The organism is Marivita geojedonensis (assembly GCF_002115805.1).
GTDB lineage: Bacteria > Pseudomonadota > Alphaproteobacteria > Rhodobacterales > Rhodobacteraceae > Marivita > Marivita geojedonensis.
In genome coordinates this window covers 171,075-389,263 of record NZ_JFKC01000002.1, presented here as the reverse complement: position 1 = coordinate 389,263, position 218,189 = coordinate 171,075, and the positions used below count along the sequence as shown (strand labels likewise).

The following is a 218,189-nucleotide window of genomic DNA, read 5'->3' as shown; positions in this document are numbered from 1 at the left end:
TCCTGACCCTAAGTAACCTTCCATCGCCTCCTCCAAAGTCGGCGCTCCAATTTGGATGATTTTGCCAGCTCCCCTGCCCCATTCCAGAGCAAAACCGAGCGCGGTTTGACGTGCGGTATCTGCGGATATTACTGGAAACCGACCAATCAGCACCCGTCGGGTCTGACCCCCAATATCCTTCTGGAAGTACCACGTCTTTGACTTCTTTCCGACGAAGAGAACAAGGCCTTTGACCTCGCTGTCCCAATGCTTGTCGGTCCCGGATTTTGTCTGTGGAACCTTGCGGGCGAAGGTCTCTGTAAGCTTTGGCATTTTGTCAGTTTTTTGCAGGTAATAGCATGATATCTGGTGCTACCATATTCAACGCGACGCACGATAAAAGTCAATGAAAATAAATGGTAAGAAGCTTGACGAAACTCAGTGAAACTATACACACCTGATTGGAAGGCTGAGGTCTTACCATTACACAACGCCCGCTCGGCGTGATACGAGGTATGACATGCGTGAACCGAGGTCAAGCACCAGCGCCTGGGCGGAGGGACAATAATCATGACAAAACCGCAAGCTGTGATCATTGGCGTGGGTGACGGCCTGTCCGCCGCCGTAGCGCGCGAACTTGCCCGGGATCATGACCTGACTTTGGCGGCCCGGAGTGCAGACAAGATGGCAAAGCTGGCGTCGGAACTCGGCGCGCGAACGGTGCAACTCGACGCCACCGATGAAGAGGCTGTGGCCGCCCTGTTCGACAGTCTTCCTGAAGCGCCCCGGGTCGTGATTTATAATCCGTCTGCCCGGGTGCGCGGACCCATTGCCGAGCTGTCAGCAGACGATGTGCGCAACGCTGTTGAAGTGACCGCGATCGGGGCGTTCCTTGCAGGCAAACATGCAGCCAGGCACGTGCTGAACGCGGAGCCCATTGACGGTGTGCGGGGCACCATCCTGTTCACGGGGGCCTCCGCTGGGGTCAAAGGCTTCCCGCAATCCGCGCCTTTTGCCATGGGCAAATTCGCGCAACGTGGTCTTACCGAGAGCATGGCACGGGAACTACATCCCCAGGGCATCCATGTTGCCTGGATCAATATTGATGGTGGCATCCTCAATCCCGGACGTGTCGAGCCAGAAGAAAAACCGGGGTCCATGCTGAGGCCCGACGCGATTGCCCGGACCTACCGTCACCTGATCGAACAGGACCGAAGCGCATGGACCAACGAGGTTGCTGTCAGACCGTGGGTCGAACGCTTTTAGCGAGTAGCGAGACTGCATCCGATTTCCGAAGACCTGTTCCATACGGCCCGGGAGAATCCGCATTCATGCAAATCACGCGCCATGTGCTGTCCCATGTGGCTCAGCCCGGCAAACCCGATCTTCATCAATCAGGCCGCCCTATCGCCGCCTAGCCCGGAAATCGCCTGAATCAGATTGTCCTCCGTCACCTCTTCGGAAGTGAAGGTTCGCATGATGCGCCCGTTATACATTGCCACAATCCGGTCACTGACATGCAGGACCTCCGGCATTTCCGAACTGATGACGATAACCGCATAGCCCTGAGCCGCCAGGTCGCGGATCAGATTGTGAATTTCGGATTTCGACCCAACGTCGATCCCGCGCGTCGGTTCGTCCACGATCAACACACTGGGGTGCATCGACAGCCATTTGCCGATGACGATTTTCTGCTGATTGCCACCGGAGAGGTTGCCGACAAGCTGTTTCCAGCCCGGAGTCCGGATGTCCAACCGGTCACGATACTGGTCAAAGATCGACACCTCCGCCCCTTCGGCGACGAAGGGGCCTGCCTTGAGATCATCCACCTGCGGCAGTGTCATGTTGTCCCTGCAGTTCATACCAAGCACGAGCCCCTGCCCCTTGCGATCCTCCGGGACAAGCGAAATGCCCTTTGCGATCGCATCGGCAGGCGAATGGATACGCACCTCTTGCCCACTCAGGAGGATTTGCCCTGCAGAGGGATCGCGTAACCCAAACAGTGTCTCGGCGATTTCGGTTCGCCCGGCACCGACAAGCCCGTAAAACCCGACGACCTCGCCGCTGCGAACTTCGAAACTCACGTCCCGGAACAGATGTCCGCAAGACAGGCCCCGCACTTCCAGTGCGACCTCTCCCAGTTCGTGATGGCTTTCGTTCCGGCTCAGATCGAGTGCGCGCCCGATCATAAGCTGAGTCACGTCCTCTTCGTTCGTTTCAGCTGTCTGCAACGTGCCGCGATACTGACCGTCCCGCAGGACACTGATCCGGTCGGTAATCTTGAAGATCTCTTCCATCCGGTGCGAGATGTAGATGATACCCACTCCTCGTGATTGGAGATCGGTAATCACATCGAACAACACCACTTTTTCCGCATCGGTAAGAGACGCAGTCGGCTCGTCAAATATCACCGCCTTTGCATCGACGGTCAGCGCACGCGCAATCTCGACCATCTGCTGGTTGGCGATCGACAGATCGCCGACTCGTGTCTTGGCATCAAACCCGACCTTGAGTGTCGACAGAATGGCGTTGGTCTGTTCTTCCAGTTTCGCCCAGTCGACCAGCCCAAAGCGCTTTCGCGGCAGTTCGCCCAAATAGATATTCTCGGCAACCGTCAGTTCTTCGGCAAGGCTCAATTCCTGGTGAATGAAAACGATCCCCTTCGCTTTGGCTTCCAGCGGCGACCGCATGACGACCGGTTGTTCGCCGACAATGATCTGGCCTTCATCCGGCTGGTAAATCCCGCCAAGCACTTTCATCAGCGTGGATTTTCCGGCGCCATTTTCGCCCATCAGAGCATGTACCTCACCGGGCATCACCTCGAAGGACACCCCATCGAGAGCCCGGACCCCCGGGAAGGTCTTGACGATGCCTTCAAGGCGCAGCGCGGGTGTCTGACCCGTCATACCTTCAACTCCTCTTTGCCCTTGATGTTCAACTGACGGTCAAGAAACAGAACCACGATCAGGATAAGACCGATCACAAGGTTCACGGTCTCAGTATCAGCGCCAATATGTGCCAACCCCTTGCGCAGAAGCTGGATCGCGAGAACCCCGCCGAACGTCGAAATGATGGAACCGGCTCCTCCAGTGAGCTTGGTTCCGCCAAGCACCACTGCTGTGATCACCCAAAGCTCGTAGAGTTCACCGTCGTTGGGATTGACCGATCCGCTTTCGGAATAGAACACAACCGCCGACAGAGCTGCGAGGAAGCCAATGATCATGAAATTGATCATCATGTGCGGCCCGACACGGATACCGGCATTGACGGCCGCCTCACGGTTGTCGCCGATAGCATAAGCATTGCGACCATGAACTGTGCGATTCATCAGGAACCAGATCGCCGCGGTCACGATCAGCAGAAACCACGTCGCGGTGTGCAGCCCAAGAAACTGCGCCTCGGCAAAGTCCACAAGGGTCCAGTTCAGATGGCTGGTCGGCTGTTCGCCATTATACATGAACACCAGGCCGCGATACCCAAGCATCGAACCCAACGTGACGATGAACGCGTCGACCCCGGTCTTCCAGACAATCAGACCGTTCAGCGCGCCCAGCGCAACACCAGCAAGTAGCGCCAGAACCCACGCCACCGGTATCACCATGTCGCCCAGTCCTGCGAAGATCGGCCATGTCATGCTGTCCAGCAGTACGATCGCACAAATCGCGTAGATAGCCCCGACGCTCAGGTCGATATTTCCGTTGATCATGATGATGGTCATTCCCATCGCGATGATCCCGATCGGGGCGGACTGCTTGAACAGCAAAAGCATGTTGTCCACATCCATGAAGGCTTTTTCGCTCAGCGACAGGTACTCACCCGCCACTGTGAAAAAGATCAGTTCAAGCGCGATGAACCCCCATATGGCCCCGCGCTTGAGAAAGTTGGAAAGCATTCCTGGTTTCATGTCGCGCTCCTCAGGCTATCGGGGACCAGAGCTTGCCGCGCTTGGCTGCGATATCGAGCCAGACCGCAAGGATGATGATGATCCAGGTGACCACGTACTGGACGTAGAACTGCAGCCCGACGAGCAGCAGACCGTTCTGGATGAATCCGAGGATCAGAACCCCGATCACCGTCTTGAAAATGGTCCCGGAACCGCCAAGAAGCGACGCGCCGCCCAGAATGACCGCAGCCAGAACCTCCAGTTCCAACCCTTGCCCCACCGTGTTCTGCGAGCCAAGGCTCCGACTGGCCTGCAAGAGCCCCGCCGTTGCGACGCAGAATGCCGAGATCAGGTAGCAGGTGAATACGACCCGCGCGCGGCGGATGCCGGAAAACGTCGCCGCTGTCCCATTGCCGCCGACTGCGTAAACCTTGCGCCCAAAGGGCGTTTTGGAAAGTACGACCCCAAGCACCGCCGCCAAAAGGACGAATATCAGGATCGGGACTGGGATGCCCAGCGCGCTGCCCTGGCCAAAAAAATCGAACCACGTACCTTCCTTGTCCGCGATATCCATGTTCTGTCCACCGGAGTAGGTGAGCGTCAATCCGTGAATGGCGGACAGCATGCCAAGGGTTACGATCAGAGAATTCAGCTTCAGATACCCGACCAGAAATCCTATGAACGCGCCAAGGCAGAGCGTCATCGCGAACATGGCCGGTATCGCGAGCGCCGGGCCTATCTTGTCATGCAGATCGAGCACGACGATTGTCGAGAACGACATCATCGACCCGACAGAAAGATCCAGATTGCCGCTGATGACCACGAAGGTCACACCAAGCGCCATCACGCCCAGAATGGCCGACGACCGGATCACCCCAAGAATGTTGTCAGGATCCACAAACCGCTGATTGGCCAACGTAAAGCCGACCATGAAAACCGCAAAGGCCACAAGAATGCCTTGCCGGGCAAGAAAACCGCCCACCTGTTCCTTTGTCACCGCTGCCATGCGTCCTCCCTGCCGATGCCACTCGGGCGTCGGTCTCCGCGTTGTGTCTTCACCAACCGCTCCATTGCGGACCGATCCGGGGTCAGACCAGCGTCATGCCACCATCAATCATCACGATCTGTCCGGTCATGTAGTCACTGTCTTTCGAAGCCAAGAACGTCGTCGTCCCGGTAATGTCTTCGGGAGTGGCAACCCGGCCTTTCAGGATCTCGGCCGAGAATTCCTCCATCGCCTGCCCGGGACGTTCAGCTGCCCCGATCTCCATCAGGTCGCGGTCCACCTCTTCCCACATTTCCGTGGCGACAACACCCGGCGCGAAACCCGTGACCGTTATGTTGTGCTTGGCCAAACCGCGCGCGCCCGATTGGGTCAGCGACACCACCCCCCACTTGGATGCGCAGTAAGGAGCAACATTGTCAAATCCCTGTCGGCTTGCAATCGACGCCGTATTGATGATTTTTCCCGGCGTTCCCTGGCGAATGAACTGCTTCGCCGCTTCCTGCATGCCAATCAGGCAGCCCAAGCCGTTGATCCGCATTATGAAGTTCCAATTTTCCTCGGTCACATCGAGGAAATTCATCGGCTTATTGACCCCGGCATTGTTGAATTTCACATCCAGCTTGCCGAAGGCGTCCACACTCTTGTCGATCATCGCCCGCACCTGAGTTCGGTCAGCGACATCAACCTCTGCCCAGATCACTTTCCCGCCTGACTGCGCCGCGCGATCCTTGTTTGCAGTTGCAACATTCTTGACCAGCGCGCCGTTGATATCAGCGAAACAGACATCTGCACCTTCATCCAGAAGCGCTTCGCCAATTGCGCGACCAATACCGCGGGCCGCACCCGTAACGATGCAGGACCGGCCTGACACTCGTGCCATGCCCCCCTCCCAGTGACTTCAGTTCTTATTCAGATTGGGCGCGACAACTCCGCCGCGCCCTTTTTTCAAGCCGATCTTAGAAGACGGGCTTGGTGAACTCACTCATGTTGTCCTGAGTGATCTTCGGAGTGTCGAAGTAGTTCAGGAACGGAACCTCTTCACCCTTCAGAACATCAATGGCGGTTTGCAGAGCCGCTTCGGCGTCATCCACGGGCGACTGGTAGATCGACCCCCAGTATTCGCCACGCTCCATCGCTTCGTAACCGACTGCAAAGTTGGTGGCTCCCACGAAAATGATACCTTCGCGACCCGCAGCCTTTGCCGCGTTCAATGCACCAACGCCCATGTTGTCATCACCGGCATAAACGCCATCAATGTCGTCGTACTTCACCAGAAAGGCTTCCATCACTTTCTGCGACTTCTCCCGGTTCCAGTCCCCTGGCTGCTGGTCGATTTGCTCGACGTTCGGGCATACCTCCGGTAGACGATCGTTGAAGCCCTTCGCGCGCTCAATCGCCGTGGTGTAACCCGGCTGACCGGTGATGTGGACGACCTTGGCTTCGTTTTCGATGCCCATGTCCTTGAACTTGTCGCACATGATCTCGGCCGAACGCGCGCCCTGCGTGATGTTATCGGGGCCCGAGAACGATTTGACGAAGTCAAAGCCCGGCTCGGCGATGTTGGAGTTGGTGACGATGACCGGAATTCCAGCCTGATATGCCTTGCGGACCGCAGGGATAACCGCCTCGCCGTTTGTCGGCCAGATAATGATCGCATCGACTTCCTGCTGGATCAGGTCTTCCATCTGCGCGATCTGGCGGGCTACGTCGCCACCAGCATCCAGAACAACCGTTTCGACGGCATCGTTGGCATCCGCTGCTGCGATGAACGCTTTTTCATAAGTTGTCTGATAGCTGTCGACGCCCACGTTGTTCTGAGTGATGCCGATCTTCATCGTCTCGTGACCGGCTGCAAAAGCTGCACCTGCCAAAGCAGTCGCCGCAGTTGTTGCAGCCAACAGGTTACGAATTTTCATTTTGGGTCTCCTCCCGGGTTGAATCTTAGGCAATTCACGACCCCCCGACAGGTCCTGCGGGGAATCATCGTCCGTCTCTGCGGACAACTGGGCCAAGCCTGCCGTTTTGAACCTCTGCCACACCCTCCATATTTATCCATTTTGGATAATTTTGAATCCAATCTGGATTTTTTTGCGATACGCTCCGTCAGCCATTTTGAACATTTTGTAATGGAGGCGCGTAATGCCGGCTTCAGATTCGTCCGAATTGAACAAATCCAATCGCAGATCAAAGAAAACGTCCACAGAGGTTGCGGCCAGATTGATGAATGTCATGCAGGGACACAAGGACAGCGTTTCGGTCTCGCCCCAGGCGAAAACCGAACTGATCCAGATTCTGTCCTTTCTGGATGATTTTTCGGACGAATTGGAAGACACGATCGACCTCTTCGCGCCCAACCCGTATTTCCGTATGACGCTGCATCTGATCCGCGGACACTTCGAAGCAAAGATCGTCACACCCACATCCTTGATCGCTGCAAGCCGCGTACCTTATGCAACCGCGAACCGCCGCCTGAAAGAGATGGTTGAGGAAGGGCTGATCGAACAACGCCCTCGCACCAGCAGCGGAAAAAGCTTCTCTCTGCATCCGAGCGAAGCCCTGCTTGACCAGTGGGTGCAGCTCTCTGGTCGCATACGCCGCCTGGGGGAGGCACAATTCGCCACAGAGGAAACACGGGAAACCAAGGATTACTTCTTTGGTGGTTCGTACATGGCGGCCCAGTCTATCCCCCCGCTTCAGGTTCTCGGTGAACCGATCAAAGCGGCAGGCGGTGTACGGGTTCTGGTTCACGGCGATCCGACCTTCATGGTGATGGATACGCTTAAGCGACAGTTCGAACATGTTATCGGTACGCAGATCAACCAGCGCGCCTTTTCGATTGACCGGCTGCGCGAAGAGGCGATGCGCAACGCACAGCGGAAGTCCAGCCGCTACGACATCATCGCCGTCGATCTTCCATGGATTGGGGGTTTTGCCGAGAACGGCGTGCTGATGCCTCTGGATGAGGCGATGGACATTGCCCGACTGGATCCGGCGGATTTCCACACGGCCGGGTGGAAAGCCGCGCATTGGGGCGGTCGCTGCTATGGCGTCCCGGCACAGACGACGCCTGAACTCCTCTTCTACCGCAAAGATCTGTTTGCCGAGGCAGGGATCGAACCACCGACGACGACGCGTCAGTTGCTGAAAGCGGCTGAAATCTTCCATGATCCGCGCCGCGACCGCTACGGCATCGCTTGGAACGCGGCTCGGGGTACGGCACTCGGGCATACGGTTCTGATGACGATGGCCGATTTCGGCCAGCCGATCATCGACTTGCCGCGTATCGCAGGCGGTTTCGAAACCGATGACCTTGCGGAGCGCGCCTATCACGCCACGATTGACACGGAGGCTGGGCTTCACGCTGCAGAGTTCCTGATGGATCTCATGCGCTTCTCCCCACCCGACATTCTTTCGATGTCCTGGTACGAAAGGGTTCGCCCTTACGCAGCCGGTCGGATCGCCATGGCCTATGGCTACACTCTTCTGGCACCATATTTCGAGCTCGACGAAAGTTCGCCAGCCTGTGGCAACACCGGTTACCTGCCTCACCCGGCAGGTCCAGATGCGTCCCCCGTGGCACCTGTCGGAGGCTACATTATGGGCATCCCGGCGAACCTCCCGAAAGAGCGCGTGCGCGCGGCCGTCGAAGCACTGATCGTATTCACGTCACCCGAGGCTCAAAAGCTCTTCGTCCAGAACGGCAGCCGAACCAACCCACGCTATTCCGTAGGGGCCGACCCGGAGGTCCGTCGCACCTCGGACATATTCGAAGCCATCGACACAATGTCATGGCGCGACGAACTGCAATTTTGGCCACGACCACCTGTCCCCGAGATCTGCGACATCATCCAGATCTGTGGCGAGGAATTTCACGACATGCTGCGCGGGATCGTTTCTCCGCGCGATGCGCTGCGTCAGGCCCAGGCTCGGGCCGATGCGGTGATACAGAAAAACGGGCCGAAATGATGATGGGAGGAATGACTCATGGACCCCAACCGCCTGAAAGGTAAGAACATCCTGATCACTGGTGCCGCCCGCGGCATGGGTGCCGCAAACGCGGAAGCTTTCGCTGCACAGGGTGCCAATGTTTGCGTCGGCGATCTGGATGGCGACGAAGCAAAAAAGGTTGCCGATGCCATAAATGCTGCCGGAAACGGCAATGCCATTGCAGTCAAGATGGATGTGACCAAGCGCGAAGACAACGCCGCCGCTGTTGCTGCCACCGTCGAGGCGTTCGGGTCGATCAACGTAGGTCTGTTCAACGCAGGCCTGAACAAACCCCGGTTCTTCATGGATATCGACGAAGACAACTGGGACATGATCATGAACGTCAACACCAAGGCGATGTGGCTTGGCATGCAGGAAACGGCACGCCAGATGATCAAGCAGGGGCCGATGGACGATCACCCCTACAAGCTGATCAATGTCGGCTCAATCGCGTCGCGGAAGCCGCTGATTGACGTGACCGTCTACTGCACCTCGAAATACGGCTGCCTTGCTCTGACAGAGTGCGGCGCGCTGGGTCTGGCCGAGCACAATATCACCGTCAACGGATACGCGCCTGGCGTCGTGGTGACACCGCTCTGGGAACAGCTGGACAAGGACCTTGTCGAGATCGGCTTCAAGGAACGCGAAGGTCAGGCCTATGACGATATTGTTGCCAACAACCTGGTGATCAAGCGGGTGTCCTACCCCAATGACATCGTCGGAACTGCCTCTTTCCTCGCCTCTGACGACAGCGACTACATGACCGGTCAGATGATCTCCATCGACGGCGGCTGGGTCACAAAGTAACCCATCAACCCTTTGATTTATTGAACAAACGGGTGCGCCTCGCGTCACCCGAAAGGAGCTACTCATGTCTCGCGCACTGATGCCTAACCTGCTGACACCACAGGATCTCGAACCCAATTGGGAATGGCGCGACCGCCTGCCCGCCTGGGGTCACACCTCGGTCGATTTCGAACGCCGGATCGATCACGACCGTCTGCGCCGCTACCGACTTGCCCGAACACGCCAGTCGCTGAAGGCCTCGAACGCGGGCTCGCTGCTGCTGTTTGACGTCAACAACATCCGCTACGTGTCGGCCACGAAAATTGGCGAATGGGAGCGGGATAAGATGTGCCGCTTCTGCCTGCTGACCGGCGATGACAGTCCCTATGTCTGGGACTTCGGCTCTGCCGCCGTCCACCACAAGCGTTATTCGGACTGGCTGGAGCCGGACCACTGCCTAGCCGGTGTCGTCGGTATGCGCGGGACGATCCCACCGGAGTTCGGGCTGATGCGCAAATACGCCAAGATGATCGCGCAGCTGATCAAGGATGCCGGCATGGCCGACATGCCAGTGGGTGTGGATTATGCCGAAACCGCCATGTTCCACGCGCTTCAGGAAGAAGGCATCAAGGTCGTCGACGGCCAGCAGATCATGCTGGCGGCACGTGAGATCAAGAACTGGGACGAAATCCAGCTTCTGACGCAGGCGGCCAGCATGGTCGATGGCGTCTATCACATGATCTACGAAGAGCTGAAACCCGGCGTGCGCGAGAGTGACATCGTCGCCATGTCGAACAAGCTGCTTTACGAAATGGGCTCGGACGATGTCGAGGCGATCAACGCGATCTCCGGCGAACGCTGTAATCCGCACCCTCACAACTTTACCGACCGGCTGATCCGCCCGGGCGATCAGGCGTTCTTTGACATTCTGCAAAGCTATCAGGGCTACCGCACCTGCTACTACCGCACGTTCAATGTGGGCCGCGCGACACCGGCGCAGAACGACGCCTATGTCAAAGCCCGCGAATGGATCGATGCGTCTATTGCGATGATCAAGCCGGGGGTCACTACCGACAAGGTGGCCGAGGTCTGGCCGACTGCGGAAAGCCTTGGCTTCCCGAACGAAGATGCCGCTTTCGGCCTTCAATTCGGCCACGGTCTGGGACTTGCCCTGCACGAGCGTCCGATCATCAGCCGCGCGGTCAGTCTTGATCACCCGATGGAAATCCAGACCGGGATGGTCTTCGCACTGGAAACCTACTGCCCCGCTGCCGACGGCTATTCGGCCGCGCGCATCGAGGAAGAAGTGGTCGTGACCGAGACCGGCTGCGAGGTGATCAGCCTTTTCCCCGCCGAGGAACTTCCCATCGCGAACCGGTACTGACCGGCTCGCATCCCTGTCCTGCGGTGCCTCCCGCCGCCGGGCAGGGATCCTGCCTGTACGCTCCACGAGGAACACAATGGCCAAAACGAAAACAAACACCGAAGACTATCTGCGCATGTACCGCCAGATGGTGCGGATCCGCACCTTCGAGGACAACGCGAACCAGCTTTATCTCTCGGCCAAGATGCCCGGCCTGACCCACATGTATTCCGGCGAAGAAGCTGTGGCCGTCGGCATCTGCGAGGCTCTCAAGTTCACAGACAAGATCACCTCGACCCACCGTGGACATGGCCACTGTGTCGCCAAAGGCGCAGAATTCAAAGAGATGTTCTGCGAACTGCTGGGCAAGGAAGAAGGCTATTGCCGGGGCAAAGGCGGCTCCATGCACATTGCCGACCAATCAAACGGAAATCTGGGGGCCAACGCAATTGTCGGCGGCTCCATGGGCATTGCAACAGGATCGGCTTTCACCGCCAAGATGCTGGGCAAAGACGACGTGACCGTTTGCTTTTTCGGAGACGGAGCGACCGCCCAAGGACTGATGTACGAGGTCATGAACATGGCTGCGCTTTGGAACCTGCCGGTCATCTATGCCTGCGAAAACAACGGCTACTCCGAATACACCAAAACCGAGGAAATCGCTGCTGGCTCCATCACGGCCCGCGCCGAAGCTTTTGGCATCGAAGCGCATCAGGTCGATGGTCAGGATGTGCTGGCGGTAAACGCTTTGACACAGAAACTGGTCGAACGTGCCCGCAAGGGCGAAGGGCCGTTCTTTCTTGAGCTGATGACCTATCGCTATCACGGCCACCATGTCGGCGACATCAACCGCGAATACTACCGGTCCAAAGATGAAGAAAAGGATTGGAAGGAAAACCGCGATCCGATCATCCGCTTCCGCACGTGGCTGGTCTCAGAGGGCGTCGCCACTGAAGACGAAATCGAAGCGATGAATGCCGAGATCAAAAAAGACGCCGAGGCGGCCGTCGACTACGCCCTGAATGCCAAATACCCCGACGTGTCCGAAGTGGACATGCACGTCTTTACAGACATCAAACACGCGCTGGCCTGAGGAGAGAGACATGCGAGAGATCACCCTGTCCCAAGCCGTAAACGAAGCACTGGCCGAGGAAATGCGCCGCGATGAACGGGTGTTCATCATCGGCGAGGACGTGGCCGAAGCCGGGACACCCTTCAAGGTCCTGTCGGGGCTTGTCGAGGAGTTCGGCACCGGTCGCGTCGTCGATACACCGATTGCCGAACCCGGCTTCATGGGGATCGCCGTCGGAGCGGCTATGACTGGCACGCGCCCGGTCGTAGACCTGATGTTCGGCGACTTCATCTACCTGATCATGGACCAGCTCTGCAATCAGGCGGCAAAGACCCACTACATGTCGGGCGGCAAGCTCAACGTGCCTTTGGTCCTGCGCACCAATCTGGGCGCGACGCGCCGCTCTGCTGCGCAGCACAGCCAATCGCTTCATGCGCTGGTCGCCCATATTCCCGGCTTGAAAGTGGCCATGCCTTCTTCGGCCTACGAAGCGAAAGGTCTGATGAAAACCGCCATCCGGGACGACAACCCGGTGGTCATTTTCGAAGACAAGCTGATGTATCAGGACAAGGCTCCGGTACCGGAGGAGGAATACCTGATCCCCTTTGGCAAAGCCAATGTGAAGCGTGAAGGATCGGACATCACGCTTATCGCCACGTCCTCTATGGTGCAGGTCGCTGAAAAGGCCGCAGAAATCCTCGCTCAGGACGGGATCGAGGCCGAAGTCATCGACCCACGCACAATTGTCCCTCTGGACGAAGAGACGCTACTCAAGAGCGTCCGGAAAACATCGCGTGCCATCGTCATCGACGAAGGTCACCAGAGCTACGGCATAACAGGAGAAATTGCCGCGCGCTTGAACGAAAAAGCATTCTATCATCTCGATGCACCGGTGCTTCGCATGGGTGCAATGGATGTACCGGTTCCTTTTTCTCCCGCGCTGGAAGACGTCACCGTTCCAACGCCCGACGGCGTTGCAGAGAACGCGCGCAGGCTGATGTCCGGGGAGATGATACATGCCGCATGACGTCACGATGCCTCAACTGGGCATGGCGCAGGATGCAGGCAAAATCGTGTCCTGGCTCAAGGCTCCGGGTGATCCGGTTGCCGAGGGCGACGCGCTTTTCGAGGTAGAAACCGACAAGGCCACGATGGAGGTCGAAGCGCCGGCATCGGGCTTCCTGACCGCAGTGACTGCTGCGGCAGGGGATGATGTGCCGGTAGGCCAGATCATCGCGCGGATATCCGATCAGGCCGATATCCCAGCGGAGGCTGCAACAGCACCAGAAGATGCGACACCGTCCTCAGACCTGCCGGACGGCGTTCAGGTGACCATGCCACAACTGGGTATGGCGCAGGACAGCGGCATTCTGGTCGGATGGTTGAAATCCCCCGGCGACCCCGTGAAGGCCGACGATGTGCTGTTCGAGGTGGAAACCGACAAGAGCACCATGGAAGTCCCCGCCGGCGCAGAAGGCTATCTCGCCGCCACACTTGCACAGGCCGGGGAAGAGGTGCCTGTCGGCGATCCGGTCGCAATCATCTCAGCCGAGGCGCTTCAGGAAACGGTTGTGCGGTCCGTCAAAGACGTTGCCCCCGCAACAAACCCGGCTCCGTCAAAGGCCTCCAAGCCCGATAAACCCAAGTCTGGTGACACACCTGCGCCCGCAAAACCAAAACCGGCTGTGACAGAGCCAAGCGGACGCATCCTCGCCTCGCCCAAGCTGCGCCGACTGGCGATGGAACAGGGGCTTGATCTCAACCGCCTTGTCGAAGCCGGGCATCCACAGCCCTACCACGCAGCCGATCTTGATGTGCTCAAGGCGCTTCCGACTCAGGCTACGGCTTACCCCGCCACCGCAACCCGTCACCTGACGGCGGAAGTCCCCGCCGATGGCTTTGCCGACTTCGCCGATTGGGCAGCCGAAAATGCTGGACTGAGCAACCCAGCCCAATTGCTGGCCGGTCTCGCTGCGGCAAGTCTGCCAGACGGCCATGCAGCCGTTGCCGTCGAACATCTCGGCACGACACAGGTCTTTTCCGTTAGTCCGGGCCCGTTCGGCGCGATTGCGGAAGCCGCGCCTGACAGCGCATATGATCTGTTGGTCCGGGACCTGCGGATGAGCCGGATCACGTCACTTGCCCTGGGTGCAAACACCACGCCAGTTCTATCACTGACACGTGCCGGCACCGGGCTGTCGATTACCCTGGAATGCGCCGGCGACCAGCTTGGCGCGTCCGAAGCTGTTACCCTTCTTTCCGAATTCGCAGGCCGCATGGAGCAACCGCTCCGCCACCTGCTTTAAACCATGGAGACCTACATGGATTTCACCGACCTTTACATCAACGGCACGTGGGTATCAGGGGCCAGCAAAGAACGGTTCGACGTGCTGAATCCGGCGACCGAGGAGGTTCTGGCCTCCGTCGCCTCTGCTGAGATCGCTGATGCCGACGCAGCACTGGACGCGGCTGAAGCGGCTATGGCCGAATGGGCCGCGCGCACCCCGCGTGAACGCTCAGAAGTTCTGCGCAAGGCGTGGGAACTGATGACGGTGCGGCTTGAAGACTTCGCTAAACTCATCACGCTCGAAAACGGCAAAGCCCGAACCGATGCGATGGGAGAGGCAACCTATGCTGCCGAATTCTTTCGCTGGTTTGCCGAGGAAGCGGTGCGCGCCGATGGCCTGATCACGCACGCCCCGGCTTCGGGGGCCCGCATCATGGTTCAGCACAAACCCGCAGGACTGGCGGTGCTCGTCACCCCGTGGAATTACCCCGCCGCAATGGGCACGCGAAAAATCGCGCCCGCTCTGGCCGCAGGATGCGCAGTCATCATCAAACCGGCATCGGAAACACCGCTGACCATGCTTGCACTGATGCCGCTGCTGGAAGAGGCCGGTGTGCCGCCCGGATTGGTAAATGTGCTGCCCTCAAAGCGCACGGGCGCACTCGTCGATCACATGCTGCACGATCCGCGCGTCCGGGTTGTCAGCTTCACCGGCTCAACCGGAGTTGGCCGTAAGCTGCTGCATTCCGCTGCCGATCAGGTATTGAAACCGGCGATGGAACTGGGCGGAAATGCTCCTGTGGTGGTGTTCGAGGACGCTGACATGGACACCGCCATCGAAGGCACAATGCTCGCCAAGATGCGAAATCTGGGAGAAGCCTGTACCGCGGCGAACCGCATCTACGTTCACGAAGCGATTGCCGAGACTTTCACAAAACGGCTGACCGAGAAGATGTCCGCGCTCAAGGTCGGCGATGGCATCGATCCCACGGTCGATGTGGGTCCGCTGGTCAATGCCGAAACGCGGGACAAGGTGGCAGAATTTGTGGCCGATGCTGTGGCCAAGGGCGCGATAATCGAATGTGGCGGCACCACGCCGGAAGGCCCCGGGTTCTATTACCCGCCCACCGTTCTGTCGAACGTGCCTGAAACCGCAGACTGCGTGCATGACGAAATCTTCGGCCCGGTCGCCGCGATTCAGACTTTCCGCGATCAGGAAGAGGTCATCCGCCGTGCAAACGACACCGAATATGGCCTCGTCGCCTACGTCTTTTCCGGCGATATGAAACGCGCGTTACAGGTCTGCGAGCGCCTTGACTACGGCATGGTCGGTCTGAACCGCGGTCTGGTATCCGACCCTGCTGCGCCATTCGGGGGCACCAAGCAATCGGGCCTGGGTCGTGAAGGCGGGCATGAAGGGATGCTCGAATTCATGGAAACGCAATATATTTCAGCAAGCTGGTAAGGGGACAACCATGACCACAGTCATTGCTGCGCCCTCTGTCCGGGCGCTGGCCCAGCGAAAGGGCATCGACATAGAGGCACTGGCCCGCGATCTTGGGCGAACAACGATTGCGCGCGAAGACCTGGACAGCGCGGCGAGCCCGACAGCGGCATCCGCACCTGATGGCGATAGGTCATACTGGGATGTGGACCACGCTGCTTATGGGCCCGTGACAGAAGAACCGATGAGCCGTTTCGCACAGCTGGCCTCGGCCAACCTGACCGCTGCAAATGCGCTTATACCTCAGGTTACGCATCACGACCGCGCTGATGTTTCGGAAATTGAGGCGCTGCGCAAGGATCTGAAACCTGAGGCACAGGCAAGGGCCATCAAACTTACTGCGCTGGCGTTCCACGCCAAGGCCCTGGCGCGGACCCTGCGGGAATTCCCGCGCTTCAACGCCTCGCTTTCTGCTGATGGCAAGACTCTGATATTCAAGGAGTATGTCCATATCGGAATTGCCGTTGATACTGCACACGGTCTGATGGTTCCCGTCATTCGTGACGTCGACAAAAAGGGGCTTTGGCAGATCGCTGCGGAAATCACGGACCTTGCTTCGCGCGCGCAGGCCCGCAAGATCGGACCGGATGAAATGGGCGGTGCGTCCATGAGCATTTCGAACCTCGGCGGTATCGGTGGGATTGGCTTCACGCCAATCGTAAACCCGCCGGAAGTTGCCATTCTCGGTCTGACGCGGACAGAAATCGTGACGGTCTGGGAAAATGATGTCCCCCGCCCCGTGCCGATGGTTCCGCTTGACCTGAGCTATGATCATCGCGTCATCAACGGCGCAGATGCTGCCCGGTTCACAAGCTATCTCGCCAGTCTGATCTCCGATCCAAGGCGAATCATGGTCTGAGACAAGCCGGGCCGAGAATATGATCAACCCGCGCCGGACCAGTCCTGACGCGGCACGGGTGCTGCATCACTTCAAGTGAAGGCGCTAGTAACGCCTCGGAATGGCTTGCGTTGCGCCCCATCCGGTGACAGTTGCGGCAGCCACTTCAGTTGCACTTCGTGCTGCCTTAACGGGATCATCCGTTTCCAGATAATGTGCCAGAAAAGCTCCGGCAAAGCTGTCCCCGGCACCCGTGCTGTCAACCGCAACAACCGGGATCGCCGGGAAGACCACCGTTGTATCTCCTGTCGCCAGAACAGCACCCAGAGCGCCACGTTTGAGGATCACGACCCTCGCGCCGTGTCTGCCATAGTGGCGCAGGATGTCCGGCACAGGCAAAAGACCGGTCAGAGTTATCGCCTCGTCTTCCGAGGGAAGGACGATATCGACCAAGGGAAGCAAATCCTCCATCACCCGTTTTGCGACCTCCACCGTCCAGAGTTTCGATCGGTAATTCGGATCGAACGAGACCAGCGTGCCATGCGCTTTTGCAATATCCACCGCACGATACACCGCGCTCCGCATGGTCTCACTGATTGCGAGGCTTACACCGGTGAGGTGGAGCACCCTGGCCTGTGCGATCAGATCTGCAACCAGTTCGTCCGGTCCCACGTGACTTGCCGCAGATTCACGGCGCGCATAATGGAAACGCCGCTCAGTGGGGTCAGGGTCGATATAGACCAAACCGGTCGGGTGTGACGGATCAACTCGGACCGCATCTACTGCGATATCCTCGAATTTACAGAAATCGATGATATCTTTTCCAAAGGGGTCATCGCCTACGGCAGAGATCAACCCGGTCCGCGCGCCTTGTCGCGCGGCGGCAACCATGGCGTTCAACACATCCCCACCGACGCCGGACCGAAACAGCCTCTGTCCAATCTGTGATGCGGCATCAGCAGATGGTTGCTGCACCATCTCGACGAGCGGTTCACCCAAGGCGACGATATCAATTCCGGACATATGAGGATTTATGGAAGAGAAAGCAGCAGCTTGTCCAGATATCGGGACTTGCCCGCCGCACCGGTAGCGGTCAGAGTTGTGAATGACTTCCCCAAGGTGGAGCTTTTGTTATGAAGTTGCCCGGCAATCGCTTTAAGGCTGCACTGAAGGAAGGGCAGCACCAGCTGGGTATCTGGAACACCATTGGTGGGAATACCGTTCCTGAGCTTCTTGGCGGCGCTGGCTATGATTGGGTCTTGATAGACTGCGAGCACGCTGCAATCGAAGCCGTAGAAGTCCTGCCTGCACTTCAGGCGATTGCCGCAAATCCCCACGCGTCGGCACTTGTGCGACCTGCCGCGAACGATCCGGTTCTTTTCAAACGCCTCCTCGACATGGGCGCACAGACGCTTCTGGTGCCATATGTCGAGAACAAGGAACAGGCAGAATCCGCCGTCAGCGCAATGCGTTACGGTCCGCGCGGCATTCGCGGGATGGCTGGTATGACCCGGGCTACGCGGTATGGACAGGTCGAGAACTACTTTACCACAGCCGAAGACGAGCTGTGTCTGGTCTGCCAGATAGAGACTGTCTCAGGCCTCAACGCGTTGGAGGAGATCGCCGGGACCGATGGTGTCGATGCCATCTTTTTCGGACCCGCCGACCTGAGCGCTTCGATGGGCTTGCCAGGACAGATGGGGCATCCCGACGTCGTCGCAGCGATCGAGGATGGTCTTACCCGTCTTGCCGATATGGGCGTTGCGGGAGGTGTCATGGCACTGGATCCCATCGCGGCGAAGAGATTCATGGACAAAGGCTCTCTCTTCACAGCAGTCGGCGTGGATCTGGTGCTTCTGGCGGATGCCGTTGCACATCTTCGTTCGCAATTCTGACAAACCAATTGGCGTGCATATTGGAGACCCCACAAGTTCCTGCAATGCTGCACAGAATGACGCGTTCAGCACGTCCTGTCCGAGAATTTGGAACCATTAGCGCTCGATCGCTAACAGCTTTTCGAGGGTGCAGGCACCTCAGCTGACGTGTGTTGTGTCAAGGTGGCGTTGCGCGATCAGTCGATCAAAGGATGCGCCCATTCGCTCCGCATCCGGCTTTGCACCTGTAATCAACTCAAAAGCCGCCACAGCCTGATAAAGCGCCATTGCACCGCCGTTCATCACCTGGTGACCACGCGCGCGTGCGGCCAATGTCAGGGGCGTCTCGAGCGGAAAATAGACGATATCGGCGACCCACGCGCGCGGGTTCAAATCCGCCGGATCAAAAGCCATGCCGGGATAGGCGTCCATACCGAGCGGCGTTGCGTTTACCGCACCATCGACTTGGGACAAGTCGACCAAGCCCACGTCGATTTTCGCATCCTGTCGCGCGCGCTTAATCTGCTTTGCCAAGCTTACCGCGCGCGCTTCGTCCCGGTCAAAAAGCGAAACCCGTGCGCCTGCGTCTACGAGTGCAAGTGCAGTGGCCGATCCAGCCCCGCCCGCGCCAAACTGGGCGACATGTGCATCGTCAGTGAAAAGTTTATGCGCGCGCAGAGCAGCCGCGAAACCGGTATAGTCGGTCGTGTGGCCGATCCTCTTGCCACCCCTAAACACCACTGTATTGACCGTGCCAAGCGTATCAGCCGCCCCGGACAACTGATCGAGATGCGCAACCACGGACATCTTGTGAGGGTGCGTGATGTTCAATCCGGCGAAGCCCTCGGATTCGGCGTAATCTAGGATTTCCGACAGGGCCATATCCTTCCAGGGCGCATGGCCCGTGTCGAAAGAGGCGTAGGTATAGTCCAGCCCGATTTCGCGCCCCTCCGCCTCGTGCATCCCCGGTGTCAAAGACTGACCGATCCCGCTGCCCACCAACGCCGCTTTCATCCCGAGTAACCCAAAAGCCGAGGGAGAAAGAGAACGACATCCGGCACGAGTATCATGATCAGCAACGCAAGAACGAGCACACCAAGAAATGCCCAGATCTCACCAATGATCTCTCGAAGCGGAATTCCCGTAACTGCATTGATGACGAACAGGAGAATTCCGTAAGGTGGCGTGATCAGGCCGATCATGGAATTGACGACCACAAGAACACCGAAATGAACCAGGTCAATGCCCAACGCCTGACAGGTCGGGATAAAAAGAGGCACGATCACAAGGATGATGGTTGTCGCGTCAAGCACGCAGCCAAGCAGAAGAATGAGGACATTCACAGCAATCAGGAAGACGAGCGGATGCACTTCAATGCCGGTCAGAAATTCCGACATCATGCCGGGGATGTTCTCGGAAACCACAATGAAGTTGAGGATGAGCGCGCCCCCGATAACAACACCAACTGCGGCGGACGAACGCGCGCTTTCCACAAAGATCCGATAGAGCGCGCCAAAGCTCAGGGCGCGGTAGAAGAGCCCCGCAAGAAGCAGCGCGTAAAACGCGGCGACGGCCGCAGCCTCGGTCGGAGTCGTGACGCCCCCGTATATGCCGTACAGCAGGATCACAGGCATCAGAAGGGCCGGAAACGCATTCGCCGTCTTTCGCGGAAGCTCTTTCAGCGGCACGGGCTCTTCGACTGCAAATCCCCGCTTCCGCGCAAGGTAGCTGTTCATCCCCATCAGAACGCAGCCCATCAGCAATCCTGGCACGATACCGGCAAGGAAGAGCGATCCGATCGAGGCATTCGAGACCAGCGCATAGAGAACCATGGGGATAGAAGGCGGGATTATCGGTCCGATTGTTGCCGAAGCCGCCGTGATTGCCGCCGCATAGCCACCGGTGTAGCGACCGTCCTTCGTCATCATTTGGATGATGATCTTGCCAATTCCGGCGGCATCCGCGACCGCAGACCCAGACATTCCCGAAAATATCAGCGAGGCAACGACGTTGACATGACCAAGACCTCCGCGGAACCGGCCGACAGCAGCGACGCAGAAATTCAGGAGCCTCTCTGAAATCGTTCCAGCGTTCATGATATTTGCCGCCACGATAAAAAGTGGCACCGCGAGCAGAACAAAGCTCCTGTAAAGGCCCTGCAGGATCTTTTCGCCCGTGAGCGCGAGATCCATTCCCGCCATGCCAAGATAGACGAGCGATGCGAGCATGATCGCATAGCCGATCGGAGTTCCTATCCCGGCCAGACCGAAGAGCGTGATAAGGCACAGCGCCAGTTCAATGCTCATACCACCTCGTCCCCTTCCCGAATGGCGGGACCTTCGTCTTTGTGCCCTGGTGGTTGGTGATCCTCGTCAGACGGACCATTCCGAAGTAAGTCCATGAAGCGCCATGCGTACCGAAGCGCAACAACGGCCATGAATACAGCGTAGATCGAAAAGACCGTTCGCATCGGGATCTTGTCGCCCGTGATCGGCAATCGCACTGTCGAGGTGCCACGCAGCCTGAGAAAATCGATATAGTCCCAGGTCGGCAGGAACGACCAGACCATTCCGATGGCAATGGCCCCGGCGGAGATCAGGGCAAGTGTCTTACGAACGCGCTGCGGTGCCGCAAGATAGAAGACGTCAAAGGTGACGTGGTCCCTTTCCCGCACGATGAACGCGCAGCCGAAGAACACGATCCAAACCCAGAGGATCAGGCACAGCTCCAACGTCCAGCCGAAGGGCGCTTGCAGCACGTATCTTGAAAAAATCTGAAGCAGAAATGTGAAAAACATCGCCGCCAGCATTGTGGCGGCGATGAATTCGGCACCGTGGGTGAACCATTTGACAGCGGATTTCATCCGGTCCTCCCGCAACGAAACAGTGAACCCGGCTTAGTTGCCGAGTTCGTTGATCCGCTCGAGTACGCCTTCGGGCCATGCAGCCGCAAATTCGCTGCCAACATACTGGGCCTGAACATGTGTGCGGAATGCTTCGAGGTCAGGCGTGTAAATCTCTACGCCCTGACTCCGAATGAAATCGGCAAGGCTGTTTTCCTTATCAAGCTGCTTGAGACGGCCCCACGCCGCTGCTGCATCGGCAGCGCGCTGAACCGTCAGCTGCTGATCAGCCGTCAGGCTGTCCCATGTCTCTTTCGAGAATGCGATGTAATTGAGGTCAACAAGGTGCGACGTCAGCGCGATCTGTTTAGTCACCTCGTAGAACTTCGCATCGACAACTGTGGGAAGCGGGTTGTCCTGACCATCAACGGCCCCTGTCGAAAGTGCGGTGTAAACCTCTGTAAAGGCAACCGGAGTAGGCGACGCTCCCAAAGCGGATCCCAGGAACTGCCACGCGTCGGTGCCAGGCATGCGCAGGTTCACACCGGCAAGATCTGCAGGTGTCTGCACATCGAGCTCTTCACGGCTCTGACGCAGGTTCACATGACGGCGGCCGAGATACATGACGGACAGGAGTTTTACCCCAAGCTCATCCTCAACCTTCTGCTTGAAGGGATCCATCAGCGGGTCGTTGAAGACACGGACCTGATGCGCAGCATCCTGATGCACATAGCCGGTGGCGAAGATCGAGAATTCCGGGAAGAACTGCGCCAGTTCCTGTGCGGACGCGATCGACATGGTCAGGTTTCCGCGGCTGATCGCTTCGAGTTCAGTTCCCTGTGCAAACAAAGTCGCGTTATAGCCCGGCTGATAGTCTGCAAACTCCGAGACCATCGGGGCAAACACCTGGGCCATGGCGACCGAGCGTTGATCGGTTTCGGACCCAGCAGTTGCCAGCGTAAAGGTCATCCGGTCCTGAGCAACGGCGCTGCCCGCAGCGCCGACCATAACTCCGACGGAAAGGGCCGCGCCAATGGCAGCACGGCGCGTAAATTTCGTGATCATTTTTTCCTCCCTGGAGTGATCTTGTTTTCAATCTCCGCAAAGAGCCTCGCCAAATGAAAACTCAAACGCAATATTTTTTGAAAAATATCTGATATTTTCTCGCGCTTCCTATGTTCCGCTCAGTCCCCTACCCGATCGAGATGGTTTCCCCCGACTGCACAGACTGTTGAATAGCCTCAATAATTTCCAGCGTTCGCACGCCCTCCTCGCCGGGGACCAAAGGCGCGGCATTTCCTTGGATCACATCCCTAAAATGCGCGATCTGATTGACCAAAGGGTCCGAGCCTTCCCGAATCTGTGCTGTCGCTGAGATCGGCGTCCACCAGTCAGGTTCCTCGCCTTCATGTCGCCAAACCCTGAGGTCAGGCAACGAAAGCGATCCCAGTGACCCACCGAACAGATAGCAGGACTCCGAGGTGCGCGGATAGATCGGGTATTCCCCCGCAGTCATTTCCCAACTCCAGGGCGCCACGATGCTGTCTGAAACCGTGATCGTTCCCACAGCTCCGTTTGCGAAATCAAGAAGCGCACTTGCAACATCCTCGTTTGCTCCGCCCCGTCGGGCAGGACGCGCAATCGCCCGAACCGATACCACTTCGCCAATTAGATGGCGCAGCAGGTCGACATCGTGGACAAGGTTGACTGAAATGGGACCGGCTCCCGCCTGGCGCCTCCAGGGGGCTGCCTCGAAATAGGTATCCGGCTTGTAGAACCAGCAACTCGCCTGAACGGCCCGAACGTCTCCGATCTGGCCGTCTTCTATGATCTGGCGCGCACGCTTGATGATTGGATTGTGTCGCCGGTGATGCCCTACCAGGACAGGGACCTGCCTTGCTGCGGCTTGTGCGACCAACGATTTTGCGTCCGACGCACTGTTTGCGATTGGTTTCTCGATCAGGACAGGGCACCCCATCTCGACACATTGCAGAGCTTGCTCAACATGCACCGTGTTGGGTGTGGCGAGGATCATGCCGTCGATGTCACCCGACAAAAGCGCACGCTGAATTGTTGTGAAAACCTCGAAACCTTCGGCTTTGGCTTTGCGCCCTGAGACGCCGTCGGTTTCGACAACAGCAGCCAAGGTGGCACCGGCAGCCTGAGAAATGGACGCCGCATGTCGTCGGCCGACCAAACCATACCCGGCCAATCCAAATCGAAGCGGCTTCGCCATAGTGTCTTGCCTTGTTCTGCCGGACCTCCACGAAGCTATCCAGAACAATTTCAACTCGCAAGAATATATGTTATTTTCGAATTTACCTGAAGTTATTTCATATACCGGTATCGACAAAAAAAGTGTTAAATCTCTGCTATGGCAAGAAAAATAGGATGATCGGCATGAATGATGCCAACACCACCGTCGGCTCCACTGTCTATCATCAGATCAAGCACGACATCATTTTCGGTGAACTCGCACCGGGAGCGAAACTGAAGCTGAATGCTTTGAAAGAGCGCTATGCCGCAAGCCTTTCGACTCTCCGCGAGACTCTCAATCGGCTTGCGAGCGAAGGGTTTGTCGATGCGCCTGCACAACGTGGCTTCTTCGTGCGCGACGTTTCTCCCGAAGATCTCAGCGAGATCGCTGGACTTCGAATCCTTTTGGAATGTCACGCGCTTGAGCTTTCGCTGGCCAATGGCGACACGGAATGGGAAAGCAATCTGGTTGCAGCGCATCACAAGTTGAGCCGGATGGAGAAAAAGATGCTCCTGGGCGACAAATCATCCAAGGAAACCTGGAAGCGATACGATTGGGAGTTCCACTTGGCCACCATTCAGGCCTGCCGTTCGCAGAACCTTCTCGACCTGCATTCCATCATCTATGACAAATATCTTCGCTATCAGAACCTCGTATTGACTCATCGAGGCGAAATCGCGAGCCAGGAACACGCAGACCTTCTCGACGCCGCGATTTTCCGCGATGCGGATCGTGCAAAGGATCTGTTAAAGAAGCACATCATCGGCGGCCTTGCGCACACCAGCGACGCGATGGACTGGAAAATGGTCGATACCTACGCTTGAAGCCATGGCGCAGTACTCCGACGAACTTTGCCCAAAGATGCGCCGCCGAACTCCGCCCTAGTGTCGCACAAGCAAACGACCTTAACAGCACAGCAGCCCCGTTCCGTTTGGCACGCATGAAACCGGAAACGCCGACACTTCGCACCTGAACGGAACGAGGCGCCGATGTTGTCGTCAATGAAATCGGCTAGTCAGACTGCGCTTTGCCATCCGGTACGCTGGTCTCCTCCGCTTCCAATCCTTCCGACACATCGACATTTCCATTTTCGTGGCCGGGGTCGGTTCCCATTGCTCCAGCGGGCTCAACCTTGTCCTGGCCCGCCGCCAAAACTGCCGTTTCAGGCGTGGCTGCTCGCGCTGGCACGCTTACCTGGAACGCCGTCTTCTTGGCATCCGGGACCGGGGCTTTCACCCTGATCCGCCAGATTGTGAAAAGGATCATGACGACATGTGCGACGACGGTTGTCAGAAACAGGCCCTGCGGCCCGAATTCCGTCATCAGGACACCCGCGATCAGGGGGCCAATGATCGACCCAATGCCGAACACCATCAAAAGCCCGCCCGAGACCTGGATGGACGTGCCCGCTGGCGCATGGTCATTCGCGTGCGCAACGATGATCGGGTACATGGCAAAGATTGCCGCGCCAAACACACCGACAAGGATCAAATTGAGCAGGCGACTCTCCGGAACCAGCACGACAAATGCAATATCGGCCGCAAGCGCCACAAGGGCCGTGCCGACCAGAACCTTGCGGCGATCGACCCGGTCACTGGCAAAACCGATGGGCACTTGAGCAAGTGCCCCTGCAAGCACTGGAATACTGGCAAAAAGCGCAATAGCCGTAAGCCCGAGACCGACCCGATCAGCATAAACGGCGGCAAGCGTCCCGAACGACGCATTTGAAATTCCGACCAGAAAGACCGCCGCCACCGCCACTGGAGAATTCCGCCACAGAGCACGAAGGTCGAGGCGCACGGATGTGAGCGGCGCCGGCGACGCGGACGTCGACAGGGCGGTCGGGATCAGTGCCAGACAATAGACGACCGCCCCGATCGCAAAGAATGTGAAAGCACTCGCATCGCCAAGCGAAATCGCCATCTGGCCCGCCGTCACGGCCCCGAGATTCACCATGGTGTAGATGCCAAAGATGGTGCCCCGTGTGTTGGGCTGCGCCCGCTCATTGAGCCACGATTCAACAATCATGGCAGCGCCAGCAAAACAAAAACCGGAAATCCCGCGCACAGGTATCCAAGCCCAGGTTTCGACAATCAACGCCTGTATCAGGATCGAAACAGCTGCCAGCACACACATGACGCCAAACGTTCGAATGTGCCCGACAGCACCAACCAGACGCGGAGCAATCAGACACCCCGCGACGTACCCAATGGCCCATCCAGTTCCGAGCAGACCGAGTGAACTGGCCGAAAAGCCCTCTATCGAGCCACGCACGGGAAGAATGAGGCCGTGAACGCCACCGGCGAAAAGTAAGAGCCCCGACCCCAAGAGCAATGCAGAAATTGGAACAAGTTGTCTGACCATAGGGTAAGGTTAACAGCCTGACAGCCGAAGAAAAGCCTATCGGCTGGAAGCCTCTTCGTCCGCGAAACAAACCCTGAGCCGCATCGGCGTGTGCGGCCCCTCGTCCTTACGTTTTGGCCGAAAAACGCCTGCAAACCGCGCTTGCAAGATGGCCCGAGGCAGCGACACCGTCGATCAGGCGCATGTTCGTACGCAAGGACAAAACAGGCGCCAGTTGCGCCATTCCTGCGCAACCCAAAATGGCGCAGGACGCATGATCCTCACGTTCGGCAGCCTGAATTTCTTCCGCAATCCGATCAATCGTTTCCGCTGCGCCTTCGTCAATTGTCAGAACCGGCAGACCACTGGCGCGGACAGAAGCGCAAAGCGCGGAAAACCCATGCTCGCGAATATTGCTTTCGATCACCGGAATGGACACCGGCAGCGACGTGATCACGGAAAATTTCAGCCCCAGAAGTTGAGCCATTGTGTAGCTGGACTCACCAATCCCTAAAACCGGACAGGATGCGAGTTCGCGTGCTTCGGCCAAACCGGTGTCATCAAAGCAGCCGATGACGATGGCTTCCGCACCCTGCGCCTCGGCGCGCGATACAAGATCGAGAAGCCCCGGTATGGCGGCATCTCCATCCGCCTTGCCCTGAATGGCGGCGGGCCCGCCGAAGTTCGTCAGACCGAAAATCTCGGTTTCAGGCAGAGCCGCGCGCGCCACAGACAGAATGCTTTCGGTCATGCTCGCAGTCGCATTGGGATTGATATATGCGAGTTTCATACGCCCTTCCCTGCATCCGACCCATGCCGCGCCCGGCGCTTGCCGACAATCCAAACGCCAAGAAGAAAAGCCGCGATGATGGCAAAGGAGAAGGCCGTCGTCAGCGTTCCAAGCGCGTAGATGACAGGTGTCGTCACATTGGTCGTCATCCCGAAAATTTCCAGTGGCAGGGTATTGTAGCTTCCTGCCGTCAGAAGTGTCCGGGCAAACTCGTCATAGCTCAGGGTAAAACCGAACAGGGCCACACCGATCAGCGAAGGCGCAATAATCGGCAGAACAACGTATCGGATCGTTTGCCACGCCGTCGCGCCCTGATCGCGCGCGGCTTCCTCGAAACTTTTGTCAAAGCGGTTGAAGACCGCGAACATGATCAGCAATCCGAAAGGGAGCGTCCATGTAAGCTGCGCGCCGAAACCGCTTGTCGCCCAATGAATCTTGAAACCCAACTGGTTGAAGATCAGCCCGACCCCGAGCGAGATCAGGATGGACGGGATCACAAGCGATGTGATGGCCGCATAAAACAACAGTCCCGACCCCCAGAACCGTTTGCGGAACGCAAGACCTGCCATGACCGAGACAATGACGGTCGTGACCATCACCATCAAACCCAGCGCAAAGCTGCGTCGGAACGCACCCCAGATGTCACCGACCGCCTGTTCCTGAAACAGGTCGCGGAACCAGTGCAAAGAAAACCCGTTCATTGGAAAGGTCAGTCCACCCTGCGGACTCTGAAAGCTCAGGATGCCTATGGTCACGATCGGACCGTAGAGAAAGAGAACGAACAGAGTGAAAAAGGCAGCAAGAATGTAAAAACTCCGGGATCGGCGTTCCATCTTACAACTCCTTCCGGATGTTGACGAAGCGCAGCAGAATCGCAATCACGATCAAGACCGTGCACAGCAGCACCACAGCGGTCGCGGCGGCGGACGGGTATTGCATCAGCCCGATGTCGTTTGAAATCAGCCGTCCGACATTGGCGCGCTGCGATCCCGACATGAACCGCACGGTGATGAAGTCGCCCATCACAAGGGTGAAAACAAAGATCGTTCCGATCATGATACCGGGCTTTGTCAGCGGGATGATCACATGCACGAGCGTCTGAAAACCGGATGCGCCATTGTCGCGCGCGGCTTCGAGCAGCGATTTGTCGATCCGCATCATTGTGTTGAAGATCGGCACCACCATGAACAGCGTGTAAAGATGCACGAAGGCCAGGATGACCGAGAAATCCGAATAGAGCAGCCATTCCAGCGGCTCGTCGATGACGCCCCATGAAATGAGCGTCTGGTTCGCGATGCCGTTGCGCCCGAGAAACGGAATCCACGAGATCATGCGGATGATGTTCGAGGTCCAGAACGGGATCGTGCAGACAAGGAAAAGCGCGATCTGCATCGTCAGGCTGCGCACATGAAACGCGAGGAAGTAGGCGGTGGTAAAGCCGATGGCCAAAGTCAGCGCCCAAGTGATGAAAGCGTATTTCAGTGTCGCGCCGAAGACCCGGTAGGTCACCGGAGAACTGAACAGGAATTCGTAATTGTCGAACTGGAAGGCCGGGAAGATCGAGAACTCGGTCGCGCCCCAGAAGCTGACGATGACGATCATCACGATTGGAGCGATCAGGAACGCAAGAAGGATCAACGCCAGCGGTGCCGCCTGAAGCCATCCCAACACGTGCCTGCTTTTCGTTTGCATGCTCTCACCATCGTTGAGCCCGGTCGGGGCGCGTCCGGCTTCATCTTGCCGGTTAAACTCTCAAGGGGGGTCCGGGGGGACTGAACGTCCCCCCGGCCAGTCGCCTCGCGGTAAGCGAGGCGAAACATGTCATCACATCAGGCCGCGATGAATTCGTTCCACTTGCGGACCATGTACTGGTTTTCGTCCATGACGGCGTTCCAGCAGGCCACAGCGCCCATACGGTCGTAGAAAGAACCGCCATCGCGGGTCTCACCCGCCTGGGCCAGCGTGTCACCCGTGGGCGAGGTGATGATGTCAGTGGCTTCCTTGCCCTCGAACCAGTAGCCCCACTCGTTTTCGCTCATGAAGTCCTTGGAGGTTTCGGGAACGGCCGAATAGTAACCCTGGCGCATCAGGTAGCCGCCGACCCAGCCGGACAGGTACCAGTTGATGTATTCATAGGCCGCGTCGAGCTCCATTCCGGACAGCGACGAGGACAGGCCGATGCCGCCGCCCCACGAACGGTAGCCTTCCTTGAGCGGCTGGTAGACGCAGGGGATGCCGCGCGATTTCACGGCGGTGATGGCAGGCGACCACATCGACTGGATCACAACTTCGCCGGACGCCATCAGGTTGACGCTTTCGTCAAAGGTCTTCCAGAAGGCGCGGAACTGGCCGTTGCGTTTTGCCTCGGTGAAGATGCCGATCGTCTTGTCGATCTCCTCCTTGGTCATGTTGCCCTTGTCGCCATACTGGATTTCGCCCATCGCCTCGCAGACCATGGCCATGTCCATGATGCCGATGGACGAGATGTCGAGGATCGACGCCTTGCCCTTGAACTCGGGGTTCAGCAGCTCGGTCCAGCTTTCGATCGGACGGCCGATCAGGTCCGGGCGGATGCCCAGCGTGTCGGCGTTGTAGATCGTCGGGATCAAGGTCATCCAGCCGGTTTCCTCGCTGGCGAACGATGTGCCGCCGGGACCATCGACAAAGCCCACCGTGTGCGGCGCCGTACCCTGCGCGATCACGCTCTCGGGGGTCAGCTTGCCGTTGCGGAAGATGCCGACGATCTTGTCGTAGTTGGCGATCTTGGAGGTATCCATCGCCTGAAGGTTGCCCGTCGGCCAGACCTTCTTGCAGATCCAGTATTCGATATCCGCGATGTCGAAGCTGTCGGGCTGGGTCGCCGCGCGCTGAGTCACGCTGTCGGAGTCGAGCGCGGTCATCTCAAGCGTGAAGCCAAGGTCTTCCTTGACCTTGTTTGCCACGTCGTTGAGGTTCGAAACCCCGGTGCCGAACTGGCGCAGAACGATGTTCTTGGTATCCTGTGCCTAGAGCATCGGGGCCGGAAGCGCGCTTGCAGCCAATGCCGCGCCGCCGGCCTTCAGCATGGAACGGCGGGTGTATCCTACCTTGGGTTTAGCCATTTTTTGGTCCTCTCTGTTGGATCAATTGGGTCATTCGTGAAGGAAAGTCCTGATCTCAAACCTCCAGACGGTGCAGCCGACCGTCATCCCAGCTCAGCCGGACGGCGTCGCCGGGCGATTTCGGAGATTTGAAGAAGTCTTCTTCCGGCAGCAGGGCCAATACGTCGTCACCGCTGTCGGTTCTGGTGGAAATTGCGACTGATGCGCCTTGGTATTCGACCGCCGTGATCGTCGCGGCCAGCCCATCGTCGGAAAGCCGGATAGCGTCCGATCTTATCGTTGATTTGCCTTCGGGCAGATCGATCACGTTGTGGCCCCCGATGAATCGCGCCACGAACTCGGTTCGGGGTGCGGCCCAAACCTCGCGCGCCGGCCCGGCCTGTTCGATCACCGCATCGTTCATCACGACGATCTCATCAGCCAGCGCGAGCGCTTCATCCTGACCGTGGGTCACGTGAATAAAGGTGATGCCCAACTCACGCTGCAGCTTTTTCAGTTCAGTCCGCATCCGGACACGGAGAAACGGGTCGAGCGCGGAAAGAGGTTCGTCCAGCAACAGCACTTTCGGCTCGGTCACGAGGGCCCGAGCCAGAGCCACGCGCTGCTGCTGCCCACCAGACAGTTGGTCCGGAAGTCGATCGGCAAGATGCGTCATATCCACAAGAGCAAGCAGTTCGTCAGCCCGCTTGTGCCGTGTTGGCTTGTCCACGCCTTTCATCCGCAGTGAAAATGCGACGTTGTCCCGGACTGACAGGTGGGGGAACAGCGCGTAATTCTGAAACATCATGGCCGTGCCACGCTGGGCCGGCGGAAGAGACGACACATCCTGACCGTCAAGTACGATCGATCCCTCGCTCACCTCTTCATGGCCAGCGATCATCCGCAGGGTTGACGATTTCCCGCAGCCGCTCGGACCAAGCAGGCAGACATAGCTGCCGGGCGCAAAGACATGGTTTATGTCTCTCACTGCAACCGTGCTGCCGTAGCGCTTGGTCAGGTGGACCAATTCAAGATCGTATCCGCTGCGCATGTCATCCCCGTTCAAGGCGTCGGGGACATGAGACGGTGCGATGGCATGGAAAGATAAGTCTTTCGCACCCCAAACGGCACAGAAACCACTTTCGCCCATTTTATGGGCAATATCCAAAGTGATGTGCGCAAAAATGTGCGCAAGATTGTACACAAAACTGGCGACAACAACTCAGGGCAGCTTGTCTCTTGTCCTGCTGTCTCCGAATCGAAATAACCAAAGAACGCGGAAGACTAGCAGGCGTGGGGCGCGATGGACGCGATAGAGATAAAGCAATGGACCAGTGACAGCGTCGCGGCTGATTTGGAGCGTGCGATCCACGAACACCGTCTGCCTCCCGCTACAAAGCTCGGCGAAGACGAATTGGGTGATGCCTACGGGATCAGCCGGACGACAGTGCGGGCGGCGCTTCATGCGCTGTCTCATCGCCGTCTGGTAGAATTGAAGCGCAACCGCGGTGCGTTCGTTGCACAACCCAGCGTACGCGAGGCCCGAGAAGTCTTCGAGGCGCGTTCATTGCTGGAACCCCGAACGGCCCGGTCCGCTGCCGAACGGATGACGGATATCGAACTTGCGCGACTGCGCGAGAATATCGAGGACGAACATGCGGCACTGGATGCCAGCGAAGACGGGCGGGCACTGTTTCTGTCAGGGCAGTTCCACCTCGAAATCGCACGTATCGCAGACCAGAGCACGATCGAGGCTTTCATTTCCGAGCTGATCTCACGATCTTCCCTGATCATCGCACTGTATTGGAGACGACGCGCCGCTTTGTGTGAGACACAGGCCCATCACGCATTGCTTGATGCGTTTGAACGTCGCGATGGAGATGCGGCAGAGCAATTGATGAAAAGCCATCTGCTTGATCTTGTCGCTTCGCTTGACCTGCGCAATGTCGCCCAACCCGCCACGTCTCTGCGCGAAGCCCTGCAACGATGAGCAACATTTCCTGTCGTACTGCATCCCAATCCGAAGTTGCACAGATGTTGAACTGGGCGGCTGACGAAGGCTGGAACCCAGGGCTGGACGATGCCGAGGCCTTTTTCGCCGCTGACCCGGCGGGCTTCTTTGTGGCCGAAACGGCCGAAAAAATCGTCGCGGCGATTTCCGTCGTGAACCACAGCGACAGCTTCTCATTCCTGGGTCTTTATCTGTGCCTACCGGAGTATCGAGGGCGCGGGATCGGTTACGCGCTATGGCAGCACGCCATTGCACATGCTGGCGAGCGCGTGATCGGTCTGGACGGCGTTCCTGAACAGGAATCCAATTATGCCAAATCAGGTTTCGTCCTGGCCGACCGGACACGCCGCCTGACCGGGTCGATTTCCAAAGAAGACTTGGTTCTGCCGCTTGCGACACAAGAGGAGTTCGCCGCACTTGCCAACCTCGACGAGGTGGCAAACGGTGTGGCGCGCACAGATTTTTTGCGGTCTTGGCTCAAATCTGCGCCCACACGAAAAACAGTGGTGCTCAAAGAAAATGGAATGATCACAGGCTTTGCGACGGCACGGCTTTGTCGGTCGAACTGTAAAATCGGTCCTGTCATCGCGCCCGATGCGAATACAGCTCTGCACCTCGTACATCAGGCCGCCGCCGCTTTGGATTGCTCCACCGTCATCATTGATGTGCCCGACAGCAGTATCGCTTTCGGTGATATCCTTCGGAAGAAAGGATTTACAGAAAGCTTTGCAACGGCGCGCATGTATCGTGGCGCAGGCCCGCAGGCGGTTGATACGCTCCACGCTGTCGCGACATTGGAATTGGGATAAAGTACCCCCTACTGTGATACAGATCGTTCAAACCCCGTTTGAACTTCCAGATGGGATCGGAAGCAGGCAAGGGCGGCCATGCCAAAACCCTTTTCGCAAAAAACGCTTAGCCTGAAATGGCTTGAGATATTTCAGGCCTGTGCCCGAAGTGGATCGCTGCGAGAAACCGCACGAGAGACCGGCTTGGCGGTCAGCACCGTCTCGCATCACCTGCGTTGCCTTGAAGACCACCTCGGCACCGAATTGTTCAATCATGCGCGTCGGCCCATGGTTCTGACACCCAAGGGTGAGGTCTTTCTTCGGAACATCGATGTCGCTCTGCACGCGATCCGCAAGGCCACGGCGGAAACCTCCTCCGGCGATCTCGCCGGGGCGCGGTATCTGAGGTTGGGCACAATCGAGGATCTGGACAGCGACGTCACACCTGAACTTGCCGTCTTCCTGTCAGCCAGAATGCCTGACTGCGCGTTCCTTTATCACACGGCGTCCAGTCACGAGATCATCGGCATGTTGCGCGACCGGAAGCTCGATCTGGGGATCACCATTACGCCGCCAGAGCGGATGCGCGATCTGGAGGATATGCCGCTCCTGCGCGATCCGTTTGTCGTGGTCCTGCCCGCGGGGAGGAAAGAACCGCTGTCAGATGTTGTGTCGGGCAAGGCCAGCCTGCCGTTCCTGCAGTTTTCAGGCGACCTTATCATTGCAAGGCAAGTCGAAGCGCAACTGCGCCGACTGGGTGTCACTCTGCCAAATACATTCGAATGTGGAAGCAATCAGACATTGATGGCGATGGTTGCTGCAGGAGCTGGTTGGACGATCAACACGCCGCTTCTCTTTGCCCGTGCCAAACGGTTCCACGCAAAATTGACCGTGCATCCTTTTCCGGGAAAGCGATTTTCACGCACGCTCTCGCTTGTCGTGACGCCGGATTGTTCGCGAGCGGTTCTGGAAATCGTTGACCAAAAGTTAAGATCGTCACTCGAACAGCATGTCATCCAACCGTCTCTCGACCGCATGCCGTGGCTGAAAGATCAGTTCACCCTGATCGATTGAGAGGAGCGTCACGCTGGATAAAGAATGTTGAAGCGCGTCCGGATTTCGGCATCCTGTTCCGGCGTCAGGTACTCGGGATTATGAGTTGCAAGAAGGTCTCTCACCTTCGAATGTGCTCTGTCCCAGGCGTCCTTTGCCCCACCTTCTGCCCAACTCCGCGGTTCTGAGCGATCCGCAAGTGACGGATAGAAATAATCACGTTCCATCGCAGCGTAGGTGTGGAACCCACCAAGGAAATGTCCCTCCCCCAAAACCGACTCTACAATGGCTTCATACCCGAGGTTTTCCTCGGAAACCTCGATCCCTCTGAGGATGCGGTAGGTGTTCGAATGCATCTCGTCATCCAGCACGAAGGCTTCAAAGCTCGCACCCAACAGTGACGCCGTCATTCCAGAGCTTTCGTAGATCAGGTTTCCACCCGCGAGTGCCGCCGCCAAAGACGTAAGCCCCTTTTCCATTCCATATTGCGCGTCAATCGCTTTGGCGTCGGTCATCGAACAGGCAACGCCTGACGGAAGCCCCAACCAGTTCGACACCTGTGCCGACGCTGCATTGAGAAGGGCCGTTTCCCCGCTGCCTCCGGCAAAGGCTCCTGTGCGCAGATCAACCACAAGAGGCCAGTTCGAAAACACCATCGGAAAGCCTGGCTGGATCGCATGCACCATCACGAGGCTTGCCAGGGTCTCGGCCAGGGATTGAGCAAGAAATCCCGCCATGGTCGCTGGGGCCGTTGCCCCCGCCTGCGCAGCAGTGATGCAGGACATGGGAATATTATGGCGGATACACTCATACACGACCTCAACCGCATCCTCACCAAATCGCATGGGCGAAATGATCGGGCTGATATGCGCTTTTAGAAACGGACGTTCGGAGAATCTTCCTTGCCCGCCGGCCGCAATGTCGAGCATTTCGACAATCGGAGCCACGTGCGATGCCAGCGTGAACGAGGTCGCAACCGGTTTCGTCGTGTTCCTCAGCAGAGCATAGGCCGTGTTGACATCAAGATCGTAGTTGTCCGGGACGTCCGTCGCGACACAGCATCGCGTGTACCAGCTGACATTGGTCAGAGTGTCCTGCAACCGGGTGAAATCGTGCAGATCTCGCAAGGTCGATGGACGGTATCTGCGCGTCTCCAGATCAAGCGTCTGCACCGCCGCCCCACCGGTTCCGAAATGAACGCGGTTGAGCCCCACTTCAATCGAACGCGCACTGTCGCGACCATGAAGGGCAAAGGTTTTCGCCGATTGGTCGATAGCCTGATGCACCAGTCGCGCGGGAAAACAAACGCGCCCATTGGCGTTACTTTTTGCTCCAACCGCCTCAAGGTCCCTGCGCAGCCTTTCGGGAACCTCACCCAATCCGAGCGTTTCCAGAAGTCTGAGTGCTGTATCAAAAATCGCGTTCAACTCGGCTTCGCTCAGCGGCTTGTAAGCCCCGCCGATTTGTCCTGGCGGACAAGGATCAAATGCCGGTTTCGCCTTGCGCAGCGCGATACGTTCTTTCCGACCTGCGCGTCGTAATTGTCCGCTCACGAGAAAACCGTCCTCGATGTGTTGTGCAACCGGATCACGCTCTGAATCGATCACGACATCAATACGCATTTGGTTTTTCTGATTTTATCGAAAAATAAATTCTGTTTATTCGAAACTCTTTGGATTCAGTTGCGCACGGAACAAAAAGTTTTCCTGCTGTTCTGATGGAGTCAATCGGAGACCAGCCATGAAATCGCGGACCAGGGTCGTTGTCATCGGTGGCGGCATCGCCGGGTGCTCGACGCTCTATCACCTGACACAGGAGGGATGGAGCGATGTGGTGCTCATCGAACGGGATGAGCTGACATCGGGAACCACATGGCATTCCGCAGCACAGGTGACGAATTTCGGGATGAACCAGACAATGGTCGGCCTGAAATCCCATTCCATCGCGCTCTACAAAAAGCTGCGCGATGACCCGGAATACCCGGTTGGTTATCACCACGGCGACGGTGGGATCCGTCTGGCCAACACCGAAGCGCAAATGCAGGGCTACCGTCATTTCTCGTCGATGGCGCGGGGGATGGGCGTCGAGTTCGAGATCATAGACGCGGAGGAATGTGCGCGGCGCCATCCGCTCATTTCGACAGAAAACCTGCTGGGCGGACTGTGGGATGGTGAAGATGGCGACATTGACCCCGCACAGCTCTGTCAGGCGCTTGCCTTCCACGCACGCAAGGCCGGAGCAGAGGTTTACCGCCACACCCCTGTGACGGGCCTCACGCAGCACTCTGACGACACTTGGACGGTCGAAACCACACAAGGCAACATCGACGCGGACATAGTGGTGAACGCCTGCGGTTACCGTGTGAACGAGGTCGCCGCGATGATGGGTGCCCATCATCCGGTTGCGTCGATGGAACACCAGTATTTCGTCACCGAGGACATCCCCGCAATCATTGAGGCAGGTCACCGCATGCCGCTGCTGCGCTGCCCGATCTCGGACTACTATGCGCGGCAGGAAAAGAACGGGCTTTTGGTGGGCTTCTACGAACAGGGCTGCAAGACCTGGGGCATGGACGGCATTAGCCCGTCATTTGCCAATGATCTCTGCCCGGACGATCTGGATCGCGTCATGGACGTGCTCGAAGGTGCATTTTCAAGAATGCCCGCCTTGGCTGAGGTCGGCATCAAACGGGTTGTAAACGGTCCGATCACCTACACAATCGATGGCGCGCCATTGGTCGGCCCGATACCGGGCAAACGCAATGCGTTCTGCATCATCGGCCTGCGCGCCGGCGTCGGCGAAGGTGGTGGCCATGGTTGGCTTCTCGCCCAGCAGATCGTTCATGGCGAAGCCTGCTATGACACCTGGTGCCTTGATCCCCGCCGGTTCACCGGTCACGCGAATGTCGAACTGACCTCCCGGAAAGCCATTGAAGACTACCAAAACGAATTTCGGTTCCATTTCCCGCACGAACACCGCCCTGCAGGCCGGCCCGCCAAGACCACTCCTCTGACGCCGGTGCTGGCAGCAGAAGGGGCCGAGTTCACCGTGGTCAATGGCTGGGAACGGGTCGACTACATCAAGCCTTCGCCGGATTTTCACCCAAGCCTGAGTTTCGATTTTGACGAAACCTTTGACCTGATCGCGTCCGAGGTCCGTAATGTGCAGACCAATGTTGGCCTTACCGAGGTCAATGGCTTCAACCGGATCGAGATCACAGGCGCGGACAGGCATGCGTTTCTTGATCGAATGATGTGTGGAGCGGTCACCAAGCGTGACGGCAGGGTTGGACTTGGCTACCTGCTCAACCATCACGGAATGCTCAAAGCCGAAGCAACGGTTGCCAACATCCCCGCATCGGACCGAGGGCCGGCAAGGGTCTGGTTCGGATCGGCCGCAGCCGCAGAATGGCATGACCTTGATTGGTTGAGCACACATCGCAGGCAGGACGAAGATGTTCATCTCAACAGCCTGACAAATGACCAGACCATCCTCGTTCTCGCTGGACCCAGATCGCGGGAGGTCATGCAGGCCGTGAGTCGCGCCGATTGGTCAGCAGAAGCCTTTCCATGGCTTTCGGTCCGGGAGTGTTTTGTTGGATTTGCGCCTGCCACTGTGATGAGCGTCAGCTTCTCTGGTGAATTGGCGTATGAAATCCATGTCCCGAACGCCTCTCTGTACGCCGCATTTCTGGCGCTGCGGGAAGCCGGACAGAGCTACGGGATGCACCTGTTCGGCGCCCGGGCAATCGAGTCGATGCGGATGGAAAAAGGCTTTCTTCACTGGAAAGCGGACCTTCTGACCGAGTTCGACCCTTTCGAAACCGGGCTGGACCGGTTCGTGAAACTCGAGAAAGGTGATTTCATCGGCAAAGGTGGGCTGTGCCGACGGCAGCTTGAGGGGCCACGCAGAAAACTTGTCACTCTTGACATAGCATCGACCCGCGCGCCCGCACATGGTGGTGCCTCTCTTATGGAGAAGGGAAAGGTTGTGGGAACCGTAACGTCCGGCGCGTGGGGGTATCGGGTCGGAATGAACCTCGCCTATGCCTTTGTTGACCCCGGGATTTCCGAGGTTGGTCAGGTGATCGAACTGGATCTATGCGGAGCCAGGGTGCCCGCGAAGGTTATTCCGCCGTCGCCTTATGATCCGGGCCACACGAACCTGCGGGTCTAGCGGGTCTCTCGTTGCCATGTGCCACGTATTGGGTGCCATGTCCGGCATCGCGGCCCATCCGGAGTTTTGCAGGAAATGCATCGCCACTGGTCCAGCACCTTGCGAAACAGGTCCGTTCCCGCAATCCTGACAGGAACAGGAAAATCCGGCTGGACACCACACCATGACACCAGGCACGCACTTGGCAACAATTCATCTGACGGGCGACGTGCACAGCAGCGACTTCCCCGGATGGATCGCGCATCACGCGCATAAGTTGGGGCTATCCGGCATCGCTACAAAACCTGTGCCATCAGGCTTGGAAATCAGTGCCCGTGGCGCGGAAGAGATGCTTCACGCGCTTGCTCTTGGAGCCAGCCTTGGCCCGCAAAGCGTGCTGGTTGACACCATCGAAATTACAACCGTTGAGTGCGCAGCCGAAGCGAAGTGACTACAAAATAGTCTAACAGCCAAAAAAATGTGCGAATATCTCGGTGCTGGCACTGATTTGCAAACTGCCGTTATTGATTAGAGACGTCCGCTCTGCCTTACTTGCCCCGACTTTCGCGGAGCGGTTATGAGCTGGATTGCTGTTGGATTGAAGAAGGACGTTCCGCCAGGCATCGTGATCCCCAGCCGCCTCGCAGATACAGAGCTTGCTGTCTGGTGTGCGCCTTCCGGCAGTTATCACGCTTGGTCTGACCGCTGTCCGCATCGCGGCATGCGCCTGTCGCACGGTTTTGTCCGGGGCAATACACTCGCCTGTATCTACCACGGCTGGCAATACAACGAAGCCGGCTCATGCGACTACATTCCCGCCCACCCCAAGTTGACGCCACCCGATACGATCTGCGTGCCGACCTACTCCTGCACCGAGGCAGGCGGTGTGATCTGGGTGTCGCTGGAAGCCACGGACCAACCGCTTCCCGAACTGGGCGGGCGCGTACCGGTCCGCTCGGTGCCGATAGCCCTGTCTGCGGAAAACGTCGCGGCGCATTTCGGCGCAGGATCCGCCCCGACCGTCGCAGTGGTCTCGGACCACGACACGGTTCTTGCGCTCCAACCCTGCACAGACACTCTGACAATGGCGCATGTTCTTGCATCGCCGGACGCCGATCCAAAAGCCGTGTCACGCTGGGTGGAGGACTTGCGGGCAACGCTTGAAGGGGTTCCGGCATGAATACAGCCATTGAAAACCATTGGTATCCGGTCGCAATGATCTCGGGCATAGACGGCCCGCGCGAAACTTTACTGCTTGGTAAAAAAATCACTTTGGGCCGGAAGGATGGCACTTGCTGGGTCAAGGACGCGACCGGAAAAGCACTACCGACCGTCGAACGGTTCGGCCATCTCTGGACCAGCCCCGGCCAGCCCAACCGTGACCTCTTCACCATCCCAGAAGCCGACAGCCCCGGTCGTCGCCTGGTGGATGTGGGGTCGGTCAAGGTCAAATGCTCGCCCCTGCGTGCGGTCGAGAACTTCCTCGACATCGCGCATTTCCCGTTTGTGCATACCGACATTCTCGGAGCCGAGCCACATACCGAGGTGGACCGTTACGACGTCAAGATCCGCGAAGAGGTGGACGAGGTCTGGGCGACCAAGGTGAAATTCTACCAACCGCAGGCCGCGAAATCCGCTGCGGGCGGGATCACCACAGAATACATGTACCGCGTGCCCGCGCCGACCTGTTCGGTACTCTACAAGACCTGTCCGCCCCGACCGGGCGAATGGGACATAATCACGCTTTTCGTGCAGCCTCTGACCGACGAATGGTGCGAGGTCTGGCCGTGGATGGCGCTCTATGATGACGAGTCGACCATGTCCGAGATGGTCTCTTTCCAGCAGCTGATCTTCATGCAGGACCGCTCGATCCTCGAAAACCAGATCCCGCGCAAACTGCCGCTCGATCCGGGGATGGAGGTGCCGACACAGGCAGACATGACCTCGGTCGCCTATCGCCGCTGGCTCAAGAAGATCGGTTACACCTACGGCGCGCAATTGGTGGCGGCATGATCCTTTACGACTACGTTCTGAGCGCCAGTTGCTACAAAGTCCGCCTGATGGCGGCGCTGCTCGGTACGCCGCTGATCCTGCGGGCGGTGAACTTCCACCCGGCCCGCGAACACAAGTCGCCCGAAATGCTGGCGCTGAACCCCAAGGGTACTCTCCCGATCCTGCAAGACGGCGAAACTGTACTGACCGACAGCGCCGACATCCTGCGGCACCTGACCATGGACCATCCCGAATGGCGGAGCCCCGACGATGACCGCTGGCTGGCATTTGCTTCGGACCTGAACGAAAGCCTTGGTCTCGCTCGGCTTCATGACGTGATCGGGTACGAGGCTGACATCGACACAGCCCGCGCGGCAGGTGTGACGGCTCTGCGCAAGCTCGAGGCGCATCTGACGGAACAGCGCTTTGACGGTCTGATCTTCTTGACCGGCAAGGCACCGACCATCGCGGATATCGCTTGCTTCCCGAACACGGCTCTTGCGCCTGATGGCGGCTTTAGCCTCGATCCCTATCCTTCGATCCGGCTCTGGATGCGGGCAGTCCGATCGCTGCCGGGCTTCATCGAAATGCCTGGCATCCACCGTCTGCATGAACTGGCCCACCCGGCATGACCGCGATCCTGCTCAAGAACTGCGAGGCGATCGTCACCTCGGCCAGCGCTCCGGTTCTGCGGCACCAAGACATTCTTTGCGAGAACGGTGCAATCACGGCCATTGGACCCGACCTGGCCCGTCAGGCGCCCGACGGGACCGAGGTCATCGAAGCCACCGGGCACTTCATCTATCCGGGCCTCGTCAATACACACCACCATTTCTTCCAATGCTTCGTCCGCAACCGGGCCGAACTGGACTGGACGCGCTATTCGGTGATCGAATGGCTCGACCGCATCTACCCGATCTTCTCTCGTCTGACCGAGGACTGTTTCTATCACAGCTCTGTCGTCGCGATGGCCGAACTGATCAAACACGGCTGCACCTCTGCGTTTGACCACCAATACTGCTTCCCGCGCCATGCCGGGTCTCACATCATCGACCGGCAATTCGAGGCGGCAGACCTCTTGGGCATGCGCTTTCACGCGGGCCGGGGCGGCAACACGCTGCCAAAATCCGAGGGCAGCACGATCCCAGACGAGATGCTGGAGTCGACCGACGAATTCATCTCGGCCTGCGAACGTGCCATCGACGCGTTCCACGATCCGGCACCCTTTTCGATGCGACAGGTGGCAGTGGCTCCCTGCCAGCCGGTCAACTGCTACCGCGAGACATTCGAGCAGTCCGTGTCGCTTGCGCGCGACAAGGGCGTGATCCTGCACAGCCATGTGGGCGAAGGGGAAAGCCCGGTGATTGAACAGGTCCATGGAAAGCGGACTGTTGATTACTGCGAAGAGATCGGCTTTGCCGGGCCGGACGTGTTCTATGCCCATGGCTGGGAACTGACGCGCGAAGAATTGGGCAAGCTGGCGACCTCCGGCACCGGCGTTTCGCATTGTCCTGAGCCGGTATATCTGGTCGGGGCCGAAGTCACAGACATCCCGGCGATGGATACGCTGGGGGTCCGCGTCGGACTGGGCTGCGACGGGGCGGCGTCGAACGACAATTCGAATCTGATGCACTGCATCCATTCCGGGTACATGCTGCAATGCCTTGTCGCCTCGACCCGACAGGACGGCGTGCCAGTGCCCGGACGGTTCCTGCACTATGCGACCGAAGGCGGGGCCTCGCTGCTTGGGCGCAAAGACATCGGCGCATTGCGCCCCGGCATGGCCGCGGACCTCTTCGCCATCGACACGCGCAAGCTTGATTTCGTGGGCACGCGCCATGATCCGATCAGCCTTCTGGCCAAGGTCGGTGTCGGTGCGCCAACGGACCTTACCATGATCAACGGTCGCATCGTCTGGCACAAAGGCGCGTTTCCGGGGATCGACGAAGGCGCACTGTTCGCCGCCGCCGAAGAGACACTTCACACCATTCTGCCAAACACAACCAACGGGGATAACCATGTCTGACACACTCAAACGCCGCAGTTTCCTGAAAGGCACGCTTGCCGCCACAACCGCGCTCGCTCTGCCGATGCGCGCACATGCGCAGGACGTTCTCAAGATGGGCGTTGTGCTGCCCTCGCCCATCGCGGATGTGGGTTGGTCGCACACGCTCATGGAAGGCGTGAACACCGTGAAGGAAGCCTATGGCGACAAGCTTGAGGTGACGGTGCTGGAAAACATCATGGAAGGTCCGGATGCCGACCGCATCGCCAACGGGTTGGTGTCCGAGGGCAACGAGGTTCTGCTGCTGGGCTCCTTCGGCTACCAGAACGGCGGCATCCAGATCGCCAAGCGCAACCGCGATGTGTCGATCATCCATGCCTCGGGCTTCATGGTCGAGCCGAACTTCGCCCCCTTCACCGCGAAATACTGGCAGGGCACCTACCTGATGGGGATGGCCGCCGCGTCGTTGACCAAGACCAAGAAGATCGGCTGTGTCGGCGCGTTCGCGATCCCGGAACTGATCACCTCGATCAACGCTTTCATGCTGGGCGCGCTGTCGGTTGATCCCGAAATCACCATGAGCGTCGTCTGGGTGAACAGCTGGTTCGACCCCGCGTCGGAACAGGAAGCCGCCAAGGCTCTGATTTCGCAGGACGTGGATATTCTTTTCTCGAACGCGCAGGACACGCCATCGGTGATCGCTGTGGCGGAAGAGGCCGGGGTCTATGCCTACAACCTCAACTCCTCAATGAAGAAATACGCGCCCTCCAAGTACCTCGGTGTCGTCGGCACCGATTGGGGTCCGCATTTCAAGCGTCTGGTCGATGGGCACGTGGCGGGCGAATTCCCCGGTGCGAACTACTGGCTGGGCATGGAAGACGATGTGGTCTTCACTGCCGACTGGAACCCGGACATCCCGGCCGACATGATCGAACAGATCAAAGCCAAGGAAGCCGAGATCGAGGCGGGTGACTTCGTGGTCTTCAAAGGTCCGCTCACCGACCAGTCCGGCACCGAGCGTGTGGCGGATGGCGTGGCGATGACGGATGGCGAAATCATCGGCATGGACTGGCATGTTGCGGGCGTGACCACGCCGCTGCCGTCGTGAGCCAGCCTGCGCTGCTGAGGCTTGCAAAGGTCTCCAAGCGCTACGGCACCGTTCAGGCCAACAAGGAGATCGACCTCGAGGTGCATTCGGGGTCGATCCATGCCGTGCTGGGTGAAAACGGGGCGGGCAAATCCACCCTGATGAAGCTCATCTACGGCGTCGAACAGCCGGATGCGGGGCATATCTACTGGAACGGGCAGGAGGTGCATCTTGCCCGGCCCTCCGACGCCCAGGCGCTTGGCATCGGGATGGTGTTCCAGCATTTCTCGCTTTTCGAAACGCTGAGCGTCGTGCAGAACGTGTCGCTGATGATCCCCGGCAAACCGGCGGACCTGGCGCAGAAGATAAGTGATCTGGGGGACCAGTTCGGGCTTTCTGTCGATCCCCACGCGATGGTGCATCGTCTGTCGGTGGGCGAGCGCCAGCGGGTCGAGATCATCCGTTGTCTGCTGCTCAATCCGAAGCTCTTGATCCTTGACGAACCGACCTCCGTGCTGCCGCCGCAAAGCGTGCGTCGCCTGTTCGAGACCTTGCGCAAGCTGCAGGCCGAGGGGATGGCGATCCTGTTCATTTCGCACAAGCTGGATGAGATCCGCGAGCTGTGCGACACCGCAAGTGTCCTGCGCAGCGGTGAGGTAACGGGCCGCGTAGATCCGCGCGAGCATGATGCGCGGTCTCTGGCGCAATTGATGATCGGGCGCGAGATGCCGAACGTAGCACATGCCGCGCCGCGCCCGCCGAGGGAAGAACGGCTGCGCCTTAACGCGCTGAGCCATCCGCGGGCCAGTCGGTTCGGGACGACGCTTGAGGGCATCGACCTCAAACTTCGCAGCGGCGAGATTGTCGGGATCGCAGGGATTTCTGGCAACGGGCAGCAGGAACTGGCGGCGCTGATTTCCGGTGAGACCCGGGCGCAGGAACCTGGCATGATCGAGATCATGGGCAAGAAGGTCGGGCACCTTGGCCCGATGGCGCGGCGCAAGCTGGGCTTTGCTTTTGTGCCGGAAGAACGGCTTGGGCGAGGCGCGGTGCCCGAGATGTCGTTAGCCGACAACAGCCTTCTGACCGCCCACAGTCGCAATATGTTGTCGCGCGGGTTCATTCGGCGCAGCGTGGAGCGCGCCTTTACGCGCGAATGCATCGACGCGTTCGATGTGCGGACCCCGGGACCGGATGCCGAAGCCGGCGCGATGTCGGGTGGCAATCTGCAGAAATTCATTCTGGGCCGCGAGATCATGCTGAACCCGGACGTGATGCTGGTGTCGCAACCCACATGGGGGGTCGACATCGGGGCCGCGACCGCCATTCGCAGGCGTCTGCTCGACATGCGCGATCAGGGCTGTGCGATCCTCGTGATTTCCGAGGAAATGGACGAGTTGTTCGAGATGTGCAGCAAGCTGCATGTGCTTCACAAAGGGCACCTGTCGTCCGCCCTGGACGCGGCCGAGACCAGCCCGCAGGAAATCGGGCGCTACATGATTGGGGCTGCGACGTGAAACTCCGACTGATCCGCCGCGACTCCGCCTCGCGACTTGCGATGTTCACCGCGCCCGTTCTGGCGCTGGTCTTCACCTGTCTGGCGAGCCTCGTCCTGTTCGCGGCATTGGGCAAAGACGCTGGCGCGGCATTACATGCCCTGCTGCTCAAGCCGTTCCTGAGTTGGTACAGCTTTTCCGAAGTACTCTTGAAGATGGCGCCGCTGCTCCTGATCGCGCAAGGGCTGGCCATCGGGTTCCGCGCCAACGTTTTCAACATTGGCGCAGAGGGCCAGTTCATCGTCGGTGCGCTTTGCGCCTCCGCGCTGCCGGTGTATTTCCCTGACGGGGATTTCCCGATGATGCTGCCCGCGATGATCGCCTTCGGGGCGTTGGGCGGTACGGTCTATGCTTTGATCGCAGCAGCCTTGCGCACCCGGTTCGGTGCGTCGGAGATTCTTGTCACACTCATGATGGCGCTGATCGCCGTGCAGATCCTGAACTACCTGCTGCTCGGTCCGTGGAAGGATCCACGTGGGTTCAACTTCCCGCAGACTGTGATGTTCCCGGACAATGCGCTTTTGCCGATCCTGTTCGATGGGACCCGAACGAATATCTCGCTCATCTTCTCGCTGCTGGCGAGCCTTTTTGCCTACCTGATGATGCAGCACCACTTCCGCGGCTACCAGTTGCGCACTGCGGGGTTGGCACCACGCGCCGCACTCTATGCCGGGTTTTCCGCCCCACGCATGGTGTGGTTGGGTCTTGGCCTGGGCGGATTGGCGGCTGGGATCGCGGGGGCGAGCGAGGTTGCGGGGCCACTGGGACAACTCCAACGCTCGGTCACGTCTGGCTACGGCTACGCCGCGATCATCGTAGCCTATGTGGGCGGTTTGAACCCCCTCGGGATCATCGCGTCCAGCTTCCTGATATCGGTCATCTATATCGGTGGCGACAGCGCTACCGTGTCCGCAAGGCTCCCGGTTGCAGCGGTCGAGGTGTTCCAGGGATTGCTTCTGTTCTTCTACCTGCTGACCTTCACACTGATCCGCTACCGGATCGAGTTCAGCCGAAAGGTGCCGGCATGAGCGGGCTGGAGTTTCTTCTGGCGGGTACGCTCGCCGCATCCCTTCCGCTGCTGCTGGCCGCTCTCGGAGAGATGGTCGTTGAAAAGACCGGGCTGCTGAACCTCGGGTTGGAAGGCATGATGGCCATCGGTGCCGCGATCGCTTTCATATGCGTTTACCACACCGGATCTCATGTTGTCGGGTTCGTGGCTGCGGCAGCGGTGAGTACGTTGATAGCAATGCTTTTTGCCGTTCTGGTGATTGCCGTGCGCGCCAACGAAGTTGCTTCTGGACTGGCCATTGGTGTTTTGGGGCTGGGCCTGTCAGCCCTGTTCGGGAAGACATACGAGAGCCTGACCATCAAAGGACTGCCAAAGATCGACATTCCAGTGCTGTCCGATATCCCCGTGATAGGTCCAACGGTGCTGACACAGGACATTGTGGTCTGGCTGGCAGTAATCGGCACTTTCGGTTTGTGGTGGACCCTCAACCGAACAAAACTAGGCCTCATCATTGCCGCGGTGGGCGAAAACGCTGAGGCAGCCCGCGCCATCGGATACCCGGTCGTCCTGATACGTCTTGCCGCCGCGGCATTTGGCGGTGCGATGTGTGGCGTTGCTGGGGCCTATGCCTCGACCGTTTACACACCGCTTTGGGCCGACGGGATGATTGCCGGCCGCGGGTGGATTGCACTCGCGCTCGTGGTGTTCGGGACATGGCAAACCGGACGTGTCGCCTTTGGCGCTCTGCTCTTCGGAATTCTGTCCCTCGGCGAACTGACGGCCCAGGCCATCGGGGTCGGGCTGCCGTCGCAGGTCTTGTCGAGCCTTCCCTATCTGGTGACGATCCTGATGCTTGTCGTGATTTCAAGACGGAAATCCGGCGCGTTCTAGCGGGCTGGCCGGTACAGCCGTTGTTTGCTCGATGGGAGCGTCGTGCTTTTAATCGCGGTGTTGGTGTCGGGCAAACCTGATCTCAATGGAAGCACCGCCCAATACGCCTGCCCCATGCTGCGACCGACCTTGGCATTTCTGCCCGTCAGGCAGTTGAGGAAACTTGAGCGACCGCTTGTGCAGCGACCAGAAACGCCTGTTCCGTCTGATCGAGGTCCGCCGTCGTCAAGGACAGAGAGGGGTACATCTTCCCGGGGCTTTTGAAGACTCCCTGCCCGCGTAGAGCTGAATTCCACACCTCTCCAAAGCGCGGGTGTGAATGGCGTGCGTTGCGGTAATCCGTTGGGTGCTGCGTGGTGAAATACACGTCGAACAGCGTCGGGTCGCCACATATGCGATGCGATATGCCTTGATCCGATAATGCGGAAGACTGCATCTTCATCAGGGTCTGCCCAAGCTGGCGCAGCCGCTCATACTGCTGCGAGCGTCGCAGGATTTCCATTGTTTTGAGGCCCGCAGCCGCCGCGACCGGATTCCCGGACAGGGTTCCGAGCTGCATCAGCCACTTGTCGGCGCCGACAATCGCTTTGTCGAAATGTGCCATGATCTCTGCACTGGCACCAAGCGCGGCAAGGGGAAATCCACCGCCGATTATTTTGCCCAAAGTGCAGATATCGGGAACCACCCCGTACCGTTCCTGTGCGCCGCCATATGCAAGACGGAAACCGGTGACAATCTCGTCGAAGATCAGAAGAAGCCCGTGGCGATCACACAGGTCGCGCAGCCCTTGCAGGAAACCGGGTTGCGCGGGAATGATGCGCTGGAGCGGCTCGACGATGATGGCCGCGACATCCGTGTGCTCATCCAAAAGTCCGGCCACCGCATCCAGATCATTGAATGGCGCGATCAGCATTTCGTCCGCGACGCCCTGAGGGATACCCGCACTGTCTGGCACGGGTGTCGGGAAGTTCACCTGGCGGGAAGGGGCAAGCGACATCTGCGCTTCGGCGCTCATGCCGTGATATCCCCCTTCAAATTTCAGGATCTTGGATTTGCCCGTATATGCTCGTGCCAGCCTGAGCGCATACATGTCCGCCTCACCACCTGACCCGACGAAACGCACCTGTTCGCAGCAAGGGACAGCCTCGACGATGGCCTCGGCCAACTCGATGCCTTTGGCATTGTTGGCAAAGAATGTCAGGCCATTGGGCAATTGTTCAAGAACAGCTTCCAATACTTCGGGGTGGCCGTGCCCAAGAAGCATCGGGCCGGAACCGATCAGGTAGTCCACGTATTCCCGACCGTCTTCATCCCAAATGCGGCTACCCTGACCCCGGGCGATGACAACGCCCGGGTCGAAATTGCCGAATCCGCCAGCAGGCAGCACAGCGCGGGCACGTGCGATCCAATCGTCTTGGCTGTGGATGCGGTTCATTGGTTTACTCCAGGATCAGGTCAGGCTTACCAAGCGCGACGCGGTCCACAACGACACCAAGGCCCGGACCTTCGGGCGGCGCGATACGTCCGTTTGCGCGCGTCGGGGCGTCCGGAGCCAGCCGCGGTGCAACATAGCCGGACAGGTCGCAGACATTGAGAACGCGCGCAGGCTCGGTCGCAGCCCCGAGATGCAGCAGAGCGGCGGTTGTGATGTCGCTTCCCCACGTGTCCTCGATGCACATCTTTGACCCGAGATGCAGGCACAGATCGCGCGCCCGGCGTGTCGCCGAGAGTCCGCCGAATTTCGACAGCTTCAGTGCAACCGCATCCATGATACCGAGGCGATGGGCCTCGAGAAGGCTGGCCGTGTCATGCGCCAACTCGTCGAGTTTCATCGGCAGACCCGTTGCCGCGCGCACGCGAGCGCAATCGTCAAGCGTGGCACAGGGTTGTTCGAGCATCACATCCAGATGGGAAACGGCCCGGCCGACGCGGGTCGCGTCCAGCGACGTCGCTCCGCAGTTCCAGTCGCCATAGACCAGAGGTCCCGGCCCAACGGCTTCACGCACCTTGGTCAGCCGTTCCACATCCGTCTGCCAGTCACCCGATGCACCCAGCTTTGCCTGAAACTGTGTAATTCCCTGCGCCTGCGCATCCCGAGCGATACGGGACATTTCGTCCGGGTCGATACACGTGATGGAGTGATAGAGCGGCAAGTCTGCCTGTCGGCGCCCGCCAAGCAGCGCATGCAGCGGCAGCCCCGCCACCTGACCGGTGATGTCCCACAGCGCAATGTCGAGCGCCGACTTCGCATAGACATGGCCTGGCAACCAGGACTCCGCCGCCGCCATCGTCGCTCCCACACCCACAGGATCGGCCCCAAGGATCACCGGGGCCAGTTCCAGCAAAGCCGGTTCCACGCCCCGCGCATAGGCCGGCAGGTAATGCGGGATCGGACAGACCTCCCCCCACCCGGTCAGACCCGAATTGGTCTCTACTGCGATCACAACGGTTTCCACCGTATCGCAGGTCTTGCCATCGGCCATGTAGTAGGCCGTATGGCTGGTCAAAGGCACATGCCACAGAGACACGGTCCTGATACGTGTGTCGGTTCTAGCTGTGATTGGAACAGGGGTCGCAAGAACGGTCATTCTGCAGGCTCCGTCACTACGTCGGCTCGTGGTTTCAAGCTCTGCGGGTCATAGGCAGGTTCGCTCAGAACGCGCGCCGCACGGGGTTGACCGTGGATGACCACCTCCAGCGCAGTACCGGGTTTGGCCGCGAAGGGTTTGATGTAGGCGAAGGCCAGTATCTTGCCGACCGTATGCCCATACACCACCGATGCGGTCGATCCGACAACCTGCCCGTTCAGCATCACTGCCTCTCCGCCGTGGCCATCGCGCAGGCCATCGGGTTCGATCTCAAGATAGGCGCAGTCCCAGGGCAGGTTGGAGTTCAGGGTTGTATCACGACCAAGATACGCTTTGTCCCTCCGGGCAAAACGCAACACATCTGCCTCTGCCAGCGTGACCTCGTTGGTCAACTCCCCTGCCCCTTTGAAGCCTTTCTCCATGCGCATGACGTTCATGGCGAAGCTGCCGTAATCGGCGATCCCATGCGCCTCACCCGCCTGCCACAGTGCGGCGTAAACGTCCGACATGGCTTCGAACGGCATATGGAGTTCCCAACCAAGTTCCCCAGCATAGGACATGCGGAAGGCCCAGACAGTGTAACCCGCAACAACGATCTCCTGTGCCGAAAGCCAGCGGAAAGCGGTGTTGTCGAGACGCGCATCGGTGCAGGCGGCCAGAACATCCCTCGACCTCGGACCGTTGAGGCTCAGCGCACCCCAGCTATCCGAAAGCGCGGAGATGGAGACATCTGCGTTTTCGCTATGGTTGTTGAGGTGGTCCAACAGACGCTGTTCGAAAAACGCCGCGCAAACGAGGTAGAACCTGTCCTCGGCCATCCGCACGATGGTCGTTTCCAGCTCGATCCGCCCGCGCCGGTTCAGCATGTGCGTCAGCGTGATTGATTCAATTTTCTCCGGCATGCGGTTCGCAGTGAGACGGTCGAGCAAGGCAAAAGCGTCAGGTCCTTCAACCAGAACCTTGGTGAAGGCGGTCACGTCCATTACGCCCACCCGCTCGCGCACGGCCCTGACCTCGGCGGCTACCATTTTATCTACCGGAGTACGGCGGAAGGAATAGTGATCCCGCTGGTCGATGCCCTTGGCAAAGAACCGGGGGCGCTCGAAGCCGTAGACTTCTTCAAAGACCGCGCCCTTGGCCTTCAGCGTTTCATAAAGCGGCGAGGGCTTGATCGGACGCCCCGCCAAGCGGTTGAAATGCGGAAACGGGATCTCGTGGCGCAGGCAGTAATCCTCTTTGGCCTTGATGACCTGCCAATCCTTCTTTGCGTAAGCCCCGAAGCGACGCGGATCGTAATCGCGCATGTTGATGTCTGCGGCACCGTGCACCATCCAGCGCGCCAGTTCGCGGGTCAACCCTGGACCCCAGCCGATCCCAATCTGGGTACCGCAACAACACCAATAGTTGCGCACACCCGGCGCCGGGCCGATAAGCGGGTTACCATCGGGCGGGTGCGAGATCGCGCCATGCACGTCACGGGTTATACCAAGCTCTGCAAAGATCGGCATTCGATTGAGGCTTTCCTCCAGCCACGGCATGACACGGTCGTAATCCGCCTCAAAGAGCTCGTTTTCGGCGTCCCATGGGCAATGGTCTTCCCAGACGGTGTTGGGATTGGTTTTCTCGTAGATGCCGATGAGGCCCTTTTTCTGCTCCATCCGGATGTAACCCGACACCTTGCGGTCGTCGCGGATGACTGGGAGTTCGCGCTCCAGATCGCGGAATTCAGGCACCTCGTCGGTGACAAAATAATGGTGCGTCATTGACGTCATGGGCAATTGCAGCCCCGACCATTCGCCCATCTGCCGCGCATAGGTGCCACCCGCATTGACCACATGTTCGCAGAGGATTGAACCGCGTTCCGTTTCCACCAACCATTCGCCCGTTGGCTGCTGCGTAATATTCGTGGCCCGGCACCGGCGGATGATCCGAACGCCCTTGGCGCGCGCGCCGGCGGCCATCGCCATGGTCACATTGGTCGGATCCACGTGCCCGTCATCGGGCGTGTGCAGCGCGCCCAGAACGCCGTCGAGATTGTAGAACGGGTGCAGCTCGGCGATGCGGGACGGGCCAACCAGTTCGATGTTGAACCCCAAAGACCGCCCTACGGACAAAGTATGGCGCAGCCAGTCCATCTCGTCTTCGGTGTAGGCCAGTCTAAACGATCCGCAGCCGTGCCACGTCACCGCCTGTCCTGTTTCCGCTTCCAAACCACCGGAATAGAGACCGATGTTGTAGTCAACGCATTTGCCAAGGCTGAAACTGCTGGTCGAATGGGTGATCTGCCCTGCCGCGTGCCACGTGCTGCCGCTGGTCAGTTCGGCCTTCTCAAGCAGGATGGTCTCTGCCCCCCAGCCTTCGTGCGCAAGGTGGTAGGCAAGCCCCACCCCCATCACTCCACCGCCCACGATCACCACGCGGGCATGGCTGGGAAAATCGGTCATGTCGCTGATCCTTCAAACGAGTCGCAAAACTGCTCGACAGCATGTGCGTACATGTGTACCACTGTAAATCATGAATGACACAAATGTATCATATCGCGTTCTGGACCGCCTGACCGAGGAGTGGGACGCGCTGACACCGGAAGCACAGAAAGCCGCACGGTACGTGCTGGAAAACCCCGCGGACGTGGGCGTTTCCACCGTGCGGGAAATCGCTGTAGCGGCGAATGTAAAGCCCAATACCTTTGTCCGCATGGCCCGGCAGGTAGGCTTCGATGGATACGAGGATTTCCGCGCGCCCTTCCGCGAGGCGATACGTAAAGGCTCTATCAGCTTTCCGGACCGTGCGCGTTGGTTGCAGGATATTCGGAAATCCGGCGATTTGGGCGGCTTGTACGCCGACATGGTCGAAGGCGCGATCCGCAACCTCGAAGACACCTTCGCGGGGATCGACGCGGATCGCCTCAAGGCAGCAGCTGATGCGATCTGGTCTTCGCGGCAGGTCTTTACGCTGGGTGTCGGTGTGATGAACGCGAACGCTCGCAATTTCACCTATCTTGCTTCAACCGGAATGACGGATTTCCACGCCATTCCCGGCCCCGGATCGACGGCCATAGACGATCTTGCCTGGGCGGATCAGCACGACGTTCTGATCGCCATAACCTGCCGACCCTATCGCACCGAGGTGATCGAGGCCGTGCGCATCGCCCGCGAACAGGGTCTGACGATCATCGGCATCTCGGACAGCCCGGCCAGCCCAATCATACGGGCAGCACAGCACGGATTCGTCGTCGCCGCCGACACGCCTCAGTTCTTCCCGTCCTCGGTTGCCATGATCGGACTTCTGGAAACACTGCTGAGCTTTGTCATCGCAGTCGCCAGCGATGAAATCGTGGACCGTGTCGAGACGTTTCACCGCCGCCGCCACCAATTGGGCATCTACGAGGGGGAGCCTGAATGAAGGACGAAACTACTCCGGTGCGCTCGCTTGACGCCCGGTACTACACCGATCCACAGGTTTTCGCGGCCGAGAAAGCGGGGCTTTTGGCACGCACATGGCAATTCGCCTGCCACGCGAGCCAGTTGGAGTCCCCCGGCGACTACGTGGCTTTCGAGCTGGCCGATGAAAGTCTGTTCTACATAAAAGGGCGCGATGGCGTAATCCGCACCTTCTACAATGTCTGCCAGCACCGTGCGCATCAACTGGTCAGTGGTGAGGGATCGACCCGTGTCGTTGTGTGCCCCTACCACGCCTGGACCTACGAATTGACAGGTAAACTGCGCGCCGCACCCAATGCGAAGTCCGTACCGGGTTTCGATGCGTCAGAGATCTGCCTTACAGAAATCCGGACAGAGGTTTTTCTGGGTTTCGTCTTCGTCAATCTCGATCCCGACGCCGCGCCTATGGACGACTGGTTCCCGAATGTGCGGAGCGAACTGGAAGGCTTCGTACCCAACTGGGCCGAGCTCAAACCTCTTGAATGGGTGGAGATACCGGAGCGCTGCAACTGGAAGGTTTCTGTTGAGAACTATTCGGAATGTTTCCATTGCAGCCTTAACCACCCAACCTTTTCAACCGGTGTGATCCGACCCGAGACCTATGACATCCAGCCGCAAGGCTACTGCCTGCGTCACACGACCGAGTGCAACGACCTCAGCCAGATGAGCTATGACATTCAAAGCGGCTTTAAGAACAACGAAAGATATTCATCGTGGTTTCTCTGGCCGATGTTCAGCTTCCAGGTCTATCCCGGCAATCTTCTGAACACCTACCACTGGCGCGCAGTGGATGCGGATCATGTCGTGGTCTGGCGCGGATGGTATTCCGTTGGTGGATGCGACAATGAAACCGTGCGCCACATGGCACAGCAGGATCGCGCAACAACGGTCGAAGAAGACATTCATCGTGTCGAAAGCGTCCAACGCGGTTTGAAATCACGCGGATACGTGCCGGGACCATTGATCGTGGATCCGAAATGCGGCGTGAATTCCGAACATTCGATCCTGCAACTTCAACGCTGGATGCGGGAGGCGGTCGATGGTTGAGATTGCATCATACTGGCAGAACTACATCAACGGATCATGGGTCGACGGGGGTGCGGGGCGGATCGATGTGATCGATCCCGCTACTGGCGAACGAGTTGCCGAACAAGCGTTGGCGGATGTCACCGACGTCGACCGCGCGGTCAAGGCCGCACGGCGCGTGCATCTTGCCGGTGATCTGACGGACATGCGCCCCATCCAACGGGGTCGCCTTGTCCAGGCGATGGGGCGTTATCTGCTCGAGCATAAAGACGAAATCGCCCACGTGCTGACGCGGGAACAGGGCAAACCGCTATGGGAGTCCCATATCGAGGTGGAAGGCGCCGCCCTTTACTTCGAGTATTATGCCAATCAGGCCAGCACAGTCGAAGGCCGCTCCATCCCCTTGGGCGCTGGGTACATGGATTGGACGGAATATGAACCTTTCGGCGTATCGGCTCATATCATCCCGTGGAACTACCCTCTGGAAATGACCGCCCGGTCGCTTTCGGCAGGTTTGGCGACGGGCAATGCCTGTGTGATCAAGTCTCCTGAGCTGACCCCGCTGACCAACGCATGGTTCGCCCGTGCTGCGGAAGCTGCCGGGCTTCCGCCGGGTGCGGTCAACGTGATCTGCGGTCTCGGACGTGAGGCTGGTGCCGCGTTGGCCGGGCATCCGAACGTCAATCAGATCGTCTTTACAGGGTCCGTTCCGACGGGCATCGCCATTGCAACGGCGGCGGCGGGCAATGTGGTGCCCTGCGTGCTGGAACTGGGAGGCAAGTCCGCGGCCATCGTCCATGACGACGCGGATCTCGATGCGTTCGAGAACGACATCCGCTGGGGTATCTATTTCAACGCAGGACAGGTCTGCTCTGCCATGTCGCGCGTCATCGTGCATGAGAGCCGATCCGACGAGCTCTTTGAGCGTGCGGAGCGCATCGCCAAATCTCTGTCCGTTGGCCCCGGAATCGAAAGGGTTGAATTTGGTGCGAACATGGGGTCAATGGTCAGCGACGCCCAGTGTGATCGGGCTGTCGGTATGGTCGCCTGCGCAGAAGAACAGGGAGCGCGGGTTGTCACTGGTGGGCGTCGGCTCAATCGCCCGGGCGCTTTCATGGAACCGACCGTCCTTGCTCAGGTCACTCCGGACATGGAGATCGCGCGGCAGGAAGTCTTCGGCCCCGTCCTCTCGGTGATGACATTCCGCGATGACACAGAGGCCATCGAAATCGCCAATGGAACCGATTACGGCTTGGTGGGCGGGGTCTTCACCGCCGATCTGGACCGCGCGACAAGAGCTGCCCGACGGTTGCGCACCGGGCAGGTCTTCGTCAACGAATGGTACGCGGGCGGCGTCGAAACACCGTTCGGTGGCTTCGGAAAATCGGGCTATGGTCGAGAAAAGGGACGCGAAGCACTGTGGAACTATGTCCAGACAAAAAATATTGCGGTGAGATTGAAGGGATAATCCATGAGCACGTTTGACGAGGACCTTTTCCTCAAAGGGCTTGAACAGCGCAAAGCGACATTGGGCGCGGAGTACGTCGAGAAAAACCTTGCCGCTGCAGATGATTTCACACGACCCTTTCAAGAGGCCATGACTGCATGGTGCTGGGGGTTCGGTTGGGGCGATGACGTGATCGAAGCCAAGACGCGATCCATGATGAACCTGTCCATGATCGGAGCCTTGGGGAAGATGCATGAATGGGAAACGCACTGCAAAGGCGCTCTCAACAACGGTGTGACCCGCGAGGAAATCCGCGCAATCATCCACGTCATCGGAATTTACTGCGGCGTTCCGCAGGCACTGGAATGCTTCCGGGTCGCGAAGAAGGTGCTGGACGAGCAGCCGCCTTCGTGACGCTGACTGGAATGGTCGGTCAAATCAGCAAAGGTCGGCTGTTGGACTTCTGAACGACCTGAAAACGCCTCACGGCTGTAGATCTGCACCACTCAGGAAAAGCCGACCGATGCCGGAAAATCCGTTCAGGCACCCTGCCAATTTGCCAAGATGCCAGGCCAGAACCTGATTGCTGCCGAGAACCGGAATGCCAAGGGCCCCTTCGACTTCATCGACGATTTCCAGCGACCGCAGGTTCGTACAGGATAGAAACACCGCGTCACAAGCACCGTTTCGTCCAACGTGCAAAGCCGCATCACGCACAGACTCGCGGGAGATGCGTACCACGCGTTCTTCGGACGGTTCATCGAAACTGCCGAAAGACACGACGCTTACACCTGCCTGGTCCAGCGCAGAGATCAGTTGGTCACTGACGGACGCAACATAGGGACTCACCAGACCGATCCGGCGCAGATCAAGGGCTTTGCAGGCGGCAATCAGGGCGGTCAGCGGGTCCGTCACATGGGGCGTCGAAACGCCTTTCCGGATCAGTTCAGAGACGCGCCCGGCCCCGATAGCCGCGCTGGCGGACGTGCATCCGTAACCTACTGCTGCGCAGTGTGCCCCCCTCGGAAGCAGCGCTGCACTATTCGTCAGGCTCTCCTCCATGGCGCGCAAAGTTTCGAGCGACACAGTTGTGCTTGAGGGGACCCGTGTCACGAGGACTTCAACATCAGGAGGCATCATCAGACGGAAATCGCGTTCGATGGTCTCGTCGCTTTGCAGGGCAATCAGCCCGATCTGCGTCGGCCTGTCTGTGTCAACGGAATACGGAAGCGCCATCAGACCACCCGTATCTCAGGGGGCTGCGGCGCTGAAAGGAATTCGGCGCCGTTTTCTCGAATGACGATGTTTTCTTCGTGAACCATGATTTGACCATTCGCGACCTCGACCGATGGTTCAAGGGTCAATACCATGCCCGGGACAAGAACGGTTTCGTCCTGTGGGATGATCGATGGCCACTCCGTCAGCTGCATCCCCAGACCATGCCCCAAACGCCCGGCCTCCATGATGTTGCCCGAAGGATTCACGACGGCGTTCATGGCATGGAACAGGTCCGCAATCATGGCACCCGGACGCGCGCGTTCCGCAGCAGCCTGAACGGAGTCGATAAGGCACCCATGCGCGACTTCAACTTCTTTGTCCGGCGAACCGACACTGAAATTCCGGTCAAAATCGCAGAAGTACCCGTCCCAGACCAAACCTGTGTCCAGCATCAAGACATCGCCCTTGGACAGCGGGACATCGGTCGCCGGCGAAATGACATCCCCGTAACCGCTTTGGCCTGCCGCACCGGCAAGATACGGCAGCCAATCCGCCCCTTCTTCGAGGCAGAGCATCTGAAACCGACGAAACACCATTGACAGCGCGACGCCTTCCGATGCGATCTCGGGGACCCTGTTGAAAGCACGATCTGCTATGGCGCAGGCATGCCGGACTTTGGCGATCTCAGTTTCTGATTTGACCAGCCTGAGTCTCCGCGTGATCGTTTGATCGCTGACGAGCAGGCGCGGCAAAAGGCGGCTCTCCAGCATTCGCAAATCCGCAAGCGGAATGCGCACCAAACTTTCCATCTGATCTGCAACGCCAATCCGGCCGGTCGGTGGCGTGACCTCGCCCAAGGTGTCTGACAGCAGGCTTATCCCATCATCAACGTAATCCGGTGCCGACCACGTGCGGATATCGGTGATCCAGCTTTGCTTCATCAGATGCGCGCCGATGGAGGGGATCACGGCAATCGGTTCGCCGGAAGACGGAAGCACGACAAACCAGGGGCGTGTCGGGCTTTCCCAGAAGCGGGTCAGGAATCCGGTGTAATACCTGATTTCAGCCTCTGTTGTCAGGAGCAGAGCCGCAAGATCATGTTCCGCCATAAGGGATTGCGCGGCACGGGTTCGATTGCGGAACTCCGCTGTTGAAAACCCTCGCTCTGGCGCGGTCATGCTGCCTGCTCGCTCAATACGACCAACACCCGCGACTGGTCACTCAGACCAAGCGCGTCAAAGCTGTCCCGCGCCGCCAATAAGCCCGCATAACCAGCTGCCCCTGAAGGTGACGTCGGCAATCCCGCCTCGGCACAGGCGGCACTTCCGGTCGCGCCTTCCGATTCCGTGATCAGCATGAAATCGTCTGCATCGCGGCTCAGCCCTTTGAGAGCGATCAAGGAAGGCTCCTTGCAATCCAGCCGTCCCATTGCTGACTCCGGCCCTGCCGTGATCTGAGGCGAACCCGCCACAACCGAAGCAAACAGCGCCGGCGCAACCTCGGGTTCGACGACGATGATCCTCGGGGCATCTCCCCACGCTTTTCGGGCGTAGGCGGCCGCCGCAGCGGCAAGCCCCCCAACACCGGCCTGAAGGAAGATGTGCGTCGGCGGAGCGGGCATTTGGGAAACGGCTTCCTGCATCAGGACAAGATACCCCTCCATCAATACATGAGGTCGGTCGAAGTAACCGGGCCAGGAACTGTCGGACAGCAAAGCCCAATCGCGGTCCTTGGCTGCCTGTGCGGCGGCGGCCATCGCTTCCTCGTAGATTGCACCCTGACGCACCACCTCAGCCCCGAATCCACGCAGCCGGTCCGCAAAGCCCTCTGGCACCGTTTCCGCAAGATAGACCACCGCGTGCGCGCCGAATGCCTGCGCGCCAGCAGCAACAGACAAGCCATGATTTCCGGCACTTGCCGTGACATATGTCTGCCCCTTGGCAGCCCCTGTCTCGGCATCCTGCGCGATCACGTAAGCAGCGCCCAGAGCCTTGAAACTGCCCAGATCCATGCGTTCACGTTCATCCTTGATTTGTACATGCGCGACACCCGCACGCGAGGCAAGCTCCGGGGCGTCAACCAGTGGGGTCACGGACGCAGCAGGACAGCGTTTCAGCAAACCTGCCGGACGATCGGCATTGACGCTGGGAAAGGGAACGTCAGCCAAAACGTCAAGCACGGCTTTGCGTTCGGCTTCTGTCTTATGATGGATTTCCATGACTTCTCCTAACTGTCGTCCGAGGCGGAGTCCGCCCCCGCGCCTTTCTGGCGGCTTTCTTCCGTCGCCGGGGCATAAGTCCGGTGCGCGAACCGCGCGAGAACGTCCCAATCTGCCTGAAGGGGTGCAGCCCTGTATGCTCTTTCACGACAAGGCACAGAGGTGGCAACGCGCTCAATTGTCAGCGCGGACGCTTGGTCGGGTATCTCTCCCTCGACCGAAACATGTTCCCCGTTTGTCGTGACAGAAAACCCTGCCCCCGCCACCCGAACAGGAGAGCGAAGAAACTGCGCCGCGAACCCAGCGAATGGCAGAAGCAGCGTCGGTTCCGCGATTGGACCTGTCCCCATCGCTCCAACTGACAATCGTTCAGCATGATCCGAAAGAGCGGTTCCTGCGAGCAAGGGACAGAGGATGCCTATCTTGGGTTGGACATCTGAACCGTCGAAGATCGGCAGCCTGTCCTCCAATAAAACACCATCGAACCGCGTCAGAGCGCGCGCAAGTGTTCCGCAGCCGTCGTAGCCCCACATTCCAAGTTGGCGCGCGACCTTGCCGGCGTCTTCGGCAACACCCCACGGGTAGCCCGCGCCGCGTGTCGCCTTCTTGGCCATCGCCTCCACTTCGTTGAGCGAGACGGTCACTCTGCGACACTCGGATAGACCCAGAAATCCGCGTTCTTTTCAGAAAGGTCTTCCGGATAGGGCGCGCCAGCATACATACAGATCCGAACCCATCGATCAGAACGCGGATCAAAATGGGTGGCCCCGAAAAATGAAAGTTTTGCCCGCAGCATGTCGATCGGCATGACATCGCTGCTGATGGTGTTGTCGCGGATTTCTCCGTACGGCGCCGACGCACTGATCTGAGCGCGACGGATCGTATGCCTGTGCTCAGGGTGGAGCAGCAGGAATGCCGATATCGGCGTGTCGGCTGGCCAATCTTCAAGCGCCCCGAATGCGGCACAGGCATCGCGAGCCGGCGCGAGAGGCTGTTCATAGTCTGCGATTGGCTCTTCGAACCGTTCACCCAACCTGGGTTCCAGCTTTTCTTCGGATGTGTACCATGCCCGGGCACAAGACTGCGGTACGGACCAGTCGATATCCAAAGCCCAACCGAACGTCCGCGCAATCTGATCGCGCAATTCACCAACGGTGCGACCGCCATCAATCCTGAATGCATCTGCGCGGCTGTCGGACATGCAATGGGCAAGCCCGTCAACAAGCTCCGGATAAGGCTCAAGCATCAGCGAGGCGACCAGTTCCTGTCCCTCTTCGCTCAGGTTTTGCTCAGCCCACAGATAGAGCACGTCCCACGGATTTTCACGGGTCAGGATTTCCGAAGCCAAATACTCCTTCAATGCGCTCAGGTCGTGTTTCAGAACCGACAGCTTTCTCCGTTGAACAGGATGCTCGGACCGCCACTGATGCACGCTCTGCACGCTGCGCTCCAGCAGATCGTGAAACAGGGCAATGTCTTTGTTGCCTGCCTTGGGCAACGAACGCACGCGTGCAATGGCTTCTTCGCGGGCCATGATCCAATTGTTGAACAGAACCGGGTGATTGATCAGAAACGGCGCCATGCCGAGCCCCGTCGAGTTCCCGATCCCAAGGCGGCGTGCGAGTTTCGGATCAAGACTGACGGCTGTTTCGCCACCCTTCATGTGCGCCATATGCTCAACAAGATCGCGCACAAAAGCACGGGTGAGATACACTGACAGCATTTCTGCCTGAAATGGACCGTTCAACTCTTCCCGGTCCGCGATCACGTCACGGTCAGCCGCACCGAACTTGCCAGAGCCGTAAACAGCGGTTGTCCGCATCAGGTACCCCACGGCGTCGATCTGCGCGACATCGGGTTGGCGACCCGAAGCCAGCGACGCGACAACATGATCCCACAATCGAACGGACTGGTTCGCACGAGAGAGCGAAAGTTCGGATTCTGAGATACGCCCGGCCTCTTGCAAGGGCACATTCCGCGCCAGACGGTCAATGTCGGCTTGCGTTGGCACACCGTCAAAAAGAGCGAAGGTCGCATCCCACGCCTCGGCAATCACACGGTCAGATCTTTTCTCCGCCGGCAAATCATTCGCGAAGGCAACAAGCGAATAGCTACGTTTGGGGCCGATCGCCGTATAGACGGCATGGCCAACGCCTTGGTCATCGACCTCAAACTCGCGCCGCTCGAACCGCCATTTTTCAGAGGCAAGTCTTCGGGTCAGAACACGCATGAAACTCAGGCGGCACTGATGCAAGGACCCCAAACGGCTCAGTCGCATCACCATGTCGGGAGCACGACGCGAGACCGATGTCGCCGCTCTGCTCATCGTTGCCCCCCAAAATTATCCGCAAAGAAGCGATACCAGTTCCCGCCCATGATGCCGGCAACTTCGTCCTCCGACATACCAACGTCGCGCAACCCCTTTTCGATGTTTCCGAAATCGCGGTTGTCCCGGAACCAGGCCGGCATGTCGGGGAATCCGGGCGCTGATGCTGACCCTTCACCGTAGTCGATATCCTTGCTCCAACGCCCGGTTCGCATCCATTCGACAACGCTGTCCGGCTGATCCTGACACAGATCCGACCCTATCCCCAGATGCTCTGTCCCAAAGCGGTCAGCTGTTCGCGCCACCATTTCGCAGAAGCTTTCCAGCGTGCAGTCAGACTTGTCTTTCAGATGATGTGGATAAAGAGAAAAGCCCAGCATTCCGCCATTGCTGGTAACCGCGCGGATCACATCGTCCTTCTTGTTACGAAGCGCCGGTACCCACTCATGCGGGTTTGCATGCGTGATTGCGATGGGACGCTGAGACAGGTCCGCTGCCTCGATCGTGGATCTGTCGGCGGAATGGCTCATATCGACAACCAGACCGACCCGATTCATTTCACGGATCACCTGACGGCCCATGCGGGTTATGCCGGTATCCTCGTTTTCATAACAGCCTGTCGCGAGAAGCGACTGGTTGTTGTAGGTCAACTGCATGAACCGTGCACCGAGCGTATGCACAATCTCCACGAGGCCAATATCGTCCTCAATCGGACTTGGGTTTTGAAAACCGAAGAATATGGCTGTGCGGTCGGTTTGCTGTGCGCGATCAATGTCGCTTGCCGTCAGACCCTTCATGATCAGATCGGGAAAACGCTCGAACCACCTGTTCCACTTTTCAAAGTTCAGGACAGTTTCCCGGAATGTCTCATGATAGGCGATTGTCACATGCACCGCGTCAACGCGTCCTTGACGCATTTGCCGAAAGACCTTCTCCGACCAGTTGGCGTATTGCAGGCAATCGATGCGCAGAGAATTTTTCATACCAGTATATTGGCAGTGGCCCTGCGAGGTTGGCAATCCATGGCCGACACCCATTGTGTCTGAACCGACCATCTGTTTTGCTCTGACTGCCGAACCTACCCAGCGTTCAAGCAAGCACAACCAAGGCAAAACACCTCATGACCCGCACACACCCGACCATCCGCGCGGCGGACCTACTTGTCGATCAACTCGTTGCGCAGGGCACGACCGCCGCATTCGGCGTTCCCGGTGAAAGCTATCTTCCCGTACTCGATGCATTCTACGGACGAGAAAGTGATATCCGGTTTGTCACCTGCCGACAGGAAGGCGGTGCCGCGATGATGGCTGACGCCTATGGAAAATTGACAGGCCGTCCGGGCATATGCTTTGCGACGCGCGGACCGGGCGCCACCAACGCAAGCGCCGGTGTGCATGTCGCGTTTCAGGACTCGACGCCAATGATCCTTTTCCTAGGGCAGGTCGCGCGCGACATGCTCGACCGCGAGGCGTTCCAGGAAATCGACTACCGTCGCATGTTTGGCCAGATGGCCAAATGGGTCGCCCAGATCGACGATGCGTCTCGGTTGCAGGAATATGTCAGCCGTGCCTTCCGAACAGCAATGTCTGGGCGTCCCGGCCCGGTCGTACTGGCCCTGCCTGAAGACATGCTCTACGATGAGATCCCGCGCCCGAAGCCGCCCGCGCGGGTTGAAACGCCGCGTTTCGGTCCGGGCCACGCTGCCCTGAACGCGATCAGAGACCGGATTGCACAGGCCAAGTCACCGCTGGTGATGGCTGGCGGCGGTGGTTGGACCAGCAAGGGAATTGCCGCGCTTCAGACCTTTGCTGAAACGCAGGGGTTGCCGGTATCAGTCTCGCTCAGATGTCAGGGCCTGATGGACAACCGCCACCCGAATTACATCGGCCACTATGGTGTCGGCACCCCGCCCTACCTGAAGGACATCATGGCCGAGACAGACCTCTTTATCGCCATCGGTCCTCGTCTGGGAGAGATGACCACGGCGGGATACTCCCTGCTCTCTCCGCCCGTTCCGAACCTGTCCCTGATACACGTCTTTCCCGAGCCTGAGGAACTGGGCCGGGTGTTCGAACCGGAAATCGCCGTCGCCGCAGATACCGAAAGCTTTTGCGAGGCGGTTGCCGATTGGGAGCCGATCACGCCCGGCACATTTACCGACCGCACCACTGAATTGCGGAAGCAGTACGAAACCTTCAGCGATCCGGCGTCAGTTTCAGGCGACCCGCTGGCCCCGCTTTTTGCACATCTGGCGGGAGTGCTTCCCGAGAACGCGATCGTCTGCAATGGCGCCGGGAACTACGCAGCTTGGCTGCACCGCTTCTATTGCTATCGCGCGCCGGGTTCGCAGCTTGCTCCCACATCGGGATCGATGGGATACGGACTGCCCGCTGCCATAGGCGCTGCAATTTGCGAACCAGACCGCGAGATATTCGCAATTGCCGGGGACGGTTGCTTCATGATGACCTGTCAGGAAATGGCGACGGCAGCGCATCACGGCCTGAACTTGACGGTCATCATTATCAACAACGCGCGCTACGGAACGATCCGCGCGCATCAGGAACGGGAATACCCGGATCGGGTTTCGGGGACCGCACTGACCAATCCGGATTTCTGTGATTTTGCCCGGTCGTTCGGGGCACATGCCGAACGCGCAGGCGATATTGACCGCTTTGCAGCGGTCCTCGCGGCCGCGCGCGAACGTGGCGGTCTGAACCTGATAGAAGTGCCTGCGGATCCAACCTATCTCGCGCCCGGAAAGCGGTTGGAGTGACGCTCTTCAGACGGCCCGGGTTTCGCGGAACCATGTGGAATCAGGTTTGATCCGCAGGTACAATTTATGCCAACAGCGGCGATTGAGCGTGGTCAAAGAACGCCGCGTACCCACTCCGCAAACGCGACCAGCACCTGATCGGAAGCTGCGCTGAAGGCGTCCACAACAGCCATTGTCTCGGTCGAGGTCGAAGGGACCTGCGCCGCAAAAGTGCGCGTTGCGATGATCCTCGCATCCTGCTCCCGGACGATCCGCACGAGCCACTTTGCGTGCACCGTCGCGGTTTCTCCATCCGGGTTCAGTTCTGCCTGAAAATCGACGACCTCGGTGACAAGCGCAAAATCGCCGCTGACGCCAAGTGGTTTGCGACCGACATAGCGCACCGCCCCCGTGGCCTCGATGGCGCGCAACATGAGCGTTTGTACCATGACCGGTGTCGGTTCACTCCAGCGCACATCCGGCAGGTACTGCGCCTGAAGCGCGTTCGGACGGATCATGATACGATCCGTAGCCAAAGCGCCGCTGGTCGTCGGCAACTCGATGATCACATCCCGGTCGAGCGGTCTGCGCTGAGAGCCCTGAATTGACTCAGGTGCCCGCAACTCGAACACGTCAAGGGGTGTCGCGGCATCACTTACAGCCGAAATCGCTGCACAGCCCGACATGAATGCCAGCCCTATGACGGCAATGGTGCGACGGACTATGGCGCGATTGATCATCGTCTGAACTCCGGCGTTTCTCGATTCAGGAAGAACCGTGTGGGATCCCGCTGTATCTGATCGGTCAGACGGTCGAGATTTGCAACCAATGCGCGGCTTTCCTGCGCCAGCCTGGAATAGAGTGGAAGTGCGGTGGTCGAGAATTCCCGGATCGAGGGCGACGCGGCATCAGTCAGTCTTCGCAACTCAGCAAAAGTTTCAGAGGCTGCCCGGCTGGCAGCGCGAAGGTCATCCGACATCCCGGGCAGATCCTCGGACACTTGTGCGATTGCACCATCAAGACTGTTGAGTGAGCGTTCCAGACCATCGATGATACCGGCCAGATCTTCATTGATCACACGGTCCGCTCCGCTGAACGCACGCTCTGCCGCATCCAGTGCTCGGTCTCCGGTTTCCAACGCACCATTGATCGCCGACAAAGTCTCGTTCGCATTTGCAAAGGAAACGCGCGCATCCTCCAGCGTGATCCGCGCGGTTTCGAGAACCACTTCCGCGGATTGACTGGAGGCCGTGAGGTTGCCACCCACCTCTGTTGTCACTGTACGGAAGGTTTCTGCCGTTTGCCGGATATCCGCGATGATCACCGGCAAATCGTCGTTCGCCACAGCGGCGACCGATGCAATGGCCCGGTCGGCCTCGGCGACCATGTCACGCGTTTCTGACAAAAGCGGCGCACCTTCTTCGCGGACCAGCGCATCAATGTTTCCTGCAGTTTCACTGACAACCACCGCTGCCCCATCCAACCGCGCGATCAGCGCATCGGTAGCGGCCAATGTCTGCTCTGCCTCTCTCAAACGGGCCGTAGCGGTCTCGCCCGTTTGATTGAGTGTCGCCATAAGCGCCCGAGCATCCGTAGCAAGCGCCGTTACCTCCTGCTGCAGAGAGGCTGCTGCCGCGCGCAACTCCTCAGTTGTAACACTCAGTTCCGAGGACACATATTCTTCTGTCCTCTCTATGGCCGATTGCGCCGTCGTCAGAGTTTCGGCCCCAGTTGCCAGAACGCCTTTACCCTGCTCCGACAATTCGCCAATCGAGGTCAGTGTGGCATCCGCGGTTTCAAGAACATCCGTCAGATCACCCGTCAACGTATTGAGTGTCTCGTTGAAGCGATTGATCTGCTCCGCGAAATCATTGACCGTTGTGGTCACAGATGAAAACCCGTCCAAGGTGGCCGAAAAATCTGCAGAAGCGCGTTCGACATTGGCGATGATGGCATTGATCCGTTCCCGGTTGTCCGCGCCCAGAAGGTCGCCAACATCCGAAACAAGCTGCAATGACTCCTGAAGCAGTCGGGGGGCATCTTCCGACAGGCTCTGCAGGGTAGAGCGCCCGGCCATGATTTCGGGAACAGGTTGTTCCTCGGTCGGCTCCAGCAGGTCCGCAGTCGGAGTGCCGGGATCGATCCCGACAAAGGACACACCCGTTACGCCTTGCGCTTCGATGGTTGCAATGCTGTCCGTCCGTACAGGCGTCGCCGCATCGACCTCGACCCGGACAAGGATGGTTCCGTCCTGATTTGGCGACAGTTTCACATCCACAACCTGCCCCACCGGCAAACCGCTGAAGCGAACGTCGGAAGCATTTCCCAGACCTGAAACGGACGAAAACCGGATATCGTAATAGTCGAACTGGCGATCCAGCTCGACCTGCGCGAACCACAGGAAAAACCCAAGGATGCCCAGCATCCCGGCAAGGGTGAAGGCGCCGATCAGGACAAAATTCGCCTTGGTTTCCAATTCAGTTGCCTTTCTCGCCGGGTTCGGCGGATCCCTCGGATGCGGCGGCACGAGCGCGCGGCCCATGGAAATACTCGTGAACCCAAGGGTGCTCAACCTTCAGCATATCCTTCATGCTGCCAGTCACCAGTACCTTTCTCTCGGCCAAGACCGCGATGCGATCACAGGTCGCGTGCAGCGTGTCGAGGTCATGTGTGACCAAGAAGACCGTCAGGCCAAGCGAATGGCTCAGTCCTCGGATCAGCTGATCGAAAGCCGACGCGCCGATCGGGTCCAGACCCGCCGTCGGTTCATCAAGGAAAACGATGTCCGGATCGAGCGCGAGAGCACGGGCCAGCCCCGCGCGCTTGCGCATCCCGCCAGACAACTCTGACGGATATTTGTCGCCAGCAAGGTATTGCAGACCGACCATCGAAATCTTGAGATCGGCCAGTTCGCTTCGGATTTCCGGATCCAGCCCTTCGATTGCGCGCATCGGCACCTCGACGTTTTCCCGCACCGTCAGCGACGAGAACAGCGCGCCGTCCTGGAACATCACGCCCCAGCGGTTCTCAAGTGCCTGCCGCGTGTCTTCGTCCGCCGTCAGAACATCTGTTCCCAGAACGTCTACACTTCCCGCAGCGGGCTTTTGCAACCCGGCGATCGTGCGCAGCAGGACAGATTTTCCCGTACCCGACCCTCCGACCACGCCAAGAATTTCACCGCGATAGACATCGAGGTCCAGATCTTCATGCACCACCTGAGATCCGAACTGATTTCGGATGCCGCGCAACCGGATGATAACCTCGCGCTCTGTCATATGCCGATCCTCGCAAAGAAGATCGAAAACACCGCGTCTGCAACAATGACTGCAAAAATCGCCGTCACCACAGCGTTCGATGTCATACGTCCAAGCGACTCTGCGTTGCTTTCCACCTGCATTCCTGCGTGGCAGCCCACAACGCCGATGATCAGTGCAAAGACAGGCGCTTTGACCAGACCAACAAAGACATGGTCGACCGACGTGCCTTCGACAAGCCGGGTCATGAACATCGCCGGTGAAATTCCCAGATCGATCCAGGCCATCAACCCGCCTCCGAACAGGCCCGCGACATTGGCGATCAATCCAAGGATCGGCAACATGACCAGCAGCGCGAGAATGCGAGGAACAAATAGGATCATGGCCGGATCAAGGCCCAGTGTACGCATCGCATCGATCTCTTCGCGCATTTTCATGGACCCGATTGCAGCCGTGAAGGCCGATGCCGTTCGCCCCGCGACGATGATGGAGGTCAGCAGAATACCCAGCTCGCGCAGGACTGAGATGGCGATCAGATCGACCACGAACACTTCGGCCCCGAACTGCCTCAGCTGTGTAGACCCCTGAAAGGCCAGCACCACCCCGATCAGAAACGCCATCAAAGCGACAATCGGAACAGCCTTGAAGCCCACCTCGTCGCAGTGATGGACCAGAGAGGTAAATCGAAACTCGCTGGGATGGCGGACAGCCCGGCCAATCCGATGCAGGAAAATGCCAAGATAGCCGGTCAGTGCGCGCAGAAACATCGCCCCTGCAAAGACCTTTTGCCCAATCCCATCGAGCCATTGAGCAAAAGAAAACGGACTTTGAGGCGCCTTTTCAGGACTCGGCATGGTCTGCGCAACAGTGTGCAGCAGGCTGGCCACCTTGTCAGTGGTCCCGGTCAATTCCAGCGGTTTCTGAGCCTCGGAAAACCGGTTTTGCAAACGGACGATGGCCCATGCCCCGGCCGTGTCCAGACGTGTTACTGAAGACAGATTGATCCTTGCTAGCGTTTCAGGATTGAAGCCGTCGAACGCAGCCTTTGCCTGGGTTACGGTGCGGATCGTGAGCGCACCGCGCAGGACCACCTCGTTCGAGGTGTCTCCTTGCGAAACCGAAAAGTCTTCTCCACCCGGGCGCGTCATGCAAACCCTCCTGAGCGATGCCGAAGCGAGTGGGACAGAGTGCTCTGGGTGCGATCCATAACCGAACGCTACCGCGCCGATCCGAAATGCGAAAGCGGGGATCCATCCCGAAGCCGAGACCCATCACACAGGCAAACCGCAACCAAACTTCAACTATTTTGCATGATGCCGCATCTGCGAAAAGAGGCGAAAAACCCTTATCCCTCAAATGCCGCACCTGCAAAATCACCATGTCGGTATACCGTGGTATTCCGCTAAGTCATTAAAATCATTTGATTTTTTTAGATTTCCGCCATATCTGATGTTCATTCAATGGGGAGGAAGTTCATGGATATGTTGAACCTCGAGGCGTGGCAGGGACGCGTAACAAACGATGCGGGCAGCATCACACCAGAGCTTGCCCGGCAACTTCACGCGACCGTCGGTTTGGGCAAAATACCCTCTCACGGCGATCCTCTCCCCCCGCTTTGGCATTGGTGTGCGTTTCCGCTTTCGACCCCGAATGAGCAGCTTGGCAAAGACGGACATCCCCGCAACACCGACCTGCTGCCCCCAGTTCGACTGGACCGAAGAATGTGGGCAGGCGGGGCGCTCAAATTCCACGGCCCAACCCTGCGCATTGGGGATCCGCTCGAGCGGCGGTCATCCATCCGTGCGGTAACCGAAAAGCAAGGCGCGACCGGGCCGATGGTTTTCGTGACGGTGGATCACGCAATCTACGGACCGTCCGGGCTGGCAATCGAGGAACGACAGGACATCGTCTACCTTGAAATCCCGGAAACCTTCACACCGCCGCGCAAGACGCCTTTGCCCAGCGCGCCAGTGGAACAGATCGATACGTCCGAGACCCTCCTGTTCCGCTATTCGGCGGTCACCTTCAACGCACACCGCATCCATTATGATCTGCCCTACACACAGCAGGTCGAGAAGTACCCAGGCCTTGTCGTGCATGGCCCATTGCAGGCGACCCTTCTGATGCGCGCTGCCGTACGGGCACGGGGCTCCGTTCCCAAATACTTCGATTTCCGAGGCGTCCATCCGATGTTTGCCGGCACATCCTGCGATATCGCGATGGAGACCGAAGACGCCGTTCTGAGCCTCTGGACAGGACAGAATGGTCACCAGTGCATGCAGGCAACCGCCATCTGGGAGGATGCCCAGTGAACGTGCTGAAAGGAATGCGGGTCGTCGAAGGGTCCGCCTTTGTCGCAGTCCCCCTGGCGGGAATGACACTTGCCCAGATGGGGGCGGAGGTGATCCGCTTTGATCGGTTGGGCGGCGGTTTGGATGCCGGACGCTGGCCATTGGCCCCGAACGGCCAAAGCCTTTTCTGGGCCGGAATGAACAAAGGCAAGAAATCCATTGCGGTCGACATGAAATCGCCGGAGGGGCGCGAATTGATCACGCGCATCATCACCGCCCCCGGACAGGATGCAGGGCTGTTTCTGACAAACCTCCGGGTCCGAGGCTGGATGGATTACGAAACACTGAGCCAACACCGATCCGACCTGATCATGGTTACGCTCACGGGCGACAGGCATGGGCGTCCGCAGGTGGACTACACCGTGAACCCTGCTCTTGGAATTCCGCACATGACGGGACCGGAGGGGTACACAGATCCTGTTGCGAATGCACTTCCGGCCTGGGACCTGATCGCTGGCAACATGTGTGTGTCAGCGCTGTTGGCGGCGGAACGGCATCGGTTGCGCGGCCATGGCGGTCAGGAGGTGGAACTCGCACTCAAGGATGTCGCGGCCGCTGCATTGGGGCATCTCGGGATGATCGGTGATGTTACACTGAACAGCGGTGACCGGGGCAAGTCCGGAAACGCGCTTTTTGGCGCCTACGGTCAGGACTTTGTTTGTGCAGACGGACGCCGCGTCATGATCATTGGGCTGACCGACCGCCAATGGCGCGGAATCTGCAAGGCAACCGGGACAACCGAAGAAATGGCAGCACTGGAACAGAGACTTGGAACATCATTGACGGATGAAGGAAATCGCTGGCGCTTCAGAGACGAAATCACCGCTGTCCTGAAACCCTGGTTTGCCCAGCGCCGCGTTTCAGACTTCGAAGCTGACTTCAACAAGAGCGGACTGACCTGGTCAGAGTTCCGGACTGTCCGCGAAGCGGTTGAGCAGGATCCGGACCTTGGTACTGACAACCCGATGTTTTCGCCGGTGATGCAACCAGGGATCGGCAAGTACCCTGTTCCGTCGCACCCTGCATCCTTCAGCGCGCTTCCCCGCGCGACCGCTCAACCAGCGCCCACTTTGGGCCAGCACACCGAAGAGATTCTTTCAGACGTCGCGGGGTGTACGGGAACGGAAATCGCACAGCTCTTCGATCAAGGCATCGTTGAATCGCCCGATTTCTCCAAATCACGCACTGCGGCCTGAGAGGGTCGAAACGCAGGCCAATGGCCTGCGTTTATCAAGAAAACCGATTGGGTCCTGACGCGCTTACCAGGAATTGTACGCCAGATACTTGCCGGACATTTCCAACTTGACCCGGTCGCCCTTCTCATGCGGCACGCGCGTTACGCTCATGTCAAAGTCGATGGCCGACATGATACCGGTGCCGAACTTCTCTTCGATCAGCGCCTTTATGGTCGGGCCATAGACCCCGACAATCTCGTAAAGACGATAGATGCAAGGGTCGGTCGGGACAGACTGCTCCCAGACCTTGGTGGGCGGCTCTTCGAGAACGCTGGCCGCTTCCTGCGGCAGACCCATGACCGAAACCAGCGCCTCGGCCTTGTCCTTGGGAAATGCATTCATGCCCATGCACGCCGAATGCGTCCAGACCGGAGACATGTCGATCTTCTCGGCGATGCCTTCCCATGTCATGCCAGCCTGCTTCTTGGCCGACAGGATCATCATCGTCACGTCTTCCTTGGTCATCATGACAGGTACCTCGTAGTTGTCTTTCATGTCTTGTCCTCCGTGATCATTTTTCGAAAGCAGTTGTTAAAGTCCGAGTTCCGTGAGGCCCGGGTGGTCGTTAGGCCGACGTCCCTGAGGCCAGTGAAACAAGCGGTCGTTCTCCGAGATGGGCACATCATTGATGGACGCGTGACGTACCGCCATGTAGCCAAGCACGTCGAACTCCCAGTTCTCGTTGCCAAATGCTCTGAACCACTGGCCCGTCTCGTCATGCCATTCGTAGCAAAACCGTACGGCGATCCGATGGGCCTCATGCGCCCAGATTTCCTTGATCAGCCGGTAGCCGTTTTCCCGGCGCCATTTCTCGGTCAGGAACGCCTCTACCTCTGCACGGCCGTTCAGAAATGTGTCCCGGTTCCGCCAGCGCGTATCCGGCGTGTAGGCCTGCGCCACCTTTGCCGGATCTCGGCTGTTCCACGCATCCTCGGCCAAACGCACCTTTTTGACCGCATCCTCAAACGTAAATGGCGGCAACGGTGCGCGTGGGGCAAGTTGAAGGGTCATGCCAAACCCGATCAGTCATTCACCGCCCGCAAAGGCGGAGGCGCGATGTCCTCTTCGACCTTTTCGGCACTGGTCATGTCGATCCGAACATTGTCCGGGCTCTGCTCGGCATCTCCGCTTTGCTGGCCTGCCAATTCCTTCGACCGTTGGCCGAGAAACTGCACCAAGTGGTTGCGGATCGCATAGTAGTTCGGATGCTCCACGATTTCCGTACGGCTGCGGGGCCGTGGAATGGTGATCTCAACCGACTCTGCAACCCGGGCGAAGGGACCGTTCGTCATGAGCAGAATACGGTCGGCAAGCAGGATCGCCTCGTCGATATCGTGCGTGATCATGAACACCGTTTGCTCGGTGCCGCTCCAGATCTTGAGCAACTCCTCCTGAATGGTGCCACGTGTCAGGGCATCCAATGCGCCGAATGGTTCGTCCAGAAGCAAGAGCTTTGGCTGGTTGGCAAACGCACGTGCGATCGACACCCTTTGGCGCATACCGCCTGACAACTGGCTGGGCTTGCGATGCACCACGTCACCCTCAAGTCCGACCTTGGCCAGAAAGTCCCGTGCATGGGCTTCCACCTTGTCCGCGGACCAATCCGGGTACCGGGCCTTGATGCCGAAGGTGACATTCTTGAGCGCGGACAGCCACGGAAGGAGCGAGTAATTCTGGAACACGACGCCACGATCCAGCGACGGACCGGAGACTTCGAACCCGTCCATCTTGACCACGCCGGATGTGGGCTCAGCCAATCCGGCAAGGATGTTCATGATCGTCGACTTGCCACAGCCGGAATGGCCGAGGATGCAGACAAACTCGCCTTTCTCGATCCCGAAACTGGCATTCTCAAATACGGTCAGGGTGCCTCCCTGACCGTCAGGGTACTGTTGTGTCAGCCGCTCGATGCTGAGAAACGGTTTGGGCATGAGTGCCTCCTTATTCTGCGTAGGCGACCGCGCGCTGCAGGACGCCAAAGGCCGAGTCCAGCAACATGCCGACAACGCCGATCATGAGGATTGAGAAGATGACTGAGGTCAGGTCGAGATTGTTCCACTCGTTCCACACGTAGTAGCCAATCCCCGTTCCACCAACGAGCATCTCCGCCGCGACGATGACCAGCCAGGCGATTCCGATGGAAATCCGCATCCCGGTTACGATTGTCGGGGCCGCCGCTGGCAGAATGACGGTAAAGGCCGTCTTGATCGGACCAAGTTCGTGCGTCCGGGCGACATTCACCCAGTCCTGTCTGACACCTGCGACGCCAAATGCCGTGTTGAGCAGCATCGGCCAGATCGAACAGACGAAAATCACGAATATCGCTGATGCCTCGCTGTCCTGAATGATGAACAGGGCCAGCGGCATCCATGCAAGTGGTGAGATGGGGCGCAGCACCTGGATGAAGGGGTTGAACGCTTTGTAGGCAACCTGGCTCATGCCGATAAGGAACCCCAGCGGGATCGCAACCATGGCAGCCATCAGGTATCCGGTGAGCACGCGGTAAATCGAGTAGCCGATCTGAATGCCGATCCCCTTGTCGTTGGGGCCCGCATCATAGAACGGGTTCGAGAGCTGTTCCCACGCCTTGGCGATGACCTGGCTGGGTGGCGGAACGCCCGCCTTTGGTGCACCACCTCCGGTCAGACGTTCATATTCGGTCAGTTCCTCTGCTGCCTTCTGCGCCGGAATGGCGGCCTCCCAGATCAGGAGGCCAACCACCAGCATGACAACCGAAAGAACCGCAGCCCGCTGATTGATCGAAAGGTTGCCCAACATGGATCAACCCTTTCCGATCGCGAAGCTGGACACGTAGGCTTCGGGTTCGGACGGATCGAACGTCTTGCCCATGATGGTGTGCGACTTGTACGTCACATCGGGCGCCTCGTAGCCCAGATCTTCCATCACCTTCTTGGCGTCTGCCGCAAGGTAGACCTGCTCGGCCACGGCCTTGTAGTCCACGTCTCCGTCGATATAGCCCCAACGCTTCATCTGGGTCAGGATCCAGACGCCCATCGAATGCCACGGGAACGGGTCAAAATCGATACGGTCGGGAACTTGCTTCACTTCGCCAAGCCCGTCGGCGTAGGTGCCGGTCAGAACCTGTTCGATCACCGGGACCGGCTGGTTGAGATAATTCGTCGGCGCAATCGCGGCCGAGATCTCTTTCCGGTTGTCCGGGTTCGATGCATATTGCGTCGCGTCGATGATCGACTTGAGCAGCGCGCCGTAGGTGTTCGGCAACTCGGTCGCAAAAGACAGCGGGGCAGCAAAGGCACAGCACGGGTGACCCTCCCATATGTCCTTTGTCAGCGTGTGAATAAAGCCGATGCCTTCCCAAACCGCGCGCTGGTTGAACGGGTCAGGCGACAGGTAGCCATCAAGGTTGCCCGCACGCAGGTTTGCTACCATCTCGGGCGGCGGAACAACGCGGATCTGGATATCGACATCCGGGTCGAGGCCAAACTCGGCCACGTAGTAGCGCAGCAGGAAGTTGTGCATCGAGTATTCGAACGGAACGCCGAAGGTGAAGCCCTTCCACTGTGCCGGATCACGCTTGTCCATGTGTTCGTTGGACAGCACGATGGCCTGTCCGTTGATGTTCTCGACGGCAGGCATAATGTAAGGCGTGGCCACCGACCCGGCACCCAGCGTCATCGCCAGCGGCATTGGTGTCAGCATGTGGGACGCATCGTATTCGCCAGACAGCGACTTGTCGCGGGCCACGGCCCAACCGGCTGTCTTGATCACCTGCGCATTCAAACCGTAGCGCTCGTAGAAGCCCATTGGCTGCGCCATGATGATCGGAGTAGCGCAGGTGATGGGCACGAACCCGATGTTCAGGTCTGTCTTTTCCGGTGTGCCCAGATTGTCGAGGATTGCCGCTTTGGCCTGATCCATCGGGAAGACAGAGGCGAGCGCTGCAGCAACAGTCGAGCCCCCCAGCATTCCCATGAACGATCGGCGTCCGATATCGCTTTGGCCAAAGACGGAACGCACGATCGCGCTTTCGACAGCGCGCTCCATCATCTGTTCGGAGGACATCTGGGTTGGTTCGACTTCGGTTCCATGATGCGCATGTGCATGACCGGCTGCGCAGCTGTCGCACCCGCAATCTGCGCCGTGGCGCAGATCTGTCTCTGCCGAGAACGGGTTTCCAAGGCTCTTGATCGTCATGTGATTTCCCCTGTGTCTGAAACGTCGTAGTGATGTCTTGCTGACAAGATGACAGCAGCGGGTCCGGAAAAAAATCCGCCGCACAAAATTTGGACAGTTTTGAAAAACTGTTAAATAGCAATGCCTTAAACTTTATTCGAGTGACGCAATAATTACGAATTTTCATAATTTACGAATTTTCGTTAGACACTTCTGCGCCGCAGAATATTTTCTACCCCATGATCACCGAAGCGCACCTGTCCGATTCTCTGCTGTCCGCTGTCCCTGATGCGGCGATACTTCTGGACACGTCCGAAGACAGAATTGTCGGCTGGAACAAAGGCGCGCGGGATCTGTTTGGCGCAATCTCCGAAGATGACCCCCGACCGAAGTTTTCATCCTTTCTCGGAAAGGCACTCGGGAAATTCGTCGTATTTGTCGCCGAGGTCGATCACCGAGGCGAATGTTGGACGCGCGACGTCCCCATGAACGCGCTCAATGGTAAGCCTTTGCACTGTGAAATCCGTGCAAGGACCGTGCCTGACCAGGAGGGATACCTCTTCCTGTCCTTCACTGACCTCGAAGCATTCGAAAAGCGCACTCAACTTGCGGAAACTGCGGAACTCCATCGCGCCGGGCTTTCGGAATGGAAACGGGCCGAGAGTTTTTTTGCCGAACTTGAACGGCAGAACCAGTTGATCCTGAACGCGGCTGGTGAGGGAATTTATGGCGTCAACGCAGAGGGAAAGACCACCTTTGTGAACAGGGCCGCACAGGAGATGCTGGGCTGGACGACGCAGGATCTGCTTGGTCGCGACATTCACTCGATGATCCACCACCACCACCTTAACGGTGAGGTTTATCCTTCGCAGCAATGCCCGATCTATCGGTCCTTTCGCTTCGAGCAGGTTCACCGGATCGAAGACGAGGTCTTCTGGCGCAAGGACGGCAAGCCGATCCGGGTCGAATATGTCTCGACGCCCATTTACGACCAGCAGGTTCTGGCGGGTGCTGTTGTGATCTTTCGAGACATCACGGAACGCAAGGAAGGTGAACGGAAGTTGCGCGAAGCACTTGATGAAGTGGCTGCCCTGCGCGACCGGCTTGAGCAGGAAAACGCGTATCTCCAGGAAGCGATCACCTCAGAACGGGCCCACCATGACATCGTCGGCATCTCACCTGCCGTCCGTCAACTTCTGACCCGGATCGATCTTGTGGCGAAAACCGACGCCAGCGTTCTGATCGATGGGGAGACGGGGACCGGCAAGGGCCTGGTCGCCACTGCGATCCACAAGGCGAGCGAGCGATCACGCCGTCCTCTGATCCACTTCAAATGCGGGTCGGTCGGTGCAGACGCGGTCGAAGCCGAACTCTTTGGTCAGGTACGCGGTGCAATCGCCGGAGCAATGCGCGACAAGCCTGGCAAGCTCGAACTTGCCCATGGCGGCACGGTATTTCTCGACGATATCGACGAATTGCCAATCGAGGTGCAGGGTCGATTGCTGCAGGCTCTGCAAACCTCGACAGTGACGCGTATGGGCGACACACGACCCAAAAGTCTGGACATAAGAGTGATCAGCGCCATGACGATGGCGCCGGAGAAAGCGGTGAGCCGCGGCAGAATGCGTGAGGACCTCCTTCTGTTTCTCAACGTGTTCCCGATCACCTGCACCCCGTTGCGAAACCGTTCCGAAGATGTGCCGGTTCTTGCCAGCCATCTTCTGGACCTTGCATGTCGACGGCTGAACAGGCCGAAACCGGTCATCACGGAAAAGACGATGAGCCAGTTGATGAGTTACAACTGGCCGGGAAATGTCCGTGAATTGAGAAACGTGATCGAACGGGCGACGATTGTCTCGAATGGGAGAAAACTGATCCTCGAACTGGGACATGGAGGGTCGGACCCGCAAACCGGTCAAACCGCCATCCGCACCGAGGCCGAGATGCAGGCAATGCAGCGCGACAACATCATCGCGTGTCTGCGTGAAACCCATGGCAGGGTGTCCGGAGCAAACGGCGCAGCGGCCCTGTTGGGGATAAAACCAACCACGCTGTATTCCCGTCTCCGGGCGCTCAATATTTCCGAAGCCGATTGGGCCTGACCGTCATCTATTGCAATGCGTTCGGCAGGAAGAGCGCGATGGCCGGGAACGCAATCAGCAGAAACGCCATCGCCAACATGGTCAGGCAATACGGCAGCGCGCCAAGCATCACCTCGTTCAGGCTTCCGGATTTTCGCGCGCCCTGCACAACATAGAGGTTCAGACCGACCGGAGGCGTGATCAGGGCCATTTCGATCAGAACGATCATCAGGATACCGAACCAGATCACGTCATAGCCCTGCGCCACGACCAACGGGACGATGATCGGAATTGTCACCACCATCAGCGACAGAGTCTCGATGAAGAAGCCCAGCACGATGTAAAGGACGACGACGACAAGGATCGTCTTGAGAGGCGTCAATCCAAGGCCCGTCATGAAGTCGGTCAACTCGCGTCCCAATCCAGCAGATGCCAACGTGAAGTTCAGGAATGAGGCGCCAATCACGATCAGCATGATCATGGAGGTGATTTTCACGGTTCCCGTCAGGCTTTGGTGCAGCATGTCCCAAGAGACACCTCCGAATGCAAAAGCGATCAGGAACGCGCCCGCGACGCCGACGGCGGCAGCTTCGGTCGGCGTCGCCCAGCCAAGATAGATGGAGCCGACAATCAGACCAAACAGGATCAGGATCGGCACCAGATCGACCAGCGCACGCAGCATCAGCGAAAACGGAAAGGTCCGGCGCACGCCACCCAGATCAGGACGGATCAGGCAGATGATGGCTGTCACAGCCATGAACGCTGCTGCCAGCAGAATTCCCGGTATCAGACCAGCCAGAAACAGTTGCGGAATGGATGACTGGGTCAGGAAACCATAAACAATCAGGTTGATCGAGGGCGGGATCATGATCCCCAGCGTACCGCCTGCCGCAATCGCACCGGAAAAGAGCTTGGCATCATATCCCAGCTTTTCCGCCTGCGGCATAGCCACAGTGGCGACTGTGGCAGCGGTCGCAACCGAAGACCCCGACGTGGCCGAAAACATCGTGGCGGTTGCAACGTTGGCGTGGACCAATCCCCCCGGAAGCCAACTCACCCAACGGTCAAGCGCGGCGTAGGTCCGCGTGGCAACCCCACTGCGGACGAGGATTTCACCCAACAGGACGAAGAAGGGAATGGCGATAAGCGTGGCAGAGTTTGATGACGACCAAACCATGTTCCCCAAGCCTTTCGACAGGGGAAACGAGGAAAAGAAGACGTCAATCCCGAAGCCGAGAAGGAACAGCACGATACCAACGGGAATGGACAGGGCCAGCAGCCCAATCAATCCAACAGAGACGTAAGCGATCATTGTAGGCTCTCCTGCTCTGCGAACGCACCTACAAAACCCTCGGTCTCGGAATGGCGGCGTTTGAGCAACAGGCTCAGCGCGGCAAGCGCAATCAGGGACGCCATGAATGCGAACCAGACCCAACCTGCGAACCATGGAAGTTGCACCCAGATCAGCGGCGTCTCAAGCGGCGTGTTCGCGCGGGATCCGTTCACCAAGGACCGCTCAACCACGGGCCAGGCCTTCACCGCGATCATCACGACGACTCCGGCCATGACGATCATGGAGAATACATCAAACAGCGCGCGACCAAAGCTGCCGACCCGGCTGCGTAACAGGTCAATCCGAACATGGCCCAACTCAAGCAGGGTAAAGGACATGCCCCAAGATGTCGCGAGCGCCATTGCATAGCCCGCGATCTCTTCCGTGCCTCCAAGAGACGTGCCGATCTGGCGCATGACGATATCGGTCAGCACGAACGCTGCACAGAGCAGGAGCCCCATCCCAACCGCAAGAGCGATCCCGCGATTGATGCGCCTGAGCGTCTCGATAATCGTCAGTTCCATCTTCGACACGTCCCTGATGTTGCGTCAGTTGATCGTCACACCGACAACCTGGCCCACACTTTCATTCCAACGCTTGGACCAATCCCCACCTGCGCGTTCCGCCCAGTCGGGAAGAACTTCGCTTGTGAGGATTTCGCGCGCGCGCTCAAAATCCGCATCGCTGACGTCGACAAGCGTCATTGACCGGGCATCGCCCGCCGGACATGTACCATTGCCGGTCAGACACGCGATGTCATTAACCAGAGCATCCTGAGCGCTTGCCCAGGCCGGATCTTCAAATCCGCTTGCAACCTGCTCTGTGATGAGCGCCTGCATGTCGGCACTGAGACCATTCCACTTGTCGAGGTTCATTGCCGTCACGACCGAGTCCCAACCGCCAAGAGGAATAGGCAGCAGATGAGTCGAGACTTCCCACCACCCAGCACTGTAACCCGAACCAGCCCCGGTCACCGCGCAATCGACGACACCGTTCTGAAGCGCACCCGGAACCTCCGAGAACGAAACGTTCACACCTTCCGCGCCAAGCGCTTCAAGGAGTTTGGCGGTCATCCGCCCCGATGCCCGAACCTTCAGACCCTGAAGGTCGTCCAGTCCGTTGATTTCAGCGTTACAGAACACGACCTGCGGCGGATAGGGCGCGATGGCGAGAACGTGGGAATTGAACCGGTCGTGGAAGATGTCGGTCACCATAGGCCGCGCCGCATCGACCATGGCGCGCGCCTCGTCTGCTGTCAGTGCCAAAAGCGGAACATCCAGCCCCTCAAGTTCCGGGGCATCCGCAACGGCATAGTCAGCAACGGTCATCGCGACATCGTAAACCCCCTGCCCCAGCAAAGGGTAAATGTCCCCCAATCCAAGGCTCATCTGATTGTGGGTTGTGAGTTCGACCGTGATGTCCCCACCCGATGCTTCGGGGAGCGTCTTGCTCCAGAACGGAGCCTCGTACTGGTTGTGAAGTGGCAGGCTCGACCAACTCCCGACAACGGCGATGTTTTCGGCAAGAACCGGCGAGGCGAGGGCCGTGCCGGCGACAAGGGCGGACAGAAGGTTTTTCATTTTGGGTCTCCTCGTTGGATGAATTCAGGCATTTGGAAGGATTGTGGTTTCGGCGTCTTCAGCGACGTCTGAAACCAGCATGTGACCGGGAGAATGGGTGATACAGATGGGCAGCGCCGCCCCGAGCAATACGTTCTGGGGCGTCACGCCACAGGCCCAGTAGACCGGGATTTCACCCGGACGGATCTCAACTGCATCCCCCCAGTCAGGACTCGCAAGATCGGAAATACCGATCTCGGACGGATCGCCAATCGCAATCGGGGCACCATGTGCCTGCGGATAACGCGCGCTGATCTCGATGGCCTGCGACACCTGGTCTTCGGGGATGGGGCGCATGGTGACGACCATCTTCCCGCTGAAAGGCCCCGCAGGGACCAGATCGATATTCGTACGGTACATCGGCACATTGCGCCCGGTTTCGATATGGCGCACGGGTACTCCGTTGCGCAGCAACGCGTTCTCGAAGGTGAACGAACACCCAAGGGCAACAGTCACGAGATCATCCGACCAGTGCTGCGAGATATCGGTGACCTCCTCAGAGAAAGCACCGTCCAGAAACACGCGGTATTTGGAAACATCCGTGCGAATGTCGATGTCGGGCGCAAGCGTCGGCAAGGCCGGATTTCCCGTGTCGCCGACTCCCACAAGTGGGCACGGCTTTGGATTTCTCTGGCAGAACCGCAGAAAGTCGAGCGCATACGTCTCTGGCAGGATGGCCAGATTGCACTGCAGTTTTCCCGCGGCAAGGCCCGCCGTATGCCCCGTGTACGAATCCGAGCGGATGGCAGCACGCAGTTGGGATGCCGTCGATGCGACAAGATCTGCGTGTGAATAGGAAGTGGTCATACCGGCAGCCCCCGCTGTTCGGAAAGACCATCACACGAGCCTACTCTTCCGCGCAAATTATCATATTATATCAACAGCGATAGATTATTCTTATCAACCGGGGTGAACTCTGTCCCATTCCTGTGCGACTTTCCGGGCGATCTCCGCACTGGTCTCCGCAAGGAAACTTCGAGGCTCCGACAGATAGGACGCTGTGAAAAACAGTGGCTTGGGCGTGAAGCCCGGATCGAATTCCACGATCTGACCGCTCTCAAGAAACGCATTGGCAAGAGCCCGTGGATAGGGCCCCACAGCGATACCGGCAGCGATCATCTTCAGGCTCGCAGACAGCGAAGCAGACGAGTAAATGCGCAGCTTTGGGCCAACGCGCCGTGTCAATTCGGATACGAGTTCGCGGTACGGCCGGGTTTGGGTCGAATAGGAAATCACCGGAATCTCGGCCAGATTTGTTTGTGGGTTCGCTGTCGCGCGATACCAGTGCAGGTCGAACGGAGGCAGGTCCACGTTTTCGACACTGAATTCCGAAACCGGCCCCATCAGAAACGCGAGATCGAGCCTGCGTTCCAACAGAGCCGCCCGCAGATTGATGGAGATATCAACCGTCAGATCGACATTGACCCGCGGGTATTTCTCGCTGAACGACTTGAGGAAATCAGGCAACCAGGCCTGCGCAACGGTTTCGGACGCTCCGACACGGAACAGGCCCTCGGTTTCTGAAGGATTGGCAACCCGTTGTTTTATCTCTTCTTCGACAAAGAGCATCTGTTCTGCATACGAAAGCAAAAGCGTACCGTGCTTTGTCAGAACCAGATCACCCGGCCCCCTCTCAAACAACGGAACCTTCAATTCGTGCTCGAGATTCGAAATGCGTGTCGATACGGCCGGTTGCGACAGATGCAAACGCTCCGCCGCCTTGCGAAACCCACCAAGCCGCGCCACCCAAAGAAAGGTGCGGATCTGATCGAAGGTCATGGGCATCCATTATTTTGATCGATAATGGTATGTTCTTATAAAACGCGCTGCGCGGCAAACACCCTTTTCGCGTTCAGTGCTCAGCAGACCGCAATCATCATCAAAGCCGGATCGAGATCCCAGTCCTAAATCAGATTGGCCTCGAAATAGCTGTGAAACCGATCCAAAGCATCAAGAGGCATCACGTCCGCGACGTACTGATCGGGCCGGACGATAACGAGGCAACCTTGATCGCGATCCAGACCACGCAGGTCGAAAATGTCTTTCGAGGGATCGGCGCAGAAGACTTTTTCGTAATCGACAAGTCCCAACCGCCCCTTCGTCGGACGCAGGATCGCAGGAATATCACTGACGTCCAACTCTGTGTGAGCCTCTTGGAAAATTGCGCGCAGGTCGATGACGCTGTCTGCGTCATCGACATCGCGGGAAAACTGCACAACCGGAGAACGCGGGTCGGATTGAAGAAATTCAGCGAACCTGCACAAACCTTCGCCAGCGCGATCCGCAAAGGCATAGACCCGCCATCGCCCGTCCGCGAGAAGTGTGTGCCCCAGTTCCATCGGCTTTGCGTCTGCATGTCGGATGACCGGTACTGACTGAAATCGCATACCAATCGGGTAGCCTGCCGCTAGGCTTTGATGCTCGGCGTCACCGGTCAGGCGCGAAGGTTTATAACAAACTGCAGTCCCAGCCGTGTATCGGCCATGTTCAATGAAATAACTCTGGAATTTCGGCGCAGCATCCGGTGTGGTTTCATCGGCACGCTCGGTCAGGACCTTGGTCCATTCGCGATCGAAATCAATCAGATCCTGAGCCACCGCCTGCCGCTCCTCGGAATAGGTCCCAAGGAGTGAAGACGGGCTGCGCCCTTCGAGCACAGCGGCCAGTTTCCAGCCAAGGTTGAACGCGTCACCCATCGAGACGTTCATACCCTGCCCTGCTTTGGGACTGTGTGTGTGGCAGGCATCCCCCGCGATGAACACGCGCGGCTGCCGCATGCCGTCACCATCGTCAAACCGGTCGGTCAGCCGCTGGCCGATCTCGTAGACAGACCACCACGCAACGTCCCTGATATCCAGCGTGTAGGGCGCCAGTATTCGGTTGGCTGCCCTGATCAGATGATCCGCGCTGATCTCTTTGTTCCTGACACGTTCATCCGGTGCTAGCTTGTCCATCTCGATATAGAACCGCGCAAGGTAGCCACCTTCCCGAGGGATCAAAACGATATTCCCGTCATTTTGAGACTGGATCAGGCACTTGAACCGAATGTCCGGGAAATCGGTGACCGCAAGAACATCCATGACGCCCCAGGCCTGATTGGCGAAATCCCCCACCATCGTGCGCCCGATTTGGTCGCGCACGGCACTGCGAGCGCCGTCACACCCGACGACATACTGCGCTCGCACAGCAACCTCTTCCGTATCTCCCGAGGCCAGGGTTCGTGAGATCCTGACCGAAACCGGATATTCGCCCTGCTCATCCACTTCGAGGTCGAGCAGGCGGCAGTTGTAATCGGGTTCGAGCCTCGACGGCGAATTGCGCATGATCTCCAGATACATATCGTGTATCCGCGCCTGGTTCAGAATGACGTGAGGCATCTCCGACAGCCCCTCTTCAACGTCCTTGACCCGCCCCGCACGGGTGATCTGCCCGGGCATCTGCGCATCAGGTTTCCAGAAAGTCGTCTCATTCACCCAGTACGCCTCACGCAACACGCGATGCGCAAAACCGAATGCCTGAAACATTTCCATCGACCGAACCGAAACACCATCTGCCTGTCCACGTTCCAGAGGGCCATTCTTGGCTTCGATGATCCGCGTCGTGATTGACGGAAAGGCCGCAAGTTGCGCCGCCAGTGTCAGGCCGGCAGGTCCACAACCGACGATGAGAACGTCAACCTCTGGCGGGATCGAAGCTCCGGTTGCCTCTGAGCCGGGCAGCGGGTCATGCAGGTCGGGATCTCCGGGGCGAAAACCGTTCAGGTGGAATTGCATCGGTCACTCCTCAAAGACGCGGTTTTGATTGGCTTCGAACATCGCCCGCGCGATTTCGCGGTCCAGACTTGGAAGGGCAGAGCACAGGAAAGACCTGGCCGAATGACTGTCAGGCATCCTCGCGCACATCCATGCCTGCACCATGATCCATCCGGCACGCATGACGGGCTCAGCCATCGCGATCTGAGCCACTCGCGACGCCGGTTTCACCCGGGTGTCAAAGAAAGTCCGGAACTGATCGATCACTTCGCGCGCGGGCGGCATGCCCGCCGTTTCCTCACAGGCGCGATCGAGCATGTCTTTCAGTGCCGCACCGTCTTTCGCCAGGCACTGTCGAAGCACGAAATCCTGCGCCTGCATCCCCGTCGTGCCCTCGTAAATCGCGAAGACGCGGGAATCCCGCAGCGCCTGTTCGACCGGGTAATCTGTCGTATATCCGCTGCCACCGAGAACCATGATCGCACGGCCTGCGGTATCGAAACCGAGCTCGGCACCGAAATTCTTGACCAACGGCAAAAGAAGCGCGCTGCGCTGTGCCATGCTTGGATCGTCCTCGCCAAGGTCAGCAGCAATTGCGGTTTCGACCAGCGCCAAACGGAACAGATCAATCGGGGTCTTCATCTCATCCAGTTGGCGGCGCACATCCGGATGGGTGATGATCGGAACCGCCGGTGCGGCGGGATCGCCGCCCTGGCGACGGACCATTGCATGTTCATACGCCGCAGCATGACAGGCTTGCGCCGTTCCAAGACCCTGACACGCCACCATGAGCCGCATGTGACGGATCATGGTAAAGAGTTGCGGCAATCCACGACCCTCTTCCCCAACAAGCGTCGCCGGCGCGTCGTCAAATCCCAATGCACAGGTTGGTGACCCGTGAAGCCCGAGTTTCTCTTCGATCCTCAAGGTGGTCACACCCGGACCCGCCTCCACCAGAAACAGGCTCAATCCCCGTGTTCCGGGAACATCCGACGTTCGCGCCAACAGGCAATGACCGATCCGGGAAACCATGTCGTGGTTCCCGAATGAAATCCAAATCTTCTGACCACTGACCCGCCATGCGTCAGCCACACGCCGGGCTTTAGTCCTGATGCGTCCCACGTCAGATCCTGCTTCCGGCTCCGAGATACAGATCGTCGCCGTCGCATCCCCGGCGATCAAATCAGGTACCCAGTCGGCCCGCGTGTCCTCATCGGCCCATTCGCTTAAGAGTTTCGCGGCCGCCCGGCTGCCACCCGCCGCCATCATGAACGCAGGGGAAGCTGTCTCGAACAGCTGGTTCGCGGCAACGAACAGCGCGAGCGGTAGTCCCTGACCGCCAAATTCCGGCGCCTGTTCCATGCCAAGCCAACCGCCATCAGCCAAGGCCCGATACGCCGACCGGTATTCCGCAGGGACCCGCACGGAACCGCTGTCAAAAACCGCGCCAACCCGATCTGCGATGCTGTTGAGTGGCGCAATCACGTCACCTGCGATTTTCGCGGCTTCCCCAAGGATCGCCGCTAAGTCGTCGTCTCCGAACCCCCCTCGCATCTTGCGCCACTCGGGCGTCGCAAGGATCGCGTTCTGCATGGCGTCAGCGTGGGTCTGGAAATTCATACGCGGCCTCAGATCAAAGAAGGAAGAAACAGGATCAGACCGGGCAGGACAATCGCGATGGCAACAACGATCACGTCGGCCAGAAGGAACGGGATGACACCTTTGAAAATCTGCGTGACCGTCGCGTATTCGCTCGCGACATTTCTGATCACAAAGACGTTCAGCCCAACAGGTGGAGTGATCATCCCGATCTCAAGCAGCTTCACGACAAGAACGCCAAACCAGATCAGGTCGATACCCTCGGCGCGGAAGATCGGCAGCAGAACCGGCAACGTCACCAGCAGCGCTCCGAAAGGTTCCATGAACATGCCCAGAACGAGGTAGAGCAACACCACGATCAGCATCAGCTGGAAGTACCCCAGTTCAGCACCACTGACGAGGTTCGAGATCGCGCCGGTCAGCCCGGTAAGCCCCAGAAAGCGCGTGAACATGGCCGCACCGATGCCGATGATGAACAGCGATGCAGAGGTTGTCAGTGTTTCCAAAAGCGCCGACCTGAAGACCCGAAAACTCAGACGGCGCGTTGCAGAAGCAATCGCAATCGCCCCAACCGCTCCGACGGCACCTGCCTCTGTCGCGGTAAAGATGCCCGAAAACAACCCGCCAAAAACGATGACCATCAGCAGCAGGACGGGCCAGATTTTTCCAACCGCTTCAACAGCGCTGAGATTCGCGGCATCGATCGGTCGCGGCGGTGCGATGTCGGGCCTGAGCCAGGACATCAGCAAGACCACCACGGAATACAGCAACGCAGTCAGCAACCCTATCGTAATGCCGCCCATGAACACCTTGATGACCGAGGTCTCGGCAAAGACGCCATAGACGATCATGAGGATCGAGGGCGGGATAAGCGCACCGATGGTGCCTCCTGCGGCGATGGCCCCGGTGGCGAATGACGGAGAGTAGCCTGCGCGCACCATTTCGGGCACGGCCATGCGGCCCATGGCGGCAGCCGTTGCGAGGGACGACCCGCACACCGCTGCAAATCCCGAGCACGCGAAGATGGACGAGATCGCCAATGCCCCGGGCACACGGCGCAGCATCGCTTTGGCCGCCTCAAACAGCCCGGTCGTCAGGCCTGCATGGTAGGCCACGAACCCCATCAAGAGAAACATCGGCACAGCCGACAGGGTCCAGTTGGAGACGAACGAGAATGGTGTATTTGCAAGAATTCCGATGGCTGGCGTCACGCCAAGGAGCAGTGTCACGCCTCCGAACGAAACCGCGATCAGGGCAAGCGCCACCGGCACCCGAAGCGCCAGCAGAATGAACAGGCAGATCACCCCGTATAGGCCGGTCTCGACGCTCATAGCGGTTCGTGCGTGGTCTGGCGTTCGACGAGACGCAGCGCCGTAACGACTGCGGCCAGAAAGAAACCCAGCGGCGGAAGGAAGTATGCGGGCCAGGTCGGGATCGGGATATTCTGTGCAAGCACGAATGTGCCAGCCGCAAAGGTCTTCAAGGACGCTTCAAACGTGACCCAAGCCAACATGCCATAGATCGCCGTCGAAATCAGCGCGACGAGCTTTTCCGAAAGCCAGTACGACCGAGGTCCAAGGAAACCGTCGATCACCTCGACCCGCACCATGCCACCGGACCTTTCCAACCAAGCCAGTGGAATGAAGGCCAAAGCAACCATGTAGTAATTGGTGACGATCTCGTAGGTCGCCGGCACGGGCTGGTTGAGCGTGTTGCGCAGGGCCACATCACTGATGATGTGCAGCATGAGCGCAACGATGGCGATTGCGCCGATCACCGCCAGAGCGGAAAGCGCGAAATCGCGTAGGCGCGAGAAAAGCCCCATCGGTCCTGTCCGTTCCTGAGTGGCAATGGTGTCGGACGGCGAACCCAAAGGTCGCCGTCCGGTGTCGGATCAGCTGCCGTACGTGGAGGTATCCACTTTCGACCAGACTTCCTGGTAGACGCGCTCCGCCATGGCTTTCGGGTCGTCATTCACTTCAGCGGCAATGGCTTCCCATTTGGAAACAAGACCCAGAAATTCCTGAATCTGCGCCGGTGCATCTGAAATGCCGAACTGCTCTTGGCTATAGGTGCCCGCAGTCTCGATATCCGCCTCAACAAAACTTGCGATCTCACTGACCAGTGCGGGGTCAGCCTCGATGAACTCGATCCCGGCTTCATTGGCCGCCGCTTCCGCAATATCCGGGATTTCATAACCCCAGCGGTTGGTGAAATCGGCGTTTGCGCGATTGGCGGCGCGCACCATGGCATCCTTGTCGTCCTGGCTCAGGCTCGCCCAGGTGACGTTCGAGACGGTAAAGTTCGACGTTGAGATGTAGCCTCCGATCGGAACCTTGGTGATGTGCTTGGCCACTTCCACAAGGCGGAACGCCAGCAGGTCACCAACCGAGGCCATGGTTCCGTCGATGGTCCCCGAATTCATGGCTTCGAACTGATCGAACACGGACATCTGCACCGGCACCGCTCCGAAATTCTCGGCCAGACGCGCCCAAGGCGCGCCACCCGAGCGCAGTCGGAGTCCCTGAAGGTCTGCAGCCGTCTTGACGGGTTTCGTCGTGATGAACTCGTAAAGATCAGATGCGCCCGAGCCGAGATACACAAATCCAAGGTTTTTCATCTCGTCCTGGCAGGGCGCGCAGTTCACGATGAACTCAGTCATCGCTGCGCCCATGGCATGTGGGCTCTTCGACGTCAGCGACAATTGGCCAGTCACCGACATCATCGGCAGATCCGCAGGGAAATAGAGCGGAAGAAGGTTACCGACCTCCGCAACCTGGCTCTGGAGAGCGTCCTTCATCTGTAGGAGGTTCACAACCTCGGGTCCAAGGATGGTGGCCGTCAGCGATCCGCCGGATTCCTGTGGCAGATACGCGGCAAAGTTCGTGTACATCGTGCCATTGGCCGGGTGGGCTGGCGGAGCAGCAGGTGCAATCCGGATGTCACGCGCATGGGCAGCCGTCACCGCCAACACGGCAGCGAGTGCGAGCCCGGTCGTCTTAATCAAGCTTTTCATGTTTTCCTCCCTAAGATCGCCCTCAAAGGCCCAACAGCCTCAGCGCGTTGTCCTTGAGGATGAGAGGGCGCACCTCATCCCTGAACCCGGCCTTTTCGAAATCGGCAAGCCAACGGTCGGGTGTGATGGCAGGCCAGTCGGACCCAAAAAGCATCTTCTTCCGGAGCAGCGAGTTCGCGTATTTCACCAGGATTTCCGGAAAATATTTCGGGCTCCAGCCGCTCAGATCGATGTAGACATTCGGCTTGTGCTGGCAGACGGCCAGCGCCTCTTCCTGCCAAGGGAATGACGGGTGCGCCAAGATGATCTTCAGGTCCGGAAAATCCACGGCCACATCATCGACATGCATCGGATTCGAGAATTTCAGCCGCATCCCCATGCCGCCCCGCATCCCCGAACCCACGCCAGTCTGCCCAGTGTGGAACAGCGCAATGGCCCCGGCCTCCTGGATCGCCTCGTAAAGCGGGTATGCCATGCGATCATTCGGAAAGAAGCCCTGCATCGTAGGATGAAACTTGAAGCCCTTTACGCCGTATTCGGCCACAAGCCGTTTCGCCTCGCGCACCGCCACCTTGCCCTTCCAGGGATCGATCGAGGCAAACGGGATCAGAACATCCGAGTTTTCTGAACAGATACGGGCGACATCATCGTTCGAGTACCGGCGGAAACCGGTTTCCCGCTCGGCATCGACCGGAAAGATCACCGCCGCAATGTTCCGCTCCCGGTAATACGCAGCCGTTTGCTCGACCGATGGAAGCATCCCTTCGGCACCGGCAGGATTCTTGAAATAGGCGGCCATGCCCGCCTGAAATTCGGTATAGCCGTCATCCCGAGGTCCGCAGCATGGCTCTTCGGCATGGGTGTGTATGTCGATTGCCCGAATGTTCGCCACATCGATCATTTGGGGTCCTCCATGCCGTTGAACACACGCAGGAGCCGTACCAGTTCCGAAAAGTCTGAATCGCTCAGCCCGATGTTTTCATCTGCCAGATAGGTCGTGAATTCCCGCTTCTTTTCGGTCACAAACCGCTCCCCAGCCTGCGTCAGTCGCAGACGGACGGACCTGCGATCGTCTTCCGGAATGACGCGCTCCACAAGCCCGGCATCCACAGCGCGACTTACCAGCTTGGTCATGTGCGCCGGTTTGATGTGGATCCGGCGCGCGATGTCCCCCTGCTTTGCATCAGGGTTCAGGCTGATCAGCCAAAGCACGGTAAACTCACCCGGCTTCAGCCCGTGATGAGAAAGCTTCTCGTAAAAGACTTCAAACACCCGCAACTGCGAAAGACGCAGCAACAAACCCAGGGAATGGCCCATTTCCCCGAACTCGATTTCCGCTTCAGACGATTTCGGCAACACCTGCTTGTTCATGCGCCATCATCCCCCGGCTTCGAAACCTTGGCCGCTTTCTTTGCAAGAAACGCGTTCAACCGCGCCTCGGCCTCTGGGCTGGTCGCGGTAAAGGACGCGATGAAGCTCTCGACAAAAAGCCCGTCATCGCTCGACATATCCTGAATTCGGGGCAGCGCGTTGATGACGGCGTAGTTCGAGATCTCCGCGTTGGTCGCAGCCTTTTCCGCCAGCGCAACAGCACGCTCCAGAGCCGTGCCCTCGGGCACGACATATTGCACGAGGTTCCACGCCTCTGCAGTTGCCGCGTCGACAGAGCGACCCGTCAGCATGAGATCCGTCATACGCGCCACGCCCATGAGCCTCGCGGCCCGTACCGACCCACCACCACCGACAAAAATGCCGCGCTGTCCCTCGGGCAGGGCGAAAAAGGCGGTGCTGTCCGCAACCCGAACATGCGTCGAAGCCGCCAGTTCAAGCCCGCCCCCGACAACAGCCCCATGCAGCGCAGAGAACCAAGGCAACCGGCCACGTTGAATCCGATCAAAGACGCGATGCCACTGGCGCGACCCATGCACGCCCTCGAACGGAGTTTTCTTCACATGCTCTGCCAGATCGAGACCAGCGCAGAAATGCGGCCCAATCCCGTGAATCACACCAGCTTTTGCATGCGTCTCGGCCTCGGCAACCGCAGCCTCAAGCTCTTCAACGAATGCGTCCGAAATCGCGTTTCGTTTCTCCGGGCGATTGAGGCCGATGAGGGCAATATCGCCCCGCGTTTCTGTCGCAAGATAGGTCATTCGCGTGGCGCGCCGGCCGCCTCCAGATTGCTTGATCGAAAATACTATCCATGGAAAACATTTTCTTGTAAACAAAAATCGTCGGAGGGAGGATCGGCGTTGGCAAATTCAAATAAGCAGGAACTCTGGGATCCGGTTGTCCGAAGCGAAACCCGTTCCGACGGCAGCATTCTTGTCTGGACCGAAGAAGAGCTTGCTGCATACCCCCGCTGCATCACCGAACGCTTCATGCATTGGGCCGCAACGACGCCGAACCGTGTCTGGATGGCGGAACGCACCGTCTCGCGGGACATCGAAGAGATCACCTATGCCGAAGCAGCCAGGAAAATCCGCGCGATAGCCTCGGTCCTTGTCGCGAGAAATCTGTCCCCCGAAAAACCTCTGCTGATCTTGTCAGGAAACAGCATCGCCCATGCCCTCATGGCGTTGGCCGCCCAGCATGTCGGCGTTCCCTCAGCGGCCCTTGCACCGGCCTATTCGCAAAGCGGCGGTGACTATCTGAAATTCCGTGATGTCGTTCGCCAACTGACCCCCGGAATGATCTTTGCCGACAACGCAAGCGTGTTCGCACCGGCGATCGAGGCCGTCATCGATCAGGACGTACCGGTCGTGTCTGTCGAAGGCCATGTCTCCGGGCGGGAAAACATCCGCTTCGACGACCTAACCTCGGCCGCGCCCAGTGCTCAGATGGAAGCCGAACATGCCAAAGTCGGCCCAGATACGGTGGCGAAGTTCCTGTTCACATCAGGGACCACGGGCTCACCCAAGGCCGTCATCCAGACGCAAAGGATGATCTGTTCGAACCCGCAGATGGATGCGCAGTGTTATCTCTTCATGAATGACGAACCGCCGACGGTTGTGGACTGGGCACCGTGGAATCACACCGCCAGCGGCAACCGCGTATTTCACATCGTGATCTATTTCGGCGGCACTTATTACATCGACGACGGTCGCCCCACCCCCAAGGACATTGGCCGCACCATCGAGAATCTTCGTGAGTTCTCTCCGACATGGTACTTCAACGTTCCGCTGGGATACCAGATGCTGCTCGATGCAATGGAAACCGACCTGCAGCTTCGGGACACGTTCTTCGCCAAACTGAAAATGCTGTTCTACGCCGGTGCCGGCATGAGCCAATCCGTCTGGGACCGCCTGACGCGCGTGGCGCAGGAGATGATCCCGGGCGGTGTTCCACTCTGCACCGGCTTCGGCGCCACCGAAACCGGTCCTTCCGCGCTTCTCTGGCACAGGAAGGAAGATCGGGCAGGCAACCTGGGCGTTCCTCTGCCCGGCGTCATCTTCATGCTTGTGCCTGACGGCGACAAACTCGAAGGCCGCGTAAAGGGCCCGTCCGTAACACCCGGATATTGGCGCAATACCAAACTGACGACGGAAGCCTTCGACGAAGAAGGCTTCTATCGGTTCGGAGATGCTTTCCGCTTTGTCGAAGACGGAAATGCTGCAGCCGGTTTCTACTTCGATGGCCGGGTTGCGGAGAATTTCAAGCTTGCTTCCGGAACATGGGTGGCCGTCGGCCCTCTCCGCGCCCGGCTGGCCGACGATCTCAAAGGACTGGCCACCGACACAGTGATCGCCGGAGAAGGTCATAACGAACTGGGTGCTTTGGTGCTTCCCGACTGGGCGGCGCTCAAGACACTTGCGGGTGACAGGTCCCTTAAAGGCGAAGCCCTGCTCAACCACCCCGCGGTGCGCAGAGTTACCACAGAACGGCTTCAGGATCACGCCAACCGCGCGACAGGGTCCGCCTCCCGGGTTATGCGCGTGATGTTCATCGATGTGCCGCTGTCCTTCGACAAAGGCGAAGTCACCGATAAGGGATCGATCAACCAGCGCGCCGTGCTGCGCAACCGCGCGGACCTTGTGGATTGCCTTTGGTCTGATGATCCACGGGTGATTTCGCTCGGCAGTTTAAGGTAGCTCCCAACTCAAGAGGCTCACATGGATATTCACGGCACTTCCGCTTTGGTCACGGGGGCCGGTTCTGGTCTGGGCGAGGCCACGGCACGGCATCTGGCCACTCTCGGCGCTCAGGTCGCAGTCCTCGACCGAAGCGGCGACCGTGCCGATGCAGTCGCCAGAGAGATCGGGGGGCAAAGCCTGGTTGCCGACGTTGCGGACGAAACGGAAATGAGCGCGGCATTTGACAGATTGGCCGCCACACAGGGCAGCCCCCGGATCGTGGCGAACTGCGCCGGAATCGGAACCGCCGGGAGGATTGTTGGTCGTGACGGACCACTGTCTCTGGCCGACTTTGAAAAGGTCATTCGCGTCAACCTGACAGGAACCTTCAACGTGATGCGCCTTGCAGCCGCCGCGATGCAGTCCCTGCCCGCGCTTGAGGACGACGAACGGGGCGTCATCATCAACACTGCCTCTGTCGCTGCGTTCGAAGGGCAGATCGGACAGGCGGCCTACTCCGCGTCCAAGGGTGGGATTGTGGCAATGACCCTTCCCGCAGCCCGCGAGTTTTCCCGGTTCGGCATACGCGTGAACGTCATTGCGCCCGGCATTTTCCTAACGCCTCTGCTCTACACTCTGCCCGAAGAGGCCCAGGCTGCGCTGGCGGCAGACATCCCCTTTCCACACCGCCTGGGAGACCCGTCCGAATTCGCCCGAACAGTCCAGTTCTGTGCCGAAACCGCTTATTTCAATGGTGAAACGATCCGTCTGGACGGCGCCGTTCGCTTGAAGCCCAAATAGCAGAATACGGGCAAATAGTACCCTTGCCGCAGGTCATCCCGGCTCTGCAAACGACGGTCGAAAACGCCCGGAAAGACGTTATGCCATGCCAAAGGCCAATTGGGTTTGCCGGAGATGATCAAGAGTTGGGAAAGTGGCGGACCGAGGAGGATTCGAACCCCCGACCCCTTGATTCGTAGTCAAGTACTCTATCCAGCTGAGCTATCGGTCCACGAGGCGTGGAAATAGACGCAGTGTCGGGGTGATGCAAGGGCAAATTCCAAGAAATCTGCGCGGATCTCGTCTGCGTCTTCAGCTTAACCCGCCCATCGGCAAACGGATACGGAAAGCGGTCCCTGTTTCGTCTGTTCGTACAAGACTCAAAGTGCCGCCGTGGCCCCGCACCAGTTCCTCCGCAATCGCAAGTCCAAGGCCCGAACCACCCTTGCGCGCTCCCCCCTGGAAGGGTCGGAACAGGTATTCGACCGCTTTCGGCGGCAATCCCGGTCCGGTGTCGGTCACGTCGATGCACCACGCGTCGTCACACAGCTTGGCCGAAACATTGATCTCACCGGGCTCTCCTGTCCCGATGATGGCCTGACGGGCATTGCGCACAAGATTCGACAGCACCCGGTACATCTGTTCCGGATCGGCCCGCACCATGAGATTGCCGGGAACATCTTCGCTCAGGCTCAGATCGAAATCGCCGATTGCCAGCCTTTCGCTGTCGAGAACGTCAGACACGAGTTGCGCAAGATTGAACAAGGTCAGCGTCGGCGCAGGCTCTTCCGCCCGCCCGAAAGCCAGAGTGCTTTCGCACAGCGATACTGCGCGGGTGATGGAGTTTACCAGTTTCGGCGCCATGCGCTTGACCGCCGGATCCTCGCTCATCTCGATCCGGTCGGTAAACAATTGGGCCGAGGTAAGGATGTTTCGCAAATCGTGGCTGACACGGGCGACGGCACCCCCCAATTGCGCCAATCGCTCCTTCTGCTTGAGCGCCTGCGTCAGCTGCGTCTGCAAGCTTTGCAGCGCTTCTTCTGCTTCCCGAAGTTCGGTCACGCTGGCGGAAGGCTGGATGATCCGCCGCGCATCCTCGGGGGCCTTGGCATAACTTTGCATGTGCCCGACAACCCCTTTGATCGGCTTCACGAGAAGCACGCGCACCGCAAGGAACAAGAGACCAGCAGTCACAATCGAAATAACCGCCGACAGCAGGAGGATGCGCAGCCCGTAGTCGATCATAGCCATGCGCAATTCGCCGGTATCCAGCGTGATCTCGATCAGCAGACCACCATCGCGGAACGGATTGCCAATCACGCGGATGGTCTCGTTCTCAGGTTCGATCAATCGGGCCATGGCGTCGCGGATCAGGCTCAGCGCCGTCGCTTCCCGCAGATCGAACGTTTGCGCCACCTCTCCAGGCATCGGAGAAGAAAGCACCAACTGTCGCAATTCATCGCGCCGCAGCACCACGTTGAACACACCGGCATTGAGAAGAAGCTCTTCTTCCAGTTCGGTGTCGATCATGTCATCCGCAAGCAAAGCCAGTGAGGCGATCTGCGCGCGTTCCAGCCGGTTTAACAGAAAGTCTTCCCTGTACCGCGCGATCGAGGGCACAAAGATCAGGACCTCTGCCAGCATGACAAAGACAGTGGTCAGAATAAGGAAACGGCCGGACAGCGAATTCAGCATATCGATCTCCGCCCGTCCGTCACATCAGGGCAGCCATTTCTGAACAAATCCGACAACTTTCTTCACGGTATCACTTTCGAACAGTCGAGGTGAGAAATAAGCCCCCGCAGCCCGTTTGTTAAGTTCCCCGATGGTGGGATAGGGCGCGACCATGCCAGCAATCTGCCCCATCTTCATCTTGTTTGCGATCACCAGCGCCCAAAGGTTGATAAGCTCTCCCGCCTGTTCCCCGGCAATCGACGCGCCGACCGGGCGCCCCTTGACCACCATCACCTTGATCAGACCCCGCGTCTTGCGCTCGGCAATGGCGCGGTCGTTGTGGCTGAAGTGGAAGCGCACAACCTCGAGTTTGGTTCCATGCTCCTTGCGCGCCTCGGCTTCGGTCAGCCCCACCTGCGCAAGTTCCGGCTGGGTATAGGTGGCCCAGGGAATGTGCCGCGTCGTTGCCTTGGAGGGCAGACCGAACAGCATCGACCGGATGATCACACCGGCATGGTATCCGGCAACATGGGTGAATTGCAGCCCACCCGCCACATCGCCAATCGCATAGACTTTCTTGTTGGACGTGCGCATCGACGCATCGACCCCGATCCCCGAACGCGTCGTCTTGATGCCAGCCTTTTCCAGATCGAGACCCTCGGTATTGGCGCGACGCCCCACGGCGACAAGGATATGCGTGCCCTTGAACACGCGCCCATCCTCGGTCTCGACCTCGATCGCCCCCTCGACCCCACGCACCTCTCTGGCGTTCGAGCCTTCCGCGATCTCCAGCCCCTCGTCACGCAGGCTGTCGAGCACAATCTCGGCCAATTCCGGGTCATCCTTACCAAGCGCCTTGGCCCCTTCGATCACCGTCACCCTTGACCCGAGCCGCAAATGCGCCTGCGCCATTTCCATCCCGATCGGCCCGCCGCCGATTACCAAGAGATGCTCTGGCTGTTCGCGCAGCTCCCAGAGCGACTCGTTCGTGAGGTAGGGAACACTGTCCAACCCGGGGATCGGCGGCACAAAGGGCGATGATCCGGTCGCAATGACCACCCGACGCGCGGTGATGCGATACGGACCCGCCTCGACCTCGGTCGGGGAGACAAAGCACCCGAATTCACGGATCACCCGAACGCCCAGCCCTTCGAACCGCTCCTGGCTGTCGACCGGTTCGATCTGGCTGATCACATCCGCCACGTGATCCTTCGCCGCCGCATAGTCCACCTGCGGCGTGACGCTGGCGATCCCGTAGCGATCCGCGTGGCGCATCGCATGGGCCGTCTTGGCCGAGGCGATCAGCGCCTTAGACGGAACGCAGCCATAGTTGAGGCAATCCCCCCCCATCTTGTGCGCTTCGAGCAGGACCACGCTGGCCCCCATCTGCACCGCACCCGCCGCCACCGATAACCCGCCCGAGCCTGCGCCGATCACCAACACATCCGTCTTGATCGTTTCCATGATCACAGCCCCTTCTTGCCGCGCAGCGCTTTCAGCACAATCGGCAGCGCCGCCAGCGCACAGAGGCCCAGGATCGGCAGCAATATATGCGGCTCGAAAATGATCCCCAGATCAGGCGTCTCGCCGCGGGCAAAGACCTCGCCCAGACCGGCCCCAACCGAAGTATAGACCACGCCCCCCGGGATGATCCCAAGGAACGTGGACACAAAAAACCGGTAGAGCGGCACGCCCACCAGCGCAGGCACGAGGTTCGCCACGAAAAACGGTACCGCCGGCACAAGCCGGATCAGGAACAGCATCGACCACTGGTTCTCATCGATCCCATCCTTGATCTTGCGCACGGCACCATCGCTCGCATCCATCCGGGCCGCCAGACGCTCTCCCAACCCATAGCGCGCTGCCAGAAAGATCACGGTCGCGCCGACCGTTGCGGCCAACACATTGAACAGCGCACCGGGGAACACCCCAAACAGAAACCCGCCGGTCAGCGTCGCAATCGTTGCGCCCGGCAATGAAAACCCGACGATCACCACATAGGCCAGCATGAACACGCCCGCCGTGAGCAGGTAATTGGCATCGCGGAACGCCTCCAGCGCCTCGCGGTTCGCGGCCAGCGTCTCGAAACTCAGATAATCGCGCAGCGTGATCGCACCGACCAGCGCCACCGCGCCAATCACGACCAGGGGCGCGTATCGCTTCCACGCGGGGGTGTCTCGGGTCTCTGTCATATCCGTCATGTCATACAGGCCCGTTCGGGCCGCCTCTCCAGATGATGTGTCTGCGTTGTCCAAAACATGACCCTTGCAGCCCCGCTGCAACACCCGGTTCACGCCCGCTTGATCCGGCGCTCAGGATTACGTGAGAATCCGGTCAGGATCGCGCCGGATTGAAACAATCCCGGCCAACGCCGCCGCGCTTTGTTGCAATCTGTGTCAGACCCACACGCCCCCGTGTGCCAATGTTTCAATCCACAGCCAAATCCGCGCGGTTCCACGCCTCTTCTCTGTTTTAAAAATACCTCGGGGGAGTCGCCCATCGGGCGACGGGGGCAGCGCCCACATGAGCGTTTCGCAGCGGAACGCACAGGATGCGGGACCGCATCCTGCCCCTGAGAGAGAAAATCACCGGAAATCCGCGACACAGCGTTTGACAACCCAAAGTCACCTGCCTATAGCACGGGCTTCGAACACACCCGGTCGCCGAATCCGCGCGGCCCGGCCCGATCAAACGGAGTTGGACGCGATGAAACGCACCTATCAGCCCTCGAACCTCGTTCGCAAGCGCCGCCACGGCTTCCGTGCGCGCATGGCCACCAAGGCTGGCCGCAAGATCCTGAACGCGCGCCGCGCCCGTGGCCGCAAGTCGCTGAGCGCGTAAGCGTCCGCGACACATCAGGCAAACTGACATGACACCGCCGGAGGCCTCCTTGGACACAAGGGGAAACACGCCTCCGGCGGTGTTGTCATGTCCGCCTGTCACCGTACTGCGCCACCGCGCAGATTTCCTCCGCGCCGCCCGCGCCCTGCGCCGGGGCACGGACGGGATGCTGGTGCAGGCCCGTGACCGCGATGACGGCGATCCGACGATCCGCGTCGGCTACACCTGCTCGAGGAAAACCGGCAACGCTGTCGCCCGCAACCGCGCCAAGCGGCGCCTGCGCGCCGTGGTCGCCGAAGCGCTGCTGCCCGGCGCACAGCCCGGCTGGGATTATGTGCTGATCGGCCGCCCCGGCGTGACCATCGACCGGGATTTCCAGGCGCTCAAGGGCGACCTGATCTACGCCCTGCGCAAGATCCACACTGCACCATGACGTGGCCTGCCCGCATCCTCGCTCTGCCGGTCAAAGCCTACCGCCTGATCTTCAGCCCATGGGTCGGTCACAACTGCCGATATCACCCCACCTGCTCTGCCTACGCACTTGAAGCCCTGGAAAAACACGGCGCGCTGAAGGGCGGCTGGCTTGCCGCAAAACGCATCGCGCGGTGTCAGCCCTGGGGCGGCTCGGGTGTCGACAATGTGCCCTGACGCATACCCCGGGCAGCTAAGTCATACCTGAAGCATTTCCGCCGAAACTCCTCGCCAGCAAGGAGCCTGGCCGCAGTTGAGTTGATAAATGCCCTCGATGACGAATTCACCGCTTCGTCCGGCGCAAATGTGAATGTCTCGGCGGCCTTTCCATTGCGGACGCGACCATCACCCGCAGCGACACATCTCTCAATGGACCTGCTGCACGCCCCTGCCAGTAAGTGCGGCAGACGCGCGCGCCTGACCGCACTGAGGAAAGCACACCGCATTGCCAGACGAAAAGCGCGGTACGGGTCTCGCCCGGTGTCACACCCCCAGGCAGTAACGCATGATCGCTTTCTGGGCATGCAAACGGTTCTCGGCCTCGTCAAAAATGACGGACTGGGGCCCATCCATCACTTCGGATGTCACCTCTTCCCCGCGATGCGCCGGCAGGCAGTGCATGAAAAGCGCATCCGGCTTGGCGTGGCTCATCAGGTCTTCGTTGACCTGATAGGGCCGCAGCATGTTATGCCGCCGTTCCTTGGCCGACTGCGCATCGTGCATCGACACCCAGGTGTCCGCGACCACCAGATCGGCCCCCTCAACCGCCTTGAAAGGGTCCCGCTCGATCGTCACCGAAACACCAGCATTTCGCGCCAGCCCGACGAATTCCATCTCCGGATCAAGCTGCACCGGCCCGGTGAAGGTGAAATCGAACCCGAACTGCGCCGCTGCGTGCAGGAAAGACGCGCAGACATTGTTGCCGTCGCCGCACCACACCACCTTCTTGCCCTTGATCGGCCCGCGATGTTCTTCATAGGTCATCACATCCGCCATGATCTGGCAGGGATGGGTGCGGTCAGTCAGCCCGTTGATCACAGGCACGCTGGCATAGTCCGCCATCTCTTCCAGCACCGCCTCGTCGAAGGTACGGATCATGATCAGATCGACATAGCGGCTCAACACGCGCGCCGTGTCGGCAATGGTTTCACCATGGCCCAGTTGCATGTCCGACCCGGACAGCACCATCGTCTGCCCGCCCATCTGACGCACACCGACATCAAAGGACACCCGTGTCCGCGTCGACGGCTTTTCGAAGATCAATGCAACCATCCGACCGGCCAGCGGAAGTTCATCATCCGGCGCACCTTTGGGACGCCCGTTGCGGCTGCCCTTCATGGCGATGGCCTGATCGATCACCGACCGCAGATCGCCCGCATCGGTTTTGTGAATATCCAGAAAATGCTTCATAATCCTGTCCTCAGCCCTGCGCCTCACGCACCGCGTCCGCCGCGAAATCCAGACGGTTCACCGCCTCAGAGATCTCGTCCTCGCTGATGTTGAGCGGCGGCAGCAGCCGCACCACATTGTCCGCTGCCGGCACGGTGATGACACCGCATTCATACCCCGCCTTGACCACGTCGGCCGGCGCCACCTTGCACTTGAGCCCGATCATCAGGCCCACGCCACGCATTCCTTCGAACACGTCCGGATGCGCCGCAACCAACCCTTCCAGCTTCTGCCGCAGGAACCCGGCCCGCGCGTTCACCGTCTCGAGAAACTCCGGCGTGCTCACGATGTCCATCACCGCGCAACCCACCGCACAGGCCAGCGGGTTGCCGCCATAGGTCGATCCGTGGGTGCCCGCCGTCATGCCCGACGCGGCCTCTTCGGTGGCCAGAACGGCCCCAAGCGGGAAGCCACCGCCGATGCCTTTGGCGACCATCATGATGTCCGGCGTGACACCGGTCCATTCATGCGCAAACAGACGCCCCGTCCGCGCCACGCCGCATTGCACCTCATCGAGGATCAGCAGGATGCCTTTCTCGTCACACAGCGCACGCAGCCCCTTCAGGCACTGATCGGGCAACGGACGAATTCCGCCCTCACCCTGCACCGGTTCAATCAGAATCGCGCCAACCGTCTCATCGATTGCGGCATGCAGCGCGTCATGGTCACCCCAGCCCACATGCGTGAACCCCGGCAGAAGCGGCGCGAACCCCTTGATCATTTTCTCAGAGCCCGCCGCGGCAATCCCCGCCGACGACCGCCCGTGGAAGGATCCGCCGAACGTGATGATCGTGGTCTTCTCGGGATGGCCCTTCTCGTACCAGTACTTGCGCGCCATCTTGACCGCGAGTTCGCAGGATTCCGTCCCCGAATTGGTGAAAAACACCGTATCGGCAAAGGTGCTCGCCACCAGCTTGTCGGCCAGCGCCTGTTGCTGCGGGATTTCGTAAAGGTTCGACACATGCCACAGCTTCTGCGCTTGCTCGGTCAGCGTTTGAACCAGTGCGGGATGGGCATGGCCCAGCGCGTTCACCGCAATGCCCGCGCCCAGATCGAGGAAACGTCGCCCGTCCGCCTCGATCAGCCAGGTGCCTTCGCCCTTCACAAAATGAAGCGGCGCGCGGGAATAGGTCGGCAAGACAGAGGGGATCATGGGAAACCTCATTTCAGGAAGCCCAAGCCGTGCCAAGCGGCGCGGGCCAAGTCAACGGAAAGGATGTGAATTCAGACAAAAGGTGACGGATCGCCCACAGTTCGGGGCGGCAGAACAAGATCAGATGTCTCGTCGGATATCGGTCAGATGTGTCATGACGTGTCTCATCGGGCAAAACCGACCGCAAGACAAGTCCCATTCTTCTCTGTTTCACAAATACCTCGGGGTCTGGGGCAGAGCCCCAGGCAGATTTTTCAAAAATCTGCATCCCCCGCGCTAGGCCCTACGCCACGCAACCAGGCTCAACGCTGAAACGGATCGTCCGGATAGCCGACACCAACAAGATACAAGCCCTGAGGCGGACAGACCGGCCCACAGGCCGCGCGATCCCGTGCGTCCAGGGCCGCCTTCACATCTTCCGGCGCCCACGCCCCGGCCCCAACACGCTCCAGCGTTCCGACAAAGCTGCGCACCTGGTTGTGCAGAAAAGACCGCGCGCGCAGACGGAATTGGAACTCCGTGCCCCAATCGGTCTCCAATTCGCGAATATCCAGCGCATCCAGAGTTTTCACCGGTGATGCCGCCTGGCACATCGTGGACCGGAAGGTGGTGAAGTCATGCAAACCGATCAGGTGCCGCGCCGCCTCCTGCATGGGTGCCAGCTCCAGATCGTGTTTCACCTGCCAGACCTGTCCGGCTTCCAGCGTCAGCGGCGCACGGCGCGACACCAGTCGAAACAGATAGCGCCGTTCCATTGCCGAGAACCGCGCATGCCAGTCGCCCTCGACCTCGGCCGCATCGACAATCGCCACCGGCAGCGGTTTGAGATGGTGGTTCAGCGCCTCCGACAACCGAAACGGCGACCAGTCCTTTTGCAGATCGCAATGACAGACCTGCCCGCGCGCATGCACACCCGCATCCGTCCTCCCGGCGGCCGCTATCGTGTGCTCACCCGGCTCAAGTTTAGCCAGCGCGGCTTCGATTGCGCCCTGCACCGACGGGTGCTCGGCCTGCCTTTGCCATCCGGCAAAGGGCGCACCATCATATTCGACTTTCAGGGCAAATCTGGGCATGCGCCCCGCTTATCCTGACGAAATGCGCCGAACAATCCCCCTTGCACAGCACTGGTAACCAAGGACATGCGCCTTTATCTCTGGGACCAACGCAATGAAAAGAGGCCGCCCTTGGTCATTTCCACCATCGCCGACACGCTGACCCGCGGCTTCGAGAATGTCACCGACACAGTTTCGGGCGCATTCTTCGAACCGACGATCCGCCTTGGCGTGACGGGCCTCGCGCGGTCGGGCAAGACGGTGTTCATCACGTCGCTGGTGGCGAATCTGATGGATCGTGGGCGCATGCCCGGCCTTCTGGCACAAAGTGAAGGGCGCATCCTGTCAGCCTATCTGCAGCCGCAGCCCGACGACACGCTGCCACGCTTCGACTACGAATCCCATCTGGGCGCACTGACAGCGCGCGACCCACACTGGCCAGACAGCACACGCACGATCAGCGAATTGCGCCTCTCGTTGAAGGTACGTCCTTCGGGGCTTTTGTCCGGGCTTCAAGGCCCCCGGACCATACATCTCGACATTGTGGATTATCCCGGTGAGTGGTTGCTTGATCTTGGCTTGCTCGACAAAAGCTACAGCCAATGGTCTGAAGAAACCCTTAAGCGGATCGCAAACCGCACCCATGCGCAGGCCTACCTGAGCCTCGCCCGCACCGAAGACACGGCAGAAGCACTCGAAGAACCCCGCGCACAAGCGCTCGCCGCCAGCTTCACCGCCTACCTGACCGCCGCGCGGCAGGCGGGTTTTTCCGATTGCACACCGGGGCGGTTCCTTTTGCCCGGCGATCTGGCCGGCAGTCCCGTCCTGACCTTTGCACCCTTGCCAGCCACGCCAAACCCGCCGCGCAAATCACTCGCCCGCGAGATGGAGCGGCGGTTCGAGGCCTACAAATCCCAGGTCGTCAAACCCTTCTTCCGCGATCATTTTGCGAAGATCGACCGCCAGATCGTGCTGGTTGATGCGCTTGGCGCGATCCATGCCGGTCCGCAGGCGGTGGAAGACATGCGGCAGGCGATGGCCGAAATTCTCGGCGCCTTCCGCCCCGGTCAGAACCAGTTTCTGACACAGCTTCTGATCGGCAAACGGGTCGAGAAAATTCTCTTCGCCGCAACCAAGGCCGACCACCTGCACCACACCCAGCACGCCCGCCTGACCGCGATCATGGAAGCGCTGACCCGCGACGCCCGCGACCGTGCGCAGTTTGCAGGGGCCAAGACCAGCGCAATGTCCATTGCCAGCCTTCGCGCGACGATCGAGGAGATGCGCCCGCACAACGGCACTGAATTGCCCTGCGTGCGCGGCACCTTGCTCGACAGCGGCAAACAGGCCGCCTTCTACCCCGGAGAACTTCCGCAGGACCCCTCCCATCTGCTTGGCCCCGCGCGCGACGGAGCAGAAAAGTGGCTGGAACAGGATTACCAGGTCATGCGCTTCGCCCCGGCGCAGCTCAACCTCAAACCCGGCGATGGCCCACCCCATATCCGGCTGGACCGCGCCGCCGAGTTCCTGATCGGAGATCGGCTGTGACGCTGCTCCGCCCCGCAACCCCGCTTGATGCCGGTCGCGTCGGTGCGATCCTGTCCGCATGGGTCGACGAAACCCCGTGGATGCCCCGCATCCACACCCGCGCCGAGGACATCGGTTTTGCGGGACTGATGGTGGATCGCGGCTGGGTCACTGTTTCCGAAAGCGAAACAATCACCGGATTCCTTGCCCGCAACGGCGACGACATCCATGCACTTTACATCGACCCTGCCGCACGCGGTCAGGGCATCGGATCAAAGCTCCTGAGCGACGCGATGCGCCGCAAGGACCAGCTCACACTCTGGACCTTTCAGGCCAACACCCGGGCACAGGCGTTTTACGAACGTCACGGCTTCACCCCCGTCGAACACACCGACGGCGCAGGCAATGACGAAGGCCTGCCCGACATCCGGTATCACTGGCAAAGGACCGACGCATGAGCAACGCCAAAGGCCCTGTCCTGTTCGATCTCGACGACGCCGCGCCAACCCAGACCCCGGCAGAGGCACCCCCGGTCCCCGACCTGCTGGAACCTGCCCCGCAGGGTCAGGCCATGACCACCGTCGCCGCCCTTGCCGCGCGCCCTGTATCCCGGCTGGCGCGCTGGTTCTGGACGCTGCTCGTTGCGCTGATCACAACGGTGGCTTCCGTCGCCGCGTGGAACTTCGTGACCAATCTCGTGAGCCAGAACCTCTATCTCGGCTATGCCGTGGCGGGCCTTTTTGCCCTTTTCCTGCTGGTTGTCCTGCTGATCGTCATCAAGGAACTCTCGGCCTTCGCCCGGCTTGGCCGCATCGACCGCATCCAGCACGCCGCCGATGCTGCCCTTGCCAACGAAGACCTGACCGCCGCGCGTGCCGTGGTCAAAGACCTGACCGGGCTTTATGGATCGCGCGACGACACCAAATGGGGCCGCGACCGGCTTAAGGACCGCGAGGCCGACATGTTCGACGCCGCCGCCCTCATCGCCCTTGCCGATCACGAACTTCTCGGACCGCTCGACGCCGCCGCCCGGCGCGAGGTCGAAGCCGCCGCGCGTCAGGTCGCCACAGTCACTGCCCTTGTCCCGCTGGCTCTGGCCGATGTTGTCGCGGCTCTGGGGTCGAACATCCGCATGATCCGCCGCATCGCCGAGATCTATGGCGGCCGCTCCGGCACATTGGGCAGTTGGCGCCTGACCCGCGCCGTCCTCTCACACCTCGTCGCCACCGGCGCCGTTGCGGTGGGCGACGATATGCTGGAGCCAATCCTCGGCGGCAGTATCCTTGGCAAGCTCTCGCGTCGCTTTGGCGAAGGTCTGGTCAATGGCGCCCTCACCGCGCGCGTTGGTGTTGCGGCGATCGAAGTCTGCCGCCCCCTGCCCTTTGCCCCCGGCAGACGCCCCTCGGTCCGGTCGATCATCAAGACCGCCCTTGTGGGCCTCGTCAGCACCAAATCCCGCTGAACCGCCATTTGATCCAGCGCATGGCAGGCACCACAAGCCTGCCGCAGTTTAGGCCATATGACCCAATCTCCCGGAGACCACGGCCACAGCCAGGCCGAAATCGAAGCCCGCATCGACGCCCCCGCCGGTCGCGGCTATCTGCGTGACATTGTCTATGGCGGCATCGACGGATCGGTGACCACTTTTGCCATCGTGGCTGGCGTCGCCGGCGCGGGCCTCAGCTCTTGGGTCATCATCGCTCTCGGCATCGCCAACGTACTGGCCGACGGCTTTTCCATGGCCGCCGGAAACTATTCCGGCACCAAGGCCGAACTCGACGATGCCCGCCGCCTGCGAGAGATCGAAGAACGCCATATCCGCAAGTACCCCGAAGGCGAACGCAACGAGTTGCGCGAAATCCTGCGCCGCAAGGGGCTGTCGGGCGATGCGCTTGACGGCGCAGTGGATCAGATTTCGCAGAACCGCGAACAATGGGTGCAGCTGATGCTCGAAGGCGAATACGGCCTCGCCTCGGTCGATCCGCACCCGCTCAAAGCGGCCTGGGCGACCTTCGCCGCCTTCCTTGCCGCCGGCATGATTCCGCTTCTGCCGTTTCTCTTCGGGCTGCCCGACGCCTTCCGCCTCTCCACCATCGCCACGCTGATCACCTTCTTCGCCATCGGCGCGTACAAGTCCAAATGGTCGCTCGCCCCGTGGTGGCGGTCCGGGTTGGAAACCCTGCTGATCGGAGGCACTGCGGCGGCCATCGCGTATCTCGTCGGAGCGCTGTTCGAGACCTGACCCACCCCCTTTCTTCTTTTTACAAATATGCCGGGGGGCTTGGGGGGCTGGCCCCCCAATCGGTCCCGGCCCTCAAAGCCGGGAAACACTGTCTGGACGTCTGCCCCAGTCACTCCTATAACGCGCCGCATGACGCATAGCTTCGCGATCATCATTCGAATTACATGCCCGGCGCTCTGAGCAATCGAGCCGCCGGGACAAGGCGTATGGACCACCGCGCCGATCCTCTCAAACACCCTTGATCCGAACACCCGAGGACGCTCCACATGTGCGCCGATACACCTGAGTACAAAGATACGCTGAACCTGCCCAAGACCGATTTCCCGATGCGCGCGGGCCTTCCGAACCGCGAACCGGCATGGCTGGAAAAATGGGCCAAGATGGGCATCTACGACCGCCTGCGTGACAAGGCAGAGGGTCGGAAACCCTTTACCCTCCATGACGGCCCTCCTTACGCAAACGGCCACCTGCATATCGGTCACGCGCTGAACAAGATCCTCAAGGACATGGTTGTGCGCAGCCAGCAGATGATGGGCCGCGACTCGCGCTACATCCCCGGCTGGGACTGCCACGGCCTGCCCATCGAATGGAAGATCGAGGAACAGTACCGCGCCAAGGGGCTCGACAAGGACGAGGTCGATGTCGTGGCCTTCCGTCAGGAGTGCCGCAAGTTCGCCGAAGGTTGGATCGACATCCAACGCGAGGAATTCAAACGCCTTGGCGTGACCGGAACCTGGGACAAGCCGTACCTCACGATGGACTACCGCGCCGAGCGGATCATCGCGGAGGAATTCCAGAAGTTCCTGATGACCGGGACGCTGTATCAGGGGTCAAAGCCCGTGATGTGGTCGCCGGTGGAAAAGACTGCGCTGGCCGAGGCCGAGATCGAATACCACGATCACAAGTCGCACACGATCTGGGTGCCGTTCAAAGCCACAAATGGTGCGGGCGATCTGCAAGGCGTCAAAGCCGTCATCTGGACGACAACCCCCTGGACGATCCCGTCGAACAAGGCTGTCGCCTACAACAACACCATCGCTTATGGCCTCTACGAAGTCACCGGCCGTCCCGAGGAATGCTGGGCGCGGATCGGCGACCGCTACCTCTTGGCCGATGCACTGGCCGAAGAGGTGCTGGCCAAGGCACGGCTTGAGCCGTCCATGTACCGTCGCCTGCGCGATGTATCCGCCGATGAGCTCGGCGCGTTGACACTGGCGCACCCGTTCCGGGGCCTCGACGGCGCAGACGGGTTCTGGGATTACGACGTCCCGATGATCGACGGCGATCACGTCACCGACGACGCCGGCACCGGGTTTGTCCACACGGCACCCTCCCACGGTCAGGAAGACTACGACGCCTTCGTGGCGCGCGGCTGGATGGATCGTCTGACCCATAACGTGGGTGAGGAATCCGAGTTCCTGCCGCATGTTCCGTTCTTTGCTGGTCTGCGCGTGCTCGACCACAAAGGCAAGGAAGGCAAAGCCAACACCGCTGTGATCGACAAGCTGGTCGAAGCTGGTGGCCTGCTGGCGCGTGGTCGGATGACCCACAGCTACCCGCATTCGTGGCGGTCCAAGGCCCCAGTGATCTACCGCAACACGCCGCAGTGGTTCGCCGCCATCGACCGCGAGGTCGGCGACGGTCAGGACGAATACGGCAAGACGATCCGCGAACGGGCGCTGACCAGTATTGACCAACTGGTAAAATGGACGCCGCAGACGGGGCGCAACCGGCTATATTCGATGATCGAAGCCCGCCCCGACTGGGTTCTGTCGCGCCAGCGTGCGTGGGGGGTGCCGCTCACCTGCTTCGTCAAGAAAGGCGCATTGCCGACGGACGCCGACTTCCTGCTGAAGGACGAAAAGGTCAACGCCCGCATCCTTGAGGCATTCGAGGCCGAAGGCGCGGATGCGTGGTACAAGCCCGGCGCGAAGGAGCGCTTCCTCGGCAATGATCATAATCCGGACGAGTGGGAACAGGTCTTCGACATTCTGGATGTGTGGTTCGATTCCGGTTCCACCCACGCCTTTGTTCTGCGCGACCGCGAGGACGGGTCCGAGGATGGTCTCGCCGACCTGTACCTCGAAGGCACCGACCAGCACCGCGGGTGGTTCCATTCCTCGATGCTGCAGGCTTGCGGCACGCGGGGCCGCGCGCCTTATCGTGGCGTGCTGACCCACGGGTTCACGCTCGACGAGAAGGGCAACAAGATGTCCAAGTCCTTGGGCAACACCGTGGCCCCCGAGGACGTGACCAAGCAGTACGGCGCGGACATCCTGCGTCTGTGGGTGGCACAGGCCGACTACACCGCCGACCTGCGTATTGGGCCGGAAATCCTGAAAGGTGTGGCCGACAGCTACCGCCGCCTGCGCAACACCATGCGCTACATGCTCGGCGCGCTGTCGCATTTCACCGAGGCGGATCGCGTCGCGCCTGCGGATATGCCGGAGCTAGAGCGCTACGTGCTGCACCGTCTGGCAGAGCTGGATGAGGTCGTGCGTACAGGCTACGACGCCTATGACTTCCAGGGCGTGTTCCAGCAGTTGTTCAACTTCTGCACGGTCGAGCTGAGTGCGTTCTATTTCGATATTCGTAAGGATGCTCTGTATTGCGATGGCGACACGCAACGACGCCGCGCGGCGCGGACGGTGATGGACATCCTGTTCCACCGTCTGACCACGTGGCTTGCCCCGGTGCTGGTGTTCACAATGGAAGACGTCTGGCTCGACCGTTTCCCCGGTGACGACTCGTCCGTGCATCTGCAGGACATTCCGGAAACGCCTGCGTCTTGGAAAGACGAAGCGCTCGCCGCGAAATGGGCCGAGGTCCGCCGCGCCCGCCGCGCCGTGACCGCCGCGCTCGAAGTGCAGCGGACGGACAAGGTGATCGGGGCGTCGCTTGAAGCGGCACCTGTCGTGCATATCGAGGATGCCGAGACGCTCAAGGCGCTTAAGTCGGTCAATTTCGACGACATCTGCATCACCTCGGGCATCAACCTCACAGGCGATCCGGCCCCGGCCGAGGCGTTCCGTCTGCCCGAAGTGGCAGGGGTTGGTGTCGTCTTCGAGAAAGCCGACGGCGACAAGTGTCAGCGCTGCTGGAAAATCCTGCCGGATGTCGGCACGCACCAGCACGCGGGCACCTGCCAGCGGTGCAATGACGCCCTCGGATAACGAGATCGCGGACATTCTGCTCGACCTCGCGCATCAGCGCGGGGTCGGAAAAACCTTTTGCCCCTCCGAGGCCGCGCGGCGGCTGTCCGACGATTGGCGTCCCCTTATGCCCGAGGTGCGGCGGGTGGCGTCTCAGCTTGATTTGCAGGCAACCCAGAAGGGCGCACCGGTCGATCCGGTCACGGCCAAGGGGCCGATCCGGTTGGGGTTGCCGGGATGAGCCGGTTTGAACAGGCGGTCGACTCGCCGTTGGGTCCGCTGACGCTTGTGGCGGACGCGGTGGGGATCACGGCGCTCGAGTGGCGTGATGGGCGGCAGGACGGGACGCCGGTTCTGGAACAGGCCGCAGCACAGCTAGCAGAGTATTTCGCAGGGAAACGGCAGGACTTCACCGTGCCGATCCGACTGAACTGTTCGGAGTTTCAACGCACCGTCTGCGCGGCCATGTCTGCGATCCCGTTCGGCGAGACGCGCACCTATGGCGATCTGGCGGCGCAACTGGGTGTTCCGGCGCAGGCGATCGGGCAGGCCTGTGGCGGCAATCCGATCCCGATCCTGATCCCGTGCCATCGGGTTCTGGGGGCCAATGGTCTTGGCGGCTATTCCGGCGATGGAGGTGTCGAGACCAAGGTTTGGCTGCTCAGGCACGAGGGTGCGGCGGGGTTGTTGATCTGAGGGTGGTGCGTGCGAGTGCCTTGGGCTCCGCCCGTTCTCACGTCAAAATGTTTCGCGCGCGAAACATTAGGTCCGAACCGGACCTAACTTTGCAAACCCGGTTAATGGCGCGTTAGGCTTTGCAAACCGTAAATAAGTGGTAAAGCCCGACCATGCACAGCACCTGTTCACGCACGGCGCTTGTGTGTCGCCCTGTTTGTGCTAGTCCGAAAGACATCCCGAAATCCGAACGCGCGCAGTGTGACATGCTTCGCATCGGTTCAAGTTGAAGCGCAGCATGACAGAACAGAACCGTGCCATCCTTCTGATGATCGCAGCAATCTTCTGCTTTTCGATCATGGACGCGACGGTCAAAGCCTTGGCCCCGAATGTGGGCGTGTTGCCGGCCTTGTGGGCGCGGTATGCAGGACAGATGCTCTTGGTGTTTGTGCTGGTGCTGCCGAGGCTAAAAGCCGTCGTGCGAACGAAATACCCAAAGCTCCAATTCCTGCGGTCGCTTCTGCTGATGAGCGCCACGGCCTGTTTCTTTACCGGACTGAGCCTGATTCCGTTGTCCGATGCGGCGGCTTTGATGTCGACGAACCCCGTGCTCATCACCTTGGGCGCTGCGGTTTTTCTTGGCGAAAAACTTGGAATACGTCGGATCGCCGGGATCGTTGCCGCGATGATCGGTGCCCTGATCATCATTCGGCCCGGCAGCGATGTGTTCAGTGCGGCAGCCCTTTTCCCTTTGGGCGCAGCCGTCTGCTATTCGGCCTATGCCCTTCTGACCCGCCGCGTCGGGGCGGATGAGGATGTCTGGACATCGCTGTTCTACACCGGATTCGTCGGCACCGTGCTGCTCAGTATTCTCGTACCGTTTCAATGGCAGCCGCCCAGCGCGACGGATGCCGGGCTGATGGTGATGGTCGCCATCGCCGGCACGACAGGTCAGCTTGCACTGATACAGGCATTTTCAAAGGGTGAGGCGGCGATGCTGGCACCGTATTCCTATACCGGGCTGGCTTTTGCGGCCTTTTGGGGCGTGGTCTTTTTTGCCGAGATTCCGGACTTCTGGACAATCGTCGGCAGCCTCGTGATTGCTGCCGCAGGTCTTTATGTCTGGCACCGGGAAACCCGCGTCAAAGCGGAGTGATGGTACAACCCACGGACCCCGTTAATCCCGGCGCGCGTCGCGGGGATAGGTTCCGAGAATGTTCAGCATGTCGGTGAAATAGTCGAGTTCTTCCAGGGCGAGTGCCACTGCGGGATCGTCAGGGTGGCCTTCGATATCGGCATAGAACTGCGTCGCCGTGAACGAGCCATCGACCATGTAGGATTCGAGTTTGGTCATGTTGACGCCGTTGGTCGCAAAACCGCCCATCGCCTTGTAGAGCGCAGCGGGGATGTTGCGGACCTGGAAAACGAACGTGGTCATCATCCCATGATCCCCACGCCGCGCATCATTGCCCTCGCGCGCCATGAGCAGGAATCGGGTGGTGTTGCTGTCCGTGTCCTCTATGTGCCGGGCCAGAACATTCAGGCCATAGATTTCGCCCGCCAGTTCGCTGGCCAGTGCTGCGGCGTGCTTCTCTCCGCGTTCGGAGATTTCGCGCGCGGCGCGGGCGTTGTCGGCGTTCACCCGACCCTGGATACCGTGATCGCTCAGGAAGCGGGCGCATTGCGGCAGCAGGACGACATGGGAATGGGCCTCGGTCACATCTTCCAGCCGCGCACCGGGCACGCCAAGCAGGTTGATGTGGACCCGAACGAATGCCTCGTCGATGATCTTCAACCCACTTTCCGGCAGAAGGCGGTGAATGTCAGCCACCCTGCCATAGATCGTGTTTTCCACCGGGAGCATTGCCAGATCCGCCTTGCCGGTCTGAACCGCCGAGATCACGTCCTCAAAGGTGCGGCAGGGGTACGGATCCATTTCCGGGCGCTTGTAGCGGCACGCCTCGTGCGAATAGGCTCCTAGTTCCCCCTGGAAGGCGATGGCATTGGTCATGCGGACTCCGGCAATTGGCCCTGCGGGCGTTTGGTCGCGGCTTCTACACCTTGCCTTGATCGAGGGGAAGCAATAGATACCCGCGCGATACGCAAGAAACACCAGCGAACAGGTACGCACACAATGTTGGATACAATGACCTTCACCAAGATCGTCGGCAGCTTTTGTGGCGCGCTTCTGATCTTCCTTCTGGGCAAGTGGGCTGCCGAGACCCTGTACCACGTGGGCGGCGCCCATGGCGAAGAGGTTGCGGTCTATGTGATCGAGACCGGTGAAGCGGAAGCGGCGGAAGAAGAGGTCGCCGCAGTGAACTTCGACACCATGATCGAAACCGCCGACGCGGCAAAGGGCGAGAAAGTGTTCGGCAAGTGCCGTGCCTGCCACAAGCTGGAAGCTGGCGCAAATGCGGCCGGTCCGTACCTCTACAACGTCGTAGGTCGTGATGTCGGCGCTGCCGACGGGTTCAACTACTCGGGTGCTCTGAACGAAGTGGCCGACGTGTGGACGCCGGAAAACCTGTACTACTTCCTCGAAAACCCGCGCGGCTGGGCGCCGGGCACCTCGATGGGCTTTGCTGGTCTGGGCAAATCCGAAGACCGTCAGAACCTGATTGCCTACCTGGCAACTTTCTCTGAATAATCAGACGCCGAGCGTTGCATGTTCAGGCCGCTGCCCACCCGGGCGGCGGCTTTTCTTTTTCACAATCGCGTTTTTAATTCGGCATTTGTCGCCGGCTCACGCATTCTCGCCTTGAATGTGGGCAAACTCGTTCTTTAGCTTACATCAAGGTAAAACCGCACGAGCAAGCTACGGAGACTTGAACATGCCCTTTAAACCCGGCCGTCCTTCCTTTGCAGACTTGAATCGTCGCCAAACGCTCCAATTGCTGGGCGGGACCGCTGTTGCGGCGGGTGCGGGTGCCTCTGGCACGATGTCCTTTGCCGCAAGCCACGGTGGTGAGGATGAGATCATCCGGGCGCATGGCTACTCCTACTTCGGCGATCTGAAGTATCCGCCGGACTTTTCGCATTTCAACTACGTGAACCCGAACGCGCCGAAGGGCGGTGAGATCGTGCTGAGTGCGCGGGGCACGTTTGACGGCTTCAACCGCTGGGCGTGGCGCGGCAATCCGCAGACAAACTCGGACGTGGTGGGGGAATCCCTGCTGGCGGGCGACACGTTCGGCACAGCGGTTCCGGCAGATTCGCTGACCGATCAGTACTGCCTGATCGCGCGCGAGGTCGAGTATCCGAAAACCAAGGACTGGTGCGTCTTCCACCTGCGCGATGACGTGGTGTTCCGCAACGGCGCGCCGCTTCGGGCGCAGGATGCGGCGTTTACCTTCAACCTGTTCATCGAACAGGGCATCCGGTCGTTCTCGCGTTCGGTGAGCGAGCGGATCGAAGGTGTCGAAGTGATCGACGACTACACGCTGCGCTACAAGTTCGTGGACGGCATTTCGCGCCGCTCGCTGATCAGCCAGGTTGGCGGGATGATCGTACTGTCCGAGGAATGGTACAAGGAAACCGGGGAACGTCTGGACGAACCCTCGGTTCTGTCGCCGATGGGATCGGGGCCGTATCAGGTGGGTGATTACGAGTTCAACCGTTACGTCGTGTACGAGCGGAACCCGAATTACTGGGGCTGGGATCACCCGATCAACGTGGGCCGGCACAACTTTGACCGCATCCGGATCGAGTATTTCGCCGATGCAACGGCCGAGTTCGAAGCGTTCAAGGCGGGCGAGTATACGTTCCGGTCGGAAGGGTCGAGCAAGCGGTGGGCGACGGGCTACGAATTCCCCGCTCTGGAAGAGGGACATGCGGTGCGCAAGTCCCTGCCCGATCAGACAGCACCGCTCAATTCCGGTGTCATTTTCAACACGTTGCGGTCGCCGGTCGATAATCGCAATGTGCGTCATGCGCTGACCCTGGCTTTCAACTTTGAATGGACCAGGGAGTCGCTGGAATTCGACCTGACCACGCAGCGCAATTCCTTTGCCGAGGGTCAGGAGTGGGAAGCCAAAGACGTGCCGCAAGGGGCGGAGCTGGCGTTCCTCGAGTCGCTGGGGGATGTGGTGCCGCCCGAGATGCTGACCGAACCGGTGGTCATGCCGCACACGTCCAACAAAGACACCCCGGTGGACCGACGCAACAAGCGCACGGCGCTGCGGATTCTGGCCGATGAAGGCTGGACGGTCGACGATCAGGGCCGGATGGTGAACGAGGCTGGCGAACAGATGTCGCTCGATTTCCTCGTGCTGTCGACATGGGACGACACACGGCAGGCCACCATCGAGACCTATGTGAACACGCTGCGGGATTGGGGCATCGAAGTGAACGCCAACGCCGTGGATTCGGCGCAGGGCCAGCAGCGGTTCCTTGATAAGGACTACGATCTGATCCAGACCTCGATGCAGACCTTTGCCACCATCGGCACGGGCCTGAAGCAGCTGTTCGGGTCGGAAACCGCAGAGGTGTCGTCGTGGAACCCGTCGGCGCTGCGCAGCCCGGTGGTGGATGCGATCATCGAAGCCGCGCTGAACGCGGAATCGCGGGAAGAAGAAGTCACGGCCATGATGGCGCTGGACCGCGCCTTGCGTTACGAGCGTGTCATCGCCCACGCGGGCTATGTGCCGGAATACTGGATCGCCTATTATGACATGTTCGAACACCCCGAAGAGCTTCCGCCGCTCGGGATCGGCGTTCTCGACTTCTGGTGGTTCAACGAAGAAAAATACGAGGCCCTCAAGGCCGCTGGCGCGCTGAGGTAAGAGACTCTTGGGAGCCTACATCCTTCGACGGCTATTGCTGATCATTCCGACTTTGTTCGGGATCATGGTCATCAACTTTGCCCTGACCCAATTCGTGCCCGGTGGACCGATCGAGCAGACGCTCGCGCGGTTCCAGGGCGAGGGCGACGTGTTCTCGAGCTTTTCCGGAGATGGCGGCGGCAACCAGAATGCCGAGGAAACCTTTGGATCGGACAGCGACTATATCGGTGCGCGGGGTCTGCCTAAGGAATTCATCGAAACGCTGGAAATCGAGTTCGGCTTTGCTCGGATCGTCTGTGAAGACGGTTATACCGGAGAGCCTGATCTGGATGATCCGGCGTGCCAGAAAGAAGACATTGGCGCGATCGAACGCTTCGGCATCATGATGTGGAACTACCTCCGGCTGGACTTCGGAGAGAGCTATTTCCGGTCCATCGGGGTGATGGAGCTGGTGCTGGAAAAGATGCCGGTGTCGATCACGCTGGGCCTGTGGTCCACGGTGATCGCTTATATCGTGTCGATCCCATTGGGCATCCGTAAGGCGGTCAAGGACGGGACATCGTTCGACACCTATACCTCGGCAGCGATCATCGTGGCCTATGCGATTCCGGGGTTCCTGTTTGCGATCCTGCTGCTCGTTCTGTTTGCGGGCGGGTCGTATTTCCAGATCTTTCCTCTCAGGGGACTGACCTCGGAAAACTGGGATGAGCTGTCGCTCTTTGCGAAACTCGCAGACTATTTCTGGCACATCACGCTGCCGGTTCTCGCCTCAACCATTTCGGCCTTTGCAACACTGACGCTGCTGACCAAGAACAGCTTTCTGGACGAGATCAAAAAACAATACGTCATGACGGCACGGGCCAAGGGTCTGGCCGAGCGGAAGGTGCTTTACGGCCATGTCTTCCGCAATGCGATGCTGATCGTGATCGCCGGTTTCCCGGCGGTGTTCATCGGCGTGTTCTTCTCTGGCTCGCTCATCATCGAAACGATTTTCTCGCTTGATGGTCTGGGACGGCTTGGGTTCGAGGCGGCGGTTGCGCGCGACTATCCGGTGATCTTTGGAACGCTGTTTGTGTTCGGGTTGATCGGCCTTTTGGTCGGCATCCTGTCGGACCTGATGTATGTGCTGGTCGATCCGCGCATCGACTTCGAGAAGCGGGAGGGCTGACACATGGCGGCCAATCCCGAGCCGAACGACCGCGATATCGTCACAGAGCCGAGTCCGGCGGCGCCTGTTGCCCCGGTGCGCAGTAGGTTCACGCTGTCGCCGCTCAACCAGCGGCGCTGGAACAACTTCAAGCGCAATCGCCGTGCCTTCTGGTCGCTGATCATTTTCTGCGTGCTGTTCGGGTTGTCTCTCTTTGCCGAGTTCATCGCCAACGACAAACCGATCCTCGTGCAGTACCGTGGTGAGTATTACACCCCGATCTTCAACTTCTACGCCGAGACCGATTTCGGCGGTGATTTCCGAACCGAGGCGGCCTATCGCGACCCGGAGGTGCAGTGTCTGATCCGCACTGGCGGGCTTGAAGAGTGTTTTGACGATCCCGAAGGCCTGATTGAACAGGTTGATCAGGGGGTTGTTCCGGATGGCGATTTCTACAAAGGCTGGTCGATCTGGCCGCCCATCCCCTATGACTACCAGACCCCGGTGGACCGCCCCGGCGCGGCCCCCCTGCCCCCGAATGAACAGAACCTGCTGGGCACGGACGACACCAAGCGCGATGTGCTCGCGCGGGTGATCTATGGCTTCCGGCTGTCGATCTTCTTCACGCTGATCGTGACGGTGCTGGCAAGTGTTGTGGGCATCGTTGCAGGTGCGTTGCAGGGCTATTTCGGCGGCTGGCTGGACCTGATCTTTCAGCGGATCATCGAGATCTGGTCGTCGACGCCGTCGCTCTACATCATAATCATTTTGTTCGCGATATTGGGGCGAAGTTTCTGGCTCCTTGTGTTCCTGACAGTGCTGTTCGGCTGGACCGCCCTTGTGGGTGTGGTCCGGGCCGAGTTCCTGCGCGCCCGAAATCTGGAATATGTGCGGGCCGCCAAGGCACTTGGCGTATCAAACGCGACGATCATGTTCCGGCACATGCTGCCCAATGCGATGGTGGCCACACTGACCATGCTGCCCTTCATCGTGACAGGCACGATCAGCACACTTGCGGGTCTGGACTTCCTCGGGTTCGGCCTGCCCTCTTCGGCCCCGTCGCTGGGGGAGTTGACGCTTCAGGCCAAACAGAACCTGCAAGCGCCTTGGCTGGGCTTTACGGCGTTCTTCGTGTTCGCCCTGATGCTGTCGCTTCTGGTCTTCATTTTCGAAGGTGTGCGCGACGCGTTTGATCCGAGAAAGACGTTTACATGAGCAGCATCCTCGAGGTGAAAAACCTGACCGTTGGCTTCCGGCAGGACGGGCAGACCGTGCCTGCGGTGCGGGGTGTGTCGTTCCATATTGAGCGCGGGGAGACGGTGGCTCTGGTGGGCGAATCCGGGTCGGGTAAGTCGGTCACGGCGCTGTCGACGGTATCGCTGCTGGGCGAGTCGGCGCGGGTTGGTGGATCGGTGCTCTATAACGGCGAAGAGATGGTCGGCGCCGATGAAGCGCAGCTGCGGCGCATCCGGGGCAATGACATCAGCTTCATCTTTCAGGAGCCGATGACCTCGCTCAACCCTCTGCACACGCTGGAAAAGCAGTTGGCGGAGTCGCTGGCGCTGCATCAGGGGTTGACGGGCGATGCCGCGCGGACGCGGATCATTGAGTTGCTGACCAAAGTGGGCATTCGTGACCCCGAAAGCCGGCTGGGTGCCTATCCGCACCAGCTGTCCGGCGGGCAAAGGCAGCGCGTGATGATCGCGATGGCGCTGGCGAACGGGCCTGAGCTGCTGATCGCGGATGAGCCGACGACAGCGCTCGACGTGACCATTCAGGCGCAGATCCTGCACCTCCTGGCCGATCTGAAAGAAGCCGAGGACATGAGCCTGCTGTTCATCACCCATGACCTAGGCATCGTGCGCAAGATCGCTGACCGGGTCTGTGTGATGAAGGATGGTGAGATCGTCGAGAGCGGCAGGACGGCCGAGATATTCGCCAACCCGCAGCACCCCTATACCCAGATGCTCTTGAGCGCGGAATCGACAGGGTCGCCTGATCCGGTGAAGGAAGGCGCGGAAGAGATCGCGCGGACGGACAACCTCAAGATCTGGTTCCCGATCCAGCAAGGGTTCCTGAAGCGCACGGTTGGATATGTGAAGGCGGTCAACGACGCGACCATCGCGGTGCGGGCGGGAGAAACCGTAGGCATCGTGGGCGAATCCGGGTCCGGCAAGACGACGCTGGCATTGGCGGTCATGCGGCTGATCCAGTCGGAAGGTGGGATCACCTACCGGGGGCAGAACGTGCGCAACTGGTCGACGCGCGAATTGCGACGGCTGCGCAGCGAGATGCAGATCGTGTTTCAGGACCCCTATGGGAGCCTCAGCCCGCGCATGACCTGCGAACAGATCATCGCCGAGGGTTTGGGGGTGCATGGTTCTCCGGACGGGCGAACCGAGCGCGAGCTGGTGACCGAAGTGATGCGGGAAGTTGGGCTCGACCCGGCGATGATGCACCGATACCCGCACGAGTTTTCCGGCGGTCAGCGGCAACGCATTGCGATTGCCCGCGCGATGGTCTTGCGGCCCAAGCTGGTGGTGTTGGACGAGCCGACCTCGGCGTTGGACATGACGGTTCAGGTGCAGATCGTGAACCTGCTGCGCGAGCTGCAACGTAAATACGATCTGGCCTACCTCTTCATCAGCCACGACCTGAAAGTGGTGCGCGCGATGTCCCACAAGGTAATTGTGATGAAGGCCGGGGACCTGGTGGAATACGGCACGGCGGAAGACGTGTTCACCCATCCGCAGACGGATTACACCAAGACATTGATGGCAGCCGCGTTCGATCTGGCGGGTTAGATCGCCGAACTGTGCCCGGCTGAGGACAGGTCGTAGGCGTCAAAGCTGCGGGCGATCATCCGGGTCAGCGGGCGTGCTTCGGGCGGGACGAATAGGCCGTCGCCATCTACAACCAACAGGTTCTCGAATTCAGAGTTCGCGCGTTGGAGCATCCCGGCGACTTCGGCCTCGGTCGTCTTATAGTCCCGCACAAGCTCGGCCGTATTGACGCGGAAATCGCACATCAGCATTTCGATCATGCGCCCGCGCAGCTTGTCCTGTTCGGTAAAACAATGCCCCCGGACAGTCGAGAAACTGTTTTCGCGGACTGCCTTCGTATAGGCCGAGGTGGCTGGGGCGTTCTGGGCATAGCCCTGAGGGAATTTCGAAATGGACGAGGCGCCCAAGCCCACCAGGACCTCAGACGTGTCGTCGGTGTAGCCTTGGAAGTTCCGGCGCAGCGTGCCATTGCGCGCCGCAACGGACAGCCCGTCTTCGCGGGTGGCGAAGTGGTCGATCCCGATTTCATCGTAATTGTCCCAGACGAACAGCTTGCGCGCCGTTTCGAACAGATCAAGCCGTTCATCGGGGCGCGGCAGCGCGTCGGATGGGATCATCTGTTGCCGCTTGGCCATCCACGGAACGTGAGCATAGCCATAGAGCGCAACGCGGTCAGGTGACAGCGACAGGAGTTTCTGCACCGAATCGACGATACGCGTCCGGCTTTGGGACGGCAGCCCATAGAGGATATCCGCATTCAGGCTCTGGATGCCCCGTTCCCGGATCATATCCACGGCACGCTTGGTGGTGTCGAAGCTCTGTTCCCGCCCGATGGTTTTCTGAATGTCCGGATCGAAATCCTGCACCCCGATGGAGGCGCGGTTCATCCCGCTCTCGAACAGGGCGTCGAGCCGCTTGGTATCGATCTCGTTCGGGTCGATTTCGACCGAGAATTCGTACCCATCGGCAAAGTCCGCCACTTCGCGGACGGCAGCGGAAAGATCGCGCATATAGTCGGGCGACATCAGCGTCGGGGTTCCTCCGCCCCAATGCAGGCGCGAAAGGCGAACGCCCTTCGGCAGATGCCGCTTCAGCAGCGACAGCTCATCCTTGAGCGTTTCAACATAGGCGGTAACGGGTTCACCACTGGCTGTGCCCTGAGTCCGGCAGGCGCAGAACCAGCACAGACGGCGACAAAACGGCACATGCAAATAAAGAGATATTTCCGAATTTTCGGCTATCCCTTCTATCCAATTGGAAAAATCCCCCGGTTTTACGTCATTTTTGAAGTGAGGCGACGTAGGGTAACTCGTATAACGAGGCACCTTCGCGTCGAATAGTCCCAACCGGGAAAGTTGTGTTCTCGCTACCATATGCATAGCATTATGGAGGTTGGTACGAGTCAGCTTTGACACAGATCAAGACCGGACACATGTTGAAAGAAGACAGCTTCTCCGTCACCCAGGATTGCAGCGACTGCCCGATCCGGCACCGCGCTGTGTGTGCACGGTGCGAGTCGGACGAACTGGAACGGCTCGAAGATATCAAGTACTACCGCCGGTTCGAAGCTGGCCAGACCGTGATCTGGTCCGGTGACCGGATGGATTTCGTCGGATCGGTGGTTTCCGGAATCGCGACCCTGACCCAAACCATGGAAGATGGCCGCACTCAGATGGTTGGCCTTCTTCTACCCAGCGATTTCGTCGGACGTCCGGGCCGGAACACCGCAGCCTACGACGTTGTGGCGACCACGGACATGGTGATGTGCTGCTTCCGCAAAGCTCCGTTCGAGGATCTGATGGAACGCACGCCGCACATCGCGCAGCGGCTTCTGCAGATGACGCTGGACGAGCTTGACGCAGCCCGCGAATGGATGCTGGTGCTGGGTCGCAAGACCGCGCGGGAAAAGATCGCGTCGCTTCTGTCGATCATTGCCCGCCGTGATGCATCGCTCAATTTCGGCGGTCTCGACGGCCCTGTCACTTTCGACCTTCCCCTGACACGCGAAGCAATGGCGGACTACCTTGGGCTGACGCTGGAAACCGTGTCGCGTCAGGTCTCGGCGCTGCGCAAGGACGGGATCATTACGCTGGAAGGCAAGCGCCACATCACCGTGCCGGACATGAGCCTCCTGCTTGAAGAGGCAGGCGACGATACCGACGGTGGCATGCTCGTCTGAGCCTACTGGTTCATCGCGGCGACGTAGCCAACCCCTGCCGCGATGATCAACCCAAGAACAACGGCGAACGCAATCTTCCACCCGGACCACGGGCGTTCACCCTGCACCGCGCCGGTCCGTCCGTTGACGACAAATCGATAGCTCTTGCCACGATACTTGTAGGCAGCCAGCCAGACCGGAAGGAGGATGTGTTTGAAGGTCACGTCCGAGACCCGCGTCTCGATCTGGTGGATGCGTTGACGATCCCCACCGATGTCGAACTTCACATCACGGGTGATGACGCGGTCCATGTAGCTCCTCGCCTCGGTATACCCTTCGGGCAGTTCGACGGTGTAGGCCTCGGCCCGGAAGCCGGCGAGGTATTCCGGCTGATAAGGTTCAAGCGCCGAGAGATCCCACGGTTCGAGCGCGTCGGTATACGCTTTCGGCAGAGAGCGTGAGGCAAGTACGAGCACATCGTCAAAGAAACGGGCCACGCGTCCGGATGCCGGACGCCAGCGTACTTTCGCAACGCGCACGGTTTCGGATTTCCCATTCCGGACCACACGGCGGGTCTCGTAATATACCGTTCCCCGTTCTCCCCGGTAGGACGAGGCAGTATCGGCGTCAAAGGTCCAATAGGGAACGTAAATTCCCGTCATTTTTCGGCCCTTTCGGGCATAATCCTGGAGCCCGTTCGGGGCGAACCACAACCCGCCCAGCCAGTCCGTCATCGCCTTGCGCGCGTCCTTTTCGTCCAGCGCAAATGGCAGGAGACCCTTGGGTTTGATGTGTCGGCTGCGACCGGTATCGGCGACAACCGGCGTGGCGCAGAACGGACATTCCGCAGCATGAACGCCAGGATCGAACTCCACCTGGGCAGCACAGTTGGGACAGGTCGACACACGGGTGTCTTCCATCTCCTGCGCTGGCAAGCGGTCTGCGATGGCGGCATCGAAATCGATCTCGCGGATGCTGCCACCCGACCATGGGCCCGAAGCGCCGATTTCGCTGGTGTTGCCACAATGATCGCACAGCAGCAGCCCCCGTTCTGGATCGAATCGGAGGTCCGCACCGCACTGGTCGCACGGGAAGCGGTGTTCTTCCACGGGTGCGGTGAGCGTCTCCTCGGACACGGTGGCTGTCCCCTGCTTCTTCTTTTCTCAGATATGCATGTGCGCAGATGCGGGTCAGGATCCCGGTGGCGGCGGGGGAAGAACGGTGAAAAGCTGCGCCAGTTCCATGACTTCTTCGGCGCGTTTCCAGCCATCCTGACCGGCTGTCCAGACATAGCTGTCGCGGGTCAGAGTTCCTTCGGTGGCCATGCGACCGAGAGCGGCCTTGGAAAATGGACCTTTGGTTTCTCCATTCTCGGCGACGTGCCACACGTGTTCGACCGGCGGCGGGGGAGGCACCTGGCGTGACACCAGCGCTGCGCCCTGGACCTGTGGAGCGGCGCCCCAAGGACCGGATTGCGCAGCAGCGTGGCCGATCTGCATTCCCAGACCGGCCCCGAGCCCTGCCTGAATGGCAGCGGCTCCCGCGCCGTCCTTGCCAAGGGCCTCGGCCGCCTGGAAGTGCATGTATTCGTTGAGATTTCCGATCACACCCATCGACGACCGCTTGTCGAGAACGGCTTCAACCGCAGGCGGGAGAGAGATGTTTTCGATGTAAAGCTCTGGCAATTCGAGGCCATACTCCGCGAGCGTCGGCGCGATTTCCTTGGCGATCAATTTCCCGAGTTCGCGCGTGTTTGCCGCCATATCGAGCACCGGGATACCGGCGCGCGCGATGGTGCGCGAGAATTCCTGCACGATGATGTTTCGGATCTGGTAGCTGATCTCGTCCATCGTGAACTCGCCGTCCGTGCCAACGATTTCGACAAGGAATTTCGCCGGGTCCGACACCCGCACGGAATAGGTTCCGAACGCCCGCAGACGCACCGGACCGAATTCGGGATCGCGGCAGATGACCGGGTTCTTCGTGCCCCATTTCAGATCCTGAAACCGGGTGGTGTTGACGTAGTAGATCTCGGACTTGAAGGGCGACCGGAAGCCGTGATCCCAGTGCTGCAGCGATGTCAGGATCGGCATGTTGTTGGTCTCGAGCATGTAAAGCCCGGGCGTAAACACATCCGCCAACTGGCCTTCATGCACGAACACGGCCGCCTGCCCTTCGCGCACGGTCAGCTTGGCCCCGTACTTGATCTCGTGGCCTTCGCGTTCGAACCGCCAGACCATCGTATCGCGCGTGTCGTCCGTCCAATGGATGACATCAATGAATTGGCCGCTCAGGAAATCGAAAATGGGCATCTGTGGTCTCCGTTCAGTCAGCTTGGTCCGCCGCCTTTCAGCTCCTGTGCAATCACCCGGACAATCGGGCGGGCTTCATCGGCACTCATGCCCGGTGTCAGGCGGGGGTCGTACAGGATCTTCAGCAGCAGTTCATCGTGGGACGTCAGAAGTGCGAATTCCTCGTCATCGTTGAAGATGGACGGACGCGCGTTCTGATCGTCGTTTGCAAGGCCCAACCCCTGCGCAAGTTCTTCGTGGAAACAGGCACGTCGGGTCAGATCGGGGTGTTCACTGCGCACAAGCGCAACGGCCTGCCGGTACGCGCTGCTTGCGGCGCTGTCGGCAAACGCCACGACAAGGCAGTGGATCGCACGGGGCAGATTGAGAAAGATCGCCCTGCTTGACGCCTCCATACCCGGTGCAATGCGATCCAGCGTGGTGCGCAGTTGTTCCCTGTCGTCCTCGCCCATCACAAGCACGTGGAAGTTCGGCTGCGATGCAACAAAGCTGATGGGATGGCCCGATACCCGCGCGAGCCTGCGGGTGTAGCTTTCCAGAACGCGCCGATCCTGTGCCCTGTCTTCGTCGGATACGCTTTCCCCGAAGGTCACGGCGACACGAACCGGCACGGTCCATTTCTTGATGTCGCCCAGCGCGCCGCTGGATGGCTGAAGACCGGCACCACGCGTGTATTCTTCGGCCAGTGCGATACGCTCGAAATTCCGCGCCAGCATCTGGTCGGTAAAGGGGGTGTCCACACCTCCCCCATCCACACGCAGCAATCCCCGAGCCAGCAGATCTTCCTGAACCCGCGCATAATAGCGCCGCAAATCAAGCGCTGTCTGCGACGGCTGATAAGGCGCGGCTTCTGGTTTCTTTGCCAGTTCAGCAGGACGGGCCTGGGGTTTCGTGTCGGCGGGGGCATTTCCCGACAGGAACGGATCACATGCCGAAAGGGCCGCGATCGCGGCGCAGGACCACAGGATATGAGACCAGCGCCGCGGCACGTGGTTATTGGTCCGGCATGGAGGCCGCAGCCGTATCGCCCAGCCCGTCTTTGCGAGCCTTGGCTGCCGCGAGGGTATCGCGCAGTTCCGCTTCCATCTTCTTGAGCTCCTCTTCGGCGGCGGCACGGCGCGCCTTACCTTCGTCAGCGATCTGAAGGCTTTCCTGAATCGTGCCGATCAGATCAGCGTTGGCCTGTTTGACCGCTTCGATATCGAAGACACCCCGCTCCATTTCCTCGCGGATGAGCTTGTTGCTCTCCCGCAGGTTCTTGGCGTTCGACGTCAGAAGCTCGTTCGTCAGATCGTTTGCGTCGCGCACGGCTGCGGCCGCTTCGGCCGATCGTTGAATGGTGACCGCCTGCGCCAGTTGGGTTTCCCAGAGAGGGACCGTGTTGACGAGAGTCGAATTGATCTTGGTCACCAGAGACTTGTCGTTCTCCTGGACCAGTCGGATTGACGGCAGCGATTGCATCGTGACCTGTCGCGTCAATTTGAGATCATGCACCCGACGTTCGAGGTCGTCACGGGCCGCGCGCAGATCGCGCAGTTCCTGCGCCTTCATCACCTGATCAGCTTCGGCGGCAGCCTGAACCTCGGCCTCTTTCGCCGGGATGTCGGAGTTGTCCAATTCGCTCAGTTTTTCTTCACCGGCTGCGATATAGAGCGCAAGTTCATCGTAGAACTGCAGCGTCTTGTCATACAGCAAATCCAGCGACTTGATGTCTTTGAGCAGAGTGTGCTCGTGCTTCAGCAGATCGTCGGTGATCTTGTCGATCTGACCCTGCACTTTTTCGAAGCGGGCCGTGAACTTGGCGAAAGGCGCAGCGCGCCCCAGCAGCTTTTCCCACCAGGTGCGCTCGCGGCGCACGTCAAGTTCGGAAACCGAGAACCCCCGGATCGTGCTGACAATGCCGCGCAGACTGTCGCCAGCCGGACCCACATCCTTGTTACGCACATCGGCCAGCATGGACTGCGAGATTTCCTGCAATTCCGCTTGCGCGTTGGAGCCGAAGGACACGATTGACTGCGTGTCACTCATATCGATTTCCGCCATACGCGAGCGGATCTCTTCGCTGAGCATCGGATCGGCCTCGGCCAGAGGCACCACCGCATCGGCGGCCTTGGGTTCGGGCAGAATGACAGCGTTGACTTCTTCGACAAGGGCCAGGGTGTCCTGGGCTTTGCTGCGGACTGATTCAGACATAACGGTTCCCCACTGATCTCGTGTCTAGCCTATTCCATTTCGCGCTCGATGCGCACGCCTTCCCGCTGCAACCGGTCGCGGAGGACATCAATCTCAACCGTCAGGTCGGACCGGTCATCAAGCAGCATTTTCCGCGTACGCGCGGCAAAATTCTTTTCGAGGTCATCCAGAAGGGACTCGAAATCGCTTCGCGCCTTGCTGTCCTTGGTACGTGCGTACACGTCCGCAAACTTGATCGTCGCGTCGCGGGCCCCCATCAGGTAGACCGTCAGATATTTCCGCGCCCCGGTCAGATCGCGCGGGTCTTCCTCGACCGTGCGGAACAGATCTTTCGCCGTCGTCTCAAACCGTTCGACCCGTGCAATCATGCTGCGGTCACCGGACCGGCGGATCGCGTCACGCATGGCGGCAAGATAGGCCTCGGCCTCGTCGACCGCGCGGGCCACGCGATCCTGCTGAAACGTGTCGATGCCTTCCATGCCTTTGTCACGCATCGGGTCAAGGCCGAATGCACCAAGGTGCAGAGCTGTTGCTGCCAGACCGAAGATCACCGGCGCAACAAACCCCGGTTCGTTCGAAAATGCAGCGATGCCAACCCCGACACCCGCCAGAACCGCAGCAGCAGTCTTGCGCGGAAAGCCCGGACGCCGGGCAACCTTACGTGCGTGATAAGCGGCCTCCGCAGTCAACCCGCCCCGCAGGAGCCATGCGCCCAGAAGAAGCGTTGCCGCCCCCAGAAGACCCAGCCCCATTCCGATAGCCCCGTCATTGATAGACGTGAACGCCAGTACGATAGGCGGAATGAACAGGACATTGGAGCGCGCACCGACCGGATCGACAGTCGCTCCCTTGAAATTCTGGGTAGGTGTTTTGTTTTCGGAAGAGGATGAGCCGTCAGGACTGTATTTACCGCCGTACCGCTGGGCCATGATCAAAGTCCCCCCAGCCAACCGCTGGAGACACCAAAAAGCACGACAAGGAGCAACGCATAGCAAACTCGTTGCAGGCCGGCACCGGACATGGAAACCCCTTTCTCAAACGTCATGAGAAACTTAGGGGATGTATCAAAGGCTTGCTAGGGGGAAGTCGGCGCAGTTCCGCTCATCCCAGACGTTTCCGGTTCATCCGCTCAAAAAGAAGGTTCGTCTGGAGTTCAAAATTGTCGCGGCCCTGAGCGATTCCGCTCTTGCGCGCCCGCGCCTCGAACGCATCGACCATCGCCTGCGTTTTGGAAGTGAATTTCCGGCGTTCAAAGGCAGACGCCTTTCCTGACGCTCCCGCTGTCAGGATTGCTGCGTCGGCTTCCATTTTCGACAGCATCTTCGAAACCGATGGTTGGATTTTCTGCAGTTTCGTCGATTCGAAATTGATCGTACCCAGAAGCCCCATCACCGTATCGGCGACTCCGCGTGTCCGCTCTGTCAGATCGTCGTCCTTGAGCGCGCTGAGGGACAGCAACAATCTGTCGAACCGATCCTCAAAGCCGTTGTATATTTCCTGGTTCTGCAGACGCATATGCACGGCGGGATCCTCCATGCCCTTGTCGCGCACCGGATCAAGCCCGAAGGAGACAAGGCAGAGGATAAAGGTCGAAAAGCCGATCACCACGGGGATGAAAGGCATGTCAATCTTGGTCGTCGCAAGAAGCGCAACAACCAGAGCCACGATGCAACTGCCGATGAGTTTCATCGGTATTTTCGGCCGTGCGGCGACTTCGGCCGCATCATAGGCAAGGTGATTTTTCTGCCCCACGGAGAGACAAACCAACCCGACGGCAAACAGCCCAAGGATCAGGAGCGCGGAGGCAAAGCCTGCCACGGTGCCGTCCAGCAGCCAGAAGATCAGTGGACAGGTGGCCAGGACCATAAACCCGACCGGAACATCATCGACCGGAGCGCTGTTGCCCAGCGCCGCGCTGCGGTCGAAGTCGACCAGAGAGTTCGCCTGCATATCCATTACAACAGCCCCAACCCGAAGATCGTGACCCAGAGGGTGGCGAATGCCACGAAGGATGCCATGCATCCCTGCGTCCGAATGCGCTGCATCGCACCGCGCAGCGCTTTCGACGTGTCGTCAGCCACCGTTCCAAGGTTCGACAGCACGAGCAGAACCGAGGTCACGAGAACAGCAGAAGTTACAAACGTGATGAACATGGCGCCAAACTCGCCGCGAATCCGGGCGGAAAATGGGCGCTCAAAGGGAAAGATCAGGGAGTCTTCTTTCCCCGAACCGGACGCGGCTTTCTACGGACGGTTTCCACCTTGGATTTTGCCGTAGTTTTGCCTCGTTTTCCCTTGGTTTCCGAGGGCTTATCAAGACCCAACTGATCGCGCACAACCTTGCGGCGCAATTCCTCGACCTCGCCGGGTTTGATCTGCCCAAGCTGGAACGGGCCATAGGACACACGGATCAGCCGGTTCACTGTCAGTCCAATGTCCGCCATCGCCCTGCGGATTTCACGGTTCTTGCCTTCCCTCAAGCCGACCGTCAGCCAGGCATTGGCGCCCTGTTGCCGGTCCAGAGACACGATCATCGGCTGAAATGTCTCTCCGTCGATCACCAGCCCTTTGCGGAGAGGATCAAGGCTTTCGTCCGTGGGCTGCCCCTTGACGCGCACCCGGTATTTGCGCAGCCACCCTGTTGAGGGCAGTTCCAGCTTGCGCTTGATGCCCCCGTCATTTGTCAGCAGCAAAAGCCCTTCTGAGTTCAGGTCAAGGCGCCCGACGCTCATCACGCGGGGAAGCTCTGGTGGGAGTTTGTCAAAGATCGTAGGGCGCCCCTGCTCGTCCTTGGTCGTTGTCACAAGGCCGACCGGCTTGTGGTAGAGCCATATGCGCGGCTCATCCGGGGTACCGACCACCTTGCCGTCCACGGTAATTTTATCCGATTCGGTGACATTCAGTGCGGGGCTGTCGATCTTCTTGCCATTCACGGACACCCGCCCCTGAAGGATCATCTGTTCGGCTTCGCGGCGGCTGGCAAGCCCGGCGCGGGCGATGACTTTGGCGATGCGATCGCCGGGGGGTGGGTTCTGAGTCATACCCAGCGGCTTAGTCCAAATCAGGCCCTTGGGAAAGACGATTGCGCGGTCTATGACGGGCACATGGTTTTCCGCTCAAACATGTCGCTTGCCCTTGAAGAAGCCCGACAGGCCGCCGCGCGGGGCGAAGTTCCTGTTGGCGCAGTGGTCGTTGCTCCGGATGGGACGGTGATTGCGGCAGCGGGAAACCGGACCCGCGAGTTGAATGATCCAACAGCCCATGCCGAAATGCTGGCAATCCGCGAAGCCTGCGCCCTGCTGGGCGTCGAGCGGCTGATCGGACACGACCTTTACGTAACGCTGGAACCCTGTCCGATGTGCGCCGGGGCGATTTCGAACGCTCGGCTTCGCCGGGTCTACTATGGCGCCGAGGACCGAAAATCCGGTGGCGTCGCACATGGTGCGCGGGTGTTTTCCCATCCACAGTGCCACCATGTTCCCGAAGTCTATGACGGCGTGAGCGCTGCAGAAGCCGAGCGTTTGCTGGTCGATTTCTTCGCCGCACGACGAGACGACGAACCATGACCCGCGTGATCCTGTTCAACAAGCCGTTCGACGTCTTGTCCCAGTTCACCGACAAGGGCACTGAAGGATCGGCACGGCGGACCTTATCCGAGTTTATCGACGTGCCGGGGGTCTATCCGGCGGGTCGGCTGGACCGCGACAGCGAAGGGCTTATGGTGCTGACGGATAACGGAAAATTGCAGGCCAAGATCAGCAATCCGAAGTTCCGGTCGCCCAAGACCTACCTTGCACAGGTCGAGGGCATACCGACCGAAGATCAGTTGGATCAGCTACGCAAAGGCGTGGTTCTCAAAGATGGTCCGACCCGACCCGCGCTGGTCGAGCAGATCGCGCCACCCGAGCTTTGGGATCGTGATCCGCCTGTCCGTTATCGCAAGACGGTCCCGGATGCATGGCTGCGACTCACGATCACCGAAGGGCGCAACCGACAGGTGCGCCGTATGACGGCCCATGTCGGCCTGCCCTGCCTGCGGTTGGTTCGGTGGTCGGTCGGGGAATGGTCACTGGACGGCATCGCGCCGGGAACATGGCGCGATGCCAAGATCGGCTGATCCACAAGCGGATCAGGCAGCCCGGCGCGGGCGACGACCCTCGCATTCGACCTTCAGATCGAGCAGCCCTGCTCCAGCGCACTCTTGATTGTGCGTCTTGCATGACCCGGAAGAAGCGTTGCGTACGCTCCGCGAAAGGCTTCCACAGTCTCGACGCGCGTATGCGTCCCCTCAGCTGACAAAAGCCAGATCTGCCGCGCAGAAATCAGCGGGGTCCAGCCTGCCCAACCGATAACACTTGGTGCGTCACAAACCTGAACGGTGCTGCGGATGGTCATACCACCCGCGCGCCATTCGAATTTGGTGCCGACCGCCATGGGACCAACCGCGCCGACCCATTCGACACCTCTGTTCCAGTTTGGCCAGGTTTCCGGATCTGCGATCAGCGCCCAGACCGCATCTCGCGGGGCGGAAATAACGATAGAAGCCTGTGCCTTGGCACGGGCGGATAGTTCAATGTCGAGAAATGACATGGATGGCGTCCATCATATCGGGACGCCGGGGGCTTGGCGCGCCGGACCATCCGGCGGCGCGGCGACCGGCCACTAGCAGATGCGCATGCCTCTGCGCCGGATCAAGCCCGCAGCGCAGAGACACAGAAATAAATCAGACCCACTTGGCCAGTGGCGGCAGGCTCATCAGAACCGCATTTGCGTCATGCCCGGTTTCCAGCCCGAATTTCGTACCCCGGTCATAGACGAGGTTGTATTCGGCATAGAGCCCGCGATGCACAAGCTGGGTGTCCTTGTCGGCATCCGACCAATCCTGCACGCGTCGCTTTTCGACCAGTGGCACAAACGCCGGAAGGAAGGCCCGCCCGATATCCTGCGTCAGGGCAAAGTCGTTTTCCCAGTCGCCGGTGTTGTGGTCATCCATGAAAATGCCGCCAACACCGCGCGCCCTGCCCCGGTGCGGCACATAGAAATACTCGTCCGCCCACTCTTTGAGACGCGGGTAATGCGCCTCGCCGTGCGGATCGAGATGCTGTTTCTGAGTGTCGTGGAAATGCTGCGTGTCCTCGGCATATTCGATGCAGGGGTTGAGGTCGGACCCACCGCCAAACCACCACCCATGGGGAGTCCAGAACATCCGCGTGTTCATGTGGACGGCGGGGCAATGCGGGTTCTGCATATGCGCCACGAGACTGATGCCCGACGCCCAGAAACGCGGATCGTCCTTCATGCCGGGAATACCCTTGCGCGCGGCCATCGCCATTTGCGCGCGTTCACCCAGAGTGCCGTAAACGGTCGAGACATTGACACCGATCTTTTCGAACACCCGACCGCCACGCATCACGCTCATCAGACCGCCACCGGCATCCGAGCCGTCGTCAGAATGGCGTTTGGTCTCGGTCACCTCAAAGCGCCCCGGTGCGGCATCGCTCAGCGGTCCGGTATCGTGGCTGTCTTCGAGCCCTTCGAACGCGGCCACGATCTGATCGCGCAACTCGCGGAACCACGCAGAGGCGCGCGTTTTTTCGGTGTCAAAGTTTTCCGTCATCTCACTGTCCTATATTTCTGACAGGACAGTAACGCGCATGCCGGGAATCACAAGCCGCTCCAAAGGCTTGGCTCTGCGGCGAAAGCGATCAGTGTGCTGGGGCACCAACCGGATCAAGCAGCGTGCGTCCGCCGTCGATCGTCATGATCTGACCGGTAACGAAACCCGCACCTTCGGAGGCCAGAAACTGAACCGCCTCGGCAAGCTCAGCAGGGCTGGCGATCCGCGCAAGCGGTGTATTTCCCTCGATCTCTTCGCGGTAGCCGTCATGTTCCTTGAGCGCGTCGCGCAGGCTGGCCGACATGACCGATCCCAACGCCACGGAATTCACTCGGATACGGTGCTCGGCCAGTGACACCGCAAGCGACCGGGTGAGCTGGTCAAGGGCTGCCATGGATACCGAGAAGGACAGCAATTCCGGTTGGGTTCGGCGCGCGGCGATCGAAGACAGGTTGACGATGGCGCCCGCCTGCCCCTCTTCCCTGTCAGCGGCCTGCTTGATCATGCGTTTGGCCACCATCTGTGACAGGCGAAACGTGTTTGTCACGTTCTGCATCATCAGGGCTTCGAGCGTCGTGTCATCCAGGTCGAGCGGAACGGACGGCAAGACCTGCCTGCTGCCATTGACCAGAATATCCACCCTGTCGAACGCATCGATGGTGGCGGACAACAGATTGGCAAGGGTCAGCCGCTCGCGCAGGTCCCCGGCGAAATAGCGGATGTTTCCATCTTCCTCGGCAATCTCGCCGCATTCGTGGGACAGACGTTCCTCGTCCATGTCGGCAAACATCACGTTTGCACCCTGATCGACAAAATGCCGTGCGATCGCGAGACCCACGCCATTCGCGGCACCGGTCACGATCGCAGTCTTGCCTTCGATGGAAAATGACATGCGTGTGATCTCCTTCAGCGCCGCTTTTTGCGCGCCGTCGCATCAGACGTTCTGGGCTGGTCGGCTTGCAGGATCTTGAAGCGCGAGTCGCCCTCCAGTTCTTGCACATGACCAAAGCCCGTCGCCAGTGTTGTTTCGTAGGGCAGATGCCGGTTCGCCACCATGACGAGCGTCCCCTTGGGGCGCAGCAGCCGCGCGGCGGATCGGATGAAAGCCTGCCCCAGAGAGGCGTCGGGTGTACGGCTGGTGTGGAAAGGCGGATTCATGACAACCCAGTCGAGACTGCCTGCCGTTCCCCAGGTCGTCGCATCGGCCCAGTGCAGCGCAACACGGTCGTCAGTGATGTTGAGCGCAGCGCAGTCAAGCGCGCGTTTGTCTGCCTCGACAAAATCCACATGAGTCACTCCCGGCAGATCGAGCAAATGACGCGTCAGGTATCCCCATCCTCCACCCAGGTCAGCGCCACGGCCCCTGAGCGACTTCGGAAGCGCGGTGACCAGTGCCTGCGATCCGGCATCGGGGCCGTCGGCCGAGAAGACCCCCGGCTGGGTGAACCAGCCGTCGGCAATCGGGGCAGGTTGTGGCAAGACACAATCTGCAAAAGCACTGCCTGCCTTAAACGAAAAGAGCTTTCCATGCGCCTTGGACACCTGCGCGCCGATAGACGTGCGCGTTCGCACGAACTTCAGCATGGCGTCAATGCCATCTGTCTTTGAGCCGTCAACGATGACGATACCACCCTGCGCGAGCCACTCTGCCTGTTCGATCAAACCGCGTCCGAGTTCACGACTGCGCGGCAGAGTGACATGCACCACATCGGCAGGACCGGTCGCTTCGGTCGTGACATCCAGACCCAGTGCCGCGAAATGATCATGGGCGGGTTTGAAATTCTGCTGGACCGTGATGTTCCGGGTCGGGAGCACGGAGGGATCGGCGTCGGGATTCGGCTCAAGGCAAATAACGCGCACCTGATCTGACAGGTCGAGTGCGCCTGTCTGGAGCGCGTGGTCAAGTCTGGCGAAGGTCATCGGATATCCCGGGCGTCCCCGGTTATTCCTTTTCCATGGTGCATTGCAGCGGATGCTGGTGGCGTCGGGCGAAATCCATCACCTGACCAACCTTGGTTTCCGCGATTTCGTGGCTGAACACGCCCACGACGGCGACACCTTTCTTGTGTACTGTTAGCATGATTTCAAAGGCTTGCGCATGAGTCATGCCAAAGAACCGTTCGAGCACATGCACCACGAACTCCATCGGAGTGTAGTCGTCGTTCAGCAACAGCACCTTGTAGAGCGGCGGACGTTTTGTCCGCGTGCGCGTCTCGACAACAACACCGGTGTCGTTGTCCTCGTTGGACGGAGGTCCGGCCTTGGGGCGGGACGACGAGATCATGACCGACATCTGTGACATGCTGGGGCGGTTGCCTTGGGTTCCATATCCTTGATGGCTCTATATAACCTGTCCTGTCTTCGAGAAAAGAGGCGCGTGGCAAGGTTATGGCGCGAAAACTGCAAACGATCGGCTTCGATGCCGACGATACCCTTTGGCACAATGAGCGCTTCTTCAAACTCACGCAGGCGCGGTTCGAGGATTTGCTCGCGGATTTCACGGACCGTTCCCGCCTGCACGACCGACTCCTTGAAGCAGAGCGCAGGAATATCGGCCACTATGGTTTCGGGGTGAAAGGATTTGTCCTTTCAATGATCGAAACCGCAATCGACGTCACGGAAGGTGCGGTGCCCGGTCACGTGATCAAGCAGATCCTGGATGCCGGACAGGACATGCTGGCGCATCCAATCGAACTGCTGCCCCATGCACAGGACACGGTCGAAGCGTTGTCGGGATCGTATCGGATTGTCCTGATTACAAAGGGCGACCTGCTTCATCAGGAACGCAAGCTCGCGCAGTCCGGCTTGGGCGACCTTTTCGACGATGTCGCGATCGTGTCGGAGAAGACGGCACAGACCTATCGAGACATCTTTTCACGCCACCCGGGCGGGGTGAACGGGGCAATGATGGTGGGTAACTCCATGCGGTCCGACGTCGTTCCCGCAGTTGAGGCCGGAAGTTGGGGCGTGTTCGTCCCGCATGATCTCGAATGGGATCTGGAGAAAGCGGATGCGCCAACATCACGCCGCTACCACGCAATCGCAGACCTTGGCGAATTGCCGCCGCTGGTCGACGAGATCCGCTGACTCGGCCTGCCTTATTCTTGCCACATTGGCGCAGTTTGTGAGCGATCTTTCCGCTCCCGCAACATGTTGGGGGTGCCCGCCGCAAAAATGTGCAAAAAAGGTATAAAAATAAGGGCTTTAACGAAATCTCCTCATGTGTTAAGCTTCCCCTAATAATAAAGCTGACCGGGAAAATCCGGCGGCATGAGGCAGAGAAGGCGGATATCGTGTCAGGACGGCGTAGAAAGCCGGCCCGAGTGGGCCTGTACGTAATCACTGCAATCTGGTTGGCGGTTCTGGTGCCCATCAGCGCCATGGCAGCACCCTATGCGGCAATGGTGATGGATGCCCGCAACGGTGAAGTCATCCATTCGAGCAATGCCGACACCCGCCTCCACCCCGCTTCGCTGACCAAAATGATGACGCTCTATGTGGTGTTCGAAGCCGTTCAGAACGGCGAGATCAGCATGGACAGCAAGGTTCGGATTTCGAAAAAAGCCGCTGCCGAACCGCCGTCCAAACTGGGTCTGCGTGCGGGATCGACGATTCAGCTTCGCTACCTCGTGCGCGCAGCAGCAGTTAAATCGGCGAATGACGCAGCAACCGCTCTGGCAGAGGCAATATCGGGATCGGAAGCCGCCTTCGCGCGCCGCATGAACCGCACCGCCAAAGCACTCGGGATGAGCCGAACCACATTCAAAAATGCACACGGTCTGACAGAAAGTGGCCATCTGTCCACGGCACGGGACATGACCATCCTCGGGCGCCATCTGCTGTATGATTACCCTCAGTATTACAATCTGTTCTCGCGCCGCAGCACCGACGCTGGAATCAAGGCCGTGTCCAACACGAACCGGCGTTTCCTCGATGCCTATCGTGGCGCAGATGGCATCAAGACCGGCTATACCCGCGCTGCAGGCTTCAACCTCGTCGCCTCTGCTGAGCGTGGCAGCGAACGGATCATCGTGACGGTCTTTGGCGGCAACTCAACAGCTTCGCGCAATGCTCAGGTCGCCAAACTGATGGACCTCGGGTTCAACAAGGCCCCAAGCCGGATGGCGCTGCGCACGCCGCGCAAACCGCCTTATCTCGGCCCGGATACCGCGCCAACCACCGAGACCGTAATCGCCCGCAGCCAGACACCATCTACAAACACACGCGCGAAATCCATTCGCGTCGTCGCAGCCGCGGTCAAGACCAGCCTCAGACCCACAGCGCGCCCAGTGAGCGAACCTGTCCTGCCCGACGCGCTTGTGGCCGAGTTGAAAGAAGACATCCAATCCGTTCTGGCCGAGGTGCAGACCGAAGAAGTCAAAGAGGTCGCGGCAACCGCTGCGCAGGTCGCTCTGGCTGCAACCGCACCTGCAGCGGCCCCGGCCGCTGCCGAAGTGGTGGCGGACGTGACCGAGAAAACGGCACCGAAAGCATCCGTCAAACCGGTGGTCCGTCCAAAGACGGTCGTGCTTGCATCGGCCTCGACCCGAAAAGCGGAACCTGCTCCGAAACGCGAAGCAGAGGTTGTGACACGGATTTCGACCTCGGGCGGACGTCACTGGGGCATCAATGTCGGACGTTTCTCCAGCCGCTACGCGGCCGAGAAGGCTCTTCTGCAAACCGCCCTGGCGGAGATGTCGACGCTGGACGGATCCCTGCGCAAGGTCGTGAACGGGTCACGCGGGTTCGACGCGAACTTCATGGGCCTCACCCGCGAAGCCGCCGATCTGGCGTGCCGCAGGCTTCAGGCCCGGCAGGTCACCTGCTTCATGATCGGGCCCAGCTGACCCGAACGCCTTTCAGGACTTGGGACGGTCGTCGTAGTCGTCCGACAGGATGCGCTGCGCCGCCCCTTCCGGGTCGTCATATTGCCGGGACTTGACGGTAAAAACGAACGCCACCAGCCCGACGCCGCCAAGCAGCAACGATACAGGGATCAGGTACGCAAGCACGTTCATCGCAGTCTCCGGATTATCTCAGGCGCAGAGCGTTCAGGGACACCGTAATCGAAGAGCTGGACATCGCCAAGGCCGCGATCAGCGGTGAACAGAGGCCAGCAACGGCAAGGGGCACCGCGATGATGTTGTACCATGTCGCGATGGTAAAGTTCTGCCGGATGCGCTTGATCGCCGTGCGGGATGTGGCCAGCGCGTCGGAGATCGGTTCGAGCGAATTACCAAGAAGCACCACGTCAGATGCCACGCGGGCCGCATCGAGTGCGGTTGCCGGAGAGATCGATGCATGGGCACCTGCCAGTGCGGCAGTATCGTTCAGCCCGTCACCAACCATCAGCACACGCTTGCCCTGATCCGTGAGTTCGGCAACCTTCGCTGCCTTGTCTTCAGGAAGCGCTTCGGCAATCCACTTCGAAATCCCCATGCGCGCGGCAAAGTCTTCGACGGCGGGTGTCGTGTCACCGGACATCAGAACAACTTCGAACCCGTCCTTGTGCAACTGCGCGACAAGCGACTCAGCACCATCGCGGATCTGATCTGCAAAGCGGAACGGATCGGCCACGGTGTCACCAACCCGGAGCCAGGCACAGGTCTCGACACTGTCCCCACCGCCGACCCAGCTGCCGCGCCCAAGACGCACGGTCTGCCCCATCCAGGACCCTTCGGTTCCGTGGCCCGGGATTTCTGTCACCCCTGTGACCTTGGCCGGCACCACACCGGCGTCTCGGATCGCGGTGGCAAGCGATTGCGACAACGGATGTGATGAACCTTCGGCCAGCGCCAGGGTGATCCCGAGATCTCGGCGGGAATGATCCCCTAGGTTGACGACCTCTGGCATACCTGCGGTGAGCGTTCCGGTTTTGTCGAAGACAACCGTATCCACCTGCGCCATGCGCTCCAGCGCGGTCGCATCCTTGATCAGCAGGCCCTTGCGGAACAGTCGTCCGGACGCCGCCGTTGTAACAGCGGGCACAGCCAGACCCAGAGCACAGGGGCAGGTGATGATCAGCACCGCTGCCGCGATGTTCAGAGCCGTGCGCAGATCAAAAGTGTAGATGTACCACCCGGCAAAGGCCAAGGCGGACAGGATGTGTACCCCGGGCGCATAGAGCTTGGCTGCCTTATCGGCCAGCGACGTGTACCGCGAGCGCCCGGATTCGGCGATGGCTACAAGATCTGCCATGCGATGCAGCGACGTATCCCGTCCCACCGCGCTGGCGCGGATTATCAGCGGGCCGGTCAGGTTGACCTCGCCTGCGCTGACGATGGACCCCGGCCCGGCATAGATCGGACGGGTTTCGCCTGTGAGCAGCGACCGGTCCAGTTCGGACTGCCCATCGACGATTTCACCGTCCACGGGCATACGCCCACCGGGACGGACACGGATCAAATCGCCGACCACCAGTTCAGACATGGCGATCTGCTCTTCCCCATCCTGCGTCAGACGCGACACGCGTGGCACTTCAAGCGCCGCCAGTTCTTCGGCAGCGGACCGGGCCGCTGCGCGGGTCCGGTGATCCAGGTAGCGACCAGCCAACAGGAAGAATGTCAGCGTGATCGCCGCGTCGAAATAAGCATGTTCGCCGGACAGAGACGTTTCCCAAAGGGACGTGACAACTGCCAAGGCGATCGCCAGAGAGATCGGCACATCCATGTTGAGCCGCCCTGCCCGCAAGGCGGTCCAGGCGTGCTTGAAAAACGGCTGCGCCGAGAAAGCGATTGTCGGCAGTGCAATGGCTGCCGATATCCAGTGGAACATGTCGCGTGTCGGCCCTTCGGCCCCGGACCAGACCGCAACCGAAAGAAGCATCACGTTCATTGCCGCAAAGCCCGCAACTGCCAGACGCATCAGCAGGTCGCGGCCGGATTTGTCGGTCTCGGTTGCCCTCAGAGCCGTTGTGTCAAGCTCGTGCGCCTCGTACCCGGCCCCTTCCAGAACCGAGATGAGATCATCTGCACTCACATCCGGCGCAGCTTCGATCTGGGCCCGCTTGAGCGTGAGGTTGACCCGTGCGCCGCGCACGCCTTCAGTCGACCCGAGAATTCTCTCTACCCCCGAGATACATGCCGCGCAGTGTATGGACGGCAGAGACAGGACGATGTTGACGTCCTTGGGCAGGGCCGCCTCAGCCAGCGCTTCCGCTGCGGGAGCGGCGGAACACGCCGGGCAGGCCGACGTCGGCGGGCGCATTGCGACGGTCATGTATCAGCTCTCGACCTTGAGCACGACGCGCTGCTCGAAGGGAACCCCCTCCAGCGACGTGGCTTTCATGCGAATGTTCCAGTTTCCGGGCCGCAGCGATTCACGCGCCACGTAGGCCCGCCCGTCAAAGGAAAACTCGGGAACCCGGTCATCCTGGACATGGGTGGCCCGCCCGAGAACCGCATCAAGTGTGCCTGCCTGCACCGGTTTGCCGTCCGGATCGGTAATGCTGAGGATCAAGAGCCCGCCCTTGGCTTCTGCCTTCACTGTCCAGCCCAGCGATTCCTGCTCGGCCCGGCGGTCGTCGAAACTCTGCGATGCGACGTAGGAGTTCTTCACCTCCAGCCCCGGAAAGGTCTTTACCGCAGAATAGGCGAGAACAAGGTTGACCGAGATGATCACGGCGAAACAGCCTCCAAAGATCGCCAGTGCATACCAGCCCGTGAGTTTGAAGTCCTTCGCCATCAGTTGCTTCTCCCGTTGAAGATGCTGTCGGTATAGGCCCGGTCCCCATTGGTGAGGTCTTCGACCCAGAACCGGATATCGGTGCGTTCCGCCTCGGCCGGGTCCGACCCCGGAGCTGCGACAACGTACACGCGTTGCAGGTAGGTTTCGTTCGCAGGCACATCTATGGTTTCATAGGGTGTACCTTCGAGCTGGACGCGGACCGAGGGATGCCCGGTGACAGACACACGGAACGGCCGATCCTCGCCATGTTTGTTGAGCAGGCGCACGTCATATGTGTTCCGGATCGACCCATCGGACAGCGTGACGAAAGTCGGGTTCCGCACAGGTGCCACGGTCATATCGATCTCAGGTCGGATAAAGAGCGCAAAGACCAATCCGATCCCGACAAGCGCCCAGAGGCTCGTATACATCATCGTCCGGATGCGGAAGATGTGGAACCAGGCGGTACGCGGTTCCATCCCCGCACGCTCGCGCGGCTCGTCCGACAGGGCAAGATAGTCGATAAGGCCACGCGGTTTGCCGATCTTTTCCATGATCTCATCGCAGGCGTCGATGCAGAGACCACAGGTGATGCACTCCATCTGCTGCCCGTCGCGGATGTCGATGCCCATCGGGCAGACGTTCACGCAGGCCATGCAGTCGATGCAATCACCCAGCTGCTCGGCCCCATCGCCCTTCCGGTGCTTGCCGCGCGGCTCACCCCGCCATTCGCGGTAGCCGATGGTCAGCGTGTCCTCGTCCATCATCGCCGCCTGGATGCGCGGCCACGGGCAGGCGTAGATGCAGATCTGTTCGCGGGCGAAACCGCCAAAGAAGAACGTGGTCGCTGTCAGTATGAGCATGGTTGTGTAGGCAATCGGATGCGCCTGACCGGTCACAAGATCACGCAGCAGCGTTGGGGCATCTGCAAAATAGAACACCCAAGCCCCACCGGTTGCGAGACCGATGAAGAACCAGGCCACCCATTTGGTGAGCCGCAATCGGACCTTTCGGAAGTCCAGTTTCTTCTGCCGATGCAGGCGCAGGCGCGCGTTGCGGTCGCCTTCAATCCAGCGCTCGACCAGAATGAAAAGATCGGTCCAGACGGTTTGTGGGCAGGCATAACCACACCAGACGCGACCCAAGGCCGAAGTGAAGAGGAACAGACCCAGACCCGCCATGATCAGTAGACCAGCCACGAAGTAGAACTCGTGCGGCCAGATCTCGATCCAGAAGAAGAAGAACCGTCGGTTGGCGAGATCGACAAGCACGGCCTGATCAGGCAGTTGCGGCCCCCGGTCCCAGCGGATCCACGGCGTGACATAGTAGATGCCCAGCGTGATGATCATGATGATCCACTTGAAGCTGCGGAAGTTGCCCTTCACACGCTTCGGAAAGATCGGTTCGCGCGCTGCGTATAGTTTTGGCGGCGTTGTGTTTTCTGCTTGAGACACGAGAGAATTGGCTCCCAAAGACGGATTGGCTTGAGCGTCTTTTCTCAGGAGGGGCCACGCCAGACTTTGACTTGCATCAAATACTGTATCTTTAATTCAGGTTTTTGCCGCTTCTCGTCGGATCCAGCGGAGAAATGCCTTAAGCGGGGCACGCTGAACGCCGGGGCGAGAGACCAGATTGTACCCTGCGTCGAGCCTGTCTTCGAATACGGCGATCAGGCGTCCGGCAGAAAGGTCTTCGGCCACAGCGATTCGGGTCGAGACCGCCACCCCCTGCCCGTTTCTCGCCCCGTCGAGCATGAGGTTGCCCGGTACGTGCGTGCGCGAGCGAACCTTCGCCTCCGCCAGCCCATGCTGGGTGAGCCATGCCGAGGATTCCGTAGTCCCCAGTTCTTCGAGCCAAGGATACGCGATCAGATCACGGGGTTCAGACGGCGTCTTGCCTTTGAACAGAGACGGCGCACCAATGACGACCAGAGGCGAGTCCAGCAACCGCTCGCACTCCAACCCCGCCCAGCCACATGTGCCATAGCGGATCGCCACGTCGATTCCGCCGGGGGACGGGTCAGTCAGGCTCGGGCTTGGGCTTACGATCATATCGATACCCGGATGCTCCGCCTGGAATCCAGCCAGACGCGGCATCAGCCAGGCGCTGGCAAATGTCGGGGTGCACCCAACGTTGAGCGGTCGCTGTGCATCCGCATTGGTCAGCGCTTCGACACCGGACGATATCCGGCTGAACCCATCCTCCAGCGCGCGGGCGAGGTGACGCCCCTCATCGGTGAGTTCGAGCGCCCGGCTCGATCGGTCGAACAGTGGCGTCCCGACATGGTTCTCGAGGCTGCGCAACTGCTGTGAAATCGCTGCATGGCTGACGTTCAGCGCAGCACCGGCCTTGGTGACTGATCCGGTCTGAACAAAGGCGCAAAACGCACGAAGGGCCGAGAGGGACGGGAGCCGGGACCAATCAATCATGTAAGATCAACTTACGTTGTGAATTTATCCCTGAGTCGCATCGATCGCCTGAAAACGCAAGTATGAGCGCAGAAACACAGCAAAGTCAGGAGCCCGATATGTTCACCACATTTGCAAAAACATTCCTTCGCGCAAGCGGCGTTTCGGCGCCCCGGCATCACACGTCGATCCCCAAATCGTGGTACCGCGAAGACCTGCGGGGACCCGCAGGACCGAAACGCTGGGAGGATTGGAGATGATTGACCCGGTGATATACCAACCGCCGCACATCTGGCACGGCCCATCCACAAAAAACCGCGCAAGGCGGTGGCCATGGCGCGGTCGCAGCTGGCAATGAGCCGGACAAAATAAAAGCGCCGGTGCCTCGAAACGCGCGAACAGAAAGAGGCGACCGGCGCTTTCCCTTCTGGCCCGAAGGCCAGAAGGTAGCCTTTTATCAGATCATTCGACCGGAGCTTCACCCCCACCGAGACCGTGCACATAGCTTGCAACGGCGCGGATCTCGGCCTCGGTCAAGCGGTCTGTCCACGGCGGCATCACACCAAAGCGCGAATAGGTCACCGTCTCTTTCAGGGTCTCGTAATCCCCGCCATAGAGCCAGATCGCATCGGTCAGGTTCGGTGCACCTTGCCAGCGATCACCCGTCCCATCGTCCATGTGACATGCGGCACAGTTGTCGAGGAAGACGGTTTCACCGGCTGCCACCAGGGAAGCGTCCTGCGCTTCACCCGAGAGCGACATCACGTAGTTGACCACCTGGCTGATCTCTTCCTCAGCCAGCATTTCGCCGAAGGCAGGCATCTCGGAATACCGGGCATCCGGGTCTTCCTCGTTGCGGATACCGTGGGAAATCGTGGCGTGGATCGCCTCGATGTCACCGCCCCAGAGCCAGTCATCGTCCAGCAGGTTCGGATAGCCTTTGGCACCGGCGGCACCCGAGCCGTGGCACTGCGCGCACCATGTGCGGAAAACCGCAGCGCCCGCGTTCTGAGCGTACTGGTTGAGATCGGCATCCTGCGCAATCTCGGTCAGTTCGACGGACGCCAGCTGTGCGTTGATGCCCGAGTTGGCATCTTCGAAACGGGCGATGTCTTCCGCGACCTGCGCCCGGGTCGAGAACCCGAGGATACCCGGTGTGGCTTCCTTGATGCCCGGCCACGCGGGATAGGCAATCGTGTAAAGCACACCCCAGACGATGGTTGCGTAGAAGGTCCACAGCCACCAGCGCGGCAGGGGCTTGTTGTATTCCTTGATCCCGTCCCACTCGTGACCGGTGGTTTCGTAATCAAGATCGTCGTCTTGCTTTTTACTCATGTCCTCGCCTCCTTGGATGCGGCGGGTTTGTCTTCATTGCGGAACGGGATGCTGGCCGTTTCACGGTGTGTCTTGTTGCTGCCGGGGCGGATGGCCCAGAGGATCACCCCGACAAAGAACGTGAACAGCACCAGAAGCATCCAGCTGTCTGCAAATTCACGGAGTAACGAATATGTTTCCATGATCGCTCTCCTTACCGGCTTGCGTCAGGCGTGAAGGTCGAGAAGTCGACCAGAGTGCCCAGCATCTGCAGGTAGGCAATCAGAGCATCCGCTTCGGACACACCCGGTTGACCATCGAAGTTGCGGACGTTCACCGCTTCACCATAGCGTTCCAGAAGACCGTCATAGTCGCTGTCCGGATCCGCCTGTGCGCGGAAATCCTGCTGTGCGGCTTCGATCATCTCGCTGCTGTACGGCACGCCCACGAAGGCGTTTGTCGCCATCAACTCACCGATGTGCTCACCTTCCAGAAGACGGGCTTCGAGGTAGCCGTATTTTGGCATCACCGATTCCGGAACAACCGATTGCGGGTCACGCAGGTGATCCACATGCCAGTCGTCCGAGTATCGGCCGCCGACACGGGCCAGGTCCGGCCCGGTCCGCTTGGACCCCCACTGGAACGGGTGGTCGTACATCGACTCCGCCGCCAGCGAGTAGTGGCCATAGCGTTCGACCTCGTCCCGCATCGGACGGACCATCTGGCTGTGGCAGACATAGCAGCCTTCGCGCAGATAGACTTCCCGACCGGCCAGTTCGAGAGGCGTGTAGGGACGCATGCCCTCGACCTCTTCGATGGTGTTTTCGAGGTAGAAGAGCGGCACGATCTGAACCAAGCCACCGATGGTCACGACCAAGAAGCTGCAGATCAGCAACAGCGTCGCGTTGGTTTCAAGTACCTTATGCTTGTCAAGAATACCCATTGTCCAAGCCTCCTTATTCGGCCGCGACAGCTGCGGGCGAGGCCGCGGCGTCTTTTGCCGGGCTGCGCTTCACAGTCATCCACAGGTTGTAGCACATGATCAGGGCACCGGTGACGTACATCACACCACCCAGAGCACGCACGACGTACATCGGGAACTTGGCGCTCACGGTGTCGGCAAAGCTGTTCACGAGGAAGCCGTTTGCGTCGACTTCACGCCACATCAGGCCTTCCATGATCCCTGTGACCCACATCGAGGCCGCGTAGAGAATGATGCCGATGGTGGCGAGCCAGAAGTGCCAGCTGACCATGCTCAGGCTGTAGAGCCGTTCGCGGTTCCAGAGCTTCGGTACGAGGAAGTACAAAGCACCGAAGGTGATCATGCCGTTCCAGCCAAGCGCGCCGGAGTGAACGTGACCGATGGTCCAGTCGGTGTAGTGCGACAGCGAGTTAACCGCGCGGATCGACATCATCGGACCTTCGAAGGTCGACATGCCGTAGAAGCCGAGCGAGATCACCATCATCCGGATCACCGGGTCGGTGCGCAGCTTGTCCCATGCGCCCGAGAGCGTCATCAGACCGTTGATCATGCCGCCCCAGCTGGGCATCCACAGCACGACCGAGAACACCATGCCGAGGGTCGAGGCCCAGTCCGGCAGAGCGGTGTAGTGCAGGTGGTGCGGACCAGCCCAGATATACAGGAAGATCAGCGCCCAGAAGTGGATGATCGACAGCTTGTAGCTGAAGACCGGGCGCTCCGCCTGCTTCGGCACGAAGTAGTACATCATCCCCAGGAAGCCCGCTGTCAGGAAGAAGCCCACAGCGTTATGGCCGTACCACCACTGCACCATCGCGTCCTGTACGCCCGCGAAAACCTGAACCGACTTGGAGCCAAAGATCGAAACCGGGATGCTCAGGTTGTTGAACACGTGAAGCATCGCAACAGTGATGATGAAGGACAGGAAGAACCAGTTGGCCACATAGATGTGCGGCTCTTTACGCTTGATGATCGTGCCGAGGAAAACCGCCAGATAGGCCAGCCAGACGATGGTCAGCCACAGGTCAACATACCATTCCGGTTCCGCGTATTCCTTGGACTGGGTCGCGCCCAGCAGGTACCCGGTTGCCGCCAGAACGATAAACAGATTGTACCCCCAGAAAACGAACCAGCCGAGATTGCCACCCCAGAGGCGCGCGGCACTCGTACGCTGAACCACGTAGAACGACGTTGCGATCAACGCGTTACCGCCAAAGGCAAAAATCACTGCAGATGTGTGCAGCGGACGCAGACGTCCGAAATTCATGTACCCCTGTGCCCAATCGAAGTTGAGGACAGGGAAAGCCAGCTGAAACGCGATAAAGGTCCCTGCAAGGAACCCGACCACACCCCAAAACGCCGTCGCGATCACGCCATAGCGCACCACGCCGTCCATGTAGCTTGTTTCAAGGACGGAAGCAGGCACCGGTTCATCGGTGTTCCGCAACGTCCACAGGAAGAGCCCGGCAGATACCGCCATGATGATTATGGCGTGAACCTGATAGGCTAAATCGCGCGCGTAGCTTGCAGCGATCATCGCGAGAAGCGTGACCAAACCAAGCGCGATCAGCTTGATATAGTTCAACATTTTTTGTCCCTTCGTCTTACCCACACGATTCGGCTGCCGCGCAGGCGGTTTTCAGACTGGGCCCTTAATGCGAATTTTGGGGTAAGCTATCCTTGATCTGCATCAATAGAATTGTTCGACTTGTTTGATGGGTGTCAAAGCGCGACACCCGGCTTGAGGCGAAGCTGCTCAAGGAGGGAATTCAAACAAGGGAGCCTTCGATGTCTTTCAAAACGATTCTGGCGGTCGTCACCGACCAGTCACACCTGAGCGACACCATCTCGCAGGGTATTTCGATGGCCAGCGCGCTGGATGCACATATGGACGTCGTTTGCCTTGGGGTAGATCGTACACAGACCGGTTACTATTACGCAGGCATGAACGCAGCCGTGCTTCAGGAAACGCTGCATCAGGCCCGGCAGGACGCATCCGAACTTGCCGCCGCCGCAAAAAAGCAGATGGGTCAGTCCGATCTGCGCTGGGGTGTCACCGAAGCGGTCTGTCAACTGGCCGATATTGCCCGGTTTGTCGCCTCACATGCCCGGTTCGCAGATCTGGCGATTCTGCCCCGTCCCTACGGCGAAGACCGTGGGATCGAACTGGAGCCCGTGGTCGAGGGTGCTCTCTTCGAAGGGCAATCCCCGGTCATCGTGCTGCCCGAAAACGGGCCCGAGCTGAAATTGCCGCAGAAGGTCGCGATCGGATGGAACGAAAGCACGGAAGCGCTTCGTGCCGTTCGCAGCGCCCTGCCTCTTCTGAGCCAGGCTCAGACGGCTCATATCGTCGTCATCGACCCGCCGAAACATGGTCCGAACCGTTCAGATCCGGGCGGGCAGCTGTCGCAGTACCTTGCGCGGCACGGGGTCAAGGTCGAGATCGACGTACTGTCCAAGACGATGCCGCGCGTATCGGACGTGATGCGCCGTCATGTCACCGACATCAGCGCAGATCTTGTTGTCATGGGAGCCTATGGTCACTCGCGCTTCCGCGAGGCAATCCTTGGCGGTGCGACCCGTAACATGCTCGAAAACTGCGAAGTTCCGGTCTTCATGGCGCACTAAGCCATCTGACCGCGATGATTGCACAAACACACCGGAGGTCGGACATTCGTGTCCGACCTAACCGGTCAGCAGGCGCAGTCCCTGGGTCACGTCCGACCGTACAGCCAACCTGAGACCCGGTTCATCTCCGGCCTTGAGGGCGGCAACGATCAACCGATGGTATTGCGGTGCCTCGGTCCGGCGAAGCCGTCCATAAAGGGCACGCATGGTCGGCCCCAACTGAAGCCAAACCGTTTCCGCCATGGCCAGCATCGCAGGCGCCTGTGCGCGCAGATACAGCGTGCGGTGAAAATCCAGATTGGTGCGGATATAGCCCACTGCATCCCGGTTCGAGACCGCATCGGCAATGGTGCCATTGATGGCCTGCAATCGATCGATCAACGCCAGATGCGCCCGAGGCAGGGCGCGGCTCGCCAGTTCAACCTCGATAAGCGCCCGCAGCGCAGCAAGTTCTTCGATCCGGTCATTGGACAGTTCGGGCGTGGACACACGACCCGAGGCTGACATCGACAGTGCGCCTTCCGCGACAAGCCGCTGCACCGCTTCCCGTGCGGGGGTCATGGACACATCGAATTCGCGCCCGATCCCCCGCAAGGTAAGTTGCTCGCCGGGTGACATCTGACCAAACATGATCCGGTTGCGCAGTCCGCGATAGACCCGGTCATGCGCGGACAATGTCGGTTCGGAGGTGCGGGAAAGAGCGCTCATACCAAACTGTGATCACAGCGCCAGAGCGGGTCAAGCGTCAAACCGGATCCGGTGCAGGGATGGGCCGTCATGCCGCAGCCAGCGCCGCGCTTCCTTGTGCGGACCGTATAGCTGTTCAACAACCTTCCAGAATGCCGGCGAGTGGTTCATTTCCTGCAAATGCGCGACTTCATGCGCCGCAACGTAATTGAGAACGGCTTTCGGTGCGAGTATGAGCCGCCACGAATACATCAACGCCCCTGCCGAAGAACACGATCCCCAACGTGATCGCGTGTCACGAAGTGTGATCCGCGCGTAAGAGCGCCCAAGCTTTTCCGCATAGTGATCCGAGGCGCGGGTGAGTTCGGCGCGCGCCTGTTCTCTGAGCCAGGCCAGAAGATGCACGCGCCCTTTCTCCTGCGGCATTGGCAGGGCGATTTGGTCGCCCTGGATAAGCAGCCGCTTTCCCGCGCTTTCGGTCAATTGAAACGCCTGCCCGCCAACATTCAGCGTCTGACCCGGACCAATCAGAGTCGGCGCGGCATGTTTTGACAGATGCCCCAGGACCCAATCCTGCTTCTCGGCAGCAAACGCCATGGCCTCACGTTCCGACACACCACGGGGAATCGTCAGGGTCACAACCCCGTCGAGTCGCGAAATCCGCAGTGTCATTCTCCGTGCCCGTGGGTTCTTGCGGAGCCTGAGAGAAATTTCGGGGTTGCCCGGAAGAGTTCTGACGCCCATATGCCGCTCGATGAAAGACGTGCCGCAAAGCCTTTGACACCGGTGCGGTGTTATGGCAGTTGGCGCAGATTGTCGATATGACCACGCAATTGAAGGGGATGACCCATGCCCAAGGAAGAATGGGGCGTCAAACGCGTCTGCCCGACCACGGGAAAGCGCTTTTATGACCTGAACGCCGATCCGATCATCAGCCCGTATACCGGGGAAGTGGTCGAGATTGACACCGGCAAGACCCGCATGATCGCCGCAGATGCGGAAGACCGTCAGAGCAAGGCCAAAGCTGACGATGTCGATGATGTGGATGTTCTCGACGAAGATGATGTCGATGTCGATCTCGAAGACGATGATGTTCTCGAGGACGATGATGATGACAACGTGTCGCTGGACGACATCGCAGACGTCGCAGGCGACGACGACGATTAATTTCTGCCGAAGGGGCGGAATCACGCTTGATCCCGCCCCCGGCATTGCGTAATGGAACGCGCACAAACGGGGCCTTAGCTCAGCTGGGAGAGCGCTTGCATGGCATGCAAGAGGTCAGGGGTTCGATCCCCCTAGGCTCCACCAAACTTCCATCCCGATTAAAATGACAGGTTGAACGCCCCTACGCGCGCAGGCTTTTTTTCTGTCGTGAACAGGTGGCATAGCTGGATTTCCGATTCAGGTCTTCGTAGTGTTTCGCAAAAATGAATGTGAGGCACATGTTCGAGGCGCAGAGGCTTTGGAAAGACCATTGGGGTCCGTTCCAGGACACGTTCCGCTATCAATACGTGCTGTCCCGCGAGACCGAGTCGCTTGAGGGGTTTCAACACTACCGTGGACGGGACTGGAATCTCTATGCCGGTCCGGAACTTCCCATGGTCGGGCTGCAGGATCAGGGCGGCAGAACCATAGGTGCGGTGATCGGAATTGCCGTCGGGCCGGATGTCCTCTTAACCGGTCCGGTTGTGACCCTGCCACTGGACACGGAATCCACTGATTTCTGGGACGCGTTCGAGACCTACATCATCGACGTCGCCGGACGATTTGCCTTCATGATGGAACATGCTGGCGAAACACGCTTCTACACCGACCCGGTCGGTATGATCGGTGCGGTCCACAGCAAGAAAGACGGCCATGTCGCGGCTTCGCCGCTCATGGCGATCAAGCGACCATTGGAGCCGAATCCAAAATTCGATTTCGATGTCATCGCCAACAAAGGCGGCAAGCTCGCTCTGTTTCATACAGCCGATGCACATGTGCGGCGGCTCAAACCGAACCACTACTTGAATCTCGACACCTTTGAGGAACACCGGTTCTGGCCTCGGGATGAGGTGTTCGCCGCAGACGGCGACAAGGTTCTCAACATCTACGACGAGATTTCACAGCGCGCCCGATTCAATATCGGCCAGATCGCTAACGCCTTCCCTTGCGCGATGCCTGTCAGCGGCGGTCAGGACAGCCGGTTGCTCATGGCATTTGCCGGCGAGCACACGTCGTCCATCCAGCAGTTCTATACTCATATAAACAATTACGCGACGCGGCGTGACGATGCGATCGGACGTGCGCTGTGCAATGCCATCGACATCCCGCACGACACACATGACAAACGTCAGTTCCGGCTGCTGCGATGGGAGCTGAAACACTCACACGAGAAATACAAACTCACGCTTGGTGCGCCTTCTTCGCTGCCCAAGGAATACATAAACGGCGTGGTCAAAGGCGTCCCCGATGGGCACGTCATTCTGCGCGGTCATCAGACCGATCTGCTGCGCGCCGTGTTTGTTTTTCAGCCCAAGGAACGGTGGCAGGATCCGGATTGGCAACTCGAGCGACTGATCATCGTCCCCCGCCACGAATTCAACGAAGAGATCGCCGCAAAGTTTCGCGATGAATTCATGGCATGGCAGCGCACTCTACCCGAAAATGCCATGTCGAAAGCCGCGGACTTCATGTTCCTCGAAGTCTATTACAACTCGACCGTTGGGGCGACCTTCGCTGCGCTGTGGCGACATTTCTACGTCTCACCCTTCAACAGCCGACGCCTCATCGCCCTGTCACTGAGCTTCGATGAGGCACAGCGGCGCAAATCCGAACCCGTCTTCGACATCATTGAACGGGAACGCCCGGAACTGTCGCTCGTGCCATACGACTTCGAACTGCCCGCCTCGTTGAGCAGCATAGAAGACACCAGGCTGTGCAACGAAATCACCCGCAAACGCCGACGCCAGACACGGCGGCGCCTTTCGAGATACGCCCAGCAGAGCGTGCCACAGTAGACGCCGCTAGAAATCCCCGAGCACCGCCACCTCGGGAGCGCGGTCCATCAGAGACCGACAGATCAAAGCTGACAAAAGCCTGAACTCATCCTCACGCGATGTTCCTTTGCGCCAGACCATCCCGATTGTTCGTGTCGGCGCCGTTCCCCTGAACGGCCGAGCGACAACCAGATCCTGATGCGCGACCTCGGATTTCACATACAGCGCGGGCATCAGAGACAGACCCATCCCGGTTGCCACCATCTGCCTCAGGGTATCAAGGCTTGTGCCCTCATAGTCATGCGAAAGCTCGACCCCGTAATCTTCCGAGATCGTTCGGACCAGTTCATGCAGCCGGTGACCTGGTTCAAGTGACAGGATGGTTTCACCCCTGAGCATCACCGGGTCGATCTCTGGTTCTTGCGCCAGCCGATGATCCGAGGGCACGACAACCTGAATGGGCTCGCGAAACAGCGATTGGGTTTCAAGCTCGGCCCGGTTCACCGGCAGAGGGAAGAACAGCAGATCGAGCGCGCCTTCCTCAAGACCGCGCAACAGAACATCCGGCAGTCCCTCACGAATATAAAGACCCAGCTTGGGATACTTCTGATGCAGGTCGGGGATTACTAGAGGCAAGAAATAGGATCCCACCGTCTGCACCACACCAATCCGGATCACGGCGCTCAGAACGCTTTGCCGCGATTTGGCGATGGCGTGAATTTCCGCCACTTCCCGCAGAATTCGACGTGCACGTTCGACAATGTCCCGACCGGTCGGTGTCAGCAGGACTTTCGAACGGCTGCGCTCGATCAATGTCGTTCCCAGCCGAAGCTCCATGTCCTTGATCTGCGCGCTGAGTGTCGGTTGGGTGACATTGCACGCCTCCGCAGCACGGCGGAAATGCAACTGGTCCGCCACCGCCACCAGATATCGCAATTGCTGAAGACTGGGCATACGCGCCTCAATTAATAGAGATTTTCTATTGAAACTACGTCAAGTTTCGATTTGGTCAATCAAATGCGCATCCTATCTCTCCTTTTGGGTGAAGGAGCAGAGACCGTGGAGCGTTTCAGGAACATCCTTTTTGTCTGCGATGAGCACAGCGCGTATGAACTCGCGCTGGAGCGTGTCGTGTCTCTTGCCAACACCAATGGCGCATCCGTCACCATGGTCACCACCATTGACAGCGGCGGCGCCAGCGACGTGTCGCGGCTGTTTTCGGTACTGCCCGGCATCGGTAACCGGGAAATCGGGGAAACCGTCATCGCCGTACATCGCGGCAAGCTGGAAGCGCGCGCGACTGCGCTGCGCGACAGAGGGATTGCGGTTGAAACGCAGCTGCTGATCGGAACCCCTTTCATCGAAATCATCCGTCAGGTGATCAGAGGCAGGCATGACCTTGTGATCAAAGGGGCGCATCGGTCCGCCGGACGCAGGTTCTTCCCCGGTGCCGACATGCATCTCCTGCGCAAATGCCCCTGCCCCGTCTGGGTACTGAACGCAGGCGCACAACCAACCGCGCAGCGCATCCTCGTCGCCGTCGATCCCGATCCAGCGGACCCGAACCGGGATCGGCTGAACATGACACTCATGGAATTGGCGACGTCGCTGGCCCGATGTGATGGCGCACGGCTGGACGTGCTCAATGCGTGGCACCTGCCTGAAGAGGCCGCGTTGCGTCATGGGCTGGCGAGCCTCCCGGACTCCGACATCGACAGGCTCGTTGCCCGCGAACAGACCGACAGCAAGGCACGCCTCCACGCTCTCGTGTCAGAGTTTTCAAAATTCGACGACCTGATGCGTGTCCTGCATATCAAGGGCGCCGCCGGAGACGTGATCCCTGATCACGTCGCGGCTGAGGGCATTGACACCATCATCATGGGCACACTCGCCCGAACCGGTGTGGCCGGCCTCTTCATCGGGAACACGGCTGAGACCGTGCTCAATCACGTGAACTGTTCGGTTCTGACCACCAAGGCGTCCGGCTTTGTGTCTCCCGTAGACGCCGCATCCGCAGAAAGGACGCTTTGATGGCCGGAGGATTTCCCAAAACCGTGCGTGGCAACGGGTTGACAGGCATCCTGCCGGTTGGGCTGGCTGCGCTGCTGTTTGCGTGGTTTGCATCGATGTTGCCAACAATCGCTGCGACCGAGGTGATCCGCCTGACGATCCCGTGGATACCTTCGCTCGGGATCGAACTGGCATTCCTGGTGGACGGGCTCAGCCTGACCTTCTCGCTGCTCATTTCGGGCATTGGGACGTTGGTGCTGCTCTACTCCAACACCTACCTCGCCGGGCATCCGCAATATGCCCGGTTTGCCCTGTTCCTCACCGCCTTCATGGTGTCGATGCTGGGGCTGGTTCTGGCGGACGATCTGATCCTTCTCTTCGTTTTCTGGGAATTGACGACGCTCACCTCCTACATGCTGATCGGCTTTTCGCACGAGGCCAAGAAAAGCCGCCGCAACGCGTTGCAGGCACTGTTCGTCACCGGCGCGGGCGGGCTGGCGTTCCTTGCAGGATTGATCCTCCTCGCCGCTGCGACAGGCACCACCAGCATCTCCGGCATCATCGCACAGGGCAGCGCGCTCAAAGAGCACGCGATGTACCTGCCGATCCTGATCCTGCTTCTGGCGGGCACGTTCACGAAGTCGGCGCAGGTGCCGTTCCATTTCTGGCTCCCCAACGCCATGGCCGCGCCAACCCCGGTCAGCGCTTTTCTACACTCGGCAACGATGGTCAAGGCGGGCGTCTACGTCATGGCACGGATGCACCCGGCGATGTCCGGCACCGATGTCTGGCTCTGGACACTCACGATCTTCGGCGCGGTGACGGCCGTATTCGCCAGCCTCCTGGCGCTGCGCCAGACCGACCTGAAACAGGCACTGGCGTATACCACACTTATGGCACTCGGCACGCTGACGCTCTTCCTGGGGCAGGAGTCGGGCTACGCAATGACCGCCTTTGCAACCTTCCTGATCGTGCATTCGCTCTACAAAGCGTCGCTGTTTCTCGTTGTCGGCTGTATCGACCTGTCGACCGGCACACGCGAGACCGATCAACTGGGCGGGCTGGGTCGGATCATGCCGATCACAGCCGTCGCCGCTGCCCTGGCCGCTTTGTCGATGGCAGGCTTCCCCCCATTCCTTGGCTTCATCGGCAAGGAACTGAAATACGCAGGTGCGCTCGCCGTCGCGTCCGAGCCGGTGCTTGTGGCGGGTGCGGCACTTCTGTCGAACGCGCTGATGCTGGCCGTCGCCGGGGTTGTCGCCTTCCGCCCATTCTGGCGCGGCACGGTGCCGTCCGGCCAATCCCCGCAGGAAGCGCCCTGGCAGATGTGGGCCGGGCCGATCATCCTTGCCAGCCTCGGTGCCGTCTTCGGCATCTATCCTGATCTGTTGCAGGTCGCGCTCGTCGCGCCGACCGTGATCTCGCTGACCGGTGAGGTGGGCGAGGTCAAGGAACTGCAACTCTGGGCCGGGTTCAACATCCCGCTGATCCTGAGTATCGCGACCTTTGTCCTTGGCCTGCTGTTCTATGCCCGCCACGTCCAACTGCGCGGTATGCTGGAGCGCGCTTTCACCGCGATCCCGAACCTCGACACAGGCTGGGACCGTTTCCTTGACAGGCTCAAAGGTTTTGCAAAGTGGCAAACTCAGCTTGTGCAAAACGGCAAACTCACCAGCTACCTCTTCGGCACCTTCCTGACCATCGCGGCAGGCATCCTGCTGACACTGGTCTACACCGGAATGCCAATGATCGCCGTCGATCTGTCCGACGTGGAATGGAAGCACACCTCCATCGCGCTTCTGACCATCGCGGGCGCACTGCTGGCGCTTGTCACCAACTCACGCATCGCCGGGATCGCCGCCCTTGGCGTGGTCGGCATCGGCATCGCGATGATTTTCATCGTGTTCAGCGCCCCCGATGTGGCGATCACGCAGTTGCTCGTCGAAACGCTGGTTGTCGTGCTTGTTGCCGTCGTGATGCTGCGCCTGCCATCGCTACCCAAGGCCGAGTTCCGCCTGAACCACGCTCTGCTGTCCGTGGCGGTCGGCGCATCCGTTTCGCTGATCCTGATTGCCGTGGTCTCCAGCCCGCTTGATCTGCGCCTGACCGAGTATTTCGAGGCGACAAGCTGGCCCGAAGCCTACGGGCGCAACATCGTCAATGTGATCCTCGTGGACTTCCGCGCGCTCGACACGTTCGGAGAAATTGCCGTGGTCGTGATCGCCGCCCTCTCGGCCTACGCGCTGCTGCGCACAACACGCAAAGGAGACCAGAAATGAATTCCGTCATCCTTCGTGTCGGCACGCGCTACCTTGCCGGTCTGCTGCTCGTGTTCTCGTTCTACATGATGCTGCGCGGTCATAACGAACCCGGTGGCGGCTTTATCGGCGGTCTGACGGGGGCAACCGGCTTTGTCCTCTACGCCATCGCCTGCGGCACCCAGGACGCCCGCGCGGCGCTGCGCGTCATGCCGCAAACCATCGCGATCTGGGGTCTGGGCATCGCCCTTGCCGCCGGTCTTTTCGCGGCACTCTTCGGCGACGCGCTCTTCACCGGACAGTGGCTCTTCATCGGCGCGACCGAGGACGACAAGGGCTTGCCGCTGTCGTCAGTGCTGGTCTTCGACATCGGCGTCTACCTCGTGGTGTTCGGGTCGATCCTCACCCTTGTCTTCGCCATGGAGGAGGAAATCTGATGGAGTTTCTCTTTGCCATCACCATCGGCGTCCTGGTCGCCGCGGCGGTCTACCTGATGCTGTCGAACCACCTTCTGCGGTTCATCTTCGGCCTCGTGCTCATCTCGAACGCCGCGAACCTGACGATCTTCGTGGCAGGCCGCCTCACCGACGGCGCACCGCCCCTGATCCCCGAAGGCGCGGATGCACCGACGCTTGCGGCAAACGCCTTGCCACAGGCGCTGGTGCTGACCGCCATCGTGATCGGCTTTGGCCTTTTCGCCTTTGCCATCGTGCTGGTCTTCCGCGCCTGGACCTCCCTGAATTCCCTGACGCCGGACGACATGCGCCTGGCCGAACCCGAAGAGGCACCTAAGTGAGCTGGCTTCTTGCACTTCCCGTCGTCATTCCCTTCCTGACGGCTGTCCTTGCGTTCCTCACGCGGCAAAGCCCCTTGGGGCGCTGGATTTCCGTTGCCGGATCCTCCTTGCTGCTGGTCGCGTCGATTATCCTGATGGCGACCGTTCTACGCGATGGCGTGATCGCCGGGCAGATGGGCAACTGGCCTGCGCCCTTCGGCATCACGCTGGTGGCCGATCTTCTGTCTGCCGTCATGGTCCTGATCACCGCCATCGTTGCCGTTGCCGTGTCGATCTACGCCATTGCGGATGTAGATGAAGGGATGGAGCGGCTGGGCTATCACGCGCTCTTCAACATGCTGATCGCTGGTGTCGTCGGCGCGTTCATCACGGGTGACCTTTTCAACCTCTATGTCTGGTTCGAGGTCATGCTGATCGCGTCCTTTGGCCTTCTGGTGCTGGGCGGACGCCCCGAGCAGATCGACGGCGGCGTGAAATATGTCGCGCTGAACCTTGTGTCCACGATCATGTTCCTGACCGGCATCGGCCTGCTCTACGGCATGACCGGCACGCTGAATATGGCTGACCTTGCCAGCGCCGTGGACGGAGCCGACCAACGGCTTCTGACCATCGTCGCGGTCCTCTTCATGATCGCGTTCGGGGTCAAGGCAGCGGTCTTCCCGCTCTTCTTCTGGCTGCCTGCCTCCTACCACACCCCCGCGTTTTCGGTGTCAGCGGTGTTCGCAGGCCTCCTGACCAAGGTCGGCGTCTACGCCCTGCTGCGGATGTTCACGCTTGTGTTTGACCATGACACGGCCTTCACCCACACGATCCTGCTTTGGGTGGCGGGACTGACCATGGTGGTCGGTGTTCTGGGCGCTGCGGCACAGTCCGACATGCGCAAAATCCTGTCGTTCCACATCGTCAGCCAGATCGGCTACATGATCCTTGGTCTCGCGCTGCTGACCCCGCTCGCGATCGTCGGCGCGGTGTTCTACCTCGTGCACCATATCGTGGTGAAGGCAAACCTCTTCCTGATCGCCGGCGTCGCCCAGCGCATCGCAGGCGGAACCGAGCTGTCGCGGATCGGCGGTCTCTACAAATCCGCGCCTCTCCTCGCCGTGCTCTTCGTCGTGCCCGCCTTCTCGCTCGCAGGCTTCCCGCCGCTCTCGGGGTTCTGGGCCAAATTCCTGCTGGTCAAGGCGGCACTCGACGTGCAGGGCTGGATCATCGCGGGAATCGCGCTCGCCGTTGGTCTGCTCACGATCTACTCCATGACCAAGATCTGGGCGCAGGCGTTCTGGGAACCCCATCCCGATGGGGTTGAACCCAAACTGTCATCGCTCAGCAACCGCGAGCGCGCCGCGATGCTGATACCGATTGCCGGGCTGGCGATTCTGACCGTCGTCATCGGCACGATACCCGAACCCTTCGTGCAATTCGCCGAAGCCTCGGCCGCGCAGCTTCTTGACCCGACAGCCTACATCACCGCGGTGCTGGGAGAGCAGCCATGAACACCTTTGGACTGAACATCATCCTCGCCATCGCCTGGGTCGCCTTTACCGGCAGCGTTTCCCTGGTTGGTCTGATCACCGGCTTCGTGATCGGCTACGGCGCGCTGTGGCTGATCCAGCCCCTGATCGGGACAAGCACCTATTTCCGGCGTGTCACCGCGTGGATCAAACTGGTGATCATGTTCCATTATGAACTGATCGTTTCGAGCCTGGCCGTGGCTTTCGATATCCTCACACCACGCCACCGCGCGCGACCTGCGATCATCGAGGTGCCGCTCGACGTGAAAACCGACACCGGCATCCTTCTGGTCACCAATCTGATCTCGCTGACCCCTGGTACGCTCAGCCTCGACGTGAGCGAGGACCGCAAGACGCTGCTGGTCCATGCGATGTTTGCCGATGATCACGACGCCATCCGCAAAAGCCTTAAGGACGGCATGGAACGCTGGGTGATCGACGCTGTGGAGGGCACATAATGAATGGATTTCTGGAACTGAGCCTTGAGATCGGGTTTCTCTGTGTCGTGGCCTCAGTGGTCATGGCATTCATCCGGCTTGTCAAAGGGCCAAGCCTGCAGGATCGGGTTGTCGCGCTCGACTTCATGACGGTGGCCATCGTCGCCTTCTGCGGTCTTGCCGCGATCCGCTATGGAACGCCCGCGTTTCTGGACGTGGCTTTGGTTCTTGCACTCGTAGGGTTCCTCGCGACTGTCGCGCTGGCACGCTTTGCCGAACGCAATACCTACCGCAACCGGAAGGAGGCCGCGAATGACTGATGTGACTGCCGGAGTTCTGATCGTTCTTGGCGGGCTCTTCGCCGTCATTGGTGCGCTTGGTCTGATCCGGATGCCAGACGTTCTGATCCGGATGCATGCCTCGACCAAGATCGGCACGCTGGCCTGCGGACTGATCCTTGCCGGTTCGGCCTTTGTGTTCGGCAGCCCGGACATCATCATCCGCGTGATTGCGATTGTGCTGTTCATCCTTCTGACCGCGCCAATCGGCGCTCACATGATGGGACGGTCAGTATTGTCGACGGGTGTCCCGCTCTGGAAGAACGAAACGTCCGAGACCGGGAACCTCGACGAGAAACTGATTGCGGAACACACTGACGCAACCATTCAGTCAAAATGAAAAAGGCCGCTCGAACGAGCGGCCTTTCAGGTAAGTCCGGAGGTCGGATCAGCCGTTCACGCTGTCCTTCAGAGCCTTCGCAATGGTCATCTTGACCACCTTGTCGGCTTCTTTCTTGAACTGCTCGCCAGTGGCCGGGTTGCGCACCATGCGCTCGGGGCGCTCACGGCAGTAGATCTTGCCAACACCCGGAAGGGTCACGGCACCGCCGTTCGACACTTCCTTGGTGATGATGCCGGTGACTGCGTCCAGTGCAGCACTTGCGGTTTTCTTGTCGCTGCCCATTTCTTCGGCCAGAGCGGCCACAAGCTGGGTCTTTGTCATTGGTTTCGCCATTTCGTGGTCTCCTTCACTGCCCGATCTTGGGCCTCGTGTGCAAAAACTAACCGTATATTGCGGGGAAACACAACGGTTGGTAGCGCTTTCCGCAACGTTTTTCGCGTTTTTCAGCGGTTTTCCACAGGTTTCCCCGGCCGTAAACACGCATTTTCGCCACCCGCTGCCGGAAATCGAGAATCGCCTACAAAAACGCGGTTTCCTCGAAGCTCCTCAGCTTCCGACTGTGGATGCGTTCGAGTGGCATCTCCCGCAGATGTTCCATTGCGTGAATACCGATCATCAGGTGCCGTGCGACCTGTGTTTTGTAGAAATCCGATGCCATGCCTGGCAGCTTCAATTCCCCGTGCAACGGCTTGTCGCTGACACACAGAAGCGTGCCATACGGCACCCGGAAGCGGAACCCGTTGGCCGCAATCGTCGCGCTTTCCATGTCGAGCGCAATCGCGCGGCTCTGGCTCAGCCGTTGAACCGGACCATGCTGGTCTCGCAGCTCCCAATTGCGGTTGTCCACGCTGGCCACGGTCCCGGTGCGCATGATCCGCTTGAGATCGTAACCGTCAAGCTGGGTCTCAGCCGCCACCGCACGCTCGAGCGCGATCTGAATTTCCGCCAGCGCCGGGATGGGCACCCACACGGGCAGGTCGTCATCCAGAACCCTGTCCTCGCGCAGATAGGCATGAGCCAGCACGAAATCGCCAAGGCTCTGCGAATTGCGCAGACCCGCGCAATGCCCGACCATCAGCCACGCATGAGGGCGCAGCACCGCGATATGGTCGGTCGCCGTCTTGGCGTTTGACGGCCCGACACCGATATTCACCAGCGTGATCCCCGCCCCGCCTTTGCGCTTGAGATGGTAGGTCGGCATCTGGGGCATCTTGTCGACCGCAGGCAGCGGCGCATCCGCCTCGAAAATCTCAGCATTCCCGGTGCTCACGAAACTCGTATAGCCGCTGTTCGGATCGGCCAATTGCGCCCGCGCATAGGCTTCGAACTCGGCCACATAGAACTGGTAGTTGGTGAACAGTACATGGTTCTGGAAATGATGCGGATCGGTCGCGGTGTAATGCGACAGCCGCGCCAGCGAATAATCCACACGCTGCGCGGTAAACGGCGCCAGTGGCTCGGTCCCGTCCGGCGCGGGCTTGGCGACACCGTTGACGATATCGTCATTCGTCGTCGCCAGATCCGGCACATCGAATACGTCGCGCAGGATGAAATCCGCCGCACCCTCCTGAGGCACGGAAATCGTGGCATCGTTGGCAACGGCAAAATGCACCGGCATCGGAGTATCAGACATCCCCACCTGAACCGGCACCCCGTGATTGTCCAACAGCAGCGTGATCTGCTGCTCAAGGTAATGCCGGAACAGATCGGGCTGGGTGATCGTCGCCGCATGTGTGCCTGGATGCGCCACGTGGCCAAAGCTCAGTCGGCTGTCCACCTTTGCAAAACTGGTCGTGGTGATCCGCACCTCCGGATAGAACGCCCGATAGCGCACACCGGGATGGCCCTGCTCCATCGCGGTCTGAAAGCTCTGGCACAGGAACCGCGTGGACATGGAATAAAGCTCGCACAGCCGGTCAACTGCCGCCTTCGGATCGTCGAACCGCTCCGGATCCGGGGCGTCCGGTGAAATGACATCGAGATTGACGGAACGGTCCTGCATGCCCGGCCTTTCTTGGTCTTGTGCCCTGCCTCTCGCGCAGGTTGACAGCTTGCGAGAGTGGGATCAAGTTGGAGAAATGGTCAGCATTTCTGACATTTTTTCGGGAGAAATAGTATGATGGATTATGAAACGGTGTCCGCCGAGGAATTCGGCGCTTCGCTGCGCGGAATGGGGCTGAACCTGCTTGTGCGCGATGTAGAGGCGCAAGCCCAGAGACTGGCGGCCCTTTTCGGCATGACGGCATTTCGCGTCAGCCGCGATTTCGCGATCCTTCAGTACGGAACCCAGGTATTTCAACTGCATGCCGACTCTACCTACGCAACGCATCCGCTCCTGAACCTTTTGCCGGAAAATCCACCACGCGGAGCGGGTGTGCAAATCCACCTCTTTGACACCGATCCGGACGACAGCGCCGAACGGGCCGAGGCCCTGGGGTTCACCATCCTTCAGCCACCGACCGACAAGCCGCATGGCCTGCGCGAATGTTTTCTTCTGTGCGAAGACGGCTACGCCTGGGTGCCCTCCCGCCCTCTCTGACCCGAGCCGCACCGGATGGGATCGCTTGACTTTACCCTGCGAAAGGCTTGCTCTTGTCGCAACCAAAGGAGGCCATCATGTCCGTTACGCAACTCGCGCCCAATATGGAGCACTGGCAGGAACGCGTTGATTTTGCAGCTGCGTTCCGCTGGACAGCCCGGCTCAATATGCATGAAGGCGTGGCCAACCATTTCAGCCTGTCGATCAACGACGACGGCACCCGGTTTCTGATGAACCCGAACCAGATGCACTTTTCCCGCATCAAGGCCAGCGACCTGATCATCGTCGATGCCAATGATCCAGACACACTTCAGGGTCCCAACGCGCCTGACCCGACCGCCTGGGGTCTGCATGGCGGTTTGCACCGCCACTGTCCGCATGCGCGATGCGCCATGCATGTCCATTCGATCCATGCCACCGTTCTAGCGTGCCTTCAGGATCCCCGTCTGCCACCGATCGACCAGAACTGCGCCACCTTCTTCAACCGCTACGTCATTGATACGCAGTATGGAGGTCTGGCGTTCGAGGAAGAGGGCGAGCGCTGCGCGCAGCTCTTCACCGACCCGAAGCAGAAGGTGATGATCATGGGCAACCACGGCGTCATGGTCATCGGTGAGAGCGTCGCCGATACCTTCAATCGGCTCTATTATTTCGAACGCGCGGCCGAGACCTATATCCGCGCCCTGCAAACCGGACAGCCGCTCAAGGTCCTGTCCGATGAGATCGCCGAGAAAACCGCGCAGGAATTGGAGAGTTACCCGGAACAGGACGCACGCCATTTGTCAGAGCTGAAACAAATTCTCGAGTCCGAGGGATCCGATTACGCGTCCTGAGCGTTAGGTTTGTGATCGGTCGCTCACGCGGCCCGCTTGTATTTGGAAATTGTGTTACCACCTTCTCGTCATGGAAAAGACCCTGCTATCTCTCGGCCATGGTTACAGTGCCGCGTATCTCGTCAAACGGCTGTTGCCGCAGGGATGGCGTATTGCCGGAACGACCCGCGATCCCGACCGGTTTGACGACTTTCACCGTCAGGGCATCACCCCCCTGCTCTGGGACCGGGATGCAATTCTTCCGTGGCTGGAAAACGCCAGCCATGTTCTCGTGTCGGCTGGGCCGACCGAAACCGGAGATCCGGCACTTCAGCTTCTGAAAGCCGATATCGAAAAACACGCCTCGCGTCTGGAGTGGGTCGGATACCTGTCCACGACCGGTGTCTACGGCGACGCACAGGGCGACTGGGTTGACGAAAGCGCGCCGCTGACACCCGCAACAGAGCGAGGTCGCAGACGTGTCCGCGCCGAGGCGGCGTGGTCGGCGATCCCGGATCTGCCTTTGCACATCTTCCGCCTTGCCGGCATCTACGGCCCTGGCCGCGGACCTTTTGCCAAGGTGCGCGACGGCACGGCGCGGCGCATTATCAAACCGGGTCAGGTCTTCAGCCGGATTCACGTCGAGGACATCGCCCAGGTGCTCGAAGCCTCCATGACCCACCCGCAGCCGGGGACCGCCTATAACCTCTGCGACGACGATCCCGCCCCACCTCAGGATGTCATTCTGCACGCGGCGTCTCTTCTGGGCGTCGATGCCCCACCCGAGACCCCGTTTGACGAGGCCGAACTGTCGCCAATGGCGCGCAGCTTCTATGCGGAAAGCAAACGGGTGCGGAACGACCGGATCAAATCCGATTTGGGTATCACGCTCAAATATCCCGACTACCGCGTCGGGCTGGCTGCGGTACTCGCTGCCGAACAGGCCAAACAGTGAAACCCCCGCCTTCTGCGCCAAGATCGCTCACCAGCCTTCTTGACACTCTGGATCCTGACAACCCTGCAACCGGCGCCGACCGAAAGCGCCGCGATGCGCATAATGGCCTCACGATTCAGGCCATGCTCGACCGGGTCGGGGGACGCTCTTTCGGAGCGGCGTTGCTCGTACCCGCGCTCATCCTGGTATCGCCGCTGTCGATCATTCCACTGATGCCCACCATCGGCGGCCTTCTGATCCTGACCATTGCGATCCAGGCCTTCTTCGGACGCAAGCATCTCTGGCTCCCCAAATTCCTCGCGTCGCGCAGGCTGAGCGGCGATCAACTCACCCGTGCGGTTCAGTACCTGCGCAGACCCGCTGCATGGCTTGACAGGAAAAGCCGCGACCGACTGCGCTTCCTGTCTGCCCCACCGATGGACCGGATTGCGCTTCTAGCGGTGATGGTGGTGGCCGCAACCTGGCCGTTCCTTGAAATCCTGCCGATGTTCACATCGGTCAGCGCCGGTGGCGTCGCATTGGTCGCCTTCGCCCTCATGGTGCGCGATGGCGTTATCCTGATCGGCGGCTACACCGTCCTGGGCGGCTCACTCGCCGTGGTGGTCGCATTGATCAGCGGGCTGGTCTGAAGAAGACCCGGAATTCAGGCGCGCTTCCCGATAGACGCGACACCCATCACGTCGAGCACCTTGGCCTCGATCTGCTCGGCATTGAGCCCCGCGACATCATACATCGACTGCGGGCTGGCCTGATCGATAAAGATGTCCGGCAGAACCATCGACCTGAATTTCAGCCCGTGATCGAACACCTGCTCCTCGGCCAGAAGCTGCGCCACGTGGCTGCCGAACCCGCCAACCGCACCTTCCTCGATGGTGATGAGCGCCTCGTGATCGGCAGCCAGCCTCAGGATCAACTCCCGGTCGAGCGGCTTGGCAAATCGGGCATCCGCCACGGTGGGGGTGATCCCTTTCGCCTCAAGCGCCTCGCAGGCGGTCAGCACCTCGCCCAGACGTGTGCCGAAGGACAGGATCGCGACCTTGCTGCCCTCGCGGATCATCCGTCCTTTACCAATCGGTAAAATTTCGCCGCGCTCCGGAAGCTCAACGCCCTGCCCTTCCCCGCGCGGATAGCGGAAGGCAATCGGCCCCTCGTCATGTGCCACCGCCGTCGCAACCATGTGCTTCAACTCGGCCTCATCCGCAGCCGCCATCACCACAAACCCCGGCAGGTTGGCGAGATAGGCAATGTCATAACTGCCCGCATGGGTCGCCCCATCGGCCCCGACAAGACCCGCGCGGTCGATGGCAAACCGCACCGGAAGCCGCTGAATGGCCACGTCGTGCACCACCTGATCATAGCCGCGCTGCAGGAAGGTCGAATACATCGCACAGAACGGCTTGAGACCCCCGGCGGCCAATCCTGCGCAGAAGGTCACGCCATGCTGTTCCGCGATCCCGACATCAAACGTCCGCGATGGATACCGCTCCGCGAACAGGTCCAGGCCGGTGCCATCCGGCATCGCCGCCGTCACAGCGCAGACCATCGGATCATCCGCAGCTTCCTGCATCAAGGCATCCGCAAACACCTTGGTGTAGCTCGGCGCATTGGACGGAGCCTTTTTCTGCTCTCCCGTGATGACGTCGAACTTGCCCCGCGCGTGACCCCGGTCCGCCGACTCCTCAGCCGGCCCGTAGCCCTTGCCCTTCTTGGTCACGACATGGATCAGGATCGGCCCATGTGCCCGGTCTTTGACCGTCCGCAACACGGGCAAAAGCTGTTCCAGATCATGCCCGTCAATCGGACCGACATAGGAAAAGCCCAGCGCCTCAAACAAGGTACCGCCCACGGCCATACCCTTAAGCAAGTCTTTCGCCCGCTTCGCCCCTTCGCGGAAGGGTTCCGGAAGGAAGCTCACCGCCCCTTTGGCCGCTTCCTTCAGATCCTGAAACGGCGCACCCGCATAAAGCTGCGACAGGTAGGAGGACAACGCACCGACCGGCGGCGCGATGCTCATCTCGTTGTCGTTCAGAATGACGATCAGCCGCTTCTTCAGGTGGCCCGCATTGTTCATCGCCTCATAGGCCATGCCCGCGCTCATCGCCCCGTCCCCGATCACCGCGATTGCATCGCCATGGCCTGTGTCGCAATTGCCGCCCAGATCGCGCGCGACGGCAAAGCCAAGCGCCGCAGAAATCGAGGTCGAACTATGCGCCGCTCCAAACGGGTCGTACGGAGATTCTGACCGTTTGGTAAAACCTGAGAGGCCGTTCTCCTGCCGCAGCGTGCCCATGCGGTCGCGCCGCCCGGTCAGGATCTTGTGCGGGTAACACTGGTGAGACACGTCCCAGATGATCTTGTCACGGGGCGCGTCAAAGATCGCGTGCAGCGCGACGGTCAGTTCCACCACACCCAACCCGGCACCGAGATGCCCGCCGGTCTTCGATACCGCCGAGATGGTCTCGCGCCGCAACTCATCTGCCAGCTGCTCGAGCTGCGCATCCGAGAACCGCTTCAGATCAGCCGGGGATTTGACCGTATCCAGAAGCGGAGTGTCAGCAGTATAGGGCATGTACCGCGCCTCCGGGTCGCTTCAGGTGTCGCGCGAGATAACGAACTGCGCCGCGTCATTCAAGGTTTGCGCCCTGTCTCCATAGGGCGACAAGGCATCACAGGCGGCTTCGACCAGCTCTGCCGCGCGCCTGCGCGCGCCATCCAGACCCAACAATGACACAAACGTGGCCTTGCCCCGATCCGCATCCTTGCCCACCGCCTTGCCAACAGTAGCTTCATCGCCCTCTACGTCCAGAATATCGTCGGCAATCTGAAACGCGAGGCCAAGCGCCGTGGCATAGTCGGTCAGGGGCTGCAGGTCGGCCTGCGCCAGCCGTGCGCCCGCTTCAGCGGACCAGACGATCAGCGCGCCAGTTTTACCCGCCTGCAACTCGGTGATCTGCTCGAGCGTCAATGGCGCATCGGCAGTCTCTGCTGCAATGTCGAGCGCCTGCCCCAGAACCATCCCGGCCCGGCCCGATGCCCGCCCGAGACTGAGGGCAAGATCGGCCCGCACTTCCGCCATGGGATGGCAGGCAGGGTCGAGCACCATCTCGAAGCCCAGTGTCTGCAAGGCATCCCCGACCAGAACCGCCGTTCCATCATCCCATTTGCGGTGCACCGTCGGCAGACCCCGGCGCAGGTCGTCATCATCCATGCAGGGCAGATCGTCATGCACAAGGCTGTAGGCATGGATCGCCTCGATCGCGGCTGCGGGCCAGATCGCCTGTGCCTCGGGCACATCGTGAAGACGCGCGCCCTCCATCACGAGGAAGCCGCGCAACCGTTTGCCACCGGCGACGGCATAGCGCATCCCTTCGATGACCGGCAGATCGGGGTTTGTTTTCAGAACGTCTTCAAGATGCTCCCCGATCCGGGCGGCATCGCGGCGCAGGGCATCAGTGAACATGGCCCGGTCTTACTGCGGATCGACGGGCGTCGTTCCGGTCGGCTGGCCATCCGCATCCAGAGTGATCGCCGCCACTTTCTCCTGCGCCTCGTTCAGCTTGGCCTCGCAGCGTTTCTTGAGCGCGGCGCCGCGTTCGTACAATGCGATGGACTCCTCAAGCGCCACGTCACCGCGTTCCAGTTGGCCCACCACCTTTTCAAGCTCGGCCATTGCGGCCTCGAAACTCATCTCTTCTACAGGGGTCTGGCTCATGATGCGGCCTCCATCAATTCTTCCACATGCGCACGCGCGCTTTGCGCCAGCGCAGTCAAATCATACCCACCTTCCAGAGTCGATACGACACGGCCTTCGCACAGCTCTGCCGCCAAACCGCAAAGCTGACGTGTGAGCCAGCGGAAATCCTCGGTCGACCACTGCAATTCCGCCAGCGGGTCGTCCTGATGTGCATCGAACCCGGCAGAAATGATGATGAGTTCCGGTTTGAAGTCACGCAGGCGCGGGAACACCTGCGCCTCATAGGCCGCGCGCATCTCTGTCCCGCCAGAGCGCGGTGGCAAGGGCACGTTCAGCACATTGTCATGCGCCCCCCGTTCCGACGGATCACCGGTACCTGGCCAAAGCGGCATCTGCTGACTGGTGATCGTCAGCGCACGCGCCTCGTTCCACAGCAAATCCTGCGTGCCATTGCCGTGATGCACGTCGAAATCCACCACCGCAACGCGGGACAGCCCATGTGCTTCAAGCGCGTGCTTGGCGCCGATGGCAGCATTGCCGAATAGGCAGAAACCCATTGGGGTCGCGGTCTCGGCATGGTGGCCCGGCGGACGGATCGCGCCGAAGGCGTTTCCCACCTCTTCGTCCAGAACCAGATCGACCGCCCGCACCACAGCGCCCGCCGCGCGGAACGCGGCATTCACACTGCCCGGCGACATCCACGTATCACCGTCCAGCTGATTGAACCCTTCGGTCGGTTCGGCGGCTGTGATGGCGTCGATATGTGACTGCGGATGCACGTAGGCCAGATGCGCCGGATCGACCAAGGGCGCGGTTTCGCGCATGAGATCCAGATCCTGCAACGCGTGCAGCACATGCTCCAGCCGCGCAACCCGTTCGGGGTGGCCATTCGGCGTGACATGTTCAAGACATTCCGCATGTGTGATCAGTGCCGTTGCCATGCGCACCCCCTGCATCTTCGTGTCTGGAATACTCAGCAGACCCGTCAGTCGGGTGCAAGCATATACCCGGCACCGCGCACCGTTTGCAGGTAGCGGGGCTGTTTCGGGTTGTCCTCGAGCTTACGGCGCAGTCGGGTGATCTGCACGTCCACCGCCCGTTCCTGGCTCTGGCCACGATCCCGGCCCAATTCCTCGACCAGTTGTGTCCGGCTCAGCGCCTCACCCGGTTTCGCGGCAAAGACCTTCATCAGTTGGATCTCTGTCGATGTCAACCGGACAAGGTCATCTCCGCGCCACATCTCGCCGCGCTCGGTGTCATAGCGGATCGGACCAAGACTCAGAAACTTGGGCGCACCGCCGTCCGTGACCGGCTCAGGCATCCGCCGCAGAATCGCGTTGATCCGCAACAGCAGTTCTTTCGGCTCAAACGGCTTGGCGAGGTAGTCATCCGCCCCCGCCTCCAGTCCCGCAATCCGATCCTCGGTTTCCGCCCGCGCGGTCAGCAGAAGGATCGGCGTGGTCGAGGTTTCCCGGATACCCCGGGTGAGGCTGATCCCGTCCTCTCCGGGCATCATCACATCAAGCACGATCAGATCGAAATCCAAGCCCGACAGGATACGGCGCGCATGAGCGGCATCCCGGGCCGCGCTGACAAGGAATCCGTTACGGATCAGGAATTTCTGCAACAGCCCCCGGATACGCTCGTCATCATCTACAATCAGCAGGTGGGCGTCGGGATCGGCCATCTCAGCGACCCTCCCTCAGCGCGTGGTAGGCGCGGCGCATGTCCTCGTCCATCATCGCTTCTAGAACCGTCTTGAACCCGGCCACCGCTTCGGGACCCGCCTTACGATAGGCATCCCGCATCCGCGCCCGCTGAGCGTCGGAAAGCTGCTGCTCCAGTGCGCGTCCGGCTTCGGTCAGGGTCAAATGCCGTTCTCTCTTGTCGCTGCGTCCTACATGACTTTCGACAAGACCATCTTCGATCAGAGTACGCAACACACGGTTCAGCGATTGCTTGGTAACACCGAGTATGGCCAGAAGATTGTTGACCGTCGTTCCCGGGGCGCAATGAATGAAATGGATGGCGCGATGATGCGCGCGCCCGTAAGACATGCCTTCAAGAATACGGTCCGGATCGGCTGTGAACCCGCGATAGGCAAAAAACATGGCTTCGATCCCCTGCCGAAGCTGTTCATCCGTGAGGTAAAGCAAGGCCTGCCCGCCAACCGTGCTTGTGCCCTGACCCTCTGCCATACCCGATCCTCAATCAACTTTTTTATGGCATCCAATTTATGTCAGTCTTGTTGACATTCCAAGGCTCAAATGGTAGCGAATCTCAGTTTTGGCGCAACTTTATGTCCGATGCGGACCTAACTTGCGCAATTTTTGAAAATCCGGGCGAGGAGAATGGAAATGGCCGGAAACTATGATGACCGCGACGGAAAGATCTGGATGGATGGCCAGCTGATCGACTGGCGCGAGGCCAATGTCCACATTCTGACACATGCCATGCACTATGCCAGTTCCGTATTCGAAGGCGAACGCGCCTATGGCGGAAAGATCTTCAAGTCGCGCGAACATTCTGAGCGACTGAAGCGCTCGGCCGAGATGATCGACTTCGAAATCCCCTACACGGTGGACGAAATCGAAGCGGCCAAGAAAGCGGTTCTCGAAGCGAACGGTCAATCCGACGCCTACGTGCGCGCGGTGGCCTGGCGCGGGGCCGGTCAGGACATGGGTGTTGCGTCCGCACGCAACCCGGTCCGCATGGCCATCGCCAGTTGGGAATGGGGCGCCTATTACGGCGATGCCAAAATGAAGGGCGCCAAGCTCGACATCTCCAAGTGGAAGCGGCCGTCACCCGAAACCATCCCGAGCCACGCCAAGGCCGCGGGCCTCTACATGATCTGCACCATGTCCAAGCACGCGGCCGAGGCCAAAGGCTGCTCGGACGCGATGATGTTCGACTATCGCGGCTACGTGGCCGAGGCGACCGGAGCCAACATCTTCTTCGTCAAGGACGGTGAAGTGCACACGCCCGACCCCGACTGCTTCCTCAATGGCATCACCAGGCAGACCGTGATCGGGATGCTCAAGGACCGTCAGATCAAGGTGCACGAGCGCCATATCATGCCGGAAGAACTTGAAGGGTTCGAACAGTGCTGGCTCACCGGCACCGCCGCAGAGGTGACACCGGTCGGTCAGATCGGCGATTACAACTTCGAGGTCGGCGCGCTCACCCGCGACATCGCGGAAAGCTACGAAAAGCTGGTTCGCAGCTGATCCTGACCTTTTCCAAAGAAGAAGGCCCTGCACGGAATGTGCAGGGCCTTTTTTTTGGTATCGAACGAACGCTCGTCAAAGAGCCTTCCATGCCGGGCTCCACTCAGCCCGGCGACATGCCCCGCAGCTTCTCGGACCGGCGGCGCAGGATTTCAACCGCCGTGAGCAGACAGATCGAGATCGCCACAAGGATCGTCGCTGCGGCAAGGATGGTCGGCGAAATCTGCTCACGCAGACCGGTGAACATCTGCCACGGCAGCGTCTGCAATTCGGCAGAGCCGATGAACAGCACCACAACCACTTCGTCGAACGACGTAATGAAGGCGAACAGGCCGCCGGAAATCACACCCGGCAGGATCAGCGGCATCTGCACCTTGAAAAAGGTTGTCACAGGGTTCGCCCCCATGTTCGCCGCCGCCCGCGTGAGCGACCGGTCAAAGCCGACCAGTGTTGCGGTGACAGTGATGATCACGAACGGAATACCCAGCACGGCGTGTGCCAGCACGATGCCCCAATAGGTGCCGACCAGACCGATCTTGGAGTAGAAGAAATACATGCCCGTGGCCGAAATGATCAGCGGCACGATCATCGGCGAAATCAGGATCGCCATGATTGCCCGCTTGCCGGGCACGTGGCTTTGGCTCAGACCGATGGCGGCCAGCGTCCCCAGGGACACCGAGATCAGTGTTGCCACAGGGGCCACCAGAAGCGAGTTCTTAACCGCGCTCGTCCATTCCGGGTTGGTCAGGAAATCACGGTAGTGCTTCAGGCTGTAGCCTTCCGGATCGAAGCGAAGCATCTCTGGGGTGAAGGTGAAGAAGTCCTCGGCATTGAAAGACAGCGGCATAACGACGAGGATCGGCGTGATGAGGAAGACAAAGATTGCCCCGCAGATGACCCGGAACGTGTAGTGCCACAGCACCTGCCCCGGTGTCAGGTAGGGTACAAGGTGCGCGCGATAGCGCCCCATGCCCACCCAATATATGAACCAGCCGAAAAACCAGCCGAACAGAGCCCCGAGAACCAGCCCCGGCGCTCCGCCAAACAGGAACCCTCCGACTGCGCCCAAAGCGATCAGCCCCCAGCGAACCGGCTTTTCCAGCGCTTCGCCCAGAACCTGCATGGCGACAAACGCCAGCGCCGCCATGAGCGCCGCTCCGACCACGATGCCAAGCAGACCGGAGCCTTGAGCGGTTCCGATGAACAGCCCCGCAAATGCCCCCGCCGCAGCCAGCACCCCGGCGGTGAAACCGATGGGTTTTTTCTCGATCGGTGTGAGAATGGCTTCTGACATGGCTCAGCCCCCCAGTTTCACGTTGTCGATGCCGACGATCCGGTCGTAGGCCCAGTAGAGCAACAGGACCACCACCAGCAGGATCGTCCCCAATGCGGCCGCGAGACCCCAGTTGAGCGAGCTCGAGATGTGATAGGCGATCCGGTTCGAGATGAAGATACCCGAGGTCCCCCCCACGATTTCCGGCGTGATGTAGTAACCGATGGACAGGATGAACACGAGGATCGACCCCGCGCCGATACCCGGCACCGATTGCGGGAAGTAGACCCGCCAGAACGTCGTCCAGTTGGTCGCGCCCAGAGACTTGGCCGCACGGACATAGGACGGCGGGATTGTCGACATCACCGAATACATCGGCAGGATCATGAACGGCAGTAGGATATGGGTCATCGCCACAATGGTGCCGAACTGGTTGTTGATCATCACAAGTCGCCCGTCATCCGCGACCATGCCCAGCCAGACCAGCACGTCATTGATGACGCCCTGCTGTTGCAGCATCACCTTCCAGGCAGAGGTCCGCACCAGCAGCGACGTCCAGAACGGCAGCAGCACGAGGATCATCAGCAGGTTCGCCGTGCGCATCGGCAGGTTCGACAGCAGGTATGCCACCGGATAGCCAAGCAGGATACAGCTGAACGTGATGACAAGGCTCATGAACATCGTGCGCTGGAACAGCAGGCCGTAGATGCGCTCATCCTCGTCCCGCAGTGCCGGGCCTTCCGGTGTCTTCTGCATGTCGATGGAATTCAGGAAGTACCCCGAGGTATAGGCCGGGCTGTAGGTCTTGATCGTCTGCCAGATCTCCGGCTGAACCCAGTCCTCGTCAATCTCTTCGAACCCGTCGCGGAAAGAGATTGTCTCGAAATCCGGGCTCGCGACCAGCGCATCCGCCGCCTGCAGCATGTCGGCGCGCGGGCCGGTATAGCCGGCGACGTCGCCCTCTGCGAGGTCTTGGTAAAGTGCGGTGTGAACAACAGTCCACGGCTCTTCCTCAAGCGGGCTGTCGCCTTCTTCGGTCTGCATGAAGCGGGCGAAGATGCTGTAGGACTCGGACGTGCGCGGCAGAATCTCGGAAATGCCGGACCGAAGCTCGAACGCCGGCATGGTGCCATTGCCATCCCACGCGTCCTGCGCCGCGATCCAGTCCGGATCTCCCATCAGCTCGGCCCAGGGCCGCGCCTCATCCCAGTTCTCGTCCAGATCTTCGAATTGGTCCTGATAGACCTCACCGATATCGTCCAGCCCGCGACCCGACTTGCGGAACAGCGAAGACGCCCCGGTCTGTTCATAGTTCAACCGGGTACCCAAACGCGTGTGCAGCTTCCGTTCGGCGGCGTAGAACACATCGTAATAGGCGGCTTCGAACACCTCGTCCCGAGGCAACTCGGCCGAAGCAGCATCATAATCCACCAGCGCCTCGACCGTCCGCGGGAGCGTATCCCGCACGATCTGGTTTTCCACGGACCGGAACAGCATGTCCGCGATCGGTGCGATGAAGGTCACCAGAACAAAGATCAGAAGCGGCGCGATGAGCATCAGCGCCCGCATCTTCTGCGCACGCAGCGCCCGGCTCAGAGATCGCTTGAGCGGCGTTCCGTCAGCGGCCAGCACGGGTCCGCTGTCAGCCTTATCGGCAGCGCGCACGGCGTTGTCCGGGGTCGGACCTGCGATCTTGTCGGGTTCGGTTGCGGCGTCCGTCATGACTCAGGTGCCCTCGACTAGAATGATTGTGCTTGTTGCAGTACGCCGGCGGATGTCTGCGACCTCTTGATAGGCAGGGTCGTGATACGCGCGCTTTGCAGTTTCGTAATCGTCGAATTCGATCACGACATGGCGATTCTGGGTTTCGCCTTCCATCGTTTCGGACTGTCCGCCCCGAACGATGAACCGTGCGCCATAGCTTTCAAGGATCGGCGTGTCGCGCTCGATGTATTCCTTGTAGGCTTCCGGATCGTTCACCGTGATATGGCCGATGATATAGCCCTTGGGCATGGGTACTGTCCTCCGCGGTAGGATGGGCAGTCCTGCCCATCCTGTTGTTGGTCAGGTGGGCCGAAAAGGCCCACCCTGCACCCGTTTCGGGCTTATTGTGCCAGCCAAGCCTGGAACTTCGCGTCGATATCGTCGCGATAGTCAGCCCAGAACTCGTAGTTGTAGAGGAACGTGTTGGCTGCGTTGTTCGGATCGGTCGGCATATGCGGTGCCATCTCGATGCCGAGGTCAGCATGCGTCGACACCAGCGGAGCCGAAGATGCGCGTGCCGGGCCGTACGAGATGTACTTGGCCTGATCCGCCAGACGCTGGGTGTCGGTTGCGAAGCGGACGAAGTCCTTCACGCGCGCCAGACGATCTTCCGGCAGACCTGCCGGGATGATCCAGCCGTCAAGGTCGAACACCTGTGCGTCCCACATCATACCGACCGGCTGGTCCTGCTCTTCGATCACGCTGAACAGACGACCGTTATAGGTCGAGCCCATGAAGATTTCGCCATCCGCCAGAAGCTGCGGCGTGTCCGCACCGGCAGACCACCAGATCACTTCGTCCTTGATGGTGTCGAGCTTCGCCAGAGCCTGGTCCTGACCTTCGTCGGTTTCCAGCACGTCGTAGACGTCTTCCTTGGCGACGCCGTCACACAGCAGCGCCCATTCCATGTTGTTGATCGGACGCTTTTCCAGCGCGCGCTTGCCCGGATAGGTTTCCAGATCGAACACCGAGCAGATGTCGGACGGCGGCTCAACGCCTTCCGGAACCATGTCGGTGCGGTAGCCGAAAGTGGTCGAGTAAACGATCTGCGGGATGAAGCAATCAGAGACGATCAGATCGCCGAAGTCATCGCTTGCATCGGTGCCATCGGGCGCCGCAGCCAGCAGTTCGTCATGATCGACTTCCAACGCCAGACCTTCGTCGCAGAGACGGATTGCGTCGGCAGCAACCACGTCCACGAGGTCCCAGGTGATGTTGCCGGCTTCGTTCATCGCGCGCAGCTTTGCCACCGCTTCCGCCGAGCTTTCGTCCCAGGTCGCCGACACGCCGTCATTCATGGCGATGTAAGGCTCGACATAGGCTTTCTGCTGCGACGACTGGTAGGCACCGCCCCAGCTGACCAGAGTCATGCTGTCTGCCATGCCGTGACCGGCTGCATATGCACCTGCGGCGGCAACGGTGAGTGCGCTGGTCGCCAAAAGTGTTTTAGACAGTTTCATTAATATTCTCCCGTTTCGACCCGCTTATGACACATGGCGCTGGCAGTCGGGCCGACCCAACAACGCCTGTAATGACACGGGGACGGCAATGCCCCCGCGACAATTCTCATCTGCTGGGCGCATCCAGGGCACGGCAATCTTCGGGCAGCCACCCGATGTCGATTTGCGTCCCTGGTTCAAGGCGCACCTGATCCGGCGCGTTCCGCGTCTTGATCACGAATTCATCGTTCCCGGCCACCTTCAGGCGGGTACGGAAGATGTCACCCATGTAAATGAACTCAAGCACTTCCGCCTTGAGCGTGTGCGCACCTTCCTGAAGCCGGTCTTTGTTGATCTCGACCCGCTCGGGCCGGATCGACACGCGCGTGCGTTCGCCAACCTGGCTCACATTGACCGGCTTGGCGTCGATCAACTCGCCATCATCAAGCTGCACAACACAGCGCTCGCCCTTGATCTCACGGATCGTGCCTTCGAGCGTGTTATTCTCACCGATGAACTGCGCCACGAAGCTGTTCAGCGGCTTTTCATAAAGCTCATCCGGCGGGGCCAGCTGCTGAATACGTCCATCGTCGAACACAGCAACGCGATCCGACATGGTCAGCGCTTCCGTCTGGTCGTGCGTCACGTAAACAACGGTGATGCCAAGACGGTGCGCCAGGTGCGTGATCTCGAACTGCATCTTCTCGCGCAGCTGCTTGTCCAGCGCGCCCAGCGGTTCGTCCATCAGAACCAGCTCGGGTTCGAACACCAGCGCACGCGCCAGCGCGATCCGCTGCTGCTGACCGCCCGAAAGCTGCGCCGGACGACGGCCACCAAAGGCCCCCATCTCGACCATGTCCAGAGCGCGCTTCACTTTGGCTTCGCGATCGGACTTGCCCATGTTGCGCACTTCCAGCGGGAAGCTCAGATTCTCCGCAATGGTCATATGCGGGAACAGCGCATAGTTCTGGAACACCATACCGATCCCCCGCTTGTGCGGCGGGATATTGTTGATCGGCTTGCCATCCAGACGGATATCGCCATGGGTCGCCGTCTCGAACCCGGCCAACATCATAAGGCAGGTGGTCTTCCCGGACCCCGACGGTCCGAGCATCGTCAGAAACTCGCCCTTCGGCATGGTCAGGTTAAGGTCTTTTACGACAAGCTGAACGCCGTCGTAGCTCTTTTGCACTCGTTCAAATTCGACGAACGCGTCATTGCGTGACGTGTCGGGCAAAAGCGAACTCCCTGTTTTTCTCCGCAGATTTGTTTCCGCGTGTCTGTATTCGAATAAATCGCGTTGCGTTCCACATTGCAACACGATTGCCCATGTTTTGCGCGCAATACGACCTTTGCAGGACTTTTGGGCAGTTTTGACTAGTAATGGCGGGAAAAATGACCGCCTGACGCCCAAGAGCGGATAAATCGAAAAGCGGAAGAGGCGTCACTTTGGCTGGAATCCCCAAGAACGTGGCGGTGCCAAAGGCGATCTAGCCAGAGTTCCATTCCAAGCCGTGGACGATTCGCGACGCTTTATCATTCAAAACCAGCATCACCGAAAATTCATCCTCCACCCAAAGCGCTTTGGACTCGAGTTTCGGGCATCGCCGGCCAAAACCGATGCCCGGCAACACCGCCCCGAACCCGGATTGCTTCATGGCACCTACCGAACGCACTTCAAACTTGACCTCGCAATTGGCTGTGGGTCAGGTAAAGCCGCCTGACCGGGCACGCACCGGTCTTTCTGAAAGGATATCGGACGTGCCAGCCAAGCTGCTTGAAAAACTGCGGGACCGGTTCGGAGCCTCTCCCCAGACCGAGCCGGCTCAGGATGGCCCTTTTCAGGCGCATCCCTTCGATTACAGCTTTATCCCTTCTCCGCTGAAACGCCCGCCGACCTGTCAGGCCATGATGGTGGACGACCTCCGCCTGATGTATCTTCCCATCGCCAAGAATGCCTGCTCGTCACTCAAAAGACTTGTCGCGTCATTGGGTGGGCTGGAGCTGAAAAAGGGCGAAGACATCCACCACAAGCTGGATTCCGAAAGTACCGGCCTGCAATTCGAAGACCGCGAGGACCATGTCATTCGCGCCGCGCTGTCCGATCCGACATGGATGCGGTTTCTCGTCATCCGCGAGCCGCTGGACCGTCTGATAAGTGTCTATGTCGAAAAATTCGTTCTGAACCGCCGGGAGCCAGGGCAGATTCCCACGATCGGACCGGTCTATCAGGCCATTCTCGGCAAAGAAGACATCACACCCGAGGACTATGACCGTGGTCTCACCTTTCGCGAGTTTGCGGAATACATTTTATCCGAGGAGCCCGAACGCCTGAATGGCCATTGGCGTCCACAATCCCAATATCTCGGCCACATTCCCTTTACACATGTCTATGATGTCAAACAGCTCGAGCGCCTCGCACAGGATCTGAGCACGCATATCGGTCGGACAATCGACCTGCCCCGCATGAACGTGTCCCGGGATGTCGATGGTGATCAGATCTACAACAGATATGCGCCCGATGCCCGGCCCGCCGACCTTCCCACGCCCAAGAAACTCAGCCTCGAAAGCTTCCTGCCCGACGGGCTGCGCGCGCGGCTGGAAGAGTATTACGCCACTGACCTGACACTCTATCACCTGGTCGAGCGCGCCGGTGCATCCCGCAGCGCGGACTGAACCGCGCAACGGTCATCCGAAAACAATACCCGGAATTTGCTAAGGATTGGCCACAATCCAGTCAAAGTCGAAATCTAAACCCTTCGGAAACCATACCGTGCAATCCCTGTACGGATATGAAACGGGGTTTCGATGCTGGAATTCGACAACGTCAGCAAATCGTTCTGGACCGGGTCACACCGCAAGGTGATCCTGGACCGGGCGTCGTTCCGGGTCGAACTGGGTCAGTCGCTCGGCATTCTGGCACCCAACGGCACCGGCAAAACCACGCTGATCAAGATGATGGCGGGGCTCGAAAAGCCCGATGAGGGCGAAATCCGCAAGACCAGCCGCGTGTCCTTTCCACTGGGCTTCATGGGCGGCGTCGTACCCAAACACAGCGCGATGGAAAACTCGCGCTTCATTGCGCGGCTCTACGGCCTCGACCCCGATTATGTCGAAGCCTACTGCCGCTGGCTCTGCGATCTGGGCGAATATTTCGACCAGCCGCTCGGCACCTATTCCTCGGGCATGCGTGCCCGGTTCACCTTTGCGCTCATGCTGGCGCTCGACTTCGACATCTACCTCGTGGACGAGGGGATGCCGACTTACACCGATGTCGAATTCAACCGGAAGGCGGGGGATATCCTTGCTGAACGGCTGCGCACGACAACCATGATCATCGTCTCTCACCAGCCGGAAACACTGGCGCGCTTTGCCAGCAAGGCTGCAGTGCTGATGGATGGTCAGTTGCACATGTTCGACACCTTGGAAGAAGCGAAACGGCTCTATGACTACGAAACCCAAGGCTAAACGATTCCGCATCCGCCGCAGCGCACCACCTCCCGGTGGTGGTCAGATGGCGGCTGCCGGTCCGGCGGCACATTCCTCCGCGCAGGCCACGCAGGCCGCTGCGCAGCCGCGCGTCGCGCGCCCGTCCGACGGCGGCGTGGAAAAGGCGCTGGCGGCTATACGCGCCGAAGGTTTGACCGGGCGTCAGCTGCGCATGGCCCGCCGGATTGCCCAGAAAAACGGGCTGGACCCGTCAACTGACTTCGAAGCGGTCTACCTGCTGCGCCTCAAGGGTATCGACCCGTTCCAGCGTGAAAATGCGCTCGACCTGATGGTCCCTGCCGCGGCAGCCGCGCAACCCAGACAGAAAACGGCCGACGCGGACAAGCCGCTTGCGGAACAGCCGCAGCTTCCACAGACGACCAGCCGGAACGACCGAAATCTCCCGGCCACGGACACCCGCAGCCCGGCTGAACGCCGCGCACAGGAAATCATGGCGATCCAGAAAGACATGGCACGCCGCCGGCGCCGCCGGATGCGGATGCTCTTCGGCCGTCTTGCCGCTTTCGTACTCCTGCCGACCATTGTTGCCGGCTGGTACTTCTTCTCGGTTGCGACACCGATGTATGCGTCGAAATCCGAATTCCTGATCCTCAAGGCCGAAACCGGCGGAGGCGGCATCGGCGGCCTGTTCTCGGGCACACAGTTCGCCACCAATCAGGACGCCATCGCTGTGCAAAGCTACCTGACCTCAAAGGACGCCATGCTGCGCCTTGACGAGGATGAAGGCTTCAAGGCGCATTTCTCGCAGCCCGACCTTGATCCGCTGCGCCGTCTGGATGCCGACGCAACGGCCGAGGACATGTACAAGCTCTACAAGAAATACATTCAGATCGGATACGACCCGACCGAAGGCGTGATCCGCATGGAGGTGGCTGCCGCCAATCCACAGGTTGCTGCGAATTTCTCCACTGCGCTCATCGGTTATGCAGAAGAACGTGTCGACAATCTGTCCGCCCGCAAGCGTGAAAACGCGGTCAAGGACGCTCAGCTCGGCCTTGAAGAGGCGGAACAGGCGCGCCGCGTCGCACAGGAAAAGCTTGTGCGCCTGCAACAGGAAAGCGCGGTGCTCGATCCGCGCGCGCGCATCGGATCGCTGCAGGCCCGGATCGAATCCGTCGAAACGCAGCTCCAGGAAAAGAACCTTCAGCTTCAGGCTCTGATGGACAACGCCCGCCCCAACCGCAGCCGTGTCGAAGGGGTCGAGGCCGACATCCGCCGCCTCGAGTCGCTGAAAGCCGAAATCAACGCCGAGATGACCGCCGAAAGCGAAGGCGCAGGCTCGCTGGCTGAAACCGCCGTGCAGATCCAATTGGCCGAGGCTGACCTCGCCACTCGGGACATGATGCTTTCCGCCGCGCTCGAACGGCTCGATCAGGCCCGGCGCGATGCCGACAGCCAGGCACGCTACCTGACCACGTCGGTCTACCCGGTGGCCGCACAGGACCCGAGCTATCCGCGCGCCTTCGAGAACACGCTCCTGACCTTCCTCGTTTTCTCGGGAATCTACCTTCTGATCTCGCTCACGGCGTCCATCCTCCGAGAGCAGGTCGCGAACTGATCGCGGGCGGAGCGTCGACGCTCCGCCAAACCGCGTCGGCGCGGTTTCCAGCGCCCATGCCGCAGGTGCAAACTGCCACAGGTGACAACCCGGATCGCGCGCCCTATAAGGCGCGCGACCCGATTTTGGCAGAGCAGAGGCCCGACATGACAACCCTCGTTTTCGGACACAAATCCCCCGACACCGACAGCACCGGCAGCCCGATCATCTGGGCGTGGTATCTCAACCAGATCAAGGGTGAGGCCGCCAAGCCCGTCCTGCTGGGCGAGCCCAACACCGAAGCCGCCTTCGTGCTCGACCACTGGAAGCTCGACAAGCCCGAGATCATCTCGACCGTCGACGCCGACCAGCCTGTCGTCATCGTCGATACCAACAACCCGGCCGAGCTGCCCGACGCGATCAACAGCGCCGACATCCGCGTGATCATCGATCACCACAAGCTGGTCGGCGGTCTGGAAACCAAAGGCCCGATCGACATCCGCATCGAACCCGTCGCCTGCACCGCCACGATCATGTTCAAGATGATCGGCGACGACCTCGCCCAGGCGCCGCGCGGCATCAAGGGTGCGATGCTGTCCTGCATCCTCAGCGACACACTGGAGTTCCGCTCGCCGACGACCACACAGGAAGACAAGGCCATCGCCCACGCACTGGCCGACGATCTTGGCGTGTCGATCCCCGACTTCGCCGCCGAGATGTTCGCCGCGAAATCCGACGTGTCCGCCTTCTCGGACGCCGAACTCCTGCGCATGGACAGCAAGGAATACCCGGTCGAGGGCACCAAGTTCCGCGTCTCGGTTCTGGAAACCACGTCGCCGGCCACCGTGCTCGACCGCAAGGACAGCCTGATGGCGTCCATGGTCGATGTCGCCAAAGAAGACGGCGTCGATCAGGTGATCCTCTTTGTTGTCGACATCCTGAACGAGGAATCGACCCTTCTCGTGCCGAACGATCTGGTGAAAACCCTGGCCGAGAAGAGCTTTGGCGCAACCGTGACGGGTGACACCGTGGTTCTGCCCGGCGTGGTCAGCCGCAAAAAGCAGATCATCCCGAACCTCAAGCTCTGAACCGAAACGCCCTAAGGTGCGTTTACGAAGGGGGTGCTGGACGGCACCCCCTTTTTCGTGTGACCAGAGACCATCCTCGACAGAAAGACGGACCCCATGACCCAGATCATCTCTTCCCTCGCCGACATCGCAGACCGCTACGACGTGCTCCTCGTCGATCTGTGGGGCTGCGTGCACAACGGCGTCACGGCGCATGAAGAGGCGGTTGCCGCACTGCGCGGCTTCAAACAGGGCGGCGGCACGGTGGTCTTGCTGACCAATGCCCCCCGGTCACGGCACGAGGTGGCCAAGCAGCTTGTCCGCCTGAACGTGCCCGAGGATTGCTATGACAGCATCGCCACGAGCGGCGACAGCGCCCGCGCGGCAATGTTCCGGGGTGCGGTGGGAGAAAAGGTCTGGTTCATGGGCCTGCCCTTTGACGAGACCTTTTTTGCACCAATGGAGTTGATCGACGATCCGGTGAACATTCAGCGCGTTGAACTGGAAGACGCAGACGGCATCGTCTGTTGCGGTCCGTTCGACCCTCACGCCGATCCGGCAGTCAACCGTCCGCAGTTTCTCTATGCCAAGCAGAAAGGCCTCAAACTCCTCTGCGCCAACCCGGATATCGTCGTGGATCGCGGTGAAAAGCGCGAATGGTGCGCCGGGGCGCTGGCGGCGCTTTATACCGAAATGGGCGGCGAGAGCCTCTACTTCGGAAAACCCCACCCGCCGATCTATGACCTCGCCCGCCGTCGCATCGCGGCGCTTGGCGTGGACGTGGAGCCAAACCGCATTCTGGCCATCGGTGATGGCATCCACACCGACATCGACGGTGCGATGGGAGAGGATATCGATTCCCTCTTCATTTCCGGCGGGCTTGCCGCATCCGAGACAAAAACGTCGCACCAACCCGATCCGGAGGCGCTAAGCGCTTATCTTGCAAAGGAAAACGCGTCTCCACCCTATACCATCGGACAACTCCGCTGACGCAGATTTTGCTTGCTTTTCTGCAGTTGCAAAGTAATAAAGTTGCCAAATCGGGCAACTGACTTAGTTTTTTATTACTTTGTCGCCTGCGATTGGAGTGCGAAATGTTGGACAACCTGCCACGCGGAACGATCTGCATCGAAGACATCGAAATGGGGATGTCGCGTCACCTGCGCAAAGAGGTGACGGATCAGGATATCGAAATGTTCGCGCAGATCTCCACCGACCGGAACCCGGTGCACCTTGACGATGATTATGCACAGGACACGATCTTCGAAGGCCGCATCGCGCATGGGATGCTGACCGCCGGCCTGATCTCGGCCGTGATCGGAGAACAGCTGCCCGGCCATGGCACGGTCTATATGGGCCAGACGCTCAAGTTCCTTGCCCCCGTGCGCCCCGGTGACGTGGTCTATGCCGAGGTCAAGGTCGTGGATATCGACATCGCCAAGCGGCGTGTGACGCTGGATTGCCACTGCTCGGTGGATGGCAAGAAGGTGCTGATCGGCGAGGCCAAGGTGCTCGCCCCGTCCCGCAAGTTCGACTGATCCCGCCACGGGCGCGGATGCGTCGACGCATCCGCGATTTTCCGGCGACGGAAAATCCCCGCCAGCCCGCAGCGGGGATTGCAACCCCTCAGCGCCACCGCTAGTCCTCTGCGCATGAAGATCGTGCGGGATTATCAATTCGTCGCGGACGCCAACAAGGGCGCGACCGTTGCCATCGGCAATTTCGACGGTGTCCATTATGGCCATCAGGCTGTGATCAAACTCGCCCGTGAGGCGGTACCGGACGCGCCGTTGGGCGTGCTCACGTTCGAACCGCATCCTCGCGAATATTTTGCCCCCGATGCACCGGCCTTCCGCCTCATGAACGCCGAAGCCCGCGCGACGCGGCTGCGCAAGCTGGGCGTGGACGTTCTTTACGAACTCCAGTTCAACACCCAACTGGCCGAACTCACACCCGAGGCGTTCGCAGCGAATGTGATTTCGCAGGGGTTGGGCCTCTGTCATGTCGTGGTCGGAGAAGACTTCTGTTTCGGCAAGAACCGCGCGGGGGATGTGAATGATCTCAAAAGGTTCGGATCGCAGATGGGCTTCGGCGTCACCGTGGCAGAGCTGATCACGTCCCCATCCGGCGCCGTATCGTCTACCGCGATCCGCACCGCTCTGAACGAAGGCGATCCCCGCCGTGCAGCCGAAATGCTGGGGCACTGGCACCGGATCGAGGGTGAGGTCATCAGCGGCGAACAACGCGGTCGCGTGTTGGGCTACCCGACCGCGAACATGTCAATCGACGGTCTGCATCCACCGAAATACGGCGTCTATGCCGTGCTGGTGGATGTGCTCGACGGCCCTCATGCCGGGTCATACCATGGTGCATCATCAATCGGTGTGCGTCCGATGTTCGGCGAAAACCGGGCAAACCTCGAAACGTTCCTGTTTGATTTCAAGGGCGATCTCTACGGCAGCACAGTCTCGATTGCCTTGGTCGATTACCTGCGTCCGGAAGAGAAGTTCGACAGTCTCGAAGCGCTGATTACTCAGATGGACGCCGACTGCGCGCGCGCGCGCGCGATCCTGTCCGCGCTATGAGCAAAGATCCGATCGATCGCTCAGGTCTCGCGCCCCGGTTTTGGGAACGCAAGGCACTGACCGACCTCAACCCGCAGGAATGGGAAGCGCTTTGTGATGGCTGCGGCAAGTGCTGCCTGAACAAGCTTGAGGACGAAGACACCGGCCATGTAGAGCTGACCCGCGTCGCCTGCCGGCTCTTCGACGACACCACCTGCCGCTGCGCACAATATGAAATCCGGCACCAGTTCGTTCCGGAGTGTATTGTGCTGAAGCCATCGAATATCGATGACCACGCCTACTGGATGCCCCGCACCTGCGCCTACCGTCTCTTGTGGGAAGGCAAGCCGCTGTTTGACTGGCATCCTTTGATCTCCGGGACACCGGAAACCGTGCATGCGGCCGGAGTTTCAATGCGAAACCGCACCGTGGCCGAATTCGAAGTCGATGAAGATGACTGGGAAGACCACATCATTGAGGAGCCGATCTGATGTTCTTTGCCTCCGACAACAGCGGTCCGGTGCCGCAGGCGGTTCTCGATGCGCTGGCCGAAGCAAATCAGGGCTACACCCTTGGCTATGGGGCCGATGCTCTGATGGAAGAAGTGCGCCAGCGTGTCCGCGACGTGTTCGAAGCGCCAGAGGCAGCGGTGTACCTCACCGCTACGGGTACCTCTGCGAATTCGCTCGTTCTGGCGACTCTGGTCAATCCGTATGACACCATCTTCTGTTCACCGGTCGCGCATATCGAAGAGGACGAATGTAATGCACCGGAGTTCTACACCGGCGGCGCCAAGCTGACTCTTGTCCCCGGCAGCGACCGGATCGACCCTGAGGCCCTGTCCCGCTGCATCGTCAGCAGGGCCGCCGGCCGCGTCCACGGTCCGCAACCCGGTGCGCTGTCGCTGACGCAGGTCACGGAGATGGGCAACGTCTATTCTCTGGACGAACTTCGGGCGCTGTGCGCCGTGGCCAAGGCACATGAGATACCGGTCCATCTCGACGGCGCACGATTTGCCAATGCAATCGTTTCACTGGGATGCACCCCGGCCGAAATGACATGGAAGGCCGGTGTCGATGTGGCCGTGTTCGGCGGAACCAAAAACGGGCTGATGGGTGTCGAAGCCGTGGTGTTCTTCGATCCCGCGCACGCATGGGAATTTGAGCTGCGCCGCAAGCGCGGTGGCCACCTGTTTTCCAAGCACCGCTACCTCTCGGCCCAGATGGCTGCATATCTGCGCGATGACCTTTGGCTTTCCCTTGCGCAGCGCGCCAACGCGAATACGGCGCGGCTGCTTGACGGGGTGAGGGCCTCGAACCGTGTGGAAATCGTCAATGACGTCACCGCAAACATGATCTTTTTCGACGCGCCGCGCGATCTGCATCAGGCTTTGCGCCGTGGAGGCGCGGTCTATGCGATCAGCGGAGGGTCCGTTGATGAAGGTCCGGCAGATGGCATCCTACAGGGACGGCTCGTTTGTGACTGGTCCATGCCCGAAGAAAATATCGATGCCTTTGTTTCGCTGCTGAACCGGCTGTGACACAGAAAAAGGGGCTCCGGTTGGGAGCCCCTTTTACTTCAGCTGAGCAAACTTGAGAGAGTGAGATCAGTTGTACTGAAAGTGCAGCTCATAGCTGCCATCGTGGAACGCGCCGAACAGATCGGGCACGTCAGGATGTTCGACCGGCTCGCCGGAGTAATCCGCGATCAGGTTCTGTTCCGAGACGTAAGCGACGTAAAAGCTCTGCTCGTTCTCGGCGAGGAGGTGGTAGAACGGCTGTTTCTTTGCGGGACGGCTGTCCTCGGGAATCGCCTGATACCATTCCTCGGTATTGTTGAACTCCGGGTCCACATCGAACACCACGCCCCGGAACGGGTGTCTGCGATGGCGAACGACCTGGCCGATGTTATATTTTGCGCGTTGTCTGATCATGAGTCCTATCCGTTGCCACATACCTGCCCGATTTTCGACATATTGTCCAACTTTCGCGGGCATTTTCCCGGAAACAGTCTGTCAAGCTATGTGACACAGGACTGTATCGTGCCAAAGTAATGGCTTGCCGATCTGAGGAATTGTGATTTCCCAAGAGGCGGCTTTGCGCTAGACTAGCGTTAATCCGAAAGACGGATCAACCGTCTTCGTCAGATACGCGAGAGGCCCATGAGCAGATTCTTTCGCGCCTTGGTGATTGTTTTGCTGGCGGCTTCATGTGGAGGCGGCGGCGGCTCATCGGCGCCCCGAAACCTCGACAATGCCTGTTCGATCCTGCAGCAGCGCCCCGGCTATCTGCGGGCGTTCCAGGCTGCAGAACGGAAATGGGGCGTGCCGGTGCATGTCCAGATGGCCGCGATGTACCAGGAGAGCAAGTTCAAATCCGATGCGCGCACGCCGTTTCGGTATGCGCTTGGCGTGATCCCAATGGGGCGGCAAAGTTCGGCCTATGGGTACAGTCAGGCGTTGGACGGAACCTGGCAGGAATACCTGGATGACCAGCGCAAGTTCCGTGCGAAACGCAACAACATCAACGACGCGGCGGATTTCATGGGCTGGTACATGGCCGAGTCGAACCGGCGTCTGGGTATCTCTTTGTCTGATGCCCGCAACCAGTACCTCGCCTATCACGAAGGCCGCACCGGCTTTGCGCGTGGCAGCTACAACGGAAAATCCTGGCTGTTGCGGGTCGCAGACGAGATCGCGGCGCGGTCCGTCATGTATCAGGGACAACTGGCGACCTGCCGAGTCCGCAGATAGGTCCGAACTGGACCCAATGTTTCGCACGCGAAACATTGGGGCAGCGGGGCTGACCCTTTAACGCTTTGTTAATCTCTGCCTAAATCCAAACCGGGCGCATCCAGTGGCGCAAGCAGGTCTGCGATTTGATCCCGCAACCAGATATGCGCGGGATTGGCGCTGTTGCGACGATGCCAGATCATGCAGAGCTGCGCTGCAGGCACTGGCATCGGGGGCTGGAACAGTTCCAACCCGACCAGAGGAGCGACCTCGCGGGCGAGTTGAACCGGCATCAAGGCAATCAGATCTGAGCCGGAGACGGCCCGATACACACCGGAAAACACAGGCATGGTCATGACGACGCGGCGCGAGCGACCGACCCGTTCCAGCGCCGTATCTCCCAAGGCGCGTGCATTGCCTTCGGGGGAGAAAAGGACGTGACCCAGATCGCAGTAAAGGTCGATCGGAATGACCTCACCCGGATCGACCCCCGCCCGCGCGAGGCGGCTGTTTCCGCGCCGCGCAACAACGACGAACGCCGAACGGAAGACCTTTCGGCTGTCGACCCAGTCCGGGAGCGCGATCTCGGGGATCAACGCGATATCGACCTCGTGCCGATCCAACGTATCGACATAGGAGTCCGCCACCAGATCAACCAGATGCACTCTCATGCCGGGGGCTTCGGTTTGCAGATGCTCGGCCAATTTCGGCATCAGCATTTCTGCAAAGAAATCACTTCCTGACAGACGGATGCCATCTGAACAGGCCTTCGGATCGAAGGCGTCCGGACCGGAGAGCAGCGCTCCGATGCGGTCGAGCGTGTCGCGCACCGGGATCTCGAGCGACAGCGCGTATTGGGTTGCGACAAGCCCCTGCCCTTTCCGAAAGAACAATTCATCCCCCAGCGCATCGCGCAGGCGTTGCAGAGCGGCCGAAACGGCAGGCTGCGACATCCCGAGACGATCCGCAGCGCGCACGGTGGAGTGGTCCTGGAGAAGCGCATCGAGGACGCGCAACAGATTGAGATCGAAGGTCCGCAAATTCGTCATACGAATTAATTTAATATAAACAATCAATTTTTCATATGAATTTTCCGTCGCTACTCTGAAGGCACGAAAGCGCTTTCGTTTCCCTGAGCCCCAACGGAGGAAACGATGACCCAATCCATACTGGGCGCCGATGCCATCGCTTGGCAGGGCGTTCATTACCTGACGCTCTTGTCGAGTTCCGATAGCGGCGGCGCCATGTCGATCACGGATTCGGTGTCACCTCCGAATTCCGGACCGCCCCGGCATGTGCATCATGACGCGGACGAAGCCTTTGTCCTGCTGAGTGGGGATTGCACCTTCTGGATCGCCGGCGAGACATTCGAACGTGGACCGGGCAGCGCCGTATTCGTGCCGAGAGGCGTGGAACATACGTTCCGTGTGTCGAGCGATCTTCCCAGTCGGCACCTGGTGATCCTGACGCCCGGCGGGTTCGAGGGTTTCTTCGCGGAGATGGCCCGCAACGACTATCGGATTCCCGAGGACATGGCGGCCATCGAAGCCTGCGCCAAAGCGTACCACCTAACCTTCACCGGACCGCCACTTGAGGCGTAATCCGGCACCAACAGAGAGGACAGTGTCATGAAATCAATTCCTACCGCATTCTTCGCCACCGGGGCGGTCTTTGCCCTGATTGGCATGGCCTGGGGTATCCAGATGTCGGCAACCCACGATCACACATTGTCGCCTGCGCATGGGCATCTGAACCTGATCGGGTTTGTCGCCATGTCGGTCTTTGGGGCCTTTTATGCGCTGTCCCCCGGCGCGGCCGGCTCCGGGTTGGCGAAGGTCCACTACGGACTGACGCTGCTGGCTGTCGTGGTCATGGTTCCGGGCATCGCCTTTGCGATCACCGAGCAGGGTGAAGCACTGGCAAAGGCAGGGTCCCTGCTTGCGCTGCTTTCGATGGCGCTGTTCTGCTTCATCGTACTGCGCAACGGTGTCGGCACCGTGCGGGAAGCCGCCTGACGAAGGCTGAAGCGCGCCCCGTTTGCGGTGACGCAAACGGGCGATGCATCGCCACGTCAGCGGTTTGCGGTCCGCTCCTGTTCGATATTGAAGAGGCGGTTGGCCAGCTGTTTGCGTTCAAGTGCGCCCAGGATAACCGTGGTCTGGCCGCCGCCATCATCGGTGATGATCCACTGGCGCAGCTCAACCGGGTTGTCCGTGAACTTGAGTTGGATGCTGCCATATTCCGGATTGTCCGGATCCTGCGCCGTCACGGTTGTTGCGGTTCCGTCGTAGCCATGCGCGACAACCATGTTCGCACGGCTGAGGTCCACGTTGCGCGCAAGGATCAGACCCAGTGGCGTACGGTTGAGCGGGTAGCTTTCCGGATCGCCCCCCAGCTTGCGGTCGAACACCACAACGGTTCCGTTATTGGCCATCACCAGTGCCTGTTCCGGCGGGTTGTATTCGAAACGGACCTTGCCCGGGCGACGCAGGTACACCGTTCCGGTCGAAATCGTACCGTCCGCATTGATCTGGGTAAAGCTCGCCTCGGCGCTGGTCAGCTTGTTGAGGTAGTTCGACAGCGTGTTCAGGGACAGCTGCTGGGCCTGTGCGGGCAGCGCCCACATCCATGTCAGCGCCGCCATCACGGCAAGGAAACGAAGTCGCATAGAGTCTGTGGTCCTGTCTGCTCGGAACGCGTGGTCTCTATATGGCGAAACGGGCGCCGTTATGCGATAGCAGCGCCCGTTTTTGTGACCGGATCGGCGGAACGTTACTGCTCGGGGACGAGAATCTCGCGTTTGCCCACATGGTTCGCCGCGCTGACGACGCCCTCTTCTTCCATCTGTTCCACAAGGCGCGCGGCCTTGTTGTAGCCGATGGCCAACTTGCGCTGGATGTAAGAGGTCGAGCACTTGCGGTCGCGGATCACGATGGCAACAGCCTGATCGTAGAGCGCGTCTTCGCCATCGGTGTTGCCACCGGTGTTGAGGCCCAGAACCGCATCGATGTTGTCGGCCTTTTCCTCGTCCGGTCCCTGCACGACGCCGCTCACGTATTCCGGCGGGCCATAGGCCTTGAGGTGTGTAACGATTTCTTCCACTTCCTCGTCCGACACGAAGGGGCCGTGGCAGCGGGTGATCTTGGCACCGCCCGCCATGTAGAGCATGTCGCCCTGCCCCAGCAGCTGCTCGGCACCCATTTCGCCAAGGATGGTGCGGCTGTCGATTTTCGAGGTGACCTGGAAGGAAATCCGGGTCGGGAAGTTGGCCTTGATCGTGCCGGTGATGACGTCCACGGACGGGCGCTGCGTGGCCATGATGAGGTGAATGCCCGAGGCACGGGCCATCTGCGCGAGGCGCTGGATACAGGCTTCGATCTCTTTACCTGCGACCATCATCAGGTCGGCCATCTCGTCGACGATGACGACGATATAGGGCATCTTGACCGGCTGGATTTCCTCGGTCTCGAAGATCGGTTCGCCGGTTTCATCGTCAAAGCCGGTCTGCACCGTGCGTTCGAACATCTCGTTCTTCGACAGGGCGTCGGCGACGCGGCCGTTGTAGCCGTCGATGTTGCGGACGCCCATCTTGGACATCTTACGGTAACGGTCTTCCATTTCGCCCACGACCCATTTCAGGGCGACAACCGCCTTTTTCGGGTCGGTCACAACGGGCGACAGCAGGTGCGGGATGCCGTCATAGACGCTGAGTTCGAGCATCTTGGGGTCGATCATCACAAGCCGTAGATCGGCGGGCGTCAGCTTGTAAAGCAGCGACAGGATCATTGTGTTGATGGCAACCGACTTACCCGAACCGGTGGTCCCGGCAATCAGCAGGTGGGGCATCTTGGCGAGGTTGGCGACAACCGGATCACCCCCGATGTCCTTGCCCAGCGCCAGCGGCAGCTTTTGGTTGCCGTCGCCGTAGTCACGGGTTGAGAGGATTTCACGGAAGGAGACCATCTCGCGCTTTTCGTTCGGGAGTTCGATGCCGATCACACTCCGGCCCGGCACTGTGGAGACACGGGCGGAGAGCGCCGACATCGACCGCGCGATGTCGTCAGCGAGGCCGATCACGCGGGAGGCTTTGAGGCCCGGCGCAGGTTCCAGTTCGTACATCGTGACCACGGGACCGGGGCGGACGCTGACGATCTCGCCCTTCACGCCATAGTCATCCAGCACCGCTTCGAGCATCCGGGCGTTTTCCTCGAGTGCTTCGTCACTCAGATGGTGACGCTCGATATTGGCCGGGTCCATGAGAAGGCCAAGCGGCGGCAGTTCGTATTCTGCGGCCTTGTCTTCGAACTGGAGTTGCGGCTGCGCTTCCTGCTGGGCGCGCTTGGACGGCTGGAGCGGCTTGCGCTGAGGTTGTTGAACGACTTTCCGTGCTTCGGGCTGTGGCACGGTCGCAGGTGCAGACGGAACAGGGGAAAAGGCCTGTTGCGTGTCGCCGTAATCGTCCCAGTCGGACATGTCATCGAAGATGTTCTCGTCCGGTTCATCTTCAAACTGCGGTTGCGGCTGGTACGCGGTCTTGGGCGCTGTCACGGGCGGCTCTGCCCGGAGCGGTGCAGGTGCGCGGGCCGTGACCGGCGGTTCCGGCGGCAGGCCTGCGGCCGGCTTGAAGATCAGCGGATCGGGCCCACGGCCCCGTCCTTTGGTCAGTGGTGCTACATTGGCGGATGTGACAGCCGGGTTCTGGCGCACGCGGGACTTGATCGCATCGGCGATCTTGGCGCGGACACGGTCATCGCCCGGCAGCGTTTCCGGCAGTTCGCCATGCGGATAGGTTTCGATCAACTCCGGTTCGGGGTCGGAGCGCCGGATGAGCGACGGCATTTTGGACAGGAAGCCGGTCTTCTGCGGAGCGGGCGCCGGTTCGGGTTCGTCAATCAGGCTGTCTTCGGCATGGTGTGCTCTGACAGTTGGCGGGGCCACACGGGTGACACGCGGTTCGGCGCGGACCGCCTCTTGAGCAGCCGCCCATTCGGCGGCTTCGGCCTCTTCCTGGGCGCGAACTGCGCGGCGTTCGGCATTTTTCGCCTGCATCTGACGTGCGGCGCCGACTGCACCGGTGGCACCCTTGCCCAGCAGCGACAGGAGCGTGGCATAAACCATGATCACCCCGAGCAGCAGGAACCGGAGCATGCGCCCCAGTTCCACCTTGGTGAAGCCCAGAACGAACGCGCCCATCGCCATGACCACAAAGCCCAGCACGAGCATCATCAGCTTGAGCGCCAGCGTCGTTCCCAGTGGCAGGATCGTCAGGATCGAGCCCATCATCATGTCGCCAAACAAGCCACCGAGGCCGAAACTGTGGGTCCAGGCGGTGCTTTCCGGCACCCCGGCGGCATAGACGGCGGCAAGCGCGACCCAGATCGGCGCGAAGATCAGGCATGTCATCGCCCGTTCCTCACCGCGATGAAGGGCAAACCGCGCGCCCCAGACCAGAAGGACCAGCGCCAGGCCCCAGCTGGCCCACCCAACGATCATAAACAGCGGTGCGGCGACCGAGGCCCCGGGACGTCCCAGCCAGTTCTGGACAGGCGCATCAGTGGCGGACAGCCAGCTTGGGTCCTGTGGCGAGTAGGAATAGATCATCGCTGCGGCCATGACGCCCAGCGCCATCAGGACGAAGCCACCCAGCTCTTTGCCGCGCTTTTCGAGTGCGGCCTGCATGTTGCTGTCAAAGAGGGGGTCCCGCCCCCGCGCCTGATATGCCATCGTTCGCCTCTTTATTGGTCTTCACTGCCGTAAAGGCAGTCCCTGATCTGCGTCAGGCCACGTTCAGTTTCTTCTTTTGGGGCCACCAAAGCGACCCGGATATAGTTCTTGCCGGGGTTCCCGGTTTCGGTGTCACGCGACAGGTACGCGCCGGGCAGCACCCGGACGCCGGTTTCTTTCCAGAGCTTGAGGGCCGCGGCTTCGCCATCCTCGACCGGCAGCCAGAGGAAAAACCCCGCCTGCGGGGATTTATACCCCGGCACATTCCCAAAGATACGATCCGCCAGCGCGAATTTCTCGGCATAAAGCGCGCGGTTTTCCTCAACATGCGCTTCGTCTTTCCAGACCGCCTCGGCCACCGCCTGAAGCGGCAGGGGCAGCGGTGCGCCGGAGTAGTTGCGCAACTGCTGGATGCATCTGATCGTTTCAGGACCACCGGCCACAAAGCCCGATCGCAAACCCGGCAGGTTCGACCGTTTTGACAGCGAATGGAAGATCACCACGCGTTCGGGATCTGCGCCCATCGCCTGTGCGACCTGAAGTGCGCCGACGGGGGGCGTGTCGCGGTAGATCTCGGAATAACACTCATCTGCGAGGATCTGGAAATCGTGCTCTTCGGCCAGTTCGATCAACCGTTCCCAGTAATCACGATCGGCCACTGTTCCCTGCGGGTTGGCCGGGGAGCAGATATAAGCCAGCGCGGTGCGGTCGAGCACGTCTTCGGGAAGTGACGCGAAATCCGGCAGATGGCCAGTCTCTTCGGTTGCGTTGACGAAAACAGGCTCTGCCGCAACCGAAATCGCGGAGATCAGATAGACCTGATAGAACGGGTTCGGCATCAGGACGACGGGTTTCGCGCCGTTCTTCGCCTCGGGGCAGAGCGCCATGCCAACGTTATACAGCCCCTCACGGGTGCCGTTGAGCGCCATGATCTGGGTGTCGGCATCGAGGCTCACACCGTATCGGAACTGCACCCAGTCGCGTATCGCAGCGCGCAGTTCAGGTGTGCCTTCGTTCGGCGGGTATTTGTTAAACCCGGCGATGTTCTGGCTCAGAATGTCGGAAATCCAGGCGGGAAAGGCGTGTTTCGGCTCTCCGATGGTCATATGAATGACAGGACCACCCGGTTCGTTCACGTCCAACAGGGCGCGCAGACGCGGGAACGCATAAGCCGGAAGGTTCGAGAACCGCTCGGGAAACATGCCAGTACTGCCTCAGACTGAGGGTCGTTCGCGCCCTCTTTGCAGACAAATTACATAGCAAGGAGCGGTGCGTCCAGAAAAAGAGCGCACAGATCAGACTGTTGTGGCTTTCAGGCCAAGGTTCAGGAGAGCGCCGCTTCGGCCGCCAGACCCAGCCGCAAAAGACGCCGTTCGTCGCGCGGAGCCGCAATGAGCATCACTCCACAGGCCGGGACGCCCGTGGGCAGCGTCAAAGCGCACAGACCCATCAGGTTTCCGATGCGGGTGTTGCGCAGAGTGAGGAGGTTTTCCGTGACATAATAGGCACTGTCGGTCATCAAACGCTCGACATTCGGGGGTGTGATCGGGCTGGTCGGGCAAAACACTGCATCGAACCCGGCGGTTGCCGTCAGATAGGCCTCGCGGCACCGTTCGAGCGTATGCCATGCGGCGACGTAATCGGCCCCCGTGAAATCCTTTCCGCCCCGGAACCGGGCGAGGATTTCGGCGAACATCACGTCCGGATTGGCCTCGATCACGTGCTTCCATGTGCCATAGGCCTCACAGCCGAACAGGATCGGCGCCAGCGAAATTGCCGTGTCGATCTCTGGCACGGCCAGTTCAACGATCTCGGCCCCCGCGTCGCGGAAGCGTTGGACGGCGTGGTCAAAGCCTTTGCGCGGGTCGTCGCGCACATCGACCAGTGCGGTGGTGGTCAAAACGGCGAGGCGTTTCCCTTTCAGTGACGTCGGTGTCAGGTCGATAGGTGCCTCGCCCTTCATCACCGCAAAAAGGAGCGCGGCGTCTTCAACCGATTTGCAAAGCGGGCCGACGGTATCAAACTTGGCCGCCAGCGGCACCGCACCTTTCAGGCTGAGCACGCCGGAGGTGGTTTTGAGACCGACCAGATCGTTCCAGGCAGAGGGGACGCGCACCGAACCGCCGGTATCTGACCCGATAGCTGCGGGGGCGAGGCCGAAGGCCACCGACGTGGCGGCACCGGAGGACGACCCGCCCGGCGCATTGTCGGGGTTGTGGATGTTGGGCGATGTGGCGGTCTTTGGGTTCAGACCAAGGCCCGAGAACGCCAGTTCGCTGAGATGCGTCTTGCCGAGACAGACAAGGCCCTGATGGGTGGCCGCCTGCAGGACCTCTGCATCGGCGTCGGGGGTACGTCCTTCGAGCAGCTTTGACCCAGCTTCGGTCACCACTCCGGCGGTGTCGAACAGGTCTTTCCAACTGATCGGCACCCCGTCGAGCGGTGAGCGGCGCAGCTTGAGACGGGCACGGTCCTGTGCCGCAGCGGCTTCGGCCAAGGCACGGTCGGGGGTCAGGCGGGCATAGATCCGGTCGCGGTATTCATGCCCATCGATGGCATCCAGAAAGAACCGGGTCAGTTCGATGGGATCAATCTCACCCCGGTCGATCCCGCGCCCCAGTTCGGCGGCTGTCATGGTCTGCCATTCGGTCATGTGCTGTCTCCCCTGCCCGGTCTTGCCGCGACGGTAGCGGCAGAGAAGCGCATGGACAATCCCGCCAGCACTTCCATATTTCCCCGCATGAACAACACCTCCGATATCCTGATTGTGGGCGGCGGGCTGAACGGTCCGATGCTGGCGCTTGCGGCCGCGCAAACGGGCCTTTCCAGCACCGTGATCGACGCCCGTCCCGAAGGCACGCGGCGCAGCGATAATTTCGATGGTCGGTCCTATGCGCTGGCGCTGGCTTCGGTGCGCATGCTGAACGCATTGGGTCTGTGGGACGGGCTGAAGGCGAACGCGCAGCCGATGACCGAGATCAAGGTCAGCGACGGGCGGGCGGGCGATGCCGAGGTGTTCCTCGGTCTGCATTTCAACAGCGCCGAGATCGAGGAAGGGCCGATGGGCCATATGCTCGAGGACCGCTATCTGCGGCGCGCGTTGCTGGAGGCGATGTCGGCGGAACCGCTTGTCACGCATCTGTCGGGCGAAACGGTTGTCGATCAGAACGTGACCGCGACGGGGGCGAATATCACTTTGGCGTCGGGCGACATGCTGACCGGACAGATGATCGTCGGTGCGGATGGGCGCCAAACCGGGACCGGGCAGCGCGCGGGCATTCGGCGCACCGCGTGGGACTACGACCAGACGGCACTGGTCTGTGCGATTGCGCATGAAAGACCGCATGGCGGCGTTGCGCATCAGCTTTTCATGCCAGCGGGGCCGCTGGCGATCCTGCCGCTGACAGGCAACCGGTCGTCGATTGTCTGGAGCGAAAAGCGCGGACTCGCGGAAGAGATCAACGCGCTGCCGGAAGAGGATTACCTGACCGTTCTGCGCCCCCGCTTTGGGGATTTTCTGGGAGAGATTTCCCTTGCCGGAGAGCGGTTTACCTATCCGCTGGGTCTGACCCTCGCCAATCGGTTCATCGCGGATCGTCTGGCGCTGGTGGGGGATTCCGCGCATGGGATGCACCCGATTGCGGGGCAAGGGCTGAACGCCGGGCTGCGCGATGTGGCGGCCTTGGCGCATGTGATCGGTCATGCGGTGCGGCGCGGTGAGGACTTTGCAAGCCCGCAGGTTCTGGCCCGCTACGAACAGTGGCGCCGCTTCGACACCGCCACGCTTCTGAGCGCGACGGATGTGTTCAACCGGCTGTTTTCGAACGACAATCCGATCCTCCGCGCCGGGCGCGATCTGGGTATGGCGGCGATCAATGCGATTCCGTCAGCGCGCCGGACCTTCATCCGCGAAGCCGCCGGATTGAACGGAGATCTGCCCGATCTCATGGCGGGCTGACCGACCTCCCAACGCAGGTGACAATCCCCTGCCCTCATGCCACTAATCCGGAAAACGGGAGGGTGACATGGACCAGAAATGCGCAATCGTGACAGGTGCGGCGCGAGGGATCGGGCTGGCGACCGCAAAGCTGTTTCTTGAACAGGGTTGGCGCGTCGCCCTTCTGGACCGCGACGCTGAAGAGCTTGCCAAGCAGGACGGGCTGGCCGGCACGCTGCTCTTGCCGCTGGACATTGCCAAGCCCGCTGACGTTGACGCGATGGTCACACGGACACTGGACTGGTCCGGGCGGATAGACGCTTTGGTGAACAATGCGGGTGTCGCCGAATTCGGCCCGATCGAGCAGACGGATTTCCAGATGTGGCGGCGGGTGATGGAGACCAATCTTGACGGGGTATTCCTGTGTACGCAGGCCGTAACACCGGCTCTGAAGGCCACACAGGGGAGCGTCGTGAACATTGCCTCGATCAGCGGGTTGCGCGCCTCAACGCTTCGGGTGGCTTATGGCACGTCCAAGGCGGCAGTGATCCAGTTGACGAAACAGCACGCCACCGAGCTTGGGGAATACGGTATCCGGGTGAACTGTGTGTGCCCCGGCCCCGTGCGTACCAAGCTGGCGATGGCCGTACACACTCAGGAGATCATCGACGCCTATCACGATGCGATACCGCTGAACCGCTACGGCTCAGAACGGGAAATCGCAGAAGTGATCACCTTCCTTTGCTCGGACCGGGCGTCCTATGTGACCGGTCAGGTGGTGGCTGCGGACGGCGGATTTGAATCGACCGGCGTCGGGTTGCCTGCGTTACGCAGATAGATATCGGTGGTTTGTGTCGACAGTTCTGGCGCCTTTACAAAGCCCGCCTTGGTAAGAACCCGGGCCGAGGCCGGGTTGCCGGTCCCGACGCCACCAAGCAGTTGAGTCGCCCGGTCACTGTCGAGTGCTGTTACCAGCCCCGACACCAGTTCAGAAGCAATGCCCTTGCCCCAGAATTCCTCGGCGATCAGGTAGCCGATATGGACCGAGCGAAAGGTCTCGGTTTCCTGGTGCAACGCCAGGATCAGAAGGCCCACAAGACCCCCGGTTTCCTTGTGCTCAACCAGCAGAACACGGCTTTCCTTGGCCCGCGCCTCTATCCAGTCCCGCACCGCTCCCTTGCGCATGTCGAGACGGAAGGACGGTGGCAGGTGTTCGAGCACCCGCTCCGTCAGGATGCTGCGCAGCGTTGCTTCGAGAGATTGGCAGGCGTCGCTGTCCTGAACCACGGGGGCCCAGTCATAGGCAAAAAGCCGATCTGTGCTGAACTGATCTAGCGGCATTCCTCCTCCATCGGTTGGCTCAGGGTCTCACGCCTGGCCCGCTTGGATTTCTCTGGGTATGCGTCCCGGCCCGGTATTCCGGATCGGTTGGTCTATTGAATGCGCATGCCGTTCGCCAGAACGTGCCCCTGCTCATTGATCTGGAGCGACGATTTCAGGCTGTCGGCACCGTCGCCGGGGACTGCGAACATGCTCATCATCATGCGCGCGCCCATGGCGTCTTCATTGGTCAGAAGCCCCATTGCGATGAGCTTGTCGATGAGCGCATTGGCCCCGTCGAGCGTCAGCGACACGGTGCCCGTCGGACGCGGGAACCCGTCGAAGGTGGTCATGTCGTCATTGTCAAAGGTGAACTGACCGGTGCCGCCCAATTTCGCACCGGCAACCTCGACTGTCAGGTCATTGAGCGTCAGCGCGTTCAACTCTCCCGGAACCTGTCCGGTTGCCTCAATCCGGGCGACGTCGGCAGGATCGAACAGATTGACGAAAGGTGTGACCTGACCGGTCAGGTCCAGCGCAACGGTGGCCGGATCGCGCGGCAGGGCTGCTCCGGGATCGAAGATGTTCCAAAGCAGGTCCGACACTTCGAATCCGCGCATGGCGATGCCGAATGCCATGTCCTGCGGCTCCTCTGCGGCCGCGACCGGTGCGGTCATGTTGAACGAGCTCGCTGCCATGCGCACGTCGACCGGCAACGGCAGTTCGGGGCCGGAGAGTGTGAACGCCTGTTCGGTTGCCGTGACGTCATAGCGGATGGCTGCATCGTCAACGGAAAACTGGATCCGCACCGAACCGGTTTTCGTTGTTCCCGAGGTGGTTCCTGCGCTTTCGGTGGCTGCGAATTGCGTTTCACCGTCGTCGTAGCTGAGCGCACCTGTCGCGGAGAACCCTCCCGCAGTCAGGCTTTCCGGGTTGGAGGGATCAAACCCTTCGGGAAGTGTGGCAGTGCTGGTCGCAAGAACCGCCCCCATTGACCCTGTAATCAGCGCCGCGTCATCGCTTTGAGGATCATTGAATGCGAAATCGTAGCTGGCTGCGCTCGCCTGGACATCCTGCGTGATGGTCATCGCCCCGGACTTGGCCGTTGTCGTCGTTCCGGTTACGTCGTCGAGCACGAAATCGAAGCGGGCTTCGTCGCGCCCGACGGGTTCTCCGTTGATGTTCATCTCGGACAGCGAAATGGTCAGCTGATTGGCGCTGTATGCATAGGTCATGTTGGCCGGATCGCCGGACACCACCAGTTCCAGCCCGTCATTGGCGTAATCGAGCACCATGTTCACCGTATCCTCACCTTCGGGTGCGGCGTCGATGGTGATCGGCATGGATGCGGGGAAGGTCATCGTTACGGACCCGTCCCCGTTTTCGACCAGATCCACCGCATCCATGGAGACCGTTACGGCGCTGTTTTCCTCTGGCACTTCAAACCGCATCACAACATCGGTCACGTCGAGTCCGTCCGATGTGGCTGTTTCCGTCGCGCTGACCGAGTAGCCGAAGCCCTGCATCGCGGCTTCGATCCCGCCCCACACCTGCTGCGCCGTGAGATCGGCAAATGCAGGTCCGGCGGCGAGTCCGAGGGCAAGCGCGGAACTGGTCGAAAGGCGTGCGAGACGATGCATGGTTCTATCCTTTAATTCAAATTCCCTTCGGCAGCTTCGGCCTCCTGTCCCGCATGGTCAAGTGGGTGGACCCCGCGCGCTGTCCGAAGTAGCACTGCTGTGAACAAAAGAGAGAGGCCGACCCATGATGGATCTAACCGGACGGACCGTTCTTATCACCGGGGCAAGCCGTGGCATCGGCGCAGAAGCCGCGCGGGTTTTCGCCGATTCCGGGGCCAATGTGGCGCTTGTTGCGCGATCAGCGGACAGCATTGCCGATCTGGCCGGAGAGATCGGCAAATCGGCAGTGGCGATTCCCTGCGATATCAGCCGGTATTGGGAAGTGGCGCAGGCCGTCGAAAACTGCGTGACCGCGTTTGGCGGGCTGGACATTCTGATCAACAACGCCGGTGTGATCGAACCGATCGCCCGCATGGACGAGGCAGATCCCGAAGGCTGGGGCCAGGTGATCGACATCAACCTGAAGGGTGTGTTCCACGGGATGCGCGCCACCCTTCCGGTGATGGAAAACGCAGGCGGCGGGACGATCCTGACCGTCAGTTCGGGCGCAGCGCACAATCCCATCGAAGCATGGTCGCATTACTGCGCGTCCAAAGCCGGGGCGGCGATGCTGACGATGTGTCTGCACAAGGAAATGGGCGACAAGGGCATCCGCGCGATGGGCCTTTCACCAGGCACTGTTGCCACCCAGATGCAGCGCGAAATCAAGGCGAGCGGGATCAACCCGGTAAGCCAGCTGGACTGGTCTGACCACATTCCTCCCGATTGGCCCGCCAAGGCGCTTTTGTGGATGTGCAGCCCTGAGGCGGATGCGTATCTGGGCGAGGAAATCTCGCTCCGGGACGAGGGCATTCGCAAGAAGGTGGGTCTGGTATGATCGAAGTTCAGAATGATGGCACGCTCTGTGTTCTGACGATCAACCGTCCGGACAAGGCCAATTCGCTGACGGGTGAGATGCTTGAGGCGCTGTGTGTAGGTGTCGAAGAGGCGCGGAGCGTGCGGGCGGTCATTCTGACAGGGGTTGGCAAGGTGTTTTCCGCCGGTGCCGATCTTGAGGCGGCCAAGGCCGGGCTTGCGCTGAGCCCGCTTTGGGAGCGGCTGTCGGGGGCCATCTCGCGCCATCCCGGCCTGACGATCGCAGCGCTCAATGGTACGGTTGCGGGCGGCGCGATGGGTATGGTGCTGGCCTGTGATCTGCGGATCGCGGTGCCGGGTACAAAGGTGTTCTATCCGGTGATGAAGCTGGGCTTCCTGCCGCAGCCTTCGGATCCGGCGCGTCTGTCGGCCCTTGTCGGTCCATCGCGGGCCAAGATGATCCTGATGGCGGGACAGAAGATCCCGACCGAGGAGGCACTGACCTGGGGTTTGATCGACGAGGTGACAGAGCCCGATACGCTGATCGACCGGGCCAAGGCGCTGACCGAGGATGTCTGCGGCGCAACCGCCGAGCACGCTCGGGCCATCAAGGGACTGATCGCGCAGCGTTTGCCGTAATCGGCTTGACCCGATTTCACAGCCTCTTAGGTTGGCGACACTGCATCAAGGAAGGAACCCCGTATGGCCCAGCATCTGCATATCGTGTTCGGCGGAGAACTGGTCACCCCATCGGAGAACGTCTTCAAGAACCCGGATGAGATCCACATCGTCGGGGTCTTTCCGGATCGTCAATCTGCCTATGACGCTTGGAAAACCGAAGCCCAGCGCACCGTGGACAATGCACATATGCGCTATTTCCTGGGTGATCTTCAGAAGTTGATGGACGCCAGCACGTCTTCGCCCGAAGCACAGGACTGACCATTTGGCGCGCAGACCGTTCAGTCTGACCGCCTACCTGGCGCTGGCGCGCGGTGCAGATCGGCTGATCGCAGAGGCCGCACGCTGGCCGGAGCGACCGTTAGGCCCATTGCTTTGGCTCCACAGCGACACGAGAAGCCGCATTGAAACCCTGCTGACTCTCAACCGGCGTCTGAGGCAGCAGCGCACCGATTTTTCGCTCCTGCTGACCTGTGATGCAGCAGAGTCGGAGGTGTTCGAGGCGGGCGGGTATGTGATTGGGCCGCCACCGTCAGAAACCCTCAGCGATGTGAATCGTTTCCTGAGCCATTGGAAGCCGGACATGCTCATCTGGGCGGGAAACGGGTTGCGGCCTGCCCTGATCCATGAGGCCGAAGCGGCAGGGACTCATCTGCTTCTGGTCGATGCCACAGATGCGCCGTGGCGGCAGCCGTCCAAAAGGTTTCTGCCGGATGCGTCTGCCGGAGCGCTCAGCCTGTTTCACAACATCCTCGCGCAGGACAAGAAGGCTGCGTCCCGCATGCGACGGCTTGGCGTTCCTGCCGATCGGATCGAGTTCGCGTCACCACTCGAACCCGAGGTATTTCCACTGACCAGCCATGACGGTCTGCACGAGGAGATGACGGCGGTACTGGCAGGGCGACCGGTCTGGCTGGCCGCGAATATTCAGCTGGACGAAGCAGATGACGTTCTGCGGGCACACCGTCGCGCTGCACGTCTGGCACATCGATTGCTTCTGATTGTCGTTCCGGCGGACCCGGCGGATGAACCGGTGATTGCAGAGATGTGTCAGGACATCGGTTTGCGGTTGGCGCGCTGGGAAAACGGCGACATGCCGGACGAAAATACGCAGGTTCTGCTTGCTGGAGACGACGGCGAACTGGGTCTGTGGTATAGGCTTGCCCCGCTGTGTTTTCTGGGAGGATCACTGGCTGGCAAGACCGGGGGGCAGTCTCCGATGATGGCCGCTGCTCTGGGATCGGCGATCCTGTATGGACCGAATGTGGGCCGACACCTCGACGCCTATTCCCGGCTGGTGGCTGCCGGCGCCGCGCGGATCGTGAAAGACATGGATTCGCTGAGCGCGGCCGTTTCGCACCTTATTGCACCGGACCGTGCTGCCGCGATGGCTCATGCCGGCTGGAACGTCGTTTCGGCGGGGGCCGAGACAGCTGATCTGGTTCTGGACCAGATCAACGAATGGCTGGACGCGATGGAGGGAGCGCGATGAGACCGCCGTCGTTCTGGCAAAACCCACCCGACGCGCCGGGATGGCAGGCACGTCTTCTTGCCCCGCTGGGGGCACTCTACGCTGCACTGACCGCCCAACGGCTGCGTCGCGGAACGCCTTTCCGGGCTTCGGTACCAGTGATCTGTGTCGGGAACGTCAATGCCGGGGGCACAGGCAAGACGCCAACCGTGATTGCGCTGATGCAACTGCTTGCGGACATGGGCAGAACGGCCCACGTGGTGTCGCGCGGGTATGGCGGGTCGCTGGAAGGACCGGTTCAGGTCGACCCGCGCCGCCATTCTGCCGATGAAGCGGGAGACGAACCGCTGCTTCTGGCGGCATTCGGACCGGTTTGGGTATCGCGAGACCGCGCCGCCGGTGCGAGAGCGGCCAGCGAGGCCGGAGCCGACGTGATCCTGCTGGATGACGGGTTGCAGAATCCAGGCCTTGAAAAAGACCTGTCCCTGATCGTGGTTGATGCCACGCAAGGCTTCGGCAATGGCCGCTGCATTCCGGCAGGACCGCTCCGGGAACCGGTTTCGACGGCGATGAAGAGGGCCGATATTGTGCTGTCGATCGGGCCTGACCCCGCGCAGGCGCAGTTCCACGACACATGGGGCACCCAGATCTCTGTTCCGCATATCACGGGCCAGCTTGCCCCGCTTCAGACCGGAATGGAGTGGGAGGGACTGCGCTGCCTCGCTTTTGCGGGGATCGGCAATCCTGCGAAATTCTTCCTGACACTCCGGGAATTGGGAGCCGAGGTTGTCGAGACCCGCGCGCTCGATGACCATCAGCCTTTGACCACGGCGCTGTTGGGACGTTTGGAAAAGGATGCTGCCGCCGCACGCGCACAACTGGTGACAACGGAAAAAGATGCCGTGCGCCTGCCACAGAGCTACCGGATGAAGGTGCTGACAGTGCCGGTGCGACTGAGCCTGACGGAGGTGGCTCTTCTGAAGGATACGCTGGCCGCGCTGTTCGATTGAGAGATCACTCTGCGGCGAGCGGCATATCGTCCGCCTGACCCGTTGCGGCAATCTCGGCGATCACGCTGCGCAGCAGCTTGCGGAAATTGTGAAAATTCGCATTGGGCCGGATCGCGCGTTCATCCATGTAGATCGAGCGGTCGATCTCGATCTGCACAGCGTGCTGATTGCGGGACGGGCGTCCGTATGCCTGCGTGATATAAGCGCCCGCAAATGGCGTGTTGCGCGCCACCACCAGTCCGGCATCCGTGAAAGCCGCTTCGACCTGGTCCACGACCGCCTGACTGGCCGACGCGCCGAAGCGGTCGCCAATCACGATCTGCGGGCGACGCGCGGTGGTTTTTGCCACTCCGTCCAACGCCTCGTGCGGCATTGAGTGGCAGTCGATGAGAATCGCCTCACCGAACCGGGCGTGCGCCTGATCGATCAGCCTGCGAAGCTGTTCGTGATAGGGATGCCAGAACTGCGCGATGCGGCGCTCGGCCTCGGCCAGAGGCAGCTTGCCACGGTAGATCGGACGGCCATTCGCGACGACACGGGGCACCACGCCAAGGCCTGACGCCACGCGTGGGTTATGGGTCTGCCGTCGGACACCTTCGATCAGCGCCGGGTCCAGTTCCTCTGACGACCGATTGAGGTCAATATAGGCACGCGGCGCGCCCGCCTTGATGAAAGCCGCGCCGAATTGCGGGGCGCAATCGAACAACCGGTCCACAAACGCGTCTTCGGATGAACGGATCGTGACCTCGTCCAAATCCGTGTGGCGCATGAAATTCCAGCTGTAGTCGCGGCCGGAATGCGGCGACGCGAAAATCACCCGCGAGGTGTGGGCTTCAGGCTGAACAAGGTGATACGCGACTTTTGGCATGGGCTCTCCGTATGGATCAACATAGACCGATTTTTTCTATGACCAAAAGCCCTTGATCCCCGTTCCGACTCCTTTTATAGACCGCTCCACCGGCGCGGCTTCACGCGCCCCTTTTATTTGGGGTACGTGAATCGGGTCGGTTCAAAGGGCGATTAGCTCAGTGGTAGAGCACTTCGTTGACATCGAAGGGGTCACAAGTTCGAACCTTGTATCGCCCACCATTGAATTCGCCGTCTCGGGCCAAGGCTCGGGGCACCCGCAACCACAAAGGCGCTCGCGCGCCGCGATAAGAGGAGAGACCCGATGAAGGTCAAGAACTCGCTTCGTTCGCTGAAGAACCGCCATCGCGACTGCCGCGTTGTGCGCCGTAAGGGCCGCGTTTACGTCATCAACAAGACGCAGCGTCGGTTCAAAGCCCGTCAGGGCTAAGCGGAACCCGCAGATTTTGCGAGAAAGCCGTCCTTTGGGACGGCTTTTTTGTTTTGCGGCTTGTGACAATGCGCAGGATTGGCGTCTCGTCACCGAATCCCGTATCGTCTGGCGCATATATTGCGTTGCAAGGACACCACGATGGCACAGGCTGACGATAATAAGGTCTCAGGCCGCCTGCACGGCGAGCAAACCGAACCGGACAAGACCGACAGCCTGCCCGAGCGATTGCTTTACATGATCCTGATCGCGCTCATGATCTCTGTCGCGCAGACCGTGCTGGGGGTCATGACCGTCATTCAGTTCATCATCATGCTGGTGAACAATAAACAGCCCAATGAGCGGCTCGCCGAGTTCGGGACCGACCTTGGCATCTGGATCGCCAAGGCCGCGCGGTATCAGACGGCAGCAAGCAATGTGAAACCCTGGCCCTGGACCGAGCTTGACTGAGGTCTAGCGCAGGATCGTATCCGCCATCAGTCGTACCACGGTCGCCTGATCGAGATAGCCCGACACCCGCAGTTTCCGCGCGTCCTGATACCGGCGGATCGCACGCCGGGTGTCCTCATCAAAAGTGCCGTCCACCGCACCGGGCCTGAGACCCAGTTCCGCAAGGCGCGCTTCGGCAAGACGGCGCGCCGTGGCGTTGAGGCTCAGCGCGGCTTCTTCGGCCTGCGCCTGTCGCTGAACGGCAATCTGTTCGGAGTTGCGATTGAAATAATCGATCCGCGCACGGGCTTCTTCGACGAATGCTCCGTTGGGACGCTCTGCCAGATATGCGCGGTATCCCGCTTCGGTATCCTGTTCGCGGGCAGCCTGCCAGCGGCGGCGATCTTCGTCTTCGGCCTGAGCCCGCCGTTGTGCCTCGATGTCATCGAGACGCTGCTGCGCGACCTCGGAATAGAGCCCGTCCGGGAACCGCTTCAGATAGGCACGATAGCCTGCCTCGTCTCCCTGCGCTCCGGTTTCCGACCAGAATGTCCGATCCTGCCGTTCCAGTTCAGCCTGTCTCTGGCGCGCTTCCTCTTCCAGTTCCGCCGCACGCCGTTCGGCCTGTGCGTCAAGCCGCGCGATCTGATCGGCATTCAGATAACCTGACGCTGTCAGGCTATTTGCGTTCTGCCACGCCGTGACGGCACCGCGCGTACCGCGACCAAAGATCCCGTCGATGCCACGTGTATTGTAACCCAGCAGCGAAAGATCCCGCTGAATCTCGCGCCGCGCGTCGCGCGACAGGGCCAGTTCCGCTTCGGCCTGTTTTTCCCGGTAAAACGGCTCTGACCGGATGGTTGTCAGTCTTTGACGCGCTTCCCCTGCATGACGACCTTCGGGAAAGGCGGCGAGGTAGGTGTCGTAGCCAGCCTCGGTGTCAGACGAGACAGCTTCCTGCCATGCGGCGGCGTCCGCCGCTTCCCTGGCCTGAGTGTCCGGCTCTGGCGTAATTTGCGGGAGAGAAACATCTTCTCCGGCGAACATTGGCAGTTCCGGCGGAACAAACCCCTGAAGGCTCAATCCCTCCGCGCGGGCCAGAGGCAGCACGTCTTCCCCAGTGGCCGCAGACAGCCGGTCGACAAAACGCGCCGCATCCCCCGCCGGGCCAATCGCAACGGTCACGCCTTGCGGAATGTCACGGAGCTGCAGGGTGACCGCCACCCCTTCTGGCAGGGTGGCGTCGGTTTCAACCTCTCCCAGCACAAGCAGCGCACGCCCCGGGTATTGCGCCGCAACCGCGTAGACTGCATCGAGCGGAAAACCTTCGGTCACCACCTGGGCCAGGGACGGGGTGTCCTCCATGCCCGCAGGCAGGAGATAACTGCCCGCAATTGTCGAGACGAAGCGCCCTGTCAGCAGAATCCCGATCTCGTCGGTCGCGGCGTCCAGCCGGTCGGCGAAGTCTTTGAATGCGGTGCGCATGGCATCGGCGTCGGCTGCAGTGGTCAGGCTGACTTCGGTGCCCCGGTCCTCGAATGATGCCCGGATGCCCGCCATATCCGCAGCACCCGCGAGCCGTTGCAGCAGGCCCGGATCGCTGTTTCCGATGATCAGTAGATCGCCGGCCGCTGCCGATCCCGGTGCGGCCAGCGCAAGCGCTGCAGAAATCGAAAACGCGAGTCGTTTCATGGGTGGTCCTCCGTCCTGTCGACAGAGTAACGCACGAACCGCGAAAGTTATCCAATAGCGCGCGCTTTTTTCGCTGGAGTCACAGGTGCAGAGGCATCAATCGTAGCTGCGGGCGTCCTCGATCACGAGGCCATCGCGCGGTAACGCCCCCGGCGGCACCAACTCGACACGGCCCTTGAGCTTGAGCGTTTCGACGATGCTGGACTCGAACCGCGCCGCGTCGTCCGCAGCGGTTTCGATCCGGACGGTCATCACATCCATCTCGCCATCGCGGCTGGCCACGACGCGGGCACGGTCGATTTCGGCATGTTTGGCAACCAGTGCGGCCACCTGTTCGGGGCGCACGAACATGCCCTTGATCTTGGTGGTCTGATCAGCGCGGCCCATCCAGCCCTTGATCCGGGCATTGGTACGTCCACAGGGGCTTTGCCCCGGCATCATCGCGCTAAGGTCACCCGTCGCAAACCGCACCAGCGGATAGTCGGGATTGATAGACGTGACCAGCACTTCGCCCACTTCGCCGTCTGCCACCGGGTCACCGGTGCCGGGCGTGACAATCTCAGCGATCACGCCTTCGTCGATGATCATGCCTTCCATCGCTTGGGTCTCGTAAGCGATATGGCCGACATCGGCCGTTGCATAGCATTGCAGACAGGAGATCCCGCGATCCGCGTACCATTCGCGAAGCGACGGGAAGAGCGCCCCACCCGAGACAGCGGCTTTCAAGATGCCGAGCCGAACGCCCATCTCGTCAGCCTTTTCAAGGATCACCTTGAGGTAATCCGGCGTACCCGCATAGGCGGTCACACCGACATCGTGCGCTGCCTGAACCTGAAGTTCGGTCTGGCCGGTACCGGCCGGCAGCACCACCGCGCCGACGGCCCGCGCACCGTTCTCAAAGATCATTCCCGCTGGTGTCAGATGATAGCCGAAACAGTTCTGAACGATGTCGGTCGTGCCAAAGCCAGCCGCATGCAGGAAACGCCCCATACGCCACCAGTCATGACTCACGCCACCGGGTTCATAGATTGGACCGGGAGACTGGAAGATATGCGCAAGATTCGACACCGGAAGCCCGCCGAACGGAGGCGTATCCTTTTGCCTCTGGCTCAGGTCCGATTTCCGCAGAACCGGCAACTTGGCGAGATCGGCCAAATCCGTCAGCGAATCCATCCCGTGCGCTGGCAACAGAGCGTTCAGCGCGTCAAGCTGTTCGGCCGCGCGTTGGTCGGCGCTGCGGGTTTCGAGCGCATCAAAATGCTGTGTCATGCTGTCCTCGACTGGTTTGCGCCTGCGTCGCCAGACCAATTTGATCTGCCGCAAGGCTCGTTGAAAACCGACCGCCTAAAATCCGGGCAGCGGTATTTGTAAGGGAGGGTGCCATGCCGACGAGAGATCTCGACAGGCGCATTGTGTTTCACGATGACATTCAGGTCATGGAGGCAGATTTTTCGGGGTTCGATTTTGACAGCAGCGCGACGGTCAACCGGTTCTACGACCGGATTGAGGAGCGCATTGCCGAAACCGGCGAAGAGCTTTGGTTCTTCCTTGTCAATCTGTGCGACACGCGCATCGACCAATCTGCTTGGTTTGCGTATTCCCGCAGGGGCCGGTCGCTGAACCTTGCGCACTCCATGGGGTCGGTACGTTTCGACGCGTCGGAGATCACCCGGAAGCAGATCGAACGCGACGCCAATACCGAGGCGTTCAACCCCAACCTGTTTACGAACCGCGCAGACGCGCTTGCCCGGATCGCGGAAATGCCGTCGAAGCGGAGGCCGCGGGTTCAGCATGACCCCAACTACTCCGACGCGGATTTCCGGCGTCGCATCAGCTTTGATCCCGAGACACAGATCATGGAGGCGGATTTCTCGCACTTCACGTTCCATCACTCCGCCGATGTGAACGGCTTCTACGACCACATCGAAGAGCGTATCAAAGCGACAGACAGGAAATGGTTTTTCCTTGTGAACCTTAACGGATGCCAGATTTACCCGGCGGCGTGGGTCGCTTACGCCCACAGGGGCAAAAAGCTGAACGAGGCCGCCTCTCTCGGGTCGGTTCGCTTTGCGGCGGGATCCGAGACCGAACAGGACATCCGTATGCGTGCCGAAACGCAGTCGTTTCGTCCGAACATCCGCAACACGCGCGACGAAGCGTTGGAGTTGATCCGGGAGATGCGCGAGACCATCCACGCCTGAGCATTGCAACAGGGTCGCACGTCTCCGAGTTGGTACGCCAGACATCAGGCCAGCCAGCGTTTGCGGCGACGATAGCTGCGCACGTCGCGGAATGACTTGCGGCCCTCGTCCGACATGCCGAGGTAGAATTCCTTCACGTCGGGGTTCTCGCGCAGCTCGGCAGCGGGGCCGTCCATCACCACGCGGCCGTTTTCCAGAATGTAGCCCTGATGTGCGTAGTGCAGGGCGACGTTGGTGTTCTGTTCGGCCAGCAGGAAGGACACGCCTTCGTTCTCGTTGACCGATTTGACGATCTCGAAAATCTGCTCGACCAGCTGCGGCGCAAGGCCCATGGACGGTTCGTCCAGAAGAATGGTTTCAGGACGCGACATCAGCGCGCGACCGATTGCCGTCATCTGTTGTTCACCGCCCGAGGTATAGCCAGCCTGCGATTTGCGGCGCTCCTTGAGGCGGGGGAAATAGTCGTAGACCATCTGGAGGTCGGCTTCGATGGCACCTTTGCCATCCTTGCGGGTATAGGCCCCGGTCAGCAGGTTTTCCTCGACGGTCAGGTGACCAAAGCAATGGCGCCCCTCCATCACCTGGATCACGCCGCGCTTGACCAATGCGGCCGGGTCCAGATCCTGTACCCGTTCGCCCTGGTAGATAATGGAGCCTTTGGTGACCTCGCCGCGCTCGGAGTGCAGCAGGTTCGAGATCGCCTTGAGTGTGGTTGTCTTGCCTGCGCCGTTGCCGCCCAGCAGCGCGGTGATGCCGCCCTTCTTCACCGACAGGCTCACACCTTTCAGGACGAGGATCACGTGATTGTAGATCACCTCGATGTTGTTGACCTCAAGCAGGGTCTCGTCTGTGCGTGTGGCGTCCAGCATGATTTTACCAAGTGATAAAATTTCGGGGAAATCACCGGCGGCAGCCTGTGCCGCCGGTGACGTTGTGTGGCCTTAGTTTGTGGCCGAGCACTCTTCGTTCATCGCCCAAGGTGCGTTTGCGGTCGCATATTCGGACGCCGCGCTTGCGATCAGGTCGGCGTAGCTGTCGGTGTTCGGTTTCAGCAGGTCAGACGCTTTCACGAACTTGGAGCCGTCCCATTCCAGCATCCAGCCACCGGAGTGACCGGTGTGGTTGGCGCAGGAGGTGGAGAACGGCGGCACCATGCCGGCCATGCCGAGCTCTTCCAGACGCTCTTCGGTGATGTTCAGGTTCTCAAGACCCCAGCGCAGCTGCGACGCATCGATTTCGGTGGTGCCGAAGTTCTTCTGTGCGCCCTGGATGGCTTCGGACAGGATCATCGACATGACCACTCCGCGGCCATAGAATACGCCCTGCATTTCTTCTGCGTTGGACTGGCTCAGACCGGCGTCAAACACGCGCTCTTTGAGTTCCTTCATCACCGGAGCATCCTGGTTCGGGAAGGACCAGGAGATCGACTTGTAGCCCTTGCCGTCGTCGCCAACGAGCTTCAGGTCCGCATCGTGACCGGCCCACCAGACGCCAATGAAGTTTTCCATCGGGTACTTGGTCTTCACCGCTTCGGTGATGGCACCGGCGTTCATCGCGCCCCAGCCCCACATCACAACATTGTCGGGACGCTCGCGACGGATCTGCAGCCACTGTGCGGACTGGTTCTGCATTTCCTTCAGACCAACCGGGATCGGCAGCAGCTCGAAGCCCTTTTCACCCGCCAGCTTTTCAAGCAGCGGAAGCGGCTCTTTGCCGTAGGGGTGGTCGAGGTGGAGGAAGGCGATCTTCTTGCCTTCGAGCGAACCGTCCTGTTCGAGATACTGAACGATCATGTCCGCCGCGTCCCAGTAACCCGACGGGACGTTGAATGCCCACTGGAACACCTTGCCGTCTGCCATCGGCGAGAAGCCGTAGCCCGGCGCGAGGATCGGAATCTGGTCGACGTTGGTCTTGGGCAGAACCTGAAGCGTGATGCCGGTCGACCACGGCTGGGTCACGATGGCCTTGCCTTTGGTCTTTTCGTAGCATTCCACACCTTTTTCGGTGGAGTAGCCGGTTTCGCATTCTTCGAAGTCGATCTTGGCACCGCCGATGCCACCATCGCGCTCGTTCAGGAGCGTCATGTAGTCGGCCTGACCGTTCATCAGCGGAATACCTGTCGCGGCAAACGGGCCGGTCCGGTAGGCGAGGTTCGGCGTGTAGAGCTCTTGTGCGACGGTCGCCGTGCCCATCACGGTACCGAGTGCCGCAGCAATCGCCAGTTTGGTGAAGTGTTTCATGGTTGTCCTCCCATTGGAACTGTCATGGTGCTTGTGTTTCTTGGTCTTGGGCCCACCCGCCTCAGTGCGGGAATGGCCAGATAATCAGTTTTTCACGGATCAGGCGCCAAAGCTGGTTCAATCCGTGAGGCTCGATAATCAGGAAGAAGATGATCAGGCCGCCAACGATCATCACGTTGATATGTTCGATCAGGGCAGAGTCGATGCGGAAGCCTTGAAGCTGCGCGTAGCCGTAGATCAGCGTCACCGCGCCAAAGCCGATGGCGGCGCCCACGCCCCACAGGCTGCGCGCCACCCAGAAAAGGAAGGTTGCAGCCGCGATCAGTGCGACCAGCAGGATGGCGGACGGCGTCGAGATTTCGAACACCTGCGTGCCGGCGACGACGTTGAGCACAACCGGCAGACCCACGATCAGGATCGCGCCAAGGTAGTTGCCCATGATCGATCCAAGACCACCGATGATGGCGATGAAGAGCACCTGGAAGGACAGCGGAATGTCGAACACGTTGGGTTCGGCGGCCCCCTTCCACATGAAGACGTACAGCGCGCCAGCCACCCCAACCACGTAGGACGACACGGCAAAGGCGGTCAGCTTGGATTTCATCAGGTTGATCCCGATAAGTTCCGCCGCGATGTCCATGTCGCGTGTGGCTTTCCACGTGCGGCCAAGGTTGCCGCGGGTCAGGTTGATGCACAGAAGCGTCAGCAGCGTGACCACGAAGAGCACGATGTAATACTCGGTCACCGAAGCCGCCTGTGGGCCGGACACGAAGACGCCGAACATCTCGAGGTTCGGCACCTGGATCGCGCCGGAAGCGTTGTAGTTGTAGAGCCACGCCCATTTCTCGAACAGCCAGACAAGGAAGAACTGCGCAGCCAGCGTGGCAATGGCGAGGTAGAACCCTTTGATCCGCAGGCTGGGGATGCCGAAGACCACACCGATCCCGGCGCTGAACACACCCGAAAGCAGGATCGCCACGATCGGGTTCATCCACGGCATCAGCGTGACCATCTTGTAGCACGCATAGGCCCCAACGCCCATGAAGGCGCCGGTCCCGAGGCTGAGCTGGCCCGCAAATCCGGTGAGGATGTTCAGACCCATCGCAGCCAGCGCGTAGATCAGGATCGGGATCAGCAGGGTCTGGAAGGTGAATTCCGACGCAGTGAGCGGGAACACAATCCAGGCGAGCGCCAGAATGATCCCCAGCAGAAACGCGTCCTGCTTCACCGGGAACAGGGCCTGATCAGCGATGTAGCTCGTCTTGAACTGGCCAGCCGTGCGGTAGAGCATCAGGCGGTCTCCTCTTCCTTGATCGTCACGCGATTGCGTGGTTTGGCGTAGCCGGTGGCCTCACTGTGACGGATAAGCCAGAAATAGGCCCAGAGCCCCAATGCACCGCCAAGCGCCGCCAAAAGGATGGCGACAAGCGTCTGGCTGCCCGCCTCTGACCCGCTCGACAGGGCAAGGTATCCGAAGGCCCAGAAGCCGGACCATGCGATGACGTTCAGAATTGCGATCAGCTTTGCCATGTCTTGTCTCTCGTTTGATGCGTGATCCTCACGCACCGATGGTGGTAGGTGTCGAACAGCGCGCCCCGCGCTGCGCTAGACCCGTTCGATGATCCGTTCTCCGAACAGACCCTGCGGACGGAAGAGCAGCACGATCAGCGCCAGCACGAAGGCGAACCATGTCTCGGTGTTGCCTCCAAGCAGCGGCTGACCCCAGTAAATCTCGAACAGTTTTTCCAGAATGCCGATCATCAGACCGCCGACAATGGCCCCGGTGATCGATTCAAGCCCACCCAGCATCAGAACCGGCAGCGCCTTGTATGCGATCACTTCAAGCGCAAAGCTGACCCCGGCCCGCGCGCCCCAGGCAATGCCCGTGACCAGCGCGATGATGCCAGCGATGAACCAGACCAGAACCCAGATCGTCTGAAGGCTGATGCCGACAGACAGCGCCGCTTGGTGGTCATCGCCCAGTGCGCGGATGGCGCGGCCCATCTGGGTGTAGTTGAGGAAGGCCAGGAGCCCCAGCACCAGCAGCGTCGCAACGACCACAACGGTGATGTCGAGGTGCTGAAGGATCAGCAGGCCACCAAACGGCTCCAAGACAGTGTCGCCGGTCGGGATGCCTAGCTCTTCGGTGATCATGACCTTGTTTTCGCCGCCGAAAATCGTCTCGCCAAAGCCGATGAGGAAGAGCGTGATCCCGATCGTCGCCATAAAGAGAATGATGTCGGGCTGGCCCACAAGGGGCCGCAGCACCACCCGTTCGATGGCCACCGCCAGCACGAACATGACCACGAGCGTCAGGCCCACGCTGATCCAGGCGGGAATGCCCATGGCGAACAGACCCACCAGCGTCAGGGCGGCGAACACCACCATGATACCCTGCGCAAAGTTGAAAATGCGGCTCGAGCGGAAGATCAGGACAAAACCTAGCGCGATCAGCGCGTAGAGGATGCCTGACACCAGACCTTCCCAGAGCACCTGCATCAGGAAATCCGGTGCGGTGAACATGTCCACGAAGGGCGCGATGAAAATGTCGTTCAGCATGTCTGCTCCCTCAATGCGGCACGCCAAGATAGGCGTCGATCACATCCTGATTGTTGCGCACCTCGTCCGGGGTGCCGTCGCCGATCTTCTTGCCGTAATCCATGACGACCACACGGTCGGAGAGGTCCATCACGACCCCCATGTCATGCTCGATCAGGCAGATCGTGGTGCCGAATTCGTCGTTCACGTCGAGGATGAAGCGGCTCATGTCCTCTTTCTCTTCGACGTTCATCCCGGCCATCGGTTCGTCCAGCAGCAGGATCGACGGCTCTGCCGCCAGCGCGCGTGCCAGTTCGACCCTTTTCTTGAGACCGTAGGGCAGACGGCCCACCGGGGTTTTGCGGATGTTCTGGATTTCAAGGAAATCGATCACCCGCTCGACCTTTTCGCGGTTTTCCATTTCCTCGTCGCGGGCCTTACCCCACCAGAGCGCCTGCGACGCGATCCCGGCATTCATGTGGGTCAGACGCCCGGTCATCACGTTGTCGAGCACCGTCATGCCTTCAAAGAGAGCGATGTTCTGGAAGGTCCGCGCAACGCCCTGGCGCGCGACCTCGAACGGCTTCATCGGCGGGCGTTTTGCACCCTTGTACCAGACCTCGCCTTCGGAAGGCGTGTAGAAGCCCGAAATGACGTTGAGCATGGACGATTTGCCCGCTCCGTTGGGACCGATGATGGCCCGCACCTCGCCTTCCCGGATGTCGAAGCTGATGTCCTGAATGGCCACAACACCGCCGAAGCGCAGAGTGATGTTGCGCATCTCCATCAGAGTGCCGCCGATCTGACGCCCGTCTGCGGTAACGTATCCTTCGGTGTCTTTCACAGCTCAACCCTTTCTGTTTCGACAAGAATTTTCGTACGAAAATTCTCGGTCGGCATAATCTTCGTACGAAGATTATGTGCGCACGCCATCATTCCGCCGCCATCCGCTGCGTCGTCGCCGGAACAACCTTGGCATCGCGGATTTCCAGCGTTGCCTTGATCTTGCCTTTGCGCCCATCCTCGTAGGTGACTTCTGTCTCTGTGTAGACCGAGGTCGATCCGTCATAGAGGGCGTTCACCAGATCCTCGAACTTTTCGCCGATGATCTTGCGACGCACCTTGCGGGTCCGGGTCAGTTCGCCGTCATCCGCGTCAAGCTCCTTGTGCAGGACGAGGAAGCGGTGCACCTGACAGCCCGACAGCATTTCGTCCTGAGCGATGCTCGCATTGACCTCTTCGATATGCGCCTGGATCGTGTCGAGCACCTGCTTGTGGCCGGCCAGTTCCTGATAGGACGCATAAGCGATGTTGTTGCGTTCGGCCCAGTTGCCGACCGCGGTCAGGTCGATATTGATGAAGGCGCAGCAGCGGTCACGCCCGGCACCGAACACCACAGCTTCGAGAATGTTGGGATAGAACTTGAGTTTGTTCTCGACATATTTCGGCGCGAACATCGCACCATCCGCCATCGCGCCCACGTCCTTCGCGCGGTCGATGATCCGCAGGTGGCCGGTGGCTTCTTCGATGAACCCGGCATCGCCCGTGGCGACCCAGCCTTCGGAATCCTTGGTATCCGCCGTCGACTCCGCGTTCTTGTAGTACTCGACGAATACGCCGGGCGAGCGGTAGAACACTTCACCATTGTCGGCGATACGGATCTCAACACCCGGTGACGGCACGCCAACCGTGTCCGACCGAACCTCGCCATCCGGCTGCTGGGTGATGAAAACCGACGCTTCGGTCTGACCGTAGAGTTGCTTCAGGTTGATGCCCAAAGACCGGTAGAAATCAAAGATTTCGGGGCCAATGGCCTCGCCCGCCGTGTAGCCGACCCGCACTTTTGAGAAGCCCAGCGCGTTCTTCAGCGGGCCATAGACCATCACCTCGCCCAGTTTGTATTTCAGCCGGTCCCAGAGCCCAACGCTGTGTCCATCGAGGATTGCAGGTCCAACTTTGCGGGCATGCTCCATGAAGTAATCGAAGGTCTTCTTCTTGAAGGCGCCACTGTCTTCCATGCGGATCATGATCTGCGTCAGCTGCGTCTCAAAAACGCGGGGCGGCGCAAAATAGTAGGACGGCGCGATTTCACGCAGGTCCGTCATCATGGTTTCCGGACTTTCCGGGCAGTTTACGCAGAAGCCCGACCAATACGCCTGACCTATGGAGAAGATGAAATCGCCCACCCAGGCCATCGGCAGATAGGCCAGCACCTCGTCATCGGCCCGCAGGTGATCAAACTCCGACGACGCCTTGGCTGTCTCAATGATATTGCGGTTGGACAGGACCACACCTTTGGGCTTGCCCGTTGTACCCGAGGTGTAGAGCATCACGCAGGTGCTGTCGTAGTCCAGCTTGGCCCGCCGCGCCTCGAGCTCCTTGATGAACTCGTCATAGGCCGCGCGGCCCTGATCCTGAACGTGGCTGAACTGGTGCAAGCGCGTATGATCGTATTTCCGCAGACCGCGTGGGTCGAGGTAGATCATGTGCTCGAACTGATGCAGGTCGTCCTGTATCTCGATGACCTTGTCGACCTGTTCCTGGTCGCCCGCGATCACGAAGCGCGCTCCGCAGTGGCCAAGCACGTATTCCATCTCTTCGGCAACCGCGTCCTGATAGAGCGGCACGGGGATCGCTCCGACTGACTGAGCGGCAACCATGGACCAATAGAGGTACGGACGGTTGCGTCCGATGATCGCGATGAAATCGCCTTCGTTCACCCCCAGGTTCAACAGACCCAGCGACAACGCTTCGATCTCCTGCGCCGTTTCGGCCCAGGTCCAGCTTTGCCAGATACCATATTCCTTTTCGCGGTAGGCCGGTGAGTTGCCATACCGCGATGCATTACGCGCCAAAAGCGCAGGAACCGAGCGCAGACCTTCTGCGCCCTCGGTCATGTGTGCCAAAGCATTTTCCTCCCTTTGCCCGGGCTTTCCCCGAACCGATCGCTTTTCGCGACTCTGTCTCAAGATTGGACAGAAGGCAGGTTGGGGGTCAACTTTTTCCTGAAGTTTTCTCAATCCTTACGAATTGTAACAGCGGCATCGGCAGGCTTTGCGCCGCGCCCGTCCGGTGCTAGCCAGAGGACCTAGGATTTCGTTTCGGACACCGTTCCATGCAAACCGACGCACTCATCCAGGCCGGGCTTAACCTGATCGGACAGGCGCTGTCGATCTATGACAGTGACCTGAAGCTCGCCGCCTGCAACGCGCGCTTTGCAGAGATGTTCGACTTGCCTCAGGAACTGACGCAACCGGGTGCTGATTTCGAGGACACCATCCGCCACCTTGTCGCCCGTGGCGAATATGGCGAAATCGATGATCCCGAAAGCTTTACCGCCGCCCGCGTCGAGCAGGCCAGCGCCTTCCAGCCGCACTACATGGAGCGTACCCGCGCAAATGGTCGGACCATCAGCGTCGAAGGCGCGCCTTTGCCACAGGGTGGCTGGGTCACCGTCTATACTGACATAACCGAAGTCAAATCCCAGGAACAACTGCTGAGAACCCGATCCGAAATGCTGTCGGAAGAAGTCCTTGCACGGTCGGAAGAACTGGCCGCAACGAACCGAAAACTGGGGGCGACCGTGTCCGCGCTGGAAGAAGCGCAGCGCGAACTCACCGAGATGGAGGCCCGCACCCGTCTCACAACCGAGATGATGCCAGCCCATATCGCTCATGTGGACAGTGCCGGGCGCTATACGTTTTCCAACCGCCGCCTGTCGAACGTGATGCCTGGGCGTCCATCGCAGATTGTCGGGCTTCATATCTCGGAAGCGCTGGGCCGTGACGCCTATGCCCGCGTTCTGCCACATCTGCAAATGGCACTTGCGGGTGACCCTTCGACCTTCGAGTTCACGGATACGATGAGTTCACGCCGCATCCGCGTTGCGTTTACTCCAGACGAATCCGAGAACGGCGTCTACATCCTGTCGATGGATGTGACCGAAGAAACGCAGGCGCGTGCCGCGCTGCAACAGACGCGTCGCCGGGAAATGGCGGCGCAATTGACCTCCGGCCTCGCGCACGACTTCTCGAACCTGCTGACCATCATCCTCGGGATGCAGTCGAAGCTCGCCCGGATGGATCTGCCATCCGACGCCGAACCGCTGATCACAGCCACCCTTCAGGCCGCGCGCCGAGGTGGCAATCTGCTCAATCGGATCGCAGATATTACGGCGCACCGGGCCTGGCGGCCGGAACCGCTCGATGTGGCGGGTTTTCTGTCGGATCTGCACACTCTGGCAGCTCCATCGCTTCCCGAAAGCATCACACTGAGGGTCGATTGCCCCATCAAGGAGCGCGCGCTCTTGGATGCTGGCCAGCTTCAGGACAGCCTTCTCAACCTGATCCTGAACGCCCGTGACGCCTGTAGAGAAACCGGTACGATCCATCTAACCGCGGTTGAAGTGCGCGATACATGGATCGACTTTACGGTTGAGGACACCGGCTCCGGTTTTTCCGACGATGCCCTGAAACACGCGCTCGATCCGTTTTTCACCACCAAGGGCGATGGTGGATCCGGATTGGGCCTGTCCATGGTCTATGATATGGCGAAGTTGGCAGGCGGGCAGCTTCGCATAGGCAATACCGCAACCGGAGCCCGCGTCACTCTGCGCCTGCCCCTGCGTCACGCAGCGCAGCATGTTGGCAATGAACTTGTTCTTCTGGTCGAAGACAGCCCCGATCTGCGCGCGACGATCCGTGAAATGCTGACAAGCCTCGGTCACAGCGTCATCGAAGCGACTTCCGTGGATGAGGCGCTCGCACTGGCGCAGGGTGTACCGGACATTGCCTTTGTGCTGTCGGACATTTCCCTGGAAGGACCGACACTTGGAACGGAACTGGTATCCGCCCTGCCGAACAAACCCGTTTATCTGATGACCTCGCTTCCCGGGTCCGACCCGCGCCATCAGGATGCGGTGGCGCGAACCGCCGTTCTGCCAAAACCCTTTTCGAAACCCGATCTGGCCACGTTCCTCGGCCATGAGGCCAATCCGACATGACGAAACCGCTGATCACCATCCTCGATGACGAGCCCGCGATCCGGACCATGCTGTCCGAAGCGCTGGAGGACGCCGGCTACGACACCCAGAGCTTTGCCCGCGCCGCAGAATTCGAAGCCGCGCTTCGCAGAAGCACGCCTGATGTCTGCCTTGTCGATCTGGGTCTGCCCGACCGCGATGGGTTGAGCCTTGTCCACCGGCTCGCACTTGAGCAAGGGGCCACCGTCATTATCATCTCGGGCCGCGCGCAGGTTCAGGACAAGATCACCGGACTCGAGCTCGGCGCCGACGACTACATCATCAAACCTTTTGACCCCGCCGAGGTCGTCGCCCGAGTGCGTGCCAGACTGCGTACCCGCGCCATCCCCGCACCGACAGGACAAACCGCACGGTTCAACGGCTGGACCGCGCATTTCGACCGCTACACACTTCAGGACGAAACCGGCGCGGAAACGCCGTTCTCCCATGCCGAAGGCGAGGTGTTGCGGCTGTTTCTCGAAAGCCCAAACCGGCTGATCACACGGGATTACATGCAGGACACATTGGGCGGTGCGGCGGGCGACAGTTTCGACCGCGCGATGGATGTGCGCATCTCGCGCCTGCGCACCAAACTGCGCGAAGACCCGAAAAATCCCCGTCTGATCAAAACGATCTACGGCGCTGGATATATCTTTCTGGGCGATGTCACGTGGACCTGACGCCAAGTCGGCTCGGACCCGACGATCCAGCATTGTCTGACGTGTTGTCCCTGATCCGCACGTCCTTTGCTTACATGGATGGGCGCATAGACCCGCCCTCTTCCATGCATCGCCTTACCCCTCAGGCGCTTGCAACCCAGGCTGAGACAGGAGAGATCTGGGTCATCGGCCAGCGGGCATTGGCGTGCGTGTTCCTGACCCCGAAAGCCGACTGCCTCTATCTTGGCAAGCTTGCCGTTGCTGCTGAAGCCCGAGGACAAGGGTTGGCCCATCGCCTCGTGCAACTCGCCGAAGAGCGGGCGCGGGCACTGCATCTTCCCCGCATCGAGGTGCAGACCCGCGTTGAACTGACAGAGAACCATCTCGCATTTACGGCAATGGGGTTTCGCGAGATCGGTCGAACCACACATGATGGGTATACCCGGCCAACATCGATCACGTTCAGCAAAGCCGTTCAGGATCAGATCCCAAGCGCCCCACGTATCGCTGGCAGCGCAGCCGCCGCCACGATGCCCACCACCGCCGCAACGGCAAACCGCAGCCAGAACCGCTCGAGCCGCGGAGCCAAAGCTCCCAGACTACCGCACACCAGAGCGTAAAACGCCATCGCCGTGAGATCCATCCGCACCCCCTATCCAGTCTTGACGGAGGGTACCATGAAACGCCCGGTTATCCCAAAGCGTCCACCGCGCGTGCCAAGACATTCAACCCGGTCACCAGATCGGCCTCGTCCGTGTCTTCGCCAAAGGCATGGCTGATCCCGCCGATGGAGGGCACAAACAGCATCGCGACCGGCATCAGTTTCGACACGTTGGTCGCATCATGGAGCGCGCCTGACGGCATGCTCCGCCACCGCCCCGGCACCTCGGCCACTGCCGCACTTTCGAGTGCACCGCGCAAGCGGGCGTCCATATCCACCGGCTCCAAGCCCAGCATCGGCCCGAAACTCAGATCGAAGCCGCGCTTTGCAGCCACCTCTTCAGCGGTCTCGCGGATGATGGCTTCCATTCGCTTCAACCGGTCCGCATCGCCATCGCGCCACTGCATCGAAAACGTGACCTTTCCCGGCACGATCGACGACGCGTTCGGATGCAGCGCAACATGCCCGATGGTCCAGACCGTGGCTGGCGTGACCACATTGGCGAACCGCTCTGCAATCAGCGTATTGAACCGCGACAGCGCCTGAAACGCATCGCGCCGCCCCTGCATCGGGGTCGTGCCCGCATGGTTCTGCTCGCCGACAAAGGTGATCTTCATATCACGGATGCCGACGATGGCATCGACCACACCAATGGCTTCACCTTCGCGGTCCAGCACCGGACCCTGCTCGATATGCATTTCGAGAAACCCGCTGAATCGGCTGGGGTCGACAAACCCCTCCGACCGCCCCGGCATCCGCGCCCGCGCGTCCGCAAAGGTCACGCCGTCCCGGTCCGTCAATCCGTCTGCCTTCGCCAAAGGCAGGTTCCCGGACCAGACAGCCGACCCGGTTGTTACGCCGAACCGGCCTTCCTCATCCTCGAATGATACGACAGACACCGCTGGACCACCTGCCTCGACCGAGGAACGTGCCACCTCCAGCGCCGCAATCACACCCAGCGCGCCGTCGAGCCAACCGCCCTCTGGCTGGCTGTCGGAATGGGATCCCATCAAGAGCGACCGACCCTCGGCCAGACCAAACACGGACCCGACCGGATCGACATGCACCGCAAGGCCAGCCTCGCGCATCCGCTCTGCCAACCATGCGCGCGCCGCAATATCGGCATCGGAATAGGCCGGTCGCACAACCCCTTTGCCGACACCCGCCGCGCCAAAACTCCGCAACATGTGCAGGTCCGCCAAAAATCGCTCCGGGTTCACAGGCAACATGACCCTGTCCCTTTTTCTCTTTCCAAATACGCAAATCCGACCGCGATACAGGCAGCAGCCCCGCCAATCGGGTCACCTCACCAAAACGCAGATCGGCCACGGGGTGCAAGCCCGTGGCCGAGAAAACCTGCGTGCGTCAGCGCTCGATAAGGCTTATTCGGCCGCCACCGCACCCGCATCCGCCGCTTCGACAC

The 218,189-nt window shown here is 60.0% G+C and carries 212 protein-coding genes, 3 tRNA genes and 1 pseudogene (1 of these 216 only partly in view); 98 read left to right on the top strand and 118 right to left on the bottom strand.

Features of this window, described 5'->3' with window-relative positions:
• Window positions 1–312: Arm DNA-binding domain-containing protein (locus MGEO_RS05050; protein WP_143746232.1), on the bottom strand; the 312-nt coding region annotated here is incomplete at its 3' end.
• Between the two features lie 237 nt (window positions 313–549).
• Here MGEO_RS05050 and MGEO_RS05045 point away from each other — a divergent pair.
• Window positions 550–1,245 (top strand): SDR family NAD(P)-dependent oxidoreductase, encoded by a 696-nt coding sequence (locus MGEO_RS05045; protein WP_106299130.1) that lies wholly within the window; start codon window positions 550–552, stop codon window positions 1,243–1,245.
• Here the strand turns inward: MGEO_RS05045 and MGEO_RS21920 are convergent.
• The 6 genes from MGEO_RS21920 to MGEO_RS05015 form a co-directional block, all read right to left on the bottom strand.
• Complete coding sequence (locus MGEO_RS21920; protein WP_085635596.1) at window positions 1,242–1,370, bottom strand: NAD(P)-binding domain-containing protein; 129 nt, start codon at window positions 1,368–1,370, stop codon at window positions 1,242–1,244. The two genes, MGEO_RS05045 and MGEO_RS21920, sit on opposite strands and share 4 nt — an antisense overlap.
• Window positions 1,371–1,373: 3 nt before the next feature.
• Window positions 1,374–2,885 (bottom strand): sugar ABC transporter ATP-binding protein, encoded by a 1,512-nt coding sequence (locus tag MGEO_RS05035; protein ID WP_085635595.1) that lies wholly within the window; start codon window positions 2,883–2,885, stop codon window positions 1,374–1,376.
• Window positions 2,882–3,883: an ABC transporter permease gene (locus MGEO_RS05030; RefSeq protein WP_085635594.1), complete on the bottom strand. Its 1,002-nt coding sequence runs from the start codon at window positions 3,881–3,883 to the stop codon at window positions 2,882–2,884. The genes MGEO_RS05035 and MGEO_RS05030 overlap by 4 nt, the downstream gene beginning before the upstream one ends.
• 10 nt (window positions 3,884–3,893) lie before the next feature.
• Window positions 3,894–4,868: an ABC transporter permease gene (locus tag MGEO_RS05025; protein WP_085635593.1), complete on the bottom strand. Its 975-nt coding sequence runs from the start codon at window positions 4,866–4,868 to the stop codon at window positions 3,894–3,896.
• Between the two features lie 82 nt (window positions 4,869–4,950).
• Window positions 4,951–5,748: an SDR family oxidoreductase gene (locus MGEO_RS05020; RefSeq protein WP_085635592.1), complete on the bottom strand. Its 798-nt coding sequence runs from the start codon at window positions 5,746–5,748 to the stop codon at window positions 4,951–4,953.
• A gap of 76 nt (window positions 5,749–5,824) precedes the next feature.
• Window positions 5,825–6,784 carry a sugar ABC transporter substrate-binding protein gene (locus MGEO_RS05015; RefSeq protein WP_085635591.1) on the bottom strand — a complete coding sequence of 320 codons (960 nt, stop codon included), beginning with the start codon at window positions 6,782–6,784 and terminating at the stop codon, window positions 5,825–5,827.
• A 304-nt stretch (window positions 6,785–7,088) separates the two neighbouring features.
• Between MGEO_RS05015 and MGEO_RS05010 the strand changes: the two genes are divergently transcribed.
• The 8 genes from MGEO_RS05010 (at window position 7,089) to MGEO_RS04975 (ending at window position 16,726) form a co-directional block, all read left to right on the top strand.
• Window positions 7,089–8,834 (top strand): ABC transporter substrate-binding protein, encoded by a 1,746-nt coding sequence (locus MGEO_RS05010; RefSeq protein WP_085635590.1) that lies wholly within the window; start codon window positions 7,089–7,091, stop codon window positions 8,832–8,834.
• An 18-nt stretch (window positions 8,835–8,852) separates the two neighbouring features.
• Window positions 8,853–9,662: an SDR family oxidoreductase gene (locus MGEO_RS05005; RefSeq protein WP_085635589.1), complete on the top strand. Its 810-nt coding sequence runs from the start codon at window positions 8,853–8,855 to the stop codon at window positions 9,660–9,662.
• A gap of 64 nt (window positions 9,663–9,726) precedes the next feature.
• Entirely contained in the window at window positions 9,727–11,025 is a 1,299-nt protein-coding gene (locus MGEO_RS05000; RefSeq protein ID WP_085635588.1) for a M24 family metallopeptidase, read from the top strand.
• A gap of 76 nt (window positions 11,026–11,101) precedes the next feature.
• Window positions 11,102–12,097, top strand: coding sequence for a thiamine pyrophosphate-dependent dehydrogenase E1 component subunit alpha (locus MGEO_RS04995; protein ID WP_085635587.1), 996 nt, complete (start codon window positions 11,102–11,104; stop codon window positions 12,095–12,097).
• A 10-nt stretch (window positions 12,098–12,107) separates the two neighbouring features.
• Complete coding sequence (locus MGEO_RS04990) at window positions 12,108–13,103, top strand: alpha-ketoacid dehydrogenase subunit beta (RefSeq protein ID WP_085635586.1); 996 nt, start codon at window positions 12,108–12,110, stop codon at window positions 13,101–13,103.
• Window positions 13,093–14,382: a biotin/lipoyl-containing protein gene (locus tag MGEO_RS04985; RefSeq protein WP_085635585.1), complete on the top strand. Its 1,290-nt coding sequence runs from the start codon at window positions 13,093–13,095 to the stop codon at window positions 14,380–14,382. Before MGEO_RS04990 ends, MGEO_RS04985 begins: the two co-directional genes overlap by 11 nt.
• Before the next feature lie 15 nt (window positions 14,383–14,397).
• The gene (locus tag MGEO_RS04980; protein WP_085635633.1) at window positions 14,398–15,828 is read left to right on the top strand and encodes an NAD-dependent succinate-semialdehyde dehydrogenase; all 1,431 of its coding nucleotides are present in this window, start codon (window positions 14,398–14,400) and stop codon (window positions 15,826–15,828) included.
• Window positions 15,829–15,838: 10 nt separating this feature from the next.
• Window positions 15,839–16,726 (top strand): 2-oxo acid dehydrogenase subunit E2, encoded by an 888-nt coding sequence (locus MGEO_RS04975; protein WP_085635584.1) that lies wholly within the window; start codon window positions 15,839–15,841, stop codon window positions 16,724–16,726.
• An 84-nt stretch (window positions 16,727–16,810) separates the two neighbouring features.
• Here the strand turns inward: MGEO_RS04975 and MGEO_RS04970 are convergent, their stop codons facing one another.
• A complete protein-coding gene (locus MGEO_RS04970; protein WP_085635583.1) occupies window positions 16,811–17,728 on the bottom strand; it encodes a sugar kinase in 918 nt (305 codons plus the stop codon).
• Window positions 17,729–17,838: 110 nt separating this feature from the next.
• Between MGEO_RS04970 and MGEO_RS04965 the strand changes: the two genes are divergently transcribed.
• Window positions 17,839–18,600 carry an HpcH/HpaI aldolase family protein gene (locus MGEO_RS04965; RefSeq protein WP_085635582.1) on the top strand — a complete coding sequence of 254 codons (762 nt, stop codon included), beginning with the start codon at window positions 17,839–17,841 and terminating at the stop codon, window positions 18,598–18,600.
• Between the two features lie 138 nt (window positions 18,601–18,738).
• Here the strand turns inward: MGEO_RS04965 and MGEO_RS04960 are convergent, their stop codons facing one another.
• From MGEO_RS04960 to MGEO_RS04940, 5 genes are all read right to left on the bottom strand, one after another.
• The gene (locus MGEO_RS04960; RefSeq protein WP_085635581.1) at window positions 18,739–19,593 is read right to left on the bottom strand and encodes a shikimate dehydrogenase; all 855 of its coding nucleotides are present in this window, start codon (window positions 19,591–19,593) and stop codon (window positions 18,739–18,741) included.
• Window positions 19,590–20,885: a TRAP transporter large permease gene (locus MGEO_RS04955; protein WP_085635580.1), complete on the bottom strand. Its 1,296-nt coding sequence runs from the start codon at window positions 20,883–20,885 to the stop codon at window positions 19,590–19,592. Before MGEO_RS04955 ends, MGEO_RS04960 begins: the two co-directional genes overlap by 4 nt.
• On the bottom strand, window positions 20,882–21,442 hold the full coding sequence (locus tag MGEO_RS04950; protein WP_085635579.1) for a TRAP transporter small permease: 561 nt from the start codon (window positions 21,440–21,442) through the stop codon (window positions 20,882–20,884). The genes MGEO_RS04955 and MGEO_RS04950 overlap by 4 nt, the downstream gene beginning before the upstream one ends.
• Before the next feature lie 33 nt (window positions 21,443–21,475).
• Window positions 21,476–22,486, bottom strand: coding sequence for a TRAP transporter substrate-binding protein DctP (dctP, locus tag MGEO_RS04945; RefSeq protein ID WP_085635578.1), 1,011 nt, complete (start codon window positions 22,484–22,486; stop codon window positions 21,476–21,478).
• 127 nt (window positions 22,487–22,613) lie between these two features.
• On the bottom strand, window positions 22,614–23,657 hold the full coding sequence (locus tag MGEO_RS04940) for a Gfo/Idh/MocA family protein (protein WP_085635577.1): 1,044 nt from the start codon (window positions 23,655–23,657) through the stop codon (window positions 22,614–22,616).
• Window positions 23,658–23,821: 164 nt separating this feature from the next.
• Here MGEO_RS04940 and MGEO_RS04935 point away from each other — a divergent pair, with 164 nt between their 5' ends.
• Entirely contained in the window at window positions 23,822–24,502 is a 681-nt protein-coding gene (locus MGEO_RS04935; RefSeq protein ID WP_085635632.1) for a GntR family transcriptional regulator, read from the top strand.
• Window positions 24,503–24,689: 187 nt separating this feature from the next.
• On the opposite strand, the gene MGEO_RS04930 is transcribed toward MGEO_RS04935, so the two are convergent.
• From MGEO_RS04930 to MGEO_RS04905, 6 genes and pseudogenes are all read right to left on the bottom strand, one after another.
• Window positions 24,690–26,042 (bottom strand): MFS transporter, encoded by a 1,353-nt coding sequence (locus tag MGEO_RS04930; RefSeq protein ID WP_085635576.1) that lies wholly within the window; start codon window positions 26,040–26,042, stop codon window positions 24,690–24,692.
• 106 nt (window positions 26,043–26,148) lie between these two features.
• Entirely contained in the window at window positions 26,149–26,811 is a 663-nt protein-coding gene (locus MGEO_RS04925) for an aspartate/glutamate racemase family protein (RefSeq protein ID WP_085635575.1), read from the bottom strand.
• Window positions 26,808–27,644, bottom strand: a complete 837-nt coding sequence (locus MGEO_RS04920; RefSeq protein ID WP_085635574.1) for an ABC transporter permease — start codon at window positions 27,642–27,644, stop codon at window positions 26,808–26,810. Before MGEO_RS04920 ends, MGEO_RS04925 begins: the two co-directional genes overlap by 4 nt.
• A gap of 1 nt (window position 27,645) precedes the next feature.
• Entirely contained in the window at window positions 27,646–28,503 is an 858-nt protein-coding gene (locus MGEO_RS04915; protein ID WP_085635573.1) for an ABC transporter permease, read from the bottom strand.
• Between the two features lie 137 nt (window positions 28,504–28,640).
• Window positions 28,641–29,912 (bottom strand): annotated as a pseudogene (locus MGEO_RS04910) (ABC transporter substrate-binding protein).
• Between the two features lie 55 nt (window positions 29,913–29,967).
• Window positions 29,968–30,942 (bottom strand): ABC transporter ATP-binding protein, encoded by a 975-nt coding sequence (locus MGEO_RS04905; RefSeq protein WP_085635631.1) that lies wholly within the window; start codon window positions 30,940–30,942, stop codon window positions 29,968–29,970.
• 252 nt (window positions 30,943–31,194) lie between these two features.
• Between MGEO_RS04905 and MGEO_RS04900 the strand changes: the two genes are divergently transcribed.
• The 3 genes from MGEO_RS04900 to MGEO_RS04890 all read left to right on the top strand — a co-directional run bounded on the left by MGEO_RS04900 (window position 31,195) and on the right by MGEO_RS04890 (window position 33,764).
• A complete protein-coding gene (locus tag MGEO_RS04900) occupies window positions 31,195–31,881 on the top strand; it encodes a GntR family transcriptional regulator (protein WP_085635572.1) in 687 nt (228 codons plus the stop codon).
• The gene (locus tag MGEO_RS04895) at window positions 31,878–32,711 is read left to right on the top strand and encodes a GNAT family N-acetyltransferase (RefSeq protein ID WP_085635571.1); all 834 of its coding nucleotides are present in this window, start codon (window positions 31,878–31,880) and stop codon (window positions 32,709–32,711) included. The genes MGEO_RS04900 and MGEO_RS04895 overlap by 4 nt, the downstream gene beginning before the upstream one ends.
• Window positions 32,712–32,789: 78 nt before the next feature.
• Complete coding sequence (locus MGEO_RS04890) at window positions 32,790–33,764, top strand: LysR family transcriptional regulator (RefSeq protein ID WP_085635570.1); 975 nt, start codon at window positions 32,790–32,792, stop codon at window positions 33,762–33,764.
• Between the two features lie 8 nt (window positions 33,765–33,772).
• Here the strand turns inward: MGEO_RS04890 and MGEO_RS04885 are convergent, their stop codons facing one another.
• The gene (locus MGEO_RS04885; protein WP_085635569.1) at window positions 33,773–35,365 is read right to left on the bottom strand and encodes a trimethylamine methyltransferase family protein; all 1,593 of its coding nucleotides are present in this window, start codon (window positions 35,363–35,365) and stop codon (window positions 33,773–33,775) included.
• Between the two features lie 118 nt (window positions 35,366–35,483).
• Here MGEO_RS04885 and MGEO_RS04880 point away from each other — a divergent pair, with 118 nt between their 5' ends.
• The 10 genes from MGEO_RS04880 to MGEO_RS04835 all read left to right on the top strand — a co-directional run bounded on the left by MGEO_RS04880 (window position 35,484) and on the right by MGEO_RS04835 (window position 46,438).
• A complete protein-coding gene (locus tag MGEO_RS04880) occupies window positions 35,484–37,919 on the top strand; it encodes a GcvT family protein (RefSeq protein ID WP_085635568.1) in 2,436 nt (811 codons plus the stop codon).
• Between the two features lie 163 nt (window positions 37,920–38,082).
• Complete coding sequence (locus MGEO_RS04875) at window positions 38,083–38,349, top strand: acylphosphatase (protein ID WP_085635567.1); 267 nt, start codon at window positions 38,083–38,085, stop codon at window positions 38,347–38,349.
• 126 nt (window positions 38,350–38,475) lie between these two features.
• Window positions 38,476–39,078 carry a Rieske (2Fe-2S) protein gene (locus MGEO_RS04870; protein ID WP_085635566.1) on the top strand — a complete coding sequence of 201 codons (603 nt, stop codon included), beginning with the start codon at window positions 38,476–38,478 and terminating at the stop codon, window positions 39,076–39,078.
• Window positions 39,075–39,911, top strand: a complete 837-nt coding sequence (locus MGEO_RS04865; protein WP_085635565.1) for an aromatic ring-hydroxylating oxygenase subunit alpha — start codon at window positions 39,075–39,077, stop codon at window positions 39,909–39,911. The genes MGEO_RS04870 and MGEO_RS04865 overlap by 4 nt, the downstream gene beginning before the upstream one ends.
• Window positions 39,908–40,522 (top strand): glutathione S-transferase family protein, encoded by a 615-nt coding sequence (locus tag MGEO_RS04860; RefSeq protein WP_085635564.1) that lies wholly within the window; start codon window positions 39,908–39,910, stop codon window positions 40,520–40,522. Before MGEO_RS04865 ends, MGEO_RS04860 begins: the two co-directional genes overlap by 4 nt.
• A complete protein-coding gene (locus tag MGEO_RS04855; protein WP_085635563.1) occupies window positions 40,519–41,916 on the top strand; it encodes an amidohydrolase in 1,398 nt (465 codons plus the stop codon). The genes MGEO_RS04860 and MGEO_RS04855 overlap by 4 nt, the downstream gene beginning before the upstream one ends.
• Window positions 41,909–43,003: a BMP family ABC transporter substrate-binding protein gene (locus MGEO_RS04850; RefSeq protein WP_085635562.1), complete on the top strand. Its 1,095-nt coding sequence runs from the start codon at window positions 41,909–41,911 to the stop codon at window positions 43,001–43,003. Before MGEO_RS04855 ends, MGEO_RS04850 begins: the two co-directional genes overlap by 8 nt.
• Window positions 43,000–44,499, top strand: a complete 1,500-nt coding sequence (locus tag MGEO_RS04845) for an ABC transporter ATP-binding protein (RefSeq protein WP_085635561.1) — start codon at window positions 43,000–43,002, stop codon at window positions 44,497–44,499. The genes MGEO_RS04850 and MGEO_RS04845 overlap by 4 nt, the downstream gene beginning before the upstream one ends.
• The gene (locus MGEO_RS04840) at window positions 44,496–45,566 is read left to right on the top strand and encodes an ABC transporter permease (RefSeq protein WP_233139647.1); all 1,071 of its coding nucleotides are present in this window, start codon (window positions 44,496–44,498) and stop codon (window positions 45,564–45,566) included. The genes MGEO_RS04845 and MGEO_RS04840 overlap by 4 nt, the downstream gene beginning before the upstream one ends.
• Window positions 45,563–46,438 (top strand): ABC transporter permease, encoded by an 876-nt coding sequence (locus MGEO_RS04835; RefSeq protein ID WP_085635560.1) that lies wholly within the window; start codon window positions 45,563–45,565, stop codon window positions 46,436–46,438. The genes MGEO_RS04840 and MGEO_RS04835 overlap by 4 nt, the downstream gene beginning before the upstream one ends.
• Window positions 46,439–46,583: 145 nt before the next feature.
• Here the strand turns inward: MGEO_RS04835 and MGEO_RS04830 are convergent, their stop codons facing one another.
• The 3 genes from MGEO_RS04830 to MGEO_RS04820 are packed head-to-tail and all read right to left on the bottom strand — an operon-like array spanning window position 46,584 to window position 51,470.
• The gene (locus tag MGEO_RS04830; protein WP_085635559.1) at window positions 46,584–47,873 is read right to left on the bottom strand and encodes an aspartate aminotransferase family protein; all 1,290 of its coding nucleotides are present in this window, start codon (window positions 47,871–47,873) and stop codon (window positions 46,584–46,586) included.
• A 4-nt stretch (window positions 47,874–47,877) separates the two neighbouring features.
• Entirely contained in the window at window positions 47,878–49,026 is a 1,149-nt protein-coding gene (locus tag MGEO_RS04825; RefSeq protein ID WP_085635558.1) for a mandelate racemase/muconate lactonizing enzyme family protein, read from the bottom strand.
• On the bottom strand, window positions 49,023–51,470 hold the full coding sequence (locus MGEO_RS04820; RefSeq protein ID WP_085635557.1) for an FAD-dependent oxidoreductase: 2,448 nt from the start codon (window positions 51,468–51,470) through the stop codon (window positions 49,023–49,025). The genes MGEO_RS04825 and MGEO_RS04820 overlap by 4 nt, the downstream gene beginning before the upstream one ends.
• Window positions 51,471–51,540: 70 nt before the next feature.
• On the opposite strand from MGEO_RS04820, the gene MGEO_RS04815 reads away from it, so the two are divergent.
• The 4 genes from MGEO_RS04815 to MGEO_RS04800 are packed head-to-tail and all read left to right on the top strand — an operon-like array spanning window position 51,541 to window position 55,353.
• Window positions 51,541–52,428: a MurR/RpiR family transcriptional regulator gene (locus MGEO_RS04815; RefSeq protein WP_085635556.1), complete on the top strand. Its 888-nt coding sequence runs from the start codon at window positions 51,541–51,543 to the stop codon at window positions 52,426–52,428.
• Complete coding sequence (locus tag MGEO_RS04810) at window positions 52,425–53,513, top strand: aromatic ring-hydroxylating oxygenase subunit alpha (RefSeq protein ID WP_085635555.1); 1,089 nt, start codon at window positions 52,425–52,427, stop codon at window positions 53,511–53,513. The genes MGEO_RS04815 and MGEO_RS04810 overlap by 4 nt, the downstream gene beginning before the upstream one ends.
• Window positions 53,506–54,960, top strand: coding sequence for an aldehyde dehydrogenase family protein (locus MGEO_RS04805; RefSeq protein WP_085635554.1), 1,455 nt, complete (start codon window positions 53,506–53,508; stop codon window positions 54,958–54,960). The genes MGEO_RS04810 and MGEO_RS04805 overlap by 8 nt, the downstream gene beginning before the upstream one ends.
• Window positions 54,961–54,963: 3 nt before the next feature.
• On the top strand, window positions 54,964–55,353 hold the full coding sequence (locus MGEO_RS04800; RefSeq protein ID WP_085635553.1) for a carboxymuconolactone decarboxylase family protein: 390 nt from the start codon (window positions 54,964–54,966) through the stop codon (window positions 55,351–55,353).
• A gap of 69 nt (window positions 55,354–55,422) precedes the next feature.
• Here the strand turns inward: MGEO_RS04800 and MGEO_RS04795 are convergent, their stop codons facing one another.
• The 6 genes from MGEO_RS04795 to MGEO_RS04770 are packed head-to-tail and all read right to left on the bottom strand — an operon-like array spanning window position 55,423 to window position 61,684.
• Complete coding sequence (locus MGEO_RS04795) at window positions 55,423–56,175, bottom strand: maleate cis-trans isomerase family protein (RefSeq protein WP_085635552.1); 753 nt, start codon at window positions 56,173–56,175, stop codon at window positions 55,423–55,425.
• A complete protein-coding gene (locus tag MGEO_RS04790) occupies window positions 56,175–57,335 on the bottom strand; it encodes a M24 family metallopeptidase (protein ID WP_085635551.1) in 1,161 nt (386 codons plus the stop codon). Before MGEO_RS04790 ends, MGEO_RS04795 begins: the two co-directional genes overlap by 1 nt.
• Window positions 57,332–58,375 carry a pyridoxal-phosphate dependent enzyme gene (locus MGEO_RS04785; RefSeq protein WP_085635550.1) on the bottom strand — a complete coding sequence of 348 codons (1,044 nt, stop codon included), beginning with the start codon at window positions 58,373–58,375 and terminating at the stop codon, window positions 57,332–57,334. Before MGEO_RS04785 ends, MGEO_RS04790 begins: the two co-directional genes overlap by 4 nt.
• 8 nt (window positions 58,376–58,383) lie before the next feature.
• Window positions 58,384–59,019: a DUF3726 domain-containing protein gene (locus MGEO_RS04780; protein WP_085635549.1), complete on the bottom strand. Its 636-nt coding sequence runs from the start codon at window positions 59,017–59,019 to the stop codon at window positions 58,384–58,386.
• Window positions 59,016–60,701, bottom strand: a complete 1,686-nt coding sequence (locus tag MGEO_RS04775) for a hypothetical protein (RefSeq protein WP_085635548.1) — start codon at window positions 60,699–60,701, stop codon at window positions 59,016–59,018. Before MGEO_RS04775 ends, MGEO_RS04780 begins: the two co-directional genes overlap by 4 nt.
• On the bottom strand, window positions 60,698–61,684 hold the full coding sequence (locus MGEO_RS04770) for a membrane dipeptidase (protein ID WP_085635547.1): 987 nt from the start codon (window positions 61,682–61,684) through the stop codon (window positions 60,698–60,700). Before MGEO_RS04770 ends, MGEO_RS04775 begins: the two co-directional genes overlap by 4 nt.
• A gap of 137 nt (window positions 61,685–61,821) precedes the next feature.
• On the opposite strand from MGEO_RS04770, the gene MGEO_RS04765 reads away from it, so the two are divergent.
• Window positions 61,822–63,474 carry a thiamine pyrophosphate-binding protein gene (locus MGEO_RS04765; protein WP_085635546.1) on the top strand — a complete coding sequence of 551 codons (1,653 nt, stop codon included), beginning with the start codon at window positions 61,822–61,824 and terminating at the stop codon, window positions 63,472–63,474.
• A 92-nt stretch (window positions 63,475–63,566) separates the two neighbouring features.
• Here the strand turns inward: MGEO_RS04765 and MGEO_RS04760 are convergent, their stop codons facing one another.
• The 4 genes from MGEO_RS04760 to MGEO_RS04745 are packed head-to-tail and all read right to left on the bottom strand — an operon-like array spanning window position 63,567 to window position 67,855.
• The gene (locus tag MGEO_RS04760; protein ID WP_106299128.1) at window positions 63,567–64,193 is read right to left on the bottom strand and encodes an ABC-type transport auxiliary lipoprotein family protein; all 627 of its coding nucleotides are present in this window, start codon (window positions 64,191–64,193) and stop codon (window positions 63,567–63,569) included.
• Window positions 64,190–65,995, bottom strand: a complete 1,806-nt coding sequence (locus MGEO_RS04755; RefSeq protein WP_233139645.1) for an MlaD family protein — start codon at window positions 65,993–65,995, stop codon at window positions 64,190–64,192. Before MGEO_RS04755 ends, MGEO_RS04760 begins: the two co-directional genes overlap by 4 nt.
• The gene (locus MGEO_RS04750; protein ID WP_085635544.1) at window positions 65,931–66,728 is read right to left on the bottom strand and encodes an ABC transporter ATP-binding protein; all 798 of its coding nucleotides are present in this window, start codon (window positions 66,726–66,728) and stop codon (window positions 65,931–65,933) included. The genes MGEO_RS04755 and MGEO_RS04750 overlap by 65 nt, the downstream gene beginning before the upstream one ends.
• Complete coding sequence (locus tag MGEO_RS04745) at window positions 66,725–67,855, bottom strand: ABC transporter permease (protein ID WP_085635543.1); 1,131 nt, start codon at window positions 67,853–67,855, stop codon at window positions 66,725–66,727. Before MGEO_RS04745 ends, MGEO_RS04750 begins: the two co-directional genes overlap by 4 nt.
• 327 nt (window positions 67,856–68,182) lie before the next feature.
• Here MGEO_RS04745 and MGEO_RS04740 point away from each other — a divergent pair, with 327 nt between their 5' ends.
• Window positions 68,183–69,019: an FAS1-like dehydratase domain-containing protein gene (locus tag MGEO_RS04740; protein WP_233139636.1), complete on the top strand. Its 837-nt coding sequence runs from the start codon at window positions 68,183–68,185 to the stop codon at window positions 69,017–69,019.
• Window positions 69,020–69,033: 14 nt separating this feature from the next.
• A complete protein-coding gene (locus MGEO_RS04735) occupies window positions 69,034–70,254 on the top strand; it encodes a CoA transferase (RefSeq protein WP_085635627.1) in 1,221 nt (406 codons plus the stop codon).
• Between the two features lie 63 nt (window positions 70,255–70,317).
• Here MGEO_RS04735 and cynS read toward each other — a convergent pair whose 3' ends face one another.
• From cynS to MGEO_RS04710, 5 genes are read right to left on the bottom strand one after another with little or no spacing between them, the layout of a single operon-like run.
• A complete protein-coding gene (gene cynS / locus MGEO_RS04730) occupies window positions 70,318–70,788 on the bottom strand; it encodes a cyanase (RefSeq protein ID WP_233139632.1) in 471 nt (156 codons plus the stop codon).
• Between the two features lie 36 nt (window positions 70,789–70,824).
• Entirely contained in the window at window positions 70,825–71,304 is a 480-nt protein-coding gene (locus tag MGEO_RS04725; RefSeq protein WP_085635542.1) for a nuclear transport factor 2 family protein, read from the bottom strand.
• Between the two features lie 11 nt (window positions 71,305–71,315).
• Complete coding sequence (locus MGEO_RS04720; RefSeq protein ID WP_085635541.1) at window positions 71,316–72,224, bottom strand: ABC transporter ATP-binding protein; 909 nt, start codon at window positions 72,222–72,224, stop codon at window positions 71,316–71,318.
• Window positions 72,225–72,234: 10 nt separating this feature from the next.
• Complete coding sequence (gene ntrB, locus MGEO_RS04715; RefSeq protein WP_085635540.1) at window positions 72,235–73,071, bottom strand: nitrate ABC transporter permease; 837 nt, start codon at window positions 73,069–73,071, stop codon at window positions 72,235–72,237.
• A 3-nt stretch (window positions 73,072–73,074) separates the two neighbouring features.
• A complete protein-coding gene (locus MGEO_RS04710; protein WP_085635539.1) occupies window positions 73,075–74,469 on the bottom strand; it encodes a CmpA/NrtA family ABC transporter substrate-binding protein in 1,395 nt (464 codons plus the stop codon).
• 218 nt (window positions 74,470–74,687) lie between these two features.
• Here MGEO_RS04710 and MGEO_RS04705 point away from each other — a divergent pair, with 218 nt between their 5' ends.
• Window positions 74,688–76,550, top strand: a complete 1,863-nt coding sequence (locus tag MGEO_RS04705) for a sigma 54-interacting transcriptional regulator (protein ID WP_085635538.1) — start codon at window positions 74,688–74,690, stop codon at window positions 76,548–76,550.
• Between the two features lie 7 nt (window positions 76,551–76,557).
• Here MGEO_RS04705 and MGEO_RS04700 read toward each other — a convergent pair whose 3' ends face one another.
• The 13 genes from MGEO_RS04700 to MGEO_RS04640 all read right to left on the bottom strand — a co-directional run bounded on the left by MGEO_RS04700 (window position 76,558) and on the right by MGEO_RS04640 (window position 89,998).
• Window positions 76,558–77,841, bottom strand: a complete 1,284-nt coding sequence (locus MGEO_RS04700) for a TRAP transporter large permease (RefSeq protein WP_085635537.1) — start codon at window positions 77,839–77,841, stop codon at window positions 76,558–76,560.
• Window positions 77,838–78,386, bottom strand: coding sequence for a TRAP transporter small permease subunit (locus MGEO_RS04695; protein WP_085635625.1), 549 nt, complete (start codon window positions 78,384–78,386; stop codon window positions 77,838–77,840). The genes MGEO_RS04700 and MGEO_RS04695 overlap by 4 nt, the downstream gene beginning before the upstream one ends.
• A gap of 24 nt (window positions 78,387–78,410) precedes the next feature.
• Window positions 78,411–79,442: a TRAP transporter substrate-binding protein gene (locus MGEO_RS04690; RefSeq protein WP_085635536.1), complete on the bottom strand. Its 1,032-nt coding sequence runs from the start codon at window positions 79,440–79,442 to the stop codon at window positions 78,411–78,413.
• 24 nt (window positions 79,443–79,466) lie between these two features.
• Window positions 79,467–80,288, bottom strand: coding sequence for a putative hydro-lyase (locus MGEO_RS04685; protein WP_085635535.1), 822 nt, complete (start codon window positions 80,286–80,288; stop codon window positions 79,467–79,469).
• Window positions 80,289–80,381: 93 nt separating this feature from the next.
• Entirely contained in the window at window positions 80,382–81,260 is an 879-nt protein-coding gene (locus MGEO_RS04680; protein ID WP_085635624.1) for a LysR family transcriptional regulator, read from the bottom strand.
• 125 nt (window positions 81,261–81,385) lie between these two features.
• On the bottom strand, window positions 81,386–83,254 hold the full coding sequence (locus MGEO_RS04675) for an FAD-binding monooxygenase (protein ID WP_085635534.1): 1,869 nt from the start codon (window positions 83,252–83,254) through the stop codon (window positions 81,386–81,388).
• Window positions 83,255–83,257: 3 nt separating this feature from the next.
• Complete coding sequence (locus MGEO_RS04670) at window positions 83,258–84,853, bottom strand: acyl-CoA dehydrogenase family protein (RefSeq protein ID WP_085635533.1); 1,596 nt, start codon at window positions 84,851–84,853, stop codon at window positions 83,258–83,260.
• Window positions 84,854–84,861: 8 nt separating this feature from the next.
• Entirely contained in the window at window positions 84,862–86,163 is a 1,302-nt protein-coding gene (locus tag MGEO_RS04665) for a TRAP transporter large permease (RefSeq protein WP_085635532.1), read from the bottom strand.
• Window positions 86,160–86,705: a TRAP transporter small permease gene (locus MGEO_RS04660; RefSeq protein ID WP_233139629.1), complete on the bottom strand. Its 546-nt coding sequence runs from the start codon at window positions 86,703–86,705 to the stop codon at window positions 86,160–86,162. The genes MGEO_RS04665 and MGEO_RS04660 overlap by 4 nt, the downstream gene beginning before the upstream one ends.
• Before the next feature lie 21 nt (window positions 86,706–86,726).
• A complete protein-coding gene (locus MGEO_RS04655) occupies window positions 86,727–87,848 on the bottom strand; it encodes a C4-dicarboxylate TRAP transporter substrate-binding protein (RefSeq protein WP_085635530.1) in 1,122 nt (373 codons plus the stop codon).
• A gap of 22 nt (window positions 87,849–87,870) precedes the next feature.
• Window positions 87,871–88,749: an amidohydrolase family protein gene (locus MGEO_RS04650; protein WP_269845875.1), complete on the bottom strand. Its 879-nt coding sequence runs from the start codon at window positions 88,747–88,749 to the stop codon at window positions 87,871–87,873.
• Window positions 88,746–89,219, bottom strand: coding sequence for a MarR family winged helix-turn-helix transcriptional regulator (locus MGEO_RS04645; RefSeq protein ID WP_085635529.1), 474 nt, complete (start codon window positions 89,217–89,219; stop codon window positions 88,746–88,748). Before MGEO_RS04645 ends, MGEO_RS04650 begins: the two co-directional genes overlap by 4 nt.
• The gene (locus tag MGEO_RS04640; protein ID WP_085635528.1) at window positions 89,216–89,998 is read right to left on the bottom strand and encodes a crotonase/enoyl-CoA hydratase family protein; all 783 of its coding nucleotides are present in this window, start codon (window positions 89,996–89,998) and stop codon (window positions 89,216–89,218) included. Before MGEO_RS04640 ends, MGEO_RS04645 begins: the two co-directional genes overlap by 4 nt.
• A 99-nt stretch (window positions 89,999–90,097) precedes the next feature.
• On the opposite strand from MGEO_RS04640, the gene MGEO_RS04635 reads away from it, so the two are divergent.
• Both MGEO_RS04635 and MGEO_RS04630 read left to right on the top strand, forming a co-directional pair.
• Window positions 90,098–91,936: a feruloyl-CoA synthase gene (locus tag MGEO_RS04635; RefSeq protein WP_085635527.1), complete on the top strand. Its 1,839-nt coding sequence runs from the start codon at window positions 90,098–90,100 to the stop codon at window positions 91,934–91,936.
• 21 nt (window positions 91,937–91,957) lie between these two features.
• Complete coding sequence (locus tag MGEO_RS04630) at window positions 91,958–92,719, top strand: SDR family NAD(P)-dependent oxidoreductase (RefSeq protein WP_085635526.1); 762 nt, start codon at window positions 91,958–91,960, stop codon at window positions 92,717–92,719.
• A gap of 134 nt (window positions 92,720–92,853) precedes the next feature.
• On the opposite strand, the gene MGEO_RS04625 is transcribed toward MGEO_RS04630, so the two are convergent.
• The 4 genes from MGEO_RS04625 to MGEO_RS04610 all read right to left on the bottom strand — a co-directional run bounded on the left by MGEO_RS04625 (window position 92,854) and on the right by MGEO_RS04610 (window position 96,573).
• A tRNA-Arg gene (locus tag MGEO_RS04625) sits at window positions 92,854–92,930 on the bottom strand.
• 80 nt (window positions 92,931–93,010) lie between these two features.
• Window positions 93,011–94,393: a sensor histidine kinase gene (locus MGEO_RS04620; RefSeq protein ID WP_085635525.1), complete on the bottom strand. Its 1,383-nt coding sequence runs from the start codon at window positions 94,391–94,393 to the stop codon at window positions 93,011–93,013.
• Between the two features lie 24 nt (window positions 94,394–94,417).
• On the bottom strand, window positions 94,418–95,836 hold the full coding sequence (locus MGEO_RS04615) for a dihydrolipoyl dehydrogenase family protein (protein WP_085635524.1): 1,419 nt from the start codon (window positions 95,834–95,836) through the stop codon (window positions 94,418–94,420).
• 2 nt (window positions 95,837–95,838) lie between these two features.
• Window positions 95,839–96,573, bottom strand: coding sequence for a TVP38/TMEM64 family protein (locus MGEO_RS04610; RefSeq protein ID WP_085635622.1), 735 nt, complete (start codon window positions 96,571–96,573; stop codon window positions 95,839–95,841).
• A gap of 505 nt (window positions 96,574–97,078) precedes the next feature.
• Between MGEO_RS04610 and rpmH the strand changes: the two genes are divergently transcribed.
• Genes rpmH through yidD form a run of 3 tightly spaced genes read left to right on the top strand, consistent with a single transcriptional unit; the run spans window position 97,079 to window position 97,861 of the window.
• Window positions 97,079–97,213: a 50S ribosomal protein L34 gene (rpmH, locus tag MGEO_RS04605; RefSeq protein WP_005980833.1), complete on the top strand. Its 135-nt coding sequence runs from the start codon at window positions 97,079–97,081 to the stop codon at window positions 97,211–97,213.
• A 28-nt stretch (window positions 97,214–97,241) separates the two neighbouring features.
• On the top strand, window positions 97,242–97,646 hold the full coding sequence (rnpA, locus tag MGEO_RS04600; RefSeq protein ID WP_085635523.1) for a ribonuclease P protein component: 405 nt from the start codon (window positions 97,242–97,244) through the stop codon (window positions 97,644–97,646).
• Window positions 97,643–97,861: a membrane protein insertion efficiency factor YidD gene (yidD, locus tag MGEO_RS04595; RefSeq protein WP_085635522.1), complete on the top strand. Its 219-nt coding sequence runs from the start codon at window positions 97,643–97,645 to the stop codon at window positions 97,859–97,861. The genes rnpA and yidD overlap by 4 nt, the downstream gene beginning before the upstream one ends.
• 306 nt (window positions 97,862–98,167) lie before the next feature.
• Here yidD and argF read toward each other — a convergent pair whose 3' ends face one another.
• The 3 genes from argF to truA all read right to left on the bottom strand — a co-directional run bounded on the left by argF (window position 98,168) and on the right by truA (window position 101,359).
• Complete coding sequence (argF, locus tag MGEO_RS04590) at window positions 98,168–99,094, bottom strand: ornithine carbamoyltransferase (RefSeq protein WP_085635521.1); 927 nt, start codon at window positions 99,092–99,094, stop codon at window positions 98,168–98,170.
• 10 nt (window positions 99,095–99,104) lie between these two features.
• The gene (locus MGEO_RS04585; protein ID WP_085635520.1) at window positions 99,105–100,286 is read right to left on the bottom strand and encodes an aspartate aminotransferase family protein; all 1,182 of its coding nucleotides are present in this window, start codon (window positions 100,284–100,286) and stop codon (window positions 99,105–99,107) included.
• 302 nt (window positions 100,287–100,588) lie between these two features.
• Window positions 100,589–101,359 carry a tRNA pseudouridine(38-40) synthase TruA gene (gene truA / locus MGEO_RS04580; RefSeq protein ID WP_085635519.1) on the bottom strand — a complete coding sequence of 257 codons (771 nt, stop codon included), beginning with the start codon at window positions 101,357–101,359 and terminating at the stop codon, window positions 100,589–100,591.
• 111 nt (window positions 101,360–101,470) lie between these two features.
• Between truA and MGEO_RS04575 the strand changes: the two genes are divergently transcribed.
• From MGEO_RS04575 to MGEO_RS04540, 8 genes are all read left to right on the top strand, one after another.
• A complete protein-coding gene (locus tag MGEO_RS04575) occupies window positions 101,471–102,886 on the top strand; it encodes a YcjX family GTP-binding protein (RefSeq protein ID WP_085635621.1) in 1,416 nt (471 codons plus the stop codon).
• Window positions 102,883–103,323, top strand: a complete 441-nt coding sequence (locus MGEO_RS04570) for a GNAT family N-acetyltransferase (RefSeq protein ID WP_233139626.1) — start codon at window positions 102,883–102,885, stop codon at window positions 103,321–103,323. The genes MGEO_RS04575 and MGEO_RS04570 overlap by 4 nt, the downstream gene beginning before the upstream one ends.
• Complete coding sequence (locus MGEO_RS04565; protein WP_085635518.1) at window positions 103,320–104,327, top strand: YcjF family protein; 1,008 nt, start codon at window positions 103,320–103,322, stop codon at window positions 104,325–104,327. Before MGEO_RS04570 ends, MGEO_RS04565 begins: the two co-directional genes overlap by 4 nt.
• Before the next feature lie 57 nt (window positions 104,328–104,384).
• Window positions 104,385–105,107, top strand: coding sequence for a VIT1/CCC1 transporter family protein (locus MGEO_RS04560; protein ID WP_085635517.1), 723 nt, complete (start codon window positions 104,385–104,387; stop codon window positions 105,105–105,107).
• Window positions 105,108–105,373: 266 nt separating this feature from the next.
• Window positions 105,374–108,280 (top strand): isoleucine--tRNA ligase, encoded by a 2,907-nt coding sequence (gene ileS / locus MGEO_RS04555; protein WP_085635516.1) that lies wholly within the window; start codon window positions 105,374–105,376, stop codon window positions 108,278–108,280.
• Window positions 108,264–108,500 (top strand): DUF3253 domain-containing protein, encoded by a 237-nt coding sequence (locus MGEO_RS04550; protein WP_085635515.1) that lies wholly within the window; start codon window positions 108,264–108,266, stop codon window positions 108,498–108,500. Before ileS ends, MGEO_RS04550 begins: the two co-directional genes overlap by 17 nt.
• A complete protein-coding gene (locus MGEO_RS04545; RefSeq protein ID WP_085635514.1) occupies window positions 108,497–108,955 on the top strand; it encodes a methylated-DNA--[protein]-cysteine S-methyltransferase in 459 nt (152 codons plus the stop codon). The genes MGEO_RS04550 and MGEO_RS04545 overlap by 4 nt, the downstream gene beginning before the upstream one ends.
• Window positions 108,956–109,232: 277 nt before the next feature.
• Window positions 109,233–110,090, top strand: a complete 858-nt coding sequence (locus tag MGEO_RS04540) for a DMT family transporter (protein ID WP_085635513.1) — start codon at window positions 109,233–109,235, stop codon at window positions 110,088–110,090.
• Window positions 110,091–110,111: 21 nt separating this feature from the next.
• Here the strand turns inward: MGEO_RS04540 and MGEO_RS04535 are convergent, their stop codons facing one another.
• Window positions 110,112–110,945, bottom strand: a complete 834-nt coding sequence (locus MGEO_RS04535; RefSeq protein WP_085635512.1) for a prephenate dehydratase — start codon at window positions 110,943–110,945, stop codon at window positions 110,112–110,114.
• Window positions 110,946–111,068: 123 nt separating this feature from the next.
• Here MGEO_RS04535 and MGEO_RS04530 point away from each other — a divergent pair, with 123 nt between their 5' ends.
• From MGEO_RS04530 to MGEO_RS04510, 5 genes are all read left to right on the top strand, one after another.
• On the top strand, window positions 111,069–111,584 hold the full coding sequence (locus MGEO_RS04530; protein WP_085635511.1) for a c-type cytochrome: 516 nt from the start codon (window positions 111,069–111,071) through the stop codon (window positions 111,582–111,584).
• 184 nt (window positions 111,585–111,768) lie between these two features.
• Window positions 111,769–113,718: an extracellular solute-binding protein gene (locus MGEO_RS04525; protein ID WP_085635510.1), complete on the top strand. Its 1,950-nt coding sequence runs from the start codon at window positions 111,769–111,771 to the stop codon at window positions 113,716–113,718.
• Between the two features lie 7 nt (window positions 113,719–113,725).
• Window positions 113,726–114,886, top strand: coding sequence for a microcin C ABC transporter permease YejB (locus MGEO_RS04520; protein WP_085635509.1), 1,161 nt, complete (start codon window positions 113,726–113,728; stop codon window positions 114,884–114,886).
• Between the two features lie 3 nt (window positions 114,887–114,889).
• Complete coding sequence (locus MGEO_RS04515; protein WP_085635508.1) at window positions 114,890–116,080, top strand: ABC transporter permease; 1,191 nt, start codon at window positions 114,890–114,892, stop codon at window positions 116,078–116,080.
• The gene (locus MGEO_RS04510) at window positions 116,077–117,669 is read left to right on the top strand and encodes an ABC transporter ATP-binding protein (RefSeq protein WP_085635507.1); all 1,593 of its coding nucleotides are present in this window, start codon (window positions 116,077–116,079) and stop codon (window positions 117,667–117,669) included. Before MGEO_RS04515 ends, MGEO_RS04510 begins: the two co-directional genes overlap by 4 nt.
• On the opposite strand, the gene hemN is transcribed toward MGEO_RS04510, so the two are convergent.
• Entirely contained in the window at window positions 117,666–119,021 is a 1,356-nt protein-coding gene (gene hemN, locus MGEO_RS04505) for an oxygen-independent coproporphyrinogen III oxidase (protein WP_085635619.1), read from the bottom strand. The two genes, MGEO_RS04510 and hemN, sit on opposite strands and share 4 nt — an antisense overlap.
• 59 nt (window positions 119,022–119,080) lie before the next feature.
• Between hemN and fnrL the strand changes: the two genes are divergently transcribed.
• Entirely contained in the window at window positions 119,081–119,827 is a 747-nt protein-coding gene (gene fnrL, locus MGEO_RS04500; RefSeq protein WP_085635506.1) for a transcriptional regulator FnrL, read from the top strand.
• 2 nt (window positions 119,828–119,829) lie between these two features.
• Here fnrL and MGEO_RS04495 read toward each other — a convergent pair whose 3' ends face one another.
• The 8 genes from MGEO_RS04495 to MGEO_RS04460 all read right to left on the bottom strand — a co-directional run bounded on the left by MGEO_RS04495 (window position 119,830) and on the right by MGEO_RS04460 (window position 127,351).
• Window positions 119,830–120,942, bottom strand: coding sequence for a TFIIB-type zinc finger domain-containing protein (locus MGEO_RS04495; protein WP_085635505.1), 1,113 nt, complete (start codon window positions 120,940–120,942; stop codon window positions 119,830–119,832).
• 54 nt (window positions 120,943–120,996) lie between these two features.
• Entirely contained in the window at window positions 120,997–122,118 is a 1,122-nt protein-coding gene (locus MGEO_RS04490; RefSeq protein WP_085635504.1) for an SPFH domain-containing protein, read from the bottom strand.
• A gap of 17 nt (window positions 122,119–122,135) precedes the next feature.
• The gene (locus MGEO_RS04485) at window positions 122,136–123,107 is read right to left on the bottom strand and encodes a DUF2927 domain-containing protein (protein WP_085635503.1); all 972 of its coding nucleotides are present in this window, start codon (window positions 123,105–123,107) and stop codon (window positions 122,136–122,138) included.
• 4 nt (window positions 123,108–123,111) lie between these two features.
• Complete coding sequence (locus MGEO_RS04480; RefSeq protein WP_085635502.1) at window positions 123,112–124,311, bottom strand: toxic anion resistance protein; 1,200 nt, start codon at window positions 124,309–124,311, stop codon at window positions 123,112–123,114.
• A 29-nt stretch (window positions 124,312–124,340) separates the two neighbouring features.
• On the bottom strand, window positions 124,341–125,240 hold the full coding sequence (locus tag MGEO_RS04475) for a 5-bromo-4-chloroindolyl phosphate hydrolysis family protein (RefSeq protein ID WP_085635501.1): 900 nt from the start codon (window positions 125,238–125,240) through the stop codon (window positions 124,341–124,343).
• Between the two features lie 172 nt (window positions 125,241–125,412).
• Window positions 125,413–126,267, bottom strand: a complete 855-nt coding sequence (locus MGEO_RS04470) for a hypothetical protein (protein ID WP_085635500.1) — start codon at window positions 126,265–126,267, stop codon at window positions 125,413–125,415.
• Window positions 126,267–126,464 carry a hypothetical protein gene (locus MGEO_RS04465; protein ID WP_085635499.1) on the bottom strand — a complete coding sequence of 66 codons (198 nt, stop codon included), beginning with the start codon at window positions 126,462–126,464 and terminating at the stop codon, window positions 126,267–126,269. The genes MGEO_RS04470 and MGEO_RS04465 overlap by 1 nt, the downstream gene beginning before the upstream one ends.
• A 53-nt stretch (window positions 126,465–126,517) precedes the next feature.
• Complete coding sequence (locus MGEO_RS04460; protein WP_085635618.1) at window positions 126,518–127,351, bottom strand: pseudouridine synthase; 834 nt, start codon at window positions 127,349–127,351, stop codon at window positions 126,518–126,520.
• A 63-nt stretch (window positions 127,352–127,414) separates the two neighbouring features.
• Here MGEO_RS04460 and MGEO_RS04455 point away from each other — a divergent pair, with 63 nt between their 5' ends.
• Both MGEO_RS04455 and MGEO_RS04450 read left to right on the top strand, forming a co-directional pair.
• Complete coding sequence (locus tag MGEO_RS04455; protein WP_085635498.1) at window positions 127,415–127,876, top strand: nucleoside deaminase; 462 nt, start codon at window positions 127,415–127,417, stop codon at window positions 127,874–127,876.
• A complete protein-coding gene (locus MGEO_RS04450; protein ID WP_085635497.1) occupies window positions 127,873–128,427 on the top strand; it encodes a pseudouridine synthase in 555 nt (184 codons plus the stop codon). Before MGEO_RS04455 ends, MGEO_RS04450 begins: the two co-directional genes overlap by 4 nt.
• 53 nt (window positions 128,428–128,480) lie before the next feature.
• Here the strand turns inward: MGEO_RS04450 and MGEO_RS04445 are convergent, their stop codons facing one another.
• The 5 genes from MGEO_RS04445 to clpS all read right to left on the bottom strand — a co-directional run bounded on the left by MGEO_RS04445 (window position 128,481) and on the right by clpS (window position 132,220).
• The gene (locus MGEO_RS04445; protein WP_085635496.1) at window positions 128,481–128,900 is read right to left on the bottom strand and encodes an SRPBCC family protein; all 420 of its coding nucleotides are present in this window, start codon (window positions 128,898–128,900) and stop codon (window positions 128,481–128,483) included.
• Window positions 128,901–129,033: 133 nt separating this feature from the next.
• Entirely contained in the window at window positions 129,034–129,927 is an 894-nt protein-coding gene (gene hemF, locus MGEO_RS04440; protein WP_085635495.1) for an oxygen-dependent coproporphyrinogen oxidase, read from the bottom strand.
• Window positions 129,928–130,015: 88 nt separating this feature from the next.
• Window positions 130,016–130,819, bottom strand: coding sequence for an SDR family NAD(P)-dependent oxidoreductase (locus MGEO_RS04435; protein ID WP_085635494.1), 804 nt, complete (start codon window positions 130,817–130,819; stop codon window positions 130,016–130,018).
• A 14-nt stretch (window positions 130,820–130,833) separates the two neighbouring features.
• Complete coding sequence (locus MGEO_RS04430) at window positions 130,834–131,847, bottom strand: class I SAM-dependent methyltransferase (RefSeq protein ID WP_085635493.1); 1,014 nt, start codon at window positions 131,845–131,847, stop codon at window positions 130,834–130,836.
• A gap of 22 nt (window positions 131,848–131,869) precedes the next feature.
• Window positions 131,870–132,220: an ATP-dependent Clp protease adapter ClpS gene (gene clpS / locus MGEO_RS04425; RefSeq protein WP_085635617.1), complete on the bottom strand. Its 351-nt coding sequence runs from the start codon at window positions 132,218–132,220 to the stop codon at window positions 131,870–131,872.
• Between the two features lie 95 nt (window positions 132,221–132,315).
• Between clpS and MGEO_RS04420 the strand changes: the two genes are divergently transcribed.
• Window positions 132,316–133,014: an HAD family hydrolase gene (locus MGEO_RS04420; protein WP_085635492.1), complete on the top strand. Its 699-nt coding sequence runs from the start codon at window positions 132,316–132,318 to the stop codon at window positions 133,012–133,014.
• Window positions 133,015–133,307: 293 nt separating this feature from the next.
• A complete protein-coding gene (locus tag MGEO_RS04415; protein WP_085635616.1) occupies window positions 133,308–134,774 on the top strand; it encodes a D-alanyl-D-alanine carboxypeptidase family protein in 1,467 nt (488 codons plus the stop codon).
• A 12-nt stretch (window positions 134,775–134,786) separates the two neighbouring features.
• On the opposite strand, the gene ccoS is transcribed toward MGEO_RS04415, so the two are convergent.
• The 9 genes from ccoS to ccoN form a co-directional block, all read right to left on the bottom strand.
• Window positions 134,787–134,945 (bottom strand): cbb3-type cytochrome oxidase assembly protein CcoS, encoded by a 159-nt coding sequence (ccoS, locus tag MGEO_RS04410; protein WP_085635491.1) that lies wholly within the window; start codon window positions 134,943–134,945, stop codon window positions 134,787–134,789.
• 13 nt (window positions 134,946–134,958) lie between these two features.
• Window positions 134,959–137,145: a heavy metal translocating P-type ATPase gene (locus tag MGEO_RS04405; protein WP_085635490.1), complete on the bottom strand. Its 2,187-nt coding sequence runs from the start codon at window positions 137,143–137,145 to the stop codon at window positions 134,959–134,961.
• A gap of 3 nt (window positions 137,146–137,148) precedes the next feature.
• The gene (locus MGEO_RS04400) at window positions 137,149–137,610 is read right to left on the bottom strand and encodes a FixH family protein (RefSeq protein ID WP_085635489.1); all 462 of its coding nucleotides are present in this window, start codon (window positions 137,608–137,610) and stop codon (window positions 137,149–137,151) included.
• The gene (gene ccoG / locus MGEO_RS04395; RefSeq protein WP_085635614.1) at window positions 137,610–139,046 is read right to left on the bottom strand and encodes a cytochrome c oxidase accessory protein CcoG; all 1,437 of its coding nucleotides are present in this window, start codon (window positions 139,044–139,046) and stop codon (window positions 137,610–137,612) included. The genes MGEO_RS04400 and ccoG overlap by 1 nt, the downstream gene beginning before the upstream one ends.
• Before the next feature lie 96 nt (window positions 139,047–139,142).
• Window positions 139,143–140,021, bottom strand: a complete 879-nt coding sequence (locus tag MGEO_RS04390; protein ID WP_332908304.1) for a LysR substrate-binding domain-containing protein — start codon at window positions 140,019–140,021, stop codon at window positions 139,143–139,145.
• A 441-nt stretch (window positions 140,022–140,462) separates the two neighbouring features.
• On the bottom strand, window positions 140,463–141,335 hold the full coding sequence (gene ccoP / locus MGEO_RS04385) for a cytochrome-c oxidase, cbb3-type subunit III (protein WP_085635488.1): 873 nt from the start codon (window positions 141,333–141,335) through the stop codon (window positions 140,463–140,465).
• The gene (locus tag MGEO_RS04380; RefSeq protein ID WP_085635487.1) at window positions 141,332–141,517 is read right to left on the bottom strand and encodes a cbb3-type cytochrome c oxidase subunit 3; all 186 of its coding nucleotides are present in this window, start codon (window positions 141,515–141,517) and stop codon (window positions 141,332–141,334) included. The genes ccoP and MGEO_RS04380 overlap by 4 nt, the downstream gene beginning before the upstream one ends.
• Window positions 141,518–141,528: 11 nt before the next feature.
• Window positions 141,529–142,257, bottom strand: a complete 729-nt coding sequence (gene ccoO / locus MGEO_RS04375) for a cytochrome-c oxidase, cbb3-type subunit II (RefSeq protein ID WP_085635486.1) — start codon at window positions 142,255–142,257, stop codon at window positions 141,529–141,531.
• A gap of 13 nt (window positions 142,258–142,270) precedes the next feature.
• On the bottom strand, window positions 142,271–143,881 hold the full coding sequence (gene ccoN, locus MGEO_RS04370; protein WP_085635485.1) for a cytochrome-c oxidase, cbb3-type subunit I: 1,611 nt from the start codon (window positions 143,879–143,881) through the stop codon (window positions 142,271–142,273).
• A 200-nt stretch (window positions 143,882–144,081) separates the two neighbouring features.
• On the opposite strand from ccoN, the gene MGEO_RS04365 reads away from it, so the two are divergent.
• Window positions 144,082–144,921 carry a universal stress protein gene (locus MGEO_RS04365; protein WP_085635484.1) on the top strand — a complete coding sequence of 280 codons (840 nt, stop codon included), beginning with the start codon at window positions 144,082–144,084 and terminating at the stop codon, window positions 144,919–144,921.
• Between the two features lie 57 nt (window positions 144,922–144,978).
• Here the strand turns inward: MGEO_RS04365 and MGEO_RS04360 are convergent, their stop codons facing one another.
• Both MGEO_RS04360 and MGEO_RS04355 read right to left on the bottom strand, forming a co-directional pair.
• On the bottom strand, window positions 144,979–145,629 hold the full coding sequence (locus tag MGEO_RS04360; RefSeq protein WP_085635483.1) for a GntR family transcriptional regulator: 651 nt from the start codon (window positions 145,627–145,629) through the stop codon (window positions 144,979–144,981).
• A gap of 30 nt (window positions 145,630–145,659) precedes the next feature.
• Window positions 145,660–146,280 carry a M48 family metallopeptidase gene (locus tag MGEO_RS04355; RefSeq protein ID WP_332908303.1) on the bottom strand — a complete coding sequence of 207 codons (621 nt, stop codon included), beginning with the start codon at window positions 146,278–146,280 and terminating at the stop codon, window positions 145,660–145,662.
• Between the two features lie 177 nt (window positions 146,281–146,457).
• On the opposite strand from MGEO_RS04355, the gene MGEO_RS04350 reads away from it, so the two are divergent.
• The 3 genes from MGEO_RS04350 to MGEO_RS04340 all read left to right on the top strand — a co-directional run bounded on the left by MGEO_RS04350 (window position 146,458) and on the right by MGEO_RS04340 (window position 148,610).
• Window positions 146,458–146,775, top strand: a complete 318-nt coding sequence (locus MGEO_RS04350; protein WP_085635481.1) for a TIGR02300 family protein — start codon at window positions 146,458–146,460, stop codon at window positions 146,773–146,775.
• A 68-nt stretch (window positions 146,776–146,843) separates the two neighbouring features.
• A tRNA-Ala gene (locus MGEO_RS04345) sits at window positions 146,844–146,919 on the top strand.
• Window positions 146,920–147,053: 134 nt separating this feature from the next.
• Window positions 147,054–148,610, top strand: coding sequence for a hypothetical protein (locus MGEO_RS04340; RefSeq protein WP_085635480.1), 1,557 nt, complete (start codon window positions 147,054–147,056; stop codon window positions 148,608–148,610).
• 6 nt (window positions 148,611–148,616) lie between these two features.
• Here the strand turns inward: MGEO_RS04340 and MGEO_RS04335 are convergent, their stop codons facing one another.
• A complete protein-coding gene (locus tag MGEO_RS04335; protein ID WP_085635479.1) occupies window positions 148,617–149,543 on the bottom strand; it encodes a hydrogen peroxide-inducible genes activator in 927 nt (308 codons plus the stop codon).
• A 105-nt stretch (window positions 149,544–149,648) separates the two neighbouring features.
• On the opposite strand from MGEO_RS04335, the gene MGEO_RS04330 reads away from it, so the two are divergent.
• From MGEO_RS04330 to mnhG, 8 genes are read left to right on the top strand one after another with little or no spacing between them, the layout of a single operon-like run.
• Window positions 149,649–150,620, top strand: coding sequence for a universal stress protein (locus tag MGEO_RS04330; RefSeq protein ID WP_211297938.1), 972 nt, complete (start codon window positions 149,649–149,651; stop codon window positions 150,618–150,620).
• Complete coding sequence (locus MGEO_RS04325) at window positions 150,620–152,878, top strand: putative monovalent cation/H+ antiporter subunit A (protein WP_233139622.1); 2,259 nt, start codon at window positions 150,620–150,622, stop codon at window positions 152,876–152,878. The genes MGEO_RS04330 and MGEO_RS04325 overlap by 1 nt, the downstream gene beginning before the upstream one ends.
• Entirely contained in the window at window positions 152,875–153,294 is a 420-nt protein-coding gene (locus MGEO_RS04320) for an MnhB domain-containing protein (RefSeq protein WP_085635477.1), read from the top strand. The genes MGEO_RS04325 and MGEO_RS04320 overlap by 4 nt, the downstream gene beginning before the upstream one ends.
• Window positions 153,294–153,653, top strand: a complete 360-nt coding sequence (locus MGEO_RS04315) for a Na+/H+ antiporter subunit C (protein WP_085635476.1) — start codon at window positions 153,294–153,296, stop codon at window positions 153,651–153,653. Before MGEO_RS04320 ends, MGEO_RS04315 begins: the two co-directional genes overlap by 1 nt.
• The gene (locus MGEO_RS04310) at window positions 153,650–155,146 is read left to right on the top strand and encodes a Na+/H+ antiporter subunit D (protein ID WP_085635475.1); all 1,497 of its coding nucleotides are present in this window, start codon (window positions 153,650–153,652) and stop codon (window positions 155,144–155,146) included. The genes MGEO_RS04315 and MGEO_RS04310 overlap by 4 nt, the downstream gene beginning before the upstream one ends.
• Window positions 155,143–155,622: a Na+/H+ antiporter subunit E gene (locus MGEO_RS04305; RefSeq protein WP_085635474.1), complete on the top strand. Its 480-nt coding sequence runs from the start codon at window positions 155,143–155,145 to the stop codon at window positions 155,620–155,622. Before MGEO_RS04310 ends, MGEO_RS04305 begins: the two co-directional genes overlap by 4 nt.
• Window positions 155,622–155,921: a monovalent cation/H+ antiporter complex subunit F gene (locus tag MGEO_RS04300; RefSeq protein ID WP_085635473.1), complete on the top strand. Its 300-nt coding sequence runs from the start codon at window positions 155,622–155,624 to the stop codon at window positions 155,919–155,921. The genes MGEO_RS04305 and MGEO_RS04300 overlap by 1 nt, the downstream gene beginning before the upstream one ends.
• Window positions 155,914–156,279 (top strand): monovalent cation/H(+) antiporter subunit G, encoded by a 366-nt coding sequence (gene mnhG / locus MGEO_RS04295; protein WP_085635472.1) that lies wholly within the window; start codon window positions 155,914–155,916, stop codon window positions 156,277–156,279. The genes MGEO_RS04300 and mnhG overlap by 8 nt, the downstream gene beginning before the upstream one ends.
• Window positions 156,280–156,327: 48 nt before the next feature.
• Here the strand turns inward: mnhG and MGEO_RS04290 are convergent, their stop codons facing one another.
• Complete coding sequence (locus MGEO_RS04290) at window positions 156,328–156,615, bottom strand: HU family DNA-binding protein (protein WP_085635471.1); 288 nt, start codon at window positions 156,613–156,615, stop codon at window positions 156,328–156,330.
• Between the two features lie 184 nt (window positions 156,616–156,799).
• Complete coding sequence (locus MGEO_RS04285) at window positions 156,800–158,284, bottom strand: AMP nucleosidase (RefSeq protein ID WP_085635470.1); 1,485 nt, start codon at window positions 158,282–158,284, stop codon at window positions 156,800–156,802.
• A gap of 117 nt (window positions 158,285–158,401) precedes the next feature.
• Here MGEO_RS04285 and MGEO_RS04280 point away from each other — a divergent pair, with 117 nt between their 5' ends.
• From MGEO_RS04280 to MGEO_RS04265, 4 genes are all read left to right on the top strand, one after another.
• Window positions 158,402–158,821, top strand: a complete 420-nt coding sequence (locus MGEO_RS04280; RefSeq protein WP_085635469.1) for a VOC family protein — start codon at window positions 158,402–158,404, stop codon at window positions 158,819–158,821.
• Window positions 158,822–158,898: 77 nt separating this feature from the next.
• Window positions 158,899–159,654: a class II aldolase and adducin N-terminal domain-containing protein gene (locus MGEO_RS04275; RefSeq protein WP_085635468.1), complete on the top strand. Its 756-nt coding sequence runs from the start codon at window positions 158,899–158,901 to the stop codon at window positions 159,652–159,654.
• A gap of 70 nt (window positions 159,655–159,724) precedes the next feature.
• Window positions 159,725–160,588: an SDR family oxidoreductase gene (locus MGEO_RS04270; RefSeq protein WP_085635467.1), complete on the top strand. Its 864-nt coding sequence runs from the start codon at window positions 159,725–159,727 to the stop codon at window positions 160,586–160,588.
• Window positions 160,585–161,217, top strand: coding sequence for an exopolysaccharide biosynthesis protein (locus MGEO_RS04265; protein ID WP_085635466.1), 633 nt, complete (start codon window positions 160,585–160,587; stop codon window positions 161,215–161,217). Before MGEO_RS04270 ends, MGEO_RS04265 begins: the two co-directional genes overlap by 4 nt.
• 14 nt (window positions 161,218–161,231) lie before the next feature.
• Here MGEO_RS04265 and dxs read toward each other — a convergent pair whose 3' ends face one another.
• The 6 genes from dxs to MGEO_RS04235 are packed head-to-tail and all read right to left on the bottom strand — an operon-like array spanning window position 161,232 to window position 166,480.
• Complete coding sequence (dxs, locus tag MGEO_RS04260; RefSeq protein WP_085635465.1) at window positions 161,232–163,157, bottom strand: 1-deoxy-D-xylulose-5-phosphate synthase; 1,926 nt, start codon at window positions 163,155–163,157, stop codon at window positions 161,232–161,234.
• A 21-nt stretch (window positions 163,158–163,178) separates the two neighbouring features.
• Window positions 163,179–164,048: a polyprenyl synthetase family protein gene (locus MGEO_RS04255; RefSeq protein ID WP_085635464.1), complete on the bottom strand. Its 870-nt coding sequence runs from the start codon at window positions 164,046–164,048 to the stop codon at window positions 163,179–163,181.
• Between the two features lie 9 nt (window positions 164,049–164,057).
• A complete protein-coding gene (locus tag MGEO_RS04250) occupies window positions 164,058–164,300 on the bottom strand; it encodes an exodeoxyribonuclease VII small subunit (protein ID WP_085635463.1) in 243 nt (80 codons plus the stop codon).
• On the bottom strand, window positions 164,297–165,223 hold the full coding sequence (locus tag MGEO_RS04245) for a histone deacetylase family protein (RefSeq protein ID WP_085635612.1): 927 nt from the start codon (window positions 165,221–165,223) through the stop codon (window positions 164,297–164,299). Before MGEO_RS04245 ends, MGEO_RS04250 begins: the two co-directional genes overlap by 4 nt.
• Before the next feature lie 44 nt (window positions 165,224–165,267).
• Entirely contained in the window at window positions 165,268–165,969 is a 702-nt protein-coding gene (locus tag MGEO_RS04240; protein WP_085635462.1) for a response regulator, read from the bottom strand.
• Window position 165,970: 1 nt separating this feature from the next.
• Window positions 165,971–166,480: a MarR family winged helix-turn-helix transcriptional regulator gene (locus MGEO_RS04235; RefSeq protein WP_085635461.1), complete on the bottom strand. Its 510-nt coding sequence runs from the start codon at window positions 166,478–166,480 to the stop codon at window positions 165,971–165,973.
• 159 nt (window positions 166,481–166,639) lie between these two features.
• Between MGEO_RS04235 and MGEO_RS04230 the strand changes: the two genes are divergently transcribed.
• A complete protein-coding gene (locus MGEO_RS04230; protein ID WP_085635460.1) occupies window positions 166,640–167,509 on the top strand; it encodes a branched-chain amino acid aminotransferase in 870 nt (289 codons plus the stop codon).
• A 103-nt stretch (window positions 167,510–167,612) separates the two neighbouring features.
• Here the strand turns inward: MGEO_RS04230 and MGEO_RS04225 are convergent, their stop codons facing one another.
• The 5 genes from MGEO_RS04225 to MGEO_RS04205 form a co-directional block, all read right to left on the bottom strand.
• Complete coding sequence (locus MGEO_RS04225; protein WP_085635459.1) at window positions 167,613–168,803, bottom strand: ABC transporter permease; 1,191 nt, start codon at window positions 168,801–168,803, stop codon at window positions 167,613–167,615.
• Window positions 168,804–168,806: 3 nt separating this feature from the next.
• Window positions 168,807–170,504: an ABC transporter permease gene (locus MGEO_RS04220; RefSeq protein WP_085635458.1), complete on the bottom strand. Its 1,698-nt coding sequence runs from the start codon at window positions 170,502–170,504 to the stop codon at window positions 168,807–168,809.
• 3 nt (window positions 170,505–170,507) lie between these two features.
• On the bottom strand, window positions 170,508–170,795 hold the full coding sequence (locus tag MGEO_RS04215; RefSeq protein WP_085635457.1) for a DUF1330 domain-containing protein: 288 nt from the start codon (window positions 170,793–170,795) through the stop codon (window positions 170,508–170,510).
• A 92-nt stretch (window positions 170,796–170,887) separates the two neighbouring features.
• Complete coding sequence (locus MGEO_RS04210) at window positions 170,888–172,006, bottom strand: extracellular solute-binding protein (protein ID WP_085635456.1); 1,119 nt, start codon at window positions 172,004–172,006, stop codon at window positions 170,888–170,890.
• Window positions 172,007–172,112: 106 nt separating this feature from the next.
• Window positions 172,113–173,222 carry an ABC transporter ATP-binding protein gene (locus MGEO_RS04205; protein WP_085635455.1) on the bottom strand — a complete coding sequence of 370 codons (1,110 nt, stop codon included), beginning with the start codon at window positions 173,220–173,222 and terminating at the stop codon, window positions 172,113–172,115.
• Window positions 173,223–173,746: 524 nt separating this feature from the next.
• On the opposite strand from MGEO_RS04205, the gene MGEO_RS04200 reads away from it, so the two are divergent.
• From MGEO_RS04200 to MGEO_RS04160, 9 genes are all read left to right on the top strand, one after another.
• The gene (locus tag MGEO_RS04200) at window positions 173,747–174,661 is read left to right on the top strand and encodes a sulfotransferase family 2 domain-containing protein (protein ID WP_158090973.1); all 915 of its coding nucleotides are present in this window, start codon (window positions 173,747–173,749) and stop codon (window positions 174,659–174,661) included.
• A 132-nt stretch (window positions 174,662–174,793) separates the two neighbouring features.
• Complete coding sequence (locus tag MGEO_RS04195) at window positions 174,794–175,453, top strand: ABC transporter ATP-binding protein (protein WP_085635453.1); 660 nt, start codon at window positions 174,794–174,796, stop codon at window positions 175,451–175,453.
• Complete coding sequence (locus tag MGEO_RS04190) at window positions 175,431–177,053, top strand: capsule biosynthesis protein (RefSeq protein ID WP_085635452.1); 1,623 nt, start codon at window positions 175,431–175,433, stop codon at window positions 177,051–177,053. The genes MGEO_RS04195 and MGEO_RS04190 overlap by 23 nt, the downstream gene beginning before the upstream one ends.
• A 146-nt stretch (window positions 177,054–177,199) precedes the next feature.
• On the top strand, window positions 177,200–178,120 hold the full coding sequence (locus MGEO_RS04185; protein ID WP_085635611.1) for a manganese-dependent inorganic pyrophosphatase: 921 nt from the start codon (window positions 177,200–177,202) through the stop codon (window positions 178,118–178,120).
• Between the two features lie 96 nt (window positions 178,121–178,216).
• Window positions 178,217–179,089 carry a TIGR01459 family HAD-type hydrolase gene (locus MGEO_RS04180; RefSeq protein ID WP_085635451.1) on the top strand — a complete coding sequence of 291 codons (873 nt, stop codon included), beginning with the start codon at window positions 178,217–178,219 and terminating at the stop codon, window positions 179,087–179,089.
• A 104-nt stretch (window positions 179,090–179,193) separates the two neighbouring features.
• Window positions 179,194–179,637, top strand: a complete 444-nt coding sequence (locus tag MGEO_RS04175; protein WP_085635450.1) for a MaoC family dehydratase — start codon at window positions 179,194–179,196, stop codon at window positions 179,635–179,637.
• Window positions 179,638–179,751: 114 nt separating this feature from the next.
• The gene (locus tag MGEO_RS04170) at window positions 179,752–180,684 is read left to right on the top strand and encodes a bifunctional riboflavin kinase/FAD synthetase (RefSeq protein WP_085635449.1); all 933 of its coding nucleotides are present in this window, start codon (window positions 179,752–179,754) and stop codon (window positions 180,682–180,684) included.
• A complete protein-coding gene (locus MGEO_RS04165) occupies window positions 180,681–181,154 on the top strand; it encodes a YcgN family cysteine cluster protein (protein ID WP_085635448.1) in 474 nt (157 codons plus the stop codon). Before MGEO_RS04170 ends, MGEO_RS04165 begins: the two co-directional genes overlap by 4 nt.
• The gene (locus tag MGEO_RS04160; protein WP_085635447.1) at window positions 181,154–182,203 is read left to right on the top strand and encodes a threonine aldolase family protein; all 1,050 of its coding nucleotides are present in this window, start codon (window positions 181,154–181,156) and stop codon (window positions 182,201–182,203) included. The genes MGEO_RS04165 and MGEO_RS04160 overlap by 1 nt, the downstream gene beginning before the upstream one ends.
• A gap of 66 nt (window positions 182,204–182,269) precedes the next feature.
• Here the strand turns inward: MGEO_RS04160 and hspQ are convergent, their stop codons facing one another.
• Window positions 182,270–182,596 carry a heat shock protein HspQ gene (gene hspQ, locus MGEO_RS04155; RefSeq protein ID WP_085635446.1) on the bottom strand — a complete coding sequence of 109 codons (327 nt, stop codon included), beginning with the start codon at window positions 182,594–182,596 and terminating at the stop codon, window positions 182,270–182,272.
• Between the two features lie 228 nt (window positions 182,597–182,824).
• Here hspQ and MGEO_RS04150 point away from each other — a divergent pair, with 228 nt between their 5' ends.
• Window positions 182,825–183,415 carry a transglycosylase SLT domain-containing protein gene (locus MGEO_RS04150; protein ID WP_085635445.1) on the top strand — a complete coding sequence of 197 codons (591 nt, stop codon included), beginning with the start codon at window positions 182,825–182,827 and terminating at the stop codon, window positions 183,413–183,415.
• A 68-nt stretch (window positions 183,416–183,483) separates the two neighbouring features.
• Here MGEO_RS04150 and MGEO_RS04145 read toward each other — a convergent pair whose 3' ends face one another.
• Window positions 183,484–184,443 carry a LysR family transcriptional regulator gene (locus MGEO_RS04145; RefSeq protein WP_085635444.1) on the bottom strand — a complete coding sequence of 320 codons (960 nt, stop codon included), beginning with the start codon at window positions 184,441–184,443 and terminating at the stop codon, window positions 183,484–183,486.
• A 105-nt stretch (window positions 184,444–184,548) separates the two neighbouring features.
• On the opposite strand from MGEO_RS04145, the gene MGEO_RS04140 reads away from it, so the two are divergent.
• Both MGEO_RS04140 and MGEO_RS04135 read left to right on the top strand, forming a co-directional pair.
• Window positions 184,549–184,995, top strand: coding sequence for a cupin domain-containing protein (locus MGEO_RS04140; protein ID WP_085635443.1), 447 nt, complete (start codon window positions 184,549–184,551; stop codon window positions 184,993–184,995).
• Window positions 184,996–185,022: 27 nt separating this feature from the next.
• Complete coding sequence (locus tag MGEO_RS04135; protein WP_085635442.1) at window positions 185,023–185,409, top strand: hypothetical protein; 387 nt, start codon at window positions 185,023–185,025, stop codon at window positions 185,407–185,409.
• Window positions 185,410–185,465: 56 nt separating this feature from the next.
• Here MGEO_RS04135 and MGEO_RS04130 read toward each other — a convergent pair whose 3' ends face one another.
• The 4 genes from MGEO_RS04130 to MGEO_RS04115 form a co-directional block, all read right to left on the bottom strand.
• Window positions 185,466–186,062 carry a LolA family protein gene (locus MGEO_RS04130; RefSeq protein ID WP_085635441.1) on the bottom strand — a complete coding sequence of 199 codons (597 nt, stop codon included), beginning with the start codon at window positions 186,060–186,062 and terminating at the stop codon, window positions 185,466–185,468.
• A 104-nt stretch (window positions 186,063–186,166) separates the two neighbouring features.
• The gene (locus MGEO_RS04125) at window positions 186,167–189,118 is read right to left on the bottom strand and encodes a DNA translocase FtsK (RefSeq protein WP_085635440.1); all 2,952 of its coding nucleotides are present in this window, start codon (window positions 189,116–189,118) and stop codon (window positions 186,167–186,169) included.
• An 11-nt stretch (window positions 189,119–189,129) separates the two neighbouring features.
• Window positions 189,130–190,320, bottom strand: coding sequence for an aminotransferase class I/II-fold pyridoxal phosphate-dependent enzyme (locus MGEO_RS04120; protein ID WP_085635439.1), 1,191 nt, complete (start codon window positions 190,318–190,320; stop codon window positions 189,130–189,132).
• A gap of 122 nt (window positions 190,321–190,442) precedes the next feature.
• Window positions 190,443–191,771, bottom strand: a complete 1,329-nt coding sequence (locus tag MGEO_RS04115) for an amidase (protein WP_085635438.1) — start codon at window positions 191,769–191,771, stop codon at window positions 190,443–190,445.
• 87 nt (window positions 191,772–191,858) lie between these two features.
• Here MGEO_RS04115 and MGEO_RS04110 point away from each other — a divergent pair, with 87 nt between their 5' ends.
• Both MGEO_RS04110 and MGEO_RS04105 read left to right on the top strand, forming a co-directional pair.
• Window positions 191,859–193,076: a UbiH/UbiF/VisC/COQ6 family ubiquinone biosynthesis hydroxylase gene (locus tag MGEO_RS04110; protein ID WP_085635610.1), complete on the top strand. Its 1,218-nt coding sequence runs from the start codon at window positions 191,859–191,861 to the stop codon at window positions 193,074–193,076.
• A gap of 67 nt (window positions 193,077–193,143) precedes the next feature.
• On the top strand, window positions 193,144–193,893 hold the full coding sequence (locus MGEO_RS04105) for an SDR family NAD(P)-dependent oxidoreductase (protein ID WP_085635437.1): 750 nt from the start codon (window positions 193,144–193,146) through the stop codon (window positions 193,891–193,893).
• Here the strand turns inward: MGEO_RS04105 and MGEO_RS04100 are convergent.
• Window positions 193,827–194,396, bottom strand: a complete 570-nt coding sequence (locus MGEO_RS04100; RefSeq protein ID WP_085635436.1) for a GNAT family N-acetyltransferase — start codon at window positions 194,394–194,396, stop codon at window positions 193,827–193,829. The genes MGEO_RS04105 and MGEO_RS04100 overlap by 67 nt on opposite strands.
• Window positions 194,397–194,488: 92 nt before the next feature.
• Window positions 194,489–196,015, bottom strand: a complete 1,527-nt coding sequence (locus MGEO_RS04095; RefSeq protein WP_085635435.1) for a DUF2125 domain-containing protein — start codon at window positions 196,013–196,015, stop codon at window positions 194,489–194,491.
• 127 nt (window positions 196,016–196,142) lie between these two features.
• Here MGEO_RS04095 and MGEO_RS04090 point away from each other — a divergent pair, with 127 nt between their 5' ends.
• The 5 genes from MGEO_RS04090 (at window position 196,143) to lpxK (ending at window position 200,029) form a co-directional block, all read left to right on the top strand.
• Complete coding sequence (locus tag MGEO_RS04090) at window positions 196,143–196,892, top strand: SDR family oxidoreductase (RefSeq protein ID WP_085635609.1); 750 nt, start codon at window positions 196,143–196,145, stop codon at window positions 196,890–196,892.
• Window positions 196,889–197,509 (top strand): enoyl-CoA hydratase/isomerase family protein, encoded by a 621-nt coding sequence (locus MGEO_RS04085; protein ID WP_085635434.1) that lies wholly within the window; start codon window positions 196,889–196,891, stop codon window positions 197,507–197,509. Before MGEO_RS04090 ends, MGEO_RS04085 begins: the two co-directional genes overlap by 4 nt.
• Window positions 197,510–197,572: 63 nt before the next feature.
• On the top strand, window positions 197,573–197,809 hold the full coding sequence (locus tag MGEO_RS04080) for a DUF4170 domain-containing protein (protein WP_085635433.1): 237 nt from the start codon (window positions 197,573–197,575) through the stop codon (window positions 197,807–197,809).
• 4 nt (window positions 197,810–197,813) lie between these two features.
• Window positions 197,814–199,040, top strand: a complete 1,227-nt coding sequence (locus tag MGEO_RS04075; RefSeq protein WP_085635432.1) for a 3-deoxy-D-manno-octulosonic acid transferase — start codon at window positions 197,814–197,816, stop codon at window positions 199,038–199,040.
• Entirely contained in the window at window positions 199,037–200,029 is a 993-nt protein-coding gene (lpxK, locus tag MGEO_RS04070) for a tetraacyldisaccharide 4'-kinase (RefSeq protein WP_085635431.1), read from the top strand. Before MGEO_RS04075 ends, lpxK begins: the two co-directional genes overlap by 4 nt.
• Before the next feature lie 4 nt (window positions 200,030–200,033).
• On the opposite strand, the gene MGEO_RS04065 is transcribed toward lpxK, so the two are convergent.
• On the bottom strand, window positions 200,034–200,897 hold the full coding sequence (locus tag MGEO_RS04065; RefSeq protein ID WP_085635430.1) for an N-formylglutamate amidohydrolase: 864 nt from the start codon (window positions 200,895–200,897) through the stop codon (window positions 200,034–200,036).
• A gap of 146 nt (window positions 200,898–201,043) precedes the next feature.
• Between MGEO_RS04065 and MGEO_RS04060 the strand changes: the two genes are divergently transcribed.
• The 3 genes from MGEO_RS04060 (at window position 201,044) to MGEO_RS04050 (ending at window position 201,776) form a co-directional block, all read left to right on the top strand.
• A tRNA-Val gene (locus MGEO_RS04060) sits at window positions 201,044–201,118 on the top strand.
• Between the two features lie 82 nt (window positions 201,119–201,200).
• A complete protein-coding gene (ykgO, locus tag MGEO_RS04055; protein WP_008562923.1) occupies window positions 201,201–201,326 on the top strand; it encodes a type B 50S ribosomal protein L36 in 126 nt (41 codons plus the stop codon).
• A gap of 141 nt (window positions 201,327–201,467) precedes the next feature.
• The gene (locus tag MGEO_RS04050) at window positions 201,468–201,776 is read left to right on the top strand and encodes a DUF4389 domain-containing protein (RefSeq protein WP_085635429.1); all 309 of its coding nucleotides are present in this window, start codon (window positions 201,468–201,470) and stop codon (window positions 201,774–201,776) included.
• 3 nt (window positions 201,777–201,779) lie between these two features.
• Here MGEO_RS04050 and MGEO_RS04045 read toward each other — a convergent pair whose 3' ends face one another.
• Window positions 201,780–203,447, bottom strand: a complete 1,668-nt coding sequence (locus tag MGEO_RS04045) for a peptidoglycan-binding domain-containing protein (RefSeq protein ID WP_085635428.1) — start codon at window positions 203,445–203,447, stop codon at window positions 201,780–201,782.
• A gap of 96 nt (window positions 203,448–203,543) precedes the next feature.
• On the bottom strand, window positions 203,544–204,716 hold the full coding sequence (locus MGEO_RS04040) for a phenylacetate--CoA ligase family protein (protein WP_085635427.1): 1,173 nt from the start codon (window positions 204,714–204,716) through the stop codon (window positions 203,544–203,546).
• Window positions 204,717–204,829: 113 nt separating this feature from the next.
• On the opposite strand from MGEO_RS04040, the gene MGEO_RS04035 reads away from it, so the two are divergent.
• Window positions 204,830–205,648 carry a hypothetical protein gene (locus tag MGEO_RS04035; protein WP_085635426.1) on the top strand — a complete coding sequence of 273 codons (819 nt, stop codon included), beginning with the start codon at window positions 204,830–204,832 and terminating at the stop codon, window positions 205,646–205,648.
• 44 nt (window positions 205,649–205,692) lie between these two features.
• Here MGEO_RS04035 and MGEO_RS04030 read toward each other — a convergent pair whose 3' ends face one another.
• From MGEO_RS04030 to MGEO_RS04000, 7 genes are all read right to left on the bottom strand, one after another.
• Window positions 205,693–206,517, bottom strand: coding sequence for an ABC transporter ATP-binding protein (locus MGEO_RS04030; protein ID WP_085635425.1), 825 nt, complete (start codon window positions 206,515–206,517; stop codon window positions 205,693–205,695).
• Between the two features lie 72 nt (window positions 206,518–206,589).
• Entirely contained in the window at window positions 206,590–207,888 is a 1,299-nt protein-coding gene (locus tag MGEO_RS04025) for an ABC transporter substrate-binding protein (protein WP_085635424.1), read from the bottom strand.
• Window positions 207,889–207,949: 61 nt separating this feature from the next.
• Complete coding sequence (locus MGEO_RS04020; RefSeq protein WP_085635423.1) at window positions 207,950–209,179, bottom strand: branched-chain amino acid ABC transporter permease; 1,230 nt, start codon at window positions 209,177–209,179, stop codon at window positions 207,950–207,952.
• Window positions 209,179–209,418, bottom strand: a complete 240-nt coding sequence (locus tag MGEO_RS04015) for a hypothetical protein (RefSeq protein WP_085635422.1) — start codon at window positions 209,416–209,418, stop codon at window positions 209,179–209,181. The genes MGEO_RS04020 and MGEO_RS04015 overlap by 1 nt, the downstream gene beginning before the upstream one ends.
• 75 nt (window positions 209,419–209,493) lie before the next feature.
• Window positions 209,494–210,447: a branched-chain amino acid ABC transporter permease gene (locus MGEO_RS04010; protein ID WP_085635421.1), complete on the bottom strand. Its 954-nt coding sequence runs from the start codon at window positions 210,445–210,447 to the stop codon at window positions 209,494–209,496.
• Window positions 210,448–210,457: 10 nt separating this feature from the next.
• On the bottom strand, window positions 210,458–211,213 hold the full coding sequence (locus MGEO_RS04005) for an ABC transporter ATP-binding protein (RefSeq protein ID WP_233139650.1): 756 nt from the start codon (window positions 211,211–211,213) through the stop codon (window positions 210,458–210,460).
• Window positions 211,214–211,358: 145 nt separating this feature from the next.
• A complete protein-coding gene (locus MGEO_RS04000) occupies window positions 211,359–213,323 on the bottom strand; it encodes an AMP-binding protein (protein ID WP_085635419.1) in 1,965 nt (654 codons plus the stop codon).
• Window positions 213,324–213,541: 218 nt separating this feature from the next.
• Here MGEO_RS04000 and MGEO_RS03995 point away from each other — a divergent pair, with 218 nt between their 5' ends.
• From MGEO_RS03995 to MGEO_RS03985, 3 genes are read left to right on the top strand one after another with little or no spacing between them, the layout of a single operon-like run.
• Window positions 213,542–215,428 (top strand): hybrid sensor histidine kinase/response regulator, encoded by a 1,887-nt coding sequence (locus tag MGEO_RS03995; RefSeq protein ID WP_085635418.1) that lies wholly within the window; start codon window positions 213,542–213,544, stop codon window positions 215,426–215,428.
• Window positions 215,425–216,126 (top strand): response regulator transcription factor, encoded by a 702-nt coding sequence (locus MGEO_RS03990; protein WP_085635417.1) that lies wholly within the window; start codon window positions 215,425–215,427, stop codon window positions 216,124–216,126. The genes MGEO_RS03995 and MGEO_RS03990 overlap by 4 nt, the downstream gene beginning before the upstream one ends.
• Before the next feature lie 41 nt (window positions 216,127–216,167).
• Window positions 216,168–216,725, top strand: coding sequence for a GNAT family N-acetyltransferase (locus MGEO_RS03985; RefSeq protein WP_332908305.1), 558 nt, complete (start codon window positions 216,168–216,170; stop codon window positions 216,723–216,725).
• A 70-nt stretch (window positions 216,726–216,795) separates the two neighbouring features.
• Here the strand turns inward: MGEO_RS03985 and MGEO_RS03980 are convergent, their stop codons facing one another.
• The gene (locus MGEO_RS03980) at window positions 216,796–217,995 is read right to left on the bottom strand and encodes a Zn-dependent hydrolase (RefSeq protein WP_085635416.1); all 1,200 of its coding nucleotides are present in this window, start codon (window positions 217,993–217,995) and stop codon (window positions 216,796–216,798) included.
• Window positions 217,996–218,148: 153 nt separating this feature from the next.
• Window positions 218,149–218,189, bottom strand: partial view of a formate dehydrogenase subunit alpha gene (gene fdhF, locus MGEO_RS03975; RefSeq protein ID WP_085635415.1) — the end only. Its footprint extends 2,728 nt past the window's final position; only the last 41 of its 2,769 coding nucleotides appear in the window; its start codon lies off the right edge, out of view; it ends in the stop codon at window positions 218,149–218,151.

Coding starts and splice junctions, on each gene's coding strand:
- MGEO_RS05045 (WP_106299130.1), top strand. CDS start 550: ATGACAAAACCGCAAGCTGTGATCATTGGCGTGGGTGACGGCCTGTCC.
- MGEO_RS21920 (WP_085635596.1), bottom strand. CDS start 1,370: ATGAAGATCGGGTTTGCCGGGCTGAGCCACATGGGACAGCACATGGCG.
- MGEO_RS05035 (WP_085635595.1), bottom strand. CDS start 2,885: ATGACGGGTCAGACACCCGCGCTGCGCCTTGAAGGCATCGTCAAGACC.
- MGEO_RS05030 (WP_085635594.1), bottom strand. CDS start 3,883: ATGAAACCAGGAATGCTTTCCAACTTTCTCAAGCGCGGGGCCATATGG.
- MGEO_RS05025 (WP_085635593.1), bottom strand. CDS start 4,868: ATGGCAGCGGTGACAAAGGAACAGGTGGGCGGTTTTCTTGCCCGGCAA.
- MGEO_RS05020 (WP_085635592.1), bottom strand. CDS start 5,748: ATGGCACGAGTGTCAGGCCGGTCCTGCATCGTTACGGGTGCGGCCCGC.
- MGEO_RS05015 (WP_085635591.1), bottom strand. CDS start 6,784: ATGAAAATTCGTAACCTGTTGGCTGCAACAACTGCGGCGACTGCTTTG.
- MGEO_RS05010 (WP_085635590.1), top strand. CDS start 7,089: ATGAATGTCATGCAGGGACACAAGGACAGCGTTTCGGTCTCGCCCCAG.
- MGEO_RS05005 (WP_085635589.1), top strand. CDS start 8,853: ATGGACCCCAACCGCCTGAAAGGTAAGAACATCCTGATCACTGGTGCC.
- MGEO_RS05000 (WP_085635588.1), top strand. CDS start 9,727: ATGTCTCGCGCACTGATGCCTAACCTGCTGACACCACAGGATCTCGAA.
- MGEO_RS04995 (WP_085635587.1), top strand. CDS start 11,102: ATGGCCAAAACGAAAACAAACACCGAAGACTATCTGCGCATGTACCGC.
- MGEO_RS04990 (WP_085635586.1), top strand. CDS start 12,108: ATGCGAGAGATCACCCTGTCCCAAGCCGTAAACGAAGCACTGGCCGAG.
- MGEO_RS04985 (WP_085635585.1), top strand. CDS start 13,093: ATGCCGCATGACGTCACGATGCCTCAACTGGGCATGGCGCAGGATGCA.
- MGEO_RS04980 (WP_085635633.1), top strand. CDS start 14,398: ATGGATTTCACCGACCTTTACATCAACGGCACGTGGGTATCAGGGGCC.
- MGEO_RS04975 (WP_085635584.1), top strand. CDS start 15,839: ATGACCACAGTCATTGCTGCGCCCTCTGTCCGGGCGCTGGCCCAGCGA.
- MGEO_RS04970 (WP_085635583.1), bottom strand. CDS start 17,728: ATGTCCGGAATTGATATCGTCGCCTTGGGTGAACCGCTCGTCGAGATG.
- MGEO_RS04965 (WP_085635582.1), top strand. CDS start 17,839: ATGAAGTTGCCCGGCAATCGCTTTAAGGCTGCACTGAAGGAAGGGCAG.
- MGEO_RS04960 (WP_085635581.1), bottom strand. CDS start 19,593: ATGAAAGCGGCGTTGGTGGGCAGCGGGATCGGTCAGTCTTTGACACCG.
- MGEO_RS04955 (WP_085635580.1), bottom strand. CDS start 20,885: ATGAGCATTGAACTGGCGCTGTGCCTTATCACGCTCTTCGGTCTGGCC.
- MGEO_RS04950 (WP_085635579.1), bottom strand. CDS start 21,442: ATGAAATCCGCTGTCAAATGGTTCACCCACGGTGCCGAATTCATCGCC.
- dctP (WP_085635578.1), bottom strand. CDS start 22,486: ATGATCACGAAATTTACGCGCCGTGCTGCCATTGGCGCGGCCCTTTCC.
- MGEO_RS04940 (WP_085635577.1), bottom strand. CDS start 23,657: ATGGCGAAGCCGCTTCGATTTGGATTGGCCGGGTATGGTTTGGTCGGC.
- MGEO_RS04935 (WP_085635632.1), top strand. CDS start 23,822: ATGAATGATGCCAACACCACCGTCGGCTCCACTGTCTATCATCAGATC.
- MGEO_RS04930 (WP_085635576.1), bottom strand. CDS start 26,042: ATGGTCAGACAACTTGTTCCAATTTCTGCATTGCTCTTGGGGTCGGGG.
- MGEO_RS04925 (WP_085635575.1), bottom strand. CDS start 26,811: ATGAAACTCGCATATATCAATCCCAATGCGACTGCGAGCATGACCGAA.
- MGEO_RS04920 (WP_085635574.1), bottom strand. CDS start 27,644: ATGGAACGCCGATCCCGGAGTTTTTACATTCTTGCTGCCTTTTTCACT.
- MGEO_RS04915 (WP_085635573.1), bottom strand. CDS start 28,503: ATGCAAACGAAAAGCAGGCACGTGTTGGGATGGCTTCAGGCGGCACCG.
- MGEO_RS04905 (WP_085635631.1), bottom strand. CDS start 30,942: ATGCGCAGCGGATACGATCTTGAATTGGTCCACCTGACCAAGCGCTAC.
- MGEO_RS04900 (WP_085635572.1), top strand. CDS start 31,195: ATGGACGCGATAGAGATAAAGCAATGGACCAGTGACAGCGTCGCGGCT.
- MGEO_RS04895 (WP_085635571.1), top strand. CDS start 31,878: ATGAGCAACATTTCCTGTCGTACTGCATCCCAATCCGAAGTTGCACAG.
- MGEO_RS04890 (WP_085635570.1), top strand. CDS start 32,790: ATGCCAAAACCCTTTTCGCAAAAAACGCTTAGCCTGAAATGGCTTGAG.
- MGEO_RS04885 (WP_085635569.1), bottom strand. CDS start 35,365: ATGCGTATTGATGTCGTGATCGATTCAGAGCGTGATCCGGTTGCACAA.
- MGEO_RS04880 (WP_085635568.1), top strand. CDS start 35,484: ATGAAATCGCGGACCAGGGTCGTTGTCATCGGTGGCGGCATCGCCGGG.
- MGEO_RS04875 (WP_085635567.1), top strand. CDS start 38,083: ATGACACCAGGCACGCACTTGGCAACAATTCATCTGACGGGCGACGTG.
- MGEO_RS04870 (WP_085635566.1), top strand. CDS start 38,476: ATGAGCTGGATTGCTGTTGGATTGAAGAAGGACGTTCCGCCAGGCATC.
- MGEO_RS04865 (WP_085635565.1), top strand. CDS start 39,075: ATGAATACAGCCATTGAAAACCATTGGTATCCGGTCGCAATGATCTCG.
- MGEO_RS04860 (WP_085635564.1), top strand. CDS start 39,908: ATGATCCTTTACGACTACGTTCTGAGCGCCAGTTGCTACAAAGTCCGC.
- MGEO_RS04855 (WP_085635563.1), top strand. CDS start 40,519: ATGACCGCGATCCTGCTCAAGAACTGCGAGGCGATCGTCACCTCGGCC.
- MGEO_RS04850 (WP_085635562.1), top strand. CDS start 41,909: ATGTCTGACACACTCAAACGCCGCAGTTTCCTGAAAGGCACGCTTGCC.
- MGEO_RS04835 (WP_085635560.1), top strand. CDS start 45,563: ATGAGCGGGCTGGAGTTTCTTCTGGCGGGTACGCTCGCCGCATCCCTT.
- MGEO_RS04830 (WP_085635559.1), bottom strand. CDS start 47,873: ATGAACCGCATCCACAGCCAAGACGATTGGATCGCACGTGCCCGCGCT.
- MGEO_RS04825 (WP_085635558.1), bottom strand. CDS start 49,026: ATGACCGTTCTTGCGACCCCTGTTCCAATCACAGCTAGAACCGACACA.
- MGEO_RS04820 (WP_085635557.1), bottom strand. CDS start 51,470: ATGACCGATTTTCCCAGCCATGCCCGCGTGGTGATCGTGGGCGGTGGA.
- MGEO_RS04815 (WP_085635556.1), top strand. CDS start 51,541: ATGAATGACACAAATGTATCATATCGCGTTCTGGACCGCCTGACCGAG.
- MGEO_RS04810 (WP_085635555.1), top strand. CDS start 52,425: ATGAAGGACGAAACTACTCCGGTGCGCTCGCTTGACGCCCGGTACTAC.
- MGEO_RS04805 (WP_085635554.1), top strand. CDS start 53,506: ATGGTTGAGATTGCATCATACTGGCAGAACTACATCAACGGATCATGG.
- MGEO_RS04800 (WP_085635553.1), top strand. CDS start 54,964: ATGAGCACGTTTGACGAGGACCTTTTCCTCAAAGGGCTTGAACAGCGC.
- MGEO_RS04795 (WP_085635552.1), bottom strand. CDS start 56,175: ATGGCGCTTCCGTATTCCGTTGACACAGACAGGCCGACGCAGATCGGG.
- MGEO_RS04790 (WP_085635551.1), bottom strand. CDS start 57,335: ATGACCGCGCCAGAGCGAGGGTTTTCAACAGCGGAGTTCCGCAATCGA.
- MGEO_RS04785 (WP_085635550.1), bottom strand. CDS start 58,375: ATGGAAATCCATCATAAGACAGAAGCCGAACGCAAAGCCGTGCTTGAC.
- MGEO_RS04775 (WP_085635548.1), bottom strand. CDS start 60,701: ATGAGCAGAGCGGCGACATCGGTCTCGCGTCGTGCTCCCGACATGGTG.
- MGEO_RS04770 (WP_085635547.1), bottom strand. CDS start 61,684: ATGAAAAATTCTCTGCGCATCGATTGCCTGCAATACGCCAACTGGTCG.
- MGEO_RS04765 (WP_085635546.1), top strand. CDS start 61,822: ATGACCCGCACACACCCGACCATCCGCGCGGCGGACCTACTTGTCGAT.
- MGEO_RS04760 (WP_106299128.1), bottom strand. CDS start 64,193: ATGATCAATCGCGCCATAGTCCGTCGCACCATTGCCGTCATAGGGCTG.
- MGEO_RS04755 (WP_233139645.1), bottom strand. CDS start 65,995: ATGGGCCGCGCGCTCGTGCCGCCGCATCCGAGGGATCCGCCGAACCCG.
- MGEO_RS04750 (WP_085635544.1), bottom strand. CDS start 66,728: ATGACAGAGCGCGAGGTTATCATCCGGTTGCGCGGCATCCGAAATCAG.
- MGEO_RS04745 (WP_085635543.1), bottom strand. CDS start 67,855: ATGACGCGCCCGGGTGGAGAAGACTTTTCGGTTTCGCAAGGAGACACC.
- MGEO_RS04740 (WP_233139636.1), top strand. CDS start 68,183: ATGGATATGTTGAACCTCGAGGCGTGGCAGGGACGCGTAACAAACGAT.
- MGEO_RS04735 (WP_085635627.1), top strand. CDS start 69,034: ATGCGGGTCGTCGAAGGGTCCGCCTTTGTCGCAGTCCCCCTGGCGGGA.
- cynS (WP_233139632.1), bottom strand. CDS start 70,788: ATGAAAGACAACTACGAGGTACCTGTCATGATGACCAAGGAAGACGTG.
- MGEO_RS04725 (WP_085635542.1), bottom strand. CDS start 71,304: ATGACCCTTCAACTTGCCCCACGCGCACCGTTGCCGCCATTTACGTTT.
- MGEO_RS04720 (WP_085635541.1), bottom strand. CDS start 72,224: ATGCCCAAACCGTTTCTCAGCATCGAGCGGCTGACACAACAGTACCCT.
- ntrB (WP_085635540.1), bottom strand. CDS start 73,071: ATGTTGGGCAACCTTTCGATCAATCAGCGGGCTGCGGTTCTTTCGGTT.
- MGEO_RS04710 (WP_085635539.1), bottom strand. CDS start 74,469: ATGACGATCAAGAGCCTTGGAAACCCGTTCTCGGCAGAGACAGATCTG.
- MGEO_RS04705 (WP_085635538.1), top strand. CDS start 74,688: ATGATCACCGAAGCGCACCTGTCCGATTCTCTGCTGTCCGCTGTCCCT.
- MGEO_RS04700 (WP_085635537.1), bottom strand. CDS start 77,841: ATGATCGCTTACGTCTCTGTTGGATTGATTGGGCTGCTGGCCCTGTCC.
- MGEO_RS04695 (WP_085635625.1), bottom strand. CDS start 78,386: ATGGAACTGACGATTATCGAGACGCTCAGGCGCATCAATCGCGGGATC.
- MGEO_RS04690 (WP_085635536.1), bottom strand. CDS start 79,442: ATGAAAAACCTTCTGTCCGCCCTTGTCGCCGGCACGGCCCTCGCCTCG.
- MGEO_RS04685 (WP_085635535.1), bottom strand. CDS start 80,288: ATGACCACTTCCTATTCACACGCAGATCTTGTCGCATCGACGGCATCC.
- MGEO_RS04680 (WP_085635624.1), bottom strand. CDS start 81,260: ATGACCTTCGATCAGATCCGCACCTTTCTTTGGGTGGCGCGGCTTGGT.
- MGEO_RS04675 (WP_085635534.1), bottom strand. CDS start 83,254: ATGCAATTCCACCTGAACGGTTTTCGCCCCGGAGATCCCGACCTGCAT.
- MGEO_RS04670 (WP_085635533.1), bottom strand. CDS start 84,853: ATGAATTTCCAGACCCACGCTGACGCCATGCAGAACGCGATCCTTGCG.
- MGEO_RS04665 (WP_085635532.1), bottom strand. CDS start 86,163: ATGAGCGTCGAGACCGGCCTATACGGGGTGATCTGCCTGTTCATTCTG.
- MGEO_RS04655 (WP_085635530.1), bottom strand. CDS start 87,848: ATGAAAAGCTTGATTAAGACGACCGGGCTCGCACTCGCTGCCGTGTTG.
- MGEO_RS04650 (WP_269845875.1), bottom strand. CDS start 88,749: ATGATCGATGTGGCGAACATTCGGGCAATCGACATACACACCCATGCC.
- MGEO_RS04645 (WP_085635529.1), bottom strand. CDS start 89,219: ATGAACAAGCAGGTGTTGCCGAAATCGTCTGAAGCGGAAATCGAGTTC.
- MGEO_RS04640 (WP_085635528.1), bottom strand. CDS start 89,998: ATGACCTATCTTGCGACAGAAACGCGGGGCGATATTGCCCTCATCGGC.
- MGEO_RS04630 (WP_085635526.1), top strand. CDS start 91,958: ATGGATATTCACGGCACTTCCGCTTTGGTCACGGGGGCCGGTTCTGGT.
- MGEO_RS04620 (WP_085635525.1), bottom strand. CDS start 94,393: ATGCTGAATTCGCTGTCCGGCCGTTTCCTTATTCTGACCACTGTCTTT.
- MGEO_RS04615 (WP_085635524.1), bottom strand. CDS start 95,836: ATGGAAACGATCAAGACGGATGTGTTGGTGATCGGCGCAGGCTCGGGC.
- MGEO_RS04610 (WP_085635622.1), bottom strand. CDS start 96,573: ATGACGGATATGACAGAGACCCGAGACACCCCCGCGTGGAAGCGATAC.
- rpmH (WP_005980833.1), top strand. CDS start 97,079: ATGAAACGCACCTATCAGCCCTCGAACCTCGTTCGCAAGCGCCGCCAC.
- rnpA (WP_085635523.1), top strand. CDS start 97,242: ATGACACCGCCGGAGGCCTCCTTGGACACAAGGGGAAACACGCCTCCG.
- yidD (WP_085635522.1), top strand. CDS start 97,643: ATGACGTGGCCTGCCCGCATCCTCGCTCTGCCGGTCAAAGCCTACCGC.
- argF (WP_085635521.1), bottom strand. CDS start 99,094: ATGAAGCATTTTCTGGATATTCACAAAACCGATGCGGGCGATCTGCGG.
- MGEO_RS04585 (WP_085635520.1), bottom strand. CDS start 100,286: ATGATCCCCTCTGTCTTGCCGACCTATTCCCGCGCGCCGCTTCATTTT.
- truA (WP_085635519.1), bottom strand. CDS start 101,359: ATGCCCAGATTTGCCCTGAAAGTCGAATATGATGGTGCGCCCTTTGCC.
- MGEO_RS04565 (WP_085635518.1), top strand. CDS start 103,320: ATGAGCAACGCCAAAGGCCCTGTCCTGTTCGATCTCGACGACGCCGCG.
- MGEO_RS04560 (WP_085635517.1), top strand. CDS start 104,385: ATGACCCAATCTCCCGGAGACCACGGCCACAGCCAGGCCGAAATCGAA.
- ileS (WP_085635516.1), top strand. CDS start 105,374: ATGTGCGCCGATACACCTGAGTACAAAGATACGCTGAACCTGCCCAAG.
- MGEO_RS04550 (WP_085635515.1), top strand. CDS start 108,264: ATGACGCCCTCGGATAACGAGATCGCGGACATTCTGCTCGACCTCGCG.
- MGEO_RS04545 (WP_085635514.1), top strand. CDS start 108,497: ATGAGCCGGTTTGAACAGGCGGTCGACTCGCCGTTGGGTCCGCTGACG.
- MGEO_RS04540 (WP_085635513.1), top strand. CDS start 109,233: ATGACAGAACAGAACCGTGCCATCCTTCTGATGATCGCAGCAATCTTC.
- MGEO_RS04535 (WP_085635512.1), bottom strand. CDS start 110,945: ATGACCAATGCCATCGCCTTCCAGGGGGAACTAGGAGCCTATTCGCAC.
- MGEO_RS04530 (WP_085635511.1), top strand. CDS start 111,069: ATGTTGGATACAATGACCTTCACCAAGATCGTCGGCAGCTTTTGTGGC.
- MGEO_RS04525 (WP_085635510.1), top strand. CDS start 111,769: ATGCCCTTTAAACCCGGCCGTCCTTCCTTTGCAGACTTGAATCGTCGC.
- MGEO_RS04515 (WP_085635508.1), top strand. CDS start 114,890: ATGGCGGCCAATCCCGAGCCGAACGACCGCGATATCGTCACAGAGCCG.
- MGEO_RS04510 (WP_085635507.1), top strand. CDS start 116,077: ATGAGCAGCATCCTCGAGGTGAAAAACCTGACCGTTGGCTTCCGGCAG.
- hemN (WP_085635619.1), bottom strand. CDS start 119,021: ATGGTAGCGAGAACACAACTTTCCCGGTTGGGACTATTCGACGCGAAG.
- fnrL (WP_085635506.1), top strand. CDS start 119,081: ATGTTGAAAGAAGACAGCTTCTCCGTCACCCAGGATTGCAGCGACTGC.
- MGEO_RS04490 (WP_085635504.1), bottom strand. CDS start 122,118: ATGCCCATTTTCGATTTCCTGAGCGGCCAATTCATTGATGTCATCCAT.
- MGEO_RS04480 (WP_085635502.1), bottom strand. CDS start 124,311: ATGTCTGAATCAGTCCGCAGCAAAGCCCAGGACACCCTGGCCCTTGTC.
- MGEO_RS04475 (WP_085635501.1), bottom strand. CDS start 125,240: ATGGCCCAGCGGTACGGCGGTAAATACAGTCCTGACGGCTCATCCTCT.
- MGEO_RS04470 (WP_085635500.1), bottom strand. CDS start 126,267: ATGGATATGCAGGCGAACTCTCTGGTCGACTTCGACCGCAGCGCGGCG.
- MGEO_RS04465 (WP_085635499.1), bottom strand. CDS start 126,464: ATGTTCATCACGTTTGTAACTTCTGCTGTTCTCGTGACCTCGGTTCTG.
- MGEO_RS04460 (WP_085635618.1), bottom strand. CDS start 127,351: ATGACTCAGAACCCACCCCCCGGCGATCGCATCGCCAAAGTCATCGCC.
- MGEO_RS04455 (WP_085635498.1), top strand. CDS start 127,415: ATGGTTTTCCGCTCAAACATGTCGCTTGCCCTTGAAGAAGCCCGACAG.
- MGEO_RS04450 (WP_085635497.1), top strand. CDS start 127,873: ATGACCCGCGTGATCCTGTTCAACAAGCCGTTCGACGTCTTGTCCCAG.
- MGEO_RS04445 (WP_085635496.1), bottom strand. CDS start 128,900: ATGTCATTTCTCGACATTGAACTATCCGCCCGTGCCAAGGCACAGGCT.
- hemF (WP_085635495.1), bottom strand. CDS start 129,927: ATGACGGAAAACTTTGACACCGAAAAAACGCGCGCCTCTGCGTGGTTC.
- MGEO_RS04435 (WP_085635494.1), bottom strand. CDS start 130,819: ATGTCATTTTCCATCGAAGGCAAGACTGCGATCGTGACCGGTGCCGCG.
- MGEO_RS04430 (WP_085635493.1), bottom strand. CDS start 131,847: ATGACCTTCGCCAGACTTGACCACGCGCTCCAGACAGGCGCACTCGAC.
- clpS (WP_085635617.1), bottom strand. CDS start 132,220: ATGTCGGTCATGATCTCGTCGTCCCGCCCCAAGGCCGGACCTCCGTCC.
- MGEO_RS04420 (WP_085635492.1), top strand. CDS start 132,316: ATGGCGCGAAAACTGCAAACGATCGGCTTCGATGCCGACGATACCCTT.
- MGEO_RS04415 (WP_085635616.1), top strand. CDS start 133,308: ATGGCAGCACCCTATGCGGCAATGGTGATGGATGCCCGCAACGGTGAA.
- ccoS (WP_085635491.1), bottom strand. CDS start 134,945: ATGAACGTGCTTGCGTACCTGATCCCTGTATCGTTGCTGCTTGGCGGC.
- MGEO_RS04405 (WP_085635490.1), bottom strand. CDS start 137,145: ATGACCGTCGCAATGCGCCCGCCGACGTCGGCCTGCCCGGCGTGTTCC.
- MGEO_RS04400 (WP_085635489.1), bottom strand. CDS start 137,610: ATGGCGAAGGACTTCAAACTCACGGGCTGGTATGCACTGGCGATCTTT.
- MGEO_RS04390 (WP_332908304.1), bottom strand. CDS start 140,021: ATGATTGATTGGTCCCGGCTCCCGTCCCTCTCGGCCCTTCGTGCGTTT.
- ccoP (WP_085635488.1), bottom strand. CDS start 141,335: ATGAGTAAAAAGCAAGACGACGATCTTGATTACGAAACCACCGGTCAC.
- MGEO_RS04380 (WP_085635487.1), bottom strand. CDS start 141,517: ATGGAAACATATTCGTTACTCCGTGAATTTGCAGACAGCTGGATGCTT.
- ccoO (WP_085635486.1), bottom strand. CDS start 142,257: ATGGGTATTCTTGACAAGCATAAGGTACTTGAAACCAACGCGACGCTG.
- ccoN (WP_085635485.1), bottom strand. CDS start 143,881: ATGTTGAACTATATCAAGCTGATCGCGCTTGGTTTGGTCACGCTTCTC.
- MGEO_RS04365 (WP_085635484.1), top strand. CDS start 144,082: ATGTCTTTCAAAACGATTCTGGCGGTCGTCACCGACCAGTCACACCTG.
- MGEO_RS04360 (WP_085635483.1), bottom strand. CDS start 145,629: ATGAGCGCTCTTTCCCGCACCTCCGAACCGACATTGTCCGCGCATGAC.
- MGEO_RS04355 (WP_332908303.1), bottom strand. CDS start 146,280: ATGACACTGCGGATTTCGCGACTCGACGGGGTTGTGACCCTGACGATT.
- MGEO_RS04350 (WP_085635481.1), top strand. CDS start 146,458: ATGCCCAAGGAAGAATGGGGCGTCAAACGCGTCTGCCCGACCACGGGA.
- MGEO_RS04340 (WP_085635480.1), top strand. CDS start 147,054: ATGTTCGAGGCGCAGAGGCTTTGGAAAGACCATTGGGGTCCGTTCCAG.
- MGEO_RS04335 (WP_085635479.1), bottom strand. CDS start 149,543: ATGCCCAGTCTTCAGCAATTGCGATATCTGGTGGCGGTGGCGGACCAG.
- MGEO_RS04325 (WP_233139622.1), top strand. CDS start 150,620: ATGGCCGGAGGATTTCCCAAAACCGTGCGTGGCAACGGGTTGACAGGC.
- MGEO_RS04320 (WP_085635477.1), top strand. CDS start 152,875: ATGAATTCCGTCATCCTTCGTGTCGGCACGCGCTACCTTGCCGGTCTG.
- MGEO_RS04315 (WP_085635476.1), top strand. CDS start 153,294: ATGGAGTTTCTCTTTGCCATCACCATCGGCGTCCTGGTCGCCGCGGCG.
- MGEO_RS04305 (WP_085635474.1), top strand. CDS start 155,143: ATGAACACCTTTGGACTGAACATCATCCTCGCCATCGCCTGGGTCGCC.
- MGEO_RS04300 (WP_085635473.1), top strand. CDS start 155,622: ATGAATGGATTTCTGGAACTGAGCCTTGAGATCGGGTTTCTCTGTGTC.
- mnhG (WP_085635472.1), top strand. CDS start 155,914: ATGACTGATGTGACTGCCGGAGTTCTGATCGTTCTTGGCGGGCTCTTC.
- MGEO_RS04290 (WP_085635471.1), bottom strand. CDS start 156,615: ATGGCGAAACCAATGACAAAGACCCAGCTTGTGGCCGCTCTGGCCGAA.
- MGEO_RS04285 (WP_085635470.1), bottom strand. CDS start 158,284: ATGCAGGACCGTTCCGTCAATCTCGATGTCATTTCACCGGACGCCCCG.
- MGEO_RS04280 (WP_085635469.1), top strand. CDS start 158,402: ATGGATTATGAAACGGTGTCCGCCGAGGAATTCGGCGCTTCGCTGCGC.
- MGEO_RS04275 (WP_085635468.1), top strand. CDS start 158,899: ATGTCCGTTACGCAACTCGCGCCCAATATGGAGCACTGGCAGGAACGC.
- MGEO_RS04270 (WP_085635467.1), top strand. CDS start 159,725: ATGGAAAAGACCCTGCTATCTCTCGGCCATGGTTACAGTGCCGCGTAT.
- dxs (WP_085635465.1), bottom strand. CDS start 163,157: ATGCCCTATACTGCTGACACTCCGCTTCTGGATACGGTCAAATCCCCG.
- MGEO_RS04255 (WP_085635464.1), bottom strand. CDS start 164,048: ATGTTCACTGATGCCCTGCGCCGCGATGCCGCCCGGATCGGGGAGCAT.
- MGEO_RS04250 (WP_085635463.1), bottom strand. CDS start 164,300: ATGAGCCAGACCCCTGTAGAAGAGATGAGTTTCGAGGCCGCAATGGCC.
- MGEO_RS04245 (WP_085635612.1), bottom strand. CDS start 165,223: ATGGCAACGGCACTGATCACACATGCGGAATGTCTTGAACATGTCACG.
- MGEO_RS04240 (WP_085635462.1), bottom strand. CDS start 165,969: ATGGCCGATCCCGACGCCCACCTGCTGATTGTAGATGATGACGAGCGT.
- MGEO_RS04235 (WP_085635461.1), bottom strand. CDS start 166,480: ATGGCAGAGGGTCAGGGCACAAGCACGGTTGGCGGGCAGGCCTTGCTT.
- MGEO_RS04230 (WP_085635460.1), top strand. CDS start 166,640: ATGGCCGGAAACTATGATGACCGCGACGGAAAGATCTGGATGGATGGC.
- MGEO_RS04225 (WP_085635459.1), bottom strand. CDS start 168,803: ATGTCAGAAGCCATTCTCACACCGATCGAGAAAAAACCCATCGGTTTC.
- MGEO_RS04220 (WP_085635458.1), bottom strand. CDS start 170,504: ATGACGGACGCCGCAACCGAACCCGACAAGATCGCAGGTCCGACCCCG.
- MGEO_RS04215 (WP_085635457.1), bottom strand. CDS start 170,795: ATGCCCAAGGGCTATATCATCGGCCATATCACGGTGAACGATCCGGAA.
- MGEO_RS04210 (WP_085635456.1), bottom strand. CDS start 172,006: ATGAAACTGTCTAAAACACTTTTGGCGACCAGCGCACTCACCGTTGCC.
- MGEO_RS04195 (WP_085635453.1), top strand. CDS start 174,794: ATGCTGGAATTCGACAACGTCAGCAAATCGTTCTGGACCGGGTCACAC.
- MGEO_RS04190 (WP_085635452.1), top strand. CDS start 175,431: ATGACTACGAAACCCAAGGCTAAACGATTCCGCATCCGCCGCAGCGCA.
- MGEO_RS04185 (WP_085635611.1), top strand. CDS start 177,200: ATGACAACCCTCGTTTTCGGACACAAATCCCCCGACACCGACAGCACC.
- MGEO_RS04180 (WP_085635451.1), top strand. CDS start 178,217: ATGACCCAGATCATCTCTTCCCTCGCCGACATCGCAGACCGCTACGAC.
- MGEO_RS04175 (WP_085635450.1), top strand. CDS start 179,194: ATGTTGGACAACCTGCCACGCGGAACGATCTGCATCGAAGACATCGAA.
- MGEO_RS04170 (WP_085635449.1), top strand. CDS start 179,752: ATGAAGATCGTGCGGGATTATCAATTCGTCGCGGACGCCAACAAGGGC.
- MGEO_RS04165 (WP_085635448.1), top strand. CDS start 180,681: ATGAGCAAAGATCCGATCGATCGCTCAGGTCTCGCGCCCCGGTTTTGG.
- MGEO_RS04160 (WP_085635447.1), top strand. CDS start 181,154: ATGTTCTTTGCCTCCGACAACAGCGGTCCGGTGCCGCAGGCGGTTCTC.
- hspQ (WP_085635446.1), bottom strand. CDS start 182,596: ATGATCAGACAACGCGCAAAATATAACATCGGCCAGGTCGTTCGCCAT.
- MGEO_RS04150 (WP_085635445.1), top strand. CDS start 182,825: ATGAGCAGATTCTTTCGCGCCTTGGTGATTGTTTTGCTGGCGGCTTCA.
- MGEO_RS04145 (WP_085635444.1), bottom strand. CDS start 184,443: ATGACGAATTTGCGGACCTTCGATCTCAATCTGTTGCGCGTCCTCGAT.
- MGEO_RS04140 (WP_085635443.1), top strand. CDS start 184,549: ATGACCCAATCCATACTGGGCGCCGATGCCATCGCTTGGCAGGGCGTT.
- MGEO_RS04135 (WP_085635442.1), top strand. CDS start 185,023: ATGAAATCAATTCCTACCGCATTCTTCGCCACCGGGGCGGTCTTTGCC.
- MGEO_RS04130 (WP_085635441.1), bottom strand. CDS start 186,062: ATGCGACTTCGTTTCCTTGCCGTGATGGCGGCGCTGACATGGATGTGG.
- MGEO_RS04125 (WP_085635440.1), bottom strand. CDS start 189,118: ATGGCATATCAGGCGCGGGGGCGGGACCCCCTCTTTGACAGCAACATG.
- MGEO_RS04120 (WP_085635439.1), bottom strand. CDS start 190,320: ATGTTTCCCGAGCGGTTCTCGAACCTTCCGGCTTATGCGTTCCCGCGT.
- MGEO_RS04115 (WP_085635438.1), bottom strand. CDS start 191,771: ATGACCGAATGGCAGACCATGACAGCCGCCGAACTGGGGCGCGGGATC.
- MGEO_RS04110 (WP_085635610.1), top strand. CDS start 191,859: ATGAACAACACCTCCGATATCCTGATTGTGGGCGGCGGGCTGAACGGT.
- MGEO_RS04105 (WP_085635437.1), top strand. CDS start 193,144: ATGGACCAGAAATGCGCAATCGTGACAGGTGCGGCGCGAGGGATCGGG.
- MGEO_RS04100 (WP_085635436.1), bottom strand. CDS start 194,396: ATGCCGCTAGATCAGTTCAGCACAGATCGGCTTTTTGCCTATGACTGG.
- MGEO_RS04095 (WP_085635435.1), bottom strand. CDS start 196,015: ATGCATCGTCTCGCACGCCTTTCGACCAGTTCCGCGCTTGCCCTCGGA.
- MGEO_RS04090 (WP_085635609.1), top strand. CDS start 196,143: ATGGATCTAACCGGACGGACCGTTCTTATCACCGGGGCAAGCCGTGGC.
- MGEO_RS04085 (WP_085635434.1), top strand. CDS start 196,889: ATGATCGAAGTTCAGAATGATGGCACGCTCTGTGTTCTGACGATCAAC.
- MGEO_RS04080 (WP_085635433.1), top strand. CDS start 197,573: ATGGCCCAGCATCTGCATATCGTGTTCGGCGGAGAACTGGTCACCCCA.
- lpxK (WP_085635431.1), top strand. CDS start 199,037: ATGAGACCGCCGTCGTTCTGGCAAAACCCACCCGACGCGCCGGGATGG.
- MGEO_RS04065 (WP_085635430.1), bottom strand. CDS start 200,897: ATGCCAAAAGTCGCGTATCACCTTGTTCAGCCTGAAGCCCACACCTCG.
- ykgO (WP_008562923.1), top strand. CDS start 201,201: ATGAAGGTCAAGAACTCGCTTCGTTCGCTGAAGAACCGCCATCGCGAC.
- MGEO_RS04050 (WP_085635429.1), top strand. CDS start 201,468: ATGGCACAGGCTGACGATAATAAGGTCTCAGGCCGCCTGCACGGCGAG.
- MGEO_RS04045 (WP_085635428.1), bottom strand. CDS start 203,447: ATGAAACGACTCGCGTTTTCGATTTCTGCAGCGCTTGCGCTGGCCGCA.
- MGEO_RS04040 (WP_085635427.1), bottom strand. CDS start 204,716: ATGACACAGCATTTTGATGCGCTCGAAACCCGCAGCGCCGACCAACGC.
- MGEO_RS04035 (WP_085635426.1), top strand. CDS start 204,830: ATGCCGACGAGAGATCTCGACAGGCGCATTGTGTTTCACGATGACATT.
- MGEO_RS04030 (WP_085635425.1), bottom strand. CDS start 206,517: ATGCTGGACGCCACACGCACAGACGAGACCCTGCTTGAGGTCAACAAC.
- MGEO_RS04025 (WP_085635424.1), bottom strand. CDS start 207,888: ATGAAACACTTCACCAAACTGGCGATTGCTGCGGCACTCGGTACCGTG.
- MGEO_RS04020 (WP_085635423.1), bottom strand. CDS start 209,179: ATGCTCTACCGCACGGCTGGCCAGTTCAAGACGAGCTACATCGCTGAT.
- MGEO_RS04015 (WP_085635422.1), bottom strand. CDS start 209,418: ATGGCAAAGCTGATCGCAATTCTGAACGTCATCGCATGGTCCGGCTTC.
- MGEO_RS04010 (WP_085635421.1), bottom strand. CDS start 210,447: ATGCTGAACGACATTTTCATCGCGCCCTTCGTGGACATGTTCACCGCA.
- MGEO_RS04005 (WP_233139650.1), bottom strand. CDS start 211,213: ATGGAGATGCGCAACATCACTCTGCGCTTCGGCGGTGTTGTGGCCATT.
- MGEO_RS04000 (WP_085635419.1), bottom strand. CDS start 213,323: ATGACCGAGGGCGCAGAAGGTCTGCGCTCGGTTCCTGCGCTTTTGGCG.
- MGEO_RS03995 (WP_085635418.1), top strand. CDS start 213,542: ATGCAAACCGACGCACTCATCCAGGCCGGGCTTAACCTGATCGGACAG.
- MGEO_RS03990 (WP_085635417.1), top strand. CDS start 215,425: ATGACGAAACCGCTGATCACCATCCTCGATGACGAGCCCGCGATCCGG.
- MGEO_RS03980 (WP_085635416.1), bottom strand. CDS start 217,995: ATGTTGCCTGTGAACCCGGAGCGATTTTTGGCGGACCTGCACATGTTG.